Genomic DNA, 230,686 nt, shown 5'->3' with positions numbered 1-230,686 from the left:
AGGAGAACGAAGTCCACCGGCCCTGTCGGCCGTACAGTGGCAGCGGCGGACGCAGCGGCAGTGGTCTTCAACCTTTCTGTCCAGCACGCTGTTACGTTGAAGTGCTGGCATCTCGGTGGGAAGGCGCCGGCCTCAGAAACATGAGGAGGGGACCGTGCTGAAGGCGGACATCGATCAGCTCGACAAGCTCGCGAAGACACTGACCACAATCGGTGGCGAGATCGATCACATCAAGGTCAACGACAAAGCCAATGAAGTGATTACCGCGATGCCGGGATCATCGGTACCTGCGGCTTGCGTTCAGACCGGTGCCCATGTGGAAGGTGCGATGCTGCGAGTCGGGGAGCGGATGAAGGACCTGGCCGTCCGGATTACCGGCTGTACGAAGAATATGCAGACGACCGACGAGCAGTTTGCGCAGAAGATGCACGAACTCGACTTCCGCAAGTAGGGGGCACCGATGCCGTCGCGTTCGGAGCTGGACCGGTGGAATCTGCAGACCCTCGAGGATTGGGCTGCGGCGGTACACACCGGCAATGAGAAGCTGCTCGAGGAGATCGACAAGGCGCGCAAGGACTTCAACGATGTCGGCTACAGCTGGACCGGAACAGCATTCTACGCTGCCTACAATCGGATTGGTCAGGATCATGACGAGGCGCGCAAGGTGTACGGCGACATCGCCGACTTCCTGGACAAGTTCGGCCCGGCCGTCGACAGTGTCTCATCGCACCGAGAAGTATTGCGTTCCAAAGTCTCCGACGCCGAACAAGCGAAGGTGACAGTCGCCGACAACTGGGCATGCTCGGGTTCGAACCACGCCGATGTGCAAGCACATCAGGATGCCATCGACACCGCTTATCGAGAGCTCACGCAGTCCGAAGCCGAGCTGGAACGGCTGCTGACCGACCGAAGCGAGCTCATCCGTGCCGCAGGTGATCTCTTCGGCTCCTCGATCGAGGTCGACGAAGCGGCTACTGCAGGAGAGCGATTGGGGTCCGAGGACGGTAAGCGGCTCGCCGCCGCGGCCCGGACGGGCGACACTGCTGCGATCGATGCCGTCGCTGCCGATATGCCGCAGTACCACCTGACACCGAAGGACCTGCAGGACTTGGCCGACGGGAAGCAGGTGACCGATATCCCGGCCGACGTACAGGACTACTACCGAGGGTTCTTTCAAGCCTCGGGCAAGGACGGCTTGTTCGCACTGTCGGATCGCCTCACCGAAGGCGAAAAGATGGCTCACATAGCAGGCAGTACGACCAGTCCTGCTTCGGTTCAGCGCGATAATCTCGCCAATGCCATCATGATGATGTCGAACGAGAACGTCGGCAGTACCGGGCCGGATGGCAAGTTTCGTGGCGGCGGAATGTCAGATCTGCCCAGTTACATGCAGCATCTGGTCTCTGACCGGCTGGAATCCAACCCTCCCAAAACCGCTGTCGAGATGAAGAACCGCCTCGGCGATCAGACGAAGTTCGCACAGCTTCTGGGCGAAGCGAACCCCGGTTTCACCCCGGGCAAGGGGATGGCTGGGCAGATGGCCACCACCGCCGCCAGCATGGCCGGCTATGTCGACGGGCATACGCAGAAGGTCAACGATATGGTCGACCGTTTCAAATACGTCGGTGCCACAGGGATAGCCGACAGCTTCTTCGACGAGGACAAACCCAAGATCGATGCGGCAGCCAAGTCGTATCTCGACCTCGCCACTCGCAATCACGAAGCCGACTTGAACCTGCTCACCAGTCCCACCGAACAGGTTCGCACCCCCGGTGACATGTACGCCGACCCCAAGACGTTCCGCAACGAGATCTTCAACCACGACTGGGGTGACAAGGGCAAGGTCGCCTCTCAGCTCTACAGCTGGGCCGGCGATCACGCCCACGAGCAGACTCCGGATGGAGACCTATCCCGCAAGACACTGGCCGAACTGCCCAAGGTGTTCGCTCCCACCGGTCACGACCCCAACCACCCGAACCAGCTCGCAACCTCGGGCGGCCACACCGAGTTTCAGAACAACGCGGACCTGTTCAAGAAGAACCCCGAACTCGCCACCGGACTTTCGAAGGTGCTGGCTCCCAACTTGGATGCACTATCGGACCCCGATCAGGGCCAAACCAAAACCTGGCCTTTCCCGGACGCCAACGACCGTACCTACCCCCGGCCACCGACCGACGAGGTGCGCCTCGGTCGCGATGACGGTGACCGCCTCCTGTTCCTCGCCAACCAATCCGAAGACGGCCGGAATCTGCTGGAAACCAGTCGTGCACTGCGCGAATCGGCAATCTACGACCAGGCGATGCGTGAGGGTGGAAACAACGTCGGTGAATGGCTCGCCAATAATGAGGATTACAGCCACATGCAATCGCTGAACGATCGAATGACTGTTCAGCACTACAACGCCCTGTTCTACCAGGACGACATGAATGCCGAACGCACCGCACAGCACCTGCAGGAAGTTTACGAGAGTAAACAAAAAGCGGCAGATTTCGCCAAGGGTATCGTCAGTGATTCGATCCCCTTCGGAAATGCGATAAAGCCGGCGACCAGTCTACTTCCCAATGTCCTGGGAAACCCTGCGGACAAGTACCTCAACGGCCTGCCGGACAAATGGATGGACTCTGCGATATCGACGTGGAACCACAAGCCCGATCCGGTCCACGTCCAGGATCCGAGCCCTAGTCAGATATCATCGGAAATAAATCGTGAGTCAAATAACCGGCTTCTGGATGCGGCATACCGAAACGGTCGGCTACCTTCCGATCTCCTGAATCAGGATGGCAGTGGTCCGGTCCGCTTGGAAGATACAACACCGCGCGAAACGCAAGCTGCTATGACGAGGTATATGCGGGCGATGGGACTGCAAGGCTATATCGACGAATCCAAACAGTCCGGCGATATCGCTATATTAATGGGCTTGAAAGGCGACAGGAGCAAGCTTCAGAATTTCTTGGATGCCGGCTACGAGAAAGTCGATGCTCCGAAATGAGATCTCAACTCCGTAGCGGTAGCTACCGATTGATATTCGCGGTGGCAGCCATGGTGGCTCTCGCTGCGTGCGCCAATCCGTCTCCTGAGAGTCGGACTACCTCAACCTCGTCCTCGGTTCCATCGATAACTCGTTACCCACCCGTGCAATCGAGTTGGGATATGGGTGTTTCCATTTCGGAGGATGAGGAATCCGACGCCAAATTTGCAGCGGAAACGCAAGTATTCGACAGTGATTTTATGATGTCGAATACTTTCGACCCCGAAGTGATGCTCAGGTACAACCGACGTGTCGTATCGAAATATGGTTTCAGTCAGGCCAGCTGGAACGGCGCTAACAACAAATGGCCTGGCACCGGCGGGACTCTCGAAAGAGTGATCGGTGTCGAAAAGACGCCCGAAGGTTCGCAAGTTACCATTTGCTCATTCGACTCGCCAGGGCTATTCGATGTTGTCGAAGGGAAGCCGACGCATGATCCCGGAAGTCCGCACACAATCAGCGCGCAGATTTTGACCGTAGCTCGGACGACGGCGCCATCGGCAGCGGGTGGAAACCAGCCGGAGGAGAACCCGCGTCCGCTTGTAGTGTCTGTGGCGAATGCCGTTCCGAATAATGAATCGCCGGGCGTGTTGTGTAATAAATTCGCACCCGACCCATTCATTCAATCCCCACCCGCGCCGCTGCCGGTGAGTGCCGGGCACAAATAGTGGTATCACCGGAGGGGGGGCGCCTTGAGATCGTTTGCTGCACAACATGATTGGTCGTAACCTTGTCGAGCCGGCCGCATTGGTCGGTGACTTCGGGTGGACCCAGCCCCTTCACCGCGTATAGATCCCGGTCGGAGTCGCGTGGTACCCCTTCGCCCCGACCGTCCCGGCGAGCGGGCTGCGGGGCGCGTCTCCGGCTCGGACCAGGTCGATGATGGTGGCGAAGTCGTATCGGGGTGTCCAGCCGAGGGCCTCGCGGGCGCGGTCGTTGGCGTAGACGCGATCGAGGGTGGGGAACATGCGCCATCCCCAGTGTTGGTAGTCGTCGGCGATGCCGGGGAAGCGGCGCGCGAATACCGCGGGGGCGTCGACGGCCAGTTCGTCTAGGTCGGCGGGCGTGAAAGGTGTTGTCGCGCTGATGATGTAGCGGGCGAACCCGATCTCCGGCGCATGCCGGGCGGCGAGCAGGTGGGCGTCGACTACATCCGCGATATCGACGCGACGGTAGAGGAATTCGTTGGCCTTCAGATTGGCGTCGGTATAGGTGGCACGGATCTCGTCGCGATCGTCCGGCTCCGGGAAGAATCGTGAGGTGCGCAGGATGATCACGGGCAGGCCCAGGTCGCGGGCGGCGAGTTCACCGAGGTCCTCGGCCGCGATCTTGGTGGCGCCATAGATGTTGCGGACGACGGGGTGGACATCCTCGGTGATCCAGGCTGTGGGGCGGTCCGGGCCGGGTGTCAGTGAGCGACCGAAAGCACTTGTGCTACTGGTGAATACGAAGCCGTCGACCCCGGCAGTCGCGGCTTCCTCGAGGAGGGTCAGGGTGCCGGTCACGTTCGTGTCGAGGAAGTCCTGACGCCGGTGCGAACCTACGTGAGGTTTGTGCAGGGTTGCGGTGTGCAGGACACGGGTGACGCCGTCGAGAGCGCGGCGCACGGTGTCACGGTCGGTGACGGAGCCGGTGATCGTCGTGAACGGGGATTCGAGAATGTCCAGACCGACGACCGCGTGTCCCTGGGCGCGCAACGTGCGCACGAGTGCTTCGCCGAGATGACCTGAACTCCCGGTGACCAGAAACCGCTCCATGGTCGTCGATTGAACCGTCACCGCGGCGCGCCGACAATCGATTTCCCGAGAGGTGAGGGGAGATCGTGGCGAGTGCCGGAAGATCGCGGTTGTCCCGGACGTTGCCCGCAGGTGTGAAGATCGGTGAAGCCGCCAAGGTCAGCGGTGTGAGTGCGAGGTCGCTGCGGCACTACGAGGCCGAGGGTTTGATCGTCCCCGGTCGATTCGACAACGGGTTTCGTGACTACTGCCCGTCCACGGTCGACCGGGTGCTCGTCATCCGGTCGTTGCTGGAGTCCGGCTTGCCGGTGCGGTTGATCAGGGAAGTTCTGCCCAGCGGACCCGATGCGGGCACCGATGGGGTGTGTGCCGAGTTCTTGCGCGAGGTCCAGAGTTTTCGCGATCGGATCGCCGGTCGTATCGCCGTTCTCAGTGATCAGCAGGCGGCGCTCGACGCCTATCTGCGGCAGGCTCGTCGTACCGATATCGGATTGCCACTTGACCTTGACACAAGTGTCGAACTCCTACCTTCGCCGTATGGAGAGCAATGAGCAGCAGCACACCACGAGGCCGACCATGCGGGCCCTGATCCAGCGCACGCACCGGGGGCCGAATGATCTGGTCCTTGCGACCGATCACCCTCGCCCCACCCCGGGGCCCGGCGAGTACCTGATCCGAGTCGGCGCGGCCGGCGTCAACTTCGCCGATGTCATGCAGACGCGCGGAACCTATGGCGGTGGTCCCCAGCCGCCGTATGCGGCGGGCTTCGAGGCCGTCGGCGAGATCGTGGGCATCGGGCCGGATGTCGGCGGTCCGCTTCGGCTCGGCGACCATGTCGTCGGCGCCGGGCCGGGTGCGTTCGCTGAGTACATGACGATGCCGGCGGCGGGGGTGGTTCCGGTACCGGCCGGCTGGACCGATGCCGAAGCCATTGGCCTCGTGCTGAACTGGGCAACCGCCCTGGCGGCGCTGAAACCGTTGGGCGGGATCGAAAGGGGTGAGGTGGTGCTCGTCCATGCCGCGGGCGGGGGCGTGGGGCAGGCCGCCGTTCGCCTCGCCCGCCACTACGGTGCGCGGGTGATCGCCACGGCGTCACCCGACAAGCACGACACTGTCCGAGCACTCGGCGCCGACGAGGTTCTCGACCGTAGACGCCCCGATCTGGCTGCGGAGATCGCCCGCATGACCGGGGGTGTGGATCTGGTGCTGGAATCGGTGGGACAGGCCACCTTCGAGGTCGGTCTGTCGGTGGCCAAGCCCTTCACCGGGCGCATCGTCGTGTTCGGCGCCGCCTCCGGTGATGCCGTGCTGAGCACCCACGATCTGATCTTCGACCATCAGGTCCAGGTCAAGGGCCTGCATATCGGCGCACTGGCGGTCGCGGCGCCGTCCCTCTACGAATCGTTGCTCGGTGAGCTCGACGCGCTCATCGCGCAGGGCGTGTACCTGCCCGGAGCGCCCCACATCCATCCTCTGGCCGAGGGGCCGGAAGTGCTGCGGCACCTGGAGGCGGGACGAACCCGGGGCAAGTTCGTCCTCGATCCCTGGCGCTAGGGCTGCCGCCGATCATTGCGAGGAGTATCGCCGCGCGGTCGACGAGCGGCGGCGACAGCTCCCGCTATCGCTGTCGAATGTGTTGTGTACCTTGATGATGCGCGCGATTCCCGCTCGGCGACTCCGTGTTCACCGGATGCCACGCCATGCGATCGCCGTCCCGGCGGACCTGGCCGAAGACGACGTCGGCGAAATGATTGCCGTATCCGATCGTGCCGGGTTGCGCCAATTCCGCGAGCAGGCGACGGCGTTGGTCCACGGCCCGGGCGGGGTCGTGATCGTAAACGCAGGACCATTCGGGACGGGCGACCTGGATGGGGGAGTGCAGCGCATCGCCGAAGGCGATCAGCCGGATTCCGCCGCCGGTGATCACATACTGTGCGTGCCCGAGAGTGTGTCCGCCGCTGATCTGCACCTCGACGCCGGGGAAGATCGTCTGACCGTCGGCTACGGTGCGCACCCGCGGCGCCAGTGTCGCGGCGATCTCGGCGGTGGTGCCGCCGTTCTCCAGCTGCCGGCGGTTGCTCCACTCCGGTTCGGCCACAAGGTATTCGGAATCGGCGAACACCGGGGCGTCTCCCTCGGTCGAGGACCGGGCCCAGCCGATGTGATCGACGTGCAAGTGTGTGAAGGCCACCGATTCGATCTCGGCCGGTGTGCGGCCGAGTCGAGCGAGGTTCTCCGGCAGTGCGCCACTGTGGAGGGCGCCGTTGGGACTTCCCGGTTCGGCCGGCATCGACTGCGGGCCGAACCCGGCATCGATCAGGAGCGCCCGGTCGCCGTGTTCCACGAGCAGAGCTCCGACGCCGGCCACCAGATAGCCCGAGCTGTCGAGGTATTCCGGGTGAGCGGTCCACGTCTGTTCGGTGCTGTCGGGTAGCCAGGCCAGCGGCTTGCCCTGGATGACCCCGTCCGGGACGAAGGAGACTTTCGTATCGCCCAGCCATATCGAACGGATGCCCGGCGGGCTGCTCAACCGGTGATCGTGTCCGGCCTGGGTGTCTGCCATGGCGCAGCTCCTTCTCTTCGATGCGTGGACTCCGCCCGGTCGGGGCGGCCGACATCACGATAAACATCAAGCGGTAACTATTTAAGCTTTAAATATATCTGCTTGATGTATTGGGTAGACTCGGCGCATGACCACAGTCCCGGAGCCGCAGGCCGTCGCCGAGCGAGAACTGTGCGGTCTGGTCAACGGATTGGCTCAGCAGATCGCCGATCATGTCCGCGAGCGCGCGGTCACTCTCGGACTCACCGCCGCCCAGGCGACCGCACTACGCGAACTGACCGGGCCGATGACCATGCGCGAGCTGGCCGAACGCATGACCTGCGAACCCTCCAACGCCACCTTCATCGTCGACAACCTCGCGAAGAAGGATCTCGTCGAGCGTCGCGCGCACCCCAGTGACCGCCGCGCGAAACAGCTCGTCCTCACGGCCGAGGGGCATGCGCTCCGACGGCGACTCCTCGAGCTCCTCGCCGCGGACTCGCCGCTGGCCGGCCTCGACCCGGACCAACAGCGAGTCCTTCAAGGCCTGCTCGAACAGGCCATCACCACACCCCGTCGTCCGGTCTGACGGGATCTGTCGCTGAGGTCGCGGCGCGGGTTGTGTCTATCGATCCATCGGGCGAGTTCTCATCCCGGGTCGTGTGTTCGGGAGACCGTGCGGAGCGGTGGCGAATCACATCATCCGCGAGCGCTCGGGCCCGGATTCTTCGTGATCCGTTCGAGCAGGGCGGCCGGGTCGTCGATGATCGGGCCCGTCGGCGTGCTGAAGAAATCCTCGCCGGGCGCGGCGACGAGCTCCAGGTTCGGATCGGCGCGCCAGGGCGCCTCGACGCCCAGTGACCACGAGTGCAGATGGGTGCGGGTGTAAGCGCCGGACTTGTCGAAGAGGGGATCGCCGGCGATCGGGTAGCCGATCCACGCCAGATGTACCCGGATCTGGTGGCGGCGGCCGGTGACGGGGCGAGCCAGCAGGATGGTGTGGTGCTCGGTCCGGGCGATCGTGGCGAATTCGGTGCGGGACGGATAGTTCTTCCCGGCCAGCAGCGCGCCCTCGTCGACGGTCCAGGTATCGCCGTCGCGGCGAATGGTGTCGCGAGGGGCCGCGATCCGGACCCGATTCTTACGGCCCACGCTCAGCGGCAGGTCGATCACGCCGCTGTCGGGCAGGTCGGTGGCGGCGGTGATCACCAGGTAGCGCTTCTCGGCGGTCTGCTTGTTGAACTGCCTGGTCAGGCCACCGTGGGCGGCGAGATCCTTGGCGAACAGGACCAGGCCCGAGGTGACCTTGTCGATGCGGTGCACCGGATACAGCGTGCGGCCCTCGGCGGCGGCCAACTCGACGAGGTCGGTGTCGTGCCGTTCCCCGGTCACGGCGATGCCGGCCGGTTTGTTCAGCGCGAGAATCGCCTCGTCCTCCTCGACGAGGCATTGTTGCGCCAGGCGCGTCCATCCCATCTCCACCAGCCCAGACTAGAGGGCGCGGTAGTGGCCGATTGCCGCCAGGAGGGCGGCGAGCGGTCGTGCCGATGTGCTAGAGCCAGGCGTCGTCCAGGTCCAGGGTGGTGCGATCCATGGCGTCGAGCAGATCGAAAAGCGGTGCGGTGCGCGGCAATTCCCAGTGGTAGAAGTAGCGCGCGGCGGCGCGCTTACCGCGGTGGAAGTCCTCGGTGCCGCCGTATGCGGCGATCGCCTGTTCCAGCCAGATCCAGGCCAGCACCACATGTCCGAAGGCCTCCAGGTAGGCAGCCGAATTCGACAGTGCCGCATCCGGATTCGCATCCCGCCAGACGGTAGCCGTGGTGGTGGCGATGCGCCCGGCGGCCGCCGCCAGCGCATCGGCGAAATCGCCCAGTTCGCCGTCCCCGGTGGCGCGGGCGCGGTCGACGGTGTCGCCCATGGTGTCCAGCAACAGGGTCAAAGCCGCGCCGCCGTCGGCCACCACCGCCCGGCCGAGTAGATCCAGACTCTGAATCCCGTGTGTGCCTTCGTGAATCGGGTTGAGCCGATTGTCCCGGTAGTGCTGTTCGACGTCGTAGTCGCGGGTATATCCGGCCCCGCCGTGAACCTGGATGGCGAGGTCGTTGGCCGCCAGGCACCACTGGCTCGGCCAGCTCTTCGCGATCGGGGTCAGCACCCGCAGCAACAGGTTCGTGCGCTGGGCCTCATCCGCGTCGACCGCACTGCGCTGCCGGTCGATGAGCCTGCCGCAGTACAACTGCAGCGCCAGCGCGCCCTCGGCATAGGCCTTCTGCGCCAGCAACATTCGCCGCACATCCGGATGTTTCACGATCGGCACCTGCGCGCTCGCACCGCCCTTGATCGTGACCGGACGGCCCTGCGGGCGGCTGCGGGCGTAATCGAGCGCCTTGAGATATCCGGTGTAGCCCAGGGCGGTGGCGGCCAGCCCGACTCCCAAGCGCGCCTCGTTCATCATGTGGAACATATAGGCGAGGCCGCGATTGGGCTCGCCGACGAGATAGCCGATGGCCCCCGCCTCGCCGCCCGGAGTGAAGGCGCCGTCGCCGAAGACGGGCGCGGTGTTGACCGTACCCCGCCAGCCCATCTTGTGATTGATCCCGGCCAGCACCACATCGTTGCGCTCCCCGAGCGAACCATCTTCGGCGGGAAGGTATTTCGGCACGATGAACAGCGAGATGCCGCGGGTTCCGCTGTCGGACCCAGGAATACGCGCCAGCACCAGATGCACGATGTTCTCCGACAGCTCGTGATCGCCGCCGGAGATCCACATCTTGCGCCCGAACAGTCGGTAGGTGCCGTCGCCGGCGGGGACGGCCTTGGTGGTGATATCGGCCAGGGACGAACCCGCCTGCGGCTCCGACAGCGCCATCGTGCCGAAGTAGCGCCCGGTCAGCATCGGCCGCACGAAGCGATCGATCTGATCCGGATCGGCGTGGGCGGCCAGCAGATTCGCGTTGCCGATGGTCAGCAGCGCGTAGCTCGCGGTCCCGACATTGGCGGCGTAGAACCAGGCCATGCACGCGGTGAAGATCGTATGCGGCAGTTGCATGCCGCCGATCCGTTCATCCATCGCCGCGCCGACGAAGCCCGCCTCGGCGAAGGCCGACAGCGCGGTGGCCACCTCCGGGATGATGTGCACCTTGTCCCCGTCGAAGGTCGGTTCGTGCAGATCACCCGTGCGGTTGTGCGGAGCGAAGTACTTCTCGGCCAGCTCCCGGCTCAGCGCGAGCACCTGATCGAAGGTCTCGCGGCTGTGCTCCCGGTACCGATCGCGCTCGGTCAGCCCGGTCACATCGAGCCACTCGTAGAGCAGGAAGTCGAGGTCGCGGGCGGACATGATGAGCGAATCCATACCTCCAGCCTCGTGGGCGATGCCGCCGTGCGCAAGACGCCCGGCGGGCGGAATTCGCGAGGGCGGACGCGGGCGCCCCCCCGTATTCAGCGCCGCTCGGTCACCAGCGGTGCCAGGAACCGCTCGAGCATGGCCCGTTCCTCGTCCTCGCTCTGCGCGGGCACTGTCAGCAGGGAGACGATGATCCGTGTCAGCCACCGGGCGAGCAATGTCGAATCATGCTGTCCGGACAGCCTTTCCGGATCGAACAGCGAAGTGCCGATGGCCTCGATGACCTGCGAGGTCTGGGCGATCTCCAGGGTCCGCCCGGCATCGTCGGGCCGGAACCAGGCGATGAGCAGCGGGTCGGCGCGCACCGCCCGCAGACTCGCCTGCACTCCGGCCACCACCCGTTCCCCCGGATCGCCGATCGATGCGATCCGGGCCGCCACGGTGGCGCCGACCCGCCTGGCCTCACGGTGCACGTATGCCAGCTGGACGGCCTGACGGCTGTCGAAATAGCGGTACAGCGTCGCCCGCGAGCAGCCCGCGGCCTTGGCGATATCACCCATCTGGGTGGCCGCCACACCGCGCTCGGCGAACAGGGCCGCGGCCGCGTCGAGGATGCGCTCGGCCGCCTGCAGCGATCGCGGCTGCCCCAGCCAGTCGCTCATGGCACGAACGGGACGTTGACCGGCCAGCGGACATAGTTGCCGTCGGTGTAGCGGACACCGTCGATGTCGACGGTGAAGTCCGGGCAGCGGGTCAGCAGTTCCCGCAGTGCGATGGTCGCCTGCATCCGCGCGGCGGCCGCGCCGAGGCAGTGGTGATTGCCGTTGCCGAAGGTGAGGATATTCCTCGGATTCCGGGTGACATCGAGTGCGCCCGCGTCCGAGCCGTATTCGCTCTCATCGCGATTGGCCGACGCGTACAGCATCAGTACGCGGCGGCCGGCGGGGATGGTCACGCCCTCGATCTCCACATCGCGGGTGGTGGTGCGGGCCAGCCCCTGTACCGGCGAGGTCATCCGCAGGAACTCGTCGACCGCGGCGGGGATCAGGCTCGGATCGTCGAGCAGCCGCCGCCGCTGGCCGGGTTCGGTGGTCAGCAATTGCACCGCGCCGCCGAGATTTCCGGTGGTGGTGTCGTTGCCGCCGGTGATCATCGTGAACGCGAAGCCGATGATCTGCAGGATCTCGCCGACATCGCCCTCGGCGCCCAGACCGGAGGCCACCAGATGGGAGACGGTGTCGTCGGCGGGTTCGAGTTTGCGCTGGTCGATCATCGCGATGAAGTACTGCGACAGCTCACCGACGGCGTCTTGGGCGTGCTGAATGCCGCCGGTCGCGGAGGCGGCCACGATCGCCTCGCTCCACTCGTCGAACTTGGCCCGATCCGCCTCGGGCACACCGAGATAGTGCGCCACCACCATGGTCGGCAACGGTTTGAACAGTTCGGCCGAGATATCGCCGCCGCCCTCGGCGCGCAGTCGTTCCAGCCGCTCGATCACGAAGGCCTCGACCGCGGGCCGGATCTCCTGGACCTGGCGCGGGGTGAACCCCTTGGCGACGCGACGACGGAAGACGGTGTGATCCGGCGGATCGGTGAAGACGAAGGGCCGATTCTCGCCCAGCCCGATCTCGGTGAGGTTGTTGTAGTCGACGGTGAGGCCCTGCGCCGAGGAGAACGTCTCCGGATCGCGTACGGCCGCATAGATATCGGCGTATCGCGACAGCACGTAGTAGTCGTCCTGCGGTCGCCCCTCGGGCACCACATGGTGCACCGGATCGTGGGCCCGGAGGGCGGCGTACATGGGCCAGGGATCGCGCCAGGTCTCACCGGACCGCAAGGTGAAACGTGCTTCCTGAGACACCGCGTTACTCATGTATCGACAGTAAGACAAATGACAGCATATGTCTACAACCTGTTTCAGGGATGATCGGATTCGTCCGGGCCGGGCGGGGGACCGGCGGGTCGCGGCGCCGGATCGAATGCCGCGCGCTTCTCCGGCGGGATCGGTACGGTGAGCGCACCGGCACCGCCGGCCGGACACCGCCCGGAGGACAAGGAGCGCCCATGCGAACCAGTCCAGCGCTACGAGAGTTCTTCCGGCGCAAGCCGATCGACCAGATCAGCGATGATTCCCCGACAGCCCTGCATCGCACGCTGGGGTTGTGGCAGCTGACCGCCATCGGCGTGGGCGGCATCATCGGAGCCGGAATCTTCGCGCTCGCCGGATCGGTCGCGCACGATACCGCCGGGCCGGCCGTCCTCATCTCCTTCCTGATCGCCGGTGTCGCCAGTGCGGCGGCCGCGCTGTCCTATGCCGAATTCGCGGGATTGATTCCGCGCGCGGGATCGGCCTACACCTACGGATACGCCGTCCTGGGTGAGCCGGTGGGCTGGTTCATCGGCTGGGATCTGCTGCTCGAATACACCGCGATCGTCTCGGTGGTCGCGATCGGCATCTCCGGATACATCCAATTCCTGTTGGGGCAGTGGGATGTCGCGCTTCCGGACTGGATGCTGGGTGCGCCGGGCACCGGGCACGGTCACGTGGTGGATCTGTTCGCGGCACTGCTGTGCCTGCTGATCGCCTTCCTGCTCAATCTCGGCATCCGGGCCGCCGCTCGGTTCGAGACCTTCGTGGTGGCCCTGAAGATCGTGGTCGTCGTGGTGGTGATCGTGGTCGGCTTCTTCCATATCGATTCCGCGAACTACCATCCGTACTTCCCGTTCGGCATGTCCGGTGCGGTGACCGGAGCCGCGACGGTCTTCTTCGCCGTCTTCGGCTACGACGCGATGTCGACCGCGGCCGAGGAGTCGGTGGATGCCAAACGTCATCTGCCCAAGGCGATTCTGCTGTCGCTGGCGATCTCGATGGTGCTCTACGTGCTGGTCTGCGTGGTACTCACCGGCATGCAGCACTACACCGAGATCGATCCCGAGAGCGGACTGTCCTCGGCCTTCGCCTCGGTTGGACTGCCGGGGCTGGGCAGCCTGATCGCGGCGGGAGCGATCGTCGGCATCATGACCGTGCTGTTCACCTTCATGCTCGGCGTCACGCGCGTCTGGTACTCGATGAGCCGCGACGGTCTGCTGCCCCGCTGGTTCGCCAAAACCCATGCGGTGCGGCAAGTGCCGACTCGGATCACCTGGATCGTCGGCGCCGCCGCGGCGGTGATCGCGGGCTTGCTGCCGATCGGCCAGGCCGCCGAGCTGACCAATATCGGCATCCTGCTGGCGTTCATCGTGGTGTGTGTGGCGGTGATCGTGCTGCGCTATCGCCGCCCCGATCTGCCGCGCGGGTTCCGGACGCCGGGCATGCCGGTGGTGCCGCTGGTGGGTATCGGCTTCTCGATCTGGCTGATCACCTATCTGCAGCCGGTGACCTGGTTGCGCTTCGCGATCTGGTTCGCCATCGGCGCGGTGGTCTACCTCGGCTACAGCCGCCGGCATTCGGTGCTGGCCACCCGTGGCGACACCGAGGTCGCATCCGATCGACGGTAGGGATTGTATCGAGATACCCTCGATATCTGCCGTATTTCCCGAGTTTATCATTTCGTTATTCGAAATGGTGTGTTCGTATTAGGTTTCTCCCCGCAGTTGGCGAATCATTGCTCCCCGGATTCGACGATCGTCAGATCACCGTGGTGTTCGCTAAATCTGCTCTCTGTACGAGACTCGGAGGAACGCATCATGGCAGGAACCGATGAAGGTCGATGTACCCGCTTTCTGCGTCGTTTTGCCTGGTCGACTTCGGCAACACTGGTCATCTCGCTCGGCGCGGCGGGCATGCTGACGGCGAGTGCCGGTCCGGTACATGCCCAATCCCCATTATTTCCCCCGGTCGTCCCGGGAATTCCGCTCCCGCCGGGGTTCGCAATTCCGGGACTCATTCCGGAAATACCCCCGGCGCCGCCGCAACCGGTCGAAACCATCGGTGAGCGTGCGCTCGGAATCGCCGAGACCAAACTCGGATCGGCCTACCGGACCGGCGCCACCGGGCCCGACGCCTTCGACTGCTCGGGGCTCGTGCAGTGGGCCTATCGGCAGGTCGGTGTGGAGCTGCCCCGCACGAGCTACGACCAGCTCGCGGCCGGCGACCCGGTCTCGCTGGACGCCCTGCGACCCGGGGATATGGTCTCGTTCTACGGCGGTGGGCATTCCGCGCTGTACGCCGGTGACGGCACCGTGGTGCATTCGGCCAGCGACGGTATCGGCGTCGTGCGTTCGCCGATGTCGGAGATGCCGGTCGCCGGCGCGCGTCGCTACTGACGCCGCCGCGGGTGTGCCGCCGGGTGACCCGGGATCTCGGGTTCGATTCCGCCACGATGATGTGTTGCGCGACAATGTGAGCCGGTACCGCGATCTGAACAGGTGCTGCTCAGTATCGTCTCGCAGTACCGTCTCGCAGTGCGAATCGTGGAGGAGGGGACCAGTGGCCGACACCCGGTCGACTGCCGGCGACGGGCCGTTCGGGCCGATTCGCCCCTCGGACGCGGTCGATGGCTGGGAATTGGCCGGAGACGCCGACCGCTGGCGGCTGGTCAAGGATTTCGGCGCGGTCCGCGGATCGGTGAAGCCGACAACCCGCACCACCTGCTCCTGGCGCGTCGAGGATCGCGAGGGCCGGATGTTGCGCGAGGTCAGTGCGCGGTCGGTCGCGGAGGCCACAGCGGCTGCCGACGAATGGGTCCGGAAGACGAGCGGCTGAGCACCACCAACCCGGTGGTGCTCAGCCGCTCGTTCGTCCGTGGCCCGCGGGGGACTACCGCGGGGGCCGCCGCTTGGCGTTCGCCTGCAGGCTGAAGGCCGGTGCCGTCTGCTGCGGTGCGGGGGATTCCGCGGTGTATGCGCGCGGCCAGGCGCGGCCACTGTCGGCCAGGGCCGGTTCGTCTGTGGTGGAAACGGATTCGCGGCGCGACGGCGCATCGATCTCGGCGAGGCCGACCAGCACGATCAGCATCATGGTGACGAGGGTGACCACCATGATCAGCGGGGTGAGCAATTGGACCGAATCGACACCGGACTGCTCTGTCATCTGATCCATGTGATGCGCCTGCATGGATGCCATTCCGGTGTAGTGCATTCCGCATACCGCCAGGCCCATGATCAGTGCCGCGCCGACGGTCGCGGAGATGCCGCGCACGTGCAGGACGAACCACAGCGCCGCGGTCGCCGCGACCACGGCGATCAGTAGCGACAGTGCCACCAGTCCCGTGCTGTACTCGATGTGAGCCCCGGCGTGCATGGCGTACATCCCGAGGTAGTGCATGGCCGCGACACCGAAACCGGTGATCATGCCGCCCAGGGGCAGTGCGATCGCCTCCCGGTGCCCGCGCACCACGATCGACAGTCCGACCCAGACCACGACGATCGCGATCGCCGCGCTGAGCAGGGTCATGGGCACGTCGTAGCGGATGCTCACGCCGTGGATCGAGAAACCGAGCATGGCGGTGAAATGCATGACCCAGATTCCGGCGCCGCCGAGTGAGATGGCGGCGGCGACGAGCCAGCCGCCCGGCCACCGCGAGGCCCGGGCGTGGGTGGCGCAGCGCAGCGCCAGGACCGATCCGATGACGGACATGATGTAAGCCAGGACGGGGGTAACCCAGCCGTGGCTGAAGTGGTCCAGCTCGAGCACGAGGTCTCCATTGAAAGAAAGAAGGGTTATGAATTCGTGACCGGACGATAGACCACCTCGACCATGATCGGGGATTGCGCCGGGGCGTATCGGGGGTCGCCGCGGCATTCTCACCGTCCGGTGAATGTGCTGGTGGAGCTGGTTCATGGGGTGTATGCACGGGGTTTGCCGGTCTGTCCGCTGTCGGACCCCGGCGGCGGACGTGTTCTGGCGCACTTGTGCCACCTGCCGGGAGGGCGGCGATCGCAAGGTTTCGACGCTGGTCGGAGCGGGTGATCGTCGTGCCGATTTCCTACTGTTCGGATATGATATGAGAATCGTAGAATACGGTTATCGGATAGATGGAGGTCGCGGAGATGGATGCGCAGCGGTATCGGCGAAGGGTCAATCGGTTCAATCGGGTCGTCGTCGGGTTGCAACGACTGGGGCTCGGATTCGGGCCGATGCACCTGCTCACCGTCGCCGGGAGGCGTAGCGGGCAGCCGCGGACCTTCCCGATCGCGGTCAACGAACTCGCCGGCGGGCGATACATCGTGCAGGCGTATCCGAAGGCCGCGTGGGTGGCCAATGTGCGCGCGGCCGAATCGGTGACTCTCAGCCGTGGGCGGCGATCATCGGCCGCGCGGTTGGTGGAGATTCCGGTCGAGCAGCGCCGGCCACTGCTGCGGGAACTGGTGGCGGCCGGGCCGGCGAGTGTCGGAAGCCGGTTCGTGACAACCGGTTTGGCGCAACAGTCGTCTCCGGACGGAGTAGCCGCCGCGGCCGAGCGCATCGCGGTGTTCCGGGTGGAAGCGCTGCGGTGAGCCGGGTCCCTCCGGATCGCGATATCATATGGAAACCGTATGATAGGACCGGAGGGATCGATGAGCGCACAGTCGGAAACCACATCCGCGCAGCAGCGGCGCCGGCTGACCGTCGCGGTCAAGGACGCGCTACGCGATCTGAATATTCAGCTCGCCCTGCTCAACCGCCGGTTCGGTGGAAAGGTCGAACTGCGTGATGTGGATTGGACCTGTCTCGATCTGATCAATCGACAGGGCGCCATCACACCGACCGCGCTGGCGCACCGCACCGGATTGCATCCGGCCACCCTCACCGGCATCCTGGACCGGCTGCAGAAGGGTGGCTGGATCGTCCGCGAGCGCGATCCCGAGTCCGGTGACCGCCGCGCGGTGACGCTACGTGGCGTGCGGGAGCGCAATTCCGCCCTGTTTCAGGTCCTTGCCGGGATGAACGGCCGGATGGACGAAGTGCTCGAACAGTACTCCGAGGCGGAGCTGGAGGTGATCACCGATTTCCTGCGGCGCACCGGAACCGCGGGCTCGGAATCGGCGCGGGAATTGGACCGCTGACGTCGCCGAGGGGCTCAGCCGTGCGGCCGGACCGGCAGCTCGGTCAATCCGCGCATCAACAGGCTGGGTTGCCATCGAGGCGTGAAATCCGGTGCGAGCGTCAGGTTCGGAAAGCGCTGCAGCAGTCCGGTGAAGGCCACCGCGGCTTCCATCCGGGCCAGTGGTGCGCCGACGCAGTAGTGAATGCCGTGACCGAAAGCCATGTGGCCACTGATATTTCGGGTGGTATCCAGATCGGACGGCCGCGCGTAGCGCTGCGGATCGTGATCGGCCGCCGTCAGCGCGATATACACGAGCTCGCCGGCGGGAATGTCGGTGCCTCCGATGGTGACCGGCTCACCGGTATAGCGCAGGGTCGCCCAGCCGACCGGGCCCGCGAGGCGCAGGAATTCCTCCACCGCGGTGGGGACGCCGGTCGGGTCGGCGCGCAGTGCGTCGAACTGGGATCGATGCCGTAGCAGGGCGTAGGTGCCGTTGCCGATCAGATTGACGGTGGTCTCGTGTCCGGCGACGAGCAGCAGGAACGCCATCGCGACCAGTTCCCGATCGCTGAGCCGGTCGCCGTCGTCGTGTGCGGTGGCCAGGCCGGACAGCAGATCGTCGCCGGGGTGAATCCGCTTGGCCGCCAGCAGTTCCGCCAGGTAGCCGGCCATCTCCCCGGAGGCGCGATCGCGATCGGCGAGCCCGCCCGCCGCGCCGACCAGGATCTTGGTCCAGGCCTGGAAATCGTCGCGATCGCCGTACGGCACACCCAGCAGTTCGCAGATCACGGTGACCGGCAGGGGATTCGCGAAATCGCGGAGCAGATCGGCCTGTTCCCGAGACGCCATATCGTCGAGCAGCTCCGCGGTGATCTCCTCGATGCGGGGACGCAGGGCGGCCACCCGCCGCGCGGTGAACGACTTGTTCACCAGTTTGCGCAACCGGGTGTGATCCGGCGGATCGCTGTTGAGCATGTGGGTGCTCAATGCCTGCACATCCGAATTCGACAGCGAGTCCGAGCCGTTGCGCCGGAACAGTTCGGTCGCGCCGCGCGAGTCCTTGAGCAGGCGCGGATCGGCGAGCGCGGCGCGCGCCTCGGCGTATCCGATCACCACCCAGCACGGAATCCCGTGTGGATGGGTGAACTTCACGTGGTGCACGGGACCGTGGGACCGCCAGCGGTCGTAGTACCGATGTGGGTCGTCGTGGAAGTCCTGCTCTATCGACTCGAGCTGCTCGGAGAGGTCGACCTCGGCCATGCTGTGCTCCCCTGTTGCCGGCGCGGTGGACAGGCCCGCGCTGCGGACCGGTCGTACGGTGACCCAATCCAACGTACCGAAATCGGAGCCGGTCGGCACGAGTGTCCGAAATGATCGGAAATCCCTTGTCGCTCAACGGCGGACGATCCGCGGCAAGGTCGTCAGCAGTCGCGGCACGACCAGGTACACCGCTGTGGGGACGACGAACGCGGTGAGTACCAGGGCGCGCAATACCGGGTGCCATCCGGCGGTGAACGGCGCCATCACGGTCATGCCGAGGGCCACCATCGGGAAGATCGCGAGCCAGGTGACGATGGCGCGCTGGTGTACCGAAATGTTCGCGGCGGAAGCGGTGGGGGTGCTGGGCACGGTGACTCCTAGAAATCCAACTGAATGGTTGCAGATGACAGTAGACACCACGCCGGCGAGATCTGCAACTGTTTGGTTGGAGACTTGGTAGGCTCGGTGCATGGCCTGGGATATCGAACGCACCCAACGTCTGCTGCTCGACGCCGCGGCCGTGGAGTTCTCCGCGCGCGGCCTGGCCGGTGCGCGGGTCGATCGCATCGCCGCCGCCGCGGGCGTCAACAAGGAGCGCATCTACAAGTACTTCGGGACCAAGGATCAGCTGTTCGCGACCGTCATCAGCCGGGAAGTCGGCGCACTCGGCGATGCGGTGCGGCTCGAAGGGGAGGGGCCGGAGGCGGTGGCCGACTACGCGATGCGCTTCTTCGATCACCTCTGCGACGCACCGGCGCTGGCGCGGCTGCTGTGCTGGGAGGGGCTGGAATCGGCCGTCCCGGTCGCGGAATCCGCGCGCCACGACAGCATGCGCGGCAAGATCGGCGATATCCGGCGCGCGGTACCCGAGCTATCGGAATCCGTTGCGCGCGAAGTGCTCTCGACGGTGCTCTCGCTGTGCTACAGCTGGCAGACCCTGCCCACGCTCGATCGCCTGGTCACCGGCGACGCGACTCCCGGCGCCGACCGCCGGCAGGTACGCCGGGCCACGATCGGCCGGGTGATCGCCGCCGCGGTGACCGCCGAGCTGACCAGCGCGTCATTCGCAGGTCCACAGTCGTAGCTTCTCCGGATTCCGGATCACCCAGATGCGAGTGATCCGGCCGTCGTCGACGGCGAAGGCGTACACCGACACCACGACGCCGTCGCGCTCCGCCACCAGGCCGGGCTGCCCGTTGACCGTGCGTTCGAGCAATGTCACCCGGGGCGCGCGCGTGGCCAGCTCGGCCCAGGTGTGGGCGATCCGCTCCCCACCGGCGATCGGATGCAGGAAGGCCGGGGCCAGGCCGCCGCTGTCGGCCGTGGCGACCGCCCGCGGATCGAGCAGGCCGATCAGCGCTTCGATGTCCTTCGTCTCCCAGGCGCGCTTGAAATCTCGCACCACCTCCGCGCGCTGGTCCGGCGACGGTTCCTGGGCGGTGCGAATGCGGCGACGGGCCGAGGAGGCGAGCTGGCGGCAGGCCGCCGGGGTGCGGCCGACGATCTCGGCGACCTCCCCGAAGGGGTAGCGGAAGACATCGTGCAGGACGAACGCCACCCGTTCGGCCGGCGTCAGCGAATCGAGGACCACCAGGAAGGCCATACTGATCGACTCGTCGAGGGTGATCCGGTCGGCGGGATCGGTGGGCGCGGGCGCACCCCATTCGCTGCGGTCGGGGACCGGTTCGGGAATCCATTCGCCGACATAGCGTTCGCGACGGGCCCGGGCCGAACCCAGCAGATCGAGGCAGATGCGACCGGCCACCGTCCGCAACCACGCGCCCGGCGTCTCGATGGCAGCCTGCTGCCCCGGTGACAACGCGTACCAGCGCGCATACGTCTCCTGGACGACGTCCTCGGCCTCGGCGAGGGAACCGAGCAGGCGATAGGCGAGGTTGAGCAGTGAACGCCGCTCGCTCACCAGCGCGCGCAATTGCGGATCGGTCATCAGTGAGCTCCCTTGGTCGGTACAGGTCCTACATCGGAGACGAAATAGCACGCCGAACTGTGAGATCGCCGTACTCGCGCACCGAGTTCGCATCCGGGCCGGCGGCATCAGGCCTGTGCGGGGGCGGACGACGATCTCACCGATGTCCGGGGGCGCCGCCCGTGCCGGTGTGCCGGGGCCGGTCCCGGACCGGCCGGGCGCATCTGCTTGCGTAGTGGGCGGCGGGAGCGAGGTGGTGGTCCGGATGTTGTTCGAGACGCGGTCGTCGGATTCGGCGTGGATCTCCTCGGTGTGGACGTGCCGCAGCGCGCAGGTCTCGGCGATGACCTCGGTCGCGACCGAGACCTGGGGGCTGGTGTTCTGGGAACAGAACGGCGTGCCCTTCGCGGCTGTCACCGGTCCGGAGACTCGCACCGGTAACGCCCCGGTGCCGGAGGGGGCGAGCTTCGTCGGGATCCAGTTCGCGGTCGGCACCTCTTTGCGGATGGTCGCGGCCGAGTCGCTGGTCGACAGCGGAATCGTCCTGCCCGATGTGACCGCGCGAAGCTTCCGGCTGGACGGATCCCGTTGGGAGACACCGCATGCCGACGATGCCGAGGCCCTCGTCGAGCGCCTCGTGCGGGACGGGACGGTGGGTCTGGACCCGGTGGTCGCCGCAGCGCAGCGGGGTGCGCGGCCCGCGGTCACCGATCGCACCCTCGAGCGTCGCTTCCGGGCGGCGACCGGTCTCACCCGGGGGGCGGTGCGGCAGATCGAACGTGCCCGCACCGCCGCGACCCTGCTCGCCGCGGGCGAGAGCCCGGGCGATGTCGTCGGCAAGCTCGGCTACTACGACGAGCCGCACCTCGCGCGGGCGTTGCGCCGCTACGTCGGGCGTACGGCACGGCAGCTCGGCGCGGGCCTGGGCGGGGCGATCGCGCTCGACCCGGGTCAGCGCACGACGTCGTACACGAGTTTGGTGACACCGTTGGAGTAGGCGGCCGACTCCCGCAGGCGCAGCGTCTGCTTATCCCGATCTTCCCGCGGGAAGAGGCTCTTACCCGCCCCGAGCAGTACCGGGAACACCAGCAGGTTGTATCGGTCGATCAGGTCGGCCTCGGCGAGGCGGCGCGCCAGCTCGGCACTGCCGTGGATGAAAATCGCGCCACCGTCGGTGCGCTTCAGCGCGGCGATGTCGTCGGTGGATCGCAGGATCGTGGTCGGGCCCCACCCGTCGACCAGCGCCTCGTCGGTGAGGCTGGTCGAGACGACGTACTTCGGAAGGTCCTTGTAGGCAGCGTGATCCGCCGAACCGGGCCAGACCGAAGCGAACGCCTCGTAGCTGCGGCGGCCGAACATCAGTGCCGTCGTGTCGGCGAGTTCCTCGCCCTTGAGCGAGAACGCCTCGGGCACGAACTCGGTGGCCGGCACCCAACCGCCGCTGCGATGTCCCTCGACCGTTCCACCCGGTGAATCGACGACACCGTCCAGCGACATGAAGCCCGTGTAGACCAGTTCCCGTGTCAAAGCATCCTCCTGTGAGATGAATCCGGCCCGTCGGGGCCGCCTGTGTGTTGCGAGCCTAAGGGCACGGGGCGCGCCGGTCTTGGACAAAACCGACATGTCCTCGGCGGCCTGACAGTTATCGGCGACAGTCGCGGAAGGTGGTGCGCAGATGTCGGCAGCGAGCCGCGAGTACGGATTCGCCGAATCCACACCCGCGGCTCGCTTTTCCCTCTCGCCCGGTTCACCCGGCGGTTTCGGTCCAGGTCACCGGCAGGGCGTGGACGCCGTAGATGTTCATATCGGTGCGCAGCCGCACCTCGTCGGCGGGTACCGCGAGCCGCAGCGTCGGAAAGCGGCGGACCAGTCCGGCGAAACCGGCGCGCATCTCGATGCGCGCCAACTGCTGGCCGAGGCATTGGTGGACGCCGTGGCCGAACGATACGAGCCCGCGCGCGGTGCGGTGCAGATCGAGGGTGTCGGGATCGTCGAAACGCTCGGGGTCGCGGTTGGCGGCCAGCAGCGAGACGACGACGGTCGAGCCCTTGCCGATCGTCTCGCCACCGAGCTCGATGTCCTCGGTCGCGTAGCGATAGAAGATGTCGGCCACCGACAGATAGCGCAGCAGTTCCTCGACGGCATCGGGGACCAGGTCCGGATCCTCGCGCAGCGCGGCCAGCTGCTCGGGATGCTCCAGCAGGGCGAAGGTGCCCAGTCCGAGCATGTTGGCCGTGGTCTCGTGACCGGCGAGCAGCAGCAGGAAGGCGATACCGGTGAGCTCGTCGATGCCGAGGTCGTCGTCGCGGGCGAGATCGGACAGGATGTCCTCGCCGGGGTCGGCGCGTTTGCGCGTGACCAGTTCCGCCAGGTAGCCGGTCATGGCGCCGTAGGCGGCCATCTTCTCCTCGAGCTCCTGGTCCTTGAGCATGAATGTGGCGGAGTTGGCCTGGAATTCGTCGCGGTCGGCGTAGGGCACACCGAGCAGTTCGCAGATCACCAGCGAGGGCAACGGCAGTGCGAACTCGGCGACCAGATCGACCGGCGGAGTCAGTTTCGCCATCGCGTCGAGCTGCCGCTCGGTGATCTCGATGATGTGCTCTTCCAGCGATTTCATCCGCCGGACGGTGAACGCGCCGATGAGCTTGCGGCGCAGCCGGGTGTGGTCGGGTGGATCCATCGCGATGAACAGGCCCGGGATCTGCGAGGACGGTTCGGTCGCGGCCGGCATGCCGGGAGTCTCGTACGGCACGTGCACGACGTCGAGGTCCAGCCGCGAGCTGAATCGGGTATCGGCCAGCAGTCGTCGGGTCGCCTCGTAGCCGGTGACCAGCCAGCCCTGATGTCCGTCGGGGAACACCAGGGGACTGACCGGACGCGCCGCACGCAGCCGGCTGATCTCGCGGGGCGGGTCGAAGGGGCCCGCGTCGCGGTCCATGGGCAGGCCGTGCGGGACGGAAACCGTTTCGGTCATCGGATCTTCCTTGTCGTTCTCGTGGTTATCGCGCGAGGGTGATCGCGCCGGAGGGGCACACCTGGACGGCCTCGCCGACGACGGCCTCGTGGCCGGGCTCCGGGGTGCGCAGCAGCACCACCCGGCCGTCGTCGGGATCCTGGTCGAATACGGCGGGAGCGGTCAGTGCGCACATTCCGGCGCCGATACAGCGCTCCCGGTCCACCGTGAGCTTCATGGGGTTCAGGCGGCGGTGGCGTGGCGGATGACGACATTGCCGGAGGAGCTGCGCGCATACACCCGCACGATGTCGGCGTCGTCCTGCGCGCGCTCGACCGGCTGCATCAGGTTCTGCACGGCGCCGTTGCGGGCGTTGACCTCCAGCCGCGCCGCACTGCCAGGACGGATGCCGACCTCCAGCTCGCCCATGGAGGTTTCCAGCCGGAAATCGCCGCGCGTCGCCTCACCGATGCGGATATCGCCCTTGGCGGTCTTCGCGGTCACCGAGTCGAGCGGGCGCTCGACCGTGATGTCGCCCATCGAGACCGTCAGTTCGCAGGCGCCGAGTGCGCCGGCGCCCAGCAGGTGGCCCACGCCGGCGGTGCCGGTCAGCCGGGAGCCGGTGGGCACCTCGATGGTCACCTCGATCGACGGGTTGCCGCCGAACGGGGTGTAGGTCCGCCAGTCCTTCGGAGTCGTCACGGTGAGGGTGCCGTCGGCGAAGTCGACCCGGGTCTGCTCGGCGGCGCGCACGTCGGCCTTCTTGGCCGCGTCGGCGGGCCGGATGTCGACGACGGTGTCGAGGCGGTCGGTGGCGGTGACGGTGACATCACCGGAGAGCACGTCGACGAGGACGGTGATGGGCTCGGGGGTCTGGAAAGTGGTCATGATCGAACTCCTTCGAGTTGGTGCCGCGCTGTTGATGTGACTACCTTCGGCGGCCCCGCTGACAGCGGCCTGACACCGATCTGACACGTCCACTGACACGATGTTCTGCCTGTTCACGGGGGTCGGACCGGATGTCGGACACGTCGGTTCGTCACCGGTGGGGCGCTGGCCCCGGGTACGCGGGCCGGCCACGGCACAATGGTGCGGGTGCAGATCGGGATGCTTGGACCGCTCGAGATCCGAGCAGATGACGGTGGATCCATCGAGATACCGGGTAGCCGGCTGCGGGCGCTGCTGATCGCGCTCGCGCTGGACCCCGGCCGGGCGGTTCCGAAAACGACCCTGGTCGACTGGATCTGGGGCGAGCAGCCACCCGCCGATGCGGCGAATGCCTTGCAGGCCTTGGTTTCCCGGTTGCGCCGGGTGTTGCCGGACGGGTCGCTGGACGCGCAACCGGGCGGATATCGGCTGACGGTGGAGGCCGGCGCGGTCGACGCGGTGCGCTTCGAACAGCTCCTCGACCAGGCACGCGGTGGAGACGACGCGCACCGGGCACAGCTGCTGGGCGAGGCCCTCGAACTGTGGCGCGGGGCGGTGATGCAGGACGTCGGCATCCAGGACAGCGCCGCCGCGGACGCGGTGATCACCCGGCTCTCGGACCTGCGGCTCGCCGCCACCGAAGACCGATACGAAGCGGAGATCCGCCTGGGCCGGGGTGCGGAGCTGGCGGCCGAACTGACCGAACTGGTGGCCCGGCATCCGGTGCGGGAGCGGCTCGTCGCCGCCTTGATGCGGGCACTGGCCGCCGCGGGGCGCGGCGCCGAGGCGCTGATCGTGTACCAGCGCGCGCGGGAGGCTCTCGCCGACACCCTGGGCGTCGATCCGTCCCCGGAACTGTCCGAACTGCACGTCGCACTGCTGCGCGGTGACGCCGGAGCGCGCGACGACGACCGCAAGACGAATCTGCGAGCCGAGCTGACCAGCTTCGTCGGCACCCATGCCGATATCGCCGCCGTCCGCGAACTCATCGCCAACCATCGGCTGACCACCGTCACCGGCCCCGGCGGTTCGGGCAAGACCAGGCTGGCCCTGGAAGTCGCGCGCACCCTGCTCGACGATCTGCCCGACGGGGCCTGGCTGGTGGAGCTGGCATCGGTCGGTGCGAGCGGTGATATCGCGCAATCGGCGCTGGCCGCGCTCGGGCTCCGCGACGCGCTGCTCGGCGGTGTGCCGAACGCGGAACCGATGGACCGGCTGATCGCGGCGATCCGCGAACGCGAAGCGCTGCTGATCCTGGACAACTGCGAGCACGTGATCGAATCCGCGGCCACCTTCGCCCACCGGGTGCTCGGGGAGTGCCGGCAGCTGCGGATCCTGGCGACGACCCGGGAACCGCTCGGCATCACGGGTGAGGCGTTGTGGCAGGTCGAGCCGCTGGCGCTACCGGCCGAGAACGCGGCTGCCGAGGAGATCGCCGCCGCACCGGCCGTCCGGCTGCTGCGGGACCGGGCGGGCGCGGTGCGCAAGGATCTCGGCTCCGATGCCGCCGCACTGGCGGCGATGGCCCGGGTGTGCCGCGCGCTGGACGGGATTCCGCTGGCGATCGAACTGGCCGCGGCCCGGCTGCGCACCATGTCCCTCGATCAGCTCGCGCACCGCCTCGACGACCGCTTCCGCCTGCTCACCGGCGGCAGCCGCACCGCGCTGCCGCAGCACCGCACCCTGCGCGCGGTGGTCGACTGGAGCTGGGAGTTGCTCACCGACGCCGAGCGAACGGTCCTGCGCCGGCTCGCGGTGTTCTCCGGGGGCGCGAGTCTGGAAGCGGCCGAACAGGTTTGCGCGAACGAGCGGTCCGATGCGGTCGAGCCGTGGGAGGTGCTCGACCTGCTGACCGCACTGGCCGATAAATCGCTGCTGCTCATCATCGAGGACGACGGGCCGCGCTATCGGATGCTGGATACGATCGCGCACTACGCGCGCGAGCGGCTCGTGGAATCCGGGGAAGAGGATGCGGTGCGCCGGGCGCATCTGGAGTACTTCACCGGGTTGGCCGACACCGCGGAACCGCGGCTGCGCCGCGCGGATCAGCTGCGGTGGCTCGCCACACTCGAGGTCGAGCACGACAACATCGCCGTCGGCATGCGGGCGGCGCTCGCGGCCGGTGATGCGCCCGGCGCGAGGCGACTCGCGGCGGCCGCCGGCTGGTACTGGTGGCTCGGCGGGCACAAGGCCGAGGGGACGGAGCTGGTCACCGCCGCCGCGGAGCTGCCCGGCGAGGGGGACGACGAGATCCGGGCCCGGGTCTACGCCCTCGTCATACATTTCGTGAGCAGCGGGCGCAACGATCAGTACCAGTTGGAGGAGTGGATCCACCGGACTTCCCGGCTTCGCGGCGACGGTCCCTCCGGCTATCCGCTGCTGGGTTTCGTCGGCGCCCTGGAACGTATGCTGCAGGGCGCCGACGCCCTGCCCACCGCTTTCGAACCGCTGCTCGGCGATGCGGACCCGTGGGTGCGGGCACTGGCCCGCCTGCAGATGGGCAAGATGCGGATCATGCTCGGATGGGACGGGCAGGAGGCCGACGCTTACCTCGAGTCGGCGCTGGCCGAGTTCCGGGCTCTCGGCGAGCGATGGGGTATTTCGTTCGCCCTGACCGAAGTGGCGAACCGGGTCGCCTCCCGCGGTGAATTCGCCCGCGCGGTTGAGCTTTTCGACGAGGCGATCGCGGCGGTGACCGAGGTCGGCGCGAACGAGGATCTGGTCGGGATGCGCTCGCGACAGGCCCAGTTGTATTGGCTGGTAGGTGATTTCGAGGCGAGTGCGGCGGCGTTGGCGGCGGCGCAGCGGCACGCGGACCGGGCGGCCTGGCCGAACGCTGTGGCCGAACTGGCGCTCGCGAAGGCGGAACTGGCCCGATGGAACGGTGATGACGAACAGGCGCGCGAGCATATCGTGGCCGCGACAACCATGTTCGGCGGCGATGCGGATCAGCCCACCATCAGTGCGGTGCTACGCAGCGTGCTCGGCTTCCTCGCCAGCGACCTCGACGATGCCCGCGCACATCACGCCGCCGCCTGTGCGGCGGCATCCGAAGCAGGGCATGCGCCTCTGATCGCGCAGGTTCTCGTCGGTGTCGCGGACCTGGCGCTGCGCGACGGGCAGGACGAGCGGGCCGTGCGACTGCTCGCGGCCGGTACCGAGGTGCGCGGCCTGCACGACCACGCTCAGCCCGATGTGTCCCGAATCGAGCGGTCGGCGCGCGATCGGCTCGGCTCGCGACTGTTCGAGCAGGCGGTAACCGAAGGCGCCCGGGCGAATTGGAGTGAGCTGGCCTCGGCCGTGCTCACCCCGCCCACCGGCTAGCGGCCGGCTGCGGCCCTGCCCGGCTGATCGTCGGCGGGCTACTTCCCGACGGTGGAATTCGCCCAGTCGACAACGGCCGCTTGGTAGTCGGCGGTATTGCGTGCCAAGTTCACCGCGTGACCGCTGCCCGGCAGGACGAAGGTGCGCAGCTTCGCCGCCGGTGCGAAGAACGGAGCCTCGAAGGACCGCAGGGTGGCCGAACTCGCGCAGGTGGCGTAGTCGACGCCGCAGAGCATCCGATCGCGGCTGCCCACGGCGATCATGACCGGCGCGGTGATGAAGTTCGACATACCGGGCAGGGTGGACAGCATCCCGTCCGGATACTCGGTCAGCGAGAAGACCTCTTTGTTCTTCTCGTCGACCGCGAGCACCGCGGGATCGACATCGGCCGGATCGAAGAAATCGTGCACGCGGGTGCCGGGCCGGCTGGCCAGATACCCCGGATCCAGTCCGCGTCCGGCGAATTCGGGATCGTCGGCGGCGGAGTGGTAGGTCGCGATCACACTCAGGGTCTCGGGCACGTTGACCGCATGCGAATATCCGGTCAGCAGAATGCCGTCGACATCGTGGTACTGGGTCGCCTCCATGATGGAGGTGCCGGAGGTCAGGGAATGGCCCACGGTGACGACCTTGCCGAACGGCGCCGCACCACCGATTCCCTGCCGCGCCGCCACGACGATGTCGTGCAGGTTCTGCGCGGTGGCGCCGGCGGTCAGTGTCGCGCTCTGGGGATGTGTGCTCGCGCCGTTGCCGAGCCGATCCACCACGAGTGTCGCGTATCCGGCCGCATTCATCGCCTGCCGGAAATTGTAGGTCTGCGGTTCGTACGGGAAATCCCAATAGGTGCCGTTGAAATTGGATCCCGACATCAGCACCATGACGGTCCGTGCCCCGCCCGCGGGCGTGCACAGAGTGGCGGCCAATCGGCCCTGCGGTACCGCGAACGGAAAGGATCGGCAGGACGCCGGCGCCGACTCGTTGTCCGCGGTGGCCACTCCGGATGCGAAGCAGCACAGCATGATCGCGGCGAATATGGCCCGCGTCCACATCGGGACCCGCATGTGAATCGCTTCCTGTGATGAGATGCCCTGAGATCTGTAATGGCGCACGTTATCCCTCGGCGCCTCGACACGCAACGAGTTCACCGATATCCACCCGGCATCGACGGCCGCGAAATGCCGGGGTAGCACGCCGGAAACACACGCGGCACCGGTTCGGCAGGGGGAAAGGAGTATTCATTACTACGATGCCGATATGGCCGAGCGAGCAGTACATTTCGTTGGTAGTTTTCCGGCCGACGGTACCTACGATGCGATGCGCACGATGCTGCGCGGCGCGGGTCCGCTGTTGCGCACGCTGCCGACCGGTGAGACGCGACGCCACCAGACCTACATTCAGCCCATCATCGACGATCTGGTCGCCCAGGGCGTGCTGGAGGTCCGCCGGACGGGGACCGAGCGGACCATCCATCGGATTCGCCCCGGATTCGAATCGGACGCGGGGGCAACGAGTCCCGGCGCCATGAGTCTCGGCTACGCCCGTGAGGCGCGGGAGGCGCTGCCGATCATCGGCGAGCTCCGCGCGTCCTCGCCGCCCGCCTTGCAGATCGGGATGCCGACCGATTTCACCCTGGGGTTCATCGCCCTGGGCCTGCCCGCGGTGACATCGCGGCGGCGGACGTTCGCCGATGCCACCGCCGCGGAGATGACGGCGGTCCGCGAGATGGCCGGGGACGATGTCGTTGTGCAACTGGAGGCCCCGGCCGAACTGGTGCTCATGGCCAAAACCCAGCCCCTGCATCGTGCGGTGGACGCCGCGCTGGGTTTGAGCAGGGGGATCGGCGCTCTCGCGGCGCGAGCGCCGGAGGGCACCCGATTCGGCGTGCATCTGTGCCTGGGGGGCCGGCGGAACAAGGCCCGGGCCGTGCTGCGCGATGTGCGTCCGCTGGTGGACCTGGCCAATGCCGTGGTCCGGCACTGGCCACGGGGGCGAGCCCTGGAGTACATCCACGGACCGCTGTCGGCGGGCGACATTCCGCCGTCGGACCGGCCCGAATTCTATGCGCCCCTGGCGGATCTGAACCTGGGCGAGCGGACCGCCTTCTGCGCGGGCTTCGTGCACGAGCAGCCCACCGAGGCCCAGCTCCTGCAGACCTTGCGACTGATCGAGGGGGCGCTCGGCCGCCCGGTCGACGCTGTCGCCAGCGCATGCGGCCTCGGCCGCTACTCGCGCGATACGGCCGAGACGCTCATCGCGCGAGCATGCGCGCTCGCCGCGGCGAGCTGACCGGCTACGGCTTGCGGCAGATGCCGCCGATCACCACCATCCGGGTTTCGGGGAGGTCGTCGCCGAGCCAATGCTGGATAGGCGCCACGCCGGGCTCGATCATGTCGAAACCCTTGAAGATCGTCGCCACGTCGGCGCGGGACCGGAAGACGAATTGAGCGGTGCTGCCGACGGTGTCGGTGACGGTCTGGGTCACCCACGTCTCGTCGCTCTCGGTGGCGCCGTGGGTGAAGGCCACGTAGCTGCCCGGCGCCATCACATCGTGGAATCGGGCCATGACCTCGGCCGGCCGCTCGTCCTCCAGGACGAAGTGCAGCACCCCGACGAGCAGGATCGCGATCGGCTCGGACAGATCTATGCCCGCCTCGGTGGGCAGCCGCTCGATGAGGTCGTCGGGATCACGGAAATCACCCAGCATGGTGGTGACACCGGGGACGCCGTTGTACATCGCGTTGGTGTGCGCGAACACGACCGGGTCGTAGTCGATGCACGCCAATCGCACATCGGGATCGACCGCGGTGATCGCCTCGTACACGCTGGGTGAGGTCGGAATCCCGGAACCGATGTCGACGAACTGCCGAATGCCCGCCTCGGCGGCCAGTTTCGCCGAACCGGTGAGGAATTCGCGACTGAACCAGGCGACGGTACGGTTGTCGGGCGCGATGGACAGCATTCGCTGCGCTACGAGCCGATCGGCCTCGTAGTTGTCCTTACCGCCCAACAGATAGTTGTAGATCCGCGCTGCGTTGGGCTTGGTCGGATCCACACCGTTCGGTGCCGGCCTCTCGTCTGCCACTACACCTCCTCGACAGTTTTGCCAGGGTAGCAGCCATGACCCACTCTCCGGGCGGTGAACAGCGATGCCCGGAGCGGGTGGCGAGTCTGCCCTGTGGTTGCTCGGCCACCGCGGCAATTCCGTTGACCCGCAAGACTTCAGCTCGTCGGCGGGGCGCCCCGAATCGCGGACGATATCGCCCGGGTGCGTCCTTCTCGCCGCCGATATCACGCCACCGCGCTCCGGCGATCTGAAAGATATTGTCAGGCAATACTTTTCCTGATTCCGGCGCGAACATCGTGTCGTGTTCGAGATCCGCGCGGGCCGGGCATCTGTTGGTAAGGTCATGCGGGCACGCCCCTCGACGCATGAAGGAGCACAGGGATGGCTGAGATTCTGGTCGCCGAGATCCAGTCGGATGCCCACGCCCGGTCGGGGCGGCAGGATCGATCGAGCGAGAACTTCTCGCTGTCCGGCGTCCCCGAGGGGGTGCAGGAACTTCTCTGGCGAACCGAGCCCGATACCGGTGCGATCAAGTTCAGCGTGATGTCGGATGTCAGAGCCAACTACGACCAGCGGGTGCTGTCCAATGTCGCATCCGGCTCGCGGACCCGCGTTCCGCGCGAGCGGGAGTCGCTGTCGCGCCGGGGCTTCTATATCGCCAACCCGTCCGGCGCGGCGGACGGCGGATTCCTGGTGCGGGTGTACGCCCTGGTTCCCGACTGAGTCGGTTACGGGGGCCGCTGCCGGCGCGATGACATGCGGTGTCAACGGGCCGGACCGGCGCCGATGAGGGTCGGGTAGTCCGCCAGCTCGAGGTTTTTGGAGCCTTCGGCCATTTTCACCATCATGTCCATGCCCTTGGAGCCGAGGAACCAGTTGCGGAACCTCAAGCCCCAGCCGGTTTTCGGGCACAGGAAGCGGCCGGCGTTGGCGTCGTCGGAGAGCTTGGCGGCCTTGTTCATGATGTCGTCGTAGCGAGCGAAGGCGATGGTGTGATCGCCTGCCGCGACGGCGAGCTCACCGGCCAGGACGTAGGCGCCGACCATCGCCAAGCCGGTGCCGAAGCCCGCCAGGGTGTTTCCGTAGCCGGCGTCGCCGACCAGGGCCACCCGGCCGCGGGTGAAGCTCTTCATCTTGCGCACCTTGGCGATGGCGTCGAGATAGAAGTCGTCGAAATCGTCCATCTCGGCGAGCATGCCGGGCACCTGCCAGCCCATTCCGGCGAAGGTCTCCTTGACCAGCCGCCGTTGCGCGGCGACGTCGGCACGGGCGTCATCGATCTGTGGTGCGGCGAACAGATACATCTGCTGCGCTTTCGAGCCGCCGGTGACCGCGTAGCGGCCGGGCGTGTTGTGGCCGTAGGAGGTGATCCGCTCCCGCTGACCGGCCGGGGTGTCGGACCAGGGGCTGGCGCCGGCGACGCAGTAGTAGTGGCCCTGATGCTGGACGAAGTCCTGCTCGGGCCCGAAGACCAGGCGCCGGACCCGGGAGTGGATGCCGTCGGCGCCGACGACCAGATCGAACTCCCGCGGCGCGCTGCGCTCGAATTCCACCCACATCCCGTCATCGGTTTCGGTGAGGGCGGTGATCGAGTCGCCGAAGATGTATTCGCAGTCCTGCCAGGTCTTCTCGTACATGATGCGGGCCAGGTCGCCCCGCTGGATTTCCACATCACCACCGGTGAAATCGCCCGAGATGAACCCGACCTGCTCGCCGTTGTCATCGACGAGGACGGTATCGGTCTTGCCGGTCTGATGGGCGTACACATCCTCGAGGATTCCCATCCGCTCGAGTACGAGGTGGTGGGTTTCGCCGGTGAAGTCGACCGCCTGCCCGCCCGGCCGCAGTTCCGGCGCCTTTTCGACCACGGTGACCTGGAACCCGTAGCGGTTGAGCCAGTAGGCCAGGGCCGGCCCGGCAATGCTCGCGCCGGAGATGAGAACACTGTTGTTGGCCATGATGAATTCCTTTGTCCCTGAGAGCGCTTGCTATCTGCGTCCGCCGTACACAAATTAGCGTATGGCAGACGCAGTTCACTGTCAACCGTTGTCTCCGCGACCCCGCGCCGCGGCGCGGCGACAATGCCGAAGTCGGTCGCGCTGTCGGCCGCCGTGCGACCCGATATCCGAATGCCGGCCGATCGCGATGTCCGCGTCAGGGTGACCCTGGGTGTTCGAGCGGTGAGCTGGTTGTCGAAGCCGAATCCCAGTTATGAGCTAGTGATTCCGTCGACGACGGTGATTTCGACGTCTGCTGCCGGCGCGGCGGTTCACCCATGATGCCGGTCGCCAGGGTTCGGCTCCGACTGGTTCGTTTGCGCCGTGGTGCAGGCTCTCCGGTATTTCGTGGAGCGAAACGGCGTCCGGGGTGTGCTGGGCTGCGATACATTGACTCGATGTCCGAGCTGATTGCGGTTGCAGTGGTCGCGACATTCGTTGCGGTCGCTCTACTGATCCGCAAACGCAACTGTGCCGACGCCGCGGCTGAGCGTGAGTCCGACTGGTCAACCGGTTGAGTTGGGCCGTGTACGCGCACGGGAGCTCCGGACGCGTGAAATAGTTTCGCCGGAACACGATCCACTACCCAGGGGCTTCGGCAGTTCACGGGAATGCAGAGCGACCTATGTGGTGAGGACGAGGGGCAGGGTCGCGGTGTAGGCGGCGAGCAGCAGTGCCGCTTCGATGGTGGTGAGCCGCAGGTCGCGTCGCAGTAGGAGCCAGGCCAGGGCCGCGGTGGCGAGCATGGTGAGCGCGAGGGCGGGGCGGATCGGGACGGTGTGCGCGGGGCCGGTGAACAAGCCGACGATGCCGCCGCCGATGAGGCTGTTGAATAGGTTGCTGCCGAAGATATTTCCGATGAGCAGGTCGGTTTCTCCGCGGCGGCGGGCTTGGATGGCGGCGACGAGTTCGGGGATGGAAGTACCGAAGGCGACGAGGGTGGCGCCGATGATCAGCTGGGGGACACCGAAGCGGGTGGCGATGGCTGCCGCGCTGGTTACGAGTAGTTGTGCGCCTATCAGTACTGCCGCCAATCCGGCTGCTGTTCGGATGATTTCACGTGCGGCGCGAACCGGCGCGGCCGGGGCCGTGGTTTCGGCGGCGGTGAACTCGGTGGTTTGTTCGGCGAGCGCGGTATCGGTGCGGTCTGTGCGGGCCCAGTACATGAGCAGAGCGATCGCACCCGCGCCGAGCAGACACAGCATCAGGCCGGTCCACAGGTTCAATCCGATGGTGATCGTGGTGGCGAAGACGCCAACGCAGACGGTGGAAACGGTGACTTCGCGGTTGACGACGGTAGATGTGGCGGTGATGGTGCCGAATAGTGCGGCGACGCCGAGCACCAGGGTGATGTTGAGGATGTTGGAGCCGACAAGGTTACCAGCGGCGATGCCGGCGTTGCCGCTCGCCGCCGCGGTCCCGGAGACGACGAATTCCGGTGCGGAGGTGCCCAACCCGATGACGACGACGCCGACGATGGCCGGTGGCAATCGCATCAGCCGTGCCAGTCGCGCGGCGCCGAGGACGAGGTGATCCGCTGCGAGTGGGAGGATGATCAAACCGGCCGCTCCACCGAGAACCTGAACGAGCAGACGACCCTCCAACCCTCCGCGGGCTCATTCGTGGCCGCCCGCTGCGGGAATTCATGGTAACGATCCCTGCGCTGAAGGTGTTGCGGGCCCGGCGTTGAGCACGCGTCGGTGCCACCGTCGCCCGGTCGTTCGGTCCCGTTGCCCGCGAATCGACCCGCCACCCGGAGGCGGCGGGCCGGTCGGGCTCTGGTCAGGCGAGGTCGCGGGAGTTGAATCGGTAGGCGCCAGCGGAGACCAGCACGATCGAGGTCGCGGCGAGGACGCCGATTCCGGTCCATCCGAAGCCGTTGCGCAGAGGTTGGCCTTCGATGTAGTAGTGAAACGGCGACAGGTAGGCGGCCCAGCCGTCGCCGATCTGGGCGGCGAATGTGTGCGCGGCATAGGCGGCGACACCGACCACGGCGGTGACCGCGAAGACTACCCCCCGGCGTCCTGACGCGGCGCCGATGCCGGCGGCCAAGGCGCCGAAGGTGACGATCAGCAGCACCACATGCACACACTGCGCGGCAAACTGTGCTGGGCTGATCGTGGTCAGGTCGGCGGGGCCGCGAAGAGCGAGCATCGCCAGCCACAGGACGAGGCCGACGCCGGTGGCGGCGGCCACGAGGGCGGCGATGCGCTGCACGATCAGTGAGGTACGGGTGACGGGGTGGGCCAGTAGCAGATCGAGCGTGCCGCACTCTTCGTCGGCCGCGGTGACGCGGGCGCCGAGCGCGGCCCCGAAGAACATCGCCAGCAGCGGCACGATCAGCCCGAAGACGGTGGATCCGAGGTAGCCGGGCGCGGAGGCGACGTCGTTCATGTTCAGTGCGTCGCGCAGGCTATCGGGCAGGTTTTCGGTTTGGGCAGCGCCATTTTTGGCCATCTGCGGGTAGAAGGCGGAGTACATGGCGGCCGCGGCGGTGATTCCCGCAGTCCAGCCGAGCAGGCTGCGGCGGTTGCTCCGCAGGGTCTTGGTGAATACGACGGTGCGCGCGGTTGCCATCGCGGGTTCGATCATGGCGGTGGTGGTGACCGTGGTCATGTCCGATGTGTCCTTATGGGAGAGGGGGAGTGGTATCGAGCGGGGTGTCTACGCCTGATGAGGCCCGCGTGGTTACGCAAGCTGCCTCCTTCGGCCCGGCTCATCAGGCGGTGGGCTGGGGTGCCGCTTCGGCGCCGGCGTAGTGGCTGTGGAAGATCTCGTCGAGGTGGGGTTCGGTCGTGTGCAGCGCGGTGACCGTGTGGCGGGCGGCGGCTTTGACGATCGCGTCGGGGGTTCCGGTCAGTCCGCCGCGCAGGGTGGTGCCGGTGTCGTCGAGTGCCGGGTCGATCAGGCCGGGGAGGTTGCGGAATTCTTCGATGGATACCGGTGCGGCGAAGTCGATTTCGATGCGGCCGATGGCCGCGGTTCGCAGGTCGGCGACGGCGTCGAGGGCGACGAGGTGTCCGTCGCGCAGGATGCCGATGCGGTCGGCGACGGCTTCGACCTCTTCCATGATGTGGCTGGACATGAAGACGGTCTGTCCGTTGGCGGCGGCTTCGGTGACCAGTTTCAGGAAGGTTTGCTGGACGAGGGGGTCGAGTCCGGAAGTGGGTTCGTCGAGGATCAGCAGCTCGGGGGTGTGCATGAATGCCTGCACGAGCCCGACCTTCTGGCGGTTGCCCTTGGACAGGCTGTTGATCGTGGCGGTCTGGTCCAGCCCGAGACGGGTAGCGAGGTCGTCGATGCGGCGCCGGGGGATACCGCCGCGCAGATCCGCCAGGAACCGCAGGCAGTCGCGTACTCGCTGGCGGCCGTCGACGACAAAATCGCCTGCGAGGTAACCGATCCGGCGTCGGATCTCGACACCGTCGCGCCGCGGGTCGAGCCCGAGGACGGTGGCGGTGCCGGAGGTGGGACGGATCAGGTCCAGCAAAAGCCGGATGGTGGTGGATTTGCCGGCGCCGTTGGGGCCCAGATATCCGAACACCTCGCCGGCGTGGACGTCGAGGGTCAGTCCCGTCAGGCCCCGGCGTGCGCCGTAGGTCTTGCTGAGGTCTCGGATCTCGATGGCATTACTCATGACTCACAGAGTAGCGAATATTCAGAGATTTGTGAATATTCAGAACTATCGGATCCTTCTGTATGGTGGTGTTGTGACTACCGAGCAGCGACTTCGTGATGCGGCCGAGCGGCTGGCCTTGACTCTGGCGCAGGGCGGGATGCAGAAGACGACGGCGCGGGTGATGACCGCGCTGCTGTATACCGAGCAGGACACGATGACAGCGGCCGATCTGTGTGAGCAACTGTCGATCAGTTCCGGTGCGGTATCGGCCGCGATCAAACAGTTGACGCAGTCGGGGATGGTAGAGCGGGTGCCGGCGCCGGGCAGCCGTCGGGAGCACTATCGCTTTCCCAATGGCGTGTGGGCGAACTTGTTCTCGCAACAGAATGTCATGTTGAAAGTTATGCAGGACGCCGCTCAGGACGGTCTCGACGCGGTCGCCGACAACACCCCGACCGCTGTCAGGCTTGGTGAGATGCAGGGCTTCTACGCCTACATGGCACATGAGATGCCGGCACTCATCGAACGTTGGCGCGAACAACAGGGATAGGGAATTTCCGGGGCGGTCCGACGTCACCGAGTCGAGGGCCGGCGTCAGGTCGGTTCGCGGGCCCAGCCCGTTGGCCGTGGCGCACACCGTGCGTACCGCGCAGAACAGGCCACGCGACCGCCCCCGTCCGACGACGATCGGCGGGCTCAGCGGTGCAGCCGCAGTTCGACCATCGGTATGCTGGGAGCCGTTTCGTCGATCTCGGCGCCGAAGGTGTTCTCGAGCGCGGGCTTCAACGCGTTCCAAGCACGGTGGTGACGCGTGATGTAGGTCCGCAGCGACCCCGCGGCCTCTTCTGAACTCAGCACCCGTGCGGCAGCCGGTACCGCCGCGCGCAGCCCGGTCCATACCCGCCCCGACGGGTGGGACTGCAAATTTCGAAACCACTGTGCCCGGGTTCCGAAGCCGGAGACCACCACGTAAGTGTCCGGCTCGGGACGGTCGATCACCTCCAGGACAACGTATCGGCGAGTGCCGGACTTGCGGCCGATGTGTTCGAGCATCAGCATGCGTGATCCGAACAGGAATCCGAGTCGCGCCCGATACAGATGAATGGGCGTGCGCATGAGCCGCCGATTGTGGAGGGCTTTCGTAGCCCCGGTAACGAGGACGTCGCCGATTGCGGCGGGCACTGTCGACATTTTCGACATGACTGACCTTTCACGAAAGAAGTTATCACGCTGAGGATTTCGTACGTCCGGCTGTATCGTCCGGATCGGTCGCGCCGGTCGCCAGACCGCGCCGGTAGATCGACAACACCTCGATGCCCCACCGCTGCATGCCGTGCGTCGACAATAGTTCGAATCCGAGCACCTCGTTGAGTCGTGGCCGCAACATCAGCACGGCGAGATCATTGACGAGCAGAAAGGCGGCTCGAACCGCGGGATCCGGTCCGCGTTCGGCCCAGCCTGCCGCGGCCATACCGTCGAGTGCCTCGCGGCTGATCGCGTACAGGCGAGCGAAAAGCGCTGTCCCGGCCGCGCTTCCCGACAACAGCATGCGCCCGAGGTACGCAGGAACCGGCGAGTCGGCCGGAAGCTGTTCGATCACCAGCTCCGCCAGACTCCCTGCCCGTCCGGTATCGAACGCGCCATCGGCGCCCGGATCGGTGACCTGGTCCAGCAGGGATTCGAACACCGTGACGACATACTCGTCCACGACAGCGCGCAACCCATCCTTGGACTGGTAGTGACGCATCACCAGAGCGGGCGATACCGAGGCCGCGCCGGCGATATCGCGGACCGTCACCACATCCGGCCCGCGGTCGGCGAACAGGCGCAGTGCTTCGTCGCGAATCCTCGCTCGCGCCGTACGATCTTCATCGGGTGAACGCATGTTTACTATAGTAAACATGCGTTCATCTCTTGTCACGCCAACGGGGCGGACCGAGCAGGCGGGGGAGAGGTAAAGCGTGTCGCCGAGGCCTTTGCCCGAACCGGGCGATGTCCAGGACGGCGATGGCGGGTGCCGGCGCGTGGAGCGTATATATCGGTGGCCGGCGGCGATGCGCCGCTGAGTCCGGCGAGACGAGCAGCAGTCGAATCTTGCTTTGCGCCACAGGTTTTGGCTGCATAGCGGGTGGTCGTAGATCTCGTGCCGAGTCAGGACATCGTGATGGGAAAGATGCGGTCGAGGTGGTCGTGGAGCACAGCGAGGGCGTAGTCGGGGTCGCGATGCCCGGCCAGCACGGCGGTGCCCAGGCCATTGACCATCATGACCAGCCGGGTCGCCTCGAAGAGTGGATCGAGACCAGGTGCGAGGTCGCCGTTGTCGCGGGCGCGGGTAAGCGCGTGGGCGAGCTGATCTTCGAGGCGGTCGATCCCGGCCGCGAACGGGTGTGCGGCGAGGTCGGGGTCGGTGCGGGCGAGCATCGCGTACGAGGTGCCGACCAGGTGAAACGCGCGGCTGGGCTCGTCGGTCGGCAGTGCTTCGGCCACGAACGCCTCCATGAATGCCCGCGTGGGCGGGGGATCCGCCAGCCCGCTGAGCCGGTCGGCCCACCGCTGCCGGGACTGCTGTTCCAGATGCTCCAGCGCGCCGATCAGCAGGCCGGTCTTGGTCTGGAAGTAGTACTGCACCAAGCGCAGTGATATCCCGGCCTCGGCGGCGACCGACCGCATCGACACCGCATGCAGGCCGTCCCGGGTCGCTACCCGGACCAGTGCCTCCGCGATCTGCGCGCGACGTGTGGTGTGGTCGGCAGTCCTGGGCACCTCGGCATTCCTTCCCGCTCGAAATTTTGATACAAGTGTATACGGTACACATGTATCAGTATCAGTATTGGTGGGAGGTGGGCGGTGGATCCGGCGGCCGCAAACCGCACGGGGACCCGCCGTGGCGGGCTGAAGGCGTTGCTGGCGGTGGTGTGCGCGGCGCAGTTCATGGTGGTGCTGGACGTGTCGGTGGTGAACGTGGCGTTGCCGTCGATCCGGGGCGGGCTGGGGTTCGCCGACACCGGGCTGCAGTGGGTGATCAATGCCTACGCGCTGACCTTCGCCGGGCTGCTGCTGCTCGGCGGGCGGGTGGCGGATCTGTTCGGGCGCCGCCGGGTGTTCCTGGCCGGGCTCGGGGTGTTCACCGCGGCGAGCCTGGCCGGCGGACTCGCGATGTCACCAGGCATGCTGGTGGCGGCCCGGGTCGCGCAGGGCGTGGGGGCTGCGGTGCTGGCTCCGGCAACACTGACGCTGCTGACCACCTCCGTCGACGAAGGCCCGCAGCGCACAAGGGCACTGGCGGTGTGGACGGCAGTCGGACTGGCCGGAGGCACGGCGGGCAATCTACTCGGCGGCGTGCTGACGGAGTTCCTGTCGTGGCGGTCGACCCTGCTGATCAATATCCCCATCGGCCTGCTCGCCTGGGCGTGGTCACTGCGAGTCGTGCCCGCCGATACCGGCCGTGACAGCCGGGAGCCGCTGGATGTGGCCGGGGCGGTGCTGGCCACGGCCGGGCTCGGCGGGCTGGCGTTCGGGGTCGCGCAAGCGGCGGTCGGCGGCTGGACGGCGCCGCAAACCGTGGCCGGGATCGGTGCCGGACTGGTGCTGCTGGCCGGGTTCGTGGCAGTGGAGGCGAAGGTCGCGGTGCCGCTGATTCCGTTGCGGCTGTTGCGGATTCGGTCGGTCGGAGTGGGGAACGTGGTGATGCTGTTGGCAGGGGCGTGCCTGAATCCGATGTGGTACTTCCTGACCCTGGGCATGCAGAACGTCCTCGGATACAGCCCGCTGCGGGCCGGGCTGGCGTTCCTGCCCCACACCCTGGTCACCATCCTGGTCGGTACCCGGGTCACGCCGTGGCTGATGCGCTACGCCGACACCCGGCTGGTCATCGCCGCCGGAAGCGTGCTCGCCGCGGCCGGGTTCTGGTGGCAGAGCCATCTGACCCCTGGCACGGGGTATGTGTCCGGGATCCTCGGCCCCGCCATCGTTTTCAGCATCGGCAGCGGGCTGCTGAACACCCCGGTCACGACCGCGGTCACCGCCGGTGTCGACCCCCGCGAAGCGGGCGCGGCGTCGGGATTGATGAACACGACCAAACAGATCGGCGGCGCCCTCGGCCTCGCCGTCCTGGTCACCCTGGCCGTCCCCGCCAGCACCGGCACTGCAACGGTCGCACATGCCTACGGGCGGGCATTCGTGGCGATGGCCGCTGTCATGCTGGTCGTCGCCGCGCTGACATGGCTGCTCCCAGGCCGACGTGACCGCGCATAATCTATCGCTGCACAACTGTCCTCTGGATCAGTTCATCGGTGGGTGTGGGCGGCGAGGAGATCGGACCCTGCCGTGATCTACCCACCGCCGCCGACCCGGTAGTCACGAACCCGACGCCCGTGCTCGCGACAGCCGTATATCGGGCATTTGCCGTGGCCGGCGCGTGACGCCGATCGCGCTCGCCGACGGCCGAACAATATGATTCGACGATCGGCGCATATGTCGTGACAACGGGTAGAACGGATGCAGCGGAGGAGGTGACCGTGACGAAGACCGAGACCGCCGCGGCACGCGACATCGATGAGCTGACCGATGCGTTGCTGACGGCTTCTCGCCTGCTGGTGGCGATGTCGGCCCGCTCTATCGCGGCGGTCGACGACTCGATCACGATTCCGCAGTTTCGCACGTTGGTCATTCTCTCGAGCCGTGGTCCGTCGAATGTCGCGACGCTGGCCGGTTTGCTCAATGTGCAGCCGTCCACGGCCACCCGCATGGTGGACCGCCTGGTCACCGGCGGTCTTTTGGACCGGCGGACCAATCCGAACTCGCGCCGCGAGCAGATCGTCGCGCTGACCGAGCGCGGCCGGCAAGTGGTCGACACCGCCACCGCTTACCGGCGCAACGAGATCGCCGCCGTGGCCGCCAAGATGCCCGTCGCCGACCGGGCGGGTTTGGTGCGGGCGCTGACGGCGTTCACCGCGGCCGGCGGTGAACCGCCTCCGGGCGACGATATCGAGGGCTATCAGCTCTAGCGCCGGAGGCGGGACCGCTCGGCCCGCGTCGTCATGGGAGTGGCACGGTCATGGGAGTGGCACGGCACCGTGTGCCACCGCCGGCTGTGCCGCTCGGGTCGGGTCGACGGTGTTCGAGCCGTGCACGGCGCCGAGTACGGCGCTGTGGGTGAGCCAGCCGATGACGGTGTCGCCGGCACCGTTCACGACCGGGACCCCGGTGCCCGGTTGTCCGGTCAGTGCGTCGAGAGCGGTTGCGAGCGTGCTGGTTTCGGTGATCGTGGGTGGCAGCACCGCCAGATCGGCGACGGTGGTGTCGGCGGATTCGGTATCTGCCAGGGTTTCGGCCACCGCCGCGGCGCTGACGCAACCGCGATATCGGCCGTCCGCGCTGATGATCGGCACCATCGCGTGCGCCGATGTCCAGACGACGCGACTGGCGTCGTCGATCCTGGTGTCGTCCGCGATCGGTTCCGGACACGGCTCCATCACCTCCGTGACCAGGATGCGGTCGAGCCGTCCGGCCGGACCAGCATGTGCCGCATCGAGATCCACGCCGCGGCGCGTGAGTTTGAGGGTGTAGATCGTCTCCTTCGACAGCACCCGGGAGGTGCCGGTGGCGATGACCACGGCCAGCATGAGCGGCAGGATGATCGAATACTCACCGGTCAGCTCGAACAGGATGAGCACCGCGGTGATGGCCGCCCGTGTCGAACCCGCGAACGCGGCGCCCATGCCGATCAGCCCATACATCCCCGGCGCCGCGGTCGCGGTGGGGAACAGGTGGTGGACCACGACACCGAATGCGGTGCCGCCCATCGCGCCGATGAACAGCGACGGTGCGAACACCCCGCCCGAGCCGCCGATGCCTATCGTGAGGCTTGTCGCGAGCATTTTGCCGACCATCAGGACAGTCAGCATCCAGAGCGCATAGTGCCCGCCGATGGCATTGCCGAGCACCGGGTAGCCGACGCCGTACATCTGCGGCAGCACCAGCAGCACGCCACCCAGCAGCAGTCCGCCGGCGGCGGGCCGCAGCCACTCCGGCCCGCGCCAGGCCCAATCGCAGAGATCCTCGATGCGGTACAGCACATGGGTGAAGCCGACACCGATCGCGCCGACCACCACGCCGAGCAGAGCGAAAGCACCGTATTCCCAACCCGAATGCAGGCTGAACGCGGGCAGGTCCAGAAACGGCTCGTTGCCGAGGGCGGCGCGGCCGATCACGCTCGCGGTGACGCTGGACAACACCACCGCGCCGAAGGACTCGGCGGCGAAGTCGCGCAGGATCAGCTCCATCGCGAAAAACGGCCCGGCGATGGGCGCGTTGAACGTCGCGGCGATACCGCCGGCTGCACCGCACGCGACGAGAATTCGCAAGCGCCGCTCCGGCATTCGAGTAAACCGCCCGATACTCGACCCCCACGCCGAACCGATCTGCACGATCGGCCCCTCGCGGCCCACCGAACCCCCACCGCCGATACACAACGCCGAGGCGAGCGCCTTCACGACGGTCACCTGCGGCGGAATCCGCCCACCCCGCTCGGCCACGGCATACATGACCTCGGGCACACCGTGCCCCCGCGCCTCGGGCGCGAACCGATATACCAGCGGCCCGTAGATCAGCCCCGCTACCACCGGAGCCAGCACCACGAACCACGGCCCGAGGAAGGGCACATGCGAATTCAACACGCGCCCGGCGGTCGAATAGTCCTCATGCCCGGACAAGATCTTGGTGAAAGTCGTTATCAGCCAGCGAAAGACGATCGCACCACCGCCGGCGCCCGCGCCGATCGCCAACGCGAGCACCACCAGACCGCCGCGACTTTCCCGCAGCCACTCCCGCCACGGCGTCGGCCGCGGCAGCGGCAGCGACCACCACCGGTCACTCGGCGCCTCCGAGGGTCTCACAACCATGCCGACCACCCTCGAACGAATCCAAAACCATGCACAGTGCAACAATTGTAGAGTGCTCGTATTTGGAGATCGACAGTGACCGGCATGCAGGGCGTTCCCGCACCCACCGCGGCAACGATCTTCGGCACCTGGACGTGGTCGCCGATCGTGGACGTGCTCGTGGTGGCCGCGGCGGCCGGCTACCTCCATCTGGTGTGGCGGGCGGCGCGACGTGGGCTGCGGTGGCCGCTGCTGCGCACAATGTCCTGGCTGGTCGCACTGACACTGGTGATCGTCGCGGTCGACAGTGCCCTCGCGACGTACTCGCACGCACTGTTCTCGGTGCACATGGTGGTGCACCTGCTGCTGATCATGGTCATTCCCGCCCTGCTGGTGTGGGCAGAGCCGATTCGCCTTCTGCGCGACGCCGCCGGATCCGGCACCGCCGCGGCGATCGACCGGATCCGAGCGAGCCGCGCCTTCCTGATCGCGGTGTCGGCGAAGTTCACCGTGCCGCTCTACAGTGCCGTGTTGCTGCTCACCCACCTCACCGGATTCCAGCAGGCGATGTCGACGCACATGTGGATCCACGACAGCGAACTCGTGCTCTACCTGGTCACCGGATACCTGTTGCTGCTGCCCCTGGCCGGTGACGAACTGACCGTCGACCCGAAGTGGCCATTCGCGCTGCGCTTCGTGGTGCTCGCCATCTGCGTCGGACCGGACACCCTGGTCGGTGTCACGCTGATGATGTCGTCGACCGTGCTCGCTCCCGCCTACGCCGCCTCCCGCGACTGGGGGCCGGAAGCGCTGGCCGACCAGAACCTGGCCGGGATCATCATGTGGCTCGGCGGCGACGGGCTGATGATGCTGATCATGATCGCCGTTGCGGGCCAATGGATTCGCCTCGGCGACCGCGACACCGGGCTGGGCCCCTGGCTCGACGGCATCCGTCACCGCGCGCTCCTCGGCAGCGGCGCCCTCGACTCCGACGTCGACCACGAACAAGCCGCCCTCGACGCCTACAACGCGCGCTTGGCGCACATGAACGGCCCGCCTCCGCGCCCGAGGCCGGATGCTCGCGCCCACGGCGCCGGTCGTACCGCGGTCGCGCCCCCCGTCGATCCCGAAGCAACCGCGGCATCGCCGCGCGACACCCCCCGCGCCGATCGCGAGGAGTCACAATGACACCGGTACCACGATGGCGCACGGTGTGGGTTGTCACCGCACTGTGCGCGTGTCTCGCACTATCCTCCCCGCGCCGCGAATATCGCAGGCGCGCACCATGATACGAACCGTGGCGCGGTGTCTCCGGACCCGCCGCGATCGGACGATACCGTTCCGGTCACGCTCGCCATGACGCCGTGGCTGATCTGGAAACCGTGGCGCGACACCCGATTGCCCTACTCCCAGCGATGGGGGTCGGCCGAGGTCTCCGACGACACCGTCTCGGGGGTTCAGCCACACCCCCACCGACTCGTCCGAGTCGGTGTCTACCCACCTGCAAGGAGGTCGAGTTGGGTTTCGGACAACGAAAGATCATCGCGCTCGTGTTCGCGCTGATCGCTGTGGCCGCGGTGGGCGCATGCGGCAGCACACCGAGTCCGCCCACGAGCGGTCCGCAGCCGCTGATCAACCCGCCGCCGGGCCCGGTCGTCATCGGCACCCGGAACATCGCCGGTCTGGGCCCGGTACTCGTCGACGGGCGCGGCTACACCCTCTACATATTCCCGACCGACACCGATCGTTCGACCAGCTGCAGTGATGCCTGCCTGGGCAGCTGGCCGCCGGTCACGGTCCCCGCCGACGAAAACCCGCGCGCCGGCAACGGGGTGCAGCAGAAACTCTTGGGAACGATCCCCGGTCCGTACGGCAAGAAGATCGCCACCTACGCCGGGCGACCGCTGTATGCCTACGCGGGCGATGTCGAGCCGGGACAGGACAACGGTCAGGGACTCAACCTGAACGGAGATTCCTGGTTCGTCATCAACCCGGACGGTAAGGCGCTCGTCCCGCCCGACCAGCAGGGCGTCATGCCCGACGGCACGTATCTCGTCACCGGCCCGCCGCCGGCCACGCGGCCGATGCCCGGGATGGGCCCAGACTCGCCGGCAATGCCGAACACGAACGGAGGACACCGGTGACCGACCACGCTGAGACCGACACCGCCACGCCGGAAGATGACCATCGTTCGCCGCGCCTGGGCCGTCCCGCGATGAACCGGCGAGCGATGTTGCTCGGCGGTGTCGGAATCGGCGGACTGGCCGTCGGGGCCGGTGTCGCCGTCGGCGCGCAGCATGCCCTCGCCGCCCGACCGGCGGCCCCGGTCGTCCCGGCCACCGAGGAGCTGATGACCGACCACGGCCTCCTCAAGCGAATCCTGTTGATCTACCGCGAATGTGGCCGACGCCTGACCACCGGCGATCAACTCGACCCGGCGCCACTGTTCCATGCCGCGCAAATGGTCCACTCCTACATCGAGGACTTCCACGAAGGCATCGAAGAGGGCTACATCTTCCCTCGCCTGCTGCGGGCCGGAAAACTCCGCGACACCGTCCGCAACCTGCTGATCCAGCACGACGTCGGACGCAAGATCACCATCGCCATCATCCGATCGACAACCACCATGGACATGCCCGGAATGGGCTCGGCACCCGGATTGGCCACCGCCGGCAGCCGGGCAGACCTCGCCCGCACACTCGACCAATTCATCACCATGTACGAACCCCACGAGGCCCGCGAGGACACCGTCGTCTTCCCGGCTTTCCGGGACGTGACCGCCGACGGCAACACCTTCGAACAGGTCTCGCACCAGATCGCGGAAGCGCAGCAGAAACGATTCGGCGACCACGGTGTCTCCGGCTACCTCGACCAGATCGCGGATATCGAACGACAACTCGGCATCTATGACCTCGCCACCTTCACTCCACCGATACCCACCTGATCCCGGCCTTCGGCCGACCGGCATCCCCTGCATGCCGCATGATGAAGACGCCGATTCCGCCCGCCGGATCGCTCGTGCCCGGCCAGCCGGACGCGGGCCACACAACGAGGGGCCCCACCGATGAGTGATGTGATCACAACCGAGGAGCTGACCAAGACCTTCGGCCCGAATCGTGGTATCACCGAGGTCGGCATCGATGTCGCCGCGGGCGAGGTGTTCGGTTTCCTCGGCCCGAACGGCGCCGGCAAGTCCACCACCATCCGGCTTCTGCTCGGCCTGTACCGCCCGACATCCGGTCGGGTGCGGGTCCTCGACTTGGATCCGACTCGCGACACGGTCGCGATCCATCGCCAAGTCGGTTACCTGCCCGGCGAGCTGGTCCTCTACCCGCGGCTGACCGGACGTGAGCACGTCGACCGGTTCGCGCGCATTCGCGGTCTCGACGACCTGCGGTACTGCCGTGAGCTGGCCGAGCGGTTCGGCGCGGAACTCGAACGGCCGATTCGGACCCTTTCCAAGGGCAATCGGCAGAAGATCGGCCTGCTGCTGGCGTTCATGCACCGGCCGGACCTCCTCGTCCTGGACGAGCCGACGGCCGGGCTGGACCCCCTCCTGCAAGACGAGTTCGCCCGGTTGGTCCGAGAGACCGTCGCGGACGGTCGCACGGTGTTCCTGTCTTCGCACGAACTCGACGAGGTTCAGCGCCTGGTCGACCGGCTCGCGATCATCAAGGAGGGACGCATCGTGGTCAGCGACACCGTCGAGGGACTGCGCCGTTCCGCGCCCCGCACCATCGAGTTCCGCTTCGACCATCCGATCGACACCGGCGCCTTCGCCGCCCTCGACGGGGTCCAGGTGCTGCGCGATGCGGACGGACGGGTCGCACTCGTCGTCACCGGTCCCGTAGCGCCGGTGCTTCGCGCGGCGGCGGCGTTGAACGCGGTCGACGTCATTGCCCGCCCCGCCGACCTCGACGAACTGTTCCGCACCTATTACCGCGACGAGCCGGCGGAGGCCCGGGATGCCTAGCATCGGCATAACTGGCCTGGACCTGCGGTTGCGCCGCCGATCGGTCTACGGATACACGATCGGGCTCGCCGCCTACGCGCTGGTGATCGTCGCGCTGTACCCGTCGTTCCGCAGCGACGCCAGCCTGGACCAGCTGCTCACCAACGACCCGACCATGGCCGCACTGTTCGGTGTCAGCGGGTCCCTCACCAGCCCGACCGGTTGGCTCAACGCCAACCTGTACGCGAACTTCGTGCCGCTCATCGTCCTTCTGATCACCATCGGATACGGCGCTTCCTGCCTCGCCGGTCAAGATGAGGACGGCACCCTCGGATTGGTCGCGACACTCCCGGTGTCCCGTCGGCGGATCGTGGCCCAGAAGGCCGCGGCGTTGATCGCGCTCGCGCTGCCCGCCGCCCTCGCCACTATGGCCTGCGTCCTCGTGGGGCGTGGTTTCGACCTCGACGTCGATACCAGCGCCTTGGCCGGCATCACGGTTGGCGTATTCCTGCTGGGCGTGGACTTCGGCGCTCTCGCCATGCTCATCGGTGCCGTGACCGGCAGCCGTGGGACCGCGCTCGGGGTCACGTCGGCCCTCGCGGCCGCCGCCTACCTGATCAGCTCTCTCGCGCCCGTCGTGGACTGGCTGGCACCGGCACGGTTCGCGTCCCCCTTCTTCTATGCCGTCGGCGACGGGCAACTCGACCATGGCCTGTCCCTCGCCTGGTTCGGGGTCCTGGTCGGCATCGCCCTCGTCGCGATCACGGCAACCATCGCGGCATTCGAGCGCTTCGACCTGCATTGACCAGCGCGACAGTCGATCTCGAGTGCGAGTGACTGCCTCGCTGACGGTGCGTCTCGAAGTTCACCGCGCGTGACCAGCCCTTCGATTTGCCCCACCATCGGTTTTTGCGGCATCTTTACACCTGGTGTGCCGGGAAGTCTGGTCGGCGAGCGTGATCCGCGACCGCGGGTGACCTCCCGCGGACGACCCAGGAGATGCCATGAGCGAATGCGCGGCCGAACCGATCGTGATGGCAGGACCGGTCACGCGCGGGTGCGACGTATCCTGCTGGGGTGCACGCATCTCAGATCGCCGAGCAGTACCCGGTGGTCGGCCTCGAAACCGACGCGCTCGACGCGGCGCGACTGCTGGCCGAACATCGCCTGCCCGGCATCGTCGTAACCGATGCCGACGGCATACCGAAGGCGGTGTTGCCGGCATCGCAGGTGGTGCGGTTCATCGTCCCGCAGTATGTGCAGGACGATCCGCAACTGGCAGCGGTGATCGACGAACCGATCTGCGACCGGGTGGCCGCGAAGTTGCGCGGCAAGAAAGTGCGCGATGTCATCCCCGAACATCTGACGAAGATTCCCGCTGCCGATGCCGGCGATACCGTGATCGAAGTCGCCGCCACCATGGCGCGCTTTCGCAGTCCGTTGGTCGCGGTGACGAGCGGATCGGAATTCCTCGGCGTGATCACCGCGTCGCGGCTGCTGGAAGCGACGCTGCGCAACTGCTGACTCCCGTCCGCACGATCGGGAGGCGCCCATGACGGCCGTCGTCGCGGTGGCCGTGTTCGTGGTCGCCTACGTCCTGATCGCGACCGAACGGGTACACAAGACCAAGGCCGCGCTCGGTGGTGCGGCCATCGTCCTTGCCCTCGGGGTGGTCGGGTCGGCGGACAGCTTCTTCTCCGCCGATACCGGCATCGACTGGAATGTCGTCTTCCTGCTGCTCGGCATGATGATCATCGTCGGCATCCTGCGCCAGACCGGGATCTTCGAATACACCGCGATCTGGGCGACCAAGCGCGCCAAGGGATCTCCGCTGCGGGTGATGGTCCTGCTCACCCTCATCACCGCGGTGTCGTCGGCATTCCTGGACAACGTCACGACCATTCTGCTCATCGCCCCGGTCACCCTGCTGGTGTGCGAACGCCTCGACATCGGGCCCGCTCCGTTCCTCATCGCCGAAGTGCTGGCCTCCAATATCGGCGGCACCGCCACACTCATCGGTGACCCGCCCAACATCATCATCGGCAGCCGAGCGGGACTGTCGTTCAACGACTTCTTGCTGAATGTCGCACCGCTGGTGGTGCTCACGATCATCGTCTTCACGCTCCTTCTGCCGGTGCTGTTCCGGAACAGCTTCACTGTCGATCCCGCCCGAGCGGCCGATGTGATGGCGTTGAACGAGCGTGAGGCGATCCATGACCGCGGCCTGCTGATCACATGCGGTGTGGTCCTGGCCGCGGTATTCGCGGGCTTCATCGGGCATTCGCTGTTCCACATCGACCCCTCTGTCGTCGCGCTGCTGGGTGCTGGTGTGCTCGTACTGATTTCCGGTGTGTCGCAGAGCGATTACCTGTCCGCGGTGGAGTGGGAGACGCTGCTGTTCTTCGCCGGACTGTTCGTCATGATCGGCGCGCTGGTGAAAACCGGTGTGATCGAGCATCTCTCCCGATATGCCGTCGACGCGACCGGCGGGAACGCGCTCACCGCCACCATGCTCATCCTGGTCGTCTCGGCGCTGCTGTCCGGCCTCATCGACAACATCCCCTACGTGGCCACGATGAGTCCGCTGGTCGCAGACCTCGTGGGTCAGATGGGCCATGAGGCCAACGCCCACGCACTGTGGTGGGCCCTGGCCATCGGAGCCGACTTCGGCGGCAACCTCACCGCCGTCGGTGCCAGCGCCAATGTCGTCATGATCGGCATCGCACGTCGCGCCGACGCCCCGATCTCGTTCTGGGAGTTCACCCGCAAGGGCGCCGTCGTCACCGTGATCACCGTGGCCATCGCGGCACCCTATCTGTGGCTGCGATACTTCGCCTTCGGCTGAGGCGTAGGCAGACGTCGATCTCGACCGGACCGACGGCGGTTACTGCCATCTCAGCGCGGTTCCGTTGCGGAGTCGGGTGTTCCACGCCCATCCGGGTCGGGAAGTTCCATCAGTCTCGGGTAATTGCTTGCGGACGATGATGACGACCATCGCTGGATCTTGGATGCGACCAGACATGTCTCGGAATTGGTTGAAATCCACTGTGTTGCAGTAGGTTCAGTGGCGAGCCTGCGTTGACTCCCAGGGGCGGGGGCGTGCTTCTCCGGTCCGTCGGGATGGTCCCGCTACGCCGCTCGGGCCGCGCAGCTTCGGATTCCGATCCTCCGTGGTCGGGGCGATCGTTTCGGTCTTCGCCGCAGGTGCCGCCGGACTGAAACGAGCGGGCGTCTGCGGTCCCTTGTTCCACGTGCCCCACAGGGCACTCGAAGGGCCGCGTGTGACCTGGTGGCTTTGGTCCCGGTAATTCTGGATCTGCAATGAAACCCGACTTTACCTGCGGAAATGCTGTGGCAGATCAGTGCCCTCGGCGGGGCGCTATGAACATGGGATACGGGGATGACCTGCGATTTCCGGGTGGTCGACTGGTCGTTGAAGCTGAATACCAACTGTAGGCTGGTGTTTTCGTCGTCATGGCATGCTGCCTGCCATCGTGCGATGTCCAGGAATATTCTCGCCGGTTGCTGGGCGAGAATATCGCTGTCGGAGCCGTCGATGACCACGATTTCGAAGTCTGCGTCAGGTCCGACGGCCCGTCGAGGGTGTCGCTCCGCAGAGTGCGACTCGACCGGTTCGTTTGCACCGTGCCTCAACCACGCCGTGCGATACGGACGTGCCGTGCAGGTACTCGATGGGTGTATTCGTGACTGTCACCCGGATAAGCCTCAGCCTGCTCGGATGCCGATCGACTGAGCCAGGAAGGGCCAGGAATTGTGCAGATCGTCCTCCCAATAGCCCCACGAATGAGTGCCCACCGGCCGGTCGTCAACTGTCACAGGGATATTCAACTCGTGCAGCCGGTTGGTCAGGTTCACGGTGCAGTAATGGATTGCCGCCTCGATCGGTCCGCCGAGTGCGATCTGTACGGGCAGCGGGATGCGGCCCTCCTCGACCCTGCGATCGGCAGGGGTGTCGTGGGGCGCCGCCGGAACACCGCTACCCGAACTCAAATAGATCGCGGTTCCCCGCAGCTTGTCCGCGTTGACGAGTGGATCGTTGGCGCGCCAGCGCGGATCGTCGGCGGGACCCCACATGTTCGCGACGCTGCGCGCCCCGCCCCAGTTCTCGACCGTGAGCCGGACGAACTCGTGCCCGATCGGATCCGATGTCTGCGCGCAGCCGCTGTAGGAGGCCACGCTGTTCCAGAAGCCGGGCTTGGCGATGGCGAGGTTCAGAACCGATGTGCCGCTCATGGACACACCCGCCAGTGCACGTCTTCCGTCGGCGCCCAGGAAGCCCTCGATGACCGGCGGTAGCTCGTCGTTGAGGAAGGTCTGCCATTTGTTGTTGCCCAGGACCGGATCGTCGTGGATCCAATCGGTGTAGTAGGAGCTGGCGCCGTCGACCGGGTTCACGACGTTGACGTCCTTGCCGCGCAGGAAGTTCACCGCGTCGGTCTCGGCATCCCAGCCGCTCTCGTTGGGCCCGCCTTGCGACCCGTTGAGCAGATACACCGTGGGACGTGGGGCGCTCGTGTCCGCCGCGCGGACGACCTGGACCGGGATCGCCCGGTGCATGCTCGGCGAGAACACCATGACTTTCTGCTGTCTGTCGCCCACCTGCTCCACGGAGACGACCCCGGCCGTCTCGGGGGCGGCGCCGGCCACGCCTGCCGTGGCGACCAGAGCGGTGGCGGCCAGCGCACCGGCGAGGAGCCGGGCGGTCACCGCCGTTCGTGATACTCGCACTGTTGGACCTCTTTCGCTCATCCGCTGTCGGTCACTGTCCGATGACACGCAAAGATTCACGCCGTGCCGTACCCCGGTTCGATCGTGGACCGGAGCGGCACATCGCGAGGGGTTCGACTCGGGCTCAGCGGCAGTACACCTTCCGAGCCTGCGGTCCCTTCGATCCGATCGTGATGTCGAAATCGACCGCTTGGCCTTCCCGCAGTTGCCGGCCGGGTGGCTCGGCGACCACGTCCGCGGTCTCGACCAGCAGGTCCGGACCTCCGTCATCGGGAGCGATGAACCCGAAGTCCACCTCCCGGTTGAACCACTTCACCGTGCCGTGCATCCCTGCCATGGTGGCCGTCCCTTCCTCGACTTCGAAGGGATTTCGGTCAGCCCCGGCGACCGGTTTGGTAGCGCTTCGGAATGTGCGAACTCAGGTGAGCGGTACGCCGACGATCGGCTGGGTGGTCGGCTGGGGTGAGCCGCCCGCCGGCTCGATCGACACCGCCAGCGTGCCCGCGTCCCCGTAGCGCACGAGGGCCGGGGCCTGTTCGGTCGGCAGTGCGTCCAGAACACCGGCCGAACGAATCTGGCCCGCAGCCGAAATCAGCCACAGCTGGTAGGTGTGGTCGGTCGGCGGGGCCTGGACGGTGGCGAACGACACGACGGCCGCGTCGAGTTCGCGTGATGCGTTGACGGTGATCGTGCCGCCGCCTTCGACGGGAACCGTCTGTTCGCGGGCGTCCGAGTGGTCGATGACCTGTTGTGCGGTGACGGCGCCGGTGTCGTGGGATCTAGTGCTGTATCCGGCGATTCCCGCCGCGGCTCCCGCGACGACGATCACGGCGGCCGCCGCGGCGGCCAGCCATCGCGGATCGCGCAGCCGCCGGGACCGGATGCTGTGCACGGATGCCACCTCCCGGTCCGGCGAAACGCCTTCCTCGACCGGCTTCGCGCCGCGGGCGTCGAGTGCGTGCCGCAGAGTCGCCTCGAGGGACGCCGGCGCGGGCACGCTGTCGACCACGGTCATGAGTGCCAGCGTCTCGTGCAGCCCGTACACCTCGGTGCGAAATGCCGCCGCGAGATCAGGAGCGGTGGTGTCGAGCAGACGCTCGACGGTGGCTCGGTCCCGCTCGGACAGGGCATCGAGCGCGTAGAGGTGTGCGAGCTCGAGCAGTTCGCTGTGCGGATCGGTGTCAGGCATCGCTCACCGATCCCGCCAGGCAGTTGCGCAGCCGCTTGAAACCGTCGCGAATGCGGGTTTTCACGGTGTTGAGCGGTATGTCGAGGTGTTCGGCCACTTCGGAATAGGTGCGCCCGCCGTAGTAGGCCAGGGCCACGGTCTCGCGTTGTGTCTCGGTGAGCGTGGCGAGGCATTCGACGACCGCGCGTTCCTCCGACCGCTGGGTCACCGTCTCGGCGACGATATCGTGATCGCGGCCCAGATTGCGGTGGCCGAACGCGAGATCACGTGTGGTGGAGGAGGATTCGACGCGAACGCGGTCGACGGCGCGCCGATGGGTGAGCATCATGAGCCATCCGATCGGACTGGCGAGGCGAGAGTCGTACCGCTCCGCCTCGTTCCACACGTAGAGATAGATGTCCTGCGCGATCTCCTCCGCGGCGGCCGGCCGCCGCAGAATGCGCAGTGCCAAGCCGTAGACGCGGTGGTTGGTGGATCGGTAGAACTGGGTGAAGGCGAGCCGGTCGCCGTCCGCGATGCCTCGCAGCTGCTCGGCGAGCTGTCGTGCCGCTTCCGGGTCCGGCTGCGCCCGATGTATCGAGCAGGCATCGAGCTCCTCGACACGCACCCCGACGTGATCGGTCGCCCCGGGCGACTCAGCGTGTTCATCCGCCATAGCACTGTGTCTTCCTGTATGGGCGTATCCCGATGGCAATTCGGATGCCGGCCACAATCGATTACCGGTGCGACGATCTGCCACGCGTGCGGACGACATTGACCGCAGCGATGGTTGTGCTCGGTGAACCGTACCCGCCGCTCTGCGGGGGAGTGGACGCGCGGACGGCCTCGATTCGCGGGCGAGGGCGCCCGGCGGGAAACGGGCGTGACGGTGCATTGCCGATATCTCCTGTATCGATCACCGTGATCTCACTCCGCGCCGGACGCCGCACGCCACGGCAAGCCCGCCGCGTGGTGTGCGGTCCGCGGCGGCGGGCACGGGGTGTGGCGACGGACGGTGGATTGGGTGCATAACCGTGCTTCGACGTGCGGCGCGCCTCGGTTTGGTCAGGAAACTGTGATGACGCGACTGTGCCAGCCGGTGGCGCCGTCCGGAAAGGGAGCGGCACGCCGTTCGGTCTGTGTCCGTCCCTCGCCGTCGGTCGCGCGCACGCGGAGTGTGTGTGTTCCGGGTGTCGCATCCCAGGACCAGGTCCACTGCCGCCAGGTGTCCAGCGAATACTGCGGGGCGGTTTCCGCGAGTCGCCACGGCTGATCGTCGACCTGCACCTCGACCGTCGCGATACCGCTGCGCTGCGCCCATGCCACACCGGCCACCGTCACCCGCCCCGCCGGCACCGACGCGAAGGCGGCTGGCACATCGATGCGCGCGGCGGTCTTGATCGGCGCCCGGTCCGACCAACCGCGATCGGTCCAGTAGGCCCTCGCCCGATCGAAGCGGGTGACCTCCAGGTCCACGACCCATTTGGTCGCCGACACATAACCGTAGAGTCCGGGAACGATCAGCCGCGCGGGGTAGCCGTGCTCGATGGGCAGCGGCTCGCCGTTCATGCCGATCGCGAGCATCGCGTCACGGCCATCCAGAATCGCGGACAACGGCGTTCCCGCGGTGAACCCGTCGACGCTGCGGGACAACACCATATCCGCGCCGGGTTCGGGCCCGGCCTCGGCGAGCAACTCCGACAGTGGATATCCGAGCCAGCGTGCGGTGCCCGCGAGGTTCCCGCCGACCTCGTTGGATACGCATGTCATCGTCATGATCCGTTCGATAGGCGTGTGCCTGGCCAGCCGATCGAAATCGAATTCGACCATGCGGCCGACCATTCCGTGAATCCGTAGCCGCCAGTCGGCGCGTGTGAGTGCGGGCGGCTGCAAGGCGGTGTCGACACGGTAGAAGGCGTCATTGGGCGTGATGAACGCGCTGAGACCGCGGACCCGCGGCTGTGTGGGCACCGCGGGCGCGGTCAGTCGCGGCCGAGGCAGCGGAAACCTGGCCCTGTCGGCCGCCACGTCCCGCAACTGGTGTGCGAGTAGGCGAGCCGCGGCGGCACTACCGGCGGCCACTGCCGCGACGGCGGCCGCCGTGCCGAGGAATCGCCTGCGCGACATAGCATTACCGGTGGATGAACGTGAGGTGGGAGCTGCGATGGTCAACAGCCGCAAGGCGACCACACCCGACAGGATCCCGGCGATCGTGGGGATCGCGAACATCGGTGTGGCGGAGGGGCGTGTGAGCGCGGCCCACAGAGTGAAACCGCCGAGGCCCAGTAGGAGACCGCTGCCCAGGGGGCGACGGCGTTCCAGCAGACCGGCGCAGGCCGCGCCGACGATCATCACCACCGCCATCGACGCGAACAACACATCCTTGTCGTGGCTGCCGAAGCGGCGGATTGCGGCGTCTTTCCACTCGTGTGGTGTGTGGTCCACCATCATGGCGCCGAGCGCGAAGAACGGCGAGGAGGCCGGGGCGACGACTACGGCGACCAGATGCCCGACGGCGAGCACCGTCGCGGCGGCGAGCGCACCCGCGACGGCGGCCCGCATCGCGCCGATCCGCTGCCGTCGCGTATTCCCCTCCGGCACAGCGGATGTGCCGTGTGACGCGGTCATGATCAGTACTTCCGTCTCAGGTGGACGAGCTGCTGGATCAGCTCAGGTCGATGCTCGCGATCGGTTTCGTCGTCGGCCTTGGCGAGCCACCAGCCGGTTCCACCGTCACAGCGATCGTGTCCGCGGAGCGAAATCCGGCCACCACCGTCGAGGCCGGCGGTGAGTCGAAAACGGCCAGTGAGTCGGTGGTTCCGTCCGCCGAACTCAGCCAGATCTGATACGACCGGTCCGGTCCCGGCGGGAGTAGTCCGGCGACCGATACCGCGAGTTCGGACAGACCTGCCGAGCTGTGGACCTCCACCCGTCCGCCGTCCGCCGCCGGCACCGTCCTGACGACCAGATCGGGTTGGGCGTCGATTGCCATGGCCGTGATCGCCGGTGGGCTGTCACGGCCGGCGAAGTGCTGTGCGGTCACTGCCACCAACCCGCCCAGCGCCAGTACCGCTGTCGCGGTCACCAGTACCAGGTCTCGTCGCGGCGGCGGCCACCACGCCCGGTGGCCTGCCGTCACTGAGCGCCCGGTGCACGCGCTGTTGTCCAGCGCGTGCAGAATCCGATTCTCCATACCGTGTGGTGGTGAGCAGGCGGTCACGACGCTCAGCTGGGCGAGAACCTCGTGGACCGCCGCGACCGCGGCATCGAACTCGGCCGCGGCGAACCGGTCCGATCGCTCGCGCCGGTCCTCGACCATGCCGCGCTGCACCGTTGTCAGAGCATCCAGCGCGTACTGCTCGGCGAGTCCGAGTAGATCCAGCTCCGATGACTCCGAACCGCTCATGGGCAGACGCTCCCGTTCAGAGCTCCGGCCATGCGTTTGAACCCTTCCCGAACGCGTGATTTCACGGTCGGCACCGGGGCTCCCAACCGTGCCGCCACCTGTGGATAGGTGAGTCCGCCGTAGTAGGCGAGCACGATGCATTCGCGTTGCAGCGGAGTCAGCAGTGTCAGGCAACGCTGGACCGCCCGCTCGTCGTGTCGCTGTTCGACCGTTTCGAACACCACGTCGTGGTCGCGGCCCCGGTGCACGGCGCCGTACACCGATTCGCGACCGGAAGCCGCCTGTTCGGAACGTATACGGTCGACGACGCGACGATGGGTGAGCATCAGCACCCAGCCGATGGGAGTGGACATTCCCGGGTTGTAGCGCCCGGCGAGAGACCACACCTGGAGGTAGACCTCCTGAGCGACTTCCTCGGCCATGGCAGCATTGCGGGTCATCCACAACGCGAGTCCGAAGACCCGCTGATCGGTCATCCGGTAGAACGCGGTGAACGCGTCCCGGTCACCGTTGCTCACCGCGACGAGCAACTCGGCGAGCCGGTGTTGCACCCCGCTGTCCTGCCGATCTGTGGCGGGCGATACGCCCGGAGCCGGCTGCCGCTGGTCGAGAAGTTCGTTCATCGTGTTCGCACCTGCCGTTATTCGTGGAACCGGTTCGGACGCAACGGGTCCGTGAGCTCCGATGGTTCGTGGTCGTGGGCTTCGGCGCCGACGGGTTTCGGTTCGTCGCGCACGCGGATCGGGCGGTGAATCGCGTACGCGCGGGGAGATCAGGCAGGCGGCATCAGCACGGTGTCGATCATGTACACCGTCGCGTTGGCGGTCTGCACGCCGCCGCAGATCACCGAGGCGTCGCCGACCTTGATGGCGTCACCGTCGCGGGTCACGGTTACCTCGGCGCCCTGGACGGTCTTGTGTGTGCCGGCGATCCGATCGGGGGAGATCCGGCCCGCCACCACGTGATAGGTGAGGATCTTGTTGAGCGTCGCCGAGTCGGTCTTCAGCGAATCCATGGTGGCCGCGGGGATCTTCGCGAACGCCGAGTCCACAGGCGCGAATACCGTGAACTGTCCGCCGTTCAAGGTATCGACAAGGTTGACCTGGGGGTTCACCTGTCCGGATACCGCCGCGGTCAGAGTGGTGAGCATCGGATTGTGCGAGGCCGCGACGGCGACGGGATCCTGTGCCATTCCCTCGACCGACCCGGCGCCGCTGGGCACCTGTTGCGCGTACTGCTTGCAGCCGGGGCCGACGAGATCCGCGGTGGCGGAGGCGTTCGGGGTACTCGACATCGATGTGGCAGGCATGGACGTGCTCGAACCGCTGGAATCGTCATTCGAACACGCCGTCAGACCCGCGGTCACCGCTGCCAGCGCGATTACCGACGCCATCGAACGCTGCACCAGATTCATCATTCGTTCCTTCGTGAGAGGTGGCCCGACGGCCGCGAGAAGAGAGGACAACTCCGAGTTCGATCCGCCCGGATGAGCGGTTTGGTCCTGCGCCGCAAGGGATTTCGCGGATGAATCGAAGCGGGCAGCGTTCACCGTCGGCCGAGGAGTTGTACAGATGTGGATCTCGGCCGACGGTGTCCGAACTGCGGGCGGCCGAAGTCGCCCCGGGCACGCATCCGATGGGCGCCACCAGGACTTCGCGAGGCGTTCGGCCGCGGTTTGGTCTCACCAGAAAAGTTCCGTGAGGTTCGCCCGAATCTGTCCTCGAAATGCGCCACTACAGCCGGAAATCGTCTGGTAGCTGGTCCTTCCTGAGGGAGGATGGTGTGTGTTGCGACCGCCGACCGATTTCAGCGGTGATGTCGCGAAGGTGGCCGCGGAAGATGGTGTTGGCCAACCCGACTCGTTCGATCGCAGGGAGCTGGGGCGTGTTCTCGCGCTGTCTGCGGTGGATACGGGCGAGATCCGCTGTGCCCAGGTTGATCGGCGGATGGCTTCGGTCTCGGTGGTCGGGTGGTCACCGAAACCGAAGGTGCAGGCCTCTGCGTTCCCTTGTTCCATGTGCCCTACGGGCACTGGAAGGGACCGTGTTCGACCAGGGAGTTCCTTGGTCGCGATGATCCTGGATCTGCAATGTATTCGTTTGACCTGCGGAAATATCGTCGCAGGTTGGTGCCCTCGGCAGGATTCGAACCTGCGACACCCGCTTTAGGAGAGCGGTGCTCTATCCCCTGAGCTACGAGGGCGGTCTCGCCTTCGCGGCGATCGGCGGGGCCAGTTTAGCGTGCCCCGGCGCGGCGGGCCGCATCGTGGGACGGATACGCCCCGGGGGCCACCGTTGGCAGGGGGTGCCGGCGCCGCCGGTGCGGCGCCGCGGCCGCGGATTCACCGCGATTTCCATTCGCTGGGAATGCCCGAATTCACCGGCGGCATACGATCGGCGAAATCCAGTGCGAACCGGATGTACCGGCAGCGTTATTGCTGGATAAAGGTGAAGAATGCGTGAAATATTTCGGGGGAGTTCGGTAATTGCCGGGCGGGTGTGGGTAACCGCGGCCGCTGTCTGCGGAGTGGTCGCGCTGGGGTTCGCGCCCGTCGCTGTCGCCGCGCCGGGATCGGGCGGATGTCAGGAAATATCGATACCGGTGGCGATCGTCCCGGATTCGCCGCCCGACAATACTGTCGCCGCGACCCTGTGCACGCCTCCGAACCGGTCCGCGGCGCCGGAGGTGGACATTCTGGTGGCCGGTGCGACGTACAACCGGGAGTACTGGGATCCCACCGCCATGCCGGCCGAGTACTCCTACGTGGCGAATACGGTGGCGGCCGGACGGGCGACATTGAATTTCGACCGGCTGGGCACCGGCGCCAGCACCCGCACCGGTAGTGACCGGCAGAATGTGTCGACCGACGCCTTCGTACTGCACCAGCTGATCGGCTGGCTGCACGGCAACGGGTACCGCACGGTCAACGCCGTCGGTCATTCGCTCGGCTCGGTGACCTTGATCGACGAGGCGTCGCGCTGGCACGATCTCGAACGGGTGGTTCTCACCGGAGTGATTCATCTGCCCGGGGTCGGATTGAACTCCACCGGTTTCTATGCCGCGTTGTATCCGGCGATGTACGACCCGAAATGGCAAGGCATTCTGAACGACCCCGGTTTTCTCACCACCCGGCCGGGGCAGCGCGGCAGCGCGTTCTACGATCTCGCGGCCACCGATTCGGCGATAGTCGCCAACGACGAACGCACCAAGGATCTGGCGACGGTAGGGGAGGTGGCGGAGTCGTCACAGTTGTTGCTGACTCCCGCGGCCGCCAATCCGAGCCGGGCGATCACCGCCCCCGTTCTGGTCGCCATGGGCGCCGAAGACGATATCTTCTGCAATCTCTTCGTCAGTTGCCACAGCGCCGAAACGATTCGCGCGAACGAGGCCCCGTACTACACCGGAGCAGCCGCCCTCGATGTCCTGGTGGTGCCGGACGCTGCTCACAATCTGCCGCTGCATCGCAACGCGGCAGACACGTTCCGGAGGATCGACCACTGGATCGACACCGGCACCGTAGGCGGCTGAGGCCGCGAGCGGGTGTCAGTTGGCGCCGATGAAGGTCAGGAAATCGGCGGGTGGGCGGCGCGGCGTGGGCGGCGCCACGTAGTCGTGGGGTGCCGTGCCGAGGCGGATCAGGACCTGAGGAATGCGAGTGGGGTCGGGGAGCAGGGCGCTGATCGCGCGGATGGCGGCGGGGATCTCGGTGATGTGGGTGAGCGGGCAGGTGGCCAGGCCGGCGGCGGTGGCCGACAGCAGGGCCGTGGACAGGGCCTCGCCGGTGGCCAGCCATTCGTTCGTGGTGTTGCCGGCGGTACTGAGAGCGACGAGGGCGGCGCGGTCGGGGGCCTCGTCGCGATGTGCCGGCCCGGGCGGGATGGGGAAGTCGCGGCCCACGTCGACCAGAGCGGCCTCGCCCGCGGTGGCGAGGGCGGCCGGCGGTATTCCCTCGGCCAGGTCGAATTGACCCGTCCACCAGCGTAGTTCGTTCTGATACGGCGTATCGAACTGATGCAGGGCGGCGGTCCGGCGGGATGCGGCGGCGAGTCGCGGACGCACGTCGTCGGTGATCGCGTCCGCTCGGACGCGGGTATCACCGGACACCTCGCACACCTGGTCGATCAGCTCCGGGCGATCCGTCGGCGCCATCGGCAATCGGTCGCTGCGCCGCTCGCGGATGGCGGCGGCCAGAGCGCGCTCGCGATCGGATGGTGGGCGGGGCGTGTCGAATTCGGCGACGGCGAGCAGTTCGTGGCGGCTCTCCTCCGGTTCGTACCGCACGGTGAGCGGATATCCTTGTGCGGCGAACGCCACGCGGGCGTGCGCCAGCATGGCTCCGCAACTGATGACCTCCTGCCGCCCGCTCGGGTCGGCCATCGTCAGCTGCCGCTCGGAATCGCTGGACAGATGCAGGCGAAGGCCGTCGAAATCCCAGCGCCACGGTTGGGTGTTGTGCACGGAAGGGGCGCGGGCGGCCAGCTGCAGTGCCGCGATGATGGTCGAGCGGTCGGGAAGGTTTCGCATGATGCCTCCCAGAGCGATGATTCGTCGGCTGCACGGGTCACACGCCCCCAGTATCGCAGCTATCGACCAGCATGACCGCGCAGTCCGGATTCCCGGCTACCGGCGGGCCCGTATCCCGCGCCCGGTCCGGACACCCGGCCCCGGCCGGTAGGGTGGGGGCGTCTTCGCCGAAGTACCGCTCGTGAACCGCAGCTGAAGAAGGTGGGACGTTCGATGGTTACCAAGGCGCCGGTGGTGGTGGGGGTCGACAGTTCCGACGATTCGGTACAGGCCGCGCGCTGGGCCGCCGATGACGCGGCGCTGCACAAGGTTCCACTCGAGGTCATCTCCGCGGTGCCGCCGATCCCGGACGAGCACAGCGGTGAGGACGGCATTCAGGACTATCACGCCCGCATGGCCGACCAGGCGCGGCACGCGGTCGCGTCGGCCGCGCGGGTCGCCGCCGCCACCGCGCCCACGATCGAGATCAGCACGGCGGTCGTCGACGCGCCGATCATTCCCGCCCTGCTCGGCCGCGCGGAGCATGCCCGGCTGGTGGTGGTCGGCGCGCGCGGGCTCGGGGCATATCAGCGCAGCCTGCTCGGCTCGGTGAGTACCGCACTCGTCCGCCACGCCCGGGGCCCGGTGGCGGTGGTGCCGTCGGATGCGCTGATCGGCTCGGAGCGCTCGGTGCTCGTGGGATACGACGATTCCCCGTGCAGCGCGGACGCTCTCGCGATCGCGATGACCGAGGCGCGCCGGCGCCGCGCCGATCTGACCATCGTGCACACCTGGCAGCGCTTCGGCGGCTATCCGTCACCGGCGGCGCTGCAGGAAGAGGGCAATCGGCTGGTCGACGCGGCGCTCACCGTGCACGAGGACCCCGACGAACCGGTGTCGGTGCGGCGCGTCGTGGTCGAGGACCGGCCGGTGCGGCGCATCCTCGCCGAATCGGCGAATGCCCAGCTGGTCGTGGTGGGCAGTCACGGCAAGGGCGGATTTCCGGGGATGACGCTGGGGTCGACCAGCCAGGCGCTGATGCACAGTGTCGAATGCCCGATCATCATCGCCCGCCCGCGCGACTGATCACGCGGCGAGTTCGCTCAGCAGTTTCCAGGTGCGCGCCTGGTCGTCGGGACCGCCCAGATCGGACTGGTGGATCAGCAACTCGGTGGCTCCCGCTTCGACATAGGCGCGCAGGCCACGGGCGACGTGGTCCTCGTCGCCGATCAACGCCACGTCGATCGCGTGCGGCACCCCTTCGCGATCGAGGATCGCGCGGTAGGAATCGAATTGCTCGTAGAACGACAACGCCCGGGCCGCGGTCGCGCGCACCTGCTCGGCGCGATCGGTGACCACCGCGACCACACCCGCGATCACCTGGGCGGGTCGCACCGGATGTGCCGGGCGGGCGCGTTCGAGGGCGGGCACGATATGTGATTCCACCGTGCGCGGGCCGGCCAGGAACGGCAGCACACCGTCGGCCAGTTCCCCGCTCGCACGCAGGGCTTGCGGTCCCATCGCGGCCACCAGGAGCGGGATATCGCCGCCACCGCGCACTCTCGTCGGTAGCGGCGGCCGAGCGTGGACCCGTTCACCGGCCACGTCGACGGCGCCGTCCTCGATGGCCCGGCGCAGCGCGACCAGATATTCGCGCAGCCGCCGGACCGGTTTGTCCTCGTATATTCCGAAGGCCGTCGATTCCAGTGCGGGAGCGCCCAATCCGAGTCCGAGGCGGAAGCGGCCACCGGTGGCGGCCTGTGCGGTCTGTGCCTGTGAGGCGACCACCAGCGGATGGCGTGGGTTGATCGGAACCACCGAGGTGCCGACCTCGATATCGGGCACCGCGTGTCCGACGACCGCCGCGAGGGTCAAGGCGTCGAGATCGAACTTCTGCCCGAACCACACCGACCGCACCCCTGCCCGCGCCGCCGCCGTGGCGAGGCCGATCACCTCGCCGACGTCGTTGGCGACGTCGGGGCGCGGCCAGACGGATACTCCGATCGGAACCGAGATAGTCATCGCCTCCGACACTAATCGGCCGGGGCGGGTGGGCCAGGGTTGTACTCGGTTCGATCGAAACCGTTGCCGTGACGCGGGTCTCGCGAACTTCGGCGCGTTGTCCGATTCCGGGGATCCTTCCGGCCGGTACCATCGCGGGAATGGGGCGTCGACTGTCCGGTGTGCTGGCTTTCGTCTTCCTGGTCGTGGTGGCCGTCGCCACCGCCTGGGAACAACAACCGCACGACTATCGCGATGCCTCGGCGCCCGCGGGGGAGTTCAGCGCGGAACGAGCGCTGGACACGGTCCGGGAGATCGCGGCGCGGCCACATCCGGTGGGCAGTGCCGAACACGACCGGGTCCGTGACCGGCTCGTCACGCGATTGCGAGATCTGGGCCTGGACACCGAAATTCGATCCGGCGTGGGCAGGTACCCGGTGGATCTGCACGGGGAGGTGCCGCCGCTCGGCACTGTCGGAAATATCGTCGCGCGCTGGCCCGGAACCGCTGCCACCGGAACCGTCTACCTTGTCGCACACTATGATTCGGTCCCGACCGGGCCCGGCGCCAATGACGATGGCGTCGGTGTCGCGACGGTCCTCGAGACGGTCCGGGCGCTGCGGGCGGGCGGGGTCGCGCCGCGTAACGATCTGGTGGTGCTGTTCACCGACGGTGAAGAGGTCGGCCTGCTCGGAGCCGAGGCGTTCGCGGCGTCGGGAGCGGCCGATCCGCGGGGCGGGGTGGTGATCAATCACGAGGCCCGCGGTGCCGGCGGCCCGCCGCTGCTGTGGCGGATCAGCCATCCCGACGGCGCGCTGATCCGCACGGTGGCCACGAATCCGCATCCGAACACCGATTCCCTGTCGACCACACTGGCCGGGGAGCAGACCACCAGCACCACCGATTTCGTCGTCCTGGACGGCGCGGGTATGCGGGTGCTGGACTGGGCATTCGCCGGACGTAACGCGTACTACCACAACCCTTTCGACGATCCGGATCAGGTCGATCCGGCGACGGTGCAGCAGTTCGGGGACAATACGCTGGCCTCGGCGCGGGACTTCGGCGCCGGCGATCTGCGTGCCGAGGCGGGTGCGCGCAACCGCGCCTATTCCGGCCTGCCGTTCGGGATGCTGCTGGTGTTGCCGCTGTGGGTGGTGGTCGTACTCGCGGTCGCGACCGTGGCGTTGGTGGCCTGGGTGGTCCGGCGGATGCGCCGCGGCGGCGAGGTGACGATCTGGCGCGGGGCCGGTGCGGCGGTGTTCGCGCTGGTCTCGATTCCGGTCGCGATGGGCGTGGTCTCCGGGCTGTGGCGGATGATCGAACTGATCCGCCCGGAGTATCGGAGTCTGCTGGCCGACCCGTATCGGCCCGGGTGGTACCAGGCCGCGATCCTGCTGTTGTGCGTCGCGGTACTGGCTGCGTGGTATGCGTTGTCCCGGCGATGGTTCGGGCAGCCGGCGACCGCGGCCGGAGTGCTGGTGGCGGTGGCTCTGATCGGTGCGGTCGTCACCGTGCTGACGCCTGCCGGCGCGGTGATGGTGGTGCTGCCCGCCTGCGCGGCGGCGCTCGGTACCGCGCTGACGTTCGCGGTGCCGGACCCGTGGCGGCTGCCGCTGCTGACCCTGTTCCTCGTTCCCGCGGCGGTACTGCTCGGCGGCACCGCGTTCACGGCGGTGCAGACCGGACTCTCGACGGCCGCGCTGCTCACCGTGCCGGTGGTGACGGTGCCGGGCCTGCTGTTCACGCTCACCCTCGCCCACGCCTGGCCGAGCAGTCGCGCGGCGGTGGTTCCGGCGACGGCGGTGGTGCTGACAGTGGCGCTCGCCGCGGTCGGCCTGGCGGTCGACCGTTTCGACGACCGGCATCCGCTGACCACGCAGCTGTCCTACGCACTCGACGCCGATCGTCAGGAGGCGCTGTGGATTTCCGCATCGGCGCCGGGGCGGTGGACCGACGGTTTCGTCCGGGCCACACCACCGGCCGGGGTCTTCGGGGAGCTGTGGCCGCGCGCCGAGTCCAGCGGTCCCGCGCCGGTGCGGCAGTTGTCGGCTCCCACGGCCGAGGTGCTGTCCGATCGCACCGAGGCCGGCCGGCGCACCGTGCGCCTGCGACTGCGCTCGACCCGCGGCGCCACCTCGCTCGGTCTGCGCTACCCCGGCGCGGTCCGGACGCTGCGGGTGGCAGGTCGCGACATCACCCCGGTGCCGGCACAGGGATTCCGCTTCTACGCACCCGGGCCCGACGGGATCGAGGTGGAGCTGACCGCCCCACCCGGCCCGCTGGCCGTGCGGGTCCTCGACTACGACTGGCTGCCGGATGCGGGTATCGCCGCGGCTCCCGCGGATATCTTCTACCGTCAGGACAGTGTGGCGGCGGTCTTCACCACCGTGCGGTTGTGAGTACGGGAATCAGGCGTCGCCGGCGATCCGCTCGGTGTAGTCGGCGGGATCGAAACGCTTCGTCTTCCACCGGAACAGCAGTGTCGCACCCGGCCAGTTGTTGGTGATGCGGCCGGAGGCGTTGCGGTACCAGCTGGAGCAGAAGTTCCACGGGGTGTCGGCCAGACGCTTCTGCAACCAGTCGTCCCAGGACTGCTCGACGGCGGGCCGGGCCGAGACGAAGTGCCCGGACCTGGTGGACAGGTACTGCACCACCTGCCGGATGTAGCGGGCCTGGCTTTCGAGCATGTAGATGATCGATCCCGAGCCGACATTGGTGTTGGGTCCGTACATCATGAACAGATTCGGGAAATCCGGTACCGACATGCCGAGGTAGGCACGAGCGCCCTCGGCCGCCCACTCGTCGGACAGTTTGCGGCCGCCGAGTCCGTAGATGTTCATCGGCGCGAGGAATTCGGTGCCCTTGAATCCGGTGCCGTAGACGATCACGTCGACCTCGTGCTCGACGCCGTCGGTGGTGCGGATTCCGGTCTCGGTGATCGCCTCGATCGCCGTGGTCTCCACACTCACGTTCGGCTGGGCGAGGGCGGGGAAGTACTCGTTGGAGAACAGGCCGCGCTTGCAGCCGGCGGCGTAGTCGGGAGTCAGCTTGGCCCGCAGTTCCGGATCGGCGACGGCCTCGGCGCGATGCCGGTCGGCGATCGCGATCACCGGCCCCTTGATCCACGGCATATCGGTCAGCGCCAGTGCCATCACCTCGAAGAAGGTCCAGATGGCGAAGCGCTCGGCCCAGCGGCTCGGCGGGAGGTACTTGAACAACGAGTGGTGCAGCCCGGTGTATTCGGTATCGAACTTCGGCAGCACCCAGGCCGCCGAGCGTTGAAACAGTGTGAGATGGGAGACCGTGGGCTGAATCGCCGGAATATATTGGATCGCACTGGCTCCCGTGCCGATGCACGCCACCCGCTTACCGGTGAGATCGACGGCGTGATCCCATTCGGCCGAGTGGAAGGCGGGTCCGGCGAAGCTGTCGATACCCGGAATGGTGGGCATCGCGGGCCGGGAGAGCTGGCCCACGGCCGGAATCAGTACATCTGCGGTGAGGGTCTGCCCGTCCGCGGCGCGTACCTGCCATGTGCCCTGGGCGGTATCGAATTCCGCGTCGGTGACCTCGATGCCGAACCGGATCTTGCGTGGGAGATCGTATTTCTCCGCCACCGAGCGCATATAGGCGTGGATATCGCGCTGCTGCGAAAAACGGCGTGGCCAATCGGATTTCGGCTCGAACGACCACGAGTACAGCGGTGACGGGACATCGCAGGCCGCGCCGGGGTAGGTGTTCTCCCGCCAGACGCCACCGAGATCAGCGGCCTTCTCGACGATGGTGAAGTTGTCGATACCGGCGCGCTGCAGTTCCAGCGCCATGCCGAGGCCGGCGAATCCGGCGCCGATGATGAGGATCGATGGCGTGGCTGTCATAGCCGAAGCCTAAGGCGCGGGCGAATCCGCGCCGAGAGATCATCGGCCATTCGATCAACATTTCCGGCCAATCGGATCGGTCGGGTCGGGCCGATATTCGCTACGTCCGGTTTCGGCTATCCTCGCGGCAGGTGTGATGTTCTTCACCGGTGAAGGAGTGCGGGTACTGATGTTGAGCACGATGCAGGACGATCAACTGTCGCTGGCGACGCTGCTGCGCTACGCGTCGACGTTCCATGGCGACGCGACGGTGTCGACCTGGACGGGTGACGGTGTGCGCACCATGACCTACCGGGAGTTGGGTGCGGATTCGGCGCGGCTGGCGAATGCGCTGCGCGGACTGGGGATCGGGGTCGGCGACCGGGTCGCCACCTTCATGTGGAACAACAACGAACATATGGTGGCCTACGCCGCCATACCCGCGATGGGCGCGGTACTGCACGCGCTGAATCTGCGGCTGTTCCCCGAGCAGGTCACCTATGTGGCCAATCACGCCGAGGATCAGGTGGTGATCGTCGACGGCTCGCTGCTGCCGATGTTCGCGAACTATCTGCCGACCCTGAAGACCGTGCGCCACGTCATCGTCGCCAACGGTGATGCCGCCGAACTCACCGCGCCCGCCGGGGTGCAGGTGCACTCGTACACCGAACTGCTTGCGGCGCAGCCCGATACCTACGATTTCCCGATTGTCGACGAACGTTCCGCGGCGGGGATGTGCTACACGTCGGGCACCACCGGTGACCCCAAGGGCGTGGTCTACTCGCACCGCTCCAACGTGCTGCACGCCATGCAGGTGCTCACCAACGCCAGTATGGGTTTCACCTCCGACGATCTGGTGCTGGCCATCGTGCCGCTGTTCCATGCCAATGCCTGGGGCCTGCCGTACGCGGCCATGATGTCGGGTGCGAGCGTGCTCATGCCGGACCGATTCCTGCAGCCCGCTCCGCTGCTGGCGATGATGGCCGAGGTGAAGCCGACCTTCGCCGCCGCGGTGCCGACCATCTGGGGTGGCGTGCTGGCCCAGCTCGACGCCCAGCCGCAGGACATCTCCCATCTGCGTGAGGTGGTCGTCGGCGGGTCCGCGCTGCCGCCCGCGATGATGCGCGCCTTCCAGGAGAAGCACGGCGTGCGACTGTTGCACGCCTGGGGGATGACCGAGACGTCCCCGCTGGGCAGTGTCGCTCATCCGCCGAGGGGTGTCTCGGGTGAGCAGGAGTGGGAGTATCGCTACACCCAGGGTCGATTCCCCGCCCTGGTGCAGGCCCGGCTGGTCGGCGACGACGGCGCCGTGCTGCCGAACGACGGCGAGGCCGTGGGTGAGCTCGAGGTGCGCGGGCCCTGGATCACCGGGGCCTACTACTCGCCGGAGGGCGCCTCGGTCGACCCGGACAAGTTCGACGACGGCTGGTTGCGCACCGGTGACGTCGGCAAGATCACCCCGGACGGTTATCTGACGCTGGTCGACCGGTCCAAGGACGTCATCAAATCCGGTGGCGAGTGGATCTCCTCGGTCGATCTGGAGAACGCGATCATGGGTCACCCCGCGGTCGCGGAGGCCTCGGTCATCGGGGTGCCGGACGAGAAGTGGGACGAGCGGCCGCTGGTCGCCATCGTGCTCAAGGACGGCGCCAGCGCGGAGCCGACCGAATTGCGCGACTTCCTCGCGGACAAGTTCGCCAAATGGCAGCTGCCCGAGCACTGGACCTTCATCGACGAGGTGCCCAAGACCAGTGTGGGCAAATTCGACAAGAAGCGGCTGCGGGCCCGCTACGCCGACGGTGAGCTGACGGTCACCACGTTGTGAAGCGATGCGGCGTCCCGATCGGATTCGGTGGGACGCCGCCGCTCCGGTGCCGCATCGCGGATCCCGCGGGATATCGCCGCGCACCCGGACAGGTCTCGTGCACCGTCGGCCGGAGGCTGTTGGCATGACGTCAACAACATGTCGTAGGCTGAGGCGGGGTACCCGATCGGTGCCCTGCGACGTGCAGGAAAGGGTTGGCGATGGCCGAGACGAACAACGCCGAGACGAACAACGAGACCCCCGCGTTCGCGGACATGGTGAACGGTGCGCTGGAGTTCACCATCCCGATCGCGCACAAGATGGGGGTGAAGGCGCTGGAGGTCCGTCCCGGATTCGCCGCCACCACCGTGCCGATCGAGGGCAACGGCAATCACTTCGGCGTCATGTACGCCGGTGTGCTGTTCACCGTCGCGGAGATTCTGGGTGGCGCCATTCCCATCGCGACCTTCGACAGCGCCAAGTACTACCCGCTGGTGAAGGATCTGCAGATCTTCTTCCGTAAACCGGCGAAAACCGATGTGCGCGCCCAGGCTTCGCTGTCGGATGAGGAGATCGCGCGGGTGCTCGCCGATGCCGAGGCCAATGGGAAGGCCGATTTCACCCTGACGGCGACGGTCACCGACGCCGAGGGAGTGGTGGTGGCCGAGACCCGTGGCCTCTACCAGTTGCGCGCGCACGGAAAATAGGGGCGCGACGCCCGGGGTGGACGTACCGTAGCCCCCGGACGAGATGAACGGTACGGGGATTCGAGTATGACGGTGGACCTGCTGCGGACCGCGAGTACGCGGGTGTGGACCGAATTGGAGTATCTGCGGCTGTGCGTCGGCAGCGGGCTCGTCGGCATCGAATCGCCGTGCACACTACTGTCGGCGGGCGCGGCGTTGCTGCGGCACGGCGCCCTGCCGGCATTGCTGCGGCTCGCGGCCGCGCGCTACGGCGATCGCCCGGCGCTGATCGATGAACTCGGGCCGCTGAGCTATCGCGACCTCGACGACCGGTCCAATCGGCTGGCCAACGAATGGCGCAAGCGCGGTCTGCGCACCGGCGAGGGCGTGGCGATCCTGGCCCGCAACCATCGCGGCCTGCTCGACGCGGTCTTCGCCGCCGCCAAGTGCGGAGCCCGAATCATCTTGCTGAACACCGATTTCGCCGGACCGCAGCTGCGTGATGTGGCGGCGCGTGAGGGCACCGACCTGCTCGTGTACGACGAGGAGTACGAAGCCATCCTCGGTGATATGAGTCCGCGGCGCGGCGCGTACCGGGCCTGGTCGCACACCCGGCACACCAGCAGTCTGGAATCACTGATTACGGCGGGATCGCCTGCCGCGCCGCCGATCTCGTGTTCCGGTGCCAAGATCGTTCTGCTGACCAGCGGTACCTCCGGAACGCCCAAGGGGGCACCGCGTTCGGAACCGCGGTCGCTGGAGCCGATCGGCGCGCTGCTGAGCAAGGTGCCGTTCCGGACGCGCGAGGTCACCGAATGTCCGGCTCCGCTGTTCCATACGCTGGGTTTCGCGATGTCGTTGCTGGCCATCGGATTCGGCTCCACGCTGGTGATCCGGCGGCGCTTCGACCCGCGGCGCGTCGTCGACAGCATGGCCGAGCACGGGGCGACCACGCTGATCGCGGTGCCGGTGATGCTGGCACGGATCGTCGAACTGGGCCCGGATGCGCTGGCCGGACGTGATCTGTCGGCGCTGCGGATCATCTTCGTCGCGGGCTCCCAGCTGGGCGCCGATCTGTGCCGCAGGGTGACCGCGGCCTTCGGTCCGGTGGTCTACAACCTCTACGGGTCCACCGAGGTCGCCTACGCCACCATCGCCACACCACGGGATCTGGCCGCCGAACCGGGCTGCGTGGGCTCGCCGGTGGCCGGTGCGGTGGTGCGCATCCTCGACGAGGAGGGGGCGGAAGTTCCGTCGGGGACGTCCGGCCGCATCTTCGTCCGCAACGCGATCCCCTTCGACGGTTACACCGGTGGCGGCGGCAAGGAACTGATCCGGGGGATGATGTCCACCGGCGATGTCGGCCACTTCGATTCGGCGGGAAGGCTTTTCATCGACGGCCGCGATGACGACATGATCGTCTCCGGCGGGGAGAACGTCTTCCCCGGGGAGGTCGAGGAGTTGCTGAACGCGCATCCCGCGGTCCGCGAGGCGGCGGTGATCGGGGTACCCGACGCGGAATACGGCGCGCGCCTGGTCGCCTTCGTCGTTCGTGCGGCCGATTCCGATGGTGGCGCGGGGAACCTGGATGTGGCCGCCGAAACGGTTGGCGCGGAAGAACTCGAGGCGCACGTGAAGTCGAATCTCGCGCGCTACAAGGTGCCGCGCGACATCGTCTTCCTCGACGAACTCCCGCGGAATCCGACCGGGAAGGTGCTCAAACGACGGCTGCGCGAACTGTAGCGGGGCCGTTTCCGGCGCCGGAAACGACCGGCGCCGGAAACGAATACCTCAGCAGTTGCGCAGTTCCGGGCTCTGATTGAGCAGTTGTGCGCGGGTGGAGATGAAGGTGGAGTAGGTGTCGCCACCGACGGCCGACAGCGGGAAGGCCGCGACCCGGTGACAGTTCTGGAACGCCAGCTTGATGCCGAAGTGCCGCTCCAGACTGCCGCGAATGGAGTCCGACGCCATGGCGCGCAGCAGTTGGCCGCGGGCCGTCTCATCCGGCGGGGGAACCTGGTTGTCCGCGAACTCTGCGGTGCCGGAACGCAAATCGTCGGCCACGCGGCTGACGACCTCGTAGGCGTAGGGCAGGGAGGTGCGGACGCATTCGACGAATTCCTCGTCGCTGACCGGACCGCTCTCGGCGCGTTCGAGCAATGCGGCTGGGACATCCAATGACATAACGCTCTCCTCGTGACGGGGTAGGAGTCGATGGCGAATGGTGCCCTTCGAGTCTAAACGAAAAACATTGTCAACAAGGCCGGATTGGCCGTGAAAGTGCCGATTGCAGAGCGGCTTTCGTCTCTTCCGACAGCGTGCGGACCAGGTCGGCGGCCGGTATCGGTGCGGTCAGGGTGTGTACCTGACCGGCCCAGAGGTTCACCGCGTCGGCGTTGCCGGCCGTGCGCGCCTCGGCGCGCAACGGACCGGTGGCGTAATGGATTTCGGGGTAGGCCGCCGGTGCGTCGGGGTTGTCGAGGATGAACCGGTTGCGCAGGCCGCGGGCCCGGCGGCCGCTGAACGCGCGGGTCAGCATCGTCGGCGCATCGATCTCGAGCGCGTCCCGGTGCAGTGCGGAGGTGCCGGCCTCCGCGCAGCGCAGGAAGGCGGTGCCGAGTTGCGCGGCCGCGGCACCGGCGGCCAGGACCCCGGCGATCCCGGCGCCGGTGGCGATCCCGCCGGCCGCGACGATCGGCGCGTCGACAGCGGAGCGCAGCAGTTGCAACAGGGCGAGGGTGGTGAGCGGATCGGTGGCGTCGTCGTCGGGGTGATCGGCGAAACCGCCGCGATGGCCGCCGGCCTCGGCGCCCTGGGCGATGAGCGCATCGGCTCCGGTCTCCACCGCGAGCCGGGCCTCGGCCTCCGAGGTCACCGTGACCCACACCTCGGAGCCGGCCGCGTGCAGGCGCTCGATATCGGTATCCGACGGGCAGCCGAAGGTGCAGCTGATCACCGCGACCGGGTCGGTGGTCAGCAGATCCAGCTTCGCGTCCCAGTCGTCGGTGTCGAAGCGCGCGGCGCCGAGCGGGAAGTTGCGGCCCAGTCGATCGAGATAGGGCGCGAAGTGCTCCGGCGGGGTGGGTGCGCCCGGGACGAAGAGGTTCACCCCGAACGGCGCCTCGCTCAGCTCGCGGAGTGCGGTGATCCGGGTCGCGGTGTCGGCGGCGCTCAGATATCCGGCGGCCAGGAATCCCAGCCCGCCCGCGTTGCCGACGGCCGCGGCCAGTTCCGGAGTGGACGGACCGCCGGCCATCGGCGCCAGCACGATCGGGGTGCGCAGGTTGTCGAGGATCACCTCCTCAGTCTGGACCGCGGCCGCTCCGGGGGTAACGGCGCCGCCCGCAACGGGATTCGGCCCTCACCTGCGAATTCTGTCGAGCAGGTTGCGAAAAGGTCACGACGGAGTACAGTTTCCGTCACAACAGATGCCGAATCGTTACCGAAAGACGGGTTTCGCGGAATCTCGCGACCGGACAGGGGTCTCGACCAGGCGTCGCCGCCGAGTTGATCGACGCTAGGACGACCCTTGCCGCAGCACCGTGAGACATCCAGTTCCGTATCCGTTCAGGACCTGCTCGGTGATTTCTCCACCGGTGACGGCACCGCCGCGCGTCCGGCCAGCCATCGTGCCCACCCCCGCACCGCGGACCGGATGAAGCTGGCGGCCAGCGCCGCCGTCGCCACCGGCGCGCTGATCGGCACCGCCACCCAGCTCGCGCACGCCGCGCCCCTGCTGCCCGGTGGCCACAACGACACTCCCGACCCGGTCGCACTGAAGTCGGCCGCCGAGCCGGCGCACGAGGCCGAACAGCAGACCGCGGCCGCGCCCGCCCGGGCCGAGGCCCCGGCGCCGGCGCCGCAGGCCCAGCCGATCGCCGCGCCCGCGCCCGCACCGTTCGGCCTGCAGAATCTGCCGCCCGAGGTCGCCGGCCCGCTGTCCCAGGCGGAGGAAGTGCTCAAGGGTATTCAGCAGCAGCTGGCTCCCGGCCAGGCCGTACGCCCGGTGGCCGGAGTGGTCAGTTCCGGATTCGGGTCCCGTTGGGGTGCCATGCATTACGGCGTGGACTTCGCCGACTCGATCGGCACGCCCATTCATTCGGTGGAGAACGGCACGGTCATCGACGCCGGACCCGCCTCGGGCTTCGGACTGTGGGTGCGGGTCAAACAGGACGACGGCACCACCGCCGTCTACGGCCACGTCAACGACATTCTGACCCACGTCGGTCAGCGCGTGAACGCCGGCGATGTGATCGCCACCGTCGGCAATCGCGGTAACTCCACCGGTCCGCACCTGCATCTGGAGATCTGGGATCCCAACGACATCAAGATCGATCCGACGCCGTATCTCGCCAGTAAGGGCGTCGTTTTGTCCCAGCAGTCGTGGGGGGCAGGCGAATAGCGCCCGCGCTGTCACCGGCGGCTCGGCTCGACCGGCCGTGGGGGGCTGACACATTGACTGGTTTATACGAGTTGTTCGACGCCGAATCCCTGCACGGTCGCACCTATACCGCGCTGGTGCAGCATCCCCGATCCAGCGTGCTCGAACTGGCGCAGTATCTGGAGTGTTCCCGCGAGGATGTCGCGGCCGCACTCGACGAGCTCAGCGATATGCAGGCCGTCGTCCGCATCGACGCCGACGGGGCGGTTCGCTGGGACGCGCACGCGCCGGAGGCATTGTCGGAGGCCGAATCCCGGCGGCGGCAGGTCGAGACCGCGCGCATGCACGCCGCGGCGGCCCAGCTGGGGGAGACCTTCCGCTCGGTGCGGCGCACCGAGCGCGGGGACGGCACCGTGGTGCCGATGTACGAGGCCCGCGAGGTTCTCGCCGAATTCGAGGATCTGCAACGCGCCGCGCGCTCCCGGATCCGCATGATCGATCGCGGGCCCTACCTGTGCGACGGCGAGCGCGCCGAGCGCATGTTCGAACTACGGTCGAGCCGGATGTCGTCGGGTGTGCGGTACCAGACGCTGTATCACGACACCATCTACCAGGATCCGGATCGGCTGCGGTACGCGCTGGCGGCCAACAGTTCGGGGGCGCAGGCGCGCACGCTGCCCGATCCGCCGCTGAAGGTGATCATCGCCGACGACGATCGCGCGGCGCTGATGCTGCATCACGACGAACGCCGCGGTGATCCGATGGGCCTGCGGATCGCGGCCTGCCCGACTCTGGACGTGATCGTCCACACCTTCGAGGTGCTGTGGTCGCTGGCGGCGCCGATCTCGGTGAATCCGGGCCAGCCGCTCGACGAACGCGACCGCGCGATCCTGACCCTGATGGGGCTGGGCGCCACCGACGACACCATCGCCCGCCGGCTGGGCATGTCGCGCCGCACGGTGGTGCGCCGGACCGCGAGCCTGCTGGAACGCCTCGGGGCGAGCACCCGCTTCCAAGCTGGCGTGCAGGCTATTCGCCGGGGCTGGCTGTGACATGCTGTGACGAGGGCCACTGAAGGCGGCCGAACCCGCAACACCGAGGCCCCCTGGCAGCGATGAGCACTAGGAGTACCGGCGGATCGGCCAGTTCGATCCGGCGCACCCCGCCGTACTTGCCCGTCCTTATATGATTGCTCGGACCGCGCGAGGGGGTGTTCGACGTGCGGACCTGCTGTATGCGAGAGGTGAAGACACTCGAATGGATACCGCCCGCCGTTCCGCTCGTGGAGGTCGCCGCCGCCGGTCGGGCAGCCCGCTTTTCGGCCAGCTGCTGACCGCGGCGGTGGAGTCCGCCGCCGACTCCGTGGCGATCCGGTCCGATCCGACCGGTGTGGAGGCGGACGCGCGGCAACTCACCTATCGCGAGCTCGACGAGGCGTCCTCCCGGCTCGCCCGGGAACTGATCGCGCGCGGTATCGGCGCCGGTGACGTGGTCGCCATCGGTATCGGCCGGTCGATCGAGTCGGTGCTGTCGGTCTGGGCCATCGCGAAGACCGGTGCGGCCTATGTGCCGGTCGATCCCACCTACCCGCCCGAGCGCATCGGCCATATCGTCACCGATTCCGATGCGGTGCTGGGCCTGACCACCGGGCGGTATCGCACCGGACTGGGCACCGAGGTGTACTGGCTCGAACTCGACGACGCGGTGGTCGCCGACCGGATCGCGGCGCGTCCGTCGCATCCGATCTCCTACACCGACCGGGTGCGTCAGCCCACCGAGCAGCATCCCGCCTACGTCATCTACACCTCCGGATCCACCGGCAGGCCCAAGGGCGTCGTGGTCACCCATGCCGGTCTGGGCAGTCTGGTCGCGGCCGAACGCGAGCGCTGGGGTGTGGACGGCGATTCCCGGGTGATGCACGTGTGCTCGCCGAGTTTCGACGTCTCGGTCCTGGAGCTCATGCTCACCTTCTCCTCGGGCGCGACGCTGGTGGTCTCGCCGCCGGATGTTTTCGGCGGATTCGAATTGGCCGATCTGCTCCGTCGCGCGCAGGTCACCCACATGATCATCACCCCCGGCGCACTCGAGTCGGTGGAGTCGGAGAATCTGCCCGATCTCGAGGTCGTCGCCGTCATCGGCGACCGGTTCGGACCGGAGCTGGTGGCGCGCTGGGCGCGTGACGGGCGGCGGTTCTACAACGAGTACGGTCCGACCGAGGCGACGATCGTCGCGACCACCGGCGCGCCGCTGGTGCCGGGCGAGCTGATCACGATCGGCGCGCCGCTGCCGGGAATCGGTGCGTTCGTGCTGGATTCGCGGTTGCGGCCGGTACCCGAGGGCGTGGTCGGTGAGCTGTATCTCGCGGGCCCCGCGCTGGCGCAGGGCTATCTGAACCGTCCGGCACTCACCTCCGAGCGCTTCGTGGCCAGCCCGTTCGCCGACAGCGCCGGGCAGCGGCTGTACCGCACGGGTGATCTGGTGCGCCGCACGACCTCCGGCACGATCGAATATCTCGGCCGCTCCGATTTCCAGGTCAAAGTGCGCGGTTTCCGAATCGAACTCGGCGAGATCGACAACGCCCTCACCGCGCATCCCGATATCGATTTCGCGGCGACGCTGGGCAAACCGCTGCCCTCGGGCGCGACCGGCCTGGTGTCGTATGTGCTGCCGCGGCCCGATGCGACGGTCGAGACCAAAGAACTCGAGGACTTCCTGTTGAAGTCCCTGCCCGCGTACATGATTCCGGCCGTGATCATGGTGCTGGACGAGATCCCGCTGACCCCGATCGGCAAACTGGACCGGCCCCGGCTGCCCGAACCGAGCTTCGCCTCGAGAGAATTCCGCGCTCCCTCCACCCCGGTGGAGGAGATCGTCGCCGACGTGTTCGCGACGTTGCTGGTGCCGGGGGTGGACGATCAGCCGGGCCGGGTCGGCGCCGACGACGACTTCTTCGAATTGGGTGGCAACTCGCTGCTCGCGGCGCAGGCCGCCGCCCGCATCGGATCGGCCCTGGGCGTGCGGGTGCCGGTGCAGCTGCTGTTCGAGACCTCCTCGGTGGCCGCCTTCGCCGAACAGGTCGAGCGGCACGCGGGCGCGGGAACACAGCTGCGGCCGATGCCGCGGCCGGACCGCATCCCGTTGTCGTATGCGCAGCAACGGATGTGGTTCCTCAACCGCTTCGATCCCGCGGGCGCGGTGAACAACATCCCGGTCGTGGTGCGACTGTCCGGTCGGCTCGAACTGCCCGCCCTGGAGGCGGCGGTCGAGGATCTGGCAGCGCGCCACGAGGTGCTGCGCACCGTCTACCCTGAACTCGACGGTGAGGGCTATCAGCGCATCCTGCCGATCTCCGATCCCCGGGCGGTCCCCGAGATGCCGGTCGTGACCGCGACCGAATCCGAGATCGCGGGCCTGGTCATCGAAACCGTCTCCGGCGGTTTCGATGTGACGGCCGCGCCGCCGGTGCGGCTGCGGGTGATCCGGCTCGGTGAGACCGAACACGTCCTCGTCTGCGTCGTGCACCACATCGCCGGTGACGGCTTCTCGATGGGTCCGCTGACCCGCGACCTGATGACGGCGTATCTGCGGCGCGCGGGCGGCGCGGAACCCGACTGGGCGCCGCTGGCGGTGCAGTACGCCGATTACACGCTGTGGCAGCGGGAAGCCCTCGGCGCCGACGACGATCCGGAGTCGGTGCTGGCGGAGCAGATCGAGTACTGGCGGCAGCAGCTGGCGGCGGTGCCGGAGCAGCTGGAGCTGCCCGCCGACCGCCCGCGCCCGGCGGTGGCCACCAATGCCGGCGCCACGGTCGACTTCGAACTCGACGCGCACCTGCACGCTTCACTGAATCGCATCGCGCACGAGAACAATTCGACGCTGTTCATGGTCGTGCACGCGGCCTTCGCGGCACTGCTGGCCCGGATGTCGGGCACCCGGGACATCGTCATCGGCACGCCGGTGGCCGGTCGCGGTGACGCGGCGCTCGACGAGCTGATCGGCATGTTCGTCAATACGCTCGTGCTGCGTACCGAGATCGACCCGGCGCAGCCGTTCGATCAGCTGGTGGCGGCGGCGCGGGCCACCGACGTGGCGGCCTTCGGACATGCCGACGTGCCCTTCGAGCGGCTGGTGGAGATCCTGGATCCGGTGCGCTCGACCGCGCGCCATCCGATCTTCCAGGTGATGCTGACCTTCCAGAACATGGCGCGCACCGCGCTGGAGCTGCCCGGACTGGCGGTCTCGGGGGTCGAACTCGGTTCCGAGCCGGCCAAATTCGACCTCCAGCTCACCATGGCCGAGGCCGTGGACGAACGTGGTGTGCCGCAGGGCATCTCGTCGGCGTTCACCTATGCGACCGACCTGTTCGACGAGGCGACGGTCCGTGACTTCGTCGATCGCTTCCGCCGGATCCTGCGCGCGGTGGCATCGGATTCGACCGCGGTCGTCGGCGATATCGATGTGCTGGCTCCGGGCGAGCGCGAACTGGTGCTGCACGACTGGAACACCGCCGGGGTGCCGGTACCGCCGGTGACCCTGGTGGACCTGATCGCCTCCCAGGCGCAGCGCCGTCCCGGTGCGCATGCGATCCGGTTCGGTGACATCGCACTGACCTTCGGCGAGCTGCACGAGCGGGCCAACCGGGTCGCCCGCGCGCTGATCGCGCACGGGGTCGGTCCGGAAACCCTGGTGGCAGTGGCGGTGCCGCGGACCGAGGAGCTGCCGGTGGCGCTGCTGGGTGTGCTGATCGCCGGCGCCGCCTACCTTCCGATCGATACCGGTTATCCGGCCCAGCGGCTGGAGTTCATGCTCACCGACGCCGCACCGGCCTGTGTGCTGACCACCGCCGAACAGCGGGATGCGGTGCCGGCCACCGGAATCGCCACCGTACTGCTGGAGGAGGCCGGTGATTTCGACGGCGCCGCCGTCACCGATGCCGATCGCCTCGCCCCGCTGCGGCCGGCGGATCTGGCCTACGTCATCTATACCTCGGGCTCCACCGGTGTGCCCAAGGGGGTGGGCGTCACCCATCACAATGTGCTCGAGCTGTTCGCCAACACCCAGCTGTTGTTCGATTTCGACGAGACCGATGTGTGGACGCTGTTCCACTCCTTCGCCTTCGACTTCTCGGTGTGGGAGCTGTGGTGCGCGCTGGCCAACGGCGGCGCCGTCGTGGTCGTCGATCATCTGACGTCGCGTTCGCCGGAACTGTTTCGCGAGTTGCTGATTCGCGAGCAGGTCACGGTGCTCAACCAGACGCCGTCGGCGTTCTATCAGCTCGCCGAGGCCGATCGGGCCGCGCACAACGACGCCGGCAAGTTCGCCCTGCGCTACATCGTCTTCGGTGGTGAAGCGCTGGATCTGCGCCAGCTCGCCCGCTGGTACGACCGGCACGGTGCGTCCGAGCCGCAGCTGGTGAACATGTACGGCATCACCGAGACCACCGTGCACGTATCGTTCCTGGCCGTCGACCGCGGACTGGCCGATCATCCGGCCAGCGTCATCGGCCGGGCGCTGCCGGGGCTGGAAACCTATGTGCTCGACGATCGCCTGCATCCGGCGCCGGTCGGTGTGGGCGGTGAGATGTACATTGCCGGCCAACAGCTTTCGCGTGGATATCTGGGCCGCCCGGCGCTGACCGCGGCCCGTTTCGTGGCCAATCCGTACGGTCCGGCCGGTTCCCGGATGTACCGTTCCGGCGATATCGGCCGCTGGGCCGGATTCGACGGCGAGGCCGCCCTCGAATACGCCGGGCGCAGCGACCAGCAGGTGCAGCTGCGCGGCTTCCGGATCGAACTCGGCGAGATCGAGGCGGCGCTGCTGCGCTGCACCGGTGTCGCGCAGGCCGTCGCGCTGGTCCGCAGCGGTGAGCACACCGGTGAGCGCCTGATCGGTTACGTCGTGGCCGAGGCGGGGGCCGAGCTGGATCCGATCGCGGTGCGCGACGAGGTGGCCGGCTTCCTGACCGGATATATGGTCCCCGACGCGCTGGTGGTGCTGGACGCGCTGCCGCTGACCCCGAACGGCAAACTGGATCGGCGGGCGCTCCCGGAACCGTCCGTGCGCAGCGCCGCGGAGTTCCGCGCACCGCGCACCCCGATCGAACAGGCCGTGGCGGATGTGTACGCAGCACTGCTCGCCGGCGGTGGTCCGGCCGATCAGGTCGCGGTCGGTCTCGACGACGACTTCTTCGCGCTGGGCGGTAACTCGCTGCTGGCGACCCGTGCGGTCGCGCGGATCAACGAGGCGCTGGACTCGAATCTCGTTGTCCGCGAACTGTTCGAGGCCTCGACCGTCGCGGGCCTGGCGGCCCGGGTGGTGCCGGGGGCCGCGGGTTCGGCCCGGCCCCGGCTGGAACCGGCCGTGCGCGGTGAGCGCATCCCGTTGTCGCTGGCGCAGCAGCGGATGTGGGTGATCAACCAGCTCGACCCCGAATCCCCGGCCTACAACATCCCGCTGGCGATCCAGCTCACCGGCGCCCTCGACCTCGAGGCGCTGCGGCAGGCGGTCGTCGATGTGCTGGAGCGGCACGAGGTCCTGCGCACCCGCTACCCGGTCGGTGGCCCGGACGAGGCGCCATATCAGGAGATCCTCTCGGTGCGCCAGGCGCTGCCGGAGGGGCTGGCGGTCGAGTCGGACGCCGATCCGATCGGACGGATCACGGCACTGCTCGCCGCCGGATTCGATGTCACACAGGAGGTTCCGGTTCGGGCGCTGCTGCTGCGCAACGGCTCCGACCACCTGCTGGCGCTGGTGCTGCACCACATCGCCGGTGACGGCTCGTCGCTGGCGCCGTTGGCGCGCGATCTCGTGACCGCCTATGTCGCACGCAGCGGAGGGCACGAACCCGGCTGGGCGCCACTGGAAGTGCAGTACGCCGACTTCGCCGTCTGGCAGCGGTCGGTGATCGGCACCGACGACGATCCGGCCTCGATCGCGGCCGCGCAGCTGGATTTCTGGCGCGAGCGGCTGGCGGGCGTCTCGGGTTCGCCGCTGCTGATTCCGGATCATCCGCGACCGGCGGTGGCGTCCATGCGGGGTGAGGCGATCGGCTTCACGGTGCCGGCGCAGGTGCACGAGGGCCTGATCCGGATCGCGCGCGAACACAATTCGTCGCTGTTCATGGTGGTGCACGCCGCGCTGGCGGCATTGCTGGCCCGGCAGTCCGGATCGGCGGATGTGGTCATCGGCACGCCGATCGCCGGCCGCGGCGAGCGAGCGCTCGACGATCTGGTCGGCATGTTCGTCAACACACTGACGCTGCGCACCGGGGTGGACACCGGTGACACCTTCGACACCCTGGTCGAGACGGCCCGGGAAACGGATCTGGCGGCCTTCGCCCATTCCGATATCCCGTTCGAACGGGTCGCCGAGGTGGTCGCTCCCGGCCGCAGCGGGGCACAGAGCCTGTTCACGGTGGTGTTGTCGTTCCAGAACACCGAGCGCCCCAGCCTGGAGCTGCCCGGCCTGCGCATCGCGGCACTCGACACCGATGCGGTGGCGGCGAAATTCGATCTGCAGGTCACCGTCGAACCGCAGCACGACGCCGACGGTGCCCCGGCCGAGCTGATCGCCATGTTCACCTACGCCCGGGATCTGTTCGATCCGGAGACGATGCGCACGCTCGGCGACCGCTTCGAGCGGGTGCTCGCCGCGGTCGCGGCCGATCCGCAGATCCTGCTGAACGCGATCGATCTGCACGACGGCACCGAGACCGATCTCGCCGCGGCGGCCCGTCCCGAGCCGGTCGAGACCGGCTCGACGATCGGTACCGCCCTGGCTCAGGCGCTGGCCGCGGCGGTCGAGGACGACCCCGAGGGGCCCGCGCTGACCTGGGAGGAAGAGGCCGTCTCCTATCAGGAACTCGATGCCCGTTCCTCGCGGCTGGCACGGGTGCTGATCGGCCGCGGATGTGGGCCGGGTACCGGTGTCGCGGTCCGGCTCGATCGCGGGATCGAGGCGACGGTCGCGACCTGGGCGATTGTCAAGGCCGGCGGCGCGCTGGTGCCGGTGGCCGATGCCGAGGCACTGCCCTCGGGGCCGGAGATCAAGATCGGGATCACCGCGTCGGCCGTCCGGCCGCAACCCGGTCCGGCCGGTATCGAGTGGCTGCTGCTCGACGATCCGGCGGTGTCGGCGGAGATCGCGAGCGAGTCGGCGCGGCCGGTGACCTACGCCAACCGGATCCGCGCACTGCGCGGTGACGATCCGGCCTTCACCGCCGCATCCGGCGCGCTGCGCTACGACCAGCTCGCCGAGGCGGTGGACCGGTTGCGGGCCCGCACCGACCTGACCTTCGAGTCCCGGACCTTCCGCCGGGGCGGCACCGACGGGGTGGCGGCGCTGCTCGAGGTGGTGGCCGCCGGTGTCGCGGGCGCCTCGATGGTGCTGGCGGACGAGGTGAGTACTCAGGTACTGGCCGATGAGTGGGTCACCCACCTGTTCACCGATCCGGCCGGGCTGGCGGGGCTGGATCCCGGTCCGCTCGAGGATCTGCGGGCGGTGCTGCTGGACCGGGGACCGGCGCCCGCGGCGGGGTTCGGCTCCGCCGAGGTGGTCGTGTTGCCCGGCGATGTGCTTCGCTGAGGTAACCGGATAGGCGCTCGCGTGGTAAGTAACGAGCGGTGCGGCCGGGATCGATGGAGAAAGGTGGCGCCGTGCGGGCGTTTGCGGCGACGACAGGCAGGATGAGATACGTGGTTCGGCGGATGGTCAGCGGCAAGTACGTGCTGGGCGGGAAGGCATGACCCGGCCCGCCCGGACTCGCCCGGCTCGGACCCGCCGTCCTCGCGTCACCACGCTGCCGCAGTTGATGGCCACCGCGGTGGAGGCCGATCCCACCGGCACCGCACTGGTCTTCGCCGACGCCACCACCACGATCGCCGAGATCGGTTACGCCGAACTGGATGAGCGATCCACCCGCCTGGCCCGATTGCTGATCGCGCGCGGGCTCGGTCCCGAGGATCTGGTCGCGGTCGGAATTCCGCGCTCGGTCGAATCGGTGCTGGCGGTATGGGCGATCGCCAAGACCGGCGCCGGTTTCGTCCCCGTGGATCCCAACTATCCCGCCGACCGGGTCGACCACATGGTCACCGATTCCGGTGCGAAACTGGGGCTCACCGTCGCGCAGGTGCGCGACGGCCTCCCGGATTCGGTGGAATGGCTCACCATCGACACCGCCGACTTCGCGACCGCGCTCGCCGAATTCCCGGGCGATCCGGTCACCTACGCCGATCGCCTGCGCCCGTTGCGCGCCGAACATCCCGGCTACGTGATCTACACCTCCGGTTCGACGGGCAAACCCAAGGGTGTGGTCGTCACCCAGGCCGGACTGTCGAGCTTCTGCGACGAACAGCGCGAGCGCTACCGGGTCGGAAGCGATTCGCGCACGTTGCATTTCGCCTCCCCGTCCTTCGACGCCTCGGTACTCGAGCTGCTGCTGGCACTGGGCGGTGCGGCGACGATGGTGGTGGCCGCGCCGACGGTGCTCGGTGGTGACGAACTGGCGAATCTGCTGCGCCGCGAAGGGGTTACCCATGCCTTCGTGACCCCGGCGGCGCTGGCCTCGGTGGATCCGGCCGGGCTGGACGAGTTGCGGGTGGTCGTGGCCGGTGGCGAGGCCTGTCCGGCGGAGCTGGTGCGCCGCTGGGTACTTCCGCTCGGCGACGGTGAGACCCGCGAGTTCTTCAACGGCTACGGCCCCACCGAGACCACCATCATGACCAATATCAGTGCGCCGCTGGTGCCGGGGGAGACGGTCACCATCGGCGGCCCGATCCGCGCGATCACCGAATATGTGCTCGACGAACACCTCGCCCAGGTGCCCCGCGGCGCCGTGGGTGAGCTGTACATCAAGGGTGCGCAGGTGGCGCGCGGTTACCATCGGCGCCCCGGTTTGACCGCCGCCCGGTTCGTCGCGAATCCGTTCGAGGCCGACGGCTCCCGCCTGTACCGCACGGGTGATCTGGTCCGCTGGACCGCCGCCGGTGAGCTGGAATATGTGGGGCGCAACGATTTCCAGGTCAAGATCCGCGGGTTCCGGATCGAGCTCGGTGAGATCGACGCGGTGCTGGCCGGGCACGACACGGTCGATTTCGCGGTCACGGTCGGGCACGAATTGCCCAGCGGCGCCACGATTCTGGTTTCCTACGTGCACGCGGCGCCGGGGCAGGCGGCCGATCCCGACACCCTGATCGAATACGCCGGGCACAGTCTGCCGGCGCATATGGTGCCGACGACGCTCATGCTGCTCGACGAGATCCCGCTGACGCCGGTGGGCAAGCTCGATCGGGCGGCCCTGCCCGAACCGGTGCTGGCCGCACGGGAATTCCGGGCGCCCGCGAACGCGCTCGAGGAGATGGTCGCGACGGTCTTCACCGACCTGCTCGACCCGGGCACGGAGGTGGGCGCCGACGACGACTTCTTCGAACTGGGCGGCAATTCGCTGATCGCCACCCGGGTGGCGGCCCGGCTGGGCGCGGCCATTTCGGCGCGCGTCCCGGCGCGGCTGCTGTTCGAGGCGCCGACGGTCGCGGACCTGGCGCTCCGGCTCGAGCCGCTCAAGGGGGAGGGCGGACGGCTGCCGCTGGCGCCGATGCCGCGCCCCGACCGGATCCCGCTGTCGCTGGCGCAGCAGCGGATGTGGTTCCTCAACCAGTTCGATCCGGACTCGGCCGCCAACAACATTCCCTTCGCGTTCCGGCTCAGCGGCGCTCTGAACGTGGCCGCCCTGCAGGCCGCGGTCGGCGATGTCATCGAGCGCCACGAATCGCTGCGCACGGTCTATCCGGCCACCGACGGCACCGGCCATCAGGTCGTGGTGCCCGCGGCGGAGGCGATTCCGGATATGACACCGCAGCCGGTGGCCGAGTCCGATCTCGAGGGCTGGCTGGCCGCCGAACTGCTCACCGGATTCGATGTCGCGGTGCAGGTTCCGCTGCGGGTCGCGATCGCCCAGGTGGGTCCCACCGACCATGTCGTCGCGGTCGTCGTCCATCACATCGCGGCCGACGGCGCCTCGATCGCGCCGTTCATGCGCGACCTGGTCTCGGCGTTCCTGGCTCGCCGCAACCACGCGCGGCCACGCTGGACTCCGCTGACCGTGCAGTACGCCGACTACGCGCTGTGGCAGCGCCAGGTACTGGGCGACGAGAGCGATCCGGATTCGATCGCCGCGGGGCAGATCGAGTACTGGCGCACTGCGCTGGCGGGCAGCGCCGACCGTCTCGATCTGCCGTTCGACCGGCCGCGGCCGCCGGTCGCCTCCGGCGCCGGTGCGCAGTACACCTTCGAACTGGACGCGAATACGCACGCCGCGCTCGAGGAACTCGCGCAGCGGACCGGGACCTCGCTGTTCATGGTGGTACACGCGGCCTTCGCCGTCCTGCTGGCGCGGCTGAGCGGTACCGACGACATCGTCATCGGCACCCCGGTCGCCGGGCGTGGCGAGGCCGAACTCGACGCGTTGGTCGGCATGTTCGTCAATACGCTGGCGCTGCGCACATCCGTGGACGCCGCGGACAGCTTCGATCAGCTGCTGGCCGCGGTGAAACAGACGGATCTGGGCGCGTTCTCGCATGCCGAATTGCCGTTCGAGCGCCTGGTCGAGGTGCTGGATCCGGTCCGCTCGCAGGCCCACCACCCGCTGTTCCAGGTGGCGCTGTTCTTCCAGAACATGGAGACCCCGCGGCTGCGGCTGCCCGGCCTGTCCGTCGACGCGGTCGAATTCGACGGCGCCATCGCGAAATTCGACCTCCAGCTGACCGTGGTGCCGCGTCAGGAGGCGGATGCGCCGGCCGGACTGTCGGCGATGTTCACCTACGCGGTGGAGTTGTTCGACGAGGCGACCGTGGCCGGTTTCGCCGATCGGCTGGTCCGCATCCTGGATACGGCGGGCGCGGATTCCACCCGGCCCGTCGGCGAGATCGAGCTGCTGGATCCCGCCGAACTCACCCGGATCCTGCACGCCTGGAACGACACCGCCCACACCGTCGAGCCGGAACTACTGCTCGACGGCTATCGCCGTATCGCACAGCGCTATCCGGACGCGGTCGCGGTCCGCTACGAGGGCACCGAACTGACCTACGCGGAATTCGACGCCCAGGTCAACCAGCTGGCCCGCCTGCTGATCGCCCGCGGTGTCGGCCCGGAGGCGCTGGTGGGCTTGGCGATTCGCCGCTCGCTGGACCTGGTGGTCGGCATGTACGCGATCATCGCGGCCGGTGGCGCCTATGTGCCGCTGGATCCCGATCATCCGGTCGAACGCATCGCGCACATCCTCGAGACCGCACAACCGGTTTGCGTGGTGACCACCCGCGTCGACGCGGTCCCGGTTCCGACGAACGTTCCGCTGCTGCGCCTGGACACCATGGATCTGAGCGGATTCGACGCGTCCCCGGTACGACGTGACGAGCTGGCCGCACCACTGCGTCCCGAACATCCGGCCTACGTGATCTTCACCTCCGGTTCCACCGGGCGGCCCAAGGGTGTGGCGGTGTCGCATGCCGCGATCCACAATCAGATCGAGTGGATGCTGGCCGCCTATCCGCTGGGCAGTGACGACGTCTACCTGCAGAAGACGGCGACCACCTTCGATGTCTCGCTGTGGGGCTATTTCATGCCGCTGCGGGCGGGCGCCCGCTTGGTGCTGGCCACCCACGACGGCCATCGCGATCCGCTCTACATCGCGGAAACCATTGCGGCGCAATCGGTGACCGTGACCGACTTCGTCCCGTCGATGCTGACCGTCTTCGCCACTCAGATCGCGGCCGGCAGCTGCCCCAGCCTGGCCGACATCTTCGTCATCGGCGAGGCCCTGCCGCCGGAGACTGTCGATGCCGTGCGCGCGGTCAGTGACGCGCGCATCCACAATCTGTACGGGCCGACCGAGGCCGCGGTCTCGGTGACCTATTGGCCGGTCGAGGAGGAACGACCGAGTGTCCCGATCGGCCTGCCGCAGTGGAACTCCCAGGTCTACGTCCTGGACGGCCGGCTGCGCCCGGTCCCGCCCGGGGTGCCCGGAGAGCTGTATCTGGCCGGCGTGCAGCTGGCCCGCGGTTATGTGCGCCGCCCTGATCTGACCGCGGACCGCTTCGTGGCCGACCCCTTCGCCGAGGGTGCGCGGATGTACCGGACGGGTGATCTGGTGCGCTGGTACGACGCCGGCGGCGACGAGCGCGGCCGGCTGGATTACATCGGCCGCACCGACTTCCAGGTGAAGTTCCGTGGTCAGCGCATCGAGCTGGGCGAGATCGAGACCGCTCTGCTGGCGCTGCCCGGTGTGAGCCAGGCGGTCGCGGTGGTGCTGGGATCGGATCTGGGTGATCAATTGGTGGCCTATGCGGTCGCGGCCCCGGGGACGACTCTGGACGCGCAGCGCGTGCGCAACGGTGTGGCACAGGCACTTCCGGCCTATATGGTGCCGGCGGTCGTCACGGTTCTCGACGCGCTGCCGCTGAACGCCAGCGGCAAGCTGGATCGTAAGGCGCTGCCGGAGCCCACCTTCGGCACCCGCGAATTTCGTGCGCCGAGTACCCCGGTCGAGGAGATCGTGGCCGAGGTCTTCGGTGCGGTACTGGGCATCGAGCGGGTCGGGGCCGACGACGGCTTCTTCGCACTCGGCGGGAATTCGCTGATCGCGACTCAGGTGGTGGCCCGCCTGGGCGCCGCCATCGACAGCCGGGTACCGGTGCGCGCGCTGTTCGAATCGCCGACCGTGACCGGTCTCGCCGCGAGTGTGGATTCACAGACCCACGGTCGCCGGGGCGTCGAACTCGGTTCGATCGAGCGGCCCGAGGTGCTGCCGCTGTCGCTGGCCCAGCGGCGGATGTGGTTCCTGAACCGCTTCGATCACGCCGATGAGCGGGCCGGCGAAACCGGTTCCGCCGCCTACAATCTGCCGTTCGCGCTGCGGCTGACCGGCAGTCTGGATGTGGCGGCGCTGGGTGCCGCCCTCGACGATGTGATCGCGCGGCACGAGGTGCTGCGGACGATCTATCCCGAGACGGCCGACGGTCCGGTACAGGTGGTGCTACCTGCCGACACCCGCTTGGGGATCACACCGGAATCCACGCCGGCCAGCGTGATCACCGAGGTCGTCCACCGGCTGGCCGCGACACCGTTCGATGTCACCGGTGAGGTCCCGCTGCGGGTACGGCTGCTCGAGATCACCGATCTCGGCCCCGGTTCGCGGCGCGAGTACGTGCTCGCGGTCGTGGTCCACCACATCGCCGCCGACGCCTCGTCGATGGGCCCGCTGGTGCGCGATGTGATGACCGCCTATGCCGCCCGGACGTCGGGACAGGCTCCGGAGTGGGCCCCGCTGCCGGTGCAGTACGCCGATTTCGCGGTGTGGCAGCGCGCTGTCCTCGGCGACGAAACGAACCCCGATTCGGTGGCCGCCCAGCAGATCTCCTACTGGCAGCGGCAGCTGGCCGGACTGCCGGACATGCTGGAACTGCCGACCGATCGCCCGCGTCCGCCGGTGGCGAATCTGGCCGGCGCCCGGGTGGACGTTCGCATCGGTCCCGATATCCATGCCGGGCTGGTGGAATTGGCCCGGGCACACGGCGCCACCCTGTTCATGGTCGTGCATTCCGCGTTCGCGGTGCTGCTGGCACGCCTGTCGGGCAGCGACGACATCGCCATCGGCAGTCCGGTCGCCGGACGCGGTGAGGCCGAACTCGACGATCTGATCGGCATGTTCGTCAACACCGTGGTCTTCCGGACCCGGGTCGATCCCGGCGAGGCGTTCACCGAACTGCTGGCGCGCCAGCGCGAAACCGATCTGCAGGCCTTCGCGCACGCCGATATTCCGTTCGAGCGGCTGGTCGAAATCCTCAACCCGCCGCGGTCGACCGCTCACCACCCGATCTTCCAGGTCGGCATGTCGTTCCAGAACGTGGCCCGCACCCAATTGGAGTTGCCGGGTCTGAGCGTCGCCGGCGTCGACGCCGATCTCGACGTCTCGCAATTCGACCTGCACCTGATCGTGTCCGACAGTTACGACGAGGACGGCAGCGCGGCCGGTATCGGTGGTTTCCTGACCTACGCGACCGACCTCTTCGACGCTCCGACCGCGACCGCGATCACCGAGCGGCTGGCACTACTGCTCGCCGCGGTGGTGGCCGACGCGGCCCGGCCGGTCGGCGATATCGACATCCTGACCGCTCCGGAAGGTCGGCACCTCGCCGGTGTCGGCCGTGGTCCGGACCGGGCGATCGACAAGGCCGCGACGCTGCCGGATCTGCTGGCCCGCACGGTGGCCGCGAATCCGCAGGCGGTGGCCCTGGTCGCCGACGGGCACGAGATCGACTACGCAGAACTCGGCCGTCGCGTCGATCGTCTCGCCAGGACACTGATCTCGCTCGGTGTCGGTCCCGAGGACCGGGTGGGTCTGGCGCTGCGGCGCGGGGTGGATCTGGTGGTGGCGATGTACGCGGTCGCCCGGGCCGGCGGCGCGTATGTGCCGCTGGATCCGGATCAGCCCGCCGAACGTATCGGCTACATTCTCGACGCCGCGGCACCCGTCTGTGTGCTGACCACCTCCGACCTCGGTGAGCTGCCCTGGTCGGGTCCGGCGGAGCTCGCGGAATCCGCCGCGGTGGTGCGTGATTGGCGTGGCCGCTCGGACTCCATGCCGGCGTCGCGCTCGGCCGCCGCGAGCGCCGCGATCGTGCGCATCGACGAACTCGACGACGCCGAGGTCTCCGACGCGCCCGTCACCGACGCGGACCGCCTCGCCCCGCTGCGCTCGCAGCACACCGCCTATGTCATTTTCACCTCCGGTTCGACCGGCCGCCCCAAGGGCGTCGCCGTGTCCCATGCCGCGATCGTGAACCAACTGCTGTGGAAGCGAGTGGAATTCGGCCTCGGCGCCGACGACGCGGTACTGCTGAAGACGGCGTCCACCTTCGACCTGTCGGTATGGGAATTCTGGTCCGCCGCGGTGTCGGGCGGACGCCTGGTGATCGCCGCGCCCGACGGCCACCGGGACCCGGCGTATCTGAACGAACTCATCGAGCGCGAGCGGGTGACCACCCTGCACGTGGTGCCGTCGATGCTCGACGCACTGCTGACCGACACCGAATCCGCCGCGTCCGGAACGACTTCGCGACCGGCGGCCGGGGAGACCTCGCTGCGACGGGTGCTGGCGATCGGTGAGGCGCTGCCCGCCGCGGTGGCGCGACGGTTCGCGACGGTCCATCCCGGCGTGGCGTTGTTCAACCTGTACGGCCCGACCGAGGCCGCGGTGTCGATCACCGATCACCGGGTCTCCGATCGGGACGAGATCTCGGTGCCGATCGGCGTTCCGGTGTGGAACAGCCGGGTATACGTGCTGGATTCGCGGCTGCATCCGGTTCCGGTGGGCGTCGCGGGCGAGCTGTATCTGGCCGGTGCGCAGTTGGCGCGCGGTTACTTCGGCCGCGCGGATCTGACCGCCGACCGGTTCGTCGCCGATCCGTTCGGCAAGGGCACCCGGATGTATCGCACCGGTGACCTGGCGGCCTGGAACGCCCACGGGGAGCTGGAGTATCGGGGCCGCACCGACTTCCAGGTGAAGGTCCGCGGTTTCCGGATCGAACTGGGCGAGATCGAGGCGACCCTGCTGCGTTTGCCGCAGCTGGCGCAGGCCGTGGTCGTCGCCAAGCCCGACGGCCGCAACGGGCACCGGCTGGTGGCGTATCTGGTGTCGGCCGACCGCGAACTCGATGTGGCGCGGGTGAAGTCGGCGCTCGAGGCCGCGCTGCCGTCCTATATGGTTCCGGCCGCGTTCGTGCCGCTGGAGGCGCTGCCGCTGACCGTCAACGGCAAACTGGACCGTGCCGCACTGCCCGATCCGGTGTTGGAGGTCAAGCGGTATCGCGCTCCGGTGACGGTCGCCGAACGCGTGGTGGCCGAGGTGATCGGCGCGGTGCTCGGCATCGAGCGGGTCGGCCTGGACGACGACTTCTTCGCGCTCGGCGGTGACAGCATCGTCTCGCTGCAGGTGGTCACCCGGGCGCGCGAACGCGGTGTGAACTTCCTGCCGCGCGATGTTTTCTCGGCGCGTTCGGTCGAGGCGCTGGCGGCGCTGGCGACCGTCACACCGGTGCAGGCCGACGAGCGGTTCGGTGCCATGCCGCTGTTGCCGCCCGCACTGCGATTGCTCCGGCTCGACCCCTCCGGCTGTGCACGACGTGCGATCGCCATCGATATTCCGGCCGGTAGCGATGCCGAGGGAATCGATGCCGCGATCGCCGCACTGCTGCAACGGCATCCGATGCTGTCGGCTCGTCTCGATCGCGAGGAGAACGTCCTCGTGGTGCCCGAGGAGCCGGTCGCGGTGCCGCTGCGGCGGTTCGTACCCAGTGACGACGCCACCGAGATCGTGGTGCGGTCGCTGTCCGCGGATCTGGATGCCGAGGCCGGGCGCGCCATCGCGTTCGGACTGATCACCCCGACCGATCCGGATGAATCATCCGATGTCGCAACGAGTCTGGTAGCGGTGGCCAACGGCCTGATCGTCGACGACACGTCCTGGCGGATCGTGGTCGACGAACTGTCACACGCCTGGGCCGGTGGCCATTCGGCCCCCGCCGCCGACCATGCCGGTCCGGTCGGTGTCGGCAAGATGCTCGCCGCACTGGCCGCCGACGATGCCACCGTCGCCCAATTGAGCTGGTGGCAGGACCATCTGGCGCAGGCGCCGGCCGAGATCCCGATCGAGGACGCCGACCTGTCCGATCGCGGCCGGGTCTCACTGGTACTCACCGCCGAGGGTGCGGCCGCGGTCGACGCCGTGGCACAGGCCTATCACGCGACGATCGAGGATGTGCTGCTGACCGCGCTGGCCATGGCCGCGGAGCCGTCGACTCGCGGCATCGTGGCCGAGGCCGTGGGTCCGGTGGTGCAGCTGTCCACCGACGGCCGCACCGCCACCGGGCTCGAATCCGAGGGCACCGTGGGCGGTTTCACCGGGACCTATCCGCTGGTCGTCGGGCTCGACGGCATCGATGTCGAGCAGGCGCTGATCGGCGCCGACGCGGCCGGTGCCGCGATCGCGCAGATCAAGGAACTGGTCCGGTCCGTGCCGGAAGCCGGAGTGGGATACGGCCTGCTGCGCTATCTGAACGCCGAGACCGAGCCGGTCCTGGCCGCGATGGCGCAGGGCCGCACCGCATTCCGGTATCGCGATCTGCGTCCCGCGCGCCCGCATCCGGACACCCCGGCCGGGGATCTGCTGCTGGATATCACCGTCGACGCCGCCGAGGACGGCCTGCTGGCCCGATTCGATTACGCCGCCACCGTTTTCACCGCCGACGAGGTCAAGGAATTCGCCCAGCAGTGGGTGCGGGCGCTGGGCGGTCTCGCCGAGCACGGCACTCATCAGGGTGTGGGTGGCTTCACCGTCTCCGACTTCGGCTTGGTGGATGTGAACCAGACCGATATCGGCCGGTTGCATCGGCGGTACCCGGAGCTGGCCGATATCTGGCCGGTGACCCCGCTGCAGTCGGGCATGCTGTTCCACGCCCTGCTCGCCGAATCCTCCACCGACGTCTACCTGATGCAGTTCACGGTGTCGCTCAGCGGCGCGGTGGACGGGCGGCGCCTGCGCGAGGCGGCGCAGGCCGTGCTGAACCGGCACGACAACTTGCGGGTCGCGTTCACCGGCGACGGTGCGGGCAACCCGGTGCAGGTGGTCCTGGACCGGGTGGACGTGCCGTGGCGCGATATCGACCTCGGGCAGCTGCCGCCGGAGCGGGTGGCAGCCGAACTCGACCGGATCCGCGCACAGGACTACGCCGACCGCTTCGAGATGGGGCAGGCCCCGCTGTTGCGGTTCGCCTTGATCCGTACCGGTCGCGAGGACTACCGCCTGCTGGTGACCAGCCATCACATCCTGGTCGACGGCTGGTCCATTCCGCTGGTCATGCAGGAGGTGCTGACGGTCTACGCCCTGGGCCCGCGCTCGCGGCAGTTGCCGGCGGTGCGTTCCTACGGCGACTATCTGCGCTGGCTGGCCGCACAGGACGTCGACGCCGCCCGGACCCGGTGGCAGCGGGCCCTGGCCGGGGTGAGCGAACCGACGCCGCTGGTGCCGGCGGCTCCGGGACGTGAGATCTCCGCCGGGACAGGGGAAGCCGACTTCGCGCTGCCGGCCGCCGAGACCGCGGAGCTGGCCCGGCTGGCGGCCGCGCTGGGCGTGACCGTCAATACCGTGGTGCAGGCGGCGTGGGGTCTGCTGATCGGCCGCAGCACCGACCGCGACGATGTCGTCTTCGGTGCGACGGTCTCCGGTCGTCCGCCGGAGCTGTCCGGTGTCGAGACCATGGTGGGCCTGTTCCTCAACACCATCCCGGTCCGAGTTCGCCTGACCGCCGGCGACACCCTGACCGGACTGCTGGAACGTCTGCAGGCCGAGCAGGCCGAGTTGCTGGACTTCCACTATCTGGGCCTGAGCGAGATCCAGCGGGCTGTCGGCGTGGAGGGGTTGTTCGACACCCTCGTGGTGTTCGAATCGTTCCCGGTCGACGAGAAGGGCCTGGCCGCTCTCGGTTCGATCGACGGCATGCGGGTCGATGGCGTCGACTCGGTCACGGGCACCCACTACCCGGTGACGGTCATGGTGGTACTCGACGATCAGCTGCGGATCTCGCTGAAATACCTGCGCGAGGTCTTCGGCGAATCGGAGGCGCAGGCGCTCGCGCGGCGGTTGCGGAGCCTGATCGAACGTTTCGTCCGCACCCCGCACGCGCGGATCGCGGAGGTCGACGCCCTGCTCGCCGGCGAACCGGCGGAACTCGCCGCGCGCAATGCCACCGAGGATCGGCAGCTGCTCGACGAGGCCACCCTGCTGACGCTGTTCGACGCACAGCTGGCCCGCACCCCGCAGGCACCGGCGCTGTATTTCGGGGACACGGTGCTGACCTATCGCGACCTGGACTACCGGTCCCGGGATCTGGCCCGCGAACTGGTGCGGCGCGGTGTCGGACCGGAATCGCTGGTGGCCGTGGCGATGCGACGTTCGGTCGACCTGGTGGTGGGCATCTACGCCGTGCTGCGGGCCGGCGCCGGATACGTACCGGTGGATCCCGATCATCCCGCCGACCGCAACGAGTTCGTCCTCGCCAACACCCGGCCCAGCTGTGTGCTGACCACCGGCCGTGACGGCTTCGAGACCGCGGCGCCGGTGCCGGTGATCGATATCGCGGCGCCGTTCGCGGCAGCGGAAACCCTTGCGGTCGTGCATTTCCCGGTGGTGCACCCGGATTCGGTGGCCTATGTCATCCACACCTCGGGTTCGACGGGACGCCCGAAGGGTGTGGTGATCACCCATCGTCAGATGGCGAACCAGTTCCGCTGGGCGCAGCGGACGTATCCGCACGACACCGCCGATGTGGTGTTGCACAAGACCCCGATCACCTTCGACATCTCGACCTGGGAACTGTTCTGGCCGTTGCACACCGGTGCGGCGATCGCCATCGCCGAACCGGACGGGCATCGGGATCCGGGATATCTGTCGCGGCTGATCGAGAACCGGTCGGTCAGCACCGTGCACTTCGTGCCGTCGATGCTGGACGCCTTCCTGGATCCGGCCGCCAATCCGGCCGTGGGGCAGGGGTATCCGTCGCTCCGTCGTGTCTTCGCCGCCGGTGAGGCGCTCACGGCCGATACGGTGCGGCAGTTCCAGGCGACGTTCACCGGCACCGATCTGGTGAACTGGTACGGCCCCGCCGAGGCGACCGTGGTCACGGCCTGGCCGGTCTCCGGCGAGGTGGACCACGCGGTGCCGATCGGTACCCCGGTGGCCAACACCCGGGTGCACGTCCTGGATCGCCATCTGCGCCCGGTCCCTCCCGGCGCGCCCGGCGAGCTGTACGTGGCCGGGGTGCAGCTCGCCCGCGGCTACGTCAACGCCGCGCCGCTGACCGCGGAACGGTTCGTCGCGCACGCGGGTGGTGAACGGCTCTATCGCACCGGCGATATCGTGCGCTGGCGCGCACAGCCCGGCGGCGCGGTCGCCCTCGAGTACCTGGGCCGCAGCGATTTCCAGGTGAAATTGCGCGGTCAGCGTATCGAGCTGGGGGAGATCGAGGCGGTGCTGGCCGGGCATCCGGCGGTGCGGCACGCGGTGGTCACGCTGGTCCGGGCCGGCTCCGGCGACCGGCTGGTCGGCTACCTCGTTCCCACGGACGGTGCGGTGGACGAGGCGGAGCTGCTCGCGCACGCGCGGGAATCGCTGCCCTCCTACATGATTCCGGCCACCCTGGTGGTTCTCACGGAGCTGCCGCTCAATGCCAGCGGCAAACTCGACCGCAAGGCACTGCCGGTGCCCAAGCTGTCCGGTCGTCCCTATCGGGAACCCGCCACCGCGATCGAGCAGGCGGTGGCGGAGGTCTTCGCCGAGGTGCTCGAGGTGGGCCGGGTCGGCGCGGACGACGATTTCTTCGATCTCGGCGGAAATTCGCTGGTCGCCACCCGGGCGATCAGCCGGTTGCGGGAACTGACCGGCATCGATGTCCGGGTGCAGTGGTTCTTCGCGGGAGCCACCGTCGCCGCGATGGCCGCGCGGATCGATGCGGCGCTGGACGCGGAGCACGACTACGACCCGGCAGCCGAGGAAGCACTCGGCGTCCTGTTGCCGATCCGCGCCGAGGGCGCCGGTGAGCCGGTGTTCTGCTTCCATCCGATGTACGGATTGTCCTGGTGTTACGCGGGTTTGACGCGGTTCATCCCGGACCGCCCGATCTTCGGCCTGCAGTCTCCGGCCCTGTCCGAGGACGACTATCTGCCGCGGTCGCTGCGGGAGATGGCCGCCGGATACCTGGAGCGGATCCGGGAGGTGCAGCCGCACGGCCCGTACCGATTCCTGGGCTGGTCGCTGGGCGGTGTCCTGGCCCACGCGGTCGCGACCGCGTTGCAGGACGATGGCGAGCGGGTCGAAGCGCTGATCATGTTCGACAGTCGTGCCGAGATGGATATCGCGCATTTCCGCAGCACCATGCGCGAGGCGCTGGCGGAGATCGGGATCGGCGCCGAGGGCCTGATCGGCGAGGGCGACAGCGATATCCGCGATCTGAACGAGGATGCGGTGCAGCAGCTGTGCGACGCGTTCGGACCGGATATGGGCGCACTGACTCCGCAACGGGTGCACCGGATCTACCGCAGCGCGGTACAGTCCGCGGAGTTGACCACCGAGCATCGGCCGGGGGTCTTCCGCGGCCGGATCGACTACTTCACCGCGTCCGACAACGCCACCGATGTCGGTGACTGGCGCAAGTACGTCGACGGCGACGTGGTCGAGTATCGGGTCGAAGCCGAACACAGTCTGATGATGTCGCCGGAGGGACTGTCGGAGGTGGGCCCGCGGCTGGCAAAGTTGCTCGGGCGGCGGGGCGGTCCCGGCGCGCGAGAGGCGGGTCCGGCATGATAGTGCGGCGCGGACGTAACGGAATGGTCTCGCCGGACGACTAGACAGGCCGTAGGGTCGAGCGTGATCTCGACCCCTCCGGGCGTCTCACCGGGAGTCGCCGGGTAAAGCTGAAATCGAATGTCGAGCAGATAGCGAAGGTGTGAAATTGATTCGTCGACACTTGCGGCGTAGTGGTCTACGGGCTGCCGCCGTGCTCGCGGCCACCGGGGTTCTGACAGGCGTCGTGGCCGGAGTCGGCGCAACCTCCGCCTCGGCGGACGACCCGGTCATCGCGTCGAAGTCCCTGTTGGCCGACCCGCAGTCGCCCGACGGATCACGCATCGAGAAGGCCACCTACAAGGACAACCGCAGCATCCGGCTGTATGTCCACTCCACGGCGATGAACCGCACCTTCCCCGTCGATGTGCAGCGCCCGGCCGACGCCTCGGTGCCGCGCCCGACGCTGTACCTGCTCAACGGGGCCGGCGGCGGTGAGGACGACGCCTCCTGGCAGAAGAAGACCGATATCGTCAACGGCTTCCTCAGCGACAAGAACGTCAACGTCGTGCAGCCGATCGGTGGTAAGTGGAGCTACTACACCGACTGGCTGCAGGACGATCCCACGCTGGGCCGCAACAAGTGGAAGACCTTCTTCACCGAGGAACTGCCCCCGCTGATCGACGGCGCCCTGGGCACCAACGGCGTCAACGCCATCGCGGGCCTGTCCACCTCCGGCACCTCGGTGCTCAACCTCGCGATCGCCAAGCCCGGACTGTACAAGTCGGTCGCCGCCTACTCCGGTTGCGCGGAGACCAGCACCGATGTGGGTCGCGAAGCGGTGAAGCTGACGGTCAACACCTGGGGCGGCGGCGATGTGCGCAACCTCTACGGTGACGACAACAACCCGGCGTGGCAGACCAACGATCCGGTCATCAACGCCGACCAGTTGCGTGGGGCAAACCTCTACATCTCCTCCGGTAACGGACTGCCCGGCCAGTGGGACACCCTCAACGGCCCTTACACCCTGCCCGGTGCCTACGGCCTGGGTAACCAGCTCGTCGTCGGTGGCGTCATCGAGGCCGCGACCAACTACTGCAGCCACAACCTGCAGACCAAGCTGGATTCGCTGAACATCCCCGCCACCTACAACTTCCGTAACTCGGGCACTCACTCGTGGGGCTACTGGCACGACGACTTCATCGACTCGTGGCCGGTGCTGGCCCGCGGTCTGGGCATCTGACAGCTGCCCGCGATCCATCGAATCCGCCCCGCTCGCCCTCGCGAGCGGGGCGGATTCGCCATTTCCGGCGCCTTGGCGCACTAAAAAGTTCGGTCACCCGTAAACTATTTTTCATGAACACGATTACGGTCGAATCGCCGCAGACCGTCCGTCGGCGGTGGCGTTCGATCGCGGTGTTGCTGGGCCCGGCCTTCGTGGCGGCGATCGCCTATGTCGACCCAGGCAATGTCGCCTCCAACATCAGCGCCGGCGCCCGATACGGCTATCTGCTGGTGTGGGTGGTCGTGATGGCGAATGTGATGGCCGCGCTGGTGCAGTATCTGTCGGCGAAACTGGGCGTGGTCACCGGCCGCTCGTTGCCGCAGATCGTGCGCGAGCGGTCCGGGCGTCCGGTGCGGCTGGCCTACTGGGTGCAGGCCGAACTGACCGCGATGGCCACCGATCTCGCCGAGGTCGTCGGCGGGGCGATCGCACTGCATCTGCTGTTCGGGTTGCCGCTGCTGCTCGGTGGGCTGATCACCGGGGTGGTGTCGATGGGCCTGCTGGCCGTGCAGAACCGGCGCGGACAGCAGCCGTTCGAGCGGGTGATCATCGGCCTGCTCGCGGTGATCGCGATCGGCTTCCTGGCCGGGGTGGTGATCTCCCCGCCGTCACCGTCGGGTGTGGCGGGTGGTCTGGTGCCGCGGTTCGACGGCGCGGACAGCGTGCTACTGGCCGCCGCGATGATCGGTGCGACCGTCATGCCGCACGCCATCTACCTGCACTCCGCTCTCACCCGCGATCGGCACGGCCGCACCGAACCGGGGCCGCGGCGCACCCGCTTGTTGCGTGCCACCCGTGTGGACGTCGGCTGCGCGATGGTGATCGCCGGCGCGGTGAATCTGGCCATGTTGCTGATGGCGGCGGCCACCCTGGGCGGTCGCGGCGATATCGACTCGATCGAATCCGCGCACGCCGCGGTGCGCGAGACGCTGGGCCCCTGGGCGGCGCTGCTGCTCGCCGTCGGCCTGCTGGCCTCCGGTCTGGCGTCCACCTCGGTCGGCGCCTACGCCGGCGCGATGATCATGGACGGCCTGCTGCGCCGCAAGATCCCCCTCCTGATCCGCCGCGTGGTCACCCTCATCCCCGCCCTGCTGATCCTGGCCGCCGGAGTCGACCCCACCCAGGCCCTGATCGCCTCCCAGGTGGTGCTGTCCTTCGGCATCCCCTTCGCCCTGATCCCCCTGGTCCGCTTCACCGGCGATCGAATCCTGATGGGGGAGGCCGCGAATCACCGCATGACAACCGTGGCGGCATGGGCGATCGCCGCTATCATCACCGCGCTGAACCTCCTGCTGATCTACCTGACCGTCACCGGGGGTTGACCGGCGGCGGTGGGCGGGGATTCTGTTCGCGGTGCTGGTGAGCCCGCGAAAGTGGTGGCGCACCACAACGTCCTGGCGAAACCGGGATCCGGACCGGCACACCATCGACCCCGGCCGAAATGGGCGCGTCCAAGCGACCTTGGCTGTCCCGGGGGCCGTACTCGTCATCTCCGGCGAAAGTGAAGTCGGTGGCAGTGTGCGGATCGTCGCTCGCGGATAGGACCCGCCCGGATCGGAGACGACCGACCGCATCGTCAAAGTCGATCAGTATGCGAAGGCCGGTATCGCCTTCTATTGGCGGGTCGAGCAGGCCGCAACGGGGGTTCCGCTGATCTACACCTATGTTCTGGACCCTGCGACCAGGACGTATCGCACCGGTGATTTGTATACCGGCACAATCGCGGTGGCCGCGCCCTTCGCGGTGAAGATCGATCTCACCGATATCTGATCTCGCCGCGGCGCGCCCCGCCGTACCGAACCTGGCGTCGATCTAGTCGACAACGACCGGGAACTGATCGGTGTCCGGGTCGACTATCCGGTAGAAGCCGGCCTGGGCGTCGAGTACGAATCCGGTGGTGTCGGTGTATTTCGCCAGTTCACCGGATGCCTCCGATGGCACGAAGATGCCCTCGAATTCGGCATCCACCGTGGTGTCGATCCGGTCGGTCTCGAATGTCCCCCCATTCGCCAGTGTGACTTCGAAGCTCTCATCGCATTCGGCCAGCTCGACGGAAAACCTTGCCCAGGTGCCGATCTGACGAAGAATCCGGATGCGCGCGTACTCGAACTCGAAGTGACAACCGTCGTACACCCAGGCGCTGATCGGCTCGCCGACCTCGGTGCATTCGGCCGCGACGCCTTCCATGTCACGCCAGGAAGCCACGTTCGCGGGAATTCCTTCGATGTGCACGTCCAACGATCCGTCCTGCGGCCACGAAAAGCGGAGCGACCACGTGAGTGTCGGTGGGACGTCGGGAGATCGACTGTCGAGCAGTTCCCCCCGCCAGATCCCGGTGCCGCTCGGCGGCAACTCGTCGCTGTACAGATTGCATGCCCCCACACAGTCGGCCATCTGCCTACCGTATCCACCACATCCGACACGGACGGGGCGTTCGCGGTTTCGTCGACCACGCCAGAGTCCTGGCCCGCCGAGTCCGGGAACCGGGCTCCCGTTCGGTGCGTGCGTGAGAGCGTTCGGTGCGTGCGTGAGAGCCGGATCATCTGGAACCCAGTGTGGTTCGGGCTGATACGAATGCTTCCGCGCTCTCGGGCGCGCCTGATGGGGGCCGCACTCCGGTTGTGACCGCTCTCAGTCCGGATGCCGGAGTCCGCTAGTGCTCCGGCAGCCCGATCCGGAATCGGTTCCCGCGCAGGGGGCTATCCATCGGGCCGCTGCGCAGGGTGCCGTCGAGATCGTGGAATGTGGCACTGGCGGTTCCGATGAATTCGTCGCCGCGAACGGTCATCGTGAACCGCACGATGCCCTTCTGCACGGTGCGCGGCAGCTCGGCGCTCACCGGATCCTCGCGCGCCACGGTGAATTCCAGGAATGCTCCGGAGACGGTGTCACCGTCGGCGTGCCAGTTTCCCATCCCGGTACTGTCGCTGCTGGTCCGATTGCCCTGATCCGGATTGCTCTGCGACATGGTGCCGTCGGCGTGGAAGGTCATGACGTGATGAGGAAACGGCGCATCATCGATATGGACCTCCCACACCCCGACGATCGTCATGAGGTCGGGCATACCGCCGCCGATCGTTGAATGCCGCGATCGATATCGCCCGGTGGTACCTCGTCGAAGCCCGGTCGCATCGCGGCGGGGTGCCGCGCCGGCGCCGCGGAGACGTCGTCGACAGGGCCGCCGGGCAGTGTGACACGCGACGGGAGTGTGAGTTCGAGGGTCATGCGTTCGCCGTTTCGCGGCGTAGGCGCTCCGCGATTTCGGTGGCGGCCGCATCGAATTCCGGCAGCAGGATCAGATCCTCGCTGAACTTCGGATCGGTGCGAATATCCAGCGCGCTCAGCGGCTCCGTCTCGCTGAGATTGACCGCGACGTGCACGACACCCGGTGGAATGTAGAGGAATTCGCCGGGACCGTGGATATGCGGGGTCAGGTCCGGACCGACGAGTGTCGCGGCGCGGCCGCTCAGGCAGATCACAATCGTTTCGCTGTGGTCGTGATAGTGGGCCAGCGCGACCTTTCCGGGCGGCATATCGACCATGCCCGCCGAGATGGCCCGGGCACCGCAGGTCTCCTCGGTGATACAGGGAATCAGGTGCTGGGCGTGCGGTCCCATGACCTCGGCGGCATCAGCGGTGGTGACCACTCGCGCGGTCCGTACAGCGTTGTTCATTTCGCATCCCGAATCGTTCCAACCGGTTCGCGTCGAACGTAAGCTATTCCCAAACCTGGACAAACGCCCCGAACTGCCAGTTCACCTGCTGCTCATCGTAATCGGCCTGAGTTCACCCGATCTTCCGCTGATAGTGCTCGGCGATCTCGTCACTGGTCGTCACCCAGACCGCGGGATGGTTGACGACATAGTCGAGCGCCTCGTCGAGATAGCGGTGGCGGAACGCCTGACCGGTGACGAACGGATGCAACGCCAGCGCCATCACCCGCCCACTGTCGGCGGCATCGATGGAGAGCTGATCGACCTGGTCGCGCACCATGCGAACGAAGTCGGGGCCGGCGAGGCCCTTGCTGACGAAGATGCCGATGTCGTTGAGCTCCACCGAATACGGCACGCTCAGCATTCCGGGCACATTCAGGTGGTAGGGCTGATCGTCGTTGGTCCAGTCGAGCACATAGCCGAGCCCCAGTTCGGACAGCAGTTGCGGAGTGTGGAAGGTCTCGGTCAGCCCGGGGCCCATCCAGCCCCGGGGGCGATGGCCGGTGGTTCGCTCGATGGTCGTCACGATATCGGTCAGGACCCGCCGCTCCTCGTCGAGTGACAGCCCGGTGTGCAGGTGGCTGTTGCTGCTGCCGTGTGCCAGCCAAGCCCAGCCGCGCTCGTTCCCGGCCGCGATGATCTGCGGATACCGTTGTCCCACATCGGAGTTGAGTAGTGCGCTGGCTCGGATTCCGTACTTGTCCAGGAGCTGGATCTGCCGCCAGATCCCCACCCGCGGCCCGTAGTCGCGCCAGCCGTAGTTCAGGGCGTCGGGAGTGAGACCGGTGGTGCCCTCGTAGGTGGCGGTGCCGGGCAGATCGGCGTAGAAGTGCTCGATATTCAGTCCGACGTAGAAGGCCACGCGCTTGCCGTCGGGCCAGTGGATCGGCTCCCGTTCGGTGATGGGTGAGTAGTCGTACAGGGTGATGTCGGTGCTCATGAGACGTATGGTCGAACCCTCACATTGATGTGAGGGTCAATGAGTAATCGTTATGAGGTAGGTCATATGCGAATCGGTGAACTGTCCGCGCGGACCCGGACCTCACCACGCCTGCTGCGCTACTACGAGGAGCAGGGTTTGATCCGGGTGGGCCGCTGCGCCAACGGATACCGCGATTACGACGAGCGATTGGTCGAGCAGGTGGTCCACATTCGCGGCCTGCTGGAGGCGGGGCTGTCCACCCGCCTCATCAAACAGGTCCTGCCGTGCCTGGACGACCCGCGTGATATCCACTTCGCCGATGCCACCCCCGGGATCATCGACACGCTGCAGCAGCAGTGCGACCGGTTGACCGAGCGAATCGACCTGCTGACCCGCAACCGTGATGCGATGGCCACCTACATCGGTGAGTTGCGGCGCTGCGCCCGCCCGGCCTAGGTGTAGTCCTAGGGCCCCGGGTTCAGGCTCCGGTCTCCGCGGCCCGGCGATAACCCCGCACGGCCGGATAGCCGAAGACCACGATCATCCCGAGGATCCACGCCACCGTCTTCCACAGCGGTTCGGCGACGGGCCCGTCCCAGCACAGTCCGCGCATCGCGTCGATCGCGGTACTCATCGGCTGGTTCTCGACGGCATCCTGCAACCAGGTCGGATACGCCATGACCGGGACGAAGCCGGAGTTGAAGAACATCAGCAGCGTATTGATGATGCTGATGATGTTCACCAGCATCACGCCCTCGGACACCGTGGCCAGGGCGGTCACCATGACCGCGAAGCCCACTCCGAACATGACCGGGATACAGATCATCGCCAGCGAAGCCAGGGGACCGTTCCAGAACCGGAAGCCGATGCAGACCCCGACCGTGAGAACGAACAGCGTGGTGATCAGGACGCGGATCGCCTCGGCCAGTAGCCGTCCGGTGAGTCCGGCCGCACGGTGGATCGGCATGGTCCAGAACCTGCCGAGCAGGCCGGTCTGCTTCTCGGTCTTGAAGCCGAGTGCGCTGACCACCGCGCCCGACATCGCGGCGACGAGGGTGATCAGCGGAACCGTGCCGTAGACGCTGGGCATGCCGGTGGCCGAGGTGATCGTGTCGCCGAGCACGATGCGGAACATCAGCAGTGTCAGGGCGGGATAGATCAGCGTCTGAACCGTGGTCGCGGGATCGCGCGCCCAGCCCATGAGCAGTCGCTTGCACTGGATCACGCTGTGCCGCGCCCAGGTCGACAGTGCCCGCTCCGAGGTCGCGGGGACGTCGGGCAGGGGTGTGCTCCAGTCGGCGGTGTCTGCGGGAACCACGGTCGTCTCGATGGCCGTACTCACGATCGCCTCGCACTCGCCCAGACCGCCAGCGGCACGAACGCCACCGCCAGGCCGATCAACCACACCAGCGGCACCCACAGCACATCCCAGGTGACTCCGCCCGCGGCCATATCCCGCATGGCGAACGAGAACTGGGAGATCGGCTGATTGCGCGCGAACGGCCGGATCCATTCCGGGAATCCGGCTTCCGGCACGAATCCGCACGACAGCATGCCGAGGATCAGCGTCGGCAGGGTCAGTGCCTGACTCAGCGATTCCGGGCTCTTGGTGAGACTGCCGAGCCCGTCCGCGCCGATGGCCAGCACCGTGCCGACCGCGAGGGAGAACACGCAGAACAGCACGGCCTGCCCGAGTCCGGCCGAGAACCGGAATCCGATGACGTAACCGAAGACCAGTGCCGCGATCAGCGAGGTCACCGACCGGACCAGACCGGCGCAGATGCGCGAGGTCAGTGGCACCATCGGACCGATGGGCATGGTCTGCAGGCGACTGTGCAGGCCGGTCATGGCCTCGAAGGCGGCGATCTGCGCATTCGACATCATGGTGAACGACATCGTCTGCAGCACGATGATCGGCATCACGAACTGCGCGTAGTCGATGCCCTTGACCTGCATCACGAAACGCAGCGGCAGATAGAAGCCGACGGTGAACACCAGCGGGGTGATCACCGCGACGACCAGTTCGCCCTTGGTCGCCATCGTGCGCACGAGCCGCCCGGTCAGGGCCTGCCACTGGGCGAAACCGGAGATCCGTGCCTCGGGCATCTGCTCGAACAATCGGTGCTGCGTGGCGGCGGGGGCGCTCATTGCTGGCCACCCGCATGTCCGGTGATGGACAGGAACACATCGTCGAGAGAGGGCCGCCGCAGTGCGATATCGGCCAGCTCCAGGCCCGCGGAGTCGAGCCGGCGCACGGCCTCGGCCAGGGTGCTCGCACCGTCGGGCGCTGGTATGGAGATACGGTCGCCGGAAGCGGCGCCGTCGAACTCCGAACGCAGTGCCTCGGGAACCAGCTCGCCGAGCGCGGTCACCGCGTCCCGCAGCCGGGTCGGATCCAGCGGCACCACCTCGCAGTAGCTGCCGCCGGTCTTCTCCTTGAGCTCATCGGCGGTGCCCTCGGCGATCACCGCGCCCTTGTCGATCACGATGATGTTGTCGCTGAGGACATCGGCCTCTTCCAGGTATTGCGTGGTCAGCAGCACGGTGATGCCCTGTTGCTTGAGTGCGTTGACCAGATCCCAGACGCCTTGGCGGCTGCGCGGATCCAGGCCGGTGGTCGGCTCGTCGAGGAATACCACCTCGGGCCGCACCACCAGTCCGCACGCGATGTCGACGCGGCGGCGCATACCGCCCGAGTACTGCCGCACCGCCCGCTTGCCGGCGCCGACCAGATCGAATTCCTCGAGCAGGGTGTCGGCGCGGCGTCGCGCGTCCTTCTTCGGCAGCCCCATCAGGCGTCCGAACAGTTCCAGGTTCTCCCGGCCGGAGAGGTTCTCGTCCAGGGCCGCGTACTGCCCGGTCATCATGATCGAGCGGCGCACCCCGGCGGCATCGGCGACCACGTCGTATCCGGCCACCGACGCGCTGCCGGAATCGGGCCGCAGCAGGGTGGACAGGATTTTCACGGCGGTGGTCTTCCCGGCGCCGTTCGGGCCGAGAATGCCCAGTACCGACGCGCGCGCCGCGGTGAAGGTGATCCCCTGCAGCGCGTGGACCTCGCCGAAGGATTTGCGGATATCGCTGACCACGACGGCCGGGTCGGCGCCCGGACCATGCCCCATGGTGTCGGCGCTGGTCGCGGTGGCATCCGAAGCCGCACGCGGTGTGTGCGATTCTGCGTCGTCCAAACTCGGCATCAACTCTCCACTATCGGCCTGGCCGCGACCGGATTGTCCGGAACGCTGAAATTTGCCCCGGTTGATGGATACCTTCCACCGGGCGCGATGTTACTTCTTCGAGCTTCGGGGCCGTCGATGCCGCGTGGCTCGGGCGCGGCTCATACTCCGAATGTTCTACCGCGATCTGAAACATGTCGTTGTCGTTTTATTCGAAGCCGCCGGAAAAGCGCGCTGCCCAGCTGCCGCTTATGTGGCATTGATCACACTTTCGGTGTGGAAGCGGATCGGATCACCATTATCGCTGGTCTCGGCGCGGACCGGGCGGTTCGTAGGATGTCTGCCGTCCTTGTCGGTCCCGCGGCCGCGCCATAGTCTGGCGACCAGGGGTGCGGTATCCATCCTCCGACCCCTCCGCGGCATCGTCGCCCGCCCGTTGCCGGTGCACACGTCGAACGATTGCCGAGGTCTCCGCCGGCGAGAGGGTGGCCAATGGCCGAGATGCTGAAGTCCCATGATCCACGCACCGGCGAGTTCATCGCCGAATATCCGATCCTGGGCGCCGCCGAGGTCACCGATGTCGTGCGCGCCGCCCGCGGAGCCGAGACGTGGTGGGCGGCAATCGGATTCGCCGGACGCAAACGGTGGTTGCTGGATTGGAAGCGCAGCATCACCCGCAACGCCGGTGAGCTCGCGGAACTGGTCTGCACCGAAACCGGTAAGCCGATGGTCGACGCCGCCATCGAGATCATGCTCGCGGTGGAGCATCTGAACTGGGCGGCCCGCAATGCCGAAAAGGTCCTGGGGCGAAGCAGACTCGCTTCCACCTGGCTGACCCGCAATCAGCGGGCCTCGGTCGGCTACCTGCCGCTGGGCGTGGTGGGCGTGCTCGGATCGCCGAACAATCCGGTCTTCACCCCGATGGGGTCGATCGCCTACGCCATGGCCGCCGGCAACGCCGTGGTGTTCAAACCCAGCGAGCTCACTCCGGGCGTCGGGGTGTGGCTGGCCGACAGTTGGGCCGCGCTCGCGCCGAACAAGCCTGTGCTGCAGTCGGTCACCGGCACCACCTGCACGAGCGCCGAACTGTGCCGCGCGCGGGTGGACAAGATCGCCTATGCCGGATCCGAGGCCGGCGCCCGTGAGGTGATCGAACTGTGCGCGCCGACGCTGACGCCGGTAGTGGTCGAGAAGGCCGGTAAGGGCACGATGATCGTCCACGTCGACGCCAAACTCGACACCGCCGCCGAGGCCGCGGTATTCGGCGCCATGTCCAACGCCGGGCAGAGCCCGGCCGGCATCCAGCGCGCCTACGTCGCCGACTCCGTCTACGACGCTTTCCTGGAACGAGTTGTCGCACAGGCCCGTTCCCTGCGTCCCGGTGGTGATCGCAAGGCCTCCTACGGCCCGATGATCATGGACTCCCAGGTCGACGTGGTACGACGTCAGGTCAAGGATGCGATCGCCCGCGGCGGCCGGGCCGTGGTCGGTGGTCTGGAATCGATTCGCGAGCCCTATATCGAGCCGATCGTGCTGACCGATGTGCCGGAGGACAGCTACGCGGTCACCGCCGAGGCGGTCGGCCCGGTGCTGATCGTGAACCGCGTCGCGAACGTCGACGACGCCATCGAGCGCATCAATGCCGCCGATCAGGGTCTGGCGGTATCGGTGTTCACCCGGGACGTGCGCGGAGTGTCCGCCTTCGCCGAACGCATCAGAACCGGTGTGGTGACGGTGAACTCGACAATGGCCTACGCGGCGAATCCGGCCGTGCCGTTCGGCGGTGTCGGCGAGTACGGGCAGGGGCACACCCACGGTGAGGCCGGTCTGCGTGAATTCAGCCGTACCCTGGCGATCGCGGAGCGGCGCTACCGGACACCGGTCGACATGTCCAGCTTCGACCGCCATCCCCGTCATCTGCGCCTGACCCGGGCCATCTTCCGGATGCGGCACACCCGGCTGTGATCCGGCGGCGCGTCCCCGCGCCGCCGACGGCTCACTGTGCGGGCTGCGCCTGCTCCGACGGTGAATTCCAGCCGAGCAGAACCGCTTCCATCAACGCGCACACGCGGGCTACATTCTCCGGGCGGTTCTCGAAGCGCATGCGGCGGCCCGCGTCGATCACCTGGGCGATCGCCGCGTGGACCCGGCACCGGGCCTCGGCCGAATCGTCGTCGAGCAGGTGGGCCCACTCCAGCACGTTCTGCCGTTGCACCGAACGCAGCTTCTGCTGTTCGGAGGCGGGCAGATTCGAGAACTCGGCGAAGTAGACCGGCAGGATCTCCGGCATCGCGAAGGTCAGTCGCGCGAACCGGCCGGCGATGCGCAGCGCGGCATCCGAACGGCTGGTCGCCTCGGCCAGCGCTTCGGAATTCGCGATCGCGACCCGCTCACCGGTGCGGTGGAAGGCGGCGGCCAGCAGATCGGATTTACTCGCGAAATAGCGGTAGACGCTGGAGGCGTTGATCCCGACCGCCGCGCCGATCTGCTCGATACTGGCCTCGTGGTATCCCTGCCTGCCGAAGATCCGGATCGCCTCGGTGAGCAGCTGTTCGCGTTTGGAACTCAGCGGCAGGCCACGCACCGGCGTGGCGGAGGTCGTGGCGTCGGGTAGTGGCGGCAGTTCGGTGTGCAGGATCGACCAGCACATATCGAGCATGAGGTCGGTGAGCCGAGTATTCGACAGCGCGGTCCGATGGGTGGTGATGCTGCCGATCACGCCGAGCATTCCGGTCGCCAGCAGTGCGACGTCGGCGGGCGGTGCCTCCGGGCGCAGCGCGGCGACCGCGGATTCGATCACGTCCTGCAACTCGTCGTAGATCACCCGGATCCGGGCGCGATCCTCGGGTTCCAGGTAGCGGCGTTCCCACCGGTACAGCCCGCCTTCGCGGCGTACGTCGATGGTGTGCTCGGCCAGTGCGCGGATCAGGGCCGTGAGCCGCGATTTCGGATCCAGGCCGGGTTCGTCGGCAGTGCGGGCGGCGTCGAGCAGTTGCTGGGCGCCGTTCTCGGCGGCGGCCACCAGCAGCGCGTACTTGTTGGCGAAGTGGCGGTAGAGCGCGGGACCGGAGATGCCGACCTCGGCGGCGATCTCGTCCACGCCGACCGGGTGGTAGCCGCGTTCGCTGAAGGCGCGTGCGGCCACGCGCACGATCTGTGCCTTGCGATTCTTGGGTCGACGCCGGGTCGTCGTGGTGCTACCCGGTCGCGCGGATGCGAGCCCGGCCTCGCTGCGATCCGCGACCATACACCTCTCCTTCTGCATATCGGCTCGTCGGCGGCGCCGGCTGGTTGACAGCGCCGGACAAGTCAACATAAGTTAACCACAATTCGCAAAGTTAACCATCATTCTCGTCTCGCCGCCACCGTCGGCGGCCCACCTGGGAGTAACCATGAGCGATCACGACCACACCCCCGGCCTCACCATCGTGGCCGACGATCGCGTCTTACGGGTCACCATCGACAATCCCGGTCGTAAGAACGCCCTCAGCTACGACGCCATGATCGCGCTGGGGGACACCTTCCTGAGGGTCGCCGAGGACCCGGCGATCCGCGTCGTGGTGCTGACCGGTGCCGGGGGCGATTTCTGCACCGGCGCGGATCTGTCCTCCGCCGCCGCCGAGAAGAGCCGGGGCATCACGCCGGAGATGACGATGGACGGCGCCAACCGCATGGTGCGCGCCATCATCGACGCGCCGGTGCCGGTGGTGGCCCGGGTGCGCGGCGCGGCCGCGGGAATCGGTGTGGCGCTGGCCCTTTCCGCCGACTTCACCTACGCGAGCGAGGAAGCGTATCTGCTACAGGCGTTCATCAACATCGGCCTGATGCCCGACGGCGGCGCCGCGGCGCTGGTGGCGGCCGCCTCCGGTCGTGCGCTGGCCGCGGAGCTGGCGCTGCTGGGCGAACGCCTGCCCGTCGCCGAGGCCCACCGCCGCGGCCTGCTCGCCGGGGTGCTGCCGGTCGAGGAACTCGACGCCAAGGTCGAGGCGGTCGCCACGAAGCTCGCCCACGGTCCCCGGCGCGCCCTCGAACTCACCAAGCGCACTCTCAATCGCGCGGCGCTGGCCTCACTCGACGAGGCCCTGGCCGCGGAGAAGGAAGGGCAGTCCGAATTGCTGCGCTCGCCCGATTTCGCGGAGGGCGCGGCGGCGATGCTGGGTAAGCGCAAGGCGGTCTTCGCGCACTAGCCGTCATGCCTGATGGGGAGCCCGGTTCGGTAGCCGCGTCGTTGCCGTATCCGGGCCCCGGCGCGGCTTAGGCTGACGCCATGGCGTACCTGATAACCGGGGCTACTGGGTGGATCGGTCGCTATCTTGTCCCCTCGCTGCTCGCGCGCGGCGATGAGGTGCACGTACTGGTGCGGCCCGGCGCCGATGCCGCCCATCGGTTCGATCGGTTCGCGCGCGGCTGGGCCGGCGGTGACCGGTTGCATGCGGTTCGCGGTGATCTGTCCCGGCCGGGCCTGGGCATCGATCCGGAATGGGTACGCCGGCACAGCGATTCGATCGGGCACATCTTCCATCTGGCGGGGGGATTCGACACCACCTGTGCCGGCGCCGGCACCCGGCAGGTGGTCGAGTTCGCCGCCGAGGTCAACGCCGGTGTATTGCACCACATTTCGACCGTCGAGGTGGCGGGTGCGGCCGAGGGGCTGTTCGCCGAGGATATGTTCGATATCGGGCAGCGGCTGCCGACCGCGGAGCAGCGCGCCGCCGTCGAAGCCGAACGGATGGTGCGTGACGGCTGCGCGGTCGGCTGGCGGATCTACCGGCCCTCGATCGTGATCGGCCACTCCCGTACCGGTGACGTCGATCGCCTCGCCGGTCCCTACGCCGTGTTCCGGCTGTTGCGCATGGCAGCCCAGCTACCCCGGCTGCTGCCCATCCTGGTCCCGAAACTCGGTGAAACCAATGTGGTGCCGGTCGATTTCGTCGCGCGTGCCATCGACCACATCGCCCATCGGCCCGGCGGCGACGGTACGACCTACCATCTGGTCGACCCACGCCGGCAGGGGACGGTCGACGTGCTCAACCTGTTCGCCGAGCAGGCCGGATCGCCACATCTGCTCGAGGTGATGCCCAAGCAGAGTCTGGAGGCGCTGCGTGGTGTGCCGGGTGTCGGCCGGTTGGTCGCCGCGCTCGGCGTACCGCAGGACATTCTCGACTCCACCGAATTCGGCTGCTGGTTCGACTGCCGCAACACCACCGCCGCGCTGGCCGGAACCGATATCCGGGTGCCGCCGCTAGCCGCCTACGCTCCCATCCTCTGGAAGCACTGGGTCGAGAACTGCGTCTGAGCCCGCGGGCGGGTAGTCGTAGCCGACCCAGCGGTCGCGGTTGGTCCAGCCGACCAGATCGAAGCGCCAGCGGAACGGCCAGGTCCGCGACACCGTCATGAACAACACCGCGCCGAGGGCCGCGTAGTCGTCGTGCGCGGACAGCAACGCCCGCTGCTGCCGCGGGGAGGCGGTGAAGAAGGCCTCGAACATCGAGATCGACTGCGCTGTGGTGAGCCGGCCCAGACCGTAGATCCCGCGCATCCGCATCCAGTACACCAGTCGCGCCTGCCACGGCCACAGTGCCTCGACCGGGTCGGCGCCGGTGCGCAAGGCGTCGATCAGGGTGTCCACGAGGGCGAGCGAATCGGCGACGCTGTAGCCAGTGCACGGATGCATCATGCCGCCGCGGGAGCCGAACGGAATCGGATCGCGCGTCCGCAGCCCGGCGCGCATCGGGGGCGGTGGCTGGTCCAGCGGATAGTGCGCGGCCTCGGCGGGTTCGTCGCCGCGCAGCCGGATGCCGTGCGCCAGCAGGCGATTCAGGGTGCGGCGGCGTAGCTCGTGCTGCGGCATACCGCCGCGCAGGCCGAGACTGGTCTCCTCGAAGATCACCGTGCCGTCGCCCAAGGGCACCGCGTAGAGGAACGACGGTGGTTCGCCGGGGCCGGCTCCGTTCTCGTCGCGCCAGTCCAGCAGCAGTCCCTCGCCGTCACCGACCATCGGGGCCGCCGTCTCGGCGTCCACGAAGATGCCGTGCGCGCTGGCGGTCCGCCGGGTCCCGGGAGCGGCCAGTCCGCGGGTGTCCACGACGGTCGTCGCGTCGACGGTGCTGCCGTCCTGCAGCTCCACCCGGTGCGCGCCGACGACGGTGGCCCGCCCGGTGAGGACGGTGGCGTCGTCGAGCGGAAGCGCCTCGCGCAGGCCGGGTTTGGACAGCACGCAGTAGGGGCGTTCGATCCGATGCCGCGACCGGGTCCAGACCACCGGCGCCTCGATGCGCTGGGCGATCGCGCTGTGCGGCAACCACTGTGGCAGTTCGTCGATCCAGCAGGAGAAGGTCGGCGGCCACAGCCGCTCGGGCCGCGGATCGACAGCAACCACATCGAAGCCGGCCCGCACGGCGCGGTGGGCGACGGCCCGTCCGGTCGGGCCGAGGCCGACCACACAGAGATCGGCGCGGCGGATATGGTGCGCACTCATAGCCCTCATTCTCTCAGCCCGGCAGCACACTCTCGCGGCGGCCGCCCGCCGGATGCCGCGCGGCCAGGACGTGCGGTGATGCGAAACGGATATACCCGGAGGGGGGTCGATACCGAATTGCCGCGAAATCGCCGATCACCCGTTATGGACCTCTCCGCTGCGCCGATAAAGTGTTGCTCAATTGTCCGTCTACCATGGGCTGACATGAGTACGATGCGGTTCTCGGTGGTGGCCGTTTTCGTGTGCGCCCTGATCGCCGTTGTCGCCCCTCACACCGAAGCGTTTCCGGTGGAGGTGCCGCCCGTGCCCGGCGCGAACGATTTCGCCTGCCGACCGACCTCGGACAAGCCCTACCCCGTGGTCCTGGCCCACGGGGCAGCGACCGACGCGCAATCCAGCTTCGCGGTGCTGGCCCCGGAACTACGCCGGCTCGGATACTGCGTATTCGCCGCCGACACCGGCCGGGTGCCGCTGCCGAACCTCGGTCTGAACGGGGCCGCGAAACCGGTGTGGCCCGGTCTCGGACCGATGTCGACCGCGTTGATGGGCGATGTTCCGTACGGCGTGGCCGATATCGCCTCCCAGGCCAGCGAGCTGTCCGCCTTCGTGACCATGGTCCGGGGTGTGACCGGCGCCCCGAAGGCGATCCTGGTGGGGCATTCGACCGGCGGAAACGAGATCCGGGAGCTGGTACGGCGGCATCCGGAGGTGGTCGCGAGCGTGGTCACCGTCGGTACGCCCTATCGCGGGTCGACCTTCTCCGGCCTGCCCTCGATGTACCCGTTCTACGGTGCGCTCGGCTTGAACGGGCAGGAGACCGCCGCGCAGGTCTACGGTCCCGCGGGCGCCGAACAGGTTCCGGGCACGCCGACCTTGGCGGCGCTCAACGCCGGTGGGGAAACCAGTCCCGGTATCCGCTACACCGCGATCGCGAGCCGCACCGACGAGGTGATCACCCCGCCGGAAACCGCGCTGATGTCCGATCCCAACGGTGAGGATCGCAATGTCTGGATCCAGGACGGCTGCCCGAATCTGGCGGTCGGCCACGCCGAGCTGCTGTCGAATCCGCGGGCCGTGGCTCAGATCGTGAGTGCGATCGCCGGTGCCGCGCCGCCCCCGCCCTGCTGAGCCGGGTCCGGCGCGTCGAGCGACCTATTTCGGAGTCACCCAGGTGGTGATGTCGGCGTGTACGACCTCGACACCGTGCTTGTCGTAGATCGACACCGGGACGACCAGTTCGAATCCCTGCGTGAGCGTCGTGAAGTCCGGAATCTCGTCCAGTTTCGCGATCGCGCGGAGTCCGGATTCGGCCTTGGTCAGATACTGCACGTTCATCGCCTTGGGAATCCAGCGATGCGTGGTCGGCACGGTCGCCTCACTGAGCATGCCCATCGCGACCTCGGCCAGATTGCAGGCCGCGATCGCGTGGAAGGTGCCCAGATGGTTGTGGATACCGAACCATTTCGGCGCGGTGACCTCGCACAGACCGGGTTCCAGTCGCACCACGTTCGGCACGACGGTGCCGAAGTAGGGGACCCGGGCGATCATGCCGACCGAGAACAGCGCATGTCCGAGCCGATTGTCGGGCAGCTTCTTCCAGCCGCGATAAGTTGCGGTCTCTTTCGCCATGAGCACATCTTACTCTGGAGTAAGTTAGAACGGCCACGACAGGCCCCGATCGCCGCGCAACCGGATCGTCTCGGAGATCGTCCCTGATTCGCCGCACCCGGTGTCACCCGTGCGGGGGATGCGGAATCCGCTCTCGTGATGACGATTTCGGTGCGGGGAGGTTCCTAGGATGGGCGCGTGAGATGTGCAGCGCGCGCGGTCGGCCGCCTCTTCGCCGCCGGACAGTGCGTGGTGTTCGCGCTCGTCGTCGCCGGGCCCGCCACCGCAGACGCGCCCGCGGCGGGTGGGGACGTGTCGATCGCGCAGACCCTCGGTGATCGCGAGCTCACCGTGATCCTGCGGCGGGTGACCTCGGTACCGGGCCCACTGCGGATCGAGGTGGTGGCACATGCCGGGACCGCCGCGGGAAGGCTGGCCCTCGAGCTCACGCCGACCGGCGCGGCGTCATCGGCGCACAGGCCGGCCCCCGGCGCTCCCACCGAGCGCGGCGCGGTCGAGCTGGCCGGTACGCCCGGCATGTTCTCGACGACGCTGCGGGTGGACCGCCCGGGACCGTGGGAACTGGCGGTCGACGACGGCGCCCGGGCGGCGCGGATCCCGTTCGTGGTGCCCGCGCAGATCGTCACGCCGCCGGAGCGATTCGTGTACGGCGGCTTCGTGGTCGCCGGCGTGCTGTTGCCGGTGGCCGCCGTGGTCGCGATCCGAGCCCGGCGCAGTGCGTGGGCGCTGCTGCCGGGAGCGGGTGTGGTGGCCGGTGTCGCGGTCGCGCTCACCGCCGCGATGCTCTCCACCTCGCTGCCGTTACCGCCGCAGCCCGGCATACAGCTCGATCCGAGTGTGGACGAGGCCGCCGATCCCTATGCCGCGCGGCAACCGCAGCTGTCGGACTACTCCCGTCCGCCGGTCATGGTGTCGGTCGCCGGTGTTCCGCCGCGAGCCGGTACGCCCGCAGATCTGGAGCTGAACCTGATCGACGCGGCGACCGGCATTCCCGTCGACGACCTGGTCGTCGTGGACGAGGCCCTGATCCATGCGCTGGTGGTGAGTCCGAGCGGGCGACTCGCACATCTGCATCCGATCCGGATCGGACCGGGCGAGTATCGGTTGCGCGTGAGCGCTCCCGAGGCCGGGCACTACGCCCTGTCGGTGGAACTCGAGCGTCGCGGCGGCGGTGTCCAGATGGTGCGCGCCGCAACCGGTTTCGATATCGGCGGCGATCGCGCCGCGGGCGATCGGCGGGAGGACGGCGCGGCGCTGCGTCCCGGCCCGGACGGCGCCGCGACCTCGGCTGTCGACGGTATTCCGATCCGGGTCAGCGCCACCACGGCCCGGGCCGGCGCCCCGGCCACGGTGACCGCGACCGTGGGCGGGACCGCCGAACTCCAGCCGTGGCTCGGCATGGTCGGGCATATGATCGTCGCCGGACCGCTCACCGGCGACAACGATCTCGGCACCGCGGTCCAGCAGGCGCCGGTGTGGGGTCACGCCCACTCGATGGGGGCGATGCCGGCCGACCATATGGCGAAGATGCCCGGAATGGGCGATATGTCGACCGATGGCGCGATGCTGATGCCGCCCGTGAACGGAGACAGCGCTCCCGACGAAACCGTCGCCGCCTACGGTCCCGCCGTGCCGTTCACCTACACCTTCGCGGCCCCGGGCACGTACCGGATATGGATCCAGGTCGAACGGAACTACACCGTCCTCACGATTCCGGTACTGCTCGAGGTCGGTGCGGGAGTGCCGCGATGAGCGCCGGGCCCGATGATGCGCGCGGTACCGGGTCCCCCGGGCCGCGCGCGGCGCCACCATCCGCCACCTCGGACACCGATTCCGCTGCCGCCGTGCAGAATTCGCGGTCGATCGATCCGCCCGAGCGGTTCGCGGCCGATCCGGTGGGCGGTGCGGGACGGCGGGCTCCGCGCCGGATATCGCGAGTACTCGGCGCGGTCGTGGTCGTGGTGGCCGCGATCGGCGCGATCGCGTGGTGGTCGTGGCCCGCGCGGGATTCGACGGTGGTACTGCACGGCGGCACGCTCACCCATCAGGTGACCGTGACTCTCGGCCATCGGGCCGGCGCCTCCGATATCGATATCGAATTATCCGATCGTGCCGGCAATCCGGTGCCGCGCGCGATGATTCGGGTGCAGTCCGTCGAGCCGCGCATGGGCTTCGCGGGCGAACCGGTACCGGCGGCCGATACCGGATCCGGTCGGTATCACGCCGCGAACGTGGCCTTCATGACGACCGGGCCGTGGCAGCTGCGGCTGTCGATCACCACCGGCGACGGTGTCGAGAACCTGTCCCTGCCACTGTGGATCGGCGGTTGATCGGTGCACCGCCCGACCGCAGGAAAGGATGATTCCATGAGTGTCCCGTACACCGCGATCGCGAGCGGATCGCCTACGGCTTCGGCCACGACCGTCGCTGCCCGATCCGGGACGGCGGCCCGCGCGGGCGCGTGGATCGTGCTGTTCGGAACCGTTGTCACCACCGTCGGCATCAGCTGGGATATCCAGTGGCACAACGAGGTCGGGCCGGACACCTTCTTCACGCTGCCGCACCTGTTGCTGTACTCGGGCAGTGCGATCGCCGGTTTCGCCAGTCTCGCCATGGTGGTGCTGGCGACCTCGGCGCAGCGCGCGGGCCGTCCCGTGCCCGCCGCCGGGGGGACGCCGATCCGCGTCTTCGGCTCGACGCTCACCGCACCCGTCGGCTATATGGTCTCCGGTGCCGGAGCGGCGTTGTTCCTGCTCTACGGCCTGTTCGATCTGGAATGGCATTCGATCTACGGATTCGACGCGGTATTGAACACGCCCTCGCACGTCGCGCTGTTCCTGTCGATCACCATCACCATGATCGGCAGCCTGATGGTGTTCGCCGCCCATCGCGACGAGCCGTGGGGCCGGGTCGGGGTCGTGTGCGCGACCGTCATCCTCATCGCCTTCACGCCGATTCCGGCCGACGCGCTGAACAATCTCGCGCTCCCGGTCGACGCGGTCGTGGTGGCGACCGTGCTGTTCGCGCCACTGCTGCTGATCACCGGCACACTGGCGCTGGGGCGTCCCGGGTCGGCGCTGGCCATCGGGGTGGCCACCGCGGTGCTGCAGGCAGTGCTGTGGTGGTTCTCGCCGTGGGCCGCGCACGTCTACGCCTCCGCGGTGGGGCTGCCACTGCGGGACGGGCTCACGCCCAAGCCGCCGACCTTCCCGAGCATCATCCCGATGTTCCTGTTCGTCGCGGCCTTCGCGGTGGAGGCGCTGCTGCTGTGGTTTCGTCGCCGTCCGCCCGCGGGGCTGGGAATACCGACGCTGCTGCCGGTGGCCGGGCTCGTCGCGAGCCTGATCATCGGCGTGGGACTGCCGCTGCAGGTGATCGCGACCTATCCGGATCCGCATATCTCGGCCGTCACCGTCGTCACCCTGATCGTGGTCGCGCTTCCGCTGGGTCTGCTCGCCGGATATCTGGGCGGCGCGTTCGCCGCGATGCTGCGCACGCTCACCGCGGGGGAGACCCGATGAACACCAACGCCCGACGTCCGGTTCGGTATCTGCTCGTACTGCTGGTGTTACTGCTGTCGGCGGCGGCCGGGGCCGGGCCGGCGGCCGCGTACCAGCCGGTGAACGTGGTCCACACCGAGCGCGTCCGGGTCGGCCCCTACGACCTGACGGTCGGCTTCTCGACCTGGCCGCTGCGGGCGATGCAGTCGCTGGACTTCACCTTCCTGCCCGAGGGCGGGATCGACGGCAGGGCCGGCACGCTGCGGGTGGACGGTCCGGGTTTGAAATCCGTCCGCACCCGGCCGCTGGTCCGGCATCCCCGCAAACGGGATTCGTGGGGCCTGGACGTCAAGGCTCTCGACGCGCCCGGAAGTTATCGCTTCGCTTTCGCGATCGACGGGCCCCAGGGCCACGGCGAGGGCGCGCTGGACGGACTGCGGGTGCTGGATCAGCCGGGGCCGCCGCTCGGAATGAGCTGGGTGCTGGGGACCCTGCCGCTACTGGGCCTGCTGGTCTTCCTTGCGGTAGCGTGGCGGCGGACCCGGCCGCGGTTGCGCTCGCTACCGGTCTGACCTGCGATCGGCAGCCGTCACCGGGGTATTCGACCCCCGATTTGGAGGCGTCCGGGGGGCTCGGGCATACTGTTCGGGTTGCCTGCAGCGGTGGCGTGCGTCCATCGGTGGCAGGCGAGCAGTACCCACTGAGTATCGGCGTCGAGTCCGGCGCGGGTACGTCCGGGACGAAGTTCCGAGGCCAATAGGTGAAGTTTGCCCAGGGCCGAAGAATGAGCGGAGAGGCGACACGCCCGACCGCGTGGACCGGAAGAACCATGACAGATGAACAGCGGCGATGGATCGGGTGCGCCCCGGTCGTGATGGTGGCTGATGCGTCTTCGTGTGTTCGGGCTGTGCAAATGAGGGTGGTTCGGAAGCGAAAGCTTCTGGAGCACAACGTAAGCGGAGAAAAGGACACTCAGCGTGGCGGGACAGAAGATCCGCATCAGGCTCAAGGCCTACGACCATGAGGCGATCGACGCGTCTGCGCGCAAGATCGTCGAAACGGTGACCCGCACCGGTGCCCGCGTCGTCGGGCCTGTGCCGTTGCCGACCGAGAAGAACGTGTACTGCGTCATCCGCTCGCCGCACAAGTACAAGGACTCGCGCGAGCACTTCGAGATGCGCACGCACAAGCGGCTGATCGACATCCTCGACCCGACGCCGAAGACGGTCGACGCGCTCATGCGCATCGATCTGCCGGCCAGCGTCGACGTCAACATTCAGTGACGGGGATTGCAGATATGACTGACAACAAGAACAGGCCGGCGGCCGGCATCCTGGGCACCAAGCTCGGTATGACCCAGGTGTTCGACGAGAAGAACCGCGTCGTCCCCGTGACCGTCATCAAGGCCGGACCGAACGTCGTGACCCAGATCCGCACCGAAGAGCGCGACGGCTACTCCGCCGTTCAGATCGCCTTCGGCGCGATCGACCCGCGCAAGGTGAACAAGCCCGTCGCCGGGCAGTTCGCCAAGGCCGGTGTCACCCCGCGTCGCCACATCGCCGAGATCCGCGTCGCCGACGCCGCTCAGTTCGAGGTGGGACAGGAACTGTCGGCCGAGGTCTTCGAAGAAGGCACCTACGTCGACGTGACCGGCACCAGCAAGGGCAAGGGCTACGCCGGTGTCATGAAGCGTCACGGCTTCAAGGGTCAGGGCGCCGCTCACGGTGCGCAGGCCGTGCACCGCCGTCCGGGGTCCATCGGTGGATGTTCGACGCCCGGCCGTGTTTTCAAAGGCATGCGGATGGCCGGCCGGATGGGTAACGACCGCGTGACCACGCAGAACCTCTCGGTCCACAAGGTGGACGCCGAGAACGGCCTGCTGCTGATCAAGGGCGCGATCCCGGGTCGCAAGGGCGGCATCGTGATCGTCAAGAGCGCTGCGAAGGGTGGTGCCCGGGCATGAGCACCGACACTGTGACGTCCGAAAAGGCGACCAATCTTACGCTTCCGGTGAAAGAGCCGGGCGGCAAGACCAACGGCACCGTCGACCTCCCCGCGGAGATCTTCGACGCGACTGCCAACATCGCGCTGATGCACCAGGTCGTCGTGGCCCAGCAGGCCGCGGCTCGCCAGGGCACGCACGCCACCAAGACCCGCGGCGACGTCCGCGGTGGTGGTAAGAAGCCGTACCGCCAGAAGGGCACCGGCCGCGCCCGCCAGGGTTCGACCCGGGCGCCGCAGTTCGCCGGCGGTGGCACCGTGCACGGCCCGCAGCCGCGCGACTACTCGCAGCGCCTGCCCAAGAAGATGAAGGCCGCCGCCCTGCGTGGCGCCCTGTCGGACCGGGCCCGCAACGAGCGCATCCACGTCATCACCGAACTGGTCTCCGGCCAGACGCCGTCCACCAAGGCCGCCAAGAACTTCCTGGCCGAGCTGTCGGACCGCAAGAAGGTGCTGGTCGTGGTCGGCCGCGAAGATGTGACCGCGTGGAAGAGCGTGGCGAACCTGCAGGGTGTGCACCCGATTTCGCCGGATCAGTTGAACACCTACGACGTGCTGTACAGCGACGATGTCGTGTTCAGCGTCGAGGCGCTCAACGCGTTCGTGCACGGCCCCGCGGAATCCCCGCAGAGCGCTGCGAGTGCACAGGAGGAGAGCAAGTGACCACCATCGCAGATCCGCGCGACATCCTGCTCGCGCCGGTGATCTCCGAGAAGTCCTATGGGCTGATCGAAGAGGGCACCTATACCTTCCTGGTGCACCCCGACTCGAACAAGACGCAGATCAAGATCGCCGTCGAGAAGGTTTTCGGCGTCACCGTGACCAGCGTCAACACTGCCAACCGTCAGGGCAAGCGCAAGCGGACCCGCTTCGGTTACGGCCAGCGCAAGAGCACCAAGCGCGCGCTCGTGACCATCTCGGCCGACAGCAAGCCCATCGAGATCTTCGGAGGCCCGGTCGCGTAAGCGGCGGGGAATCCAGAAAGCAGAGAAGAACTCATGGCAATCCGTAAGTACAAGCCGACTACGCCGGGTAGGCGCGGGTCGTCCGTTTCGGACTTCGCCGAGATCACCCGGTCCACTCCTGAGAAGTCGCTGCTGCGTCCGCTCAGCAAGTCCGGTGGTCGTAACGCGCACGGCCGCATCACCACCCGTCACCGCGGTGGTGGTCACAAGCGGGCCTACCGTCTGATCGACTTCCGCCGGTTGGACAAGGACGGCATCCCGGCCAAGGTCGCTCACATCGAGTACGACCCGAACCGCACCGCCAACATCGCCCTGCTGCACTACGCGGACGGCGAGAAGCGCTACATCATCGCGCCGAAGGGTATCGCCCAGGGCACGAAGATCGAGTCCGGCGCCGGTGCCGACATCAAGCCCGGCAACAACCTGCCGCTGCGCTCGATCCCGACCGGTACCACCATCCACGCGGTGGAGCTCCGTCCGGGCGGTGGCGCCAAGATGGCCCGCGCCGCCGGTATGAGCATTCAGCTGCTGGGTAAGGAAGGCTCCTACGCCGTCCTGCGTATGCCCTCCGGCGAAATCCGTCGCGTCGACGTGCGCTGCCGCGCCACCGTCGGCGAGGTCGGCAACGCCGAGCAGTCGAACATCAACTGGGGTAAGGCCGGCCGTATGCGCTGGAAGGGTCGCCGCCCCACGGTCCGTGGTGTCGTGATGAACCCCGTCGACCACCCGCACGGCGGTGGTGAGGGCAAGACCTCCGGTGGTCGCCACCCGGTCTCGCCTTGGGGCAAGCCCGAAGGCCGTACCCGTAAACCCAACCGTCCGAGCGACAAGCTCATCGTCCGCCGTCGCGGCAAGAAGCGTTAAGGAGGAGGTTAAAGATGCCACGCAGCCTCAAGAAGGGCCCGTTCGTCGACGAACACCTCCTCAAGAAGGTGGACGTCCAGAACGAGAAGAACACGAAGCAGGTCATCAAGACCTGGTCGCGTCGTTCGACCATCATCCCCGATTTCATCGGCCACACGTTCTCGGTCCACGACGGCCGCAAGCACGTGCCGGTGTTCGTGTCGGAGAACATGGTTGGGCACAAGCTCGGTGAGTTCGCGCCGACCAGGACTTTCCGTAGCCACGTGAAGGAAGATCGGAAGAGCAAGCGGCGATGAGCGAAGCGAAGAGCCAGACAGCACAGCTGAGCGAACCCGAGGCGAACCCGACCGCGCGCGCGACCGCGAAGCACGTTCGCGTCACTCCGATGAAGGCTCGCCGTGTCGTGGACCTGGTCCGCGGCAAGCGGGTCGAGGATGCGCTGAACATCCTGCGGTTCGCGCCGCAGGCCGCCAGCGAACCGGTCGCCAAGGTCGTGGCCAGCGCCGCGGCGAACGCCGAGAACAACTTCGGCCTGAACCCCGACACCCTGGTCATCTCGACGGCGTATGTCGACGAGGGCGCGACCATGAAGCGTTTCCAGCCGCGCGCCCAGGGCCGCGCGTTCCGGATCCGCAAGCGCACCAGCCACATCACGATCGAGGTCGAGAGCTTGCCTAACACTGCCAGCGCCTCCTCGCGCAACCGCCGGAAGGGAGGGGCTAAGTAAATGGGACAGAAAATCAACCCCCATGGCTTCCGCCTCGGTATCACCACCGATTGGAAGTCCCGCTGGTACGCCGACAAGCAGTACAAGGAATACGTCAAGGAAGACGTAGCCATCCGCAAACTGCTGAGCACCGGTATGGAGCGGGCCGGCATCTCGAAGGTCGAGATCGAGCGCACTCGTGACCGCGTCCGGGTGGATATCCACACCGCGCGTCCGGGCATCGTGATCGGCCGTCGCGGCGCCGAGGCCGACCGTATCCGTGCCGAGCTGGAGAAGCTCACCGGTAAGCAGGTTCAGCTGAACATCCTCGAGGTCAAGAACCCCGAGTCCGATGCCCAGCTGGTTGCCCAGGGTGTGGCCGAGCAGCTCTCCAACCGTGTGGCGTTCCGTCGCGCGATGCGTAAGGCCATCCAGTCGGCCATGCGTTCGCCGAACGTCAAGGGCATTCGAGTGCAGTGCTCGGGCCGCCTCGGTGGCGCCGAAATGTCGCGCTCGGAGTTCTACCGTGAGGGTCGGGTGCCGCTGCACACGCTGCGCGCCGACATCGATTACGGCCTGTACGAGGCTCGGACCACCTTCGGCCGCATCGGCGTGAAGGTCTGGATCTACAAGGGCGACATCGTCGGTGGCAAGCGTGAGGTCACGGCCAACGCTGCTCCGGCCGGTGAGCGTCGCGAGCGTCGGGAGCGGCCGAGCCGTCCGCGGCGGTCCGGTTCGTCCGGCACCACCGCCACCAGCACTGAGGCCGGACGGGCCGCCACTGCTGTGGCGGAGCCGCCGGCAGAGAATCAGGAGGGCTGACCCATGCTGATGCCCCGCAAGGTCAAGCACCGCAAGCAGCACCACCCGGGTCGTTCCGGTATGGCCAAGGGCGGCACTTCGGTGGCGTTCGGTGAGTTCGGCATCCAGGCTCTCGAGCCCGCCTACGTCACCAACCGGCAGATCGAGTCGGCGCGTATCGCGATGACCCGCCACATCAAGCGTGGCGGCAAGATCTGGATCAACATCTACCCGGATCGCCCGCTGACCAAGAAGCCCGCCGAGACCCGCATGGGTTCCGGTAAGGGTTCGCCGGAGTGGTGGATCGCGAACGTCAAGCCGGGTCGGGTGATGTTCGAGATGTCCTACCCGAACGAGGAGATCGCTCGTGAGGCGCTGCGCCGCGCGATGCACAAGCTCCCGATGAAGTGCAGGATCGTGACCAGGGAGGAGCAGTTCTGATGGCTACCGGAACTCCGGCCGCAGACCTGCGCGAGCTCAACGAGGACGAGCTCGTCGCCCGCCTGCGCGAATCGAAGGAAGAGCTGTTCAACCTGCGCTTCCAGATGGCGACCGGCCAGATGACGAACAACCGGCGCCTGCGTGTGGTCCGCCACGAGATCGCGCGCATCTACACGGTCATGCGTGAGCGCGAGCTCGGCCTGGCCTCCGGTCCTGAAGGCAAGGGAGACGCGGCATGAGTGACGCCAAGGGCCCGGCCAAGACGCCGGCCAAGGAGGAGGTGCGTGGCAGCCGCAAGGTGCGTGTCGGCTACGTCGTCTCCGACAAGATGAACAAGACGATCGTCGTCGAGCTGGAAGATCGTAACCGGCACCCGCTGTACGGCAAGATCATCCGCACCACCTCCAAGGTGAAGGCGCACGACGAGAACGAGGTTGCCGGTGTCGGCGACCGCGTGCAGCTGATGGAGACCCGTCCGCTGTCCGCTACCAAGCGGTGGCGGCTGGTGGAGGTTCTGGAAAAGGCGAAGTAGTCTTTCCGGCTCCGGCTGTGTAGTCGAATCGCGAAGGCCCGCTTCCCGTACGGGAAGCGGGCCTTCGTGTGTTTCCGGGCGCGAATTCGCGGGGCGATCCGCTCGCGGCTATCCCGCGCGGGCGCTGCGTAGCATGGGAGCCGTGGGCGAGGACGGGATCGAACCGGAGCGCACGCTGTCGTTCGCCGAGTTGCCGGCCGGGCTCCGGGCCGATGTGCGGTCGCTCTGGGATTACAACTCGATGGGGCACGATATCCGGCGGGTGGACGCGGGAATCGGGCTGGGGAGCCACGATATCGGGGTCGCCACCTGGGCGGCGGGACTGTTCCGGCGCGGTGTCTTTCCGGTGCTCGTCTTCAGCGGGGCCAACGCGCCGACCACCACGGCGGTGTTTCCGCGGGGCGAGGCGGTGCACTATCGCGAACATGCTGTCGCACTGGGGGTTCCGCAAGCCGCGGTGCTCACCGAGACCGAGGCGCGCAATACCGCGGAGAACATCGACTTCTCGCATGCGCTACTGCGGGAGTCGGGTCGGCGGGTGGATTCGGTGATGCTGATCTGCCGGCCGTATCAACAGCGGCGCGGTTATGCCACGTGCCGCAAGCGCTGGCCGGATGTCGATGTCATCTGCGGTTCGCTACCGGAATCGATGGAACGCTACATCGAACGCATCGGGGATACGGTGGGGGTGATCGATATGCTGGTGGGGGATACGCAGCGGGTGTGGCGGTATGCGGCCGAGGGGTGGGCGATCGATCAGGACGTGCCGGATACGGTGCGGTCGGCATTCACCCGGCTGGTGGCGGCCGGATTCACCAGCAGGTTGCTTCCGGAGCGTTGATGTCACCGCCGGGAAGGACGCGGGCGGATCGGTAGGATTCGGCAGGTAGGGGAGGACCGAAATGTATTGGCCGATCAGCTTGTTCGTCGGGAAGAGGCACGGTTCGCCGGCCGGTGGTTTCGAGCACGTGATCGCGCGTGGTCGAATTGCTCTGGCGCGCACAGTGTCCGTGACGCCGTGATGCGCGTGCTGATCGCCGGCGCCGGGATCGCCGGGCTGACCGCGGCGGCATGTCTGCAGCGGGTCGGCATCGACGCGGTTGTGGTCGACGCGGTCACCGAACTGCGGCCGCTGGGTGTCGGGATCAATCTGCTCCCGCACGCCGTGCACGTACTGCACGAGCTGGGACTCGCTGCGGCACTGGCCGATTGCGCGATCGCGACCACCGCGGCGGTGCATCTCGACCGGTTCGGCAACCGGATCTGGACGCAACCGCGCGGACTCGCCGCGGGACACGAGCTGCCGCAATATTCGATCCACCGCGGGGAACTACAGGGCCTGCTGCTGGCCACCGTGCGGGAGCGGCTCGGAACCGATGCGGTGCGCGCGGGTATGGCGTTGCGTTCGTTCACGCAGGAGGCGGGTGGTGTGCGCTGCCGGATCCTGGACCGCGCAACCGGTCTCGTCGTCGAACAGTTCGCCGATGTGCTGATCGGTGCGGACGGACTGCACTCCACCGTCCGGGCGCAGCTGCATCCGGGGGAGGGGCGACCGGTGTGGAACGGCATCCGGATCTGGCGGGGGACCGCACAGATGCGCCCCTTCCTGGACGGTCGCACCATGGTGATCGCGGGGTCGAATCGGGCGGCGAAGATGGTGATGTACCCCATCGGACCGGCGGCCGAGCACAGTCAACGGGCATTGATCAACTGGGTCGCCGAGGTACGGGTGGGCGACGACACCGCCGTGCCGAGCCCGGACTGGAATCGCGTGGGGCGGTTGCGCGATGTGCTGCCGCATTACGAGGGTTGGCGACTCGCCGGTGTGGATCTGGCCGAAATGCTGTCGGCCAGTGGAGAAATCCTCGAATATCCGATGGTCGATCGAGATCCGCTGCCGCGCTGGGGGGTCGGCGGGGTGACCCTGATGGGCGACGCCGCCCATCCGATGTACCCGGTCGGGTCCAACGGCGGTTCGCAGGCCGTCCTCGATGCCCGGGCGCTGGCCACCGAACTCGCCGCCGCGACCGATCCCGTCGCCGGGCTGGCCCGGTACGAGGCGGCACGCCGCGAGATCGCCAACGCCATCGTGCTGGTGAACCGGGATATGCCGATGGATCGAATCCTGCATACGGTGACCGAACGGGCGCCCGACGGTTTCGACCGCATCGAGGACGTGCTGACCGAGGCCGAATTGGCTCAGTTGGCCGGCGCGTATCGGGGCGCCGGAGCAGCCGGCTCGGCCGATCTACCGTCCGTACGAATCCGATAGTGCGCCATTCGACTCGAGCTCGAGGACGCGACGCGGATTCGACAGATCCGTGCCCTGCAGTGAACGAAACCAGCGCCCCAGAGCGGTCGGCCCTTCGATCCGTGCGCGGCCGGTGAGCCAGATACTGCCGGGAGCGTGGCGCACCACCTCGACGACCGCCAGTGTCGTCGCGAGGACAGCGACGAACAGTATCGCGGTACCTCCGCCCGCGCCCACGCCGCTGTTCAGGTGGGGCGCCAAGGGCATCAGCAACTCCAGCACGATCGGATGTATGAGGAACACCGCGAAGGAGCGGTCGGCGCCGTAGCGTGAGATGCGGGCGACGACACGATAATTGGGCCGTAGCCACGACCACCAGGTGCTGACGGTGTAGAGCCCGGCGATCAACGCGAGGAAGTAGACCGCCATATACGGGTTGAAAACGTTGTCGGCCTGCCACGGTGTGCTGCCGCCCGCCACGGACCGCTGGTACCACAGCTCGGCGCCGAGGGCGGCCGCGACGGTACCGGCCAGCAGGAATGGACCGAAGCGTCGCACGACACGATCGACGGTGCCGATATGCCATGCCGCGACCGCACCGAACAGCACATAGAACTGATACGGCAGCACCGTCACGTACAGGTGGTCCCACAGTTGTGCCGGAATTCCGGTCAGGGTCGGTGGGTGCGACAGCGCCCACAGCAGGCCCAGCTGGACGATCGCGCTCGCCCCCAGCAGCCATCGGTGACAGCCGACGGTGCGTCGCACGAGCTGCAGCAGTGCCGGGAACAACAGATAGATCTGCATCGACACCAACAGGAAGTACAGCTGGTACCAGGCTTCACCGGTGGCCAGTTCGAGGGCCAGCCGGCGCACCGCCTGCCCGGCGGTCTCCTGATGGATTCCGGCGACGATCGAATAGCCCCAGTAGAACACCGACCAGACCACATACGGGATGCCGACGAGGGCGAAGCGTCGGCGCCAGAATCCGCGCGCGACGAAGGACCGGTCGGCGTACTGATAGATCAGGACGAACGCGGTCAAGGTGAAGAAGGCTTCGCGGGGAAAGTGCAGCAGCACCATGACCCCGTTGGCCGCCACATTGTTCGGATCGCTGGATCTGTCGATGACGTGGACGCCGATGACACAGGCGAAGGTCAGAATTCGGAACAGGTTGACTTGATGGAGGTAGGGCCGTGACGGTTCGGGCCGCGCGGAGTCCCCGTCGGCCGGCCGTTCGGTCACCGAAATTGCCGCAGTCAAGCTCATAAGGCGGCCGCGTTCGGTGGGCAGGAGCACCGTCCGTCGCGCAGCAAGGTCGCCGACGAATGCGCTCGCGGAAAGGTGTCGATCATCTGCATCCTCGAGTCGGTCGTCACTTCCATGATCGCGATCAAACCTGTGAGGATCCTCATCGACCCCTTCGAGGCAACTGAATTGCCTGGTAGAGAGGGCGGAACGGCGTGTCAGCCGCCGACGGCGATCGGCATGCTGATGCGACGGGCGGTCTCCAGAATGCCGAGCACCCGGGAGCCGGGGAGACCGACGGCCGCGCCGATCGCCGCCGGGGTCCAGGATTCGTCGGTGAGGGTGAGAACTTCAGCCAGCTGCTCGACCGTGAGTTTGGACAGTCCGCGCCTGCGGATCTCCCGCGCCACGGACCAGATCGCGACCTCGCCGGTCTCGGGTTCGGCGGGGTCGGCACCCACCGATTCGAGGTCGTCGAATTCGTTCTCGGCGGCATCCGGGACGTCGAATTCCACCTGATCGTCCACGTCGGTCCCCGTCGGGTCGGCACTGTCGTCGTGGCGGTCGTCCGAGAGCTCCGGGCGGGTTTCGCGCCCGATGCGCTCCGTGGCGGCCTCGGTGGCCGCGACAGCGGCCGCCGCGTGGGAGGGGTTTCGCGGGGATTCCGCGATCGGTTCGCCCAGCACCAGCTGGACCGCATCGTCGACGGCGCGGCGGGTCCGGGTCCGGCGCGGTTCGTCGGAGACGATGCGCAGCCCCGCGCCGGGAGCGGGACGCGCCGCCGGTTGCTCGGGCGCGGACAAGTCCTCAGCGGGTACGGATGTGGCGGATCCGGACGCCGCCGGCGCGGCCGCGGTGTCGGTTGTGGGCTCGAACGATGATGTTGCCGAATCCGATTCGGAAATCATCGCCTCGGCGGTGGGTACCGGTGCGATGTGCGCGGAGGCCGGCGAGTCCGCCACCGGCGGTACGGCGGCGGATTCCGGCTCCGGGGCCATCGCGGCGGATTGCGCGGCGAAATCGGCAGGGCGCGTCGGGTTCTGTGTCGGCACAGCGCTATCCGGCGTCTCGGCCGGACCGGGTCGCTCGATGGGCCGGGTATCGATCGGTTGCGGCGAATGATGCTGCGGTGCGGCCATATCCGGCTGCGCGATTTCCGCGGCCTCGTCGTGGGCGAGCTCGTGCGGCACCGTGAGGTGTGCGAGCTGTGGATAGTTGTGGAAATCCGTGGACAGGTCACTGGCCGGCAGCGACTGTGGTTCGGCCCAACCCGGCAGGGTGTCGGATCGGTAGCTGGTGCGATATCCGGACGGGGGGCGATCGTCGGAATCGATGCCGTCGACCGGAATATCGTCGATCAATTGCGCATATCGGGCCGAAACCCAGGAATGCAGCCAGATCACCACGCCCACCATGACGGGAGCCACGGCCGCCTCCGCGGCCCGGGCCGGCTCTCCGGCGACCAGATGCGGTCCGGCGTTCAGCGCGATGGTGACGCCGAGCAGTGCCGTCTCCAGGAAGACCACTTTGCCGCGATCGATCTCGCGGCCCCAGCGGGCGGCGGTGGTGGCGACCACCATGATGGTGATGATCGGAATGGAGATCATCGCCTCGAAGCCGTAGCTGAGCCAGTACAGCGGATCGGACATGTCGCCGCTGGGCACCAGATTGTGCTGGACGTTCACGCCGGCCCACACCATCCCCAGGATCACGACGCCGATCAATGCCCGCGACGACCATTCGGCGCGCCGGAACAATTGCGCCAGTCGCGCATCGGAATTCGACACCCGCATCCGGGCCGCACGTGCGCGCCGATGCCAGCGCGCGTCGGATTCGTCGGCCCGCCGCAATGCCAGCGCCACGCGGCGATCCCGCTTCTCGGCGATCAATTCCTCGGATACCGCCCGCTTGCGCTGCCGGCGCCGCTGCGTGCGAATCCATTCGGCGAGTTCGCGTTCCGCGGTGATTTCCCGGTCGGACAATTCGGCGAACAGGGCCGGATCGGCCTGGAGTGGCAATTTGTCGCGTGCGGTGGCGACGCGCTGGGCCAGGGCGCTGAGCTCGGCCGGAACCGAGGTCGTGACTCGCGCGGTGGGAGAGGATGCGGCCTCGCCGCGCGAACGGTGTGCGGAATCCGCGGATTGCGCTGCGGTTGTTCCGGTCGACTGCTCGTCGAGCATGGCGTGCCTTTCCCGGCAGCAGCCGCGCTACCGAGGTCGATTACCCGAGTACTCGAACATATGTGTGATCGAGGTGAGAGTAATCCGTGACCAACTCGTGGTCAACGCTTTCACCGAACATCAGTTCGGAAGAAAGTGCAAATCGGCTGATCGCCGGGGTGATTCGAAAGACGCGCCCGGAAACGAATTGCCGCGCGCCGGAATTCGACGCGCGGCGGTGTGCCGGACGGTAGCGGCTCACGCGTGGACGTCAATGCACGGCGGTATGCCAGACGATGGCGGCGGCGAGCGCGCCGGCGCCGTTGAGTGACCAGTGCAGTGCGATCGGCGCGAGCAGGCTGCCGCTGCGCCGGCGCAGCCAGGTGAAGACGGCTCCGGCGCCCGCGGTCGCCAGGACGGCGAGGGCGATTCCGGCGATCTGCCCGCCGGCGCCGCCGCCCAGCAGGGTACTCAGTCCGCGGTTGCCGGTGGTGAGCCCGAGCGATGAGGCGATATGCCAGCAACCGAACAGCAGAGATCCGGCGATGAACACTCCGCGCGCGCCGTAGGCCCGGTCGAGTGTGCCGTGCAGCACTCCGCGGAACGCCAGTTCCTCCGGGATCACCGTCTGCAGCGGAATCACGATCATCGAGGCGATCAGCGCGCCCGAGACGGTGGCGTATCGATTGGCGAGGAAGAACGGCCGGGTCATGGGCAGCAACGCCCCGATCGCCACCGCGCCCAAGACGATGGCCACCGCCCCGAGTGCGTACAGCGTGCCCCGCCGCCAGTGCCGTGGTGACAGGCCGAGTTCGGCCCAGCCCAGTCCGCGCCGCCGCATCAGCGCCACGAGAACCACCGCGGCGATCGGAACCGTCGCGATGTTGGCCCACTGCGAGGTGAAGTGCGCGATGAGGTTGGTGCCCGCGAGGACGGCCACGACGACGGCGACATCGAGGTAAGCGTGGAACCGGCGGCTCGGACCGGACGGCGCCTCGGCCACCGCGACGCCGTTATCGTTTCGAGACATCACGGCCAGTGTACGTTCACTGTCGCCCGCACGCCTGTTCCACCGGTCGCGCGCGGGTGCTGGTCACCCCATGCGGCATCGGGTCCGGGTCGCGACGGCGCTCGCTCGGACGACCGGGCCGAATCGCGGGGCGCCCGTCGATCGGTGTTCAGTCCGGCCGACCGCCGGGGGCCCGGCACGGGTCGCTCCCGGCCGCCCAGCCCCGACGGTCGGTCCACGCCTGTAGCGTCCGCCCGGTCTCGAATCGGCGCTCGGCCCCGGTGATCGGATCGGTGAACGCGAGGGTCGCCGCCAGGAGTTGCAGTGGCCGGGTGAAGTCATCGACCGGGCGATCGGTGAGTTCGGGATAGAAGTCGTCGCCGAGAATCGGTACGCCGAGCCCGTTCATGTGGACCCGCAGCTGGTGGGTGCGCCCGGTATGCGGGCTCAATCGATAGCGACCCAGCCCGTCGCGATGTTCGAGCAATTCCACCAGTGTTTCCGCGTTGGGTTCGCCCTCGACCTCGAACGCGCGAAGAATCGTGCGCTCCTTGACGATCCGGCTGCGCACCGTGCGGGGGAGGGCGAGTTCGGGATCGTAGGGCGCGATCGCCTCGTACTGTTTGTGCACCCGGCGCTTGTGGAACAGCGTCTGGTAGGCCCCGCGCCGAGCGGGATCGACCACGAACAGTACGAGTCCGGCGGTGGCCCGGTCGAGGCGATGGGCCGGAATCAGATCGGGGAGGTCCAGCTCGCGGCGCAGCCGCACCAGCGCGGTCTCCAGGATGTGCTGGCCGCGCGGAATCGTGGACAGGAAATGCGGTTTGTCGACGACGAGCAGGCTGTCGTCGCGATGAACGACGGTGACCTCGAACGGAACCGGCGTCTCATCGGGCAGATCGCGATGGAACCACACCGCACCGCCGGGCACGTAGGGCGCGTCGGGTGCTATCGGGCCGTCGAGGTCGACGATGCCGCCCTCGGCGAGTAGTTCATCGATGCGCGCCGCGGGGACCCGGGGCAGCCGCTCGACCAGATGGTCGCGGATGGTGTCCCAGGTTCCTTCTTCGGGTAACCGCAGCCGCGCCGGATCGAGTCCGTGGCGCTTGGGTAGCGGCGGCTTCTGCCGGCGTCTCACCCGACGACACTAACCATCCGTGCCGGCAGTCGATCGCGCAGGTGGCGGGCTCGGGGAGCGGGGCCGCGGTCCCGGGGCAGGGGCCGTCCGGGACCGCGACGCGGCGAACCGCTACACGGTGCAGGGGAGGTTCGCGTAGTACGCGATGGTGCACTCGGATTCGCGGGTCAGCTTCCAGCTGCCGTCGATCTCTTTCCACTTCAGCTCGATGTACATGGCATCGAAGCTGGGGACGTTGATCTGCAGGTTGTGGGTCAGGGTGTCGCCGTTGACGTCGACCGGGTCGACGGCCTGCCACTGGAAGCCCGGAACCGAGGCCATCACGCCGCCGACCTGGTCGACCAGGGGCAATCCGGCCTCGCCGGCCTCCAGTTCCGCGGCGCGCGCGGCGCGCGGGCCGTTCGGGTCGAGCACCAGCTGCAGCTTGCTCTGCAGCTCGCCGGCGCCCGGCGCGGCGGCGTGCACCGGTGCGGCGATCGGTGCGGCGACCGCGGGGGTCACCGAGGCCACTCCACCGGCGAAGACCACGGCGGCCAGCGAAAAGGCCGCAACGGCACGGGATTTGATCTTGATCATGGTCGCTTCCGATCGTTGTGGGACAGGAGTGCCGTATGTCGCATTCGCTTCGCGAGGTCCGGCACCACTAGCAATATAAGGTAAGCCTATGCAAAGGTAGGTAGCGCTGAATCGGCAATGCGGTGGGTATCGACTCCCGGTATGTCGGATATGTGCAGCTGAGCGCACTCGGTGCCGGGTGTGCGGTGGCTGGAATCACAGAACGGGAGAACCAGTGAAGACGCTTCTCGTGGTCGGAGCCGGACCTAAGGCGATGGCAGTGGCGGCGAAGGCACGGGTGCTGCGCGACCTGGGCATAGCCGCGCCCCGCGTGGTGGTGGTGGAATCCCATGCGGTAGGTGGCAATTGGCTGCCCAGCGGCGGTTGGACCGACGGCCAGCACCGGCTGGGCACCAGCCCGGAGAAGGATGTCGGCTTCCCGTATCACTCCACCTGGGCCCGCGGCCGCAACCGCGATATCGACCGTGAGATGGTCGCCTACAGCTGGCACTCCTTCCTGGTGGAGAACGGCACCTATGCCGAGTGGGTGGACCGGGGCCGGCCGAGTCCGCACCATCACGTCTGGGCCAACTATCTGCAGTGGGTGGCGCGCAAGTCCGGAGTGGAGATCGTGCTCGGCACCGTGCGCCGCGTGCGTGCGGCGGCCGACGGCTGGCTGGTCGCGGTGGCCGACTCCCAGGGGGTCGAGACGGAGATCGATACCGACGGTCTGATGATCACCGGGCCGGGCAACAGCCGCCGGGCGCTCGCGCAGCACCCGAAAGTGCTGAGTATCGCCGAGTTCTGGGATCTGGCGGGTAAGCGCCGGTTGCCGGTGTCCTCGCGGGCCGCGGTCATCGGCGGTGGTGAGACCGCCGGATCCGCGGTCGATGAGCTGGTGCGCCACGATGTGCTGACCGTCTCGGTGATCTCACCGGGCGCGACCATCTACACCCGCGGTGAGAGCTATTTCGAGAACTCGCTGTTCAGTGATCCGGCGAAGTGGCGGGCACTGAGTCTGCAGGAGCGTCGCGATGTCATCCGCCGCACCGATCGCGGTGTGTTCTCGGTGCGGGTGCAGGAGAACGTGCTGGCGGACAATCGCGTTCATCATTTGCAGGGCCGGGTGGTGCGGGTGGCCGAACGCGGCGACGGGGTCTCGCTCACGCTGCGCAACGAGCGTCGCCCCGATCAGCTGCACGCCTTCGATCTGGTGGTCGACGCCACCGGCGGTCAGCCGCTGTGGTTCCTGGACCTGTTCGACTCCGACGCCGCGGATCTGGTGGAGCTGGCCGTCGGTGGTCCCATCACCCAGGGCCGGCTGGAGGCGTCGATGGGGCACGATCTGGCGGTCGCGGGGCTGGACGCGAAGTTGTATCTGCCCAACCTGTCGGGGATGGCGCAGGGGCCGGGATTCCCGAATCTCAGCTGCCTGGGCGAACTTTCGGATCGCGTACTCGGTGGCGTCCCGGCGCATTCGGCGGTCGGCGCGGGGCGCGTCGCCGGAGTGGCCGGACCGCGCTGACCACGGCTCGAATCAGTAGGCTAGGCTACCCTTAGTTACAGGGAATGAGGTTCGGTTTTCATGCGTATCGTGTCGTTCGGTTATCAGACCTGGGGTCGGAAAACGCTGCAGGCTCTGATCGATTCGGAACACGAGGTGGTGCTGGCGGTGACGCATCCGGCCAGTGAGCACGCCTACAAGGGCATCTGGTCGGATTCGGTGGAGGAACTGGCCCGCGAACACGGGATCCCGGTTCATCTGACCGAACGGGCCGACGCCGAGACCATCGATCTGGTCAAGCGGGCCGAACCCGACATCATCGTGGTGAACAGCTGGTACACCTGGATGCCGCCGGAGCTGTATCTGATGCCGCGGCACGGCACGGTGAACCTGCACGATTCGCTGCTGCCGAAGTTCACCGGGTTCTCCCCGGTGCTGTGGGCGCTGATCAGCGGTGAGTCCGAATTCGGCCTCACCGTGCATCGGATGGACGAACAGCTCGACACCGGCGACATCATCGTCCAGCGTTCGCTGCCGATCGGCCCGACCGCCACCGGTACCGAACTGGTGCTCGCGGGCATGGAGTTGATTCCCGGCGCGGTGCACGAGGCGTTGTCGGCGATCGAATCCGGCACCGCGGTGTGGCGTCCGCAGGACAAGGCCGAACGGACCTACTTCCACAAGCGTTCCGAACGTGACAGCCGCATCGACTGGCAGTGGGACGCGGTCGATCTCGAACGGTTCGTGCGCGCATTGTCGGAGCCGTATCCGCGGGCGTTCTCGTACTACCGCGGGGAGAAGGTCGAGATCGTCGCGGCCGCGCTGTCGCGGGCGCGCTACGGCGGCACCCCCGGCCGGGTCGTGGTCCAGGAGGGGGGCGGCGTGGTGATCTGCGGACCGGACGCCCATCGGGGCGGCAACCTCGGCCTGTTGATCACCCGCGTCCGCACCGCCGACGGAACCGAGCGCGACGCGGCCGAATTCTTCGTGCGCGGCGGGTATCTCACCGACGCACCACAGTGATGTCCCTGTCGGCGGCTCAGCGCCGCATCTGGTTCCTGCAGACCCGCGATCCCGAGGACACCACACTCAACAGTTGCGCGGTCTACCGGCTGGACGGTGCGCTGGACGTCGAACGGCTGCGGGCCGCGGTCGCCGATATCGTCGCGCGCCACGAGATGCTGCGCAGTACCTACTGCTGCGACGGTGACGACGAGCCGCGCCGGGTGATCCGCCCGACCGCCGCGCCCGCGTGGCAGGAGGTCGACCTGCGGGAGCTCCCGGAGGCCGGCCGCGATCGGCGGGTCGAGGTGCTCATCCGCCGGGAGGCCGGACGGCCGTTCGACCTCACCGTCGAAACTCCGTTGCGCTGCACGGTGATTCGAACCGGGGCGCGGGCCTACGTCCTCGCGCTGGTGGTGCACGCCATCGGCTGGGACGAGCAGTCCTGGGAACCGTTCTGTGCCGAACTCGGTGCGCGGTACAACGGACAGCTCTTGCCGCCGCTGCCGCCGGTCGCGGTGGCCGAGCGCGAATCCGATGCGGACCTGGGCTTCTGGCGGGACGCACTGACCCCGCTGCCGCAGCCGGTCGAACTGCCGGGCCGGATCGCGCCCGCGGTCGCGGCCACCCTGCGGACCGCGCGCACCGTGGCCGAACTACCGGCCGAGACCTGGGAGCGGGTCGAGGCGTTCGCCCGGGCGGCTTCGACCACGACCTTCTCCGTTCTGCTCGCCGCCTACGACGTGCTCGTCCATCGCTACACCGCCGCCACCGACTTCCTGGTCTGCGTGCCCGCCTCGACGCGGACCGCGGCCGATACCGCGGGCATCGGCTATTTCGGCAATACCCTGCTGGTGCGGTCGGTCCTGGATCCGGCCGCCGCGGTCGACACCTACGTCCGGACCGTCGATGAACGGGTCACCGCGGCCTTCGAACGGCGCCGGGCCGGTATCGATCGCGTGGTCGCCGCACTCAATCCGGAACGGACCGGCGGCCGCGACGGCCTGGAACTCCTGGCGCGCATGGAATTCGGTGTGCGTCGCGGTGTGAGCCCGGAGTTCGACGGTATCCACACCGAATCGGTCGAGCTGGGCAACCCCACCACGCGGACGCCGCTGTCGCTCACCGTCGTCACCGATCCGGGGCGTGCCCGGGTCGAGATCGTCTATCAGGCCGACGAATTCGATGCGCGGATCGTCGACCGTTTTCTCGGTCACTACCTGCGGGTCCTCGACAGCGCGGTACGCGAACCGCGGCGTCGCATCGGTGAACTCGACATCTTCGGCAGCCGGGATCGGGAGACGATCCTGGAACTGTCGCACGGTGAGCTGGTCGACGTACCGCAGACGACAGTGGTCGAGCTGTTCCAGCGGCGGGTCGCCGCGAACCCCGGCGCCATCGCGGTGGCCGCACCCGATACGGATCTCGAACTGAGTTACGGCGAGTTGAACCAGCGCGCGAATCGGCTGGCACACCGGCTGATCGGGCAGGGTGTCGGCGCCGAGGACATCGTCGCGCTGCATCTGGGCACGTCGGTGGAGTTCGTCATCGGTGTCCTGGCCGTGCTGAAATCCGGTGCCGCGTATCTGCCCATCGATCCGGCGTATCCGGCCGACCGCGCCGAGTTCCTGCTGTCCGACGCGCGGCCGGTGGCCGTGTACGGCATCGCGGAGCTGCGGGCGGCCGAAGCCGCCGCCGCGGAGCTGCCCGACCACGATCCCGTCGATGCCGACCGGGTGCGGCCGCTGCGGCCCGCCCACCTGGCCTACGTGATCTACACCTCCGGATCGACCGGAATGCCCAAGGGCGTACCGGTATCCCATGCCGCGATCGCCGAACACCTCGACGGGTTCTGCGCCCAGTGGGATATGACCGCCTCGGATCGGCTGCTGCAATCGTCGTCGGTGGGATTCGACGCCTCCCTGCTCGACGTCTTCGTGACGCTCACCCTGGGCGCTTGCCTGGTGGTGCCCAAATCCGATGCCTTCGACGACATTCCCTATGTGGCCGAGGTGATCTCGCGCTGTGGGGTCACGGTGCTGCATATGGTGCCGTCGCTGCTCAGCACGCTGCTGATGCTGCCCGAGGTGAGCGGCTGGCGTGCGCTGCGACACGTACCCGTCGGCGGGGAGGCGCTCTACGGCGAGGTCGCCGACCGCTTCCTCGGTCACTTCGACGCCGAACTGCGCAATCACTACGGGCCGACCGAGGCGGTGGTCTCGTCCACTCATCTGACGGTCGAAGGGCCGCAGGGCACCCGGATCGTCCCGATCGGCTACCCCAACCGCAATGTCCACCTGTATCTGCTCGACGAGCGATTGCGGCTGGTGCCCACCGGCGCGGCCGGCGAGATCTATCTGGGCGGAAGCCAATTGGCGCGCGGGTACCTGCATCGCGGCGGCGCGAGCGCCGAGCGTTTCGTGGCCGATCCGTTCACCCCCGGCGGCCGGTTGTATCGCACCGGTGATCTGGCGCGTCGCAACGGTGACGGTGCACTCGAATTCCTGGGGCGCGCCGACGACCAGGTGAAGGTGCGCGGTTATCGGATCGAACTGGCCGAGGTCCAGGCGGCGGTGGCCGGCCATCCCGATGTGGGCCAGTGTGTGGCCGCCGCGGTTTCCGATGCCGTGATCGGATCGGTGCTGGCCGCCTACCTCGTCGCGGCGCCGGGGGTCGCCGTGGTGGATGTCGACGCGGTGCGTGCTCATGCCGCGGCGGTGTTGCCGCGCTTCATGGTTCCGGCGGCGTTCGCGATCATCGGCGAGATCCCGTTGACCGAACACGGAAAGCTGGATCGCCGCGCGCTGCCGCGGCCCGAGCTCGCCGGTGCGGAGTTGTTCCGCGATCCGGGCACGGCGGTCGAGGCCAGGATCGCGGAGATGTTCGGGCAGATGTTCGGCCGCGAGCGCATCGGCGCCGATGATTCGTTCTTCGAATTGGGCGGGCACTCGCTGCTGGCGGTGCGGTTGCTGGCCTGGGTTCGCAGCGAATTCGGCGTGCGAATCGGTGTCCGTGAGCTTTTCGACAACCCGACGGTGTCGGGCTTGGCGACCCGCGTGGAGGTGCGCACCGTGCACCAGGCGCCGGTCGAAGTCTACTGAGCGGGTTCCCTCCCGATCGATATTAGCTTAGCCTAAGCTACGATCTTCGAAGATCGGATGATCGCCGCGGTGCCCCGCGCGCGGCGGAGTGTGAAGTGCAAGGAGTTGACGTCATGAATCGAGATCGAGCTTCCGCGCGCCGCACCGGCGTGCGCCTGCGCACCGCCCTGCGGCGGGCGGGTCTGGTCGTGATGGCATTCGGCGTGGCCGCCACCGCGGTCGCGTGTGGATCGAGCGACGACGCCACGGATTCCGGTGCCGCGGTGACCATCGATCACAGCCTCGGGCGGACCCAGATCGAGGGCACTCCGAAGCGCGTGGTGGCCATCGGTAACCAATGGGTGGAAACCGCTGTGGCGCTGGGCGTCAAGCCGGTCGGCTATCTGATCCCGGGTGCCGGGCCGACCACCTCCGCGCCGTGGATTCAGCCCGCGCAACTCGAGGGGGCGAAGTCCCTCACCGCCGGCGGCGACCTGGTCGAACAGATCGCGGCGCTGGAGCCGGATCTCATCGTGGCCCCGAACTATCTGATGGACAAGGCCATGTACGACAAACTGTCGAAACTGGCGCCGACCATCGGCAGTATCGGTTCCGCCCAGATCGATCCGTGGCAGGACGAGGTGACCGCGCTGGGCAAGGCGTTGCACCAGGAGGACGCGGCCCGCAAGGTCGTCGCGGACGTGGACGGCAAGATCGACGCGGTCGCGGCGAAATACCCCAAGCTGACGGGGAAGACCTTCCTGACCTGCATGCTCACCACGCCGACGCAGCTGATGGTGCTGGCCGATCCCAAGGACGGTTCCGCGCAGACCTTCATCCGGCTCGGTATGACCATGCCGGAGAAGCTGGTGGCCGAGGCGCCCTCGGGCGGTCGGTTGGCGTTGTCGCCGGAACGGCTCGGCGATCTGACTTCGGATCTGCTGGTGTGCGGCGCCGCTCCGGGCTTGCAGGAGAAGTTCACTCAGCTGCCGGGCTACGCCGATCTGCCGTCGGTGCGCCAGGGGGGCATCTCGTTCGTCGACATGGCCACGATCAACGCCATCAACCTGCCCACGGCGCTGTCGGTGCCCTATGTGCTCGGCAAGCTCGAACCGACGCTCGCGAACGTCGCCAAGTAAGGGATTAGGCATGTCTGACTCGTCCGTATTCAACACAGCCGGGCCGGGTGCGGAACCACGCTCCGGCGGCCGGGGGGTGCCGTTGTCGCCGGCGCAGCAGGCCGCCCTGCTGCCCGAACGGCTGCGCGGCACACCGGCGGCCAATCTCTCGGCCGCACTGGAGATCACCGGTGATATCGATGTGACGGAGCTCGGCCGCGCGGCGGTAGCGACGCTGTCCCGGCACGAGATCCTGCGGACGGTGTACCCGGCCGATCGCCGCATTCCGTATCAGCGGGTCGCCGACGCGCCCGAGTCGGTGCTCGAGGTGGTCGATCTCGCCCCCGGCGACGACCTCGCGGCGGCACTGCGCGCCGATGCCGCGCACCGGTTCGACCTGACCGCCGATCTCCCGGTTCGGCTGCGGCTGTACCGGTCGGCAACGGGTGCGGTGCTGTCGATCGCCGTACATCCGATCGCCGCGGACGACCGCACGGTCGATGTGCTCATCGCGGAACTGCTGGGCGCCGATACCGCTGCCGCCGACTCGGTTCGGCAGTACCGCGCCCATGCGCTCGCGCAGGTCAAGACGCTCGCTGGAAATGCCGCCGACGACGGTGAACTGGGCTACTGGCTGGAGTGCCTCGCGGGCCTGCCCGAGCGGGCGGCCGTCGTGGTCTCCTCGAGCGGCGCCGGGGCCGGCTCCGACAGCGCTGCCGGGCAGGATGTTCCGGCGTCCGCGCGGCGCACGCTGCGGCTGCCGGCCGACGTGGTCGCCGCGCTGACCGGCGCCGCGGATCTCGAAGCGGCCACTACCGCGGTGCTGGCCACGGTGCTGGCCGAAGCCGGTCTGGGAGCCGACGTCGCGGTGGGCATCGTCGACGCCGGCCGTGCCGACGACGCCGTCGCGTTCGGCGCCTACGCCAATTATCTGGTGCTGCGGGTGGATACGGCCTCGGCCCGCACCCCGCGTGCGCTCGTCACCGCCGTATCCGATCTCGCCGTCGCGGCCCGCTCGCATGCCGGTACCCGGATCGAGCGGCTGACTCATCAACTGCGCGGCGCGGTCGCGGTCGCCGACGGGGTGCCCTTCCAGGCGCTGGTCAACGTCCGCACCGAGCCCACCGCCGGGCTCTCGGTGCGGGAACTGGAGCGCCGCGTCGCGCGTCCGCACGGCGCGGATATCGTCGTCGATATCGTCACCGGCGACGGCGACGCGACGGTGACCGTCGACTTCCCCGCGAAGATGGCGGGCAGGCCCGAAATCGATGCGATCACACAGGCTTTCGAGCAGCGGTTCGCGCAATGGGCGGCGGCGCCGGATGATTCGCTGCCGATCGGCGCCGGCGAGGTCCCGACGCTGTTCGAGCGCTTCGACGCCGCCTACGCCGGGATGACCGGACTGGGTGGTGAACCCGAGACCGACGCCGAACGCCTACTCGCCGAGGGTATTCGCGAGGTCCTGGATCTGGACTCCGACGATCCGGTGGGCCGGTCCGACACCTTCTTCTCCCTGGGCGGTGACAGCATCGCGGCACTGCGGCTGGTGACGCTGCTGGGTGAGCGTGGCTACACCCTCGATGTGCAGCACGTGTTCGAATTCCCGGCCGTCCGTGAGATGGCGTCGCGGCTGGTCGCGGCCGAACCGGGGCAGGAGCAGGCCGCCGAACCGGCCGCGGTCGCCCCCATGAGCGCCTCCGGTCTGGACCCCGCGGCGCTGCGGGCAGTGGCCGGGAAGTTCGCTGCCCGGTGAGTACCCGAATCCTCGACGTCATCGCCCTCTCACCGTTGCAGCGCGGTTTGTATACGGTCAGCTCGCTGTCGGAGGGCGTGGACCCCTACCTGGTCACCTTCGCGGTACGAGTGGAGGGGCTCACCGATCTCGCCGCGCTGCGGCGGGCGTTCGACGGGGTGCTGGAGCGGTATCCGCACCTCGGTGCCGCGGTGCTCGCCGAGGATGTGCCGCATCCGGTGCTCGTCGTCACCTCCGACGGCCGGATCGGCTGGCGCGAGGTGGATCTGCGCGAGTCCGGCGATCCGGATGCGGCGGCGCGAGACCTGTACTGGGCCGAGGCGCGGCGTCGCATCGACCTGGACCGGGGCCCGCTGTTCCGGGTGGTGGCGGCCCGGGTCGCCGACGACGACTACGAATTGGTGTGCACCGCACACCACATCGTCGTCGACGGATGGTCCATCCCGTTGCTGTTCTCCGATCTGATCGCCCTGCACAGCGGAGCCGGCGCGGCCCTGCCGCCCGCTCCGCCGCTGCGCGAACACGCCGCCTGGCTCGCCACCCGTGACACGCAGGCCTCGGCCCGCGCCTGGGCCGAGGCGCTCGACGGCCTGGTGCCGATGCCGATGATCGGACCGCCCGCTCCGGTCGATATCGATCTGCCGAACATCGGTGAGGCCCGGCTCGACCGCGCCGCCACCGAGGCGCTCACCTCGTGGGCGCGCGGCCACGGGCTGACCCTCAACACGGTGCTCCAATTGGCTTGGGGCCGTATTCTTTCCGGTCTCACCGGCCGCGACGACGTGGTGTTCGGCCAGACCACCTCCGGCCGCGACGCCTCACTGCCGAATGCCGAACGTCTGGTCGGCGCTCTGGTCACCACCATTCCGGTCCGGGTGCGCATGGACGATCGCGCACCCGCCGAGGTGGGTGCGCTGTTGCAGCGCACGGTCGCCCGGACGCGAGCGCACGAATATCTCGGCATCGCCGAAATCACCCGCCAGGCCGGTGGGGGGCAGCTGTTCGACACCCTGCTGGTGTTCGAGAACTCGCCCACCGGTTCGGTGACCGCCGCGATGCCGATGGGTGGCGGCGCGACGCTGACCCCGCGCCGCGTCGACTCCCCGAGCCACTATCCGCTCGCGATCGTGCCGGTGCTGGAGAACGGCGAGCTGATCTGCCGGGTCGAGACCCGCCCCGATGTGCTGACCACCTTCGATCCGGATCGGATGGCGCGCCGGGTGCTCGCGGTCGCCTCGCGGATCATCGCCGCCGAGACCTGCGGTGCGGTCGATGTGCTGCTCCCGGACGAACCCGCCGTGCTGACGGCCACCACGACGACAGCGCCCCCCGCGGACACGAGCGCGAGTACTCACGATGCTGCGGACCGCGGATTCCGGACGGTTCCGGAGGCATTGTTCTCGGCGGTCGACGCGGCACGGGAGAACATCGCGGTCGTCGATGCGCGCGGTACCCATACCTATGCCGAATTCGGCGCCGCGGTAGGCACTCTGGCCGCGGAAATCCGATCCTGTGGCGTGCGCGCGGGCGATGCCGTCGCCGTCATGCTCCCGCGCGATCGCCGGGTGCTGCACGCGCCCTTCGCGGTCGGGGCGGCCGGTGCGACCTGCGTGCACGTCGACCCGGCCACCCCCGCCGACCGGGTGGCCTATCTGCTCGCCACCAGCGGCGCCCGTGTGGTGCTGGCCGATGCCGATCGCGCCGACGTGCTCGCGCAGGTGCGGGAGCAGGGAGTGCGCTGCCGTCACGGCGTACCCGACGACACCGGTCGCCTCCGGTTCACCGATGCCGATGCCGATGTCGATGTCGATGCCGATGCCGATGGCGATGGCGATGCCGATGTCGATGGCAACGGCGTGGGCGGCGGTGCCGATGTCGATGGCAACGGCGTGGGCGGCGGTGCCGATCCGCTCGCGAACCAGCGCCCCCGCGGCCTTCCCGATGCCCCCTTCTACGTCGTGTTCACCTCCGGAACCACCGGCCGCCCGAAGGGCGTCGCGATTCCGCATCGCGCGCTGCTCGACCACTGGTCCAATCACGAACGCCGGATCTTCGCCCCCACCTCGGCCGCGATCGGTCGCGCGCTGCGGATCGGGCACGGGTGGTCGACCGGTTTCGACGCGGCCTGGCAGCCGACGGTCGCTCTGCTCAGCGGGCATACCGTCGTGCTGCTCGGCGACGAGGTGCGCACCGATGCCGAGCGGATCGTCGGTGCCATCGACGAATTCGGCATCGATATCTTCGACACCTCCCCGTCGATGCTCAATCGCCTGATCGCCGCGGGGCTGTTCCGCACCCGCGACGGCGTGGAATCCTGTCCGCTCGCGATTCTGGCGCTCGGCGGCGAGGCGATCAGCCCGGATACCTGGCGGCGTCTGCGGGGGCTGCCTACGACGCGGGTGATCAACTTCTACGGTCCCACCGAGACCACGGTCGAGGCCTTGATGGCCGATGTGCACGATCATGCCGCTCCGACCATCGGGCGGCCGTTCGACGCGATGCTCGCCCACGTCCTGGACCATCGGCTGCGGCCGGTGCCGCCGGGTGGACAGGGGGAGTTGTATCTGTCCGGCCCGCAACTCGCACTCGGGTATCTGGCGCGCCCCGGCACGACCGCGGCGGCCTTCGTCGCCGGTGCCGCGGGGGAAAGGCGTTATCGCACCGGCGATCTGGTGCGTCGCGCGGCAGACGGCACGGTGTCCTACGAAGGCCGCGTCGACACCCAGGTGAAGATCAACGGCTACCGGGTCGAACCCGACGAGGTGAGCGTCGTACTGCGCGAACTCGACGGAGTACGACATGCGGCGGCGCTGGCCTTCACCGATAACGGACGCATCCGGCTCGGTGCGCTGGTCGTCGGCGATCGGCCGATCGCGGGCATCCGATCGGAACTCGCGCGGCGGCTGCCGCAATTCCTGGTACCCACGCGGATCGTCGGAGTCGACGAGATTCCGTTGAACCGCAACGACAAACTCGATGTGCACGCGGCCACGGCACTGCTGGCCCGGCCGGCGGTCACCGGCGACGCGGCGCGACCACGGACCGATACCGAACGCAGTCTGCTCGCGCTGATCGCGGCGATGAGCACCGGCGGTGAGGCGGGCCCGGATCCCCGGGTGGGCATCCTCGACAGCCTGGTCGATCTGGGAATCGACAGTATCGGCGTCATCGATCTGGTGTCCCGGTTGCGCGGTAGCGGTTATCACGTCTCCGCGCGAGAGGTGCTGGCGTCGGCCGATCTTCGTGATCTGGCCCGGCGGCTGGACCAGCCGGCGGACGAGGCGGAAACCGTCGCCGAGGTGACCGCGGCCGGGACCGTGCTGCCGCTGACTCCGCTCGCACACGAGATCATCTCGTACGGCGACTACCGCTATCTCGCTCAGTCACAGGTCATTTCGCTCGACGCCGACACCACCGCGGCCGCGGTGATCGAACGGCTGGAGGCGCTGGCCACCGCACATCCGAGCTTGCGTTCACGCGTGGCGGCGAATGCCGAGGGCGGTCCGGTGCTGATCACCGGTGAGACCTCCAGCGTGGCCGAACTGCTCGTGGTGGTCGACGAGCACGACGACAGTGCCGGTGCGACACAGCAGCTGGCCGACACCGTGCGCCGTCTGGACCCGGACACGGGCCGGATGGTTGCCGCCACCCTGCTCGCGGGACCGCGGCCACGCCTGGTGCTGTCGATTCACCACCTCGCGGTGGATGTGGTGTCCTGGCTGATTCTGGTCGACGATCTGCGGCGGATGGGGCAGGGACAGCTGCCGCTGAACGAGATTCCGGGCGAGCCGGTGACGACACCGGCCGCTCCTGTTCCGCCGACCCTGGGTGCGCCGCTGTCGGGCCGATTCACCGATCCGCGTCGCGACCGGGCGGGCCGGGCGATCCACCGCACGGTGGATCTGGGCCCCGAGATCACCGAGGCACTGCTGCGGCGGTGTTCGGAAACCGGTGCGGCACTGGAAGAACTGCTGTTGACGGCCTGCGCGCGACTGGTCTCCGATACCGGTGACGAGTCCGGCCGGATCGCGGTGACCCGCGAATCCCACGGCCGCGCACCCGATGACGACACCCGCCGGGTGGGCTGGTTCACCGTCGAGGAGACGGTGCTGGTACCGGCGGCCGAGCTCGCGGCTTGGACGCCGGAGTCGGGACCCGGACTGCTGGCGGAGCGCACATTCGCCGCTCGCGGGCAGATCCGGCTCAATCATTTGGGCCGGTTCGACGTCCTGCGGTTCGGCAGTGGCCCCTGGTCGCCGGTGCCGCTGTCGGATCTCAGCGCCGAATTCGGTATCGCCGTCCATCCCGATCTGCCGCTCCGGTTCACCATCGATGTGAATACCGCTGTGGTGGCCCGGGATTCCGGACCGTCACTCGTGGCGGTGTTCGATATGAACTCCGCGGTGCTCGACGAGGCCGGAGCCGATGAGCGCGCCGAGCGCTGGCGGGCCGTGCTGAGCGAGTTCGCGGCGCCCGAATTCGCGGGCCGGGTATGAGCAGGGTGACTGATATGGGAGGGCCAACCATGGGAGGGACGAGCCGATGACGGTCGATACCGCCGAGCCGGTCGAGTCGCGGCAGCGCGCCGCGGACCAGGCCGAACCGCTACAGCCGGATCGGGTGGCGCGCAAACAGCAGAAGCGTGCCGACGGCCTCGCGCGCAAACAGGTCCTGCGACCGGTCAACGGCACGCTGACCGGAGCGAGTCTCGTGATCGTGCTGTCGTCGATCTGCTCGGTGGTCCCGTTCGTCCTCATCGTCGAGGCCTGCCGCGCACTGTTGTCCACGCCGATCGATACCGGCCGGGTGTGGTGGCTGGTGATCGCGGCGGTCCTCGTGCTGGTGCTGCGCGGACTGCTGCAGGTGGTGGCGCTGGTGTGGACACACGCGGTCGACGCCTCCTTCCAGCTCGGCCTGCGACAGCTGCTGGCCGCCAAATTGACCCGGGTGCCGCTGGGCTGGTTCACCGACCGCAGTTCCGGCGAGGTCAAGAAGTTCCTGCAGGACGATGTGGAGGCACTGCACTATCTGGTGGCGCATGCGCGGCTGGAATTCGTGGGTGCGGTGACCGTCCAATTGGTCGCGCTGATCTACCTTTTCACCGTCGACTGGCGACTGACCCTGATCTTGCTGGTGCCGTTGGTGCTCTACACCCGTGGCCTGGCGGCCATGATGGGCAAGGACCATCAGGCGCGGTTCGCCGTCTTCAACAACCACGAGCGCACCATCGAGCAGTCCATCATCGAATTCGTCGACGGAATTCAGGTGGTGCGGGCGTTCGGCCGGGCCCGCAAGGCGCACAGCACCTACCAGCGCGCGGTCGACAACACCGCAGACAGCCTGCTGGCGTGGAAGACGCCGATGACCAGGTTGCAGTCGGCCTCCGAGCTGCTGCTGACCCCGGTCCTGCTGATGCTGGTCGTGGTGGTCGCCGGACTCGGCTTCGCCGATCTCGGCTGGATGGATCCGGTCGACATCCTGCCGTTCCTCCTGCTCGGAATCGGTTTGGGCAGTGCGCTGCTCGGCATCGGATTCGGTGGTCAGGCACTGCGTGAGGGTGGCGCCGCCGCATTGCGACTGCACGAATTGCAGCAGACCCCGGAACTGGCGACCCGCGCCGGCGGCGGCCCGGCGACGGCGCCGGCGACGGCGACGGCGACCGAGGCTCCGGTCGGGCCGGTGGTGCGATTCGAGAACGTCAGCTTCGGCTACCGCGCCGATCGAACGGTGCTGCGGGAACTCGACTTCGAACTCGCGCCCGGCACGATCACCGCGCTGGTGGGTCCGAGCGGTTCCGGAAAGTCCACGCTGGCCCGGCTGCTGCCCCGGTTCTACGACGTCACCGACGGCCGCATCACCATCGGTGACAGGGATGTCCGGGACTTCTCGACCGAGGAGCTCTACCGCACCGTGGGATTCGTCCTGCAGGATGTGCGGATGATTCGCGGCACGATCCGCGAGAACATCGCCCTGGCCCGGCCGGAGGCCGATGCCGAGACCATCGAACGCGCCGCCCGCGCCGCGCAGATCCACGATCGGATCCTGGAACTGCCACGCGGATACGACTCCGAGATCGGTGTCGACGCGGTGCTGTCCGGCGGTGAGGCGCAACGGTTGTCGATCGCGCGCACCCTGCTGGCCGACACCCCCATCCTGGTACTCGACGAGGCGACCGCCTTCGCCGATCCGGAATCGGAGGCCGCGGTGCAGGATGCGCTCGCGGTGCTGGTCGCGGGGCGCACGGTAGTGGTGATCGCGCATCGCCTGCACACCATCACCGGTGTGAACCGCATTCTGGTGCTGGACAACGGCGCCGTCGCCGAGTCCGGCGAGCACGCGACGCTGTCGGTGGCCGGTGGTCTCTATCAGCGGTTGTGGGAACAGAACGAGGCGTCGATCGGGGTGCTCGGGCAATCCCCGGTGGCGGTCCGCGACGTGGAAGGGGAACTCCGGTGATCAGGAAGATCTTCGCGCTCATCCCGCCGGACCTGCGCCGCTACGTGCCGCGCTATCTGGCGCTGATCGGCGCCGGGGCGTTGGGTCAGATCGCGTCGTACCTGCTGCTGATTCCCGTCCTGCAGGCGCTGTTCGACGGCGATTTCGGGCGGGCGTGGCAGTGGACCGTATCGCTGGCGGTCGCGGTGATCGTGGCCTCGCTGTGCTCCTATCAGCAGTTGCTGGTGGGCCTGCGGATCGGCGTCGGCATGATGCGCGGGGTGCAGACCAGCCTCGGTGACCATCTGAGCACCTTGCCGCTGGGCTGGTTCGCCACCGCCAATTCCGGATCCATCTCGCGCATGGTCGTCGGCGGTGTGCGCGAGATCATGGGGGTCGTCAACTATCTGCTCGCGCCGGTGGTGACCGCGGTTGTCGTTCCCGTCGGCGTCGCGATCGGCGTCCTGTTCATCGACTGGCGGATCGCGTTGGTCATGCTGGTGAGCCTGCCGATTCTGCTGCTGGTCAGCCGCTGGGCCAACAACAGCTACACCCGCGCCGATCGGCAGCTCGATGCCACTGCGGCCGAAGCGAATTCGCGAGTCGTGGAATTCGCGCAGGCGCAGCCGGTACTGCGGGCCTTCGGTGCGGTCGGTGCCGGTAACCGCGCCCTCGACCGGGCGCTGCGAGACCAACGTGGCGCCGCGCGTCGGATGATCGCCGCCAGCGTCCCCGGCCTGATGGTGTTCGCGCTCTGTGTGCAGGTCGTGTTCCTGGTCGTGGTGGCAGTGATCGTGGCCCGGGGGACCGGCGGTGAGCTGTCCATTCCCGCCACCATCGCGCTGATCGCGGTGACGGCCCGGTTCATCGAGCCGATCAACCGTGCCGCGCAGCTGAGCACCGCCATCCGCAGCGCCGGTGATGCGGCCGACCGCATCACCGATTTCCTGGCCGAGCACGATCTGGCCGAGGCCGCCGAACCGGTGACCCCCGGTGCACCCGAGATCGTGTTCGACAAGGTCGAATTCGGCTACCGCGAGGGCGAGAAGGTCATCGACGGAGTCTCGTTCACCGTGCCCGCCGGCACCACGACGGCGATCGTCGGCCCCTCCGGTGGCGGCAAGACCACGTTGCTGAAGCTGGCCTCCCGCTTCTACGACGTCGGCGCCGGCGCCATCACCGTCGGCGGCCACGATGTGCGGCGGCAGCCGTCGGAAACCCTGCTGCGCCAGGTGTCACCGGTCTTCCAGGACGTCTACCTGTTCAACGAGACCATCTTCGACAACATCCGCATCGGCAACCCGGACGCCACCGACGAGCAGGTACGCCGGGCCGCCGACATCGCCCGGGTGGACGAGATCGTGGAACAACTGCCCGACGGCTGGGACGCCGCCGTCGGCGAAGGTGGCGCCGCCCTGTCCGGCGGTGAGCGACAACGAGTCTCGATCGCCCGCGCCCTGCTGAAGGACGCTCCGATCATCCTGCTCGACGAGGCCACCAGCGCCCTGGATCCACACAGTGAGGCCGCCGTGGTCCGCGGCATCCACGAACTGACCCGTGACAAGACCGTCGTGGTGGTGGCGCATCGCCTGTCCACCATCGCCCACGCCGATCAGATTCTGTTCGTCGAAGGCGGGCAGATCCTCGAACGCGGCACGCATGTGGAACTCCTCGATCTGGGTGGGCGCTACGCCCACTTCTGGTCCGAGCGGTCGCGCGCCACGGGCTGGCACCTGGTCGACGCCTGATCGACATCGGCAGCCGGATGTACCCTGCCGAAGATCAACGGCCCGAGGCCATCTCGAGCCGTTGGCGTCCGCGCGGACCGGCCCTCGGCTATTCGACAGACACGCGTGAGCCCGCTCTTCTCAGCAGGCGGATTGCCAACAGCGCAATCCACATGCCGCAGGCAATGATTCCGATCCGCTCGATGAGCCCCGCCGGCCCCCCGTCCACCGATCGGGCGGTGAGGGCGAAGGCGACGTAGGAGGTGGGGACCAGCAGGCCGGTGGCAACCGAATACCGGTACCAGCCGCGACTTTCGAGCGCGTCATCGCGCCGGGCCAGGACGAAGCAAGCCGCGGTCAGCGACATGAACTGAACCAGACCGAGAAGACTGTGAACGGCGCCGTGAACGGTCAGCGCTTCCGACGCTCCCGGCGGGTAACCCAGCGACGGGTCGGGAAGGACAGGCCCGATGGCGACGAAGGTGAGGCCATAGCTGCCCAGCAGGAGGGGGCCCCAGGTGGCACCGCGTCCGGTACGCGGAAGCCGCCTCATCCCGACGGCGAAGGCGAGCAGGAGCGATCCGGTGACGACGTAGTTGGTTATCTGCATCCATCCGCCGGGCCCCAGTTCGAGGTTGCTGTCGGGGACCACCCAGGCGTTGTAGTCAGGGCGTATGGCCCCAAGGGCGTGAATGACAACAATGTTGAGCAGCGGAGCGATGACACCGCACGTCAGCAGCAGTCTCCTCGCCGCCGAGTGCTCTCCGGCAGGGTGTGCCGGGGTTCGGGCGGACTGTGGCTTCGCGGGGCCGAGGGTGCCGGTCACGACATGTCCTCTCGTCGTCGATCGGGGTGACAACTCGGGGAGCGTGGCGGTTCGCCGACCGCACCCGAGGTGAACACCACTATCGACCGATCGGTCGCCCCGGAGATTGGACAAATGTTCCCCGGGCCCGGTACCGGTCCGGTGCGACGGCAGGGCTGGGGCCACGCGAACCGTTCCTCCCGGGCCCCGGCGTCCGCGAATCGCTTCGGCGGCGCACGACGGGTGTGCCCCTGCTCAGCGCCAGTAACCGCGCGCGGCCACATTTCCCTTGGGCAGTTTGGATTTCAGCGATTTGGTGATCGCGCGGGTGGTGGCGGCATCGCAGGCCGCCCAGCCGAAGGCGTCGGGGGAGCAGGTCACCGATTCGGCGGCCTGGCGCAGCAGTTGTCCGTAGTTGACGCGCTGCACCCAGGTCACCTCGGTTTCGGGGCCGGTGCGTACGGGCAGGGACTGTTCGGATTCGTCCTGCCATTCCAGCCACACCCGCGCGGGGGTTTCGTCGATGGCGTCCAGCAGAGAGTTGATGGCGGGCAGGGACGCGCTGTCGCCGAAGATCAGGAATTCCGAGGGAACCGGATCGGGGACAGCGAATTTCGAACCCATCACCGTGGCGTCGAGGACATCGCCGACAGTGGCCTGCTCGGCCCAGCGCGACGCGGGCCCGCCGTGCAGGGCGAATTCGATATCGAAGGTGTCGGCCTCGGGGTTCGGATCGACCAGGGTGTAGCCGCGCTGGACGAGATTGCCGTTGTCCTCGGCGAACCAGATCCGCACCCACTGGGTGGGGTGTACCGGATGCGCGGCCAGCAGGCCGCCGCCGGTGAACCCGATACGCAGGTATTTGTCGCTGACCCGTTCGGTAGCCGTCACCGTGAACCGGTAATCGTCGGCGCCGAATGCCTTGAGAACGATGCCGTTGAAGCCTTTGCCCATAGGGCTAGAGTATCCGGGTTAGGTTAGCCAAACCACATACCTACAGCAGCAGGGGCTGTCTGGGTTACTATGCATGCGGGTTAGGCAAGCCTAGCCTTCTAAGTGTGAGGTGAGGCCTGTTTCCCGGCCGGTGAGGAGTTTTGTCTGATGCTCGGCAAAGCGGATGTACGTGACATCGTGGCGGCGGAGCTGGGGATACAACCCGAATCGATCGGATACGACGACGATCTGGTCGGACTCGGCATGCACTCGATGTTGCTGATGCGGCTGGCCGGGCGCTGGCGCAAGCAGGGCCACGAGGTGCGCAGCTCCGAGCTGGCGCTGCAGCCGACCGTGGGCGCCTGGGCGCAGCTGCTCGGCGCCGAATCCGCACCGGCCGGGGAATCCGAGCCCGCGGCACCCGTGTCGGAGACCGCCGAGGGTGAGGAATTCCCCCTGGCCACCATGCAGCACGCCTACTGGGTGGGCCGTCGCCAGGATCAGCGGCTCGGCGGTGTGGCCGCCCATCTGTACGTGGAATTCGACGGGCACGGCCTCGACGCCGATCGGATGCGGCGTGCGGTGGACCGGGTCGTGCGGCGGCATCCGCAGCTGCGGGTGCAGTTCACCGACAACGGCACTCAGCGGGTGCTGCCCGAACCGCAACGCCCGGTATTCCGCGCGGTGGATCTGACAGCTGCCGCCGACCCGGCCGCCGAACTGGAACGGCTGCGTCACGAGAAGAGCCATCAGCGGATGGACGTCGAGGCCGGTGAGGTCATCGACATCACTCTCACTCTGCTGCCCGGCAATGCCCATCGCGTCCACGTCGACGTCGATATGCTCGCCGGCGACGCGCAGAGCTACCGTCGCATCCTGGACGATCTGGCCACGTGCTACGAGACCGATGCCGAACCGGCGGATGCGATCGGCTACACCTTCCGCGACTATCTCGACACCAAACAGCGCACCGCGCCGGACAATTCGGCCGCACGGGCCTGGTGGCGCGAACGGCTCGCCGATTTGCCCGATATCCCCGCCCTGCCCGTCGTCCCCGAGGACGAGCGCGGCGATCCGGCCCGCAGTATCCGCCTGCACCACTGGTTCCCACCCGAGGCCAAGGCGCAGCTGAACAAGGTCGCGCACAGCCACGGCGTCACCCCCGCGGTCACCCTGGCCACCGTCTTCTCCGAGGCGATCGCGCGCTGGTCGGCGCACCAGCGCTTCCTGCTGAACGTGCCGCTGTTCGATCGGGAGCCCTTCCACGACGATATCGACCGTGTGGTGGGCGATTTCACCAATTCGGTCCTCGTGGACGTCGACGCCCGCACCCCGGAGTCGGCGGTCGCGCGTGCCAAGCGGCTACAGCGCGAATTGCACACGTGCGCGGTCCATTCCACCTACGAGGGCCTGGACGTGCTGCGCGATCTGGGCCGGTCGCGCGGTGCGCCGGTGACCCCGTCGGTGGTCTTCACCTCCGGCCTGAACCTCGGTGAGTTGTTCGCCGACACTGTGACTCGCCTGTTCGGTGCGCCGGTGTGGGTGCTCTCGCAGGGCCCGCAGGTGGATCTGGACGCCCAGGTGGCCGAGCTGGCCGGGGGCCTGCTGGTGAACTGGGATGTGCGTCGCGACGCCATGCCCGAGGGCGTGGTGGAGGCGATGTTCGCCGAATTCCGCCGGCTGCTGCTGGCCCTGGTCGAACCCGGCGCGGACTGGAACGCTCCGCTGTCCATCGCGCTACCGGCCGAACAGGCCGCGGTGCGGGCGAAGGTCAACGACACCGCGGTGGATCTGGGGCAGCGCACCCTGCACGACGCGTTCTTCGCACACGCGCAACAGGATCCGCGGCGGCCCGCGCTGCTGTGGTCCGACGGCGGTGCGAGTGGCTACGGCGAGCTGTCCGATCAGGCACTGGCCGTGGGCCACGCGCTCACCGATGCGGGTGTGCGTCCCGGCGATACCGTCGCGGTCGTGATCGGCAAGGGCCACCGGCAGATTCCCGCCGTCCTGGGGGTGCTGGCCGCCGGTGCCAGCTATGTGCCGATCGGCACCGGGCAGCCCGCCGCGCGCCGGGATCGCATTCTGGCCCGCGCCGGCGCACGGGTCGCCCTCGTCGACTCCCCGGCCGAGTTGCCCGGCGAGGTCACGGCGATCGACCTGACGACCGCGCTCACCGGGCCGAAACTCGAGCACGCGCACTCCGCATCGCCCGACAGCATCGCCTACGTGCTGTTCACGTCCGGATCCACCGGCGAACCGAAGGGAGTCGAGGTCAGCCACCGCGCTGCCGCCAACACCATCGACGCGCTCGCCGCGCACTTCGGGCTCGGCGCCGACGATCGCCTGCTCGGCCTGTCGTCGCTGGAGTTCGATCTATCGGTGTACGACATCTTCGCCCCGCTCGCCGTCGGTGGCGCCCTGGTCTGCGTGGACGCCGGCATCGAGCGCGACGCCCAGGGCTGGGCACGGCTGATCGCCGAACACGGTGTCTCCGTGCTCAACTGCGCGCCCGGCCTGATCGGCATGCTGCTCGACACCGTGGCCGGAGCGACGCTACCGGAGGCGGCGGCTCGCGCGACCACGGGGGGAGCCGCTCCCGCCGTCATGGGTAGCGCCGCCGCGCAGTTGCGCTCGCTGCGGCTGGTGATCACCGGTGGTGATCGGGTCGGGACCGATCTGGGGCACCGCCTGCGTGCCCTCGTTCCCGGCCTGCGCTTCGCCGGTCTCGGCGGCGCCACCGAGGCGGCGATCCACTCCACGGTCTGCGAGGTCACCGACGATTTCCCCGCCGACCGGTCGAGCGTGCCCTACGGCACCCCGCTGGCCAACGTGCGGATGCGGGTGGTCAACGAGCGCGGGGAGGACTGCCCGGACTGGGTGGCCGGCGAATTGTGGCTCGGCGGAACGAGTATCGCCGACGGCTACCGCGGCGATCCCGAGCGCACCGCGCAGCGTTTCACGGAGGCGGACGGGGTGCGCTGGTACCGCACCGGCGATCTCGCCCGCTACCTGCCCGATGGCACCGTGGACTTCCTCGGCCGCGCCGACCACCAGGTCAAGATCCGCGGTTACCGGGTGGAACTCGGTGAGGTCGAATCCGCGCTGACCACGCTGCCGGAGGTGCGGCAGGCCGTGGCGCTGGTCACGGACTCCGGCCGGCTGGCCGCCGCGGTCAGCGCACCGGGAACCACCGGCGGCGAGCTGCGCGAGCGACTGCGCGACCTCCTTCCCGCGCACATGATTCCGGAGCTCATCGACGTTCTCGACACCATTCCGCTCACCCCCAACGGCAAATTCGACCGGGCGGCGATCAAGCGCGGTCTCGACAGCGGATCGCCGACGGCGGCATCGGAATTCGTCGCCCCCGCGAACGAGGTCGAGGCGGCGGTGGCGTATATCGCGGCACAGATTCTCGGTGTCGAGAGCGTGGGAGTGGAGACCGACTTCTTCGAAATCGGCGGCAACTCGATTCTGGCCACCACCCTCACCGCCACGGTGCGCGGCCTGCTGGCGGTCGAGAAGTTCGGTGTCACCGAGGTTTTCGGCGGCCGCACGGTGCGGCGCATCAGCGCGGGGCTGCTCGCCGCCGAAACCACACCCGGTCGGCTCGCGCGGGTCTCGCGAATCCTGCTCGAGCTCGCCGAGGTCGAAGTGCCGCAAGCGGATTCGGCGCTCGCCGGTAGCGGACGCTGATCGCGGTCCGGATTTCTCGTCGTACACAGATTGGTTCGTCACATGCGTTCGCTCGAAGACCTGCAGGCAGCGATGGCGGCTCGGCTCGCCGAGGAAGGATTGGCCACCGCCGCCGCGGTGCCGGTCCGGCGAGATCCCGAGCGGGCGCCGCTGTCGTTCGGGCAGCGCTACGTCTGGGCGCACCAGCAGATCTCGCCCGGTAGCACCGCCTACAACTTGTGCCTGGCGCTGACCTTCTCCGGCGAGGTCGACACCCGCGCGTTGCACGTGGCGTTCGAGGCGCTGGTGCGTCGGCACGAGGTCCTGCGCACCACCTATCACACCGATGACGACGGCGAGCCCTATCAGCGGATCCACGCCGAGCTGGCGCCCCGGCTGCGCGAGGTGGATCTGTCCGCGGCGGGGGCCGAGGCGGCGCGCGCGCGGGTGCGCGAGCTCACCGAGACCGCGGCCCGCGAGAGTTTCGATCTGACCGCCGAATCGTCGCTGCGTGTCACCTTCGCCCGGGTGCGGGCCACTGAACTGGTCGCGATCGTGGTCATTCAGCACATCGCGTGGGACGGTATGACGCTGCCGGCGCTCTCGCGCGATGTGGAGACGTTCTACCGGCAGGCCCGCACCGGCCGGGTCGAGGCCGAACCGCTGCGATTGCAGGTGGCCGACTTCGCCGAGTGGGAGGCCGACCGCTTCGCCGCCGACGATCACGACGAGGATATTCGCTTCTGGCAGAGCCGCTTCGGTGACGAGCTGCCCGAACTGGCGCTGCCCTACGATCGTCGTCCGGTCGCGGTCACCGAACGCGGCGAGCGTTCCGACAAGCCGCTGAGCGAGCGCGCCGACGCCGCCCTGCGCCAACTGACCGCACAGTTGCGCACCACGCCGTTCTCGGTGTTCCTGTCCGCCTACTACCTCGCGCTGCGACAGATGACCGGCCGCGCCGACATGGTGATCGGCACCACCGTGGCCAACCGCGAGGAATCCGGCATGGAGCTGCTGATCGGCAACCTCAGCAATATGCTTCCGCTGCGAATCGCCGCCGAGGGAGAGGTGTCCGTCGCCGAACTGGTGGCACAGGTGCGCGGGGTGATCACCGACGGGTTCGGCCACAAGCACTTCCCGCAGGAAGGCATCGTGCGCGCGGTCAACGCGGCCACCGGCAACGTCGGCTCGAACCTGTTCGACACCATGGTGCTGTTCCTGCATCAGAAGATCGACGGTCCACAGCTTCCGGGCGTCGTCACCAGCTGGGAGCTGATGCACAACGGCGCCGCGCTACTGCCGCTGGTGGTCGAGACGTTCATGCACGTCGATCGCACCGATGTGCAGATCACCTACCGCACCGATCTTTTCGACGCCGCGACCATCGACCGGCTGCACGAGTACATCGACCAGGTACTCGCCGCGGCCACCGCGGATCGGCCGATCACCGAGCTGACGACGCTGTCGCGGTCCGATCGCACCGCGCTGTCCGCGTGGTCGCACGGCTCCGTGGTGGATATCGAGGCCGACTCCATCGACGCGATGATCCGCGCGGCCACCGCGCGGTATCCGGATCGGACCGCGGTGGTGTTCGGCGATCTCGAGTTGACCTATCGCGAATTCGATCGCCGGGTCGACGAGCTCGCGCGGCTGCTGCTGGCACGCGGTGTGCGCCCGGGTGATCGGGTCGGGGTCTACGCCGAGCGCAGTGAGCGGCTGCCGATCGCCTTCGCGGCCGTACAGCGCGTCGGCGCGGTCTATTTCCCGGTGGATCCCAGTTATCCGATCGATCGCGTCGAATACATGCTCGACGACGCCGAGCCCACCTTGCTGCTGGTGTCGGCGGCCGAGGGTCCGAGCGTCGAGATCACCGTTCCGACAGTGGATCTCGCCGATCCGGCGGTCGTCGCGGAACTGGCCGCCGGCGACGGCGCCGAGCTGCCACCGGTTCTGCCGCCGCGGCCGATCCACCCTCTCGACGCCGCCTATCTGCTCTACACCTCCGGAACCACCGGCCGCCCCAAGGGCGTCATCGTTCATCAGCGCGGCGTCACCAACCACGTGCAGTGGATGCGGGACTATCTGGAGTTCGGCGAGGAGCGCATCCTGCAGAAGGCGCCGATCGGCTTCGACGTCTCGGTCTTCGAACTGGTGAACGCGCTGTGCACCGGCTCGGCGACCGTGCTGCCCCCGCCGGACTGGTGGCAGGCGGATGTGGAAGCGCTGGCCGGGATCATCCATCGGCACCGGATCACGCAGATCTCGCTGGTGCCCAGTGTGGTTCGCGCCTTCATCGACGCCGGCCCGGATCCGGCCCGGCTGCGGTCGATGCGCTACGTGTACCTGGGCGGTGAATCGGTGCCGCCGGCGCTGGTCGAGGAATCGAGCCGCTTCTTCGGCGGCACGGTTCTCGGGCTGTACGGCCCGACCGAGGGTGCGATGGACCTCATGCACGAGGACTTCGCCGGTATCGATCCGCACGAGGACGCCATCCGCTCCGCGCTCATCGGTGCGCCCGAATGGAATTCGTCGGTCTACGTGCTCGATGAGCGCCTGCGGCAAGTGCCGCCCGGCGTGGTCGGTGAGCTCTACCTCGGCGGTGTGCAGCTGGCCCGCGGCTATCATCGCCGCCCCGATTTGAGCGCCGCGGCCTTCGTGGCCTGCCCCTTCGCCGGCGAGCCCGGAGCGCGGATGTATCGCACCGGCGATATCGTGCGCTGGAATTCGCAGGGCCGCATGGAATATCTGGGCCGCGTCGACGATCAGGTCAAGGTGCGCGGCCACCGTATCGAACTGGGTGAGATCGGCACCGTGCTGCGCCGGATGCCGGGTATCGCCTCGGCGGTGGCGGTGACCGCGCCGCAGAGCGCGGGCGATCTCGCACTGGTGGCCTACTACGTGCCCGAAGCCGATTCGGAGTTCGCCACCGCAGGCGCGGACGCCGATCGGATCACGTCGTATCTTTCGCGGCGACTTCCGGAGTACATGATCCCGTCGGCACTGGTCCGGCTCGACGAGCTACCGCTGACCGCCAACGGCAAACTGGATCGGCGCGCACTGCCGGCGCCGGATCTCGGTGGCAGCACCGGCCGGGGTCGTGCGCTGCGCGACGAGGCCGAACGCGGCGTCGCCGACGCGGTGCGCCAGGTACTCGGTATCGCCGAGACCACCGCATTGGCCGCCGACGACGACTTCCTCGCGCTGGGCGGCGATTCCATCACCGCCATCCGGATGGCGTCGGCGCTGAAGAAGCGCGGACTGCTCATCACCACCAGCGCGCTGTTCGACGCACGCACGATCGCGCGCATCGCGGCGGCGGCCGAGCCGATCGTCGCGGGCGGCGCCCCGGCACTGGCCGAGGTCGGTGCCGCGACCGGCTGGATTCCGCTCAATCCGATCGCCACCGTGCTCGCCGAGACCGCACCCGAACACAGCGCCTACAGCCAGGCCACCGCGGTGGTGACGCCGCCGCACAGCACACGGGACCGGGTCACCGCCGTGGTCGCGGCCCTGGTGGACCGGCACCCGATGCTGCGAGCCCGGCTGGCCACCGATCCCGACGGGCATACCGCCTACTACATCCCGGGCGCGGACGAGCAGGTCCCCGCACCGACGCTCACCGAGATCGTCGTGCCCGCCGCGGAGTGGAATCGGCAGGCGGGTTCGCGACTGCGCGAACAACTTCGCCACGGCAGTGAACTGCTCGACCCGGCGGCCGGGCGGATGGTCGCGGCGATCTGGGTGCGATCGGACGCGGGTGCCCAGGGCCGGCTGCTGCTGGTGATCCACCATCTGGTGGTGGACGGCGTCTCGTGGCGCGTCATCCACGACGATCTGCGCCAGCTGTGGGAGAACCCCGGGGCGGCAGCGGAATCGGGAACATCGGTGAAGACCTGGAACACCAGTCTGGCCGGACTGGCCACCGCCGACAGCGTGCTCGACACCCTGCCGTACTGGACCGCCGCGGCCGAGGGCGTGGATCCGCCGCTCGGCAGCCGCGAACTGGATCCCGCGGTGGACACCGTCGCCACGGTGCGCGAGATCACCACGTCGCTGGACTCCGACGACACCGCCTTCCTGATGACCACGGCCACTACGGCATTCGGTTGCGATTTCCTCGACATCCAGGTCGCCTCGCTGGCGGTGGCGGTGCACCGGTTCCGGCAGCGCCGCGAATCCGACGCCGCGACGGTGTCGCTGACCATGGAGCGGCACGGCCGCGTCGAAACACTGTTCGCCGGAGTGGATCTGGCCAACACCGTGGGCTGGTTCACCACCACCTATCCGGTGAACCTCGACGTCAGCGGCGGCTCCGAGGTGGAGTCGGCGGTCAAGGCGGTGAAGGAACAGCTGCTGGCGGTGCCCGAATCCGGTATCGGCTGGGGTCTGTTGCGCTGGCTCAACGCCGACACCCGCCCCGCCCTCGCACGGCACCGCACGCCGCAGATCAGCTTCAACTACATGGGCCGGTTCGCCGCGGCGGGCTCCGAGGAGTGCGTCGAGAACTTCTCGGCGGCACCGGAATTCGGCTACATGGGAGGTCACGCGAATCCTTCCATGCCCGCTCCGGCGCTGCTCGACATCAACACCGTGGCCCTGACCGAGGGCGAGCGGGTGACTCTGCAGGCGTCCTTCCGCTTCCCGGCCGGGCCGCTGTCCGAGGACGATGTGCGCGAAGTGGCCGGGCTCTGGGAATCGGGGCTGGCCGAACTGGCGAAGGCGGTGCGCGACGACCAGATGCGCCGGCTGAGCCCCAGCGATGTGCTCGCCGTGGGTCCGACTCAGCTCGATCTGGACCGCTGGCGCGATATCTACGGCGAATACGAGGACGTGTACCCGCTCGCGCCGATGCAGGCGGGGCTGTACCTGACCGCGTTGAGCGCCGGCGCTCGCGACGTCTACAACGTGCAGACCCTGATCGGGGTGCGCGGCGAGCTGGAGGTGGCGCGGCTGGGGCGCGCCTTCGACACGGTCCTGAACCGGTATCCGAATCTGCGTGTGACACTGTCGGTGTCACACGCGGGCAGGCCGTACGCGATCGTGGCCGGGCATATGCCGATTCCGGTGCGTGAGATCGATCTGACGAGCGTGCCGGACGCGACCGAGCGGCTGCACGAGTTCTATCGGGCCGACCAGGCCGAGCAGTTCGACCTGGCCCGTGGACCGCTGACCCGGGTCACCGTGGCGCATATGCCCGGCGATGTGCACACCGTGGTGCTGACCATGCACCACATGCTGCTCGACGGGTGGTCCGGACAGCTCGTGGCGCGTGAGGTGTTCGCCGAATATGCCGTCGCGGGAGCGGATCCGATCGCGACTCCGGAGACCTTCGGGAAGTTCCTGACCATGGTCGAGGCCGAACGGGAGGCGGTGGAGGCGGCCTGGCAGCCGGTGCTCGAAGGCGTGCGGCCTTGCCTCGTCGCGCCCGGCCGGGGACCGGGCAGTGACGGCATTCCGTGCGAGCGTTCGTTCGCCATCGACGACGAGTTGGTGGAACGGCTCACCGTGCTGGCTTCCGAGGTGGGTACCACCTTCAGTGTGGTGTGCCAGCTGGCGTGGGCGAATGCGCTGCGCTACGTGGCGGGTGCGGAGACCACTGTCTTCGGTGAGGCGGTCTCCGGACGTCCGGCCGATCTCGACGAGGTCGACAACGCCATCGGCTGCTTCGCCAACATCATTCCGGCGGTGATCGGCTTCTCCGGCGCCCGCACCTGGCGCGAGCATCTGAGCGAGGTCCAGTCCCGGCGCATGGAACTGATGGAGTACCACAGCTATCCGTTGACCTCGGCGCTGCGTGCCGCCGGCAGCCGCAAGCTGTTCGACACCATGTTCGTCTTCGAGTCCTACCCGCCCGGACGGAAGGAACTCGAGGGCCTGCTCGGCAGCGCGGGGCTGGAGCTGGCCTCGTTCGAGGGCGCGGGAGCGACCGATAACGCGCTGTTGCTGATGATCTTTCCGGCCAACTCGCTGCTCCCCAGCGATTCGGTGCAGGCGGCGATCTTCTACGCCGAGGACGCGTTCGAGGACGACGACGCCCGCATCATCGAAACCGCCTTCTCCAACACCCTGCGCGCCATCGCGGACGCCCCGGATCAGCGGATCGACGCGGCCGCGGTGCTCGGCGACGAGGACCAGGGCCTGTTGGTGATGAGGCGGATGTGGCAGTGATCCGGTGGTCCGGCCCGGCCGACCACCCCTGTCCGGGTAGATCACCCTCGGGTATATTAGGTTTGCCTCACCTATCTAAGGGAGTCGCTGTGTCGCCCAGCGCACATCGAATGCCCTTGGGGTGCAAACAGTTGGGCGCCCGCGCGACGTCCGAGGCGGTTCCGGCCGATGCCAACGGCCGGGCGGTGCCGGACCGTCCCGCCGGCGCCCGCATGCCGATGCGTGGGCCCGGGCCGAGCCGGCAGTCCTTGTGAAGAGAGATGTGTGATATGGCAACAACACCCGGTTGGATCCGACAGTTCCACAAGCCTCGGGCGGCCGCCGCCGCGCCGCTGGTGATCTGTCCGCACGCGGGCGGGGGCGCCTCGACCTACCGGCCGTTCTCCAAGCAGCTGCGGGAGAATTTCGATGTCGTGGTCCTGCAGTATCCGGGCCGTCAGGACCGGGCCCGTGAGGTCGCCCCGCAAACCCTGCCGGAGTTCGCCGCCGGAGCGTTCGACGAGTTCATCCGCTCTCCGTTCCATCGCGGCGAGCCCATCACCGTCTTCGGGCACAGCATGGGCTCGATCGTGGCCTTCGAATTCGCCCGGCTGGCCGAGGCGGCCGGTGTGCCGGTGCGACTGCTCGCCGTCTCCGGCGCCGTCGCACCGTCGCGGGTAGCCGATATGCCCAACCACCCGACCGAGGACGAGCAACTGCTCGACCATCTCGTCGGGCTCCAGGGCACCGGCGCCGATGTGCTCGGCAACCGCGATCTGATGACGATGGCACTGCCGGTCCTGAAGGCCGATTACGCGGCCTTCGACCGCTATTCGTGCGCGCGGGATGTGCGGGTGCGGGCCCCGATCCAGGCGATGGGCGGCAGTGACGACGACTTCGTCACCATGGGCGAGCTCTACGGATGGCAGCGGCATACCACCGGAGATCTCGCCGTCGAGATGTTCGACGGCGGGCATTTCTATCTGCACGACCAGGTCGAGGGTATCGCCGAACTGCTCGCCGCCGAGCTGGAGACCGCGAGATGAGCGAGCACGATCCGATCGTCGTCACCGGCATCGGTATCGACGCGCCCGGCGGGGTCGAGACACCCGCCGAGTACTGGGCGGCACTGGCGGAATCCCGGGACCTCATCGGCCCGTTCCCCCGCGATCGCGGCTGGCCGCTCGAGCGGCTGCTGACGCTGTCGGATATCGAGGGCTGGTCCGAGGTTCGCGACGCGGGGGGATTCCTCTATACCGCAGGTGAATTCGATCCGATGTTCTTCGGCATCACCCCGCGCGAGGCCGTGGCCATGGATCCGCAACAGCGGGTGGCGCTGCGGGTCGCGTGGCGGGCACTGGAGAACGCGGGCATCAATCCCGGCGCCATCGACGGCGAGGACGTCGGCTGCTACATGGGCGCCTCCCCGACCGAATACGGCCCGCATGCGGCCGAGGTGAACGAGTACAGCGGATATCGGGCCACCGGCACCGCGCTCGGCGCGGTGGCCGGGCGCATCTCCAACTGTCTCGGTCTGGGCGGTCCGTCCATCGTGGTCGATACCGCCTGCGCCTCCTCGCTGTCGGCGCTGCACATGGCGGTCGCCGCGATCCGCGCCGGTGACTGCGAATGGGCACTGGCCGGGGCGGTGTGCGTCATGGGTTCGGCCGGAGCGTTCTTCGAATTCTCCAAGAACAACGCGTTGGCCACCGATGGGCAGTGCAAACCGTATTCGGCCGACGCCGGCGGCACCCTCTGGGGTGAAGGGGCCGGCATCGTCGTCCTGGAACGGGAATCGCGGGCCCGGGAACTGGGGCATCGCGTCTACGGCCGGATCCTGGCGACCCGGGTCAACCACAACGGCAGCGGCGCGCCGATCGCGGTGCCCAGTGCCGAGGCCCAGGAGCGGCTGATCCGCAAGACCGTGGACGCCGCGGGTATCGCGCCGGAACTGGTCGGCATGATCGAAGGTCACGGGACCGGCACCGCGGTCGGCGATCCGCTGGAACTGACAGCGCTGCAACGGGTCTACGGCGGCGGCACGGCACGGCTGGGATCGGTGAAATCCAATCTGGGCCACGCTCAGGCGGCCGCGGGCATGCTCGGCCTGATCAAGGTACTGCTGAGCGGACTCCACGGCAGCATCGCCCCCACCCGATTCGCCGACAACCCGACCGCCGAGGTCGACTGGGCGGCAACGGGTCTGCGGCTGGCCGCAGACCTCGAGTACTGGGAGCCACACGACGGAATTCGCTACGGGGCCGTCTCGTCGTTCGGGGTTTCGGGCACGAATGCCCACGCGCTGGTGGCCATTCCGGCCGTGGAAGAGGAGATCCATGTCTAGCTACCGACTGCCCGACGGCAGCGTGCCGGTGCTGCTGTCCGCGGACAATCCCGAGGCGCTGGGCCGGGAAGCGGCGGCCGTCGCCGACTACCTGGCCGGCCACCGGGCGGTCACCCCGGATCAGGTGGCCGACATGCTCTTTCGCACCCGGGTCGCGCGGCGATATCGCGCCCTGGTGATGGCCACGGATCGCGACAGCCTGCTCGGCGGACTGCGCGCGGTCGCCGCGGGGGAGCCGCATCCGGATGTCGTGGTCTCGGCTCGCGCCGCGACCCGGGGCCGGGTCGCCTACGTCTTCCCCGGGCAGGGCAGCCAGCGACCCGGTATGGGCCGCATGCTCTACGACCACTCCGAGGCCTTTCGCACCGCGGTCGACGAATGCGACAAGATCTTCCACGAGCTCTATCGGTGGTCGCCGCTGTCGTATCTGCTGGATGCCGAGGCGCCGGCCGACGACAGCGCGCAGAACGTCCAGCCCGCGTTGTTCATGCAGATGGTGGGCGTGGCCGCGATGTGGCAGGCGGTCGGGGTGCGCCCGCGGGCCACGGTGGGCCATTCACAGGGTGAGATCACCGCCGCGTACGTATCCGGTGCGCAGACGCTGCGCGACGCGGTCCGCATAGTCACCACCCGCGCGCGGATCGTCGACGGTCTGCAGCTGTCCGGATACTCGATGGCCGTACTCGGTATCGACCGCGACCAGTGCGAGGATCTGCTCGCCCGGCACGCCGGCTTCGCCGAACTGTCGGTGGTCAACTCCGAGCACATCCTGGCCATCTCCGGTGAGCGCGACGTGGTCCGGGCGATCATCGAACTGCTCGATGGCGCAGGGAAATTCGCGAAGGAGATCCGGGTTCAGTACCCCGCGCACACCTCCTACGTGAGCGGCTTCCGCGAGATTCTCAACCGCACCGTCGGCGACGGTATGGACAACTACTCGTTCCTGCCCGGTGATATCGACTTCATCGGCGCCACCTTCGGTGATCGCGTCGAGATCGAGCAGTCGGTGCTCGACTACTGGTATCTGAACCTGCGCAACCGGGTTCGCTTCGATCGTGCCATCGGGGTGGCCGCCGACCGCGGCGCCGATACGTTCATCGAGATCTCCGAACATCCCACGCTGATGCTGGCCATCCAGGAGAACCTCGCCGCGACCGGCTCGAAGCGCGCCTTCCAGGCGCTGGGCACCTCCCGGCGCAGCGCCGAGGATCTGCGCGAGTTCACCCGCAATCTGGCGACCGTCGCCGTTCACGACGCCGACTACGCGTGGGAGAGCCTGCGCGACAGCGCCTGCGAGGGCGTCCCGGCGCTGCCGCTGCTGGACTTCCCGCATACCCGGATGAGCCCCAAGACACTGTGGGCGCCCTACCCGTACGCCACCGCCGACGCGCCGCGCGCGGCCGGGGCCCGCAACGCCGACGGCACGGTGGTGCCGCAGCGCTACGTCGAGCGGTGGACGAAGCTGCGGCGCCGGAAGGTGGTGCCGCCGCGCGCGATCGCAGTGGTCGACCACACCGGGCAGTGCGGTGATCTGGTCACCGCGATCGATGCGGCCGCCCCGCGCCAGGGCGCCACCGTCGTCGCCGATGCCGGCTCCGGATCGGCCGATACCCTCGTGGTCCTGGTGCCGCCGTCGTCGGACTCGACGGCCGCGGCGGCGGTCGACGATCTCGCCGCCTTCCTCGGTGAACGATCGTGGCAGGCCGATCACACCGGGGTGAGCGATATCTGGCTCGTCACCACCGGTGGTGAACAGGTGCTGGCCGATGAGGTGCCCGATCCGTTCCATGCCGCGGCACAGGCCGGATTCCGTTGTCTGGCCGCGGAATATCTGGGTGTCCCGGTCCGGCACGTGGATCTGCCCGCCGGCGCCGATCCGGCGGCATCGGCCAAGGCGCTCGTCGGTGCTCTGCATATCGCCGGGGAGCCCGAACTCGCCGTCCGTGACGGCGGTGTCCACGCCAAGCGATTGGTCGTCGACGATACCGCGAACGATCGCCCGCTCGATGCCGCCGACCTGCGCGAGGTCGTGATCATCGGTGGTACCGGCAAACTCGGACTCGACTTCTGCGCTCGATTCGCCGCCGCCGGTGCGGGCCGGATCACCCTGGTCAGCCGTTCCGGCGGCGATGCGGCGGCGATAGCGCGCCTGCGCGATATCGAGCGGATCGGCGAGACCGAGATCGTGCGCCGCGGCTGCGATATCGGCGACGAGGAGGCGGTGGCCGCGCTCGGCGCCGAATTCCGGGACACCCCGGTCTCGCTGATCGTGCACGCGGCCGTCGACTACGCCGCCGCCGAGGCCGCCGTGACACCCGAATCGATTCGTGCCGCGGCACAGGCCAAATCGATTGCGCTGGAGCGACTCGTCCGGCATATCCCGCGTACGGACAACGGCCGGATCGTGCTGTGTTCATCGCTGTCGGCGACGCTCGGCGGTCGCGGTCACATGGTGTACTCGGCGGTCAACCGGCTGCTCGACGTCGCCGCGGCCCGCTACCGCGCCGACGGGGTGCGGTGTTCCTCGGTCCAGTGGGGTCTGTGGCGCGCGGTCGGCGCCGACAATGCCGACGCGCTGGCCAAGATCAGCGGAACGGGCCTGCTGCCGATGGATCCGGCCCGGGCGGTGACCGCGGGATTCGCACCTGACGCCGCGAATGTGCTGGTGGCCGCGGCGGATTGGGGCCGCATCAGCGATCTGTACGCGGTCTTCGGCTATCAGCCGTTGTTCGCCGAACTGCCCGAACCGGAGCAGGACGACGCGGCGGCGCCGGTGGCGGAGACCTCGAATGCACCTGTCGCCGTGCTGGATTCGGCGGCGGAAACGGCCGCGGCCGCGGTGGCGGAGCCGGGTGCCGATACCGCCGAGACCGTGCGCTCGGCCCTGCGCACCGTGATGGGGCTGGGCACGGCCGAATCCATCGACGGGACCATTCCGCTGGTCGCTCTCGGCCTGGATTCGCTGCAGGCGCTGGACCTGCGCAAACGGATCGAATCGGAGTTGCGGCGCGATCTTCCGGTCACCGCGATCCTGGGCGGCGCGTCGCTGGACGAGGTGGTCTCCCTGCTCGTCTGAGCCACCGCACTCCGCCACTTTTCCGAGGCGGCGGATCGCCGGCGAGGGGGTGGAGGTGGGATCCTTATTAGGTTAGCGTTACCAAATTAATCGGCTTGTCGTATTCAGACGGAGAACAGTGTGTCGGAACCAGTGGGAGAATTCGGCGGGGTCTCGGGAGCGGACACCGCGATCGTCGTCGAATCGGTGCGGAAGTCGTTCGGTGAGGTGAAAGCCCTGCGGGACATCACTTTCAGCGTGCCGACCGGCAGCGTGCTGGGGGTGCTGGGACCGAACGGGGCCGGGAAGACCACCACCGTATCCATCCTGTCCACCCTGACCCGGCCCGATGCCGGGCGGGCGGTGGTCGCCGGATACGACGTGGTCCGCGATGCCGCCCGGGTGCGCTCGTCGATCATGCTCACCGGCCAGTACGCGGCCCTCGACGAGATGCTCAGCGGTCGCGAGAATCTGGTGTTGTTCGGCCGTCTCATGGGACTGCGGCGTAAGCCCGCCCAGCAGCGGGCCGAGGAACTGCTCGACCAGTTCTCACTCACCGAGGCCGGTGATCGCCGGGTCGGACAGTATTCCGGCGGTATGCGCCGGCGCATCGATATCGCCTGCGGTCTGGTGCGCCCGCCGCGCGTGGTCTTCCTCGACGAACCGACCACCGGACTGGACCCGGTCAGCCGCCAGAGCCTGTGGGCGCTGGTCCGCTCGCTCAAGGAGCAGGGCGTCACGATTCTGCTCACCACGCAGTACCTCGAAGAGGCGGATGCGTTGAGCGACAACATCATCGTCGTCGACAAGGGCACCGTCATCGCCGAGGGCACCGCCGACCAGCTCAAGGCGCGCTCGGGTGACAGCTACTGCGAGGTGGTCCCGGTCGACGCCGCCGATGTGCCGGCCGTGGTCGCCGCGCTGGCGGAGCTGGGTGAGCCGACGGTCGCCGAATCGCGGGACCGGGTCTCGATTCCGGCGCCGGGCGGTGCGGCGACCCTGTCGCAGGCGCTGGACCGGATCAACACCGCCGGAATCGAATTGATCGATATCGCACTGCGCCGCCCGTCGCTGGACGAGGTCTTCATCCAGCTGACCAAGCCGACGATGGGGGCCGACGCATGACGGTCGCGACGAAATCCACTGCCGCGCGGCAGTTCTCGGACGAAGACTTCCATGTCCCGGCCTGGACGCAGCTGAGTGCGCTGAGCGGGCGGAGTATCCGCACCACGCTGCGCCAAGGCGATATGGTGCTCGCGTTCTTCCAGCCACTGGTGTTCTTCGTGTGCTTCTACGTACCGCTGCGCCGGTCGCTCGAGGTGCCGGGGGTCGACTACGCCCAGTACCTGCTGCCCATCATCGCGGTGTTCGCGATGTTCTTCGCCTCCATGTTCGCCGGTGACCGCGCCGCACGGGAGGTGGTGGGCGGAATGGCCACCCGGCTGCGGTCCATGCCGGTCCCGGCGTGGATTCCGGTGACGGCCCGGACCTCCGCCAGCCTGCTGCGGTCGGTGACCGCCCTGATCGGGGCGCTGGTCATCGGCACGATCTTCGGCTTTCGCTTCCATTCCGCCGATGCCGCGGTCGTTTTCGTGGTGGTGGTGCTGGCCTTCGGCGGCGCGCTGGTCATCGCGACCGATGCGCTCGGCACCGTCACCCGCAACTCCGAACTCAGCGGCACGGTGCTGTTCGGGCCGCAACTGCTCCTGGTCATGACCTCGACGGGTTTCGTTCCGGCAGAGGGTTTCCCGGGCTGGATTCAGCCCTATGTGCGCAATCAGCCGGTCTCCCAGATCACCGCCGCGCTGCGCGGCCTGGCCGACGGCCGGTACGTCTCCGAACTGGGCGTCGCCGTGGCATGGATCGTGGGCTTGCTGATTGTCGGCGCCGTCCTGGCGGTGCGAGCGGAAGGGCGCCGGGCATGAACGACGCGACCGGAGGCGGCAGCGTGCGTAACCACGGAGGGAGCCGGTAATGCCCGCAGAGAACGCAGGCATGAACGACGCGACCGGAGGCGGCAGCGTGCGTAACCACGGAGGGAGCCGGTAATGCCCGCAGAGAACGCAGGCATGAACGACGCGACCGGAGGCGGCAGCGTGCGTAACCACGGAGGGAGCCGGTAATGCCCGCTGAGAACGCAGGCATGAACGACGCGACCGGAGGCGGCGGCGTGAGCGAGGCGGTGCGGGTCGACCTCTCGGCGGGGACCGCGTTCGGTGAACCCCTCGCGGGCGGGCTGCTGTCGCAGAGTCTGGTGGAGGCCGGTCGGCTGCTGCGCCGCTGGTCGCGCCAGCCGGAGGTGATCACCTCCACCTTGATCTTCCCGATCCTGCTGCTGCTGATGTACGACCTGGTGCTCGACAAGTCACTGGGCGCCATGCACGACACCGACCCCATCTACGGATTCGTGCCGATGATCGCGGTCACCGGTGCCATGTACGGCGCGATGGGTACGGGTATGTCGCTGTTCGGGGAACGGCAGAGCGGTCTGTTACGCCGGTTCTGGGTGCTGCCGATCCATCGCGCGGCCGGTCTGATCGGTCGGCTGCTGGCCGAATGCGGTCGTGCCCTCGCCGCCACCGTGGTGGTGGTGATCGTCGGCATGCTGTTGGGCCTGCGCTTCCACGAGGGCTGGGGCGGGGTGATCGGGGTGCTGGTGGTGCCGGTCATCGTGATCGCCGGGTTCACCCCGGTGGTGGTGATGGTCGGTGTGAGCAGTGTCGGTGACAAGGTCACGCAACTGTTCGCGATCGTCGTGCTGGTCGGCATGTTCTTCAATTCCGGATTCGTCCCGGTCGAGAACTACCCGGGCTGGTTGCAGCCGATCGTGCGGGGGCAGCCGATGAGCTGTGCCATCGAAGCGATGCGCGATTTCACTCTCGGTGGCCCCCAGTTGGTCCCGTTCCTACAGACCGTGGCCTGGGCAGTGGGCCTGATCGCGGTCTTCGGCGCACTGGCCGTGCGCGGCTATCGTCGCGCCGTGCAGAGCTGATCCGAGCGCCGGTGACCGACCCGGTCGCCGGCGCGGACACGCCGATCGTCCGCTCTCTGATTCCGTGGTCACGCACTCGCTTGCCGGTACTGTCGACATTCGATTGTTTATCCAAGGCGTGCATAAAGATCAGGAAGGACTCCATCGTGCGGAGCCGGATACGCAGTTGGGCATTGGTAATTCTCATTTTTGCCGCAAGCGGGGCAATTTACGCTCCACACGCATGGGCGCAACCCCCTGCACAAGCAGCCGCCGGCGATTTCTACGTGCCGCCTCCGCTCCCGCCGGTGCCACCGGGCGCGATCCTGCGCACCGAGCCCGCGGCGCTGGCGCTGTCGGCTCCCGGTCAGCCGGGTGTGATGCCGGCCCGGTCGACCAAGATGATGTACGTCAGCAGCGATACCCACGATGCGCCGACCGCGGTGGTGGCCACCTACCTGGAGCCGATACTGCCGTGGACGGGTCCGGGTGAACGCCCGCTGGTCGCGTACGGCGTCGGTTCGCAGGGCCAAGGCGATCAGTGCGCACCGTCGAAGGTGTTGCCGCAGATCGCGCAGTTCCGGCCGCCGTACGACGCCCTGGCCGAATACGACCTGATCGCACTGTCCTCGCTGCTGGCGCGCGGTATGGCCGTCGTGGTGACCGATTATCACGGCCTGGGCACCCCCGATGTGCACGACTTCCTGAACCGGAAGGCGCAGGCGTACGCGGTGCTCGATTCCGCGCGCGCCGCGTTGCAAATGCCCGGCTCGGGCCTGAATCCGCACTCGCCGATCATGCTGTTCGGATATTCCCAGGGCGGTATGGCCTCCGCCGGGGCGGCGGAATTGCAGTCGAGCTACGCGCCCGAGCTGAATGTGCGCGGCGCCTATGTCGGCGGGCCCATCGTCGATCCGGAGAATTTCATCGGCTACAACTACGGTCGGCCCGGTGTCGGGTCCGCGGCCCCGCTCACCCTCAACGGCATCGTCGCCGATTATCCCGAAACGCGTCCGATTCTCGATGCCGAAATCAACGATGTCGGCAAGGGGCTGATGAACGACGCGCTGGGTAAATGCGCCATCGCCGCCTCGCTGGATATTCAAATCCGGCAAATTTCTCACATCACGACCAGTGGAGAACCGCTCACGGCGGTCATCGACCGATCCCCGGCCCTGAAAGAAGCGTTCGACGAACAGCGCATCGGATCACAAGCGCCGTCGATGCCCGTGCTCATCGCCTCGGCCATGAACGACGAGGGCACGCCCTACCCGCCGGTGCGCGCCGTGGCCGCCGGGTGGTGTGCCGGCGGTACGCCGGTTCAGCTGGACGCGAATACTCAGCTGCCCGCCATCACCGGCATCGTGGGTACGCACGACCTGGCCTACTTTCCGTCGTTGGCGACAGCCCAGGCATGGATGACGGATCGGCTCGCGGGTCTGCCCGCGCCGAGCAATTGCGCCGCTCTGCCCTGATCGCACCCGGCAGTGACCCAGTCGATTCCGGCGCCGGACTCCCGAGCGGGACGGCGCCGGAATCGATTGTGCGAGTAGCGGCATCGGAACCGCCGGTCGAGACGTGAATTCGATCGAGCGCCGGCAGAACTCGGCGAACCGGTTATCCTGGAAGAACATCAGGCCGGCGCAACCGCTCTCGGTGTCTGCGCCCTCATTCCGCTGTTTTTCGTCTGGATGGGCGAGAGGCGTATGGCGATCTTCGAACATTCCACAGCTCGCGACCCCAAGCGTTATTTGTGGACACTGGGGTTGATCGCCCCGGCCTGTGCGCTGTTTCCCGCGCAATTGGTGGCCCGGACAGGGCTCGAGGTGTTCTGGTGGATCGGCCCGATCATCGTGTTCGTGGTGATTCCGCTGCTGGATTGGGCAGTGGGGATCGATGGAAGTAATCCACGCGACGCCGACTACGAGGCGCTGTCCCACGACCGCTATTACCGCTGGTGCACATACCTCTTCCTGCCGATGCAGTTCACCGGGCTGGTCATCGCGTGCCGCATCTGGTCCAGCGGTCAATTGTCCGTGGTCGACAGCTTGGGGTTGGCGGTGACCCTGGGGGTGGTGTCGGGGATCGGTATCAACGCCGCCCATGAACTCGGACATCGATCCGAGCATCTGGAGCGCTGGCTGTCCAAGGTCGCGCTGGCGCAGTCCGGGTACGGGCACTTCTTCGTCGAGCACAACCGTGGCCATCATGCGCGTGTCGCGACGCCGGAGGATCCCGCCAGCGCCCGGTTCGGCGAATCGCTGTGGGCGTTTCTGCCCCGGACCGTGCTCGGCGGTCTGCGCTCGGCCATCGCCCTGGAGGGCGAGCGCCTGTCCCGGAGAGGTAAGCGCTGGTTCAGCCCGGCCAATCATCTGTTGCAGGCCTGGTCGATGAGCGTCGTACTGTTCGGCGCGTTGATCCTGATCTTCGGCTATCGGGTGATCCCGTTCCTGGCGCTGCAGGCGCTGATCGGCGTGGCCCTGCTGGAGACGGTGAACTATGTCGAGCACTACGGGCTGCTGCGGGCGCGACGTGCCGACGGCCAGTACGCGCGGTGCTCCCCGCGCGACAGCTGGAACAGCGACAGCCTCGTCACGAACGTCTTCCTCTTCCATTTGCAGCGGCACAGCGACCATCACGCCAATCCGGGACGCCGCTATCAGACGCTGCGCAGCAGCGAGCAGGCGCCACAACTGCCGCTCGGCTATGCCGCGGTGATCCTGATCGCCGTGGTGCCTCCGCTGTGGCGAGCGGTGATGGATCATCGGGTACTGGCCCACTACCACGGTGACATCACACTCGTGAACGCGGCCGCGCCGATTCGCGACCTGTCGGACAATTGACCCTGTCGAGTGCCCCGCAGCGGTTACTCTCGAATGTCGAAGTGCTCGTTCTCGTCCGAAGGTTGTCGGATAGGCCCACACAGACCCCACGCCGGATCAGTCGCTGTTCCGGTATCCAGGGAGGAGCCGTTCGCAATGGTGATGCTCGAGTCGACGAACTCGATGAACCGGCCCAGGGCTTTGCCGGGCCGCGACGCCGACGAAGGGGGGTTCGGCGATGACCTCTCCGTCGCCACTCAATGCCGGTGAACCGGCGCTGCTCAACGGCTCGGTGACTTTGGTCGAGGGCAGTACCTTCTGCCTGTCCGACCGGGTCGGTGATGTGGAATCGGGGACCTCGCAGGGCCTGTTCTACCGTGATGCCCGGGTGGTCTCGCGCTGGGAGCTGCGAGTCGACGGCCAGCGCCTCGAGCCACTGTCGGTGCTGAGCCCGGAGGCCTTCACCGCCCGATTCATCCTGCGCCGTCCGCCCCGCTCCGGCGCCGCCGACTCGAGCCTGCTGGTTGTGCGCGAACGCCTGGTCGCCGACGGGATGCGCGAGACGATCATTCTGGAGAACCTCGGCCGCGAACCCACGGCCGTGGTGCTGGAACTGCGCGCCGACGCCGACTTCGTGGACCTGTTCGCGGTCAAGGAGGGCCGGGCCGGTCACGGGCGCGCCGAAACCCTGGTCACCGACAACGAGCTGCTGCTCAACGACCGTTCCGATCGGGCTCGGGGCCTGGCGATCTCGTCCTCGGAGTTGCCGACCGTACTGCCCGGATCGCTGACCTGGCGGATCGTGGTGCCCGCGACCGGACGGTGGCAGACCGAGATCCTGGCCCAGCCGACGGTCGCCAACCAGCGGGTGCACGTCGCGCTGCGTCCCGGCGAGCACTACCGCACCAGCGAACCCGGCCGCAAGATGGCGGCCTGGCGCGATACCGCCACCAAGCTCACCACCGGGGACCCGCTCCTGTCGGCCGTACTGCAGCGCACGGAAAGCGATCTGGGCGCCTTGCAGATTCGCGAGGAGCGCCGCCATCGCACCTTCGTGGCCGCCGGCGCGCCCTGGTTCATGACGCTGTTCGGCCGCGACTCGCTGCTCACCGCCTGGATGGCGTTGCCGCTGGATTCCTCGCTCGCACTGGGCACCATGCAGCAGCTGGCCGAGATGCAGGGCCAGCAGGTCGACGCCCTCACCGAGGAGGAACCCGGCCGGATCATGCACGAGATCCGCCGCGGCCCCTCCGGCGGTCTGGCTCTGGGCGGTGAGGTCTATTACGGAACCGTCGACGCCACACCGCTTTTCGTGATGTTGCTGGCCGAGACCAGGCGCTGGGGTGCTTCCCCGGAGGCGGTGCAGACGTTGTTGCCCGCCGCCGATGCCGCCCTGGACTGGATATCGCATTTCGGCGACCGCGACGGCGACGGCTTCGTGGAATACCAGCGTGCCACCGACCGCGGTCTGATCAATCAGGGCTGGAAGGACAGCTTCGACGGTATCAACGATGCCGCCGGACATCTCGCGCAGGCCCCGATCGCGCTGTGCGAGGTGCAGAGCTACGTCTTCGCGGCCATGCTGGCCCGCGCCGAACTCGCCGAGGAATTCGGTGAGGCGCACAAGGCCGCCACATGGCGCGACCGGGCCGCCGAACTGCGCACCAAGTTCGCCGAATCCTTCTGGATGCCCGAAAAGGGCTGGTATGCCATCGCATTGGATGGCCGCAAACAGCGTGTCGACGCGCTCACGAGCAATGTCGGCCACTGCATGTGGTCGGGCATCGTGCCCGACGAACACGCCGAGCAGCTGATCCACCACCTGTCCACCGCGGAGATGGATTCCGGATTCGGTTTGCGCACACTGTCTTCCGGTATGGGTGCGTTCAATCCGATGAGCTATCACAACGGTTCGGTCTGGCCGCACGACACCGCCATCACGGTCGCCGGACTGCTGCGCTACCGCCACATTCCCGGTGCGGTCGATCTGGCCACCCGCCTGTCCAACGGTTTGCTCGATGCCGCATCGGCGTTCGGTGGGCGGCTACCGGAGTTGTTCTGCGGATTCCAGCGCACCAGGTTCTCGGCCCCGGTCCCGTATCCGACCTCGTGTTCACCGCAGGCCTGGTCCAGTGCGGCCCCGCTGCTGCTGGTCCGCTCGTTCCTCGGCCTCGACCCCGACGTCCCGCATCGCACGGTGACCGTGCTCCCGCATCTGCCCCCGCGCTGGGGGTGTATCGAACTCACCGACCTGCGCCTGGGCGGCACCACGGTCGATATCGCCGTGGTCGGTGATCAGGTCACCGCCACCAACCTCCCGGAGGACTGGCACCTCATCACCCACTGAGTGCGCCGCCGAGTGCCGCCGCCGGACGCCGGCGGCGGCACTCGGACTACAGGCTGACGCGCTGATCCTGGGGCAGGAACAGCTTGTCGCCCTCCTTGACGCCGAAGGTCGCGTAGAACTCGGGCAGATTGCGGACGACCTGGTTGCAGCGGAATTCGCCGGGGGAGTGCGGATCGGTGGCGACCTGCTGTTCCAGTGCCTGCTGGGTCTGCTTCTCTCGCCAGTTGCGGCCCCAGGACTGGAACATCGGCGTGTAGTCCGGGGTGCTGCGGCCGTTCTTGCCCTCCTCGATGCGGAAGGCGGCCAGCGCGATCATGAGACCGCGCAGATCGGCCAGGTTCTCGCCGACGGTCAGCTGGCCGTTGACGTGGTCACTGGGCGGCAGGCCCTCGGGGACCAGCGCGTCGTACTGGTCGATCAGCTGTTTCGTCCGGCCTTCGAATGCCGCCTTGTCCTGCGGGTTCCACCAGTCCGCGCGGTTCCCGTCGCCGTTGTACTTCGACCCCTGATCGTCGAATCCGTGGCCGATCTCGTGGCCGATGGTGGCGCCGATTGCGCCGTAGTTCACGGCCGGTTCGGCATCGGTGTCGAAGAACGGCGCCTGCAGGATCGCGGCCGGGAAGTTGATCGAATTGGAGGTGGCCTCGTAGTAGGCGTTGACGGTCTGCGGGGACATACCCCACTCGGACTTGTCCACCGGCGTCCCCAGTTTGTCCATCGACCGTTTGGCCTCGAAAGCCTCGATGGCGAGCAGGGATTCGACCAGTTTGCCGCGGGTGACCTTCAGCTTCGAATAGTCCACCCACTTGTCCGGGTATCCGATCTTGACCGTGATCTTGTCCAATTTGGCGATCGCGGCCTCGCGAGTCTGCGGTGACATCCACGACGAGTTGTGGAAATTCTCGCGATAGGCGGCGAGCAGATTGTCGACCAATTCCTTGGCGCGCGTCTTGGCCTGCGGCGGAAAGTATTTCGCGACGTACAGTTTGCCGAGTTGTTCGCCGAGATTGCTGTCGACCACGCCCACCGCCGACTTCCACAGCTCCGGTCGCTGCTCGATTCCGCTGGTGGCCTTGAGGAATTCGAAGTTGGCATCCGACAGATCCCGCTTCATGTACTTGGCGTATTTGCGAAGCAGGCTGAGCTTCAACCATTCCCGCCAGATGTTGATGTCGACCTCGGCCCACAGCTGTCCGGCCGCGGTGACGAACGACGGCTCGCCGACCACCATGTTCGCGAACAGTTCCTTGGGCCGGTCGGTGCTGCCGGCCAGCCACGGATCCCAGTCGAACGTCGGTGCCAGCGCGGCCATCTCGTTCCACCCCATGAGGTTGTAGGTGGCATCGGCGTCGCGGGTGCGGACGTTGTCCCAGAACCCCGCGGCGATGCGCTGCTCGAGGTCGAGCGTGCGTTCGGCGGCGCCGTCGGGATCCGGCAGGCCGGCGCCGGTGGCCAGCTTGTGCAGCAGCGTCCGGTAGGCCGTGAGGTACTGCGCGAATTCGGGTTTGCGGTAGTACTGCTCGCTCATTCCCAGCCCGGATTGGCTCACCGAGGGGATGTAGGCGTTGGAGTTCTTGCGGTCGATGCTCACGCCCAGGCCCATCAGGCCGCCGAGGGGGAGCGCGCCCATCACCTTCGCCAGTTCGGCCTTGTTCGCCGCGCCGTCGATCCGCTCGAACATCGGCTGCAACGGGGTGGTGCCCAGCTTCTCGAGGGTGTCCAGATCCATCCGCGCGTCGTAGAGATCGCGGATCTGCTGGCCCTCGGACCCGTCCTTCGGGTTGTGGATACCGTCGATGACCTCGCGCAGCTGCCCTTCCACCCGGTCCGACACCTCGGCGAAGGTGCCGTAGGAGACCTTGTCCGGCGGCAGCTGATAGGTCCGCAGCCAGGTGCCGTTGATACTGCGATACAGATCGTCCTGCGGTCGCACCGCGGTGTCGGCGCCGGACAGGTCGGGCCCGGTCAGCGGTTTCGGCTTCGCGTCGTCGCTGTTGCACGCCGTGAGGGCGGTGGCCACCGGTATCGCACCCAGGGCGATCAGGAACGAGCGCCGACCCAGGCGGATGTCACGACCGGACGATGTCACAGAAATTCCTCTCCCCGACTTCTCGTGCACCTGCGATGCCGACGGCATCAGCGCGGCCCCGCCGAACGACGGGGCCGGTTGTGTCCGTGAGAGGCTAGCTCGAGCTGCTGAGGATCGGCTGAGTTCGGCCGCCGCCGGTGGCGAGTCCGCCGCCGTCGTCTCGACCGGCCCCGATTTGGGGGCTACCTGCGGCTTCGCTACACTTGACCGGTTGCCTGCGGGTGCTGTACCCGCACTTCGGCCGCGAACCCACAGTGGTTGATCTCCATGGAGTATCTATCGCCGCTGGCAGGCGCGCGTTTTGAGGGGCAACTGACCATGCCCGTCGGGTCGGTAATCCGGCGTGCATTACGTCCAGGTCTAGGAGGAGCTGAAGTGATTCAGCAGGAGTCGCGGCTGCGCGTCGCCGACAACACGGGTGCCAAGGAGATTCTGTGCATCCGCGTGCTCGGCGGGTCGTCGCGTCGCTATGCCGGTATCGGCGATGTCATCGTCGCCACCGTCAAGGACGCCATCCCCGGCGGCAACGTCAAGAAGGGTGATGTCGTCAAGGCGGTCGTCGTGCGCACCGTCAAGGAGCGCCGGCGCGCCGACGGTTCGTACATCAAGTTCGACGAGAACGCTGCTGTGCTGATCAAGGCGGACAACGATCCGCGTGGCACCCGCATCTTCGGCCCCGTCGGCCGTGAGCTGCGCGACAAGCGTTTCATGAAGATCGTTTCGCTGGCCCCGGAGGTGCTCTGACATGAAGGTGCACAAGGGCGACACCGTGATCGTCGTCTCGGGTAAGGACAAGGGCGCCAAGGGCAAGGTCATCCAGGCCTACCCGCAGCAGAACCGGGTCCTGGTCGAGGGCGTGAACCGGATCAAGAAGCACGTCGCGAACTCCGCGAACCAGCGCGGCGCCAGCTCCGGCGGCATCGTGACCCAGGAGGCGCCCATCCACGTGTCCAACGTGATGGTTGTCGACTCCGACGGCAAGCCGACCCGGGTGGGTTACCGCACCGACGAGAACGGCAAGCGGGTGCGCATCTCCCGTCGCAACGGGAAGGACATCTGAGCATGACCACCGCAGAGAACACAGAGAAGATCGCTCCGCGTCTGAAGCTGCGCTACCGCGCGGAGATCAAGGACGCGCTGAACAGCGAGTTCGACTACGCCAACGTGATGCAGATCCCGGGCGTGGTGAAGGTCGTCGTCAACATGGGTGTCGGTGACGCCGCCCGCGACGCCAAGCTGATCAACGGCGCCGTCAACGACCTGGCCCTGATCACCGGTCAGAAGCCGGAGATCCGTAAGGCCCGTAAGTCCATCGCGCAGTTCAAGCTGCGCGAGGGCATGCCGATCGGTGCGCGCGTCACCCTGCGTGGCGACCGCATGTGGGAGTTCCTGGACCGCCTGGTGTCCATCGCGCTGCCCCGTATCCGCGACTTCCGCGGCCTGTCGCCGAAGCAGTTCGACGGCAACGGCAACTACACGTTCGGCCTGAGCGAGCAGTCGATGTTCCACGAGATCGACGTGGACTCCATCGACCGTCCGCGCGGTATGGACATCACGGTCGTCACCACCGCGACCAACGATGAGGAGGGCCGCGCCCTGCTCAAGCACCTCGGCTTCCCGTTCAAGGAGAACTGAGCACATGGCTAAGAAAGCTCTCGTCAACAAAGCCGCCGCGAAGCCGAAGTTCGCCGTTCGTGGCTACACCCGCTGCCAGCGTTGCGGCCGCCCCCGCGCGGTCTACCGCAAGTTCGGCCTGTGCCGCGTCTGCGTCCGTGAAATGGCGCACCGCGGTGAGCTGCCGGGCGTGCACAAGAGCTCCTGGTGAGCTCGCGCTACTGAGGTAGCGCACGCGCGTTGCGCGACAATCGAATCGAGGAAAGGTACGGGCTCGGCCGAGTCCGTACCTTTTCTTGCGTTGAGGTCTGCTCGTGCTGACAACCTTTGATACGAACAAGCCCTATGTAAGGTTGTGCGACAACCTTACATACGCGTTCGTCGACCACGATTCAGAATTCGAGATCTGACCACGGGATGCGAATGAGGAAGGGGAATTCCGTGTCGATCGCTGCTGAGTCCTTCGGTGTCCATTTGGCCGTGAGCAGGTAGTTGGCCGGATACAGGGGATGGACGCCGGCGGGCAGGGCGCCGTGGGTTCGTTCGAGCGCGAATATCCGGATCATGGCTATCGCGCTCTTCTCGCGTTCCAGGGTGACCTCCCAGTACCAGGGGATCCCTCCGCGCGCATAGCGGGCCCGCTTGTCTTCCATGTCGGTTTGCGAATTGGACGGAGACAGCACCTCGCCGACCAGCAGGACATCTGCGGCACGGATATCCTGATAGGGGTTCGGCAGGCAGCGGGCGACGAGAAAATCCGGTGTGACGAAGTCCGATTTCTCCGTCGATCCGAAGAAGACGTTCGTCTCGGTGTGGGCTCGCCAGCACTGCTCCGGGTCCGCGGACATCGCTTCCCGAGCGCACCGGCGCAGTCCACTCCACAGGAGATTGGTGAACTCCTGATGCTCGGCCGGGCCCCTCCGCAACCAGACGACACGACCTTCCCACAGCTCGATCTGGCCGGCGACCTCGTCAGGCAATTGTTCGAGTTCTTCCCACGTCATGTATTCGGGAAGATCGGGTCGTTCGACGCGCGGATGCGACATGCTTCGATCGTAGCCACGGTATGGAGTTGCGGGCTGCGAGTCACCCATGAGAGGAATCGTCAAATCCTGTGGATCTGGGCTTCGATTGAGGGTCAGGTCGTCTTCACGAAATCATCCGGCTTCCAGGACTGGTCGTAGAACTCGACGCCAGTACCGTACAGCCGGAAACAGCCGACGAAGTGGCGGCCAGGGATCACCTTCACAAACGCTGCGTCGGCCACTCCGTCGGGCTGCTCCGGCCCGAACCACAGGTCGATCGAACCGTCCTCGTTCTTCGGTATGTCGTAGTAGCCGTTCGTCGAGGGCAACAGCTCGTCGGTTTCGGGCATGGTGCCGTCGGTGACGTTGTAGGCGGTCGCCGCCCAGAACAAGCCAGCCGGGGGGTTGGGCGGCAGGTGCAGCTTGTAGGTGTGCGATCCGTCGAGGAACTCACCGTCCCGGTCGCGGATCGCGTACGGGTACTTGGCGCCGGCGCCGGTGGTGTGGATATTCATCGCCGGGGCCGACGAGTAGGCGTACTGGAAGAACCGCGCACGGGCGTCGATGTCGAGGTAGGACTGCTGCATCCACTCCGCGGTGGCGCCGGCCCACGCGACCTCCCACTGCCGGTCCTCGTAATAGAGGTGGCGGTCGTCCGCGCGGCCGAGTTGAGCGCTCGCGAGGATCATCTTCGGGGCGTCGATGACGGCGCGGTCGAGCTGGGTGCGCTGCCAGTCGGTCGGTGCGAACGGACGGTTCTGGACGATGCCGATCGAGGCCAGCACGCCGCGCAACTCCGGAGTGATCGCCGCGACCGGCTCGTAGTCGACGAACTCCTTGAGCTTGGTCCAGAAGGAGAAGTCGGTCGGGTACATCATGTTCACCCGCAGGCCGCTGGCGTTGGGGAACTCCATCGCCGGCACGTCCTTCTCCTCCTCCCACAGCGGGTAGATACGGGTGCGTTCGGCCACGGCGACACCGGCCGACGGGTCGGGTTCTCCGTCGCCCTGTCCCATGACGGTGCGGAAGAACAGGAAAACGTTGTAGGTCGAGGACTCGAACGTGTAGTACCCGGCCGGGACGTGCCCGTCGTAGTTCGGCGGGAGCAGCAGAAACAGCCCACCGCGGCCGCGGTCGGGACCGACCGCGCCGACGTCGGTGAGAGTGCGCTGGAAGAAGTCGGTGAACATGCCGATGACGTTCGCCGGCGCGTTGACCACCAGTGGTCCGGTCCGTGCCAGGTCGAGGTAGCTCATCGCGTAAATGACGTCCGCGTTGGGTGTGGGGACCCAGGTGCGACTGTCCATCCGGTCCTTCCAGATCGGCAGGACGTGGTACCCCTTCCCGAACGCGGCCTCCGACCCGTCGCGCATCCCGATCACGTTCAACGCGGGAAGCATCGTGGTGTAGGCGTGCACCGCGCGCTGGTAGAACAGCTCCGCCCGCAGCGCCTCCGCCTCGGCCTGCTCGAACCAGCGGCCACCGTTGATCTGCCGCAACAGCGGCGGCGACGCAGGTTCGCCCTCTCGAGTATCGCCGGCCGTCGTCACGTTCGCCGCCTCGGTCATGCCTGCTCCATCCGTGTGTCGCTGCTCAACAACGCCGACTCTGACGGAGACAGGGGTAGCCCGCCTCACCCGTCGAGGGTGGTTCTCCAGTGAGGACGTGACGTGTCGGTGACACTTGCCCGGATGGGTTCGTGCCTGGTCGGGCGACCTCGGACACCGGCGGCTCAGGTGACGGATCGGGGGTGATGTCGACGGGTCGTTCGAGGAGCTTGCCCTTGTGGAACAACGTACCGGCACGAACCAACGCGACCAGGCGCGGTGCGTTGACCGCCCGCCACCGCGACTGGGCTGCCTCGATCAGCTTGTAGGCCATCGCCATCCTCGCTGCCCTCGACTCCGGCCCCTTGGTCACCCTGGTCCGCAACCGGACGGTCGCGAAGGTGGATTCAACGGGGTTGTGGTGCGCAGGTGCACCCAATGCTCGGCCGGGTACTTGAAGTACTCGAGCAGCACGTCGGCATCGTCGGTGAGCTTCGCGACCGCCTTCGGGTATTGGGGTGGAAGGCCCGTGGCGCGATACGCGGAATGGCTCTTGCCGCAACGACAGCCGCGGCCATCTGGGTAATCGCTTCAGCTGTAATCGGCCTGCTCTATCTTACGACCAGGTAGGAGGTTCCGTTGCGGCAAGAGCAGTCTCAGCCATGGCCGGAACGTGCCCACTGGTTCGGCCCCGTGTCCTTCCGAACTGCTGCCGCAGGACTGACCATAAACGTGGTGACCCCCTTCATCACTGGATATCTGTTCATCATCCTGGTCCCTCTGTATGGTGTTGAGGTCCTTGTGGTAGCCATTCTGTATGCAGTAGGCGGAAGGGCTCGCCAATTCGGATCGGGAATCGTTGTGGCACTGGTCGGTGCGGCATTATGCTTTGTCCTACTGCCTGTTTTGCATCACGTGGTCAGGCGATGAGCAGTGCTGCCTTGGTGCTAGAGGCCTGGTAGATGATCGAGTTCACCGCTTGCGCGTCGGTGTAGTCCTGTCCGGTTAGTCTCGCTATCGAGATCGCCCTCACCTCGCGCATGTTCTTCACAACTTCGACGTTGTCCGCTATCACGGCGTCGATGGAGTTGTCGGTTCCGGTGGCTTGCTCGAGGAATTTCTGTTGAAGCTGTTTGGCCATTTCCGCACCGAGATCGTCAAGACGGGTGTTGCACGCCTTGAGGCACGGCTCCTGGGCGCAGGGGCTGGCCGGTCGCCCCCGCGCGTTGCGCGACAATCGAATCGAGAAAGGGTACGGACTCACCGAGTCCGCACCCTTCCTTGCGTCGGAGACTCCGCGCGCACAGCAGAACCGTCGATAAGGGCAAGCCGTTCGTCCCGGTGTTCCGTGTGCGAGTCCTTCTCATTCCTGGCAACGGGCCCACACCGCGATCCGCCTCGCGCGGATACCTTGACCACGCGCGATCGCCGATGGAATGGGGAAGTACATGACGGATCTCGACGAACTCATGCGGCTGCTGGGCTCTCCCTCGCTTCGTCGCCCCGCGGGTGATTGGGCCGAGGTCGAGAGCTACATCGGCTCGGGGCTGCCGAGCGACTTCAAGGCGTTTCTCGATACCTACGGCAGCGGTGTGATTTCCGGAGAGCTGGTGGTCTTTCATCCGCAGGGAACCAGCAGTCCGCTGCTCCCGCGCATGCGGACCATCCATGAAACATTCGGCGAGTTGCGCGAAGACGATCCCGACGACGTGCCCTATCCGATCCACCCCGAACCAGGCGGGCTCATTTCCTGGGGTTATGACTACAGCGGCGACGAGCACTTCTTCCTACCTTGCGATCCGGACCCGGAGCGCTGGAAGATCGTGACGATGGTGCACGAAGTCGGCACCGAAGTATTCGACGGCCCATTCAGTGGATTCGTGCTCCACTTCGTCGACCGGCTACGCAATCCGAAATCCGAGGACGTTGTCGACCGGGCCGAGTTGGAATTCCTGGAGCCGCAGGACGTGGACGAGTTGATCGCCGACCGAGCAGTCCAGCCGAGTTTCGAATCCTTCTGACCCGGCTTGTGCCGCGGCCCGTCCGGGCGCGCCGGAAGATGCGGGGGCGTATCCGTCCGGGCCGCTGTCGATCCGGTCTCGTTCTCGCGCATCATCACGGACGGCCGTGGTGCGTGGAGGTCGTTCAGGACACATGGCGCGTCTGCTCTGTCCGGATGCCCAAATGGGTGCGCACCGTGGTTTGCTCGACCGTCCAGTCGGAACTCGGCCGGTGAGTGGGACCGGCCGAGTTGCGGGGGTGAGGAACGGATTTCGGCTGCACCAGCCCTGATAGGGGTCGGATATCGTGCGGCACACCGAATTTGCCGGAAATTTCCCCTCCAAATGGCCATCCTTCGAATCAGTGTGTAACGTCACCGTTTCAAAAGGGCCGAAGTCTACGAGCGGGTGACGTGGGTGACCAGTATTGACGAGTGCCTGAAACGGATCATGGATGTTCCAGGGGCGCGTGGAGTGACGTTGGTGGACGGGGCGAGTGGTCTCGCCGTCGCCGCCGCGGGCAGGCATGATCCGATAGACGAGCACGAGGATGCCGCTGCCACAACGGATGTGGTGCGCGCCGTGCTGAACTGTCCGGCGCTGGGTGCGGAACCCGACGACGACGTCACCGAGATCATCGTGTGCGGCACCAATGGTTATCACCTGCTCAATCTGGTCGACGGCGACTTCGACGGCAGGCTTTTCGTGCATGTCCTCTTCGACGAGGAGACCGGAAACCTGGCGATGTCCCGGTATCAACTGCGCGCCATCCTGTCCGAACTGGCCCAAGGCAGTCATGGGCGCTGACCTGGCCGTGGCTATGACGCGGCTGGAGGAACAGGGAAGTACCGGGGTATTGCACGCGGGGGACGGTTCGTTCCACTTCGCCCGGGGCGAGGTCGTCACCGCCGATTGCCGGCGCACGACCGGATTGGGCCGGCTCGTGGTGGAGGCGGGTGTGGCGACCGCCGAGGATTGGCAACGGGCCGACTCGGGAGATCCCGGACCTCTGCTGTCGCGGCCGCAGTTGGAAACCCTTGCCCTGCTGTCGCTTTTCGACGCCGCCTACTTTCTGCTCTCCGCACCGGCGGTCGCCGAATTCGAACCCGCGCCCGAGCACTGGTTGACGCCGATCTGCCATATCAATCCCCGGTTGCTCGTCCACGAATGCGCGCGTCGCGGCGATCCCGAATCCGGTCCGTGGCCGGCCGACCTGGTCGCACGGACGCCGGTCGTCCCGGTGCGGCGGGTGCGGCGCCGGCGCATCGCGCTCACCGGCGGTCAGGCCGAGGTGCTGGCCGCCGTCGACGGTCGGCGCACGATCGCCGATATCGCCGCCGAGCTCGGGCGCACCAGTTACGGCTGTCTGGTGGCGGTCCGGGACCTGACGCTGGCGGGTCTGCTCGAGCAGCCGGTGCTGTCGGCACCGGCCGCCGCCGATTCCGCCGGTATGCCGCCGCTGGTCCGGCGCCGGCGGCACGCGGTATCGGTTGCGCCGCCCGATCGTTGGGAATCGCCGGTCGACCTGGACGTGCTCGTCCGCCTGCGGGCGGCGTTGGAGGAACTTGCGTGACCGCGCGGAAGAAGCTGCTCGGCGATCTGATGGGAAGGTTCAGCAAGGTGTCGATATCGGAACCCGAGCCGAACGAAGCGGTGCTGGCGGAACTGAAGGCGTTGCGCGAGCGCGTCCCCGGACTGATCGGTGCGCTGGTGGCATCCAGTGACGGGCTGCTCATCGCCCACGACCTGCCGCCCCAGATCGAACCCACCGGAATGGCCGCACTGTCCGCGTCCCAGCTGGCGCTGTCGGAGCGGCTCGCCGCCACCGCGGTCGGCGGCGGATTCCACGAGGTGGTGGTGCGTGGCACCGGTGGTCACGTGGTGGTCTACGCGGCGGACTGGACATCGCTGACCGTGCTGGCGGAACCCGAGGTGAATGTCGGCCGGCTGCACCTGGAATCGCGTCCGGCGGCTCGTGCGATCGCCGAGCGCCTGACGACCCCGAGCGGCAAGCATCGCGCCGACCGGGTTCAGTAACACCGAATGAAAGGGAACACCCATGTCCAATCTCGATCTGGCACTGAAGGAAATGATGGCGGTGGACGGCGCGCTCGGCGCGGCTGTCGTCGACTACAACAGCGGTATGTCGCTGGGCATGCTCGGTAGTTCCAAGTCCCTGGATCTGCAGGTCGCGGGCGCCGGCAACACCGAGGTGGTGCGGGCCAAGCTGCGCACCATCGAACAGCTCGGGCTCAACGAGGAGATCGAGGACATCCTGATCTCGCTGTCCAGCCAGTACCACATCATCCGCCCGATGACGGGCCGGACGGCCAAGGGGCTGTTCATGTATCTGGCACTGGACCGGTCCCGGGCCAATCTCGCGCTGGCCCGGCACCGCCTGAAGGCCATCGAGGCCGATCTCGAGGTGTGATCACACACCACCGGACCGCTGAGCTGCCGTTCTCGTGACCAGGTCGCCATCACCGCGACCGTCGGCTCGGCCGCACCGCGACCGGATCGGCGGGCCGCCCCGGGGACGAGTGGAGCCGTCCTCGGAGCAGACGGTGTGACGGCGCGGTGCGGGTCGGTGGTGCGGGTCGGTGGTGCGGCGGGCGGAGTCGGATCAGCCGGCGTGGTGACGCACGGCTACCAAGTCGTCTCCGATCTCGGTGTCGGCGTGGCCGATTCGGGGTGACGGTGTGGGCTGATTCGCCCGAATGTACGCGGTGCGCCAGAGGTCGTACCCCAGCCCGACGACGGCGACCGCGATGCATATCCCGGCGGGAATCAGCAGTGCCGCATCGCCGATTCGGCTGCCGGCCACCGTACCCGCGACGCCGCCGCCGATGAACGTGACGACCGTGGCCGACAGGACGATGCCTTTCCACGCGTCGAAACCGTATTGGGGTGAGCGGCCGATCAACAGGCCCAGGTCGGTCAGGGTGCCAGTGAAATGTGTGGTGCGGATCTGCATAGCGCGCAGGCTGGACGTCGTTCCGTTCTGCATACCGCAGGCGATGGCCGCCAGAATGACCGCCACGGTGTTGTCGGTCAGCATGAACGCCGAGATCAGCAGGAATGCCTCGAAGGACATGACCGCGCTGTGCCGCGCTCCCGCATGTCGGTCGGCCGGGCTCAGCGCCGCCCCGGCGATCATGGCCCCGATCAGGAACCCGAGGATGATGAACGCGAGAACGCTGCCCTCGTGGAGCATCGGATCGGCGACATCCATCCCCAGTTTCGTCGTCGTCGCGGTCAGGTTGCCGACCGGGAACGCGAGGACCAGGATGGCGACCGCGTTGACGAATCCCGCGACCGCCGCGAGTAGCGATCCGTAGCCGAGAACGAGTAGGCGATGTGGTTGATCGAGGCTCATGGCAGGCGGCTTCCCCGTGTGTCGTCGTGCCTGGGCGAATACGGGCAAAAGGTATCAGGGCAACCTCAGAAAAACCTGTGAAAGACCTTCCGGCGGTGCGTGTTCCGGAAATCGGTGCGGCGTGTCGTCCTGGTACTGAGCGTCACCGTCGTCCGGTGGGCGCGGAATAGCGCGACGACTTCGGGTGAAGGGATCGCGCTGCGAGAATCGGACCGGCCGATCACGCCGATCGGGCGCCTCGCCCGGCGCCCGCGCAGCGCCCCCGATTTTGGCTGCTCGAACGCCTCGCCTACACTAGACCGGTTGCTCGGGCACCCTCGTGCCCATATGCGTGCGCGAAGCTCCGGGTGACTGCAATCAATCCGGTCGGCAAAGGTGTCGTCCGGACCAGCCGAAATTGTCGTAGGCCCACGACCGCCCCGCGTGACGGTGCTGTATGGGAACCGCGGCGAGAAAGGTAACGGTCAACACATGACCATGACTGATCCGATCGCAGACTTTCTGACCCGTCTGCGCAACGCCAACTCGGCGTACCACGATCAGGTGAAGGCTCCGCACTCGAAGCTCAAGGCGAACATCGCCGAGATTCTCAAGCGCGAGGGCTACATCGCCGACTACCGCACCGAAGAGGCGCCCGTCGGCCAGACCCTGATCGTCGACCTGAAGTACGGCCAGAGCCGGGAGCGCAGCCTGCAGGGTGTGCGCCGCGTCTCGAAGCCGGGTCTGCGGGTGTACGCGAAATCCACCAACCTGCCCAAGGTGCTGGGCGGTCTGGGCGTGGCAATTATCTCCACGTCGAAGGGCCTGCTCACCGACCGTCAGGCCAAGCAGCAGGGTGTGGGCGGGGAAGTCCTCGCCTACGTCTGGTAAGGGAGGTAGGAACAATGTCGCGTATCGGTAAGAAGCCGATCCCGGTTCCCGCCGGCGTCGAGGTGACCATCGACGGCCAGGCCGTATCGGTGAAGGGGCCCAAGGGCACCCTGTCGCACACCGTCGCCGAGCCGATCGTCGTCACGAAGGCCGAGAACGGCGAGCTGGAGGTGGCCCGTCCCGACGACGAGCGCCGCAACCGTTCGCTGCACGGCCTGAGCCGCACGCTGATCAGCAACATGATCGTCGGCGTGACGCAGGGCTACGAGAAGAAGATGGAAATCTTCGGCGTCGGTTACCGCGTGCAGCAGAAGGGCTCGAACCTCGAGTTCGCCCTCGGCTACAGCCACCCGGTTCCGGTCGAGGCTCCCGAGGGCATCACCTTCCAGGTCGAGGCTCCCACCAAGTTCTCGGTGTCCGGCATCGACAAGCAGAAGGTCGGCCAGATCGCCGCGGTGATCCACGGCCTGCGTAAGCCCGACCCGTACAAGGGCAAGGGCATCCGCTACGCCGGCGAGGTCGTTCGCCGCAAGGTCGGAAAGACGGGTAAGTAAGCCATGGCACAAACTGAAGCTCAGAAAGCCGCCCGCAAGCCGGTCGGTAAAGATGCGTCGACTCGTCGCCGGGTTTCCAAGACCCGCCGGCACTTCCGTCTGCGCAAGAAGGTCCTCGGCACCGCCGAGCGTCCGCGCCTGATCGTGTTCCGCTCCTCGCGGCACCTGCACGCTCAGCTGGTCGACGACTCCGTCGGCAAGACCGTCGCCTCGGCGTCCTCGATCGAGGCCGACGTGCGCGCGCTCGACGGTGACAAGTCGGCCAAGGGCGCCAAGGTCGGCGAGCTGATCGCGGCTCGCGCCAAGGCCGCCGGTGTCGACACCGTGGTCTTCGATCGCGGTGGCCACGACTATCACGGCCGCATCGCCGCTCTCGCCGATGCTGCTCGCGAAGGTGGGTTGAAGTTCTGATGCGGATTCAGCCCATGGACCGAATGACCATGAACGGAAGGAACGTCTGATGCCGGGACGTCAGCGGCGTGACGGCGGCAGCGGACCCGCCGGACAGGGTGGCAACGAGCGCGATCAGCGTGGTGGCGGTCGCGACCGTCGCGGCGGTGACCGTCGTGACAATGCCGCCGAGAAGAACCAGCTCGAGCGCGTAGTCGCGATCAACCGTGTGTCCAAGGTCGTGAAGGGTGGTCGTCGCTTCAGCTTCACCGCCCTCGTGATCGTGGGTGACGGCAACGGCCTGGTCGGTGTCGGATACGGCAAGGCCAAGGAAGTTCCCGCGGCCATCCAGAAGGGTGTCGAGGAGGCTCGCAAGGGCTTCTTCCGCGTTCCCATGATCGGCAGCACCATCACGCACCCGGTGCAGGGTGAGGCTGCCGCCGGTGTCGTCATGCTGCGTCCGGCCTCGCCCGGTACCGGTGTGATCGCCGGTGGTGCGGCGCGTGCCGTGCTGGAGTGCGCGGGCATCCACGACATCCTGGCCAAGTCGCTCGGTAGCGACAACGCCATCAACGTCGTGCACGCCACCGTCGCGGCCCTGAAGATGCTGCAGCGTCCGGAAGAGGTGGCCGCTCGCCGCGGTCTGCCGATCGAGGACGTTGCCCCGGCGGGCATGCTGCGTGCACGTGCCGGACAGGGAGTCTGATATGGCACAGCTCAAGGTGACCCAGATCAAGTCCACGATCGGCGCCAAGAAGAATCAGCGGGAGTCGCTTCGCACCCTCGGCCTGCGCGGTATCCGCCAGACCGTGGTCCGCGAGGACAACGCCCAGAACCGCGGGCTGATCAACGTCGTGCGCCACCTCGTTTCCGTTGAGGAGGAAACCGCATGACCCCCATCAAGCTGCACCACCTGCGGCCCGCCCCGGGCGCCAAGACCGAGAAGATCCGTGTGGGTCGCGGTGAGGGCTCCAAGGGTAAGACCGCCGGTCGCGGTACCAAGGGTACGAAGGCTCGCAAGAACGTGCCGGCCCGTTTCGAGGGCGGCCAGATGCCGATCCACATGCGCCTGCCGAAGCTGAAGGGGTTCACCAACCCGTTCCGCGTCGAGTACCAGGTCGTGAACGTCGGCGATATCGCGCGCCTGTTCCCGCAGGGCGGCACCATCGGCAAGGACGAGTTGGTCGCTGCCGGTGCCGTGCGTAAGAACCAGTTGGTGAAGGTGCTCGGCGAGGGCGAGATCGGCGTGGCCGTTCAGGTCAGCGCCGACAAATTCTCAGGCTCTGCCAAGGAGAAGATCGCCGCCGCCGGTGGCACCGCTACCGAGCTGGGCTGACAGTTACTGATGCCGCGGAGCGCGAACGTGCGATCAGCGCGGTAATACAGTCTGGGCGCCGGACGGGTGAGAGCCCGTCCGGCGTCGCTGTTAGAGTTCAAGTGTTGTCTGCCAACCAGTCTGCCCCGTCGTCGCGGCACAAGGCCGGATCCATTCGTTTGGGCCTCCGGTATGTGCCGAGACAGCGGAAGTGGGCGTGACCCCCGTGTCGTCAGCCAGGAGGATCTGTGCTTTCCGCCTTCGTGTCGGCTTTCCGGACCCCGGACTTACGGCGGAAGATTCTCTTCACGCTGGGCCTGATCGCGTTGTACCGCGTCGGTGCCTCGCTGCCGTCGCCCGGTGTCGACTACAAGGCGATCCGCCATTGCATCGACGTCGTCTCCGGCGGTGACAATGCCGGCATCTACCAGCTCATCAACCTGTTCTCGGGTGGTGCGCTGCTGCAGCTGTCGGTGTTCGCGATCGGGATCATGCCCTACATCACCGCGAGCATCATCATCCAGTTGCTGACGGTGGTCATCCCGCGGTTCGAGGAACTGCGAAAAGAGGGCCAATCCGGTCAGAACAAGATGACGCAGTACACGCGTTATCTGTCGATCGCGCTGGCGGTGCTGCAGGCCACCGGTCTGGTGGCGCTGGCCGCGCGTGGCCAGCTGCTGCGCGGCTGCCCACAGGACATCCTGGCCGACACCAGTGTCTTCGGCATGATCATCATCGTGCTGGTGATGACCGCCGGTGCGGCGCTGGTGATGTGGTTCGGTGAGCAGATCACCGAGCGCGGTATCGGCAACGGTATGTCGCTGCTGATCTTCGCCGGTATCGCGGCGCGCATCCCGACCGAGGGCAAGCAGATCCTCGACAGCAAGGGCGGCCTGATCTTCGGGCTGGTGTGTTTCGCCGCCTTCGTGGTGATCGTCGGCGTGATCTTCGTCGAACAGGGCCAGCGCCGAATACCCGTCCAGTACGCCAAGCGCGTCGTCGGACGCAAGATGTACGGCGGGTCGTCGACCTATCTACCGCTGAAGGTCAATCAGGCGGGTGTCATCCCGGTGATCTTCGCGTCGTCGCTGTTGTATCTGCCGAACCTGGTCGCCCAGTTGACCCAGTCGTCGAACTCCGACAGCTGGTGGCAGAAGATCATCCAGAAGTATCTCGTCAACCCGGGCAACCCGGTGTATGTGGTGATCTACTTCGCGTTGATCGTGTTCTTCACCTATTTCTACGTCGCGATCACCTTCAATCCGGAGGAACGCGCGGACGAGATGAAGAAGTTCGGTGGGTTCATTCCCGGTTACCGTCCGGGCAAGCCGACCGCCGACTATCTGAACTATGTACTGAGCCGAATCACCCTCCCCGGTTCGATCTATCTCGGTGCTGTTGCCGTACTGCCCAACCTGCTGCTGCACATCGGCGGCGGCGGTGGTGGTTCGAACTTCCTGCCGTTCGGTGGTACGTCGGTGCTGATCGTCGTGAGCGTCGGCCTCGATACGGTCAAACAGATCGAGAGCCAACTGATGAACAGAAATTACGAAGGGTTCCTCAAGTGAGACTCGTACTGCTCGGACCGCCGGGTGCCGGTAAAGGGACACAGGCCGAACTGCTGTCGGACAAGCTGGGTGTGCCGCACATCTCCACGGGGAATTTGTTCCGCGCGAACATCTCCCAGCAGACCCCGCTGGGCCGCGAGGCCAAGAAGTACCTCGACGCCGGCGATCTGGTGCCCAGCGATGTGACCAACCGCATGGTGGAGTCGCGGATCGCGGAACCGGATGCCGCCAACGGGTTCGTGCTCGACGGCTACCCGCGCACCGTCGATCAGGCGGTGGCGCTGGAGAAGATGCTGCAGCAGTCCGGCCACGCGCTGGACGGCGTGGTCAGCTTCGAGGTGGCCGACGACGTAGTGGTGGAGCGGATGCTCGGCCGCGGCCGTGACGACGACACCGAAGAGGTCATCCGCAACCGTATGCAGGTGTACCGCGACGAGACCGCACCGCTGTTGCAGCACTACGACGGCTTGATCCTCGCCGTCGACGGCGTGGGCGAGGTCGACGAGGTCAACGCCCGCGTCCTGCGCGTGCTGGGTCGCTGACGCGAATGGTATTCGGCCTCAAGCAGAAGAAGGTGGTGCCTTTCCGCACCGCCGGTGAGCTGGATGCCATGGCCGCGGCCGGGGCGATCGTCGGGCGTGCGCTGGTCGCCGTCCGCGCGGCCGCCGGGCCCGGCGTGTCGACCTGGGAGCTGGACGAGGTCGCCGAGCAGACCATTCGCGACGCGGGCGCCGTACCGTCGTTCAAGGGCTACCACGGATTTCCGGGTTCGATCTGCTCGTCGGTGAACGATCGTGTGGTGCACGGGATTCCGTCCAAGGACGAGGTTCTGACCGAGGGCGATCTGGTGTCCATCGACTGCGGTGCGATTCTCGACGGCTGGCACGGTGACTCGGCCTGGACCTTCGGAATCGGTGAGATCATCGAGGCCGACCGGTTGCTGAGCGAGGCCACCCGGCTGTCGATGGAGAGCGGAATCGCGGCCATGCTGCCGGGCAACCGGCTCACCGATATTTCGCATGCCATCGAGCTGGGCACCCGGGCCGCGGAACAGGAGCACGGCCGGGCCTACGGCATCGTCGACGGATACGGCGGGCACGGCATCGGCCGGCAGATGCATATGGATCCGTTCCTCGCCAACGAGGGCGCACCCGGCCGGGGGCCGAAGCTGGTGGTCGGTTCGGTACTGGCCATCGAGCCGATGCTGACGCTGGGCACCACCGAAACCGTGGTACTCGAGGACGATTGGACCGTCGTCACCAGTGACGGCAGCCGTGCCGCCCATTGGGAGCACACGGTCGCGGTGACCGAGGACGGCCCCCGCATTCTGACCGTTCGACCCGAATAAGTTCGAATATCGTTGTCGCACAACGCACTCGCTGCCGACTCGGCGCGGGTGCGTTGTGCGTTCTACGACGGACGAGCGGTCATCGTGGTGAGCGGCACCGCGCCCGTCCAGCCGCACGGGCGGTCGCAGCGGGCGACGACGGTGGTCGCCTCGGCGAAATCGGCCGAAGCGGTGGCGGGATAGCCGCATTCGGGACATTTGCCGAAATAGTCGAGAACCTCGCGGGCGCCGGGGTTCAGGATGTTTCTGCGGTGGATCACGGGGCCTCCTCACGTCCGGCGAACCACCTCCGGGTCCGCCTACGACGGTGAAATATCTGCTGGCCGAGAACCTAGCTCCGGGTCCGGTGCGGCCGGTCGATTCCGGGCGCGGCATTGGACATCTCACAAACGGGTCGGCCGGGCGCTGCGGGTGTGCCACAGCCCGGTCCGCGAGCGAACCGCCTGCCGCCCCGGCGGCGGCCCTCGACTACGCTCGCCGTTACGGCTCTAGCACGACGGAGGGGGAACCGTGACCGGTCCGGCCATGGCGAATCACAGCGATCAGGATGTGGGCGCCGCCATCGGGGATGCGGCCGCGCGCACGGGGTTGGGCCGGCATCGGCAGACCTATCTGCCGGTCCCGCCGCGCAACGGCGGCTACCTCGTCCTGTTGGTGCTGTCGATCGCCGGGTTGATCGGCGCGGTGATCTCGTTCGCGGTCGCGCAGCCGGTGGTCGGGATCCTGTGCGTGATCGCCCCGATCGTCATGTTGCCCGCGCTGATCCGCTCGTATCGCTACGCGCGCAGCTATGCGGGGGCGCGGCTGGATCTCTACGACGCCGGTCTCGTCGCGGCCCGGCAGGGACGCCTGTGGGTGGCTCGCTACGACAGCACGACGATCTATCAGAGCATCGTCCGGCATATGCGCAACAACCATCACATCGGCACGACCTACACGTACACCTTCACTGATATCGCGGGCGTGAATTTCGTGATCGGCGACGGCATTTCGAACCCGCAGGAGTGGGGGCCGTCGATTCAGCGGGCTGTCACCGAAACCCAGCTGCCGCAGGCGCTGGCCGCCCTGCAGGCCGGGCATCGGCTGGTCTTCGGTGAACTGTGGATGACGTGGTACGAGGTCGGTTCCACCCGTAAGTCGGCGCCGTGGACACAGGTGAATCAGGTGGCCATCAGCGACGGCAGGCTCAGCGTGGATGTGGCCGGGAGGTGGTTCGCGCTGACCTCCGCGATGGTCCGCGATATCCCGAACTTCCTGGTCTTCGAGGCTCTGGCCGAACATCTGCGCCGGGTGCACGGCGGCGCGCCACGCTGACCGCGCCGCTGCCGGACTTCGTTGATCCGAGTCTTGTCCTGTCGAATTTCATTGTGCGCCACCGGATATTCAACCGCGTGTGTTGGTGTATTCGATGCGGGGGTCCGACGGGCGGAGGTGACGGTGGTCAACGAACGGTTGCGGGCCGACATGATGACGGTCCTGGAAGGGCTCGACGAGCAGCTGCGCGGGATCGCGGAGATCCAGCTGCGCCGTTCGCGGCTGACCGCCACCGCGCGCACCTGTGAGCAGCGAATCGAGGTCACGGTCAATGCCGACGGCCTGCTGATCGAAACGACATTCGCCGACGACATCTCGGATCTGACCTACGACGAGATCGCCGCCGGCATGACCGCGGCCGTGCAGCAGGCCGCCGCGGAGGTGCTGCGCCTGGGCGGGGAGCTCATGCGACCGCTGCGTGACCGAAAGATGCAGCTGCCCAAACTGTCCGAAATTATCGAGGGTGCACCGGATCTGGGGGAGATGATGCCGACCGCTCCTCCGGTACCGAAGCGGCCCGAGGACTATCGCGAGGCCCGATCCGATGGTTCCGCGGACGGCAGTGTGCGCCGTTCGATGGTCTCCGACGAGGACTGATTCCCCGTGAGCCTGTATCTTCCGCCGCCGGTGCGACCGATCGCCTGGGTCGCCGGTGCGAGCTGGCCCGACGGTGACGAGGACACGATGTGGGCGGTGTCGCGTGCGTGGGATCAGGCGCACAAGGACCTCGCGGCGCAGGTATCCGGTATCGAGAGCGCGAAAACCGCTGCTATGGCGGCCTTTCCGTCGGGTGACGCGGCCGAGCAGATCGGGCACCTGTTCGACGCGTTCCTCCAGGGGGATCAGTCGCTGGCCACGATGGCCGAGGGGTTCAAGACGATCAGCGATTCGACCTTCGACGTCGGTACCGAACTGCAATCGGCGAAGATCAATATCATTGTCTCGCTGTGCATTCTGCTCGTCGAGATCGCCTGGGCCTGGCTGTTCCCGCCGACCGCGCCGGCCGTGGAGGCAGCGGCCGTCGGCACCACCCGTTCGATCGTGAAATTCATCGCCGACGCACTCCAGAACGCACTCGAACGTGCCTGGTCGAAACTGGGATTCGCCACCCGGGCCGAACTCAACGGCGCTTCCCGGTACTGGATCAAACACATCCTCTCTGCCGATACCTGGAAGGGGATGCGGGGCCAGACCTGGAAGTACAAGGCCAAGACCATCCTTCCCACCGCCAAGGGAATGGGCGTCTACACGCTGAAGTTCGGTGAGGGCGCCCTGTGGGGGCCGGCGACGAATGCGATCGTGCAGGGCGCCCAGATCGCGGACGGTAAGCGGCACGGCTTCAACTGGAAGGAGTTCGGCGCGTCCTGGGCGGCGTCCGCGTTGAGCACGATTCCCAGCCGGGAGCTCGGGCGCTATATGGGTTTCGGGATCAGCAATCTCGACAAGAAGTTCGGCGGCGCGATCACCAATATGCCGTTCCGGTCCGGCTTCTTCGTGCAGGGCGCGACCATCGGCGCGACAGCCGGTGTCGTCGGAAACGTATTCGGCAATATCGGCTCCGGTGCGGTGACCGGCGATATCGCCGGCGCGTTCTCCAGCCCCGAAGGCTGGGTGGGCAGTGCGGCTCGCGGCGGGATGGTCGGTGGGATGCGCGGTCTGGGCACGAAGACGACCGGACCCAACAGCAACGATCCTCGTTTCAATCTGTGGATGAATCAGAAGGCGCCCTGGGCCCCGCCGAAGACACCGCCCGTGAACAACCCGTTGACGCCGCGACCGGTGCTCGCAGACAGCACAACGACGCACTCGGGGGGAGGAGCGGTGCACCCGGCCGGCGGGGCGGGGAATCCGACCGGCAACGGGTCGAATACGGGCAACGGTGGTGGCGGTTTTCGTGATCCGTCGGATCCGAACTATATGGTGCCGTCGCGTCCTGCGCCCGCGCCGCCGGTGAATGCGGCTGGTGGGCAGGGTGGTTTTCGTGATCCGTCGGATCCGAACTATATGGTGCCGTCGCGTCCTGCGCCCGCGCCGCCGGTGAATGCGGGTGGTGGTTTTCGTGATCCGTCGGATCCGAATTACATGGTGCCGTCGCGTCCCGCGCCCGCGCCGCCGGCCGGAAATAGCCCCGGCGGCAATCCGAATCCCGCGGACGGTTCGGGTGAGCATCGCGGGCCCATTCCGCTCGGGCCGGGTAAGGACTATCGCGCCAAGACCCGGCCGAAACGGGTTCCGGATATCGGGCCGATGCCGGCGCACTACGACGCACCGGATGCGCCCGGCGCGCAGGCGTGGCTCGATGCCGCGGAATCGTCGGGACCGCCGCCCGATCAGTCCGGTGCGGGCCCGAATGCGGGCGATCCGAATGTCGACAAGCCGCTCGAGTTGTAGGCACACAGGTAGGGACTGACAAATGGCGGAGAGTATCGAGGTAGATGTCGACGCGCTGACCAAGGCCGCTGATCTGCCCGAGGAAGTCTCGCGGAAGGTTCGGGAGGTGATCGACACCTTGAACGGCACGCTGACCGGAATCGAGAACGATGCCACCAATCAGCCGTGGGGAAATGACAAGTCCGGCAAGAAGTTCGCCGATGGCGACAAGGGCTACAAGGCGACGCGGAAGAACATGATCGAGGGCGGTTACAGCATGGCCGACGCCCTGCACCAATTCGGTGAGGGTGAGCGAACGGCAGCCGACCAATTCAGATCCGCCGAGGACGGCGCGCGCACGGGCCTCGGAGGCGGATCATGACAGTGCCGAATGCGGACACCACCGAATGGACCCAGGTGCTGGGCTCGGCCAATGCCGGGAAGCTGAAATTCGATACCAAGGACGTCAAGGCGGCCACCGATTCCGCGGCACTGTTGATCGCGAATCTCGAGGTGCTGGCGCAATCGGTGCGCGATGCTCGCGCGGACTCGGTCGGTGCCTTCAGTTTCCTGCAGTCCAGCCGCGATCTCGCGGGCGTGTACAGCAAACACGGTTCGGCGTTGTACGACTCGCTGATGACCCATGCGAATGTGGTGCGCGATCAGTACGACACCTTCGTCGCCGCCGGTAAGACCTTCGATGCCCACGAGAACAGCTCGAAGTTCAACTTCGACAATCTGGCCAACCCCAAGAAGACCAACAGCAATGTGAAGGTGCCGACGGCGACGGCGACCGGCAGCGTGGTCGCCGACCTCGGCATCGACATGGTGGATGACAGCTGGACGATGCCGAGTTTCCCCGAGGCGATCCAGGGCTACGGCGGAAAGACCGATCAGGTCACCATCAATATCGAGAACGCCGAAAGCCTGGACTGGGACCAGCTGATCCAGCTGGGACAGACGATTCACTCGCAACCGCCGATGGATCTGTCCGGGTTCTGGGACGGCATGTCGAAAGCGTTGTCCGATCATCTGACCAAATACGCCGACCAGATCGCCAAACTACAGGACGATTGGACCGGTGACTCGGCCACCGCGGCGGTCAACGCTGTGCGCAATTACAAGAACAGTGCGCAAGATCTGATCGACGCGATCAAGGTCACCGGCGCGAGTCTGCGCTACACCAGCGACTGGCTCGAGGCCACCCGCAAGTCGATGCCGGCGCCCGGAGCCAAGGAGAAGACCGGCTGCAAGAACCACCACACCGACGAATTTCGCGACCACTACAAGAAGTACTACGCGGAACCCATGAAATCGACGATCTCGACGATTCCGACGATCGAGATCCCCGGCCAGCCCGGTGGCGGCAGCAACTCGGGTGGCGGCAATGGCAATGGGAACGGCCAGGGCAACGGCAATGGCAACGGGAACGGCCAGGGCAATGGCAACGGCAATGGGAACGGCAACGGCAACGGCCAGGGCAATGGGAACGGAAACGGCCAGGGCAATGGGAACGGGAACGGCCAGGGCAATGGGAACGGGAACGGCCAGGGCAATGGCAACGGGAACGGCCAGGGCAATGGCAACGGGAACAGCCAAGGCAATGGCAACGGGAACGGCCAGGGCAATGGCAACGGAAACGGCCAAGGTGCCAATCAGCAAGAGTTGCAGGCGGCCTACAACGAGGGGTATCAGGCCGGGTATCAAGAGGGTTCGGGTGCCACCAATGGCAGTGGCAACGGCCAGGGCAGTGGAAATGGTAGTGGTAACGGCTACGGCAACGGCCAGGGGAACGGCAACGGCTACGGCAACGGCAACAGCGACGGATACGGCAACGGCAACAGCGACGGATACGGCAACGGCGAAGGTTCCGGCAACGGTGGCGGTTACGGTGGCGGAGACTCCGGCGGTGGCGACGGTTACGGCAGCGGTGAAGGCACCGGCGGCGACAACGGTGACGGCTCCGGGTACGGAGGCGGCTCGAGTGGCGCTTACGGTGGCGGTTCCGGATCGTCCGGTAAGAACGGCCAGGGATCGCGGAACCGGAACGGGTACGGCAGCGGCTCCGGTGGCGGCGAGACGAACCAGCAGCAGCAACTGCCGAACCTGAACGATCTGCTCAGCTCCTACGGGCTCGGCGACACCGGCGGCGGATCCTCCGGCAGCAGTTCAGGACCGAGCAGCACGCCGTACTCGGGGCCGAGGGGCAGCGGTTCGGGTTCGAGCGGTACAGGGTCCGGGTCGGGATCGTCGACGATCCCGTCGAGCCTCGGCAGAAACCCGCAGTCCGGTGCGAACGCGGCCAGGAACGGACAGCAACCCTCCCTGGATGATCTGTTGTCCGGACTTGCGGGACAACAGGATTCCCCGGTTCCGACGAACGGCGAGGTGAATCCCCACGGCGAATCGGTCACGACGGGCAGTGCGAATCCGCTGGAATCCCTGCTGGGCGGCGGGACCACCGGCAACTCCTCGAACCCCCTCGCGTCCCTGCTGTCGGGTGGAAGCGCGGGGTCGCCCAATCCGCTCGAATCGCTGCTCACGGGCGGTGAGCAGGCACTGAACCAGCTCGGGCAGCAGGCTCACGACGGCCTGGCGGGGCTGGGGCAACTGCTGCACGGCCTTCCCGGATTCGATCAGTTGCTCGCGAGCAATCCGCAGCTGAGCCACCTGCTGGCGGGTATTCCGGGACTTGACCAATGGGTCCCCGGCACAACGGGATTGGAGGGGTTGCTGTCGAGCGATCCGGATCTGAGGAATCTGTTGTCGAGTATCCCCGGCCTGGACGAGTTGTTGACCGGGACCGGGACCGGCGATCCCATGCACGCACTGGCGGACCGGCTGCGTGAACTCGGCCGAACCCCCGGTCTGGAGGGACTGTCGGATATCGCCGCGCAACTCGACCCGGGTGGCGGCGGAGGCGACAGCTCCGGAGCCGGTGGAGGTGGCGCCGATTTCGGCGGCGGAGGTGATGACGCCGGATCCGGCGGCGGGACGACCCCGCCGCCGCAGCTCGACGAACCGCGCCGACCCGACAGATTCCCGCGTGCGTCCCTGCCCGCGGACGTCTCGTCCTACGGACCGGGACAGCACGACGGGTACGACCAGCAGGCCGGTCAGCCAGGACAACCCGGCCAGCCCGGAATGTCGGGTACTCCGGCGTCGAGTGCGGGCAATTCCGGGGCGCAGGGTCAGCATCGCCGGCCGAAATATCTGACCTCCACGGATTGGCTGGACGATGCCATGGGCGACACCCCCTTCCGGGTCAAGCCGGTGATCGAGCCGTGAGCGAGGGACAGTGACGAGGTGGACTCTGACGGACCTGGAATTCAAGGTGTTGTGCGACACCCGGTTCTTCGGTCTGGTGCCGTCGATGTTCAGCATCACCAGCCGCATTCCGTACATGGACGACTACGAACGCGAATGGCGCCGCACCCGAGCGGAATTGGAGAGTCGCGGTGACAGCGCCTTCGAGGCGATCGTGGACACCATGGTGCTGCCCGAGGTGCTGATCGGCGGCGAGGTCTGGGAGGACGACGATTTCGACAATCCGCGCAAGCGAGTGCGCTTCTATGCCGGGCGACTCGGTTCCCGCGGATTCCTGGTCACGCAGATTCCCGGTGAAACCATCAATCACGCCGAGGGTTTCACGATCGTGGCCTGCGATCCGCGGGCGCTGGGGGAGACCGTGGTCGGCCTGATGCCGCCCGCCGAACCCGGCCGGCGTGGGCCGATCGAGATCGATATCAGCGGCGGTGGCGGCGCTCGGCCCTCGGGCAGCGGTTCCATGGTCGCCGATGACGATGACGATGACGACTACGGCCTGACCAGTTCGGTCTTCTTCGACATTCCCGCCGACTACTGCGGCACCGTCCGCGTGACACAGGGACGGTCGAAATTCGGTCCCCGCGGCCGTATCTCGGTCGCTCGCCTGTGGCGGGATCTGCCCGGCGACGGCCGGTATGTGATGCCGCTGGAGGAGCCCGCACCCGTCGCGATCGGAATGGGTTCGGCCGGACTGGCCGATTGGATCGACACCGAGGCAGAACTGATTCTCGAGCGAATGAACGATTTTCAGGAGGTGGAGGAGTAGGCGCCGCGCTCGTCAGTGGGATGCAACCACCGTTGTCCGGCCGCCTGATACCGACCTGACGCCGATCCGACGGAGTCCCGTCTCACGCTTCGAGCAGGAGGGTGACCGGTCCGTCGTTCACCAGTGACACCTGCATATGCGCGCCGAAGCGGCCCGTCGCGACGGTGGCGCCGAGTTCGCGCAGTGCGTTGGCGAACTCGGTGACCAGGGGTTCGGCGACCGGGCCGGGTGCTGCGGCCGACCACGAGGGCCTGCGTCCCTTGGCGGTGTCGGCGTAGAGGGTGAACTGGCTGACCACCAGGATGGGTGCGCCCAGATCGGCGGCGGAGCGTTCGCCGTCCAGGATGCGCAGGCGAAATAGCTTGTCGGCCAGGGTTTTCGCGATCGCAGCGGTATCGGTGCCGGTGACGCCCACCAGTGCGAGCAGACCGTGCGGCACTCCCATCGCGGCGGGGTCGATCTGCCCGACCACCTCGTCGCCGACCGTGACCCGGGCCGAGGCGACACGCTGTACCAGGATTCGCATGCGCTCCATCGTGGGCTATCGGCCGCGGGGGCGGTGCGCGCGGGTGTTTTCCAGAGGTCGAATTGATCCTCGAGCGGGTGCCGGTCCGCCCGGGATACCCTGCGGGACACGTCCTCACGGCCAGGGCCGATGACGGCGAGGCGACCGCAAACTTTCACAGGAGTGTCATGCCCTATCCCATGCTTCCCCCGGCGGAGACCGGTGAAGTGCTGTTGATTTGTACGAGCTATGAGGACGGCACGGCAATGTGGGGCGAGCTACTCGACGAGCTCGCGGGGCGCCGGGAAGACGATGTGCTCGTCGTCGGGGACGGCGGGGTGCGGCTGCGCCCGATCGAGGACCGCAGGTGGGACTACCTGCACGGCGGAAATGTCCCGGCGCTGGTCGTAGACGGTGGCGCGGTGCCGCCGGTCGCCGTCTTGGCGGATATTCAGGTCGCGTACGGCGGAGGCGGGCCGCTGCTGGTGGACCTGGCGGCGGTACCAGGGCGCGGGGTCCGGGTCCCGTCGGACCGGCTCGGTGAGATCCTGGCCGCGCTGCTGGGCGGCGCACTCACCTTCGACGATCTGGTGCGCGAGATGGACGTGTACGGCATGTACCAGGGGGACGGCGGCCGACCGGCCCTTCCCGTGCCGATCGCGCCGCCGCGCCGGCCCTTCCCGGCACTGCCCTCCACCGCTGACGTGTTGCTGGTCCGTGCCGACTTCGGCGACGAGGAGGGGTGGCGCGCCCTGCTCGACGAGTTGGGCGGGGCCGACGAGGACGGCTGTGTCGGCGCGGACCTGGACCTGGACGAGATCGACGTGGACAACTATCCGCTGACGGCATCGGTCGTCGACGACCGTGCCTTCGAGGGCCTGCTGCCGGGTGAGGTCCCGGCGCTGGTCCCGCCGCCCGCGACAGATACCGGGGAACACACCACGCTGGTCGTTCTCGCCGACGCCAGGACCTTTGCCGAGCCCGACCGGCCGTTGACCGCTGTCGACTTGTACAACACCCCAGGGCAGCCCGCCATCCTTCCCCGCCGCATGATCGGATCGCTCGCCTGCAATCTGGAGATCGGCAACATGGACTTTTTCGAGTTCGTCGCCGTTGAGGGCACGGAGCCATGGTGGTAACGCTCCCGGCGGCCGTCGGGCAGTCGGTGAGGTGGCAGTCGCCGACGCCGGTCCCACGCTTCGAGCAGGAGGGTGACCGCTCCGTCGTTCACCGGTGATACCTGCGTGTCCGCGGCGAAGCAGCCGGTGTGCGCGGTGTTTTCAGCGGCGGCCATCGTGCGTTCACGTCGGCGCCACTGACGATTCTCCCGGCACTGCCAATGTCGGATACCAACGTCTACGGGCGCCGGCCGGTAGTGGGATGGAGGGACCGACGATGGCGAACGAGATCGAGGTCGAGGTGGCGAAGCTCCGCACCGCCGCCGGGAAGACACAGGATGTGCGCGATCACATCGAGCGCGTGCTGACCACACTGCACGGCAAGACCAGCGGCTACGGAAACTGCTGGGGGGACGACAGTCTGGGCGAGCAGTTCGCGGGCAGCGGTTCGGGTGACGGCTATCTGGCCGCGCACGACAACATGGTCACCGGCGCCCGCGGCTTCGCCGACGCCTTCCAGAAGGTTTCCGACGGCCAGACCGATAGCGCCACCTATCTGGAGACGATGGAGCACGGCAATACCGACGGCTTCCGATGACCAACGAGCATATGCAGGCCGAGCTGGTGGGAATCCTCGGTGAGGCCAAACAACAGCTGCGGGTGATCGCCGAGATCCAGCGTGACCGTGCCGAATTGACCGGCACCGCCTCGGTGCGCAAGAAGCGGGTCACGGTGAGCGTGAATGCCGACGGCACTGTCATCGAGACCACATTCGGCGCCGGTATCGAGGATCTGAGCTATTCGGAGATCGCGCGCGCGGTGACGGAGGCCGCTCAGGCGGCATCGAAGGATCTGGCCGAGAAGCATCGGGCACTGATGGCGCCGCTGCGGGAACGCCGGGCGCGCCTGCCCAAGCTCACCGACCTGATCGAGGGCATGCCCGATATGCGGCTGCCGACCGCACCGGAACCCTCACTGGCCCCGCCGCATTCACCGGAACGGAGCGCCGGCTACGGCGAGGACGAGCTCCGGTTCGAGGATGCCGAGACCTATCCGGTCGAGCCGGAACGCCGGGTCACCGACTCCAGTTGGTGACCCGGGAGAGCGGCGCATGATCGAGTTTCCCAGCTGGCTCGAGTGGCTGGGTGCTGCCATCGGAATGGAATGGCCGCACGGCAACGAAGACGAGATGTGGGCGCTGGCCGGTGACTGGCACACCGCCGCGGACGAGCTGCGCGAAATTCTGCATCTGATGGACGAGGCCAAGTCCGCGACCTTGGCCGCCTATCCGGCGGGTGACGGCCGCCAGCAGATGAGCGACACCTTCGACGGCATGCGCACCGGCAAGGATTCGCTGGAGGCGCTGGCGGGATACTTCGATCAGATCGGCGATTCGGTCGACGGCGGCGGTACCCAGATCCAATACACCAAGTTGATGTTCTATTCGACGCTGGTGATCACCGCCGCCGATATCGCCGCGGTGTGGATCTTCCCGCCGACCGCGCCGGCGGAGGAGGCCGGCATCATCATCGCCACCCGCGTCGCGGTGCGAATGATGTTCCGGCGCATGCTCACCGCGATGGCTGGGTGGGCGGGCCGGCTGGCCGAGAACGCCGTGGTGCGATTCCTGTTCCGGCATGTGCTGCTGAACGCGGCCCTGGGCGCGCTGCAGGACTTCGCGGTACAGGAATTTCAGGTGTGGCAGGGGCATCGCAAGGGTCTGGACTGGAATCAGCTCGGGGTCACCACCTTCGCCGCCGGTGTGGGTGGCGCCGCCGGTGGCGGATTCGGTGAAGCGCTGGGGCGCAAGTTCGGCAACGCCTTCCGCAACGAGGCCGGGGATATCACCTCGAAGTGGGGTGTGAACCTCACTCGCGCCGGAATCGGTGCCGGCTCGGGGCTGGTGAACTCCGCGGCCGCCTTCGGTGGCTCGGTCGGCTGGCAGTTCGCCTCCGATCTGGCGCACGGCGATCTGGGTACCGCGCTCGACAATCTGAAGCACACCCACGTCGATTGGCGGATGTTCAGCGCCGGCGCCATCACCGGTGGCGGATCGGCGCTGAATCACAATTTCGCGCACAGCCATTTCGAGAACTCGCCGTTCTGGAAACTGAACGCGCCGCGTGCGGATCTGGGCACTATCGGCGGTCTGGACACCTTTCAGCACGACGGCACCGTGCCGAATGTGCACGCTGATGTGCCGAACGGCAATGGTGTCGCGCCGCACGGTAATACGCGGGCGGTACACGGTGATCCGGGGGCGCCGGGGCCGGGGCCGGTGCGCGGTGAGCCGGTGTCGAATGGGCACGACAGCCGGGCCGGTGCGCCCACCACGACCGCCGGCGCCCACCAACCGCCCGCGTCCGGAGCGGGGCCGGCACCAGAACACTCTGCACCACAAGACCATTCGGAATCCTCCCCGCCGAGTCCGCGGACGTCGGCGCAGGACCGATCCGGTCCGGTGGATTCGAGCGCGCCACCCGAGTCGACGGCGTCCGCCGGTCCGGCGGTGCACGATTCGCCGTCCATGCCGGTGACGAATCACCCGGGTGGCGCCGGACACGATGCGACGCCTGCCGTGACCTCGGATACGCCGGTATCGCACCCCGGTGCGCACGAAACCGGCACGGGCGCAGCGTCCTCCGGACCGGAGTCGCCGCCGCCCTCGCAGGCCGACACCCCCGGCGCGAGCACGCCGGGTGCGTCGGCCGCGTCCGGTCCGGGCACGTCCGCCGGTGCCGGAACGGGCGCATCGCCCATCGATGCGCGCGGTGCCTCGCCGGTCGGCGGTTCCGAGGCGCCCCGCACCGGTGCGGGGCGCGGTGCCGACGCCCGCGTCGGGGGTGATGGGCGCCCTGCCTCCGATCTCAACCGCGGCACCGGCGCCGGCGACGGCCGGACGCCGGCCCGCGCGGGTTCGGCCGATGCGTCCGGTGCCCGGCCCGCCGTCGATTCGCGGGTGCAGGCCCGGGTGACCGATTCCGAGTCGTCGCGCGGCGGGGGCCGGGCCGGCGCGAGCGAGGGGGAGCGGGTCACCGCCGAGCCCGGCCGCGCCGAGGCGGGATCCACGCGGGAGCGTGCCACCGGATCACGTGCCGATCGAGGACCGGGGGCCGAGTCTCGCCGCGGTACGGGTGAACAACACGAAAGAGCCGGGGCGCCGGACGAATACGGAGAGTCGGCGAAGCCGCGCGAGACCGGCGCGGAAGTGTCCTCGCCCGGTCGGGATGTCGATTCCGGTCGCGGGGATGTGCGGGGTACGCGGAATCCGGACGACGCCGCTCGCGACCCCGGCCGCTCCGCGCCGCGTGATTCCGATACCGCGGAGCCCAGGGATCTGGAGCAGGCCGGCGAGCGAGATGCGCCCCGGGATGCCGAGGGGAATCATCCCGGGCGGCCCCGAGCCGGCGAATTCGGCACGCCCCCTGCCGAATCCGATGCTCACCCTCGGCCCGTCGATCGAGCCGGTGAATCGAGTGGGCCTGCCTCCCGGCACGATTCGGCGGACGACGCCCCAGCCGGAACTCCACGCGACGATGCGGGGGCCAGGCCCCATCCCGGTCACGAGTCGGCCGACGCGGGCGGACCCCGTCCCGAAGCCGATGGGGCACAGGACGAATCCGGTGCGCGGCGTGACTCCTCACGTCGTCGCCCGGCAGCCGACGGAAACCACGATGGATCGGTCGCCAGACCACGCGATCCCGAGACCGGTGAGACCACCGCGCGGCACACGCGCGACGATTCCGGCCGCATCCGCCCCGAGGACCAGGCCGTACCCGGTATGCCCGCCCATCCCGCCGATGGCGAGCACACCCAGGCCCGACCCCGTCGTGAGGAGCAACCCGCTCCGGACCATCAGGGCACACCGGAACCGGCGAAACCGGCAACCACCCGACGCGACTCCACGCGCGGTCGCTGTGCCGAACTGGCGCTGCGCCTGATCAAGGATCTCACCGGCAGCAAAACCGTCCGCGTGCCCGAACGCACGGTGGGACCGGAAGGTATGACCGCCGCGGAGGTCCAGGCGGATGCCGGTGGCCGGATGGTGAAGGTCAGCGATCACGACGCGATCGCCCGGCGGCTGTCACGGATGCGCAAGGGCGCGATGGCGCTGGTGGTCGACGGCTATCACGCCGGTCCGGGCAGGCGGGTCGTCGGTGCGCACGCCTACGTCATGATCCACGAGGGCGGCGGCCGGATCGTGGTGCGCGACGAGAGTACGGGGGTGGTGACCGAGCATCCGGCGGATCTGCCCACCGATCTGCACGACACCCACATGATCCTGTTCGACCGCACGGGGCGCCCGGTCCACCCGCTCACCCCGGAACAGCGGGCGGCCCTTGCGCACCAGCAGGATCCGACCGCGGTGCGGATCCGTCAGGCGCTCGACGACCACACCGGCCGGGTCCACGAGCTACTGCTCCGAACACGCACCGGCAGAAGGATTCTCGAAGGTCTCACCGACAGCCGATACCGCGATCACGTCGATCGGGGAGCACAGGCCGACGGCAGATACGGGTCGTTCCGGCGCCGCGACATCACCGCGGTCGTGTACGCCGAGGGCCGCGGCCGGATCGCCCAGGCGCTCACGCTCGCACACGAGAGTGTGCACGCCGAACGCTATCTGAACGGCGAATCCCCCGCCGACCGTCCGCTGGAGCTGTCCCGCGACGACTATGTGCGCGAGATGGTGCACGAGGAGGCGATGGCCTCCGGTCGCCGATTCCAATTGGCGGCGGAACTGCGTGAGCTCGGCTACGACATCGTCGAACGGCCACCCGAGGCCGCCTACCGCCGGGCCTGCGAAACCGCGCTGCGGGGGCTCGACGGCCCGGGAGCCCACGAGATCGCGCACGAGGTGGCGGTCGATCATCTGCGCGACTACCTCGAACACGTGCCGCCGAACGACGGCGGCACAACCTATGCCGACCACTATCGCGACATCTGGGATCGCGCGCACGAGAGCGCCCGCACACCGACCGACGAGAGTATCCGCTACGTACCCGACGATCCGGCCGTGCGCGATCACATCCGGTCGACGGCGCTGGAACGGCATATCGCCGCGGTGCGGCTGAACGAGCACGCGCGGGATCTGCGGCACATCGCCGACCGCGTGGCCGATCGGATTCCCTACGACCCGACGATGCGCCGAGATATGGTGCGGCATCTGATCTCCGAGCAACTGCGCGGTATCGGGCGCGAACTCGACCGGGGCGGCCTGCCGCCGGAGCGCGGCGCCGAGCTGCGCCGGCTGGCACACGATCTGCGACGGATGACCGACCTCGTCGACCGGCATCACAACGCGCTGGCCGAGGTCGACCGGCTACGCTCGGCCGGGGCCGCGGAGGTGGCGCGGCAACTGCTCGGCGACATGATCGCCGACGACCCGGGAGCCGTGGTGATCGGTGACCACTTCGCGGTGATTCCCGGTGAGCCGGAACATATCCTGGTCGCGGCGGGGCCCGGTGACCATCAGCGGGTCATGCGGGCGGCGCCGCCCGAGATCAGCGAGCGGCTGGCCCGTCCGGGGGCGGAGCCGGAGTATCTGAACGTCCGCACGCGCGACAACGGCGAGATCCGCTACGAACGGATCGACCGGCCGGATCCGGCCCGGGAGGAGCCCGCCGAACACGTCGAGCCGCAGGATCTCGCGGCGCGGGCGTCCGAGGCGATCGTCGCCGAGCTCCAGCGGAAGCTGAACGGCATACCGGTCGGCTCCTGGGCGGTCGATACGCTGCGCGCGCGGGGCGTGACCATCGAGCACGAGTCCGGTGGTGGTCATCGGTACGAACCCGGGCGCAATCGGCTCACCCTCGATATCGGCGGCACCGATGCCGAACAGATGGCCGCCCTGGTACACGGCGCCATTCACGCGGAGCGGGCGCACGAACGCGGCACCGCCGACGGTGTCCTCGACCGCGATCGGATGACGCGCGACGAGTACGTCGCGCAGATGGTGAACGAGGAAACAGCGGCGCACGCAATGGAATTCAGCGCCCTGGCACAGCTGCGCGAGGCGGATCACCAGATCCCGGTGAGTTCGCTGGAACGGATCTACCGCGACGCGTTCACCGAGGCGCGGGAGCGGGCCGCCGCGCGCGACGATCTGCCCGGCGACGCGATGGCACGCGATGCGGAACTGGACCGGATAGCGAACGAGGCGGGCATCGAGGCGATCCGTCCGGCGGTGGCCGATCACGCGCCCGACGCCGTGCAGCGGGCACAGCCACCGCCCGAGCCGGACGGGTCGAGCTATGTCAACACCTACGGCGGCGACACCGCCTACGGCATCAAGGGTTGGGTCGACGAGCACGGCATCCTGCATTACGAGATCCGGGTCGGTCCCGACACACCGTCCGGGCGTGAGATGTTCCAGGACCTGATGAACGAACTCGGCGACCGGGTCGAGGGAATCCAGGACGAGTGGTACGGCGGCGGGGCGCTGACCGACAATCTGGACAGTTTCAACGCGGGAGTGCAGGACGGGTTCACACCGGAGGAGGCCGCGCGCCGGACGTTCACCGGCATGCTCGCCGAGGAGCTGGGCTACACCGAGGTCAGCTTCGGAGATCCGGATCTGCGCGGTGATACCGGGCTCGACGGGCCGTTGGGCGAGAACACCGGCGTCACCGTCGTTTTCCGGCATCCCGACGCGTCCGGCGTCGCGCCGGACACCGACCGGCAATCCGGCACTTCGGATCCCACGAATCCACACGATCCGGAAAATTCCGCCGCCCGCGACGATCCGGGGGAGGAGATCGCCGCGGAGCCGCCGCGGCGCGCCGAGGTCGTCGTCGACTTCGGTGGTGAACAGGTGCGGCTGCGCATGGTCGCCGACGAGCGCGGGAACTGGCGGGTCGAATCGGCCGAGCCGGTGGAGCTGGGACAGCGCGCTCCGGGCGCCGAGGTCGAACCGGCCGGGCCGGGCCGGCTGCGTTCGCTGTGGCAGCGCCTCACCGGCGGATACGAGGGTCACAATCCGAAATACCCGTCGGGCAGCGGCCAGGACGGTAAATATCAGACCGAGTTGACCGAGGATTTCGGGCATCTGTTCGATATCCACGCACTCGAGACCCTCGGCGATCACGACATCAGCATCAACTACGCGCGGTTGCTGAAGGAGTCGGTCACACTCTGGATCAACCGGGAGCACGCGCCGCTGCTGAACCGGCTCACCGCGCGGATGGAACTGCAAGCGGGCGAGCATATTCCGATGCACGCCCGCGACGGGCGCGAGTACGCGTACTGGAACGACGACGCGGATCCGGCCGAGGTCGCGGCGATGCACAAGTATCTGCGCGACGTGGGCCTCGGCCATCTGGTCGACGAATCGATGCCGCGTGATCTGCCCGAGAATCCGGCGCAGCAGGGTGAATCCCCCGCACCGCACGATAATCCGGCCGACGAGTTGCGCGCCGCCGCCGATCGACTGGGCATCGACCTGACCGATCTGAGCCCGGAGACCCTGCGCCGCGCTCTCGACACCGCCGAATACCAGAATCTGCGCCGCGCCGCGGTGATCGAGGCACTGCGCGATGCCGCTCATCGCTACAACGCCGAACACGCGGATATCCCGTACCGGCCGCAGTCGATCAGCGACCACAATCCGCTGGGCCGGTTCCTGAAGGAAGTGATCATCGCCCAGGGCGACGATCCCGGCATGCTGAACTGGCGCGGCGTGAACAACGGCGCCGAATCCGGCCGCGACTTCGACGTGCTGAACGTCGAGAATCCCGATGAACGCATCGAATACGATCCGGAGGACGAGTCCGGCCGCGACCAGGGCCTGAAGGTCTATTTCGAGAATTCGCTGCGGCGCGACCAGATTCGTGACGAGCGTGCGACCTGGGCCGATCTACTCGCCGCCGAACTGTCGCGGCTGGAACCGGATCAGCTCGACGCCGCCCTGAACGAATTGCGCGACGGGGTCCACGAACGCGCGGGCGAGATCCGCGATTTCGCCGACCAGGTCCGCGAGTTCCGGAAACACTTCCCCGCCCACGATGTTCGCGAACTGCCGCCCCCGCGGCCGGGCGAACCGGGGCGCCTGGTGATCCTGGACGTGCACGGCGATCACGAACAGACACTGGCCGGCGCGCTGGATCGCTTCCCGGGCCTCGCCGCCCGCCTGAACAGCGGTGAGGTGCGGGCGGAGAAGTGGACCGTGGTCGTCGACGCGGACAACCGCGCACACGTCCGCCATCTCGGCGACCTCGACGCCCACGCGATCTCGGTGGACGTGGAGGGACGCCATGTGAACGGGCTGCTCGTCCGCGACGCCGACGGCGGCTGGCGTGTCGCCCAGCACCCGGCCGAACCCGGTCCGGTCGCGCCGCACGCACGGACCCCGGATGAGATCCGCGCCGTCCGTGACGATCTCGCGCGTGAGCTGGGCTTGGACCCCGGGCAGATCACGCCGGACCTCATCGCGCGCGAACTGCGCGCCAACGATCTGCGGGCGCTGCAGATCGAGGCGCTGCTCGATCACGCCCGCACCAGTGACGCGATCGAGTCCTTCCATGATCTGGCCAACGCGCGTGATCGGCTCGCGCAGACCACCGGCGTCGACGATGCGCGGCACGCGACCCCCGAACAGGTCGGCGAGCGGATCGCAGACCCCCGCACCCGCGGCGCGCTGCGTAAGCAGCAGGTCGAGATGCTGGTCACGTACTACGACAAACTGTCCGGCTATCTGAAGGGCCGTGGTGAGGATCGGGGTCGGCTCGTCGGGGCGCGTGACGATCTGGTGCGCGCACTGGGCGGTGACCCCTCCGACGTCCATCCGAGCAAGTACTCCAAGGAGCTGGAGCACACGCCCGATCCGCTGGGCATCGACCCCGGTGCACTGGCCTCGCTCATCCACGACCGGGCCGGGAACCGGGGGCTCCGGGACGCGGTCACCGATTTCGTTCGCGCCCTGAGTGATACGGACCCGTTCACGAACGGGCTGCGCTTCGATCCCGCGACCGATCCGCGGGTGTTCGAGGGTGACGTGCCGATGCACGACCCCGAGGCGCTGCAGCATCTGCGCGCGGTCGTCGGTGACGGCCGGCGGCTGTTCGACGCCCCCGATCCGGACGAGCAGGTTCCGCCCGGTTCGCGGCCGAATCGCGATTGGGCCCGGTTGCTCGGGCACGATCTCACCGCTGCCACCCCGGAGCAGTACGTGCGGGCCTACGAGGCCTACCGCGACGGCAAGATCGAGAAGCACGAGCGGCTCGACGCCACCCAGCGCGACGAGGTGCACCGCCGGCTGCGCGAGGAGGTGCGGCGCCGGGCCGTCGACCTGCGTGCGCTTTCGGAGCTGAACGACCGCTATCACCGGGCAGTGGCCGATCTGCCACAGAATCGGCGGGCGGCCATCGATCGCCTGTCCCGGGATTGGGCATCGGCCTGGACCGGGCGCGAGCGCGCCCGTGAGTACATCACCGAACATGCCCACGAACTCAGGATCTCGGCCGAGGAATTGCTGTCCGACGAGCTGAAAGACAGTTCGGCACTGGACGATCTGTTCGACGACCTCGGCGCCCGGACCCTCCGCGGCGAGAATCGCGCGGACTTCGGGCGGCGTTTCGAGGAGTTCACCGCCCAGCACGAGGCGCTGCTCGCCGCCACCCGCAGATTTCACGACAACGACGTCCGCGTCGCCGACCTGGACACCGAACTGCGCGCCGCGGTGGAGCGCGATGTGGAGCTGTCCCGCGACGACGGCGACGACGGCGACGACGGAGAGGGCACGGCCGCCGCGCCGCCGCAGGGACCGCCGAAGCGGCCACCGCGGGCGCCGGGCGGTGCGGCCGAGCCACCGAAGCCCGACGCCGGCGGCTCGGACGGCGCCGGGGCGAAACCCGATGGCGGAGAGCGTGGTGAGGCCGGCCCGGATGACACCGGTGGACCCCCGGCCGACCCGGCCGGTTCCGGTGCGCCACCACGTGCCGAGACCCCCGCCGAATGGGGACTGCGCATGCGCGCGGAGAACGCCAGCTGGTCCGCGCGCATGGCGGCCCGGCACGCCATCCGGATGCGCGAACTGGCCGACGAGATGGTCGCGCGTGATCCCGACGGCCCCGACGGCTCGATGGCGTGGGACGCGCGGATGGCCGCCGACCGGGCCGAATGGGAAGCGCGTTTCGCCGCGCAGCGCGCCGACTGGCTGTGGGATCTGGTCGGCGACGATCGCGGACCGGCGGGTGCGGCACCGGTGAAACCCGGTGCGGGCGAGCCGAATCGAGACGCCGGTTCCGGCACAGAGACTCCCGAGCGGGTTGCCGGTGCAGAGGGCTCCGCCGGCAAGTCCGAGGGCGATGATCCGGGCGCGGATTCCGTGGGCGGGGACGATGGTTCGGGCGGATCGCCCGCGAAGCCGGGTGGTGACAGTGGCCGGCCCGGTGATTCGGGGACCGAGGCCGGTGCGGAACCCGCCGCCGATGGCAACGATGGCGGAGCCCCGGCCCGCCGGACCTGGCATCAGGACGGTCCGCAGCAGGAGCACCGGCCGGTTACCCGTGCCCTGCGAAAGGCGTTGCGAGATCTGGCCGATGCGGGTGCCGACCGGGTCCGCGCCTGGACGCGAGTGACCGCCCGGGCGCATGCGCTCGGACTCCGGCCGGACCTGATCCGCCGCGAGATGCTGCGCGAGGCGATCGCCCGCGCCGCCGCGGCCACCGACGCCGCCCCCGCGGCCCGCGCCGCACTGCATGATCTGCTCGCCGATCTCGACAACGGCGCGGCCCGGCTGGAACTCGACCACCGGGCCGAGCGCCTGGGCGTCTCGTTGCCATCGGACCATCAGGTCGCCGATGCGGTCCGGGACCGGCTGGCGCCACCGGCGCAGCGCCGCGCCGAACTGTCCATCGAACTGGACGACCGGCGCACCGTCGATCGGCCGCGCCTGGAGCGCCTGGCCCGCGAATTCGGTGTGGACCCGGAAGGACTGTCGCGGCCGGAGCTGCAGCGCGCGGTGCGCGACGCCGTGAACAACCATCGCGAGCCGATTCCCGAGCGACAGCGGCGTGCGACCGTGCAGCTGGTGGACCGCTATCGCGCGGCGGCGGCGAACGAATCCACTCGCCGGGCCGCCGCCCAGCATGCGGCCGAGCGCGAATTGATGCAGCTGCGAGCGGGTTTCGACGACCGTGGCCCGCGCATCTCGGGAGTTTCCTATCGGCGACTGCGATTCGACGCACCCGGTCGTCTGCGGGCCGACGGCGCGGTGGGCGAACGGGGCCGCTGGGTCGGTGTCGGCGCGCATGGCGATCCGGAGATCCGGATGCCCGCGCGGGAACGGGTCCGGCACGCGACCGAGGGGTTCGATGCCGTCTACTTCGGGGTCGAACTGGATCACCACGGCCGGATCTGGGTGAGCGAACATCATCCCGACGTCGCGGAAGCGCCTGCCGCGCGGCCGGTTCCGGCACGCCGCCCGGGCGATTGGGTGGCCGGCGACGAGCGCGAACACGAACCGGCCACCCGTGCGCTGCGCCGGCAACTGCGCGATCTCGGGGAGGAAATCGGCCGCCGCGACGAACAGGTCGAGAAGAATGTCGCGAAAATCGTCCAGCTCGCCGAACATCTGGGAATCGACGACGCGTGGCGGATGCGCCCGCGCGAGCTGGCCGGTGCGGTGCGCGATCTCATCGTGGCGCGCCGTGCCCGGGCGGACGAACTGTGGAACCGCGCCGATATCCCGCGTGCGGACCTGAAGACGTTCTTCGAGGACCGGCGTGCCGAGGAAGCCCGGGCCGAGGAGGCCGAAGCCCTCGGAAAGGCCCTGCTGGGCTTGTTGCGAGTGCACGACCAGACCCTGGTGGCATCTCGGGACCGGGTCGCCGCCGACGCGGCGCTGCTCGCCGCTCGCGACGCGCTGGCCGGTCACGAGGGCCGCCCACTGGGATCCGACGGACGTCCGGCGGATCCGAAAGCGGCAGTGGCGCGGCTGATTCCGGGTCGTGACGGCGCACCGGACCGGCTCGTCGTGGTGGCGCCGGGCGCGAATCCGGACCGGGTACTCGATCCGGCCGTCCGCCACGCGCTGCTCGGCGCCGACGGCGAGTTCGTCTTCCGGCGGGCGCATGTCGACGTCGACGGCAGGGTCAGGCTCGTCGACATGCACGAGCCGCCCGCGGAACTGGACCACGCGGCACACCGTCGGCCGGAAATCGAGGCGCCGCGCCCGGCCCCCGATCCGGCACGGCCCGCGCCCGACACCGCGCCGCCGCCGGTATCGAATCCGCAGGCCGCGCTCGACGCGAAGGTCCGCGAACGTGCCCATGTGGCAGCCGATCTGGAATTCTGGCGCACCAAGGTCGACCACCGCGCCGAGCCGTTCGGCGATCCGGATCTGTCTCGCAACCACTGGTCGGAGACGTTGCGGCAGTTGCGCGGCGACAACACTCGCTACATCAGTGACAGCGCGGGTCTCGACGGCCTCGACCTCGCCAGGCGCGAGCGACTCCTGCCCGAGCAGGAACACGAGCAGACCGAGCTCGTCGACAAACTGGCCGCCGCACTGGACCGCTTCTTCCATTTCGAGGACCGTCTCGACGCGATCGATCGTGAGATCCACGAGCTGGAGCGCCAGGGCGCCCGCCACGACGCCTCGCTCGCCGAGGAGGTCCGCGATGAACTGGGCCGGGTGGCCGATGAGCACCGGGCCGCGGTCCAGCGGGTGAAACCGTTGCGGCGCGGCAGAGATGAGCTGTCGCGTCTCCTCGACGATCCCGCGCGGCGCACTCCGGAGAAGCTGCGCCGGCTCGCCGATGCCGAGGACGCGGTACTCCGCGCCGAGCACGAGATCGATCGTTTCAACGACGAGCGGGTCGCGCTCACCGGCGCGTGGCCCGATGCCGTCGCGGATCACTGGCATGCGATGACCGGCGATGACGGGCCGCCGGCGCTGCATCGACTGAGTGAGAACGTGTGGGTGGACCGCGGTCGCGCATCCGCCGACGACGCGACAGGAGGGCGCCCGGCCCGCATCGTCGTCGTGGCCGGCCGGGCCGGGTTCGACCATCCGGATGTGGCAGTGCGGGCCGAGGATCCGAACGGACCGCGGCACCCGGGCGACGATCGTTTCGACGCTCCGCTACTCGACGCGCTCGCAGTGCATCACGAACTCGCCGAGTTGCTGAAGGACCCCGCTACGGTCATCGATCGGCTGATGGTGACCGGTGAACTGGTCGGCGGAGATCGCGACGGCGCCGGCCAGATCCGGCCGCACGTGGACGCCCTGGCTCCGGTGGAGATCCACCGCACGGAACTGCCCGCGCGCGAGGCCGGGCGGATGGGCGGCGACACGCTGCCCTTCACCGGCGACACCATGGTGCGCTGGCGCGGCGCCGACGGCCGCTGGCACGATCCCCGCGAGGGACAGGCCCGTGGCTTCCGCGCCCATCATCCCGATCTGCCGCCCGGCACCGAACTCGACAAGTTCTGGCAGCAGGAGGTCGACGGCTGGCGGCTGCCGCCCAAGGGCTGGGCGGCCTTCGGCGGCTCGGACAACTCGCACATCCCGTACCGGCAGCGAGAGGAGAAGATGCCGGACGGATTCAGCGGCACCCTGGGCGCCGAACCGTTCCAGAACATGGTGGAGCCGTTGGTGATCAAGCTGCTCACCGACCACTGGCCGGAGCTGAGCTACGAGCAGATCCTGACCTTGAGCGAGGCCGGCCGCGCCGAACTGTGGTGGCATCAGGGGCCCGGACCGAAGCCGGAGCCGCCGCCGGGCTGGGACGAGGAAGCCCATCACGGTATGCCGCTCGACGGCGCGCTGTACACCATCGGCAAGCGGTGGGTGCAGCTCTACGATATGGCGCGCAAACATCCGTGGGTGCTCGGTCCGCTGCAGCGCCGGCCGGAGATCGGCGAGTGGGTGCGCGCGCACACCAACCGGTTGCCGGACGGGCCGTTCGACCCCGATCATCCGGTGCTGCGCAAAATCCCGATCGTGCGGACGTTCCGCGGTTGGAAGGGCTGGCGCGCCGGGCCGCGAATCGATCTGCAGCCACCGCATCGGCCGTGGTCGGCCGCCGAGCACGTGCCACCGCGCGATCGGGTGGAGTGGTCCACGCCGCGGCAGGATCGCGATATCGCTCGCTGGGCCGCCGTGCAGCGCTGGGCGGATCGGGTGATCGGCGAATTCGCCCACGACACCGGCGATTCCGATGTGCACCGGATCGTCGACGCGCTGACCCGGGCACGGGATCCACTGCTGGATTCCGGAGATCCCGGAGGTGCGCGACTGGAAGCGCTGAATCTGGCCCGGCATCCGGACGGCACTCCGCTCACCCGCGAGCAGCTGACCGATCGCATCCAGCTGGTCAAGGACCATCTGATGCGCAACGAGATGTGGGTACGCGATCACGCCGATCCGACCGGCCGGCTGGTCGAGAAGACCTACGACCCGCTGGCGCATGTGGCCGATGCCTGGTTGCGGCTCACCGGAATCGGCGACGGCGACGGCCGGACCAGCCCGTACAACGAGGACCTCCTGCTCCTCGACGACGCCTACGTCGAGGCGAAGTACCTCGCCGATCACGACGACGCCACCTGGCACGATGCCGATCTCGAAGCGGCCCGGCACGGCTACGACTGGGATACCAACCGACGGCGGCTGAGCGGGCACCTGGTGATCCGCGACGGGCAGGTGCTGCATCCCGGCGAGCTGCCGCCCGATGCGCCCGAACACGACGGCGACAAGACATTGCGGATGTCGCGGATCCCGTATGCCGCCGACTCCGCGGCACCGGACCCCTCGTGGCTGTCGCCGCGCGAGCGGTGGGCCGCCGAGATCCTCGACGCGACCGATGTGCGGCAACGGTTCCCGGGACTGCCGCGTGATCCGGTGGCGGCGCTGAAGCAGCTGGCGCTGCGCGGTGCGGGCGTGCGGCGTGCGCTGCCCGCCCCCGGCGCGCGCGATCCGCTGCTGGATCTGCTGCTGCGCGCGGGCCGGGTGGAACAGCTCGCCGACGCCGGCGACCCGGGAGATCGCTTGTTCTGGGCGGATCGGCTGGGCGAGCCCGACCGTGCGGTGGAGCCGGGCCGACTGCCCGACACGCTGCGGCGGCTGCGTGGTGACGTGCACCGGCGGCTCGGGGAACTGGACGAGGGCGGGCCCGGGGAACTGCGCGGCGGTACGAATACCGTTCGCCCCGCACTCGATGGTGCCGACGGACGGCAGGGCGCGGACCGGAGCGGTGCGGACCCCGCTGGTGTGGGCCGGGCCGGTGGGGACGAGGCCGGTGCGGGTCCGCTGCGCCGGCTGGGACCGCTGGAACAGCGCGAATTGACAACGGGCCGAAGCGAAGTCGAGCGGCTGGCGACCGAGCGTGCCCGGCTCACCGACGACATGGCGCGGTTGCGGGCCGAACGGGACGCGGCGACCGGCAGTGAACGCGCTCGTGCCGCCCATGCCTACGAGCAGGCGCGTGAGCGCGTCTTCGCCCTCACCGATCGCATCACCGATGCGGCGGGCCCCGACATCCTGGCGGCCCACGGTGCGCGCCCGGTGACGAACCGGGTCGGTATCGTCGCCGGCGATCATCCCGTGGTGATCGTCGTCGGTCTGCGGTCCGACGGCGCCGGCGGCTCGCCGCACGACGCCGCACTTCTGGCCGCCGCCGAGGCCCATCCAGAAGTGGCCGAGGCACTGGCACATCCGAATGTGGAGATCCGCTACCTCCGCCTCGCCGTCGACTCGCGGGGCCGGGCCTTCGTGGCGGCACTGGAGTCGCCGACCCGGGCACCGCACCCCGCGCAACCGGAACAGCAACCGGCAACCGGCCGCGACCGGCCACCGGCCGAGACCGCCGCGCACGACTCGTGCGGACGCGCGACGGAAGGCCCCCGCGGCGGGCCGAATCGGCCCGAGGGCGCCGACGCGGGTGGCCGCGACGAGTCCGGTGCAGCCGCCGGGCCGGAGGACGGCGGCACCGATTCGGGATTCGGGGACCGGGAGCGGGCGGGTTCGGGCCGCCGACCGCGCAAGACCTACATCACACCGGTCCCGCACGTCCCGCACGACGCCGAATTCGATTGGCCGGACTACGTACCCGAACGCAAAGATATCGATCTTCCCCCGCCGCCGATTCCGCCACATGAGCCTCCGCCGCACAACCCGGGGCCGCACAACCCGGGGCCGCACAAGCCTGGTGAAGACTGTCATGGTCATGGTCATGGTCATGGCCACGGCCACCATGGTCCCGGTCATGGCTCCGGCGGGCACCAGCAGTCCGGTCACGGGCACGAGGGGGCGCCCGGGCGGCCGGGTGCGCACGGCTCACACGATCGTCCCGCGGCGCCCGACCGGCCGGTGTCGGGCCGGCCGGAGCTGCCGGTGGACGGACCGGACCCGAGGCCGAATATCCCGGTCCCGCCGTGGCTTTCGCGCGCCGGAAGCGTCCTCGCCCCGGATCGGGGCCTCGGCGCGGAGCCCGTCCCGGATCCCTTCGGCCACGCCATACCGGACGCCGGTGATCCGCTTCTGTCGCAACGGATTCCGGCCCGGCCTCCGATCGGCCACGACCCGGAGACCGGTGCGAATCCGGCGCCGAATCACAGCGACGGGAACGGCCGTCGCCCCGGCGATCAGCAGCGTCCGGTGGACCGTCCGTTCTCCCTCGGCGCGCCGAGGGGACATCCTCCCGATCCAGGTGTCCCACCACCACATCCCGACGCGCGGCCGCGGAACGAGATCCCCCGGAACGGATTCCCGCCGATGGCGCCACCGGTGCCGAACGGCGGGCACCCCGCCGCCGGAACTCGTCCCGCCCGCCACCGGGCACATCCGGTCGCCCCGGTCCCGCCGCCTCGCATCCTGGTGCAGGAATTCGGCGGATTCCGTTGTGCTGAGGTCGATCCGCTGACGGGCTCGCTGCACGAGGTTGCCGAGCCGACAGCCCCGTTCAGCGGTGTGTACAGCGATCTGGACGGGGTGGAGGTCGTCTTCTTCCGCACCGGCGGCCGGCTGTTCGTGCGCGTGGGCGGCCAGTTGATCGATGCCGACGATCTGGCGATAATCGTGCACTGGCAGCGCGCCGGGCGGCGGTACACCGAGTTGACCGTGACCCGGGCGGGACCGGCGGTGTGCGGCGTGCGCTACCGCCGGCGCATACCGCAACTCGACCTCGGCTTGTGGATCCGCGATGTGCTCGACAATCCCGCACACCGAACGCAGATCTTCGCCGAAGCTCCGGGGGTACCGTGAAATAGCGTCCACCACAACGAGTTACCACTCATCGCCACTACGAGAGTGTCCGCAGCCGGCCCGTCCACCGGAGAGTGTGGACGTGAACGAGGAGAACCCCGCGACGTGACCACTCCTGACGATCGCAACCCCACCCCGAGTCCGGACAGTGATGTGGACACCCCCGGCGCGCCCGGACCGGATGCCGACCCGCCCGTCCCCGCAGGCGAGGAGCCGGATGTCGGGTTCACCCTCGGTGACGGGATCCCCGTGCCCGGCGCGGCCGTGGTGGATCCGGAGGCGCGGGCCCGGGAGCTGGCCCATTCCATCGCCCGCGAACTGGCCGCGTCCGCGCCCGAGGGGTGGCACCAGCTGACCGCGGTATTCGCCGTCACCGTCGTCGTCGGCGGCGGCGAGGTGGTGTACACCGACGATCAAGAACGCGTACTGCGCACCGAACCCTCCGAGTCGGTACTGAATCTGGTGCGCGAACATCGCGATCTCGCGGGGGCGCTCGAGGGTGGGCCCTGGTGGCGCCTGCTCGTTCAGCTCGACCGGGAAGGCCATCTCCAGGTCGACTACGACTACGGTGACGAACCCTTCCCCGATGATCAGCTGTTGCCGCCGGAGGCGTATCTGGCCGATCTGCAGGCATATCCGCGCGAGCGGGTGCCTGTCTGGCTGGGAGCCTACGTCGGACACGGCGACCGCCAGTCCCGTCCGCCCGCCGAGGCGGCCCGGCAACTGCGGGCCGATCGGGCCGCCGGCGTCGTGCCCGACGTGTCGGACGACGACTTTCCCGATCTGCCCACGCTGTGGAGCCGATGGGCGGTGATGGCGGCCGCCTTCGTCGCGGCCGGTTCGCGCTGGGGCCCCCGGGTACTGCCGTCGCTGGGCTGGTTCGAGGGTTCCCGGCGCGGAGGGAGCACGCTGTATCTGCTGCCGGGCGGCCGCGCCGTACTCTCCGGCGGAGTGTGGGAGGCGCCGGCGCTCGATGCCGCCTACAACGGTGACGCACCGCTGCCGCGGCTGTATGCCGGTGCGCCGGAATGGGTGTCGAACTCGGTGCTGAATCCGCGCTTCGGTGACGGCTTGCTGTCGTTCTGCTACTGGTGGGAGGACGGCCGGTGGTACCGCGCCGAATCACCGCCGGCCGATGAGCTCAGCGATGCCCTGCCCGGGGTGTGGACCTCGGCGACGGTGGCACAGGTGATCTGTGGTCTGGTCGACGGCGACACCGGCGACGATCTGCGCGCCGCGGTGGACACGCTGGTGGCGGCCGCGGAGGCGAATGTGGTCACGCGCGAAACCCTGGTCAGCGTCTTCGGTGACGACGGCATTTTCGACATCGACGGTGCCTTCAACCAGATCAGCATGGCCGGCGCCACGTTCACCGGTCCCGCGCCACTGCCCGAGAGCGATGCCCTCGAACGGGTGCGCCGTCATATCGCCGAGCACGACATCGACACGGACGGATATCCGCTGGAGCGATTGCGCGCGGATCGGGTCTCGGTGGGCTGGATGGTGTACGTGCCCGCCGAACCGGACGAGGTCGCGGTCGGTCGCGCGATCTTCTACGTCGCCGATGACGGCGTGCTGGAACAGTCCTCGTCGTCGGTCGCGCCGTCGGTGTACGCCGGCGGGTTCGAACAGCGCTTCCGGGAACGGCGCGGCGCACTGCGGGCGGGGTGACAGTCGCCGCCGGTGTTTCATCCCGCGTTCAACCGACGTTGCCGCCGGTGTTGCTCGCACGTCGCAGCATGTTCGAAAGATGATGCGGGACTTGCTGTTCCGGCCCACGGCCGAGGGGATGGCGGCGCGGGTCCCACTGTTGCCGAATTCGAGGAGCGCGACCGATGGCCCCCGATCCGACTACGACTGTCGCCACAGGTAATCCGTTTCCGGCACTGAGCGACTACACGAAGACCCACACGTCCGGTAAGGACGCGTTGAAGTTCGAGCCGGAAGCGGCGCTGGGAGTGGCCGCCGCGGCGGAGAGCACGATCGCGGCGCTGAAGACGTTGCAGCTCTACACCGATGACCTCACCGCCGGTAAGCCGGTGTCGAATCTCGCGTCGGGGACCGCGCTGGGAACGAAGTTCGGTTCCGAGGCCACCGATCTGAAGACGATCTTCGAGGATCACAAGACCATACTCGGCCAGATGATCGATACCTTCATCCAGGCCGGTAAGGCCTACGGCAAGGTGGACGGCTTCAACTCCGAACTGCTGGACAATGTCAGCGGCAAACCGGATTTCATGTGGGACGCCGACGGCTTGGACCCCATCGGAAGCTCGCCGAAGATGCCGGCCACCACCGACGATATGAAGCACCCGGTCGACGCGATGGTCAACAAGGCCGGACTGCAGTCGTTCCAGCCGACGACCATCAGCCCCGAGGCGCCCGACTATATGAGCTGGTTCGACCTGTTCCAGGTCGGCAACTACATCCGGGTCAACAAGGTGGCCGAGAACCTCGCCGACCACGCGGGTACCTGGTGGTGGATGGCGACCGAGGTGAACAAGGTCTACTCGGATCTGCTGAACAAGATCGATGCGGTGACCGTCGACAAGTGGAGTGGGCCGGGCAAGGAAAGTGCGGTGGCGGCGGTGCAGGCCTACGGCAAGAGCATCCCGGGCCTGTCCAATGCGATCAAAGGCACCGGCGATCTGCTGCTCTACAGCTCGGGCTGGCTGAACAGAACGCAATATGCCATGCCGCCGAACAATGATGCCGATGCCAAGACCCAGCAGGACTGGATCCAGAGCACGCGCGAAATGTTCCGCAAGACCTACGTGTACGGAATGAATCAATCCGCGACGCACGTGCCGGTGATCCCCGCGGCCGCATCGGCATTCGGTCAGCTCCCGGCGAATCCGTTCAACCCCACGGGCCAGCACCCGCCCGGTGACCAGCACCCGCCCGGTAGCCAGAATCCGCCGGGTAGCCAGAATCCGCCGGGTAGCCGGACCCCGCCGGGCAGTCCGGCTCCGCCCGGTAGCTCGGCCCCGACGGGATCGACGTCACCGTCCGCCGAACAGAAGGCCGCGCAGGAGAAGGCGGTGCGGCAGCAGAAGGAGGCGCTGGCCCAGCAGCAGAAGCAGGCCGCCGAATACGAGAAGCAGCAGAAGGAGCAACAGCAACAACAGCAGAAACACCAGCAGGAGCAGCAGAAGCAGCAGGAGCAGTACCAGAAGGAGCAGCAGAAGCAGCAGGTCGCGGCGCAACAACAGCAGGAGCAGCAGCAGATCTCCTCGGCTGTGCAACAGCTGATGGCGGCCGCGCAGCAGGGTGTGCAGCAGTTGATGCAGGCATTCCAGCAGGTGTCGCAGACCTTGACCCAGCAGCAGGCGCAGGATGCGTTGACCAAGGCCGGAGTGGGCGATATTCCGGGTGTGGGTGACGCGCTGGATCCACTGTCGGCTCCGGGCGGTGCCGGTGGTGGTGCGGGCGGCGGTGGCGGCGGTCTGCCGGGTGGCGGCGGGGCCGGGGTGCCCGGAATGCCGCGGCTCAGTCGCGATCTCGCGCAGGCTTCCACGTTGTTCCCGCGAGCGAGCACGCTCGGTACCGCGCCCAGTGCTCATGCCGTCGACTCCGCGACCGGCCGGGCCGGCGCCGCGCCGATGGCGGGCAGTCCCGGATCGCCGGGTGCCGCGGGTACGGGTGCGCAGAACCAGCAGGGCAAGGAGCACAAGCGGCCCGCCTATCTGGATTCGGTCGAACACCTCGAGGACGCGCTCGGCGACGCGCCGGTGGTCGTGAAGCCGGTCGTCGAGAAATGACCCGCAGCTGGAGCTTCACCGACCTCGAATTCGTCGTCATGTGGCGGCATCTCGCCGACGAGGGCCCGCCGCGCCCGTTCGTCTACACCACCGACATCCCGCTGGAGGACGACTTCCAACGGGAATGCGCGCGGTTGCGGGATCGGATGCTCGCGCGGCCCGACCGGACCCTGTTCGCCGCGGTGCGCGATTGCACCCAGCCCGATATCGCCGTCCCGGTGTGGGGATTCGACGGTCACGATCCCCATCGGGGTGCGGGCGTGGTCCGGATGCTGGCCGCGCGACGGGAGGACCGCGGCTATCTGCTGACCCAGCTGCCCGGCCGGACCCTGTTGCACGCGGGGGGATTCACGATGGCGCAGTGCGATCCGTTGCGGCTGGCCGATGCGATCGCGGAAGCGCTGCCGCCGGTCGACACCGGCGGCTCGGGCCATATCGTGTTGCCCCCGGATCCGGAGTCGAAGACGGGTGCGCTGGAGGCACACTACGTGTCGGCGGCGACCGCCGGCGGCGCCCCGCAGCTCTGGGACAGCTACGACGAACCCGAGTTCGCCGCCGGGCAGCGCTTCCTCGATATCGTTCCGGAGCGCTCCGGAACCATCGAAATCGCCCAGGGCTTTTCGCGTTTCGGCCCGCGCGGGCGCACTATCCGCCGGTTGAGCTGGCGCGATATTCCTTCCGGCGGACGCTATGTGATCCAGCCGGGACCGCCGCGCGCGGCCGTCGGCGTCGACCGGCAGGGCCTGATCGCCGCGATCAATGCCGAGATCATCACCGTCGTCCGCGCGATCAAGGACGAGCGGGTCTGACCCGCATCCGACCGACTACCGAGGAGCACGATGTCCACCGCGACGACAAGATCCGGATCGATAGCGGTCGAGACCACCGAACAAGGTCTGCCGCTGCGGATTTCGATCGAGCCGGCCGAATTGCGCCGTGATCCGGCCGAACTGGCCGCCGAACTGCTGCGCCTGTGCTCGCGTGCGGCCGACCGCGCCGGCCTGGCCCGACGGCGGCAACTGGCCGCGGCCGGGGTGAGCGGCGATCTGCTCGCCCTGACCGGACTGCCCACCGCGGAACAGGTCGAGCGACAGGAACTGATCGACGAGCAGGAGTACGACACGGAGCCACAGAGCTGGCTGAGGTCGGTGTAGTGGTGACTCGCCACAGCGAAGACCACAGTGGACCCGCGGGGGAGCAGAGAGTGGATGTGCCCGATCCGACCGGTGTTTCGGTGATGGACGAGCTGGTCGCCCGCACCGAGCGGCAACTGGAGCGCATGCGCGATCTGGGCGACCGCATGGCAGAGGTGCGTGCTCGCGAGAGTTCGCCGGACGGCGCGGTCACGGTGGAGGTCGACGGTAACGGCGCCTTGCTCGATCTCGTCTTCTCGCCACTGGTGAATCGGTTGACCCCAGCGGAATTCGAGCAGGTGGTAGTGTCCACCGCGCAGCGCGCCGCCGCCCGGGCGTTCGCGCGACGCGGTGCCCTGATCACCGCGTTCAACGAGGACAACGGTGCCGGCCCGCGGCCGGAATCACAGGAGCCGCCGCACCACGAATCCCCACACCCCCCGAGGCGGATGACGCGTAACTCGGTCGATGCCGCACACCGCGAGATTCACCGACGTGTAACGCGTTCTTAAGCTGCACGCGTGCCAATGCATTCCGCGGCCTGTTGCAATGTCTCGGGTAGATGTTCGATCCGCTGGATTCGCCACGCGAATCGGCTTACCGGGCAGGGGCTTTCAGATGGATGAGTTGGTAGCGGTACCGGAGGCTATCCGTCGATACGGCGACACGGCGGCCACGATGGCCACCGAAACGCTGTCCGCCGGGAGGGTGAATCAGGCGGTCACCATCGCCGCGGCCATCCCGATCTTCGGTCTGATCGGCCAGGACTTCCTCGCCACATACGCGGTGGCGCAAGCGAATCACCTCGGTTCGGTGGTGGAGCTGGCGACAGTGCACGCCGGGACCGCGGTGACCGCGCATCAGAGTGCCGCCACCTACTCGGCGGCCGACGAGGACAATGCCGACGTGCTCGGCGGAATCGGTCGCGCGTGATGGATCCGGGCCTGGACCGGTCGATCGTCGATCTGCTGCGGCAGAGCGCGATGGGATCGATCGTGGACCGTCCGGTCGCCGATGTCCTGCGGGAGATGGGACTGCCGGGCCTGCCGCAGTTGCCGCCGGCGCCGCCGCTGCCGCAGTTGCCGCCGCTCCCGGTCCTCGATCTGCACGCGCTGACCAAGCCGATTACGGATCTGGCCAGCAGTTTCGGCACCGGCAACCTCGGCGCGGGTCCGGGACAGGACCCTACGCAGGTGCTCTCCCAGGTATCGGCGGTGCTGCAGACCGTGGTTCAGCTGGGTTCCACGGCGATGCAGATGGCGATGACGCTGTGGCAGGGGGCGGGCGCGTTGTCGGCGGCGAGTAAATCCGCCCAGGCCGCCGCCGACGGCGCCGCGGTCACCGGTCAGGGCGCGCAGATGTCGGTGGGCACCGCGGCCGCGGCGGGCAGTGTCTTCACCGGCAATGCGTTGATGACGGGTATCACCTCCAAATATCTGACCACCCTCGCGGCGGCGGCGCCGTTCATCGTGACGCCGCCGGGGCAGGTGTTCGTGCTCGCGATGTCGGCGCAGACGCTGGCGGAGGCCCTCGGTGTGGTCACCAGGACGCGGGTCGAGCTGGGTGCGCACAGCGCGAAGATGGCCCACACCGGGCACAAGGTGAAGATCACCGATGTGCCGCACGGTGTTTCGAAGCTTCCGGCGAGCAAGATGGCGGTGCCGCACAGTTCGCCGGCCCCGGTCGCCCGCGCGACGCCGGCGCTCAGCGGCGATGCGCCATCGAGCCTGTCGCTCGCGACCACGGCGTCGAACGGCGCCGGATCCGGTGGCAGTGCCGTGCAATACATTTCGCAGGCGTTGCAGATGGTGCAGTCGCTGTCGGGTGTGGGCGGGATCGGTGCGCAGGCCGCGGCCTCGCTCACCGGCCACACCGCGAAGCCGATCGCCACCTCGGCTCCGGCGGGCGCTGCTCCCGCGTCCGCTCCCGCCGGTGGCGCTTCCGGCGGGGTCGGCGGTGCGCCGGCGGCCGGGGCGCCCGAGATGTCGTCGCCGCTACAGGCCGCGCGTACCCCGTCGATCATGACCGAGGCGGCCGCCACGGCGAGCGCCGAGACCGCGGTCGCCTCCTCCGGTGCGGGCAGCCCGGGCATGATGCCGATGACACCGGGTGCGGGTGCGGCCGGAATGGCTCGCGCCGCTTCCGATTCCAGCAGTGCGACCGACGCGGTGGGCGGCCGGCTCGTCAACGCCGCACACGGAAACGATGTCGTGGGCGATATCGCCGGAGTCTCGCTACCCGTGGTCGGCGCCGCCGACGCGGTCACCACCACACCGGACACCGAACCGCCGGACAAGGCCCTCACTCTCTAGGAGTTCGCGATGGAATTCGATCCCGTTGTCGCGGCACGCACCGCCGCCGATCTCGATGCGCTCGCCGACCGTCTGGAGGCGGGCCTGCGCGCCGACACTCCGGCGCTGGCGGTCGCCGCCCCCGGTGTCGACGAGGTGTCGCGCCGCTCGGCCGCGACCCTCACCGAAGTCGGCGCCTCGTTCGACTCGTCCGGCGGTCTGGGCGTGCAGGAGCTGCGCAAACTGGCCGCCACCCTGCGGGCGCAGGCGCACGGGCTGACACAGATGGACGCCGACAACGCCGCTGACCTCGGCGCCTCGGCCTGATCGGGCGCGACGATATGGTCGAACCGCCGGGTGACGGATTCACCGGTGTGGTCTGGGAGGCCAGGCCGACCGAACGGCTGGCGCGCGAGTTGACCACCGGCCCGGGGTCGGTGCCGATGGCCGAGGCCGCCGCCGCCTGGAGCCGGCTGGCGGCGAATTTCGGTGCCGCCGTTGTGGATTACGACCGGATCGTCTCCGAGATCCGGGGACACTGGCAGTCCGATCGCAGTGACGAGGTCGTGGAACGCATTGCGCGGATGCGGGATTGGCTGCTGGACGCGGCGACCGCGGCCGGGCGCAATGCCACCCACGCGGGTGAACAGGCCGCGGCCTACGAGGTGGCCCGGCTGGCGATGCCGCACGTCGCCGAGATCGCGGCGCTGGATCAGGCCATGCACGCCGTCCAGGCGGTGGGCGCGGCCCTGGGCGCGCCGATGGTCGGCGTCGCCGCCGATATCAGCGCCGATCAGGATGTCGCCAAATCCGGTGCGGCCCGAGTGATGCGCACCTACGAGGCCGCCACCGAACCGCTGGCCGTGCCGTGGCGGCAGATCGGGCCGCCGGTTCTGGCCACCGCCGATGCGCTGGCCGGTGAGCAGGCAGCCGCGACCGCCGAATCGGCCGCGCCGATGCCGGTGCCGCCCGGTATGCCCGCGATGTCGAACCTGGCAGCCTTCTCCGCGCCCCGCGCACTCACCGGGACTCGGATGCGGACGGTGGTGCGGGTGGCGCCTGCCGCGGAGTTCACCGCCGCGCCGGCCGCGATGGACCGGACCGGGGTCACGACCGGACAGGCGGTGCCCGCCGCGGCCGGACCGGCCGCCGCCACGCAGAACGAGGAAGAGCACACCCCTCGCGCCGGTGTGGTGGAGGGGCCCGCGGTCGCCGAATTCGAGATCGATGCCGGATTGGCCGCCGCGCCACCGGTTCTCGGTGGTGTCGAGAAGGCCGGAGAGCTATGGCGACCCTGACCAACGACGCCGTTCTGGCCGTCTCGGAACTACTCGGTGTACAGACACTGCCGCTGGTGCTCGAGGTGGGTCCGCGGCAGGATTCGATCGACGCCTTCACCGCCGCGCGGGCGGATGCGCTGCGCGGATTGCGCGGTGCCGGGCTCGTGGACAGCTACGACGATGTCGAGCCGGATCTCGGTACGGCGCTGTCGATTCTGGCCCAGCCGGAGCGTGAACTGGCGGCGCGGATCGTCACCGAATCCGGAACCCGGCGAGTCTGTGTCGCACGGCGCGGGATGGGGCACGCGGTCGGTGTCCGGATCGGCGACGAGATCGAGGTCCATACGATCTGGGCCGATGAGAGCGGCGCCGCCCTGGCTCGCCCGATCCTGGACGCGCTCGGCCCCGCCGAACCGGCGGATATCGTGAGTTTCAGTGCCGCCGCCGACGAGTTGTCCGGCCGCATGGACGCGGCCGCGCGGCCGGCCGAGTTCGCCGAGGCGCTGCACGGCCTGGCTGTGGCGGAGCGGGCGGCGATCGAATTCGGCTTGGCGATGTCGCAGTGTCACGCGCACGCCGAGATCGTCGCCTACGCCCACGCCGACGGCATCACCACCAGATCCTCCGGCGCCGTGGCGGTGTACGACACCGCCCGGGGCCGGATCGCGGCCAGCCCGGGTGCCGCACCGGACCTGCGGGTCTGGTCCACCTTCACGCCGGGATCCGACCACCGTGTCGCACAAGCGATTACGGCACTGGTCGGCACCTTGCCCGGGGGAAGGTGGATGCCCTAACCCGCGATGTGTCCAGTGCCTGCACCGGCGGATATCTCGGCCCGTGTCAGTGACCACCTATGACCGATGACGACCGACCACCCGTATCAGTTCGAAACACAGAGAGGGGCATCCCATGTCCGAAACCGCGAGAGTAAGTAATGATGCACAGTCCACCAGTACCGCGCAGACCGATATGGGTAACTCGGTCGATCAGATCCGCGCGACCATCTCCCGCGTGACCGAGGCCGTCGACTCCGCCAAGCGCGGCTGGCAGGGCTCCGCGTTCGACGCGTGCAACAAGGCCGCCGGTGACTGGGACGAAGAGGCCGCGCGGCTGAACAAGATCCTGGACGAGCTGACCGCGGAAGTCGGTCACGGTAACAAGACCTACACCGGCCTGGAGGGCGAGAACGAGAACGAGTTCCGCACCCTCATCTCGCAGACCGGCGGAATGACCAACCTGGGCGCCTGAGGCGAGCCGGCACCACACGAAAGGCGTTGACATGCTTTACGAGAGAACAGTTCTGCAGGAGCTCTCCGACCTGCTGGACGGCTTCCATAAGGATCTGCGTTCCGAGGCCGAGAACTTGCAGAACTGCGCGGCCAAGCTCGCCCAGTCCTGGGAGGGCAACGCCGGTCTCGAGGCGTTTCAGAACTCGAAGAAGAAGTGGGACCAGGAGTTCGGCGATATCAACGACGAGTCCGCGCCGGACACCACGATGGGCAAGATCGCCCGGCTGTCCAAGGCGGTCCAGCAGGCGATGAACAACGCGTCGGCGGCCGACAAGGTCGTTTCGCAGGGCTTCGGCGGCTAGTCCGCGAGCCGAGCACTACAGCGGGGCCCGTCCGATGTCCCAGATCGGACGGGCCCTTCGCTGCATTCGGAACGCCGCCGACGGGGGTCCGTGGTAGCCGAGGGTTCGGCAGCGAAGCGATCCGGATCGGGGGCGTGCCGGTCGTGCGGTACGGCGCGGGTCGGTGGTTCGAGCGGCGGCCCGGTGTCGCTCACGCCGGAACGGCCGGGTGCGCGCCCACGTAGCGCAGTTCCTCCGGTGTGGCCACCATGTACACGCTGGTCTCCCCGGACTCGGTGCGCACGGTGACCAGGTTGGCGGTCCCCTGATCCTCGATCAGGGTGATGTCGGGTTCGAATCCGTCGGCCACCGGCCCGTGCTGGCGCAGCACCATCACGGTGGCGTCGGAGTGGTGCCCACTCGGGACGATCCCGTCGAAGACCACCAAGGTCGCGAACCGATACGAACTGGCCTGTTGCGAACCGGCCGACCAGGTGGCCAGGGTCAGTGCCTGCGGCATATCGACGTACCCGACCATCGGCCGCCACGCGTCGTGCCGATTCGTATGCACCACGACGCTCGCGCCGAGGGCGATGGCGCGCAGGATGACCTGTTTGGCGACCAGCGGGGAACCGATGACCTCGACGCGCCGTACATGGCGGCTCACCAGCGGCAGCGCCACGCCCTGCCCGGAGCTGTCGGCGCCGATCAGCTGCCCGCAGCCGGCGATCGGCATCGGCACCTGAGCGAGTGCGTCCCGCGGCCCGAGGTAGCTGTCCAGCGGCAGCGCGGCCACCCCGGTACCCAGCGGGAGGCTGAAGAGCAGTGCGCGTCGCTGCTTTCCGGGCAGCGGAATCAAACCCGCCGAGCGGACCCGGCACGGGGTGTCGCGGGTCGCGAAACGGGCGGTGGCGGTCACCGCGATCGCGCCGGCGGCAGCGGTACCGGCATCCGGCACCCGCTGCAGCCGGACGGTGATCGTGGAGGTCACCGTCGGCGTCGACCACACCTCGGCCACGCCGCGCGATCCCAGTGCCTCCGGCGTCATCCGGTAGGTGGTGTGGTGAAAGCCGTTGTGTGTCAGGCTGTCCGTCGTTTCCGCGAACTCCTCCGGCGCGGCGCCCAGGGTGAGCTGGGCGACCGCCTGATTCATCTCCGTCGCCGAGAGTGCGACGGCCGAAAGTCCGCGTGCGGCAAGCCGATTCGCTACCCGCCGGGTCGCCACGACGGCCGAGCGCAGGGTGCCCTCCGCACCGCCGCCGCGCCGATCCACCGCCGCGGCGTTGGCCAGCGGATCCAGACGCAACACCACCCAGACCGTGCGGTGCGCTACGGCGGGCAGCGGTCCCAGGATGCTCTCGTAGGCTCGGGCGACCGCACCGGTTCCGGCGCTGCGCGAGCCGGTGCTGATGACATCGATGGCGGCCAGCCGGATATCGAACTGGTCGAGACACCGCGCGATCTCCGCGAGCGGGAGCATATCGTCGCCGAGCAGTCCGCTGGGGCTCAGCCGGGTCACCGTCCGCGGCTGCGCGTCGATACGCAACATGGTGATCAGCCGATCACCGTCCCACCGCATTCCGTAACTTCCGCCTTCGGCCAGTGGAACATTGAACGGCGAATGTTGAACGGCGGAAGAACGATGACGAAACAATTGCCAGCGAAATGTCATTCCGCGCGCCAGGGATTGTGCGAGAGAAGTGCCGCGAATCGGAGTCAGCGCCACGATTGTCAGCACCGTCGCAACCGCCACCGGGACCCACCACAGTGACGTGAAAACCCTTGCCGCGAACGCGCTCACAGCCGCTGTGACCAGCACTGGAAGCACCGAACGGAGAGGGAAGAGGTGAAAGAGCCAGTATTCCGTGGAGCGTAATTCCGGTGCGTTCCGCGGAGTTTCGGAAGCGCTGGATCCGGCATTGTCGGGCACTGGGACTTCAGCTCCGCGCGCGGTGGAGTTCATGCGCACATAATGGACCGAACTCGCCGGACTTCGCTAGTCTGTCGAAAGCGTGGCCATATATGGTCGGCGCGGTCGGACAGGGTAATCGGAATTCGGAGGCGGTTGTGCCGGCGCAGTTGACCACCCGTGCCCAAGTCAACGGCTACCGGTTCCTGCTCAAGCGTTACGAACACGCGCTGGTGCGGCGCGACATCCGGATGCTGCACGACCCCATGCGGACCCAGTTCCGCTCCCTGATCGTCGGCGCCGTCCTGGGACTGCTCGGCGTGGCGGGTGCCGCCATCCTGGCGTTCCTGCATCCACAGGGCGCGGTCGGTGACTCGAAGATCGTGATGGGCAAGGATTCCGGCGCCCTGTACGTCCTCGGGGACGGCACCTTGCATCCGGTCCTGAACCTCGCCTCCGCCCGCCTGATCACCGGCGACGCCGCATCGCCGACGTCGGTCAAGGACAGCAAACTGACCCAGCCGCGCGGTCCGCTGCTGGGGATTGCGGGTGCGCCCGGCGCGCTGCCCGGATCGAGCGATACCCAGCGTTCCACGTGGACGATGTGCGACAACCTCACCCCGCCCTCGGCGGGACCGGCCGCGATCCAGGGTCCGCTCACGACAGTGATCGCGGGTGCGCTGGACAATCCGGCCGGCGGCGCCCATGCCGTGCCGGTGCGCGCGGATCAAGCGCTGCTGGCCACCCACGGCGGCAAGACCTTCCTGATCTACGACGGCAAACGCGCCGAGATCGACCCGGGCGATGCGGTGCTCGCCCGCTCGCTCGGACCCCGCGATCAGCGGCCGCGCCCGATCGGTGGCGCATTGCTCGACGCCATCGAACCCGTACC

The 230,686-nt window shown here is 67.9% G+C and carries 184 protein-coding genes, 1 tRNA gene and 1 pseudogene (1 of these 186 only partly in view); 121 read left to right on the top strand and 65 right to left on the bottom strand.

The genetic code is table 11. The annotated features are described in order from the left end of the window. The first annotated feature begins 154 nt into the window (after positions 1-154). The 3 genes from LKD76_RS28345 (at position 155) to LKD76_RS28335 (ending at position 3,696) form a co-directional block, all read left to right on the top strand. Positions 155-451 (top strand): hypothetical protein, encoded by a 297-nt coding sequence (locus tag LKD76_RS28345; RefSeq protein ID WP_227984447.1) that lies wholly within the window; start codon positions 155-157, stop codon positions 449-451. 9 nt (positions 452-460) lie between these two features. After that, the gene (locus tag LKD76_RS28340) at positions 461-2,989 is read left to right on the top strand and encodes a TPR repeat domain-containing protein (protein ID WP_227984446.1); all 2,529 of its coding nucleotides are present in this window, start codon (positions 461-463) and stop codon (positions 2,987-2,989) included. A gap of 161 nt (positions 2,990-3,150) precedes the next feature. Next, positions 3,151-3,696 carry a hypothetical protein gene (locus LKD76_RS28335; RefSeq protein WP_227984445.1) on the top strand — a complete coding sequence of 182 codons (546 nt, stop codon included), beginning with the start codon at positions 3,151-3,153 and terminating at the stop codon, positions 3,694-3,696. 111 nt (positions 3,697-3,807) lie between these two features. On the opposite strand, the gene LKD76_RS28330 is transcribed toward LKD76_RS28335, so the two are convergent. Then, entirely contained in the window at positions 3,808-4,785 is a 978-nt protein-coding gene (locus LKD76_RS28330) for an NAD-dependent epimerase/dehydratase family protein (RefSeq protein WP_227984444.1), read from the bottom strand. 113 nt (positions 4,786-4,898) lie between these two features. Here LKD76_RS28330 and LKD76_RS28325 point away from each other — a divergent pair, with 113 nt between their 5' ends. Together LKD76_RS28325 and LKD76_RS28315 are read left to right on the top strand one after the other, a co-directional pair. Beyond that, complete coding sequence (locus LKD76_RS28325; RefSeq protein ID WP_227984443.1) at positions 4,899-5,315, top strand: MerR family transcriptional regulator; 417 nt, start codon at positions 4,899-4,901, stop codon at positions 5,313-5,315. Next, on the top strand, positions 5,302-6,318 hold the full coding sequence (locus tag LKD76_RS28315; RefSeq protein WP_305082772.1) for an NADPH:quinone oxidoreductase family protein: 1,017 nt from the start codon (positions 5,302-5,304) through the stop codon (positions 6,316-6,318). The genes LKD76_RS28325 and LKD76_RS28315 overlap by 14 nt, the downstream gene beginning before the upstream one ends. Positions 6,319-6,382: 64 nt before the next feature. Here LKD76_RS28315 and LKD76_RS28310 read toward each other — a convergent pair whose 3' ends face one another. Then, the gene (locus tag LKD76_RS28310; protein ID WP_227984442.1) at positions 6,383-7,327 is read right to left on the bottom strand and encodes an MBL fold metallo-hydrolase; all 945 of its coding nucleotides are present in this window, start codon (positions 7,325-7,327) and stop codon (positions 6,383-6,385) included. Positions 7,328-7,454: 127 nt separating this feature from the next. Here LKD76_RS28310 and LKD76_RS28305 point away from each other — a divergent pair, with 127 nt between their 5' ends. Continuing rightward, the gene (locus LKD76_RS28305) at positions 7,455-7,895 is read left to right on the top strand and encodes a MarR family winged helix-turn-helix transcriptional regulator (RefSeq protein ID WP_227984441.1); all 441 of its coding nucleotides are present in this window, start codon (positions 7,455-7,457) and stop codon (positions 7,893-7,895) included. 110 nt (positions 7,896-8,005) lie between these two features. On the opposite strand, the gene LKD76_RS28300 is transcribed toward LKD76_RS28305, so the two are convergent. The 4 genes from LKD76_RS28300 to LKD76_RS28285 form a co-directional block, all read right to left on the bottom strand. Next, entirely contained in the window at positions 8,006-8,782 is a 777-nt protein-coding gene (locus LKD76_RS28300) for an RluA family pseudouridine synthase (RefSeq protein WP_227985437.1), read from the bottom strand. Positions 8,783-8,858: 76 nt separating this feature from the next. After that, positions 8,859-10,658 (bottom strand): acyl-CoA dehydrogenase, encoded by a 1,800-nt coding sequence (locus LKD76_RS28295; protein WP_227984440.1) that lies wholly within the window; start codon positions 10,656-10,658, stop codon positions 8,859-8,861. An 86-nt stretch (positions 10,659-10,744) separates the two neighbouring features. Continuing rightward, complete coding sequence (locus LKD76_RS28290) at positions 10,745-11,311, bottom strand: TetR/AcrR family transcriptional regulator (RefSeq protein ID WP_227984439.1); 567 nt, start codon at positions 11,309-11,311, stop codon at positions 10,745-10,747. After that, the gene (locus tag LKD76_RS28285) at positions 11,308-12,522 is read right to left on the bottom strand and encodes a cytochrome P450 (protein WP_227984438.1); all 1,215 of its coding nucleotides are present in this window, start codon (positions 12,520-12,522) and stop codon (positions 11,308-11,310) included. The genes LKD76_RS28290 and LKD76_RS28285 overlap by 4 nt, the downstream gene beginning before the upstream one ends. A gap of 191 nt (positions 12,523-12,713) precedes the next feature. Between LKD76_RS28285 and LKD76_RS28280 the strand changes: the two genes are divergently transcribed. The 3 genes from LKD76_RS28280 (at position 12,714) to LKD76_RS28270 (ending at position 15,354) form a co-directional block, all read left to right on the top strand. After that, the gene (locus LKD76_RS28280; RefSeq protein ID WP_227984437.1) at positions 12,714-14,147 is read left to right on the top strand and encodes an amino acid permease; all 1,434 of its coding nucleotides are present in this window, start codon (positions 12,714-12,716) and stop codon (positions 14,145-14,147) included. Between the two features lie 285 nt (positions 14,148-14,432). Continuing rightward, a complete protein-coding gene (locus tag LKD76_RS28275; protein WP_227985436.1) occupies positions 14,433-14,915 on the top strand; it encodes a C40 family peptidase in 483 nt (160 codons plus the stop codon). Positions 14,916-15,078: 163 nt separating this feature from the next. Further along, entirely contained in the window at positions 15,079-15,354 is a 276-nt protein-coding gene (locus LKD76_RS28270) for a hypothetical protein (protein ID WP_227984436.1), read from the top strand. A gap of 54 nt (positions 15,355-15,408) precedes the next feature. On the opposite strand, the gene LKD76_RS28265 is transcribed toward LKD76_RS28270, so the two are convergent. Continuing rightward, positions 15,409-16,284 (bottom strand): MHYT domain-containing protein, encoded by an 876-nt coding sequence (locus tag LKD76_RS28265; protein ID WP_227984435.1) that lies wholly within the window; start codon positions 16,282-16,284, stop codon positions 15,409-15,411. Positions 16,285-16,625: 341 nt separating this feature from the next. Between LKD76_RS28265 and LKD76_RS28260 the strand changes: the two genes are divergently transcribed. Continuing rightward, positions 16,626-17,087 carry a nitroreductase family deazaflavin-dependent oxidoreductase gene (locus LKD76_RS28260; RefSeq protein WP_227984434.1) on the top strand — a complete coding sequence of 154 codons (462 nt, stop codon included), beginning with the start codon at positions 16,626-16,628 and terminating at the stop codon, positions 17,085-17,087. Positions 17,088-17,147: 60 nt separating this feature from the next. Continuing rightward, the gene (locus tag LKD76_RS28255; protein WP_227984433.1) at positions 17,148-17,636 is read left to right on the top strand and encodes a MarR family winged helix-turn-helix transcriptional regulator; all 489 of its coding nucleotides are present in this window, start codon (positions 17,148-17,150) and stop codon (positions 17,634-17,636) included. Positions 17,637-17,650: 14 nt separating this feature from the next. Here LKD76_RS28255 and LKD76_RS28250 read toward each other — a convergent pair whose 3' ends face one another. After that, positions 17,651-18,877: a cytochrome P450 family protein gene (locus tag LKD76_RS28250; RefSeq protein WP_227984432.1), complete on the bottom strand. Its 1,227-nt coding sequence runs from the start codon at positions 18,875-18,877 to the stop codon at positions 17,651-17,653. 132 nt (positions 18,878-19,009) lie between these two features. Beyond that, positions 19,010-19,246: a putative antibiotic biosynthesis monooxygenase gene (locus LKD76_RS28245; protein WP_227984431.1), complete on the bottom strand. Its 237-nt coding sequence runs from the start codon at positions 19,244-19,246 to the stop codon at positions 19,010-19,012. 100 nt (positions 19,247-19,346) lie between these two features. Here LKD76_RS28245 and LKD76_RS28240 point away from each other — a divergent pair, with 100 nt between their 5' ends. Then, entirely contained in the window at positions 19,347-19,961 is a 615-nt protein-coding gene (locus LKD76_RS28240; protein WP_227984430.1) for a TetR/AcrR family transcriptional regulator, read from the top strand. Here the strand turns inward: LKD76_RS28240 and sigJ are convergent. Next, on the bottom strand, positions 19,938-20,825 hold the full coding sequence (gene sigJ, locus LKD76_RS28235) for an RNA polymerase sigma factor SigJ (RefSeq protein WP_227984429.1): 888 nt from the start codon (positions 20,823-20,825) through the stop codon (positions 19,938-19,940). The genes LKD76_RS28240 and sigJ overlap by 24 nt on opposite strands. A gap of 244 nt (positions 20,826-21,069) precedes the next feature. Between sigJ and LKD76_RS28230 the strand changes: the two genes are divergently transcribed. Then, the gene (locus LKD76_RS28230; protein WP_227984428.1) at positions 21,070-21,801 is read left to right on the top strand and encodes a helix-turn-helix domain-containing protein; all 732 of its coding nucleotides are present in this window, start codon (positions 21,070-21,072) and stop codon (positions 21,799-21,801) included. Here LKD76_RS28230 and LKD76_RS28225 read toward each other — a convergent pair. The 4 genes from LKD76_RS28225 to LKD76_RS28210 form a co-directional block, all read right to left on the bottom strand. Continuing rightward, positions 21,756-22,331 carry a dihydrofolate reductase family protein gene (locus LKD76_RS28225; RefSeq protein ID WP_227984427.1) on the bottom strand — a complete coding sequence of 192 codons (576 nt, stop codon included), beginning with the start codon at positions 22,329-22,331 and terminating at the stop codon, positions 21,756-21,758. The two genes, LKD76_RS28230 and LKD76_RS28225, sit on opposite strands and share 46 nt — an antisense overlap. A 220-nt stretch (positions 22,332-22,551) precedes the next feature. Beyond that, the gene (locus LKD76_RS28220; RefSeq protein ID WP_227984426.1) at positions 22,552-23,778 is read right to left on the bottom strand and encodes a cytochrome P450; all 1,227 of its coding nucleotides are present in this window, start codon (positions 23,776-23,778) and stop codon (positions 22,552-22,554) included. Positions 23,779-23,803: 25 nt separating this feature from the next. Beyond that, the gene (locus LKD76_RS28215; protein WP_227984425.1) at positions 23,804-23,995 is read right to left on the bottom strand and encodes a ferredoxin; all 192 of its coding nucleotides are present in this window, start codon (positions 23,993-23,995) and stop codon (positions 23,804-23,806) included. 5 nt (positions 23,996-24,000) lie between these two features. Then, positions 24,001-24,645, bottom strand: a complete 645-nt coding sequence (locus LKD76_RS28210; protein WP_227984424.1) for a DUF4097 family beta strand repeat-containing protein — start codon at positions 24,643-24,645, stop codon at positions 24,001-24,003. Positions 24,646-24,852: 207 nt separating this feature from the next. Here LKD76_RS28210 and LKD76_RS28205 point away from each other — a divergent pair, with 207 nt between their 5' ends. Continuing rightward, positions 24,853-28,008, top strand: a complete 3,156-nt coding sequence (locus LKD76_RS28205) for an ATP-binding protein (RefSeq protein ID WP_479687482.1) — start codon at positions 24,853-24,855, stop codon at positions 28,006-28,008. 38 nt (positions 28,009-28,046) lie between these two features. Here LKD76_RS28205 and LKD76_RS28200 read toward each other — a convergent pair whose 3' ends face one another. After that, the gene (locus LKD76_RS28200) at positions 28,047-29,069 is read right to left on the bottom strand and encodes an alpha/beta fold hydrolase (protein ID WP_227984422.1); all 1,023 of its coding nucleotides are present in this window, start codon (positions 29,067-29,069) and stop codon (positions 28,047-28,049) included. Between the two features lie 193 nt (positions 29,070-29,262). Between LKD76_RS28200 and LKD76_RS28195 the strand changes: the two genes are divergently transcribed. After that, positions 29,263-30,294, top strand: a complete 1,032-nt coding sequence (locus LKD76_RS28195) for a hypothetical protein (protein WP_227984421.1) — start codon at positions 29,263-29,265, stop codon at positions 30,292-30,294. 4 nt (positions 30,295-30,298) lie between these two features. Here LKD76_RS28195 and LKD76_RS28190 read toward each other — a convergent pair whose 3' ends face one another. Beyond that, positions 30,299-31,090 (bottom strand): SAM-dependent methyltransferase, encoded by a 792-nt coding sequence (locus tag LKD76_RS28190; protein WP_227984420.1) that lies wholly within the window; start codon positions 31,088-31,090, stop codon positions 30,299-30,301. A 363-nt stretch (positions 31,091-31,453) separates the two neighbouring features. Here LKD76_RS28190 and LKD76_RS28185 point away from each other — a divergent pair, with 363 nt between their 5' ends. Then, positions 31,454-31,795 (top strand): hypothetical protein, encoded by a 342-nt coding sequence (locus LKD76_RS28185; RefSeq protein ID WP_227984419.1) that lies wholly within the window; start codon positions 31,454-31,456, stop codon positions 31,793-31,795. Positions 31,796-31,836: 41 nt separating this feature from the next. Here LKD76_RS28185 and LKD76_RS28180 read toward each other — a convergent pair whose 3' ends face one another. The 4 genes from LKD76_RS28180 to LKD76_RS28165 form a co-directional block, all read right to left on the bottom strand. Then, positions 31,837-33,030 (bottom strand): FAD-dependent monooxygenase, encoded by a 1,194-nt coding sequence (locus LKD76_RS28180; protein WP_227984418.1) that lies wholly within the window; start codon positions 33,028-33,030, stop codon positions 31,837-31,839. 662 nt (positions 33,031-33,692) lie between these two features. After that, a complete protein-coding gene (locus tag LKD76_RS28175; protein WP_227984417.1) occupies positions 33,693-34,673 on the bottom strand; it encodes a sodium:calcium antiporter in 981 nt (326 codons plus the stop codon). A 178-nt stretch (positions 34,674-34,851) separates the two neighbouring features. Then, positions 34,852-35,685 carry an ABC transporter permease subunit gene (locus tag LKD76_RS28170; RefSeq protein ID WP_227984416.1) on the bottom strand — a complete coding sequence of 278 codons (834 nt, stop codon included), beginning with the start codon at positions 35,683-35,685 and terminating at the stop codon, positions 34,852-34,854. 103 nt (positions 35,686-35,788) lie between these two features. Next, positions 35,789-36,706 (bottom strand): ABC transporter ATP-binding protein, encoded by a 918-nt coding sequence (locus LKD76_RS28165; protein ID WP_227984415.1) that lies wholly within the window; start codon positions 36,704-36,706, stop codon positions 35,789-35,791. Positions 36,707-36,779: 73 nt separating this feature from the next. Between LKD76_RS28165 and LKD76_RS28160 the strand changes: the two genes are divergently transcribed. Then, the gene (locus LKD76_RS28160; RefSeq protein WP_227984414.1) at positions 36,780-37,238 is read left to right on the top strand and encodes a GbsR/MarR family transcriptional regulator; all 459 of its coding nucleotides are present in this window, start codon (positions 36,780-36,782) and stop codon (positions 37,236-37,238) included. Positions 37,239-37,384: 146 nt separating this feature from the next. Here the strand turns inward: LKD76_RS28160 and LKD76_RS28155 are convergent, their stop codons facing one another. From LKD76_RS28155 to LKD76_RS28145, 3 genes are all read right to left on the bottom strand, one after another. Beyond that, the gene (locus LKD76_RS28155; RefSeq protein WP_227984413.1) at positions 37,385-37,804 is read right to left on the bottom strand and encodes a nitroreductase family deazaflavin-dependent oxidoreductase; all 420 of its coding nucleotides are present in this window, start codon (positions 37,802-37,804) and stop codon (positions 37,385-37,387) included. Between the two features lie 109 nt (positions 37,805-37,913). Then, the gene (locus LKD76_RS28150) at positions 37,914-38,573 is read right to left on the bottom strand and encodes a TetR/AcrR family transcriptional regulator (RefSeq protein WP_227984412.1); all 660 of its coding nucleotides are present in this window, start codon (positions 38,571-38,573) and stop codon (positions 37,914-37,916) included. A gap of 266 nt (positions 38,574-38,839) precedes the next feature. Continuing rightward, entirely contained in the window at positions 38,840-39,451 is a 612-nt protein-coding gene (locus LKD76_RS28145; RefSeq protein ID WP_227984411.1) for a TetR/AcrR family transcriptional regulator, read from the bottom strand. 84 nt (positions 39,452-39,535) lie between these two features. On the opposite strand from LKD76_RS28145, the gene LKD76_RS28140 reads away from it, so the two are divergent. Together LKD76_RS28140 and LKD76_RS28135 are read left to right on the top strand one after the other, a co-directional pair. Then, positions 39,536-40,942 carry an MFS transporter gene (locus tag LKD76_RS28140; RefSeq protein ID WP_227984410.1) on the top strand — a complete coding sequence of 469 codons (1,407 nt, stop codon included), beginning with the start codon at positions 39,536-39,538 and terminating at the stop codon, positions 40,940-40,942. Positions 40,943-41,205: 263 nt separating this feature from the next. Next, a complete protein-coding gene (locus LKD76_RS28135; protein WP_227984409.1) occupies positions 41,206-41,694 on the top strand; it encodes a MarR family winged helix-turn-helix transcriptional regulator in 489 nt (162 codons plus the stop codon). A 48-nt stretch (positions 41,695-41,742) separates the two neighbouring features. Here the strand turns inward: LKD76_RS28135 and LKD76_RS28130 are convergent, their stop codons facing one another. Further along, a complete protein-coding gene (locus tag LKD76_RS28130) occupies positions 41,743-43,590 on the bottom strand; it encodes a chloride channel protein (protein WP_227984408.1) in 1,848 nt (615 codons plus the stop codon). 84 nt (positions 43,591-43,674) lie between these two features. Between LKD76_RS28130 and LKD76_RS28125 the strand changes: the two genes are divergently transcribed. The 7 genes from LKD76_RS28125 to LKD76_RS28095 all read left to right on the top strand — a co-directional run bounded on the left by LKD76_RS28125 (position 43,675) and on the right by LKD76_RS28095 (position 50,366). Next, entirely contained in the window at positions 43,675-44,757 is a 1,083-nt protein-coding gene (locus LKD76_RS28125; RefSeq protein WP_227985435.1) for a cytochrome c oxidase assembly protein, read from the top strand. A gap of 329 nt (positions 44,758-45,086) precedes the next feature. After that, the gene (locus tag LKD76_RS28120; protein ID WP_227984407.1) at positions 45,087-45,713 is read left to right on the top strand and encodes a COG4315 family predicted lipoprotein; all 627 of its coding nucleotides are present in this window, start codon (positions 45,087-45,089) and stop codon (positions 45,711-45,713) included. After that, on the top strand, positions 45,710-46,513 hold the full coding sequence (locus tag LKD76_RS28115; RefSeq protein WP_227984406.1) for a hemerythrin domain-containing protein: 804 nt from the start codon (positions 45,710-45,712) through the stop codon (positions 46,511-46,513). Before LKD76_RS28120 ends, LKD76_RS28115 begins: the two co-directional genes overlap by 4 nt. 120 nt (positions 46,514-46,633) lie before the next feature. Continuing rightward, positions 46,634-47,542: an ABC transporter ATP-binding protein gene (locus tag LKD76_RS28110; RefSeq protein ID WP_227984405.1), complete on the top strand. Its 909-nt coding sequence runs from the start codon at positions 46,634-46,636 to the stop codon at positions 47,540-47,542. Then, positions 47,535-48,326, top strand: a complete 792-nt coding sequence (locus tag LKD76_RS28105; RefSeq protein ID WP_227984404.1) for an ABC transporter permease subunit — start codon at positions 47,535-47,537, stop codon at positions 48,324-48,326. The genes LKD76_RS28110 and LKD76_RS28105 overlap by 8 nt, the downstream gene beginning before the upstream one ends. A gap of 272 nt (positions 48,327-48,598) precedes the next feature. After that, the gene (locus LKD76_RS28100; RefSeq protein ID WP_227984403.1) at positions 48,599-49,045 is read left to right on the top strand and encodes a CBS domain-containing protein; all 447 of its coding nucleotides are present in this window, start codon (positions 48,599-48,601) and stop codon (positions 49,043-49,045) included. A 28-nt stretch (positions 49,046-49,073) separates the two neighbouring features. After that, positions 49,074-50,366, top strand: coding sequence for an ArsB/NhaD family transporter (locus tag LKD76_RS28095; RefSeq protein ID WP_227984402.1), 1,293 nt, complete (start codon positions 49,074-49,076; stop codon positions 50,364-50,366). Between the two features lie 881 nt (positions 50,367-51,247). Here the strand turns inward: LKD76_RS28095 and LKD76_RS28090 are convergent. The 8 genes from LKD76_RS28090 to LKD76_RS28055 form a co-directional block, all read right to left on the bottom strand. After that, positions 51,248-52,291, bottom strand: a complete 1,044-nt coding sequence (locus tag LKD76_RS28090) for an alpha/beta hydrolase (protein WP_255660511.1) — start codon at positions 52,289-52,291, stop codon at positions 51,248-51,250. Between the two features lie 103 nt (positions 52,292-52,394). After that, positions 52,395-52,607 carry a cold shock domain-containing protein gene (locus tag LKD76_RS28085; RefSeq protein ID WP_227984400.1) on the bottom strand — a complete coding sequence of 71 codons (213 nt, stop codon included), beginning with the start codon at positions 52,605-52,607 and terminating at the stop codon, positions 52,395-52,397. 81 nt (positions 52,608-52,688) lie between these two features. Next, on the bottom strand, positions 52,689-53,459 hold the full coding sequence (locus LKD76_RS28080) for an anti-sigma factor (protein WP_227984399.1): 771 nt from the start codon (positions 53,457-53,459) through the stop codon (positions 52,689-52,691). Beyond that, a complete protein-coding gene (sigK, locus tag LKD76_RS28075) occupies positions 53,452-54,114 on the bottom strand; it encodes an ECF RNA polymerase sigma factor SigK (protein ID WP_227984398.1) in 663 nt (220 codons plus the stop codon). Before sigK ends, LKD76_RS28080 begins: the two co-directional genes overlap by 8 nt. Positions 54,115-54,503: 389 nt before the next feature. Further along, entirely contained in the window at positions 54,504-56,000 is a 1,497-nt protein-coding gene (locus tag LKD76_RS28070; RefSeq protein WP_227985434.1) for a molybdopterin-dependent oxidoreductase, read from the bottom strand. A 103-nt stretch (positions 56,001-56,103) separates the two neighbouring features. After that, positions 56,104-56,844, bottom strand: a complete 741-nt coding sequence (locus LKD76_RS28065) for an anti-sigma factor (RefSeq protein WP_227984397.1) — start codon at positions 56,842-56,844, stop codon at positions 56,104-56,106. After that, positions 56,841-57,467, bottom strand: a complete 627-nt coding sequence (locus tag LKD76_RS28060) for a sigma-70 family RNA polymerase sigma factor (protein WP_227984396.1) — start codon at positions 57,465-57,467, stop codon at positions 56,841-56,843. The genes LKD76_RS28065 and LKD76_RS28060 overlap by 4 nt, the downstream gene beginning before the upstream one ends. 149 nt (positions 57,468-57,616) lie before the next feature. After that, entirely contained in the window at positions 57,617-58,237 is a 621-nt protein-coding gene (locus LKD76_RS28055; RefSeq protein ID WP_227985433.1) for a fasciclin domain-containing protein, read from the bottom strand. On the opposite strand from LKD76_RS28055, the gene LKD76_RS28050 reads away from it, so the two are divergent. Further along, complete coding sequence (locus LKD76_RS28050) at positions 58,152-58,334, top strand: hypothetical protein (RefSeq protein WP_227985513.1); 183 nt, start codon at positions 58,152-58,154, stop codon at positions 58,332-58,334. The two genes, LKD76_RS28055 and LKD76_RS28050, sit on opposite strands and share 86 nt — an antisense overlap. Before the next feature lie 636 nt (positions 58,335-58,970). Here LKD76_RS28050 and LKD76_RS28045 read toward each other — a convergent pair. Further along, a tRNA-Arg gene (locus LKD76_RS28045) sits at positions 58,971-59,046 on the bottom strand. A 252-nt stretch (positions 59,047-59,298) separates the two neighbouring features. Here LKD76_RS28045 and LKD76_RS28040 point away from each other — a divergent pair. After that, the gene (locus LKD76_RS28040; RefSeq protein WP_227984395.1) at positions 59,299-60,372 is read left to right on the top strand and encodes an alpha/beta fold hydrolase; all 1,074 of its coding nucleotides are present in this window, start codon (positions 59,299-59,301) and stop codon (positions 60,370-60,372) included. A gap of 15 nt (positions 60,373-60,387) precedes the next feature. Here LKD76_RS28040 and LKD76_RS28035 read toward each other — a convergent pair whose 3' ends face one another. Next, a complete protein-coding gene (locus LKD76_RS28035) occupies positions 60,388-61,368 on the bottom strand; it encodes an Acg family FMN-binding oxidoreductase (protein WP_227984394.1) in 981 nt (326 codons plus the stop codon). Positions 61,369-61,581: 213 nt separating this feature from the next. Here LKD76_RS28035 and LKD76_RS28030 point away from each other — a divergent pair, with 213 nt between their 5' ends. Next, positions 61,582-62,433: a universal stress protein gene (locus LKD76_RS28030; protein WP_227984393.1), complete on the top strand. Its 852-nt coding sequence runs from the start codon at positions 61,582-61,584 to the stop codon at positions 62,431-62,433. Here LKD76_RS28030 and LKD76_RS28025 read toward each other — a convergent pair whose 3' ends face one another. Next, entirely contained in the window at positions 62,434-63,369 is a 936-nt protein-coding gene (locus LKD76_RS28025) for a TIGR03564 family F420-dependent LLM class oxidoreductase (RefSeq protein ID WP_227984392.1), read from the bottom strand. 140 nt (positions 63,370-63,509) lie between these two features. Here LKD76_RS28025 and LKD76_RS28020 point away from each other — a divergent pair, with 140 nt between their 5' ends. Next, positions 63,510-65,747, top strand: coding sequence for a M20/M25/M40 family metallo-hydrolase (locus tag LKD76_RS28020; RefSeq protein ID WP_227984391.1), 2,238 nt, complete (start codon positions 63,510-63,512; stop codon positions 65,745-65,747). Between the two features lie 9 nt (positions 65,748-65,756). Here the strand turns inward: LKD76_RS28020 and LKD76_RS28015 are convergent, their stop codons facing one another. Further along, positions 65,757-67,226: a flavin-containing monooxygenase gene (locus tag LKD76_RS28015; protein WP_227984390.1), complete on the bottom strand. Its 1,470-nt coding sequence runs from the start codon at positions 67,224-67,226 to the stop codon at positions 65,757-65,759. Between the two features lie 169 nt (positions 67,227-67,395). On the opposite strand from LKD76_RS28015, the gene LKD76_RS28010 reads away from it, so the two are divergent. The 3 genes from LKD76_RS28010 to LKD76_RS28000 all read left to right on the top strand — a co-directional run bounded on the left by LKD76_RS28010 (position 67,396) and on the right by LKD76_RS28000 (position 71,438). Beyond that, positions 67,396-69,030, top strand: coding sequence for a long-chain fatty acid--CoA ligase (locus LKD76_RS28010; RefSeq protein ID WP_227984389.1), 1,635 nt, complete (start codon positions 67,396-67,398; stop codon positions 69,028-69,030). Between the two features lie 200 nt (positions 69,031-69,230). Beyond that, complete coding sequence (locus tag LKD76_RS28005; RefSeq protein ID WP_227984388.1) at positions 69,231-69,716, top strand: YiiD C-terminal domain-containing protein; 486 nt, start codon at positions 69,231-69,233, stop codon at positions 69,714-69,716. Between the two features lie 66 nt (positions 69,717-69,782). Next, entirely contained in the window at positions 69,783-71,438 is a 1,656-nt protein-coding gene (locus LKD76_RS28000) for an AMP-binding protein (RefSeq protein WP_227984387.1), read from the top strand. Between the two features lie 48 nt (positions 71,439-71,486). Here the strand turns inward: LKD76_RS28000 and LKD76_RS27995 are convergent, their stop codons facing one another. Further along, positions 71,487-71,879, bottom strand: coding sequence for an SCO5389 family protein (locus LKD76_RS27995; RefSeq protein WP_227984386.1), 393 nt, complete (start codon positions 71,877-71,879; stop codon positions 71,487-71,489). 70 nt (positions 71,880-71,949) lie between these two features. Beyond that, a complete protein-coding gene (locus LKD76_RS27990; RefSeq protein WP_227984385.1) occupies positions 71,950-72,993 on the bottom strand; it encodes a nitronate monooxygenase in 1,044 nt (347 codons plus the stop codon). Positions 72,994-73,224: 231 nt separating this feature from the next. Here LKD76_RS27990 and LKD76_RS27985 point away from each other — a divergent pair, with 231 nt between their 5' ends. The 6 genes from LKD76_RS27985 (at position 73,225) to LKD76_RS27960 (ending at position 99,070) form a co-directional block, all read left to right on the top strand. Further along, a complete protein-coding gene (locus tag LKD76_RS27985) occupies positions 73,225-74,097 on the top strand; it encodes a M23 family metallopeptidase (protein ID WP_227984384.1) in 873 nt (290 codons plus the stop codon). Positions 74,098-74,150: 53 nt separating this feature from the next. Then, positions 74,151-75,128, top strand: a complete 978-nt coding sequence (locus LKD76_RS27980; protein WP_227984383.1) for a helix-turn-helix transcriptional regulator — start codon at positions 74,151-74,153, stop codon at positions 75,126-75,128. Positions 75,129-75,333: 205 nt separating this feature from the next. After that, the gene (locus LKD76_RS27975) at positions 75,334-82,659 is read left to right on the top strand and encodes a non-ribosomal peptide synthetase (RefSeq protein ID WP_227984382.1); all 7,326 of its coding nucleotides are present in this window, start codon (positions 75,334-75,336) and stop codon (positions 82,657-82,659) included. Positions 82,660-82,816: 157 nt separating this feature from the next. Continuing rightward, a complete protein-coding gene (locus LKD76_RS27970; protein WP_227984381.1) occupies positions 82,817-96,484 on the top strand; it encodes a non-ribosomal peptide synthetase in 13,668 nt (4,555 codons plus the stop codon). 193 nt (positions 96,485-96,677) lie between these two features. Next, a complete protein-coding gene (locus LKD76_RS27965; protein ID WP_372466011.1) occupies positions 96,678-97,706 on the top strand; it encodes an alpha/beta hydrolase in 1,029 nt (342 codons plus the stop codon). A 113-nt stretch (positions 97,707-97,819) separates the two neighbouring features. Beyond that, the gene (locus tag LKD76_RS27960; RefSeq protein ID WP_227984380.1) at positions 97,820-99,070 is read left to right on the top strand and encodes an Nramp family divalent metal transporter; all 1,251 of its coding nucleotides are present in this window, start codon (positions 97,820-97,822) and stop codon (positions 99,068-99,070) included. Positions 99,071-99,560: 490 nt separating this feature from the next. Here the strand turns inward: LKD76_RS27960 and LKD76_RS27955 are convergent, their stop codons facing one another. The 5 genes from LKD76_RS27955 to LKD76_RS27935 form a co-directional block, all read right to left on the bottom strand. Then, on the bottom strand, positions 99,561-99,953 hold the full coding sequence (locus tag LKD76_RS27955; protein ID WP_227984379.1) for a hypothetical protein: 393 nt from the start codon (positions 99,951-99,953) through the stop codon (positions 99,561-99,563). Between the two features lie 448 nt (positions 99,954-100,401). Then, complete coding sequence (locus tag LKD76_RS27950; protein ID WP_227984378.1) at positions 100,402-100,800, bottom strand: hypothetical protein; 399 nt, start codon at positions 100,798-100,800, stop codon at positions 100,402-100,404. Then, complete coding sequence (locus tag LKD76_RS27945; RefSeq protein WP_227984377.1) at positions 100,797-100,973, bottom strand: hypothetical protein; 177 nt, start codon at positions 100,971-100,973, stop codon at positions 100,797-100,799. Before LKD76_RS27945 ends, LKD76_RS27950 begins: the two co-directional genes overlap by 4 nt. Continuing rightward, entirely contained in the window at positions 100,970-101,422 is a 453-nt protein-coding gene (locus LKD76_RS27940) for a cupin domain-containing protein (protein ID WP_227984376.1), read from the bottom strand. Before LKD76_RS27940 ends, LKD76_RS27945 begins: the two co-directional genes overlap by 4 nt. A 112-nt stretch (positions 101,423-101,534) precedes the next feature. Next, positions 101,535-102,401: a polysaccharide deacetylase family protein gene (locus tag LKD76_RS27935; RefSeq protein ID WP_227984375.1), complete on the bottom strand. Its 867-nt coding sequence runs from the start codon at positions 102,399-102,401 to the stop codon at positions 101,535-101,537. A gap of 66 nt (positions 102,402-102,467) precedes the next feature. Between LKD76_RS27935 and LKD76_RS27930 the strand changes: the two genes are divergently transcribed. Next, positions 102,468-102,839, top strand: coding sequence for a MerR family transcriptional regulator (locus LKD76_RS27930; protein WP_227984374.1), 372 nt, complete (start codon positions 102,468-102,470; stop codon positions 102,837-102,839). Between the two features lie 22 nt (positions 102,840-102,861). On the opposite strand, the gene LKD76_RS27925 is transcribed toward LKD76_RS27930, so the two are convergent. The 3 genes from LKD76_RS27925 to LKD76_RS27915 are packed head-to-tail and all read right to left on the bottom strand — an operon-like array spanning position 102,862 to position 105,505. Next, a complete protein-coding gene (locus tag LKD76_RS27925; protein ID WP_372465941.1) occupies positions 102,862-103,725 on the bottom strand; it encodes an ABC transporter permease in 864 nt (287 codons plus the stop codon). After that, a complete protein-coding gene (locus LKD76_RS27920; protein WP_372465940.1) occupies positions 103,722-104,531 on the bottom strand; it encodes an ABC transporter permease in 810 nt (269 codons plus the stop codon). The genes LKD76_RS27925 and LKD76_RS27920 overlap by 4 nt, the downstream gene beginning before the upstream one ends. Continuing rightward, complete coding sequence (locus tag LKD76_RS27915; RefSeq protein WP_227985429.1) at positions 104,528-105,505, bottom strand: ATP-binding cassette domain-containing protein; 978 nt, start codon at positions 105,503-105,505, stop codon at positions 104,528-104,530. The genes LKD76_RS27920 and LKD76_RS27915 overlap by 4 nt, the downstream gene beginning before the upstream one ends. Positions 105,506-106,060: 555 nt before the next feature. On the opposite strand from LKD76_RS27915, the gene LKD76_RS27910 reads away from it, so the two are divergent. Next, a complete protein-coding gene (locus tag LKD76_RS27910; RefSeq protein ID WP_227985428.1) occupies positions 106,061-107,524 on the top strand; it encodes an aldehyde dehydrogenase family protein in 1,464 nt (487 codons plus the stop codon). A 31-nt stretch (positions 107,525-107,555) separates the two neighbouring features. Here LKD76_RS27910 and LKD76_RS27905 read toward each other — a convergent pair whose 3' ends face one another. Further along, positions 107,556-108,806 (bottom strand): TetR/AcrR family transcriptional regulator, encoded by a 1,251-nt coding sequence (locus LKD76_RS27905; RefSeq protein ID WP_227984373.1) that lies wholly within the window; start codon positions 108,804-108,806, stop codon positions 107,556-107,558. A 145-nt stretch (positions 108,807-108,951) separates the two neighbouring features. Here LKD76_RS27905 and LKD76_RS27900 point away from each other — a divergent pair, with 145 nt between their 5' ends. Continuing rightward, the gene (locus LKD76_RS27900) at positions 108,952-109,746 is read left to right on the top strand and encodes an enoyl-CoA hydratase (RefSeq protein ID WP_227984372.1); all 795 of its coding nucleotides are present in this window, start codon (positions 108,952-108,954) and stop codon (positions 109,744-109,746) included. 80 nt (positions 109,747-109,826) lie between these two features. Next, a complete protein-coding gene (locus LKD76_RS27895) occupies positions 109,827-110,855 on the top strand; it encodes an SDR family oxidoreductase (protein WP_227984371.1) in 1,029 nt (342 codons plus the stop codon). Here LKD76_RS27895 and LKD76_RS27890 read toward each other — a convergent pair. Further along, positions 110,802-112,046, bottom strand: coding sequence for a lycopene cyclase family protein (locus tag LKD76_RS27890; protein WP_372465939.1), 1,245 nt, complete (start codon positions 112,044-112,046; stop codon positions 110,802-110,804). The two genes, LKD76_RS27895 and LKD76_RS27890, sit on opposite strands and share 54 nt — an antisense overlap. A 195-nt stretch (positions 112,047-112,241) precedes the next feature. Here LKD76_RS27890 and LKD76_RS27885 point away from each other — a divergent pair, with 195 nt between their 5' ends. After that, a complete protein-coding gene (locus LKD76_RS27885) occupies positions 112,242-113,165 on the top strand; it encodes an esterase/lipase family protein (RefSeq protein WP_227984369.1) in 924 nt (307 codons plus the stop codon). 24 nt (positions 113,166-113,189) lie between these two features. Here LKD76_RS27885 and LKD76_RS27880 read toward each other — a convergent pair whose 3' ends face one another. Beyond that, on the bottom strand, positions 113,190-113,666 hold the full coding sequence (locus LKD76_RS27880; RefSeq protein WP_227984368.1) for a hotdog fold domain-containing protein: 477 nt from the start codon (positions 113,664-113,666) through the stop codon (positions 113,190-113,192). A 177-nt stretch (positions 113,667-113,843) separates the two neighbouring features. On the opposite strand from LKD76_RS27880, the gene LKD76_RS27875 reads away from it, so the two are divergent. The 17 genes from LKD76_RS27875 to LKD76_RS27795 all read left to right on the top strand — a co-directional run bounded on the left by LKD76_RS27875 (position 113,844) and on the right by LKD76_RS27795 (position 125,748). Further along, positions 113,844-115,418 carry a hypothetical protein gene (locus tag LKD76_RS27875; RefSeq protein ID WP_227984367.1) on the top strand — a complete coding sequence of 525 codons (1,575 nt, stop codon included), beginning with the start codon at positions 113,844-113,846 and terminating at the stop codon, positions 115,416-115,418. Continuing rightward, a complete protein-coding gene (locus LKD76_RS27870) occupies positions 115,415-115,996 on the top strand; it encodes a hypothetical protein (protein WP_227984366.1) in 582 nt (193 codons plus the stop codon). The genes LKD76_RS27875 and LKD76_RS27870 overlap by 4 nt, the downstream gene beginning before the upstream one ends. A 36-nt stretch (positions 115,997-116,032) precedes the next feature. Further along, positions 116,033-117,187: a hypothetical protein gene (locus tag LKD76_RS27865; RefSeq protein WP_227984365.1), complete on the top strand. Its 1,155-nt coding sequence runs from the start codon at positions 116,033-116,035 to the stop codon at positions 117,185-117,187. Beyond that, entirely contained in the window at positions 117,184-117,738 is a 555-nt protein-coding gene (locus LKD76_RS27860) for a hypothetical protein (protein ID WP_372465938.1), read from the top strand. The genes LKD76_RS27865 and LKD76_RS27860 overlap by 4 nt, the downstream gene beginning before the upstream one ends. 405 nt (positions 117,739-118,143) lie before the next feature. Further along, positions 118,144-118,449, top strand: a complete 306-nt coding sequence (gene rpsJ / locus LKD76_RS27855) for a 30S ribosomal protein S10 (RefSeq protein ID WP_003938093.1) — start codon at positions 118,144-118,146, stop codon at positions 118,447-118,449. A gap of 14 nt (positions 118,450-118,463) precedes the next feature. Further along, positions 118,464-119,129 (top strand): 50S ribosomal protein L3, encoded by a 666-nt coding sequence (rplC, locus tag LKD76_RS27850; RefSeq protein ID WP_227984364.1) that lies wholly within the window; start codon positions 118,464-118,466, stop codon positions 119,127-119,129. Next, positions 119,126-119,830: a 50S ribosomal protein L4 gene (gene rplD, locus LKD76_RS27845; RefSeq protein WP_227984363.1), complete on the top strand. Its 705-nt coding sequence runs from the start codon at positions 119,126-119,128 to the stop codon at positions 119,828-119,830. Before rplC ends, rplD begins: the two co-directional genes overlap by 4 nt. After that, a complete protein-coding gene (gene rplW / locus LKD76_RS27840) occupies positions 119,827-120,132 on the top strand; it encodes a 50S ribosomal protein L23 (protein ID WP_025347175.1) in 306 nt (101 codons plus the stop codon). The genes rplD and rplW overlap by 4 nt, the downstream gene beginning before the upstream one ends. 33 nt (positions 120,133-120,165) lie before the next feature. Beyond that, a complete protein-coding gene (gene rplB, locus LKD76_RS27835) occupies positions 120,166-120,996 on the top strand; it encodes a 50S ribosomal protein L2 (RefSeq protein ID WP_227984362.1) in 831 nt (276 codons plus the stop codon). A gap of 14 nt (positions 120,997-121,010) precedes the next feature. Further along, a complete protein-coding gene (rpsS, locus tag LKD76_RS27830; RefSeq protein ID WP_025347177.1) occupies positions 121,011-121,292 on the top strand; it encodes a 30S ribosomal protein S19 in 282 nt (93 codons plus the stop codon). Between the two features lie 26 nt (positions 121,293-121,318). Further along, positions 121,319-121,723 (top strand): 50S ribosomal protein L22, encoded by a 405-nt coding sequence (gene rplV / locus LKD76_RS27825; protein WP_227985426.1) that lies wholly within the window; start codon positions 121,319-121,321, stop codon positions 121,721-121,723. Then, positions 121,724-122,524: a 30S ribosomal protein S3 gene (gene rpsC, locus LKD76_RS27820; RefSeq protein WP_227984361.1), complete on the top strand. Its 801-nt coding sequence runs from the start codon at positions 121,724-121,726 to the stop codon at positions 122,522-122,524. A 3-nt stretch (positions 122,525-122,527) separates the two neighbouring features. Continuing rightward, positions 122,528-122,944: a 50S ribosomal protein L16 gene (gene rplP, locus LKD76_RS27815; protein WP_025347180.1), complete on the top strand. Its 417-nt coding sequence runs from the start codon at positions 122,528-122,530 to the stop codon at positions 122,942-122,944. Further along, positions 122,944-123,183, top strand: a complete 240-nt coding sequence (rpmC, locus tag LKD76_RS27810) for a 50S ribosomal protein L29 (protein WP_227984360.1) — start codon at positions 122,944-122,946, stop codon at positions 123,181-123,183. The genes rplP and rpmC overlap by 1 nt, the downstream gene beginning before the upstream one ends. Beyond that, on the top strand, positions 123,180-123,476 hold the full coding sequence (gene rpsQ, locus LKD76_RS27805) for a 30S ribosomal protein S17 (RefSeq protein ID WP_227984359.1): 297 nt from the start codon (positions 123,180-123,182) through the stop codon (positions 123,474-123,476). Before rpmC ends, rpsQ begins: the two co-directional genes overlap by 4 nt. 142 nt (positions 123,477-123,618) lie before the next feature. Next, positions 123,619-124,317 (top strand): YdcF family protein, encoded by a 699-nt coding sequence (locus LKD76_RS27800; protein WP_227984358.1) that lies wholly within the window; start codon positions 123,619-123,621, stop codon positions 124,315-124,317. 180 nt (positions 124,318-124,497) lie between these two features. Beyond that, positions 124,498-125,748 carry an FAD-dependent monooxygenase gene (locus LKD76_RS27795; RefSeq protein WP_227985425.1) on the top strand — a complete coding sequence of 417 codons (1,251 nt, stop codon included), beginning with the start codon at positions 124,498-124,500 and terminating at the stop codon, positions 125,746-125,748. Here LKD76_RS27795 and LKD76_RS27790 read toward each other — a convergent pair. From LKD76_RS27790 to LKD76_RS27770, 5 genes are all read right to left on the bottom strand, one after another. Continuing rightward, entirely contained in the window at positions 125,725-126,972 is a 1,248-nt protein-coding gene (locus LKD76_RS27790) for an acyltransferase (protein ID WP_227984357.1), read from the bottom strand. The two genes, LKD76_RS27795 and LKD76_RS27790, sit on opposite strands and share 24 nt — an antisense overlap. A 221-nt stretch (positions 126,973-127,193) precedes the next feature. Next, complete coding sequence (locus tag LKD76_RS27785; RefSeq protein ID WP_227984356.1) at positions 127,194-129,155, bottom strand: hypothetical protein; 1,962 nt, start codon at positions 129,153-129,155, stop codon at positions 127,194-127,196. A gap of 250 nt (positions 129,156-129,405) precedes the next feature. Beyond that, positions 129,406-130,164, bottom strand: a complete 759-nt coding sequence (locus tag LKD76_RS27780; protein WP_227984355.1) for a CPBP family intramembrane glutamic endopeptidase — start codon at positions 130,162-130,164, stop codon at positions 129,406-129,408. Between the two features lie 148 nt (positions 130,165-130,312). Then, positions 130,313-131,281 (bottom strand): RluA family pseudouridine synthase, encoded by a 969-nt coding sequence (locus LKD76_RS27775; RefSeq protein ID WP_227984354.1) that lies wholly within the window; start codon positions 131,279-131,281, stop codon positions 130,313-130,315. A 111-nt stretch (positions 131,282-131,392) separates the two neighbouring features. Next, positions 131,393-131,857, bottom strand: coding sequence for an MTB12 C-terminal domain-containing protein (locus LKD76_RS27770; protein WP_227984353.1), 465 nt, complete (start codon positions 131,855-131,857; stop codon positions 131,393-131,395). Positions 131,858-132,110: 253 nt separating this feature from the next. Between LKD76_RS27770 and LKD76_RS27765 the strand changes: the two genes are divergently transcribed. The 8 genes from LKD76_RS27765 to LKD76_RS27730 all read left to right on the top strand — a co-directional run bounded on the left by LKD76_RS27765 (position 132,111) and on the right by LKD76_RS27730 (position 148,476). Beyond that, complete coding sequence (locus tag LKD76_RS27765) at positions 132,111-133,361, top strand: SidA/IucD/PvdA family monooxygenase (protein WP_227984352.1); 1,251 nt, start codon at positions 132,111-132,113, stop codon at positions 133,359-133,361. Positions 133,362-133,421: 60 nt separating this feature from the next. Continuing rightward, positions 133,422-134,363, top strand: coding sequence for a methionyl-tRNA formyltransferase (locus tag LKD76_RS27760; protein WP_227984351.1), 942 nt, complete (start codon positions 133,422-133,424; stop codon positions 134,361-134,363). Beyond that, the gene (locus LKD76_RS27755; RefSeq protein ID WP_227984350.1) at positions 134,363-137,443 is read left to right on the top strand and encodes a non-ribosomal peptide synthetase; all 3,081 of its coding nucleotides are present in this window, start codon (positions 134,363-134,365) and stop codon (positions 137,441-137,443) included. The genes LKD76_RS27760 and LKD76_RS27755 overlap by 1 nt, the downstream gene beginning before the upstream one ends. A gap of 113 nt (positions 137,444-137,556) precedes the next feature. Beyond that, positions 137,557-138,561, top strand: a complete 1,005-nt coding sequence (locus LKD76_RS27750; RefSeq protein WP_227984349.1) for an ABC transporter substrate-binding protein — start codon at positions 137,557-137,559, stop codon at positions 138,559-138,561. A 10-nt stretch (positions 138,562-138,571) separates the two neighbouring features. Then, positions 138,572-140,293: a condensation domain-containing protein gene (locus tag LKD76_RS27745; RefSeq protein WP_227984348.1), complete on the top strand. Its 1,722-nt coding sequence runs from the start codon at positions 138,572-138,574 to the stop codon at positions 140,291-140,293. Further along, on the top strand, positions 140,290-144,789 hold the full coding sequence (locus LKD76_RS27740) for an AMP-binding protein (RefSeq protein WP_227984347.1): 4,500 nt from the start codon (positions 140,290-140,292) through the stop codon (positions 144,787-144,789). The genes LKD76_RS27745 and LKD76_RS27740 overlap by 4 nt, the downstream gene beginning before the upstream one ends. 46 nt (positions 144,790-144,835) lie before the next feature. Further along, the gene (locus tag LKD76_RS27735; protein ID WP_227984346.1) at positions 144,836-146,749 is read left to right on the top strand and encodes an ABC transporter ATP-binding protein; all 1,914 of its coding nucleotides are present in this window, start codon (positions 144,836-144,838) and stop codon (positions 146,747-146,749) included. Further along, entirely contained in the window at positions 146,746-148,476 is a 1,731-nt protein-coding gene (locus LKD76_RS27730; protein WP_227984345.1) for an ABC transporter ATP-binding protein, read from the top strand. Before LKD76_RS27735 ends, LKD76_RS27730 begins: the two co-directional genes overlap by 4 nt. Positions 148,477-148,564: 88 nt before the next feature. Here LKD76_RS27730 and LKD76_RS27725 read toward each other — a convergent pair whose 3' ends face one another. Both LKD76_RS27725 and LKD76_RS27720 read right to left on the bottom strand, forming a co-directional pair. Continuing rightward, on the bottom strand, positions 148,565-149,281 hold the full coding sequence (locus LKD76_RS27725) for a DUF998 domain-containing protein (protein ID WP_227984344.1): 717 nt from the start codon (positions 149,279-149,281) through the stop codon (positions 148,565-148,567). 234 nt (positions 149,282-149,515) lie between these two features. After that, a complete protein-coding gene (locus LKD76_RS27720; RefSeq protein WP_227984343.1) occupies positions 149,516-150,214 on the bottom strand; it encodes a siderophore-interacting protein in 699 nt (232 codons plus the stop codon). Between the two features lie 147 nt (positions 150,215-150,361). On the opposite strand from LKD76_RS27720, the gene LKD76_RS27715 reads away from it, so the two are divergent. From LKD76_RS27715 to LKD76_RS27665, 11 genes are all read left to right on the top strand, one after another. Then, positions 150,362-153,886, top strand: a complete 3,525-nt coding sequence (locus tag LKD76_RS27715) for a non-ribosomal peptide synthetase (protein WP_227984342.1) — start codon at positions 150,362-150,364, stop codon at positions 153,884-153,886. A gap of 42 nt (positions 153,887-153,928) precedes the next feature. Beyond that, a complete protein-coding gene (locus tag LKD76_RS27710; RefSeq protein ID WP_227984341.1) occupies positions 153,929-160,033 on the top strand; it encodes a non-ribosomal peptide synthetase in 6,105 nt (2,034 codons plus the stop codon). A gap of 269 nt (positions 160,034-160,302) precedes the next feature. Next, complete coding sequence (locus tag LKD76_RS27705; RefSeq protein ID WP_227984340.1) at positions 160,303-161,058, top strand: thioesterase II family protein; 756 nt, start codon at positions 160,303-160,305, stop codon at positions 161,056-161,058. Next, a complete protein-coding gene (locus LKD76_RS27700; protein WP_227984339.1) occupies positions 161,055-162,356 on the top strand; it encodes a beta-ketoacyl [acyl carrier protein] synthase domain-containing protein in 1,302 nt (433 codons plus the stop codon). The genes LKD76_RS27705 and LKD76_RS27700 overlap by 4 nt, the downstream gene beginning before the upstream one ends. Beyond that, positions 162,349-165,432, top strand: a complete 3,084-nt coding sequence (gene nbtC / locus LKD76_RS27695) for a nocobactin polyketide synthase NbtC (RefSeq protein WP_227984338.1) — start codon at positions 162,349-162,351, stop codon at positions 165,430-165,432. The genes LKD76_RS27700 and nbtC overlap by 8 nt, the downstream gene beginning before the upstream one ends. 120 nt (positions 165,433-165,552) lie before the next feature. Continuing rightward, positions 165,553-166,536 (top strand): ATP-binding cassette domain-containing protein, encoded by a 984-nt coding sequence (locus LKD76_RS27690; protein ID WP_227984337.1) that lies wholly within the window; start codon positions 165,553-165,555, stop codon positions 166,534-166,536. Beyond that, on the top strand, positions 166,533-167,336 hold the full coding sequence (locus tag LKD76_RS27685; protein WP_227984336.1) for an ABC transporter permease: 804 nt from the start codon (positions 166,533-166,535) through the stop codon (positions 167,334-167,336). The genes LKD76_RS27690 and LKD76_RS27685 overlap by 4 nt, the downstream gene beginning before the upstream one ends. A 197-nt stretch (positions 167,337-167,533) precedes the next feature. Next, positions 167,534-168,403 (top strand): ABC transporter permease, encoded by an 870-nt coding sequence (locus LKD76_RS27680; protein ID WP_227984335.1) that lies wholly within the window; start codon positions 167,534-167,536, stop codon positions 168,401-168,403. An 11-nt stretch (positions 168,404-168,414) separates the two neighbouring features. Then, the gene (locus LKD76_RS27675; RefSeq protein WP_227984334.1) at positions 168,415-169,857 is read left to right on the top strand and encodes a lipase family protein; all 1,443 of its coding nucleotides are present in this window, start codon (positions 168,415-168,417) and stop codon (positions 169,855-169,857) included. A gap of 231 nt (positions 169,858-170,088) precedes the next feature. Next, complete coding sequence (locus LKD76_RS27670; RefSeq protein ID WP_227984333.1) at positions 170,089-171,225, top strand: alkane 1-monooxygenase; 1,137 nt, start codon at positions 170,089-170,091, stop codon at positions 171,223-171,225. Between the two features lie 217 nt (positions 171,226-171,442). Then, positions 171,443-173,551 (top strand): amylo-alpha-1,6-glucosidase, encoded by a 2,109-nt coding sequence (locus tag LKD76_RS27665; RefSeq protein ID WP_227984332.1) that lies wholly within the window; start codon positions 171,443-171,445, stop codon positions 173,549-173,551. Positions 173,552-173,597: 46 nt separating this feature from the next. Here LKD76_RS27665 and LKD76_RS27660 read toward each other — a convergent pair whose 3' ends face one another. Continuing rightward, the gene (locus tag LKD76_RS27660; protein ID WP_308188595.1) at positions 173,598-175,640 is read right to left on the bottom strand and encodes a M13 family metallopeptidase; all 2,043 of its coding nucleotides are present in this window, start codon (positions 175,638-175,640) and stop codon (positions 173,598-173,600) included. Positions 175,641-176,015: 375 nt separating this feature from the next. On the opposite strand from LKD76_RS27660, the gene rplN reads away from it, so the two are divergent. From rplN to LKD76_RS27640, 4 genes are read left to right on the top strand one after another with little or no spacing between them, the layout of a single operon-like run. Continuing rightward, entirely contained in the window at positions 176,016-176,384 is a 369-nt protein-coding gene (gene rplN, locus LKD76_RS27655; RefSeq protein WP_062994284.1) for a 50S ribosomal protein L14, read from the top strand. 1 nt (position 176,385) lies between these two features. Continuing rightward, positions 176,386-176,700 (top strand): 50S ribosomal protein L24, encoded by a 315-nt coding sequence (gene rplX, locus LKD76_RS27650; RefSeq protein WP_227984331.1) that lies wholly within the window; start codon positions 176,386-176,388, stop codon positions 176,698-176,700. A 2-nt stretch (positions 176,701-176,702) separates the two neighbouring features. Beyond that, positions 176,703-177,275: a 50S ribosomal protein L5 gene (gene rplE, locus LKD76_RS27645; protein ID WP_227984330.1), complete on the top strand. Its 573-nt coding sequence runs from the start codon at positions 176,703-176,705 to the stop codon at positions 177,273-177,275. A gap of 4 nt (positions 177,276-177,279) precedes the next feature. Continuing rightward, positions 177,280-177,465, top strand: a complete 186-nt coding sequence (locus LKD76_RS27640) for a type Z 30S ribosomal protein S14 (RefSeq protein WP_025347225.1) — start codon at positions 177,280-177,282, stop codon at positions 177,463-177,465. 181 nt (positions 177,466-177,646) lie between these two features. On the opposite strand, the gene LKD76_RS27635 is transcribed toward LKD76_RS27640, so the two are convergent. The 4 genes and pseudogenes from LKD76_RS27635 to LKD76_RS27620 form a co-directional block, all read right to left on the bottom strand. After that, a complete protein-coding gene (locus LKD76_RS27635) occupies positions 177,647-178,258 on the bottom strand; it encodes a Uma2 family endonuclease (protein ID WP_227985423.1) in 612 nt (203 codons plus the stop codon). A 134-nt stretch (positions 178,259-178,392) separates the two neighbouring features. Next, on the bottom strand, positions 178,393-179,847 hold the full coding sequence (locus tag LKD76_RS27630) for a DUF1254 domain-containing protein (protein WP_227984329.1): 1,455 nt from the start codon (positions 179,845-179,847) through the stop codon (positions 178,393-178,395). A gap of 151 nt (positions 179,848-179,998) precedes the next feature. Then, positions 179,999-180,342: pseudogene (locus tag LKD76_RS27625) on the bottom strand (transposase); the annotation flags it as partial. Between the two features lie 403 nt (positions 180,343-180,745). After that, positions 180,746-181,090, bottom strand: coding sequence for a hypothetical protein (locus LKD76_RS27620; protein ID WP_227984328.1), 345 nt, complete (start codon positions 181,088-181,090; stop codon positions 180,746-180,748). A 184-nt stretch (positions 181,091-181,274) separates the two neighbouring features. Here LKD76_RS27620 and LKD76_RS27615 point away from each other — a divergent pair, with 184 nt between their 5' ends. The 5 genes from LKD76_RS27615 (at position 181,275) to LKD76_RS27595 (ending at position 184,257) form a co-directional block, all read left to right on the top strand. Then, the gene (locus tag LKD76_RS27615; RefSeq protein WP_227984327.1) at positions 181,275-181,847 is read left to right on the top strand and encodes an SMI1/KNR4 family protein; all 573 of its coding nucleotides are present in this window, start codon (positions 181,275-181,277) and stop codon (positions 181,845-181,847) included. Positions 181,848-182,234: 387 nt separating this feature from the next. Then, complete coding sequence (locus tag LKD76_RS27610) at positions 182,235-182,633, top strand: roadblock/LC7 domain-containing protein (protein ID WP_227984326.1); 399 nt, start codon at positions 182,235-182,237, stop codon at positions 182,631-182,633. Further along, a complete protein-coding gene (locus tag LKD76_RS27605) occupies positions 182,623-183,399 on the top strand; it encodes a hypothetical protein (protein ID WP_227984325.1) in 777 nt (258 codons plus the stop codon). The genes LKD76_RS27610 and LKD76_RS27605 overlap by 11 nt, the downstream gene beginning before the upstream one ends. Further along, the gene (locus LKD76_RS27600; RefSeq protein WP_227984324.1) at positions 183,396-183,863 is read left to right on the top strand and encodes a roadblock/LC7 domain-containing protein; all 468 of its coding nucleotides are present in this window, start codon (positions 183,396-183,398) and stop codon (positions 183,861-183,863) included. Before LKD76_RS27605 ends, LKD76_RS27600 begins: the two co-directional genes overlap by 4 nt. A 22-nt stretch (positions 183,864-183,885) precedes the next feature. Further along, complete coding sequence (locus LKD76_RS27595; RefSeq protein ID WP_227984323.1) at positions 183,886-184,257, top strand: hypothetical protein; 372 nt, start codon at positions 183,886-183,888, stop codon at positions 184,255-184,257. Between the two features lie 192 nt (positions 184,258-184,449). Here LKD76_RS27595 and LKD76_RS27590 read toward each other — a convergent pair whose 3' ends face one another. Beyond that, positions 184,450-185,202: a YoaK family protein gene (locus tag LKD76_RS27590; RefSeq protein ID WP_227984322.1), complete on the bottom strand. Its 753-nt coding sequence runs from the start codon at positions 185,200-185,202 to the stop codon at positions 184,450-184,452. Positions 185,203-185,673: 471 nt separating this feature from the next. Here LKD76_RS27590 and rpsH point away from each other — a divergent pair, with 471 nt between their 5' ends. The 9 genes from rpsH (at position 185,674) to map (ending at position 191,247) form a co-directional block, all read left to right on the top strand. After that, positions 185,674-186,072 (top strand): 30S ribosomal protein S8, encoded by a 399-nt coding sequence (rpsH, locus tag LKD76_RS27585; protein WP_025347235.1) that lies wholly within the window; start codon positions 185,674-185,676, stop codon positions 186,070-186,072. A 14-nt stretch (positions 186,073-186,086) separates the two neighbouring features. Next, positions 186,087-186,626, top strand: a complete 540-nt coding sequence (gene rplF, locus LKD76_RS27580) for a 50S ribosomal protein L6 (protein WP_227984321.1) — start codon at positions 186,087-186,089, stop codon at positions 186,624-186,626. Positions 186,627-186,629: 3 nt separating this feature from the next. Further along, positions 186,630-187,037 carry a 50S ribosomal protein L18 gene (gene rplR / locus LKD76_RS27575; protein WP_227984320.1) on the top strand — a complete coding sequence of 136 codons (408 nt, stop codon included), beginning with the start codon at positions 186,630-186,632 and terminating at the stop codon, positions 187,035-187,037. A 49-nt stretch (positions 187,038-187,086) separates the two neighbouring features. After that, the gene (rpsE, locus tag LKD76_RS27570; RefSeq protein WP_227984319.1) at positions 187,087-187,722 is read left to right on the top strand and encodes a 30S ribosomal protein S5; all 636 of its coding nucleotides are present in this window, start codon (positions 187,087-187,089) and stop codon (positions 187,720-187,722) included. A gap of 1 nt (position 187,723) precedes the next feature. Then, entirely contained in the window at positions 187,724-187,909 is a 186-nt protein-coding gene (rpmD, locus tag LKD76_RS27565; protein ID WP_030513404.1) for a 50S ribosomal protein L30, read from the top strand. Continuing rightward, positions 187,906-188,352, top strand: a complete 447-nt coding sequence (gene rplO, locus LKD76_RS27560) for a 50S ribosomal protein L15 (protein WP_227984318.1) — start codon at positions 187,906-187,908, stop codon at positions 188,350-188,352. The genes rpmD and rplO overlap by 4 nt, the downstream gene beginning before the upstream one ends. A 227-nt stretch (positions 188,353-188,579) precedes the next feature. Then, positions 188,580-189,899, top strand: a complete 1,320-nt coding sequence (secY, locus tag LKD76_RS27555) for a preprotein translocase subunit SecY (protein WP_227984317.1) — start codon at positions 188,580-188,582, stop codon at positions 189,897-189,899. Then, positions 189,896-190,441 carry an adenylate kinase gene (locus LKD76_RS27550; RefSeq protein ID WP_227984316.1) on the top strand — a complete coding sequence of 182 codons (546 nt, stop codon included), beginning with the start codon at positions 189,896-189,898 and terminating at the stop codon, positions 190,439-190,441. Before secY ends, LKD76_RS27550 begins: the two co-directional genes overlap by 4 nt. Before the next feature lie 5 nt (positions 190,442-190,446). Beyond that, on the top strand, positions 190,447-191,247 hold the full coding sequence (gene map / locus LKD76_RS27545; RefSeq protein WP_227984315.1) for a type I methionyl aminopeptidase: 801 nt from the start codon (positions 190,447-190,449) through the stop codon (positions 191,245-191,247). A 62-nt stretch (positions 191,248-191,309) separates the two neighbouring features. Here the strand turns inward: map and LKD76_RS27540 are convergent, their stop codons facing one another. Further along, positions 191,310-191,507, bottom strand: a complete 198-nt coding sequence (locus LKD76_RS27540) for a hypothetical protein (protein ID WP_227984314.1) — start codon at positions 191,505-191,507, stop codon at positions 191,310-191,312. 250 nt (positions 191,508-191,757) lie between these two features. Between LKD76_RS27540 and LKD76_RS27535 the strand changes: the two genes are divergently transcribed. The 6 genes from LKD76_RS27535 (at position 191,758) to LKD76_RS27510 (ending at position 199,024) form a co-directional block, all read left to right on the top strand. After that, entirely contained in the window at positions 191,758-192,561 is an 804-nt protein-coding gene (locus tag LKD76_RS27535) for a DUF6585 family protein (RefSeq protein ID WP_227984313.1), read from the top strand. A 117-nt stretch (positions 192,562-192,678) separates the two neighbouring features. After that, positions 192,679-193,158, top strand: a complete 480-nt coding sequence (locus LKD76_RS27530) for a YbaB/EbfC family DNA-binding protein (RefSeq protein WP_227984312.1) — start codon at positions 192,679-192,681, stop codon at positions 193,156-193,158. Positions 193,159-193,164: 6 nt separating this feature from the next. After that, on the top strand, positions 193,165-194,952 hold the full coding sequence (locus tag LKD76_RS27525) for a WXG100-like domain-containing protein (protein WP_227984311.1): 1,788 nt from the start codon (positions 193,165-193,167) through the stop codon (positions 194,950-194,952). 22 nt (positions 194,953-194,974) lie between these two features. Next, positions 194,975-195,313, top strand: coding sequence for a hypothetical protein (locus LKD76_RS27520; RefSeq protein WP_227984310.1), 339 nt, complete (start codon positions 194,975-194,977; stop codon positions 195,311-195,313). Next, positions 195,310-198,219 carry a WXG100 family type VII secretion target gene (locus tag LKD76_RS27515; RefSeq protein WP_227984309.1) on the top strand — a complete coding sequence of 970 codons (2,910 nt, stop codon included), beginning with the start codon at positions 195,310-195,312 and terminating at the stop codon, positions 198,217-198,219. Before LKD76_RS27520 ends, LKD76_RS27515 begins: the two co-directional genes overlap by 4 nt. Before the next feature lie 10 nt (positions 198,220-198,229). Beyond that, entirely contained in the window at positions 198,230-199,024 is a 795-nt protein-coding gene (locus tag LKD76_RS27510; protein WP_227984308.1) for an ESX secretion-associated protein EspG, read from the top strand. 82 nt (positions 199,025-199,106) lie between these two features. On the opposite strand, the gene dtd is transcribed toward LKD76_RS27510, so the two are convergent. Next, positions 199,107-199,550, bottom strand: coding sequence for a D-aminoacyl-tRNA deacylase (gene dtd / locus LKD76_RS27505; protein WP_227984307.1), 444 nt, complete (start codon positions 199,548-199,550; stop codon positions 199,107-199,109). Positions 199,551-199,717: 167 nt separating this feature from the next. On the opposite strand from dtd, the gene LKD76_RS27500 reads away from it, so the two are divergent. From LKD76_RS27500 to LKD76_RS27425, 16 genes are all read left to right on the top strand, one after another. Next, positions 199,718-200,668: a DUF6924 domain-containing protein gene (locus LKD76_RS27500; RefSeq protein WP_227984306.1), complete on the top strand. Its 951-nt coding sequence runs from the start codon at positions 199,718-199,720 to the stop codon at positions 200,666-200,668. A 256-nt stretch (positions 200,669-200,924) separates the two neighbouring features. Further along, entirely contained in the window at positions 200,925-201,245 is a 321-nt protein-coding gene (locus LKD76_RS27495; protein WP_227984305.1) for a WXG100 family type VII secretion target, read from the top strand. Beyond that, complete coding sequence (locus LKD76_RS27490; RefSeq protein WP_227984304.1) at positions 201,242-201,742, top strand: YbaB/EbfC family nucleoid-associated protein; 501 nt, start codon at positions 201,242-201,244, stop codon at positions 201,740-201,742. Before LKD76_RS27495 ends, LKD76_RS27490 begins: the two co-directional genes overlap by 4 nt. Before the next feature lie 16 nt (positions 201,743-201,758). Next, entirely contained in the window at positions 201,759-217,850 is a 16,092-nt protein-coding gene (locus LKD76_RS27485; protein ID WP_227984303.1) for a WXG100-like domain-containing protein, read from the top strand. Between the two features lie 105 nt (positions 217,851-217,955). After that, the gene (locus LKD76_RS27480; protein ID WP_227984302.1) at positions 217,956-219,521 is read left to right on the top strand and encodes a hypothetical protein; all 1,566 of its coding nucleotides are present in this window, start codon (positions 217,956-217,958) and stop codon (positions 219,519-219,521) included. 164 nt (positions 219,522-219,685) lie between these two features. Then, complete coding sequence (locus LKD76_RS27475; protein WP_227984301.1) at positions 219,686-221,611, top strand: hypothetical protein; 1,926 nt, start codon at positions 219,686-219,688, stop codon at positions 221,609-221,611. Then, complete coding sequence (locus LKD76_RS27470) at positions 221,608-222,420, top strand: ESX secretion-associated protein EspG (RefSeq protein ID WP_227984300.1); 813 nt, start codon at positions 221,608-221,610, stop codon at positions 222,418-222,420. Before LKD76_RS27475 ends, LKD76_RS27470 begins: the two co-directional genes overlap by 4 nt. A gap of 30 nt (positions 222,421-222,450) precedes the next feature. After that, positions 222,451-222,765 carry a hypothetical protein gene (locus tag LKD76_RS27465; protein ID WP_227984299.1) on the top strand — a complete coding sequence of 105 codons (315 nt, stop codon included), beginning with the start codon at positions 222,451-222,453 and terminating at the stop codon, positions 222,763-222,765. A 50-nt stretch (positions 222,766-222,815) separates the two neighbouring features. After that, complete coding sequence (locus tag LKD76_RS32235; protein ID WP_308188594.1) at positions 222,816-223,256, top strand: YbaB/EbfC family nucleoid-associated protein; 441 nt, start codon at positions 222,816-222,818, stop codon at positions 223,254-223,256. 106 nt (positions 223,257-223,362) lie between these two features. Then, a complete protein-coding gene (locus LKD76_RS27455; protein WP_227984298.1) occupies positions 223,363-223,677 on the top strand; it encodes a type VII secretion target in 315 nt (104 codons plus the stop codon). Continuing rightward, positions 223,674-225,056: a hypothetical protein gene (locus tag LKD76_RS27450; protein ID WP_227984297.1), complete on the top strand. Its 1,383-nt coding sequence runs from the start codon at positions 223,674-223,676 to the stop codon at positions 225,054-225,056. The genes LKD76_RS27455 and LKD76_RS27450 overlap by 4 nt, the downstream gene beginning before the upstream one ends. Positions 225,057-225,065: 9 nt before the next feature. After that, positions 225,066-225,362 (top strand): PE family protein, encoded by a 297-nt coding sequence (locus LKD76_RS27445; RefSeq protein WP_227984296.1) that lies wholly within the window; start codon positions 225,066-225,068, stop codon positions 225,360-225,362. A 14-nt stretch (positions 225,363-225,376) separates the two neighbouring features. After that, positions 225,377-226,333: a PPE domain-containing protein gene (locus LKD76_RS27440; protein WP_227984295.1), complete on the top strand. Its 957-nt coding sequence runs from the start codon at positions 225,377-225,379 to the stop codon at positions 226,331-226,333. Then, on the top strand, positions 226,321-227,109 hold the full coding sequence (locus LKD76_RS27435) for an ESX secretion-associated protein EspG (protein ID WP_227984294.1): 789 nt from the start codon (positions 226,321-226,323) through the stop codon (positions 227,107-227,109). The genes LKD76_RS27440 and LKD76_RS27435 overlap by 13 nt, the downstream gene beginning before the upstream one ends. A 115-nt stretch (positions 227,110-227,224) precedes the next feature. Further along, entirely contained in the window at positions 227,225-227,563 is a 339-nt protein-coding gene (locus LKD76_RS27430) for a WXG100 family type VII secretion target (RefSeq protein WP_227984293.1), read from the top strand. A 31-nt stretch (positions 227,564-227,594) separates the two neighbouring features. Further along, positions 227,595-227,906 (top strand): WXG100 family type VII secretion target, encoded by a 312-nt coding sequence (locus LKD76_RS27425; protein WP_227984292.1) that lies wholly within the window; start codon positions 227,595-227,597, stop codon positions 227,904-227,906. Positions 227,907-228,096: 190 nt separating this feature from the next. Here the strand turns inward: LKD76_RS27425 and eccE are convergent, their stop codons facing one another. Continuing rightward, the gene (gene eccE, locus LKD76_RS27420; RefSeq protein WP_227984291.1) at positions 228,097-229,848 is read right to left on the bottom strand and encodes a type VII secretion protein EccE; all 1,752 of its coding nucleotides are present in this window, start codon (positions 229,846-229,848) and stop codon (positions 228,097-228,099) included. A 104-nt stretch (positions 229,849-229,952) separates the two neighbouring features. Between eccE and eccB the strand changes: the two genes are divergently transcribed. Continuing rightward, positions 229,953-230,686 carry the beginning of a type VII secretion protein EccB gene (eccB, locus tag LKD76_RS27415; protein ID WP_227984290.1) on the top strand. 775 nt of this gene lie beyond the right edge of the window, so 734 of the gene's 1,509 nt are visible here — the first part of the coding sequence; its start codon is at positions 229,953-229,955; its stop codon lies beyond the right edge, outside the window.

Source organism: Nocardia spumae (assembly GCF_020733635.1).
Classification (GTDB): domain Bacteria; phylum Actinomycetota; class Actinomycetes; order Mycobacteriales; family Mycobacteriaceae; genus Nocardia; species Nocardia spumae.
This window is presented reverse-complemented; position numbering and strand designations above follow the sequence as displayed.

Bases quoted from the DNA above. Each gene is read 5' to 3' on its own strand.
- LKD76_RS28340 (WP_227984446.1), top strand. From the start codon at position 461: ATGCCGTCGCGTTCGGAGCTGGACCGGTGGAATCTGCAGACCCTCGAG.
- LKD76_RS28335 (WP_227984445.1), top strand. From the start codon at position 3,151: ATGGGTGTTTCCATTTCGGAGGATGAGGAATCCGACGCCAAATTTGCA.
- LKD76_RS28330 (WP_227984444.1), bottom strand. From the start codon at position 4,785: ATGGAGCGGTTTCTGGTCACCGGGAGTTCAGGTCATCTCGGCGAAGCA.
- LKD76_RS28315 (WP_305082772.1), top strand. From the start codon at position 5,302: ATGGAGAGCAATGAGCAGCAGCACACCACGAGGCCGACCATGCGGGCC.
- LKD76_RS28310 (WP_227984442.1), bottom strand. From the start codon at position 7,327: ATGGCAGACACCCAGGCCGGACACGATCACCGGTTGAGCAGCCCGCCG.
- LKD76_RS28305 (WP_227984441.1), top strand. From the start codon at position 7,455: ATGACCACAGTCCCGGAGCCGCAGGCCGTCGCCGAGCGAGAACTGTGC.
- LKD76_RS28300 (WP_227985437.1), bottom strand. From the start codon at position 8,782: ATGGGATGGACGCGCCTGGCGCAACAATGCCTCGTCGAGGAGGACGAG.
- LKD76_RS28295 (WP_227984440.1), bottom strand. From the start codon at position 10,658: ATGGATTCGCTCATCATGTCCGCCCGCGACCTCGACTTCCTGCTCTAC.
- LKD76_RS28290 (WP_227984439.1), bottom strand. From the start codon at position 11,311: ATGAGCGACTGGCTGGGGCAGCCGCGATCGCTGCAGGCGGCCGAGCGC.
- LKD76_RS28285 (WP_227984438.1), bottom strand. From the start codon at position 12,522: ATGAGTAACGCGGTGTCTCAGGAAGCACGTTTCACCTTGCGGTCCGGT.
- LKD76_RS28280 (WP_227984437.1), top strand. From the start codon at position 12,714: ATGCGAACCAGTCCAGCGCTACGAGAGTTCTTCCGGCGCAAGCCGATC.
- LKD76_RS28275 (WP_227985436.1), top strand. From the start codon at position 14,433: ATGCTGACGGCGAGTGCCGGTCCGGTACATGCCCAATCCCCATTATTT.
- LKD76_RS28260 (WP_227984434.1), top strand. From the start codon at position 16,626: ATGGAGGTCGCGGAGATGGATGCGCAGCGGTATCGGCGAAGGGTCAAT.
- LKD76_RS28255 (WP_227984433.1), top strand. From the start codon at position 17,148: ATGAGCGCACAGTCGGAAACCACATCCGCGCAGCAGCGGCGCCGGCTG.
- LKD76_RS28250 (WP_227984432.1), bottom strand. From the start codon at position 18,877: ATGGCCGAGGTCGACCTCTCCGAGCAGCTCGAGTCGATAGAGCAGGAC.
- LKD76_RS28240 (WP_227984430.1), top strand. From the start codon at position 19,347: ATGGCCTGGGATATCGAACGCACCCAACGTCTGCTGCTCGACGCCGCG.
- sigJ (WP_227984429.1), bottom strand. From the start codon at position 20,825: ATGACCGATCCGCAATTGCGCGCGCTGGTGAGCGAGCGGCGTTCACTG.
- LKD76_RS28230 (WP_227984428.1), top strand. From the start codon at position 21,070: ATGTTGTTCGAGACGCGGTCGTCGGATTCGGCGTGGATCTCCTCGGTG.
- LKD76_RS28220 (WP_227984426.1), bottom strand. From the start codon at position 23,778: ATGACCGAAACGGTTTCCGTCCCGCACGGCCTGCCCATGGACCGCGAC.
- LKD76_RS28215 (WP_227984425.1), bottom strand. From the start codon at position 23,995: ATGAAGCTCACGGTGGACCGGGAGCGCTGTATCGGCGCCGGAATGTGC.
- LKD76_RS28210 (WP_227984424.1), bottom strand. From the start codon at position 24,645: ATGACCACTTTCCAGACCCCCGAGCCCATCACCGTCCTCGTCGACGTG.
- LKD76_RS28200 (WP_227984422.1), bottom strand. From the start codon at position 29,069: ATGCGGGTCCCGATGTGGACGCGGGCCATATTCGCCGCGATCATGCTG.
- LKD76_RS28195 (WP_227984421.1), top strand. From the start codon at position 29,263: ATGGCCGAGCGAGCAGTACATTTCGTTGGTAGTTTTCCGGCCGACGGT.
- LKD76_RS28185 (WP_227984419.1), top strand. From the start codon at position 31,454: ATGGCTGAGATTCTGGTCGCCGAGATCCAGTCGGATGCCCACGCCCGG.
- LKD76_RS28180 (WP_227984418.1), bottom strand. From the start codon at position 33,030: ATGGCCAACAACAGTGTTCTCATCTCCGGCGCGAGCATTGCCGGGCCG.
- LKD76_RS28170 (WP_227984416.1), bottom strand. From the start codon at position 35,685: ATGACCACGGTCACCACCACCGCCATGATCGAACCCGCGATGGCAACC.
- LKD76_RS28165 (WP_227984415.1), bottom strand. From the start codon at position 36,706: ATGAGTAATGCCATCGAGATCCGAGACCTCAGCAAGACCTACGGCGCA.
- LKD76_RS28155 (WP_227984413.1), bottom strand. From the start codon at position 37,804: ATGCGCACGCCCATTCATCTGTATCGGGCGCGACTCGGATTCCTGTTC.
- LKD76_RS28150 (WP_227984412.1), bottom strand. From the start codon at position 38,573: ATGCGTTCACCCGATGAAGATCGTACGGCGCGAGCGAGGATTCGCGAC.
- LKD76_RS28130 (WP_227984408.1), bottom strand. From the start codon at position 43,590: ATGGTTGTGAGACCCTCGGAGGCGCCGAGTGACCGGTGGTGGTCGCTG.
- LKD76_RS28125 (WP_227985435.1), top strand. From the start codon at position 43,675: ATGCAGGGCGTTCCCGCACCCACCGCGGCAACGATCTTCGGCACCTGG.
- LKD76_RS28110 (WP_227984405.1), top strand. From the start codon at position 46,634: ATGAGTGATGTGATCACAACCGAGGAGCTGACCAAGACCTTCGGCCCG.
- LKD76_RS28105 (WP_227984404.1), top strand. From the start codon at position 47,535: ATGCCTAGCATCGGCATAACTGGCCTGGACCTGCGGTTGCGCCGCCGA.
- LKD76_RS28095 (WP_227984402.1), top strand. From the start codon at position 49,074: ATGACGGCCGTCGTCGCGGTGGCCGTGTTCGTGGTCGCCTACGTCCTG.
- LKD76_RS28090 (WP_255660511.1), bottom strand. From the start codon at position 52,291: ATGAGCGAAAGAGGTCCAACAGTGCGAGTATCACGAACGGCGGTGACC.
- LKD76_RS28085 (WP_227984400.1), bottom strand. From the start codon at position 52,607: ATGGCAGGGATGCACGGCACGGTGAAGTGGTTCAACCGGGAGGTGGAC.
- LKD76_RS28080 (WP_227984399.1), bottom strand. From the start codon at position 53,459: ATGCCTGACACCGATCCGCACAGCGAACTGCTCGAGCTCGCACACCTC.
- sigK (WP_227984398.1), bottom strand. From the start codon at position 54,114: ATGGCGGATGAACACGCTGAGTCGCCCGGGGCGACCGATCACGTCGGG.
- LKD76_RS28070 (WP_227985434.1), bottom strand. From the start codon at position 56,000: ATGCGGGCCGCCGTCGCGGGTGCGCTCGCCGCCGCGACGGTGCTCGCC.
- LKD76_RS28065 (WP_227984397.1), bottom strand. From the start codon at position 56,844: ATGAGCGGTTCGGAGTCATCGGAGCTGGATCTACTCGGACTCGCCGAG.
- LKD76_RS28060 (WP_227984396.1), bottom strand. From the start codon at position 57,467: ATGAACGAACTTCTCGACCAGCGGCAGCCGGCTCCGGGCGTATCGCCC.
- LKD76_RS28050 (WP_227985513.1), top strand. From the start codon at position 58,152: ATGGACGTGCTCGAACCGCTGGAATCGTCATTCGAACACGCCGTCAGA.
- LKD76_RS28055 (WP_227985433.1), bottom strand. From the start codon at position 58,237: ATGGCGTCGGTAATCGCGCTGGCAGCGGTGACCGCGGGTCTGACGGCG.
- LKD76_RS28040 (WP_227984395.1), top strand. From the start codon at position 59,299: ATGCGTGAAATATTTCGGGGGAGTTCGGTAATTGCCGGGCGGGTGTGG.
- LKD76_RS28035 (WP_227984394.1), bottom strand. From the start codon at position 61,368: ATGCGAAACCTTCCCGACCGCTCGACCATCATCGCGGCACTGCAGCTG.
- LKD76_RS28030 (WP_227984393.1), top strand. From the start codon at position 61,582: ATGGTTACCAAGGCGCCGGTGGTGGTGGGGGTCGACAGTTCCGACGAT.
- LKD76_RS28025 (WP_227984392.1), bottom strand. From the start codon at position 63,369: ATGACTATCTCGGTTCCGATCGGAGTATCCGTCTGGCCGCGCCCCGAC.
- LKD76_RS28020 (WP_227984391.1), top strand. From the start codon at position 63,510: ATGGGGCGTCGACTGTCCGGTGTGCTGGCTTTCGTCTTCCTGGTCGTG.
- LKD76_RS28015 (WP_227984390.1), bottom strand. From the start codon at position 67,226: ATGACAGCCACGCCATCGATCCTCATCATCGGCGCCGGATTCGCCGGC.
- LKD76_RS28010 (WP_227984389.1), top strand. From the start codon at position 67,396: ATGTTGAGCACGATGCAGGACGATCAACTGTCGCTGGCGACGCTGCTG.
- LKD76_RS28005 (WP_227984388.1), top strand. From the start codon at position 69,231: ATGGCCGAGACGAACAACGCCGAGACGAACAACGAGACCCCCGCGTTC.
- LKD76_RS28000 (WP_227984387.1), top strand. From the start codon at position 69,783: ATGACGGTGGACCTGCTGCGGACCGCGAGTACGCGGGTGTGGACCGAA.
- LKD76_RS27995 (WP_227984386.1), bottom strand. From the start codon at position 71,879: ATGTCATTGGATGTCCCAGCCGCATTGCTCGAACGCGCCGAGAGCGGT.
- LKD76_RS27975 (WP_227984382.1), top strand. From the start codon at position 75,334: ATGGATACCGCCCGCCGTTCCGCTCGTGGAGGTCGCCGCCGCCGGTCG.
- LKD76_RS27970 (WP_227984381.1), top strand. From the start codon at position 82,817: ATGACCCGGCCCGCCCGGACTCGCCCGGCTCGGACCCGCCGTCCTCGC.
- LKD76_RS27960 (WP_227984380.1), top strand. From the start codon at position 97,820: ATGAACACGATTACGGTCGAATCGCCGCAGACCGTCCGTCGGCGGTGG.
- LKD76_RS27950 (WP_227984378.1), bottom strand. From the start codon at position 100,800: ATGACGATCGTCGGGGTGTGGGAGGTCCATATCGATGATGCGCCGTTT.
- LKD76_RS27945 (WP_227984377.1), bottom strand. From the start codon at position 100,973: ATGACCCTCGAACTCACACTCCCGTCGCGTGTCACACTGCCCGGCGGC.
- LKD76_RS27940 (WP_227984376.1), bottom strand. From the start codon at position 101,422: ATGAACAACGCTGTACGGACCGCGCGAGTGGTCACCACCGCTGATGCC.
- LKD76_RS27935 (WP_227984375.1), bottom strand. From the start codon at position 102,401: ATGAGCACCGACATCACCCTGTACGACTACTCACCCATCACCGAACGG.
- LKD76_RS27930 (WP_227984374.1), top strand. From the start codon at position 102,468: ATGCGAATCGGTGAACTGTCCGCGCGGACCCGGACCTCACCACGCCTG.
- LKD76_RS27920 (WP_372465940.1), bottom strand. From the start codon at position 104,531: ATGAGCGCCCCCGCCGCCACGCAGCACCGATTGTTCGAGCAGATGCCC.
- LKD76_RS27915 (WP_227985429.1), bottom strand. From the start codon at position 105,505: ATGGGGCATGGTCCGGGCGCCGACCCGGCCGTCGTGGTCAGCGATATC.
- LKD76_RS27910 (WP_227985428.1), top strand. From the start codon at position 106,061: ATGCTGAAGTCCCATGATCCACGCACCGGCGAGTTCATCGCCGAATAT.
- LKD76_RS27905 (WP_227984373.1), bottom strand. From the start codon at position 108,806: ATGGTCGCGGATCGCAGCGAGGCCGGGCTCGCATCCGCGCGACCGGGT.
- LKD76_RS27900 (WP_227984372.1), top strand. From the start codon at position 108,952: ATGAGCGATCACGACCACACCCCCGGCCTCACCATCGTGGCCGACGAT.
- LKD76_RS27895 (WP_227984371.1), top strand. From the start codon at position 109,827: ATGGCGTACCTGATAACCGGGGCTACTGGGTGGATCGGTCGCTATCTT.
- LKD76_RS27890 (WP_372465939.1), bottom strand. From the start codon at position 112,046: ATGAGGGCTATGAGTGCGCACCATATCCGCCGCGCCGATCTCTGTGTG.
- LKD76_RS27885 (WP_227984369.1), top strand. From the start codon at position 112,242: ATGAGTACGATGCGGTTCTCGGTGGTGGCCGTTTTCGTGTGCGCCCTG.
- LKD76_RS27880 (WP_227984368.1), bottom strand. From the start codon at position 113,666: ATGGCGAAAGAGACCGCAACTTATCGCGGCTGGAAGAAGCTGCCCGAC.
- LKD76_RS27870 (WP_227984366.1), top strand. From the start codon at position 115,415: ATGAGCGCCGGGCCCGATGATGCGCGCGGTACCGGGTCCCCCGGGCCG.
- LKD76_RS27865 (WP_227984365.1), top strand. From the start codon at position 116,033: ATGAGTGTCCCGTACACCGCGATCGCGAGCGGATCGCCTACGGCTTCG.
- LKD76_RS27860 (WP_372465938.1), top strand. From the start codon at position 117,184: ATGAACACCAACGCCCGACGTCCGGTTCGGTATCTGCTCGTACTGCTG.
- rplC (WP_227984364.1), top strand. From the start codon at position 118,464: ATGACTGACAACAAGAACAGGCCGGCGGCCGGCATCCTGGGCACCAAG.
- rplD (WP_227984363.1), top strand. From the start codon at position 119,126: ATGAGCACCGACACTGTGACGTCCGAAAAGGCGACCAATCTTACGCTT.
- rplB (WP_227984362.1), top strand. From the start codon at position 120,166: ATGGCAATCCGTAAGTACAAGCCGACTACGCCGGGTAGGCGCGGGTCG.
- rpsS (WP_025347177.1), top strand. From the start codon at position 121,011: ATGCCACGCAGCCTCAAGAAGGGCCCGTTCGTCGACGAACACCTCCTC.
- rpsC (WP_227984361.1), top strand. From the start codon at position 121,724: ATGGGACAGAAAATCAACCCCCATGGCTTCCGCCTCGGTATCACCACC.
- rplP (WP_025347180.1), top strand. From the start codon at position 122,528: ATGCTGATGCCCCGCAAGGTCAAGCACCGCAAGCAGCACCACCCGGGT.
- rpmC (WP_227984360.1), top strand. From the start codon at position 122,944: ATGGCTACCGGAACTCCGGCCGCAGACCTGCGCGAGCTCAACGAGGAC.
- rpsQ (WP_227984359.1), top strand. From the start codon at position 123,180: ATGAGTGACGCCAAGGGCCCGGCCAAGACGCCGGCCAAGGAGGAGGTG.
- LKD76_RS27795 (WP_227985425.1), top strand. From the start codon at position 124,498: ATGCGCGTGCTGATCGCCGGCGCCGGGATCGCCGGGCTGACCGCGGCG.
- LKD76_RS27785 (WP_227984356.1), bottom strand. From the start codon at position 129,155: ATGCTCGACGAGCAGTCGACCGGAACAACCGCAGCGCAATCCGCGGAT.
- LKD76_RS27780 (WP_227984355.1), bottom strand. From the start codon at position 130,164: ATGTCTCGAAACGATAACGGCGTCGCGGTGGCCGAGGCGCCGTCCGGT.
- LKD76_RS27770 (WP_227984353.1), bottom strand. From the start codon at position 131,857: ATGATCAAGATCAAATCCCGTGCCGTTGCGGCCTTTTCGCTGGCCGCC.
- LKD76_RS27765 (WP_227984352.1), top strand. From the start codon at position 132,111: ATGGCAGTGGCGGCGAAGGCACGGGTGCTGCGCGACCTGGGCATAGCC.
- LKD76_RS27760 (WP_227984351.1), top strand. From the start codon at position 133,422: ATGCGTATCGTGTCGTTCGGTTATCAGACCTGGGGTCGGAAAACGCTG.
- LKD76_RS27755 (WP_227984350.1), top strand. From the start codon at position 134,363: ATGTCCCTGTCGGCGGCTCAGCGCCGCATCTGGTTCCTGCAGACCCGC.
- LKD76_RS27750 (WP_227984349.1), top strand. From the start codon at position 137,557: ATGAATCGAGATCGAGCTTCCGCGCGCCGCACCGGCGTGCGCCTGCGC.
- LKD76_RS27745 (WP_227984348.1), top strand. From the start codon at position 138,572: ATGTCTGACTCGTCCGTATTCAACACAGCCGGGCCGGGTGCGGAACCA.
- LKD76_RS27735 (WP_227984346.1), top strand. From the start codon at position 144,836: ATGACGGTCGATACCGCCGAGCCGGTCGAGTCGCGGCAGCGCGCCGCG.
- LKD76_RS27720 (WP_227984343.1), bottom strand. From the start codon at position 150,214: ATGGGCAAAGGCTTCAACGGCATCGTTCTCAAGGCATTCGGCGCCGAC.
- LKD76_RS27715 (WP_227984342.1), top strand. From the start codon at position 150,362: ATGCTCGGCAAAGCGGATGTACGTGACATCGTGGCGGCGGAGCTGGGG.
- LKD76_RS27710 (WP_227984341.1), top strand. From the start codon at position 153,929: ATGCGTTCGCTCGAAGACCTGCAGGCAGCGATGGCGGCTCGGCTCGCC.
- LKD76_RS27705 (WP_227984340.1), top strand. From the start codon at position 160,303: ATGGCAACAACACCCGGTTGGATCCGACAGTTCCACAAGCCTCGGGCG.
- LKD76_RS27700 (WP_227984339.1), top strand. From the start codon at position 161,055: ATGAGCGAGCACGATCCGATCGTCGTCACCGGCATCGGTATCGACGCG.
- nbtC (WP_227984338.1), top strand. From the start codon at position 162,349: ATGTCTAGCTACCGACTGCCCGACGGCAGCGTGCCGGTGCTGCTGTCC.
- LKD76_RS27685 (WP_227984336.1), top strand. From the start codon at position 166,533: ATGACGGTCGCGACGAAATCCACTGCCGCGCGGCAGTTCTCGGACGAA.
- LKD76_RS27680 (WP_227984335.1), top strand. From the start codon at position 167,534: ATGCCCGCTGAGAACGCAGGCATGAACGACGCGACCGGAGGCGGCGGC.
- LKD76_RS27670 (WP_227984333.1), top strand. From the start codon at position 170,089: ATGGCGATCTTCGAACATTCCACAGCTCGCGACCCCAAGCGTTATTTG.
- LKD76_RS27665 (WP_227984332.1), top strand. From the start codon at position 171,443: ATGACCTCTCCGTCGCCACTCAATGCCGGTGAACCGGCGCTGCTCAAC.
- rplX (WP_227984331.1), top strand. From the start codon at position 176,386: ATGAAGGTGCACAAGGGCGACACCGTGATCGTCGTCTCGGGTAAGGAC.
- rplE (WP_227984330.1), top strand. From the start codon at position 176,703: ATGACCACCGCAGAGAACACAGAGAAGATCGCTCCGCGTCTGAAGCTG.
- LKD76_RS27640 (WP_025347225.1), top strand. From the start codon at position 177,280: ATGGCTAAGAAAGCTCTCGTCAACAAAGCCGCCGCGAAGCCGAAGTTC.
- LKD76_RS27635 (WP_227985423.1), bottom strand. From the start codon at position 178,258: ATGACGTGGGAAGAACTCGAACAATTGCCTGACGAGGTCGCCGGCCAG.
- LKD76_RS27630 (WP_227984329.1), bottom strand. From the start codon at position 179,847: ATGACCGAGGCGGCGAACGTGACGACGGCCGGCGATACTCGAGAGGGC.
- LKD76_RS27615 (WP_227984327.1), top strand. From the start codon at position 181,275: ATGACGGATCTCGACGAACTCATGCGGCTGCTGGGCTCTCCCTCGCTT.
- LKD76_RS27605 (WP_227984325.1), top strand. From the start codon at position 182,623: ATGGGCGCTGACCTGGCCGTGGCTATGACGCGGCTGGAGGAACAGGGA.
- LKD76_RS27595 (WP_227984323.1), top strand. From the start codon at position 183,886: ATGTCCAATCTCGATCTGGCACTGAAGGAAATGATGGCGGTGGACGGC.
- LKD76_RS27590 (WP_227984322.1), bottom strand. From the start codon at position 185,202: ATGAGCCTCGATCAACCACATCGCCTACTCGTTCTCGGCTACGGATCG.
- rpsH (WP_025347235.1), top strand. From the start codon at position 185,674: ATGACCATGACTGATCCGATCGCAGACTTTCTGACCCGTCTGCGCAAC.
- rplF (WP_227984321.1), top strand. From the start codon at position 186,087: ATGTCGCGTATCGGTAAGAAGCCGATCCCGGTTCCCGCCGGCGTCGAG.
- rplR (WP_227984320.1), top strand. From the start codon at position 186,630: ATGGCACAAACTGAAGCTCAGAAAGCCGCCCGCAAGCCGGTCGGTAAA.
- rpsE (WP_227984319.1), top strand. From the start codon at position 187,087: ATGCCGGGACGTCAGCGGCGTGACGGCGGCAGCGGACCCGCCGGACAG.
- rpmD (WP_030513404.1), top strand. From the start codon at position 187,724: ATGGCACAGCTCAAGGTGACCCAGATCAAGTCCACGATCGGCGCCAAG.
- rplO (WP_227984318.1), top strand. From the start codon at position 187,906: ATGACCCCCATCAAGCTGCACCACCTGCGGCCCGCCCCGGGCGCCAAG.
- map (WP_227984315.1), top strand. From the start codon at position 190,447: ATGGTATTCGGCCTCAAGCAGAAGAAGGTGGTGCCTTTCCGCACCGCC.
- LKD76_RS27520 (WP_227984310.1), top strand. From the start codon at position 194,975: ATGGCGGAGAGTATCGAGGTAGATGTCGACGCGCTGACCAAGGCCGCT.
- LKD76_RS27515 (WP_227984309.1), top strand. From the start codon at position 195,310: ATGACAGTGCCGAATGCGGACACCACCGAATGGACCCAGGTGCTGGGC.
- dtd (WP_227984307.1), bottom strand. From the start codon at position 199,550: ATGCGAATCCTGGTACAGCGTGTCGCCTCGGCCCGGGTCACGGTCGGC.
- LKD76_RS27500 (WP_227984306.1), top strand. From the start codon at position 199,718: ATGCCCTATCCCATGCTTCCCCCGGCGGAGACCGGTGAAGTGCTGTTG.
- LKD76_RS27495 (WP_227984305.1), top strand. From the start codon at position 200,925: ATGGCGAACGAGATCGAGGTCGAGGTGGCGAAGCTCCGCACCGCCGCC.
- LKD76_RS27490 (WP_227984304.1), top strand. From the start codon at position 201,242: ATGACCAACGAGCATATGCAGGCCGAGCTGGTGGGAATCCTCGGTGAG.
- LKD76_RS27485 (WP_227984303.1), top strand. From the start codon at position 201,759: ATGATCGAGTTTCCCAGCTGGCTCGAGTGGCTGGGTGCTGCCATCGGA.
- LKD76_RS27475 (WP_227984301.1), top strand. From the start codon at position 219,686: ATGGCCCCCGATCCGACTACGACTGTCGCCACAGGTAATCCGTTTCCG.
- LKD76_RS27470 (WP_227984300.1), top strand. From the start codon at position 221,608: ATGACCCGCAGCTGGAGCTTCACCGACCTCGAATTCGTCGTCATGTGG.
- LKD76_RS27465 (WP_227984299.1), top strand. From the start codon at position 222,451: ATGTCCACCGCGACGACAAGATCCGGATCGATAGCGGTCGAGACCACC.
- LKD76_RS27455 (WP_227984298.1), top strand. From the start codon at position 223,363: ATGGATGAGTTGGTAGCGGTACCGGAGGCTATCCGTCGATACGGCGAC.
- LKD76_RS27445 (WP_227984296.1), top strand. From the start codon at position 225,066: ATGGAATTCGATCCCGTTGTCGCGGCACGCACCGCCGCCGATCTCGAT.
- LKD76_RS27440 (WP_227984295.1), top strand. From the start codon at position 225,377: ATGGTCGAACCGCCGGGTGACGGATTCACCGGTGTGGTCTGGGAGGCC.
- LKD76_RS27435 (WP_227984294.1), top strand. From the start codon at position 226,321: ATGGCGACCCTGACCAACGACGCCGTTCTGGCCGTCTCGGAACTACTC.
- LKD76_RS27430 (WP_227984293.1), top strand. From the start codon at position 227,225: ATGTCCGAAACCGCGAGAGTAAGTAATGATGCACAGTCCACCAGTACC.
- LKD76_RS27425 (WP_227984292.1), top strand. From the start codon at position 227,595: ATGCTTTACGAGAGAACAGTTCTGCAGGAGCTCTCCGACCTGCTGGAC.
- eccE (WP_227984291.1), bottom strand. From the start codon at position 229,848: ATGAACTCCACCGCGCGCGGAGCTGAAGTCCCAGTGCCCGACAATGCC.